The sequence below is a fragment of the Lichenibacterium ramalinae genome, from assembly GCF_004137085.1.
GTDB classification, from domain to species: Bacteria; Pseudomonadota; Alphaproteobacteria; order Rhizobiales; family Beijerinckiaceae; genus Lichenihabitans; species Lichenihabitans ramalinae.
The window spans coordinates 221,698-407,701 of record NZ_QYBC01000002.1; the positions used below are offsets into that span (position 1 = coordinate 221,698).

General features: G+C 71.4%; 181 protein-coding genes, 3 tRNA genes, 1 other RNA gene and 1 pseudogene (1 of these 186 cut by a window edge). 100 read left to right on the top strand and 86 right to left on the bottom strand.

Going from position 1 to position 186,004, the window contains the following annotated elements:
• Positions 1–663: the 3' portion of an NYN domain-containing protein gene (locus tag D3272_RS03320; RefSeq protein ID WP_129217675.1), read on the top strand. It extends 177 nt beyond the left edge of the window; 663 of the gene's 840 nt are visible here — the last part of the coding sequence; the start codon falls outside the window, past its left edge; its stop codon occupies positions 661–663.
• Between the two features lie 336 nt (positions 664–999).
• Here the strand turns inward: D3272_RS03320 and D3272_RS03325 are convergent, their stop codons facing one another.
• The 3 genes from D3272_RS03325 to D3272_RS03335 form a co-directional block, all read right to left on the bottom strand.
• Entirely contained in the window at positions 1,000–2,451 is a 1,452-nt protein-coding gene (locus D3272_RS03325; RefSeq protein WP_129217677.1) for a hypothetical protein, read from the bottom strand.
• A 215-nt stretch (positions 2,452–2,666) separates the two neighbouring features.
• Positions 2,667–4,082 carry a DUF6538 domain-containing protein gene (locus D3272_RS03330; RefSeq protein ID WP_129217679.1) on the bottom strand — a complete coding sequence of 472 codons (1,416 nt, stop codon included), beginning with the start codon at positions 4,080–4,082 and terminating at the stop codon, positions 2,667–2,669.
• A gap of 91 nt (positions 4,083–4,173) precedes the next feature.
• Positions 4,174–4,250: transfer RNA gene (locus tag D3272_RS03335), tRNA-Arg, on the bottom strand.
• A gap of 152 nt (positions 4,251–4,402) precedes the next feature.
• Here D3272_RS03335 and lepA point away from each other — a divergent pair.
• The gene (gene lepA, locus D3272_RS03340; protein ID WP_129217681.1) at positions 4,403–6,208 is read left to right on the top strand and encodes a translation elongation factor 4; all 1,806 of its coding nucleotides are present in this window, start codon (positions 4,403–4,405) and stop codon (positions 6,206–6,208) included.
• Between the two features lie 144 nt (positions 6,209–6,352).
• Complete coding sequence (locus D3272_RS03345; RefSeq protein ID WP_129217683.1) at positions 6,353–6,934, top strand: hypothetical protein; 582 nt, start codon at positions 6,353–6,355, stop codon at positions 6,932–6,934.
• Between the two features lie 18 nt (positions 6,935–6,952).
• Here D3272_RS03345 and D3272_RS03350 read toward each other — a convergent pair whose 3' ends face one another.
• On the bottom strand, positions 6,953–7,690 hold the full coding sequence (locus D3272_RS03350; protein WP_245496358.1) for a GntR family transcriptional regulator: 738 nt from the start codon (positions 7,688–7,690) through the stop codon (positions 6,953–6,955).
• 239 nt (positions 7,691–7,929) lie between these two features.
• On the opposite strand from D3272_RS03350, the gene D3272_RS03355 reads away from it, so the two are divergent.
• The 4 genes from D3272_RS03355 to D3272_RS03370 are packed head-to-tail and all read left to right on the top strand — an operon-like array spanning position 7,930 to position 12,116.
• Positions 7,930–8,931: an ABC transporter ATP-binding protein gene (locus D3272_RS03355; RefSeq protein WP_129217685.1), complete on the top strand. Its 1,002-nt coding sequence runs from the start codon at positions 7,930–7,932 to the stop codon at positions 8,929–8,931.
• Positions 8,932–8,959: 28 nt separating this feature from the next.
• Positions 8,960–10,252: an ABC transporter substrate-binding protein gene (locus D3272_RS03360; RefSeq protein ID WP_129217686.1), complete on the top strand. Its 1,293-nt coding sequence runs from the start codon at positions 8,960–8,962 to the stop codon at positions 10,250–10,252.
• Positions 10,249–11,232 carry an ABC transporter permease gene (locus tag D3272_RS03365; protein ID WP_129217688.1) on the top strand — a complete coding sequence of 328 codons (984 nt, stop codon included), beginning with the start codon at positions 10,249–10,251 and terminating at the stop codon, positions 11,230–11,232. Before D3272_RS03360 ends, D3272_RS03365 begins: the two co-directional genes overlap by 4 nt.
• A 2-nt stretch (positions 11,233–11,234) precedes the next feature.
• Complete coding sequence (locus tag D3272_RS03370; RefSeq protein ID WP_129217690.1) at positions 11,235–12,116, top strand: ABC transporter permease; 882 nt, start codon at positions 11,235–11,237, stop codon at positions 12,114–12,116.
• A gap of 13 nt (positions 12,117–12,129) precedes the next feature.
• Here the strand turns inward: D3272_RS03370 and D3272_RS03375 are convergent, their stop codons facing one another.
• The gene (locus tag D3272_RS03375) at positions 12,130–12,513 is read right to left on the bottom strand and encodes a tautomerase family protein (RefSeq protein ID WP_129217691.1); all 384 of its coding nucleotides are present in this window, start codon (positions 12,511–12,513) and stop codon (positions 12,130–12,132) included.
• 100 nt (positions 12,514–12,613) lie between these two features.
• Here D3272_RS03375 and D3272_RS03380 point away from each other — a divergent pair, with 100 nt between their 5' ends.
• Positions 12,614–13,567: a LysR substrate-binding domain-containing protein gene (locus D3272_RS03380; RefSeq protein WP_342634160.1), complete on the top strand. Its 954-nt coding sequence runs from the start codon at positions 12,614–12,616 to the stop codon at positions 13,565–13,567.
• On the opposite strand, the gene D3272_RS03385 is transcribed toward D3272_RS03380, so the two are convergent.
• From D3272_RS03385 to D3272_RS03400, 4 genes are read right to left on the bottom strand one after another with little or no spacing between them, the layout of a single operon-like run.
• Positions 13,542–14,579 (bottom strand): amino acid ABC transporter substrate-binding protein, encoded by a 1,038-nt coding sequence (locus D3272_RS03385; protein ID WP_129217693.1) that lies wholly within the window; start codon positions 14,577–14,579, stop codon positions 13,542–13,544. The two genes, D3272_RS03380 and D3272_RS03385, sit on opposite strands and share 26 nt — an antisense overlap.
• Before the next feature lie 34 nt (positions 14,580–14,613).
• Complete coding sequence (locus D3272_RS03390; RefSeq protein ID WP_129217695.1) at positions 14,614–16,236, bottom strand: alkaline phosphatase family protein; 1,623 nt, start codon at positions 16,234–16,236, stop codon at positions 14,614–14,616.
• Between the two features lie 31 nt (positions 16,237–16,267).
• Positions 16,268–17,119, bottom strand: coding sequence for a shikimate dehydrogenase (locus D3272_RS03395; RefSeq protein WP_129217697.1), 852 nt, complete (start codon positions 17,117–17,119; stop codon positions 16,268–16,270).
• Between the two features lie 3 nt (positions 17,120–17,122).
• Entirely contained in the window at positions 17,123–17,707 is a 585-nt protein-coding gene (locus tag D3272_RS03400) for a Uma2 family endonuclease (RefSeq protein WP_129217699.1), read from the bottom strand.
• Positions 17,708–17,800: 93 nt separating this feature from the next.
• On the opposite strand from D3272_RS03400, the gene ruvB reads away from it, so the two are divergent.
• The 6 genes from ruvB (at position 17,801) to tolB (ending at position 23,490) form a co-directional block, all read left to right on the top strand.
• Positions 17,801–18,865 carry a Holliday junction branch migration DNA helicase RuvB gene (gene ruvB, locus D3272_RS03405; protein WP_129217700.1) on the top strand — a complete coding sequence of 355 codons (1,065 nt, stop codon included), beginning with the start codon at positions 17,801–17,803 and terminating at the stop codon, positions 18,863–18,865.
• Positions 18,862–19,263, top strand: coding sequence for a tol-pal system-associated acyl-CoA thioesterase (ybgC, locus tag D3272_RS03410; protein WP_129217701.1), 402 nt, complete (start codon positions 18,862–18,864; stop codon positions 19,261–19,263). The genes ruvB and ybgC overlap by 4 nt, the downstream gene beginning before the upstream one ends.
• A 221-nt stretch (positions 19,264–19,484) precedes the next feature.
• The gene (gene tolQ, locus D3272_RS03415; protein WP_129217702.1) at positions 19,485–20,213 is read left to right on the top strand and encodes a protein TolQ; all 729 of its coding nucleotides are present in this window, start codon (positions 19,485–19,487) and stop codon (positions 20,211–20,213) included.
• 27 nt (positions 20,214–20,240) lie between these two features.
• A complete protein-coding gene (locus tag D3272_RS03420; protein ID WP_129217704.1) occupies positions 20,241–20,690 on the top strand; it encodes an ExbD/TolR family protein in 450 nt (149 codons plus the stop codon).
• 13 nt (positions 20,691–20,703) lie between these two features.
• On the top strand, positions 20,704–22,068 hold the full coding sequence (locus D3272_RS03425; RefSeq protein WP_129217705.1) for a cell envelope biogenesis protein TolA: 1,365 nt from the start codon (positions 20,704–20,706) through the stop codon (positions 22,066–22,068).
• A gap of 114 nt (positions 22,069–22,182) precedes the next feature.
• Positions 22,183–23,490, top strand: coding sequence for a Tol-Pal system beta propeller repeat protein TolB (gene tolB, locus D3272_RS03430; RefSeq protein WP_129217706.1), 1,308 nt, complete (start codon positions 22,183–22,185; stop codon positions 23,488–23,490).
• 54 nt (positions 23,491–23,544) lie between these two features.
• On the opposite strand, the gene D3272_RS03435 is transcribed toward tolB, so the two are convergent.
• A complete protein-coding gene (locus D3272_RS03435; protein ID WP_129217707.1) occupies positions 23,545–24,804 on the bottom strand; it encodes an SAM-dependent methyltransferase in 1,260 nt (419 codons plus the stop codon).
• 530 nt (positions 24,805–25,334) lie between these two features.
• Here D3272_RS03435 and pal point away from each other — a divergent pair.
• The 4 genes from pal to ftsH all read left to right on the top strand — a co-directional run bounded on the left by pal (position 25,335) and on the right by ftsH (position 30,555).
• Positions 25,335–25,892, top strand: coding sequence for a peptidoglycan-associated lipoprotein Pal (pal, locus tag D3272_RS03440; protein WP_129217709.1), 558 nt, complete (start codon positions 25,335–25,337; stop codon positions 25,890–25,892).
• Positions 25,893–26,131: 239 nt separating this feature from the next.
• Entirely contained in the window at positions 26,132–27,298 is a 1,167-nt protein-coding gene (ybgF, locus tag D3272_RS03445) for a tol-pal system protein YbgF (protein WP_129217710.1), read from the top strand.
• Between the two features lie 122 nt (positions 27,299–27,420).
• Entirely contained in the window at positions 27,421–28,461 is a 1,041-nt protein-coding gene (tilS, locus tag D3272_RS03450) for a tRNA lysidine(34) synthetase TilS (RefSeq protein ID WP_129217711.1), read from the top strand.
• Positions 28,462–28,626: 165 nt separating this feature from the next.
• Entirely contained in the window at positions 28,627–30,555 is a 1,929-nt protein-coding gene (ftsH, locus tag D3272_RS03455; protein ID WP_129217712.1) for an ATP-dependent zinc metalloprotease FtsH, read from the top strand.
• A gap of 108 nt (positions 30,556–30,663) precedes the next feature.
• Here ftsH and D3272_RS03460 read toward each other — a convergent pair whose 3' ends face one another.
• On the bottom strand, positions 30,664–31,371 hold the full coding sequence (locus tag D3272_RS03460; protein WP_245496359.1) for a DJ-1/PfpI family protein: 708 nt from the start codon (positions 31,369–31,371) through the stop codon (positions 30,664–30,666).
• 51 nt (positions 31,372–31,422) lie between these two features.
• On the opposite strand from D3272_RS03460, the gene D3272_RS03465 reads away from it, so the two are divergent.
• The 3 genes from D3272_RS03465 to D3272_RS03475 all read left to right on the top strand — a co-directional run bounded on the left by D3272_RS03465 (position 31,423) and on the right by D3272_RS03475 (position 34,269).
• Positions 31,423–32,436, top strand: coding sequence for a GlxA family transcriptional regulator (locus D3272_RS03465; RefSeq protein WP_245496360.1), 1,014 nt, complete (start codon positions 31,423–31,425; stop codon positions 32,434–32,436).
• Positions 32,437–32,506: 70 nt separating this feature from the next.
• Positions 32,507–33,400 carry an alpha/beta fold hydrolase gene (locus tag D3272_RS03470; RefSeq protein WP_129217899.1) on the top strand — a complete coding sequence of 298 codons (894 nt, stop codon included), beginning with the start codon at positions 32,507–32,509 and terminating at the stop codon, positions 33,398–33,400.
• Entirely contained in the window at positions 33,397–34,269 is an 873-nt protein-coding gene (locus tag D3272_RS03475; protein ID WP_129217716.1) for a patatin-like phospholipase family protein, read from the top strand. Before D3272_RS03470 ends, D3272_RS03475 begins: the two co-directional genes overlap by 4 nt.
• Here the strand turns inward: D3272_RS03475 and D3272_RS03480 are convergent.
• Together D3272_RS03480 and D3272_RS03485 are read right to left on the bottom strand one after the other, a co-directional pair.
• Positions 34,217–35,005, bottom strand: a complete 789-nt coding sequence (locus tag D3272_RS03480; RefSeq protein WP_245496361.1) for an N-acetylmuramoyl-L-alanine amidase — start codon at positions 35,003–35,005, stop codon at positions 34,217–34,219. The genes D3272_RS03475 and D3272_RS03480 overlap by 53 nt on opposite strands.
• 4 nt (positions 35,006–35,009) lie before the next feature.
• A complete protein-coding gene (locus tag D3272_RS03485) occupies positions 35,010–35,378 on the bottom strand; it encodes a YMGG-like glycine zipper-containing protein (RefSeq protein WP_129217720.1) in 369 nt (122 codons plus the stop codon).
• Between the two features lie 374 nt (positions 35,379–35,752).
• Between D3272_RS03485 and D3272_RS03490 the strand changes: the two genes are divergently transcribed.
• Both D3272_RS03490 and tam read left to right on the top strand, forming a co-directional pair.
• Positions 35,753–36,556 (top strand): lytic transglycosylase domain-containing protein, encoded by an 804-nt coding sequence (locus D3272_RS03490; protein ID WP_165361197.1) that lies wholly within the window; start codon positions 35,753–35,755, stop codon positions 36,554–36,556.
• A gap of 9 nt (positions 36,557–36,565) precedes the next feature.
• Positions 36,566–37,348 (top strand): trans-aconitate 2-methyltransferase, encoded by a 783-nt coding sequence (gene tam, locus D3272_RS03495; protein WP_129217724.1) that lies wholly within the window; start codon positions 36,566–36,568, stop codon positions 37,346–37,348.
• 26 nt (positions 37,349–37,374) lie between these two features.
• Here the strand turns inward: tam and D3272_RS03500 are convergent, their stop codons facing one another.
• Positions 37,375–37,620, bottom strand: coding sequence for a hypothetical protein (locus tag D3272_RS03500; protein ID WP_129217726.1), 246 nt, complete (start codon positions 37,618–37,620; stop codon positions 37,375–37,377).
• 351 nt (positions 37,621–37,971) lie between these two features.
• On the opposite strand from D3272_RS03500, the gene D3272_RS03505 reads away from it, so the two are divergent.
• The 3 genes from D3272_RS03505 to D3272_RS03515 all read left to right on the top strand — a co-directional run bounded on the left by D3272_RS03505 (position 37,972) and on the right by D3272_RS03515 (position 42,782).
• Positions 37,972–40,131, top strand: a complete 2,160-nt coding sequence (locus D3272_RS03505) for a type I secretion system permease/ATPase (RefSeq protein WP_245496362.1) — start codon at positions 37,972–37,974, stop codon at positions 40,129–40,131.
• Positions 40,128–42,002, top strand: coding sequence for an HlyD family type I secretion periplasmic adaptor subunit (locus D3272_RS03510; protein ID WP_129217728.1), 1,875 nt, complete (start codon positions 40,128–40,130; stop codon positions 42,000–42,002). Before D3272_RS03505 ends, D3272_RS03510 begins: the two co-directional genes overlap by 4 nt.
• A 222-nt stretch (positions 42,003–42,224) precedes the next feature.
• On the top strand, positions 42,225–42,782 hold the full coding sequence (locus D3272_RS03515) for a hypothetical protein (RefSeq protein ID WP_129217730.1): 558 nt from the start codon (positions 42,225–42,227) through the stop codon (positions 42,780–42,782).
• An 88-nt stretch (positions 42,783–42,870) separates the two neighbouring features.
• Here the strand turns inward: D3272_RS03515 and metA are convergent, their stop codons facing one another.
• Positions 42,871–43,842: a homoserine O-succinyltransferase MetA gene (metA, locus tag D3272_RS03520; protein WP_129217732.1), complete on the bottom strand. Its 972-nt coding sequence runs from the start codon at positions 43,840–43,842 to the stop codon at positions 42,871–42,873.
• A 34-nt stretch (positions 43,843–43,876) separates the two neighbouring features.
• A complete protein-coding gene (locus tag D3272_RS03525) occupies positions 43,877–45,184 on the bottom strand; it encodes an O-acetylhomoserine aminocarboxypropyltransferase/cysteine synthase family protein (protein WP_129217734.1) in 1,308 nt (435 codons plus the stop codon).
• Between the two features lie 327 nt (positions 45,185–45,511).
• Between D3272_RS03525 and D3272_RS03530 the strand changes: the two genes are divergently transcribed.
• On the top strand, positions 45,512–47,278 hold the full coding sequence (locus D3272_RS03530) for a long-chain-acyl-CoA synthetase (RefSeq protein ID WP_129217736.1): 1,767 nt from the start codon (positions 45,512–45,514) through the stop codon (positions 47,276–47,278).
• A gap of 27 nt (positions 47,279–47,305) precedes the next feature.
• On the opposite strand, the gene D3272_RS03535 is transcribed toward D3272_RS03530, so the two are convergent.
• The 4 genes from D3272_RS03535 to rpiA form a co-directional block, all read right to left on the bottom strand.
• Positions 47,306–48,253 (bottom strand): alpha/beta hydrolase, encoded by a 948-nt coding sequence (locus D3272_RS03535; protein ID WP_129217738.1) that lies wholly within the window; start codon positions 48,251–48,253, stop codon positions 47,306–47,308.
• A gap of 102 nt (positions 48,254–48,355) precedes the next feature.
• On the bottom strand, positions 48,356–49,786 hold the full coding sequence (gene gor / locus D3272_RS03540) for a glutathione-disulfide reductase (protein WP_129217740.1): 1,431 nt from the start codon (positions 49,784–49,786) through the stop codon (positions 48,356–48,358).
• 66 nt (positions 49,787–49,852) lie between these two features.
• A complete protein-coding gene (locus D3272_RS03545; RefSeq protein ID WP_129217742.1) occupies positions 49,853–50,431 on the bottom strand; it encodes a DUF2059 domain-containing protein in 579 nt (192 codons plus the stop codon).
• Between the two features lie 11 nt (positions 50,432–50,442).
• Positions 50,443–51,162, bottom strand: coding sequence for a ribose-5-phosphate isomerase RpiA (rpiA, locus tag D3272_RS03550; protein ID WP_129217744.1), 720 nt, complete (start codon positions 51,160–51,162; stop codon positions 50,443–50,445).
• Between the two features lie 245 nt (positions 51,163–51,407).
• Between rpiA and D3272_RS03555 the strand changes: the two genes are divergently transcribed.
• Positions 51,408–51,686 (top strand): hypothetical protein, encoded by a 279-nt coding sequence (locus tag D3272_RS03555; RefSeq protein WP_129217745.1) that lies wholly within the window; start codon positions 51,408–51,410, stop codon positions 51,684–51,686.
• A gap of 139 nt (positions 51,687–51,825) precedes the next feature.
• On the opposite strand, the gene D3272_RS03560 is transcribed toward D3272_RS03555, so the two are convergent.
• A complete protein-coding gene (locus D3272_RS03560) occupies positions 51,826–52,227 on the bottom strand; it encodes a hypothetical protein (protein ID WP_129217747.1) in 402 nt (133 codons plus the stop codon).
• Positions 52,228–52,419: 192 nt separating this feature from the next.
• On the opposite strand from D3272_RS03560, the gene D3272_RS03565 reads away from it, so the two are divergent.
• Positions 52,420–53,130 (top strand): HAD family hydrolase, encoded by a 711-nt coding sequence (locus tag D3272_RS03565; RefSeq protein ID WP_129217749.1) that lies wholly within the window; start codon positions 52,420–52,422, stop codon positions 53,128–53,130.
• Positions 53,131–53,150: 20 nt separating this feature from the next.
• Here the strand turns inward: D3272_RS03565 and D3272_RS03570 are convergent.
• Positions 53,151–53,225, bottom strand: a tRNA-Val gene (locus D3272_RS03570).
• A gap of 226 nt (positions 53,226–53,451) precedes the next feature.
• Here D3272_RS03570 and D3272_RS03575 point away from each other — a divergent pair.
• Positions 53,452–54,222 carry a L,D-transpeptidase gene (locus D3272_RS03575; protein WP_245496363.1) on the top strand — a complete coding sequence of 257 codons (771 nt, stop codon included), beginning with the start codon at positions 53,452–53,454 and terminating at the stop codon, positions 54,220–54,222.
• 270 nt (positions 54,223–54,492) lie between these two features.
• Positions 54,493–54,666 carry a hypothetical protein gene (locus D3272_RS27140; protein ID WP_165361198.1) on the top strand — a complete coding sequence of 58 codons (174 nt, stop codon included), beginning with the start codon at positions 54,493–54,495 and terminating at the stop codon, positions 54,664–54,666.
• Positions 54,667–54,762: 96 nt separating this feature from the next.
• Here the strand turns inward: D3272_RS27140 and D3272_RS03580 are convergent, their stop codons facing one another.
• Positions 54,763–54,966 carry a hypothetical protein gene (locus D3272_RS03580; RefSeq protein WP_129217751.1) on the bottom strand — a complete coding sequence of 68 codons (204 nt, stop codon included), beginning with the start codon at positions 54,964–54,966 and terminating at the stop codon, positions 54,763–54,765.
• Between the two features lie 431 nt (positions 54,967–55,397).
• On the opposite strand from D3272_RS03580, the gene D3272_RS03585 reads away from it, so the two are divergent.
• The 5 genes from D3272_RS03585 to D3272_RS03605 all read left to right on the top strand — a co-directional run bounded on the left by D3272_RS03585 (position 55,398) and on the right by D3272_RS03605 (position 59,010).
• Positions 55,398–56,186 carry a transporter substrate-binding domain-containing protein gene (locus D3272_RS03585; RefSeq protein WP_129217753.1) on the top strand — a complete coding sequence of 263 codons (789 nt, stop codon included), beginning with the start codon at positions 55,398–55,400 and terminating at the stop codon, positions 56,184–56,186.
• 110 nt (positions 56,187–56,296) lie between these two features.
• Entirely contained in the window at positions 56,297–56,974 is a 678-nt protein-coding gene (locus D3272_RS03590) for an ABC transporter permease (protein ID WP_129217755.1), read from the top strand.
• 10 nt (positions 56,975–56,984) lie between these two features.
• On the top strand, positions 56,985–57,683 hold the full coding sequence (locus D3272_RS03595; protein WP_129217757.1) for an ABC transporter permease: 699 nt from the start codon (positions 56,985–56,987) through the stop codon (positions 57,681–57,683).
• 212 nt (positions 57,684–57,895) lie between these two features.
• Positions 57,896–58,339: a hypothetical protein gene (locus D3272_RS03600; RefSeq protein ID WP_129217759.1), complete on the top strand. Its 444-nt coding sequence runs from the start codon at positions 57,896–57,898 to the stop codon at positions 58,337–58,339.
• Complete coding sequence (locus D3272_RS03605; protein WP_129217761.1) at positions 58,339–59,010, top strand: ribonuclease T2 family protein; 672 nt, start codon at positions 58,339–58,341, stop codon at positions 59,008–59,010. The genes D3272_RS03600 and D3272_RS03605 overlap by 1 nt, the downstream gene beginning before the upstream one ends.
• Positions 59,011–59,169: 159 nt before the next feature.
• Here the strand turns inward: D3272_RS03605 and D3272_RS03610 are convergent, their stop codons facing one another.
• From D3272_RS03610 to D3272_RS03645, 8 genes are all read right to left on the bottom strand, one after another.
• A complete protein-coding gene (locus D3272_RS03610; RefSeq protein ID WP_245496364.1) occupies positions 59,170–60,474 on the bottom strand; it encodes an MSMEG_0569 family flavin-dependent oxidoreductase in 1,305 nt (434 codons plus the stop codon).
• A gap of 4 nt (positions 60,475–60,478) precedes the next feature.
• The gene (locus D3272_RS03615) at positions 60,479–60,766 is read right to left on the bottom strand and encodes an MSMEG_0570 family nitrogen starvation response protein (RefSeq protein WP_129217762.1); all 288 of its coding nucleotides are present in this window, start codon (positions 60,764–60,766) and stop codon (positions 60,479–60,481) included.
• Positions 60,759–61,943, bottom strand: a complete 1,185-nt coding sequence (locus D3272_RS03620) for an MSMEG_0565 family glycosyltransferase (RefSeq protein WP_129217763.1) — start codon at positions 61,941–61,943, stop codon at positions 60,759–60,761. Before D3272_RS03620 ends, D3272_RS03615 begins: the two co-directional genes overlap by 8 nt.
• On the bottom strand, positions 61,940–62,923 hold the full coding sequence (locus tag D3272_RS03625; RefSeq protein WP_129217764.1) for a sll0787 family AIR synthase-like protein: 984 nt from the start codon (positions 62,921–62,923) through the stop codon (positions 61,940–61,942). The genes D3272_RS03620 and D3272_RS03625 overlap by 4 nt, the downstream gene beginning before the upstream one ends.
• Entirely contained in the window at positions 62,923–63,477 is a 555-nt protein-coding gene (locus D3272_RS03630) for an MSMEG_0567/Sll0786 family nitrogen starvation N-acetyltransferase (RefSeq protein WP_245496365.1), read from the bottom strand. Before D3272_RS03630 ends, D3272_RS03625 begins: the two co-directional genes overlap by 1 nt.
• Positions 63,474–64,613, bottom strand: coding sequence for an MSMEG_0568 family radical SAM protein (locus D3272_RS03635; RefSeq protein ID WP_207210114.1), 1,140 nt, complete (start codon positions 64,611–64,613; stop codon positions 63,474–63,476). Before D3272_RS03635 ends, D3272_RS03630 begins: the two co-directional genes overlap by 4 nt.
• On the bottom strand, positions 64,513–65,580 hold the full coding sequence (locus tag D3272_RS03640) for a Nit6803 family nitrilase (protein WP_129217766.1): 1,068 nt from the start codon (positions 65,578–65,580) through the stop codon (positions 64,513–64,515). Before D3272_RS03640 ends, D3272_RS03635 begins: the two co-directional genes overlap by 101 nt.
• 95 nt (positions 65,581–65,675) lie before the next feature.
• Entirely contained in the window at positions 65,676–66,158 is a 483-nt protein-coding gene (locus D3272_RS03645; protein ID WP_129217767.1) for an MSMEG_0572/Sll0783 family nitrogen starvation response protein, read from the bottom strand.
• Positions 66,159–66,632: 474 nt separating this feature from the next.
• On the opposite strand from D3272_RS03645, the gene D3272_RS03650 reads away from it, so the two are divergent.
• Positions 66,633–68,036 (top strand): aminotransferase-like domain-containing protein, encoded by a 1,404-nt coding sequence (locus D3272_RS03650; RefSeq protein ID WP_245496366.1) that lies wholly within the window; start codon positions 66,633–66,635, stop codon positions 68,034–68,036.
• Positions 68,037–68,046: 10 nt separating this feature from the next.
• Here D3272_RS03650 and D3272_RS27145 read toward each other — a convergent pair whose 3' ends face one another.
• Both D3272_RS27145 and D3272_RS27150 read right to left on the bottom strand, forming a co-directional pair.
• On the bottom strand, positions 68,047–69,195 hold the full coding sequence (locus D3272_RS27145; RefSeq protein WP_165361199.1) for a glycoside hydrolase family 5 protein: 1,149 nt from the start codon (positions 69,193–69,195) through the stop codon (positions 68,047–68,049).
• Entirely contained in the window at positions 69,192–70,793 is a 1,602-nt protein-coding gene (locus tag D3272_RS27150; RefSeq protein WP_165361200.1) for a hypothetical protein, read from the bottom strand. Before D3272_RS27150 ends, D3272_RS27145 begins: the two co-directional genes overlap by 4 nt.
• A gap of 151 nt (positions 70,794–70,944) precedes the next feature.
• On the opposite strand from D3272_RS27150, the gene D3272_RS03660 reads away from it, so the two are divergent.
• The 4 genes from D3272_RS03660 to uvrB all read left to right on the top strand — a co-directional run bounded on the left by D3272_RS03660 (position 70,945) and on the right by uvrB (position 78,400).
• The gene (locus D3272_RS03660) at positions 70,945–73,119 is read left to right on the top strand and encodes a GumC family protein (protein WP_165361201.1); all 2,175 of its coding nucleotides are present in this window, start codon (positions 70,945–70,947) and stop codon (positions 73,117–73,119) included.
• A gap of 145 nt (positions 73,120–73,264) precedes the next feature.
• Positions 73,265–74,602 carry a chloride channel protein gene (locus D3272_RS03665; RefSeq protein WP_165361202.1) on the top strand — a complete coding sequence of 446 codons (1,338 nt, stop codon included), beginning with the start codon at positions 73,265–73,267 and terminating at the stop codon, positions 74,600–74,602.
• Entirely contained in the window at positions 74,599–75,480 is an 882-nt protein-coding gene (locus D3272_RS27155) for a DMT family transporter (protein ID WP_165361203.1), read from the top strand. The genes D3272_RS03665 and D3272_RS27155 overlap by 4 nt, the downstream gene beginning before the upstream one ends.
• Before the next feature lie 61 nt (positions 75,481–75,541).
• Complete coding sequence (gene uvrB, locus D3272_RS03675) at positions 75,542–78,400, top strand: excinuclease ABC subunit UvrB (protein ID WP_129217772.1); 2,859 nt, start codon at positions 75,542–75,544, stop codon at positions 78,398–78,400.
• Here uvrB and D3272_RS03680 read toward each other — a convergent pair whose 3' ends face one another.
• From D3272_RS03680 to D3272_RS03695, 4 genes are all read right to left on the bottom strand, one after another.
• A complete protein-coding gene (locus D3272_RS03680) occupies positions 78,401–79,864 on the bottom strand; it encodes a P-loop ATPase, Sll1717 family (protein ID WP_129217773.1) in 1,464 nt (487 codons plus the stop codon).
• Positions 79,865–79,933: 69 nt separating this feature from the next.
• Positions 79,934–80,299, bottom strand: a complete 366-nt coding sequence (locus D3272_RS03685) for a hypothetical protein (protein ID WP_129217774.1) — start codon at positions 80,297–80,299, stop codon at positions 79,934–79,936.
• 285 nt (positions 80,300–80,584) lie between these two features.
• A complete protein-coding gene (locus D3272_RS03690; protein WP_129217775.1) occupies positions 80,585–80,953 on the bottom strand; it encodes a hypothetical protein in 369 nt (122 codons plus the stop codon).
• Positions 80,954–81,437: 484 nt separating this feature from the next.
• A complete protein-coding gene (locus D3272_RS03695) occupies positions 81,438–82,085 on the bottom strand; it encodes a LysE/ArgO family amino acid transporter (RefSeq protein WP_129217776.1) in 648 nt (215 codons plus the stop codon).
• A 291-nt stretch (positions 82,086–82,376) separates the two neighbouring features.
• Here D3272_RS03695 and D3272_RS03700 point away from each other — a divergent pair, with 291 nt between their 5' ends.
• Together D3272_RS03700 and D3272_RS03705 are read left to right on the top strand one after the other, a co-directional pair.
• Entirely contained in the window at positions 82,377–82,772 is a 396-nt protein-coding gene (locus D3272_RS03700) for a YidH family protein (RefSeq protein ID WP_129217777.1), read from the top strand.
• Between the two features lie 136 nt (positions 82,773–82,908).
• Positions 82,909–83,406, top strand: coding sequence for a YciE/YciF ferroxidase family protein (locus D3272_RS03705; protein WP_165361204.1), 498 nt, complete (start codon positions 82,909–82,911; stop codon positions 83,404–83,406).
• Between the two features lie 94 nt (positions 83,407–83,500).
• Here D3272_RS03705 and D3272_RS03710 read toward each other — a convergent pair whose 3' ends face one another.
• Positions 83,501–84,739, bottom strand: coding sequence for an oxalate decarboxylase family bicupin (locus tag D3272_RS03710; RefSeq protein ID WP_129217779.1), 1,239 nt, complete (start codon positions 84,737–84,739; stop codon positions 83,501–83,503).
• 311 nt (positions 84,740–85,050) lie between these two features.
• Between D3272_RS03710 and D3272_RS03715 the strand changes: the two genes are divergently transcribed.
• The 9 genes from D3272_RS03715 to trxA all read left to right on the top strand — a co-directional run bounded on the left by D3272_RS03715 (position 85,051) and on the right by trxA (position 91,760).
• Positions 85,051–85,260, top strand: a complete 210-nt coding sequence (locus D3272_RS03715) for a cold-shock protein (RefSeq protein WP_129217780.1) — start codon at positions 85,051–85,053, stop codon at positions 85,258–85,260.
• A gap of 410 nt (positions 85,261–85,670) precedes the next feature.
• Positions 85,671–85,901 carry a hypothetical protein gene (locus tag D3272_RS03720; protein WP_129217781.1) on the top strand — a complete coding sequence of 77 codons (231 nt, stop codon included), beginning with the start codon at positions 85,671–85,673 and terminating at the stop codon, positions 85,899–85,901.
• A 601-nt stretch (positions 85,902–86,502) separates the two neighbouring features.
• Positions 86,503–87,108, top strand: a complete 606-nt coding sequence (locus D3272_RS03725) for a helix-turn-helix domain-containing protein (RefSeq protein WP_129217782.1) — start codon at positions 86,503–86,505, stop codon at positions 87,106–87,108.
• Positions 87,109–87,300: 192 nt separating this feature from the next.
• A complete protein-coding gene (locus D3272_RS03730) occupies positions 87,301–87,513 on the top strand; it encodes a hypothetical protein (protein WP_129217783.1) in 213 nt (70 codons plus the stop codon).
• Positions 87,514–87,892: 379 nt separating this feature from the next.
• Positions 87,893–88,609, top strand: coding sequence for a helix-turn-helix transcriptional regulator (locus tag D3272_RS03735; RefSeq protein WP_165361205.1), 717 nt, complete (start codon positions 87,893–87,895; stop codon positions 88,607–88,609).
• A gap of 179 nt (positions 88,610–88,788) precedes the next feature.
• On the top strand, positions 88,789–89,781 hold the full coding sequence (locus tag D3272_RS03740; protein WP_129217785.1) for a DMT family transporter: 993 nt from the start codon (positions 88,789–88,791) through the stop codon (positions 89,779–89,781).
• Between the two features lie 152 nt (positions 89,782–89,933).
• Positions 89,934–90,671 (top strand): CoA transferase subunit A, encoded by a 738-nt coding sequence (locus D3272_RS03745; protein WP_129217786.1) that lies wholly within the window; start codon positions 89,934–89,936, stop codon positions 90,669–90,671.
• Positions 90,671–91,351, top strand: a complete 681-nt coding sequence (locus D3272_RS03750; protein WP_129217787.1) for a CoA transferase subunit B — start codon at positions 90,671–90,673, stop codon at positions 91,349–91,351. The genes D3272_RS03745 and D3272_RS03750 overlap by 1 nt, the downstream gene beginning before the upstream one ends.
• 73 nt (positions 91,352–91,424) lie before the next feature.
• Entirely contained in the window at positions 91,425–91,760 is a 336-nt protein-coding gene (trxA, locus tag D3272_RS03755; RefSeq protein ID WP_129217788.1) for a thioredoxin, read from the top strand.
• Positions 91,761–92,204: 444 nt separating this feature from the next.
• Here the strand turns inward: trxA and D3272_RS03760 are convergent, their stop codons facing one another.
• From D3272_RS03760 to D3272_RS03770, 3 genes are all read right to left on the bottom strand, one after another.
• Complete coding sequence (locus D3272_RS03760) at positions 92,205–93,389, bottom strand: HPP family protein (protein WP_129217789.1); 1,185 nt, start codon at positions 93,387–93,389, stop codon at positions 92,205–92,207.
• 76 nt (positions 93,390–93,465) lie between these two features.
• Positions 93,466–94,374, bottom strand: coding sequence for a glycerophosphodiester phosphodiesterase family protein (locus D3272_RS03765; RefSeq protein WP_129217790.1), 909 nt, complete (start codon positions 94,372–94,374; stop codon positions 93,466–93,468).
• Positions 94,375–94,382: 8 nt separating this feature from the next.
• On the bottom strand, positions 94,383–95,198 hold the full coding sequence (locus D3272_RS03770) for a metallophosphoesterase (protein ID WP_165361206.1): 816 nt from the start codon (positions 95,196–95,198) through the stop codon (positions 94,383–94,385).
• Positions 95,199–95,425: 227 nt separating this feature from the next.
• Here D3272_RS03770 and D3272_RS03775 point away from each other — a divergent pair, with 227 nt between their 5' ends.
• The 4 genes from D3272_RS03775 to D3272_RS03790 are packed head-to-tail and all read left to right on the top strand — an operon-like array spanning position 95,426 to position 99,591.
• Positions 95,426–96,520, top strand: coding sequence for an ABC transporter ATP-binding protein (locus D3272_RS03775; protein WP_129217792.1), 1,095 nt, complete (start codon positions 95,426–95,428; stop codon positions 96,518–96,520).
• A 16-nt stretch (positions 96,521–96,536) separates the two neighbouring features.
• On the top strand, positions 96,537–97,850 hold the full coding sequence (locus D3272_RS03780) for an ABC transporter substrate-binding protein (RefSeq protein ID WP_129217793.1): 1,314 nt from the start codon (positions 96,537–96,539) through the stop codon (positions 97,848–97,850).
• Positions 97,851–97,900: 50 nt separating this feature from the next.
• Positions 97,901–98,752, top strand: coding sequence for a carbohydrate ABC transporter permease (locus D3272_RS03785; protein ID WP_129217905.1), 852 nt, complete (start codon positions 97,901–97,903; stop codon positions 98,750–98,752).
• Positions 98,749–99,591 carry a carbohydrate ABC transporter permease gene (locus D3272_RS03790; protein ID WP_129217794.1) on the top strand — a complete coding sequence of 281 codons (843 nt, stop codon included), beginning with the start codon at positions 98,749–98,751 and terminating at the stop codon, positions 99,589–99,591. Before D3272_RS03785 ends, D3272_RS03790 begins: the two co-directional genes overlap by 4 nt.
• A gap of 291 nt (positions 99,592–99,882) precedes the next feature.
• Here D3272_RS03790 and D3272_RS03795 read toward each other — a convergent pair whose 3' ends face one another.
• From D3272_RS03795 to D3272_RS03830, 8 genes are all read right to left on the bottom strand, one after another.
• A complete protein-coding gene (locus D3272_RS03795) occupies positions 99,883–101,280 on the bottom strand; it encodes an NAD(P)(+) transhydrogenase (Re/Si-specific) subunit beta (protein ID WP_129217795.1) in 1,398 nt (465 codons plus the stop codon).
• 4 nt (positions 101,281–101,284) lie between these two features.
• Complete coding sequence (locus D3272_RS03800) at positions 101,285–101,734, bottom strand: proton-translocating transhydrogenase family protein (RefSeq protein ID WP_129217796.1); 450 nt, start codon at positions 101,732–101,734, stop codon at positions 101,285–101,287.
• Between the two features lie 58 nt (positions 101,735–101,792).
• Positions 101,793–102,944 (bottom strand): Re/Si-specific NAD(P)(+) transhydrogenase subunit alpha, encoded by a 1,152-nt coding sequence (locus tag D3272_RS03805; protein ID WP_129217797.1) that lies wholly within the window; start codon positions 102,942–102,944, stop codon positions 101,793–101,795.
• A 121-nt stretch (positions 102,945–103,065) separates the two neighbouring features.
• A complete protein-coding gene (locus tag D3272_RS03810; RefSeq protein ID WP_129217798.1) occupies positions 103,066–103,215 on the bottom strand; it encodes an aa3-type cytochrome c oxidase subunit IV in 150 nt (49 codons plus the stop codon).
• A 166-nt stretch (positions 103,216–103,381) separates the two neighbouring features.
• On the bottom strand, positions 103,382–106,276 hold the full coding sequence (locus tag D3272_RS03815; protein ID WP_129217799.1) for a response regulator: 2,895 nt from the start codon (positions 106,274–106,276) through the stop codon (positions 103,382–103,384).
• 81 nt (positions 106,277–106,357) lie between these two features.
• Entirely contained in the window at positions 106,358–107,596 is a 1,239-nt protein-coding gene (locus D3272_RS03820; RefSeq protein WP_129217800.1) for an efflux RND transporter periplasmic adaptor subunit, read from the bottom strand.
• 12 nt (positions 107,597–107,608) lie between these two features.
• Positions 107,609–107,827 carry a DUF1656 domain-containing protein gene (locus D3272_RS03825; protein WP_129217801.1) on the bottom strand — a complete coding sequence of 73 codons (219 nt, stop codon included), beginning with the start codon at positions 107,825–107,827 and terminating at the stop codon, positions 107,609–107,611.
• Positions 107,824–109,878 (bottom strand): FUSC family protein, encoded by a 2,055-nt coding sequence (locus D3272_RS03830; RefSeq protein WP_129217802.1) that lies wholly within the window; start codon positions 109,876–109,878, stop codon positions 107,824–107,826. The genes D3272_RS03825 and D3272_RS03830 overlap by 4 nt, the downstream gene beginning before the upstream one ends.
• A 225-nt stretch (positions 109,879–110,103) precedes the next feature.
• Between D3272_RS03830 and D3272_RS03835 the strand changes: the two genes are divergently transcribed.
• On the top strand, positions 110,104–110,625 hold the full coding sequence (locus tag D3272_RS03835; protein WP_245496367.1) for a hypothetical protein: 522 nt from the start codon (positions 110,104–110,106) through the stop codon (positions 110,623–110,625).
• A gap of 173 nt (positions 110,626–110,798) precedes the next feature.
• Here the strand turns inward: D3272_RS03835 and D3272_RS03840 are convergent, their stop codons facing one another.
• Complete coding sequence (locus D3272_RS03840) at positions 110,799–111,215, bottom strand: secondary thiamine-phosphate synthase enzyme YjbQ (protein WP_129217803.1); 417 nt, start codon at positions 111,213–111,215, stop codon at positions 110,799–110,801.
• 282 nt (positions 111,216–111,497) lie between these two features.
• On the opposite strand from D3272_RS03840, the gene D3272_RS03845 reads away from it, so the two are divergent.
• The 7 genes from D3272_RS03845 (at position 111,498) to metF (ending at position 117,864) form a co-directional block, all read left to right on the top strand.
• Positions 111,498–111,998, top strand: coding sequence for a hypothetical protein (locus tag D3272_RS03845; protein ID WP_129217804.1), 501 nt, complete (start codon positions 111,498–111,500; stop codon positions 111,996–111,998).
• A gap of 108 nt (positions 111,999–112,106) precedes the next feature.
• On the top strand, positions 112,107–113,570 hold the full coding sequence (xylB, locus tag D3272_RS03850) for a xylulokinase (protein WP_129217805.1): 1,464 nt from the start codon (positions 112,107–112,109) through the stop codon (positions 113,568–113,570).
• The gene (locus D3272_RS03855) at positions 113,570–114,226 is read left to right on the top strand and encodes a D-lyxose/D-mannose family sugar isomerase (protein ID WP_129217806.1); all 657 of its coding nucleotides are present in this window, start codon (positions 113,570–113,572) and stop codon (positions 114,224–114,226) included. Before xylB ends, D3272_RS03855 begins: the two co-directional genes overlap by 1 nt.
• Positions 114,227–114,419: 193 nt before the next feature.
• The gene (locus D3272_RS03860) at positions 114,420–114,740 is read left to right on the top strand and encodes a hypothetical protein (protein WP_129217807.1); all 321 of its coding nucleotides are present in this window, start codon (positions 114,420–114,422) and stop codon (positions 114,738–114,740) included.
• A gap of 195 nt (positions 114,741–114,935) precedes the next feature.
• The gene (locus tag D3272_RS03865; protein ID WP_129217808.1) at positions 114,936–115,724 is read left to right on the top strand and encodes an SDR family NAD(P)-dependent oxidoreductase; all 789 of its coding nucleotides are present in this window, start codon (positions 114,936–114,938) and stop codon (positions 115,722–115,724) included.
• Positions 115,725–115,910: 186 nt separating this feature from the next.
• Positions 115,911–116,918, top strand: a complete 1,008-nt coding sequence (locus D3272_RS03870) for an ArsR family transcriptional regulator (RefSeq protein WP_129217809.1) — start codon at positions 115,911–115,913, stop codon at positions 116,916–116,918.
• Between the two features lie 34 nt (positions 116,919–116,952).
• Positions 116,953–117,864, top strand: coding sequence for a methylenetetrahydrofolate reductase [NAD(P)H] (metF, locus tag D3272_RS03875; protein ID WP_129217810.1), 912 nt, complete (start codon positions 116,953–116,955; stop codon positions 117,862–117,864).
• Between the two features lie 22 nt (positions 117,865–117,886).
• Here the strand turns inward: metF and D3272_RS03880 are convergent, their stop codons facing one another.
• Positions 117,887–118,345: a nucleoside deaminase gene (locus D3272_RS03880; protein WP_129217811.1), complete on the bottom strand. Its 459-nt coding sequence runs from the start codon at positions 118,343–118,345 to the stop codon at positions 117,887–117,889.
• A gap of 76 nt (positions 118,346–118,421) precedes the next feature.
• Between D3272_RS03880 and D3272_RS27825 the strand changes: the two genes are divergently transcribed.
• From D3272_RS27825 to D3272_RS03900, 3 genes are all read left to right on the top strand, one after another.
• Positions 118,422–120,575, top strand: coding sequence for a pseudouridine synthase (locus D3272_RS27825; protein ID WP_245496368.1), 2,154 nt, complete (start codon positions 118,422–118,424; stop codon positions 120,573–120,575).
• A complete protein-coding gene (gene rsmD / locus D3272_RS03895) occupies positions 120,572–121,126 on the top strand; it encodes a 16S rRNA (guanine(966)-N(2))-methyltransferase RsmD (protein ID WP_129217812.1) in 555 nt (184 codons plus the stop codon). Before D3272_RS27825 ends, rsmD begins: the two co-directional genes overlap by 4 nt.
• An 89-nt stretch (positions 121,127–121,215) precedes the next feature.
• Positions 121,216–122,145, top strand: coding sequence for a polyprenyl synthetase family protein (locus D3272_RS03900; protein ID WP_129217813.1), 930 nt, complete (start codon positions 121,216–121,218; stop codon positions 122,143–122,145).
• Between the two features lie 73 nt (positions 122,146–122,218).
• On the opposite strand, the gene D3272_RS03905 is transcribed toward D3272_RS03900, so the two are convergent.
• The 8 genes from D3272_RS03905 to ssrA all read right to left on the bottom strand — a co-directional run bounded on the left by D3272_RS03905 (position 122,219) and on the right by ssrA (position 129,712).
• On the bottom strand, positions 122,219–123,700 hold the full coding sequence (locus D3272_RS03905; RefSeq protein WP_129217814.1) for a Do family serine endopeptidase: 1,482 nt from the start codon (positions 123,698–123,700) through the stop codon (positions 122,219–122,221).
• A gap of 148 nt (positions 123,701–123,848) precedes the next feature.
• Positions 123,849–124,871: a protease modulator HflC gene (gene hflC / locus D3272_RS03910; RefSeq protein ID WP_129217815.1), complete on the bottom strand. Its 1,023-nt coding sequence runs from the start codon at positions 124,869–124,871 to the stop codon at positions 123,849–123,851.
• Complete coding sequence (gene hflK, locus D3272_RS03915) at positions 124,868–125,989, bottom strand: FtsH protease activity modulator HflK (RefSeq protein ID WP_129217816.1); 1,122 nt, start codon at positions 125,987–125,989, stop codon at positions 124,868–124,870. The genes hflC and hflK overlap by 4 nt, the downstream gene beginning before the upstream one ends.
• 160 nt (positions 125,990–126,149) lie before the next feature.
• Entirely contained in the window at positions 126,150–126,692 is a 543-nt protein-coding gene (locus D3272_RS03920; protein ID WP_129217817.1) for a dihydrofolate reductase, read from the bottom strand.
• Complete coding sequence (locus D3272_RS03925) at positions 126,689–127,174, bottom strand: GNAT family N-acetyltransferase (protein ID WP_129217818.1); 486 nt, start codon at positions 127,172–127,174, stop codon at positions 126,689–126,691. The genes D3272_RS03920 and D3272_RS03925 overlap by 4 nt, the downstream gene beginning before the upstream one ends.
• The gene (locus tag D3272_RS03930; RefSeq protein ID WP_129217819.1) at positions 127,171–128,373 is read right to left on the bottom strand and encodes a glycosyltransferase 87 family protein; all 1,203 of its coding nucleotides are present in this window, start codon (positions 128,371–128,373) and stop codon (positions 127,171–127,173) included. Before D3272_RS03930 ends, D3272_RS03925 begins: the two co-directional genes overlap by 4 nt.
• A gap of 62 nt (positions 128,374–128,435) precedes the next feature.
• Positions 128,436–129,245 carry a thymidylate synthase gene (locus D3272_RS03935; RefSeq protein ID WP_129217820.1) on the bottom strand — a complete coding sequence of 270 codons (810 nt, stop codon included), beginning with the start codon at positions 129,243–129,245 and terminating at the stop codon, positions 128,436–128,438.
• A 113-nt stretch (positions 129,246–129,358) separates the two neighbouring features.
• Positions 129,359–129,712: a transfer-messenger RNA gene (gene ssrA, locus D3272_RS27160) on the bottom strand.
• A gap of 93 nt (positions 129,713–129,805) precedes the next feature.
• Between ssrA and D3272_RS03940 the strand changes: the two genes are divergently transcribed.
• Complete coding sequence (locus tag D3272_RS03940) at positions 129,806–131,143, top strand: leucine-rich repeat domain-containing protein (protein WP_129217821.1); 1,338 nt, start codon at positions 129,806–129,808, stop codon at positions 131,141–131,143.
• A 67-nt stretch (positions 131,144–131,210) separates the two neighbouring features.
• Here D3272_RS03940 and D3272_RS03945 read toward each other — a convergent pair whose 3' ends face one another.
• From D3272_RS03945 to D3272_RS03960, 4 genes are all read right to left on the bottom strand, one after another.
• Positions 131,211–132,095, bottom strand: a complete 885-nt coding sequence (locus D3272_RS03945) for a PhnA-like protein (protein ID WP_129217822.1) — start codon at positions 132,093–132,095, stop codon at positions 131,211–131,213.
• A gap of 3 nt (positions 132,096–132,098) precedes the next feature.
• Positions 132,099–132,464: a CsbD family protein gene (locus tag D3272_RS03950; protein ID WP_129217823.1), complete on the bottom strand. Its 366-nt coding sequence runs from the start codon at positions 132,462–132,464 to the stop codon at positions 132,099–132,101.
• A gap of 161 nt (positions 132,465–132,625) precedes the next feature.
• A complete protein-coding gene (locus tag D3272_RS03955) occupies positions 132,626–132,808 on the bottom strand; it encodes a CsbD family protein (RefSeq protein ID WP_129217824.1) in 183 nt (60 codons plus the stop codon).
• 102 nt (positions 132,809–132,910) lie between these two features.
• Complete coding sequence (locus D3272_RS03960; protein ID WP_129217825.1) at positions 132,911–134,389, bottom strand: helix-turn-helix transcriptional regulator; 1,479 nt, start codon at positions 134,387–134,389, stop codon at positions 132,911–132,913.
• A gap of 107 nt (positions 134,390–134,496) precedes the next feature.
• Here D3272_RS03960 and D3272_RS03965 point away from each other — a divergent pair, with 107 nt between their 5' ends.
• The gene (locus tag D3272_RS03965) at positions 134,497–136,116 is read left to right on the top strand and encodes a DEAD/DEAH box helicase (protein WP_129217826.1); all 1,620 of its coding nucleotides are present in this window, start codon (positions 134,497–134,499) and stop codon (positions 136,114–136,116) included.
• 12 nt (positions 136,117–136,128) lie between these two features.
• Here the strand turns inward: D3272_RS03965 and D3272_RS03970 are convergent, their stop codons facing one another.
• The gene (locus tag D3272_RS03970) at positions 136,129–136,338 is read right to left on the bottom strand and encodes a hypothetical protein (protein WP_129217827.1); all 210 of its coding nucleotides are present in this window, start codon (positions 136,336–136,338) and stop codon (positions 136,129–136,131) included.
• Positions 136,339–136,493: 155 nt separating this feature from the next.
• On the opposite strand from D3272_RS03970, the gene pucL reads away from it, so the two are divergent.
• Both pucL and D3272_RS03980 read left to right on the top strand, forming a co-directional pair.
• Positions 136,494–137,342, top strand: coding sequence for a factor-independent urate hydroxylase (gene pucL, locus D3272_RS03975; RefSeq protein WP_129217828.1), 849 nt, complete (start codon positions 136,494–136,496; stop codon positions 137,340–137,342).
• 179 nt (positions 137,343–137,521) lie between these two features.
• Entirely contained in the window at positions 137,522–138,637 is a 1,116-nt protein-coding gene (locus D3272_RS03980; RefSeq protein ID WP_129217829.1) for a patatin-like phospholipase family protein, read from the top strand.
• A gap of 22 nt (positions 138,638–138,659) precedes the next feature.
• Here D3272_RS03980 and zapE read toward each other — a convergent pair whose 3' ends face one another.
• From zapE to D3272_RS04000, 4 genes are all read right to left on the bottom strand, one after another.
• Positions 138,660–139,820 carry a cell division protein ZapE gene (gene zapE, locus D3272_RS03985; protein WP_245496369.1) on the bottom strand — a complete coding sequence of 387 codons (1,161 nt, stop codon included), beginning with the start codon at positions 139,818–139,820 and terminating at the stop codon, positions 138,660–138,662.
• A gap of 87 nt (positions 139,821–139,907) precedes the next feature.
• On the bottom strand, positions 139,908–142,334 hold the full coding sequence (locus tag D3272_RS03990) for an EAL domain-containing protein (protein ID WP_165361207.1): 2,427 nt from the start codon (positions 142,332–142,334) through the stop codon (positions 139,908–139,910).
• Between the two features lie 397 nt (positions 142,335–142,731).
• Positions 142,732–143,628 (bottom strand): bestrophin family protein, encoded by an 897-nt coding sequence (locus D3272_RS03995; protein WP_129217832.1) that lies wholly within the window; start codon positions 143,626–143,628, stop codon positions 142,732–142,734.
• Positions 143,628–144,326, bottom strand: coding sequence for a carbonic anhydrase (locus tag D3272_RS04000; RefSeq protein ID WP_129217833.1), 699 nt, complete (start codon positions 144,324–144,326; stop codon positions 143,628–143,630). The genes D3272_RS03995 and D3272_RS04000 overlap by 1 nt, the downstream gene beginning before the upstream one ends.
• A gap of 351 nt (positions 144,327–144,677) precedes the next feature.
• Here D3272_RS04000 and D3272_RS04005 point away from each other — a divergent pair, with 351 nt between their 5' ends.
• The 10 genes from D3272_RS04005 (at position 144,678) to D3272_RS04050 (ending at position 155,050) form a co-directional block, all read left to right on the top strand.
• Entirely contained in the window at positions 144,678–145,529 is an 852-nt protein-coding gene (locus tag D3272_RS04005) for a type 1 glutamine amidotransferase (protein WP_129217834.1), read from the top strand.
• Between the two features lie 107 nt (positions 145,530–145,636).
• Complete coding sequence (locus D3272_RS04010) at positions 145,637–147,931, top strand: hypothetical protein (protein ID WP_129217835.1); 2,295 nt, start codon at positions 145,637–145,639, stop codon at positions 147,929–147,931.
• 81 nt (positions 147,932–148,012) lie between these two features.
• Positions 148,013–148,669, top strand: a complete 657-nt coding sequence (locus D3272_RS04015; protein ID WP_129217836.1) for a thiamine phosphate synthase — start codon at positions 148,013–148,015, stop codon at positions 148,667–148,669.
• Entirely contained in the window at positions 148,666–149,763 is a 1,098-nt protein-coding gene (locus tag D3272_RS04020) for a tetratricopeptide repeat protein (RefSeq protein WP_129217837.1), read from the top strand. The genes D3272_RS04015 and D3272_RS04020 overlap by 4 nt, the downstream gene beginning before the upstream one ends.
• Positions 149,760–150,554: a GNAT family N-acetyltransferase gene (locus D3272_RS04025; protein ID WP_129217838.1), complete on the top strand. Its 795-nt coding sequence runs from the start codon at positions 149,760–149,762 to the stop codon at positions 150,552–150,554. Before D3272_RS04020 ends, D3272_RS04025 begins: the two co-directional genes overlap by 4 nt.
• Positions 150,555–150,662: 108 nt before the next feature.
• Complete coding sequence (locus D3272_RS04030) at positions 150,663–151,457, top strand: inositol monophosphatase family protein (RefSeq protein ID WP_129217839.1); 795 nt, start codon at positions 150,663–150,665, stop codon at positions 151,455–151,457.
• A gap of 149 nt (positions 151,458–151,606) precedes the next feature.
• On the top strand, positions 151,607–152,596 hold the full coding sequence (locus D3272_RS04035) for a flagellar motor protein MotA (protein ID WP_129217840.1): 990 nt from the start codon (positions 151,607–151,609) through the stop codon (positions 152,594–152,596).
• A gap of 1 nt (position 152,597) precedes the next feature.
• Positions 152,598–153,623 carry a peptidoglycan -binding protein gene (locus D3272_RS04040; protein ID WP_129217841.1) on the top strand — a complete coding sequence of 342 codons (1,026 nt, stop codon included), beginning with the start codon at positions 152,598–152,600 and terminating at the stop codon, positions 153,621–153,623.
• Positions 153,624–153,676: 53 nt separating this feature from the next.
• Positions 153,677–154,111, top strand: coding sequence for a GNAT family N-acetyltransferase (locus D3272_RS04045; protein ID WP_129217842.1), 435 nt, complete (start codon positions 153,677–153,679; stop codon positions 154,109–154,111).
• A gap of 177 nt (positions 154,112–154,288) precedes the next feature.
• On the top strand, positions 154,289–155,050 hold the full coding sequence (locus tag D3272_RS04050; protein ID WP_129217843.1) for a helix-hairpin-helix domain-containing protein: 762 nt from the start codon (positions 154,289–154,291) through the stop codon (positions 155,048–155,050).
• A gap of 21 nt (positions 155,051–155,071) precedes the next feature.
• On the opposite strand, the gene miaA is transcribed toward D3272_RS04050, so the two are convergent.
• Complete coding sequence (gene miaA / locus D3272_RS04055; RefSeq protein ID WP_129217844.1) at positions 155,072–155,983, bottom strand: tRNA (adenosine(37)-N6)-dimethylallyltransferase MiaA; 912 nt, start codon at positions 155,981–155,983, stop codon at positions 155,072–155,074.
• 15 nt (positions 155,984–155,998) lie between these two features.
• Between miaA and serB the strand changes: the two genes are divergently transcribed.
• Positions 155,999–156,907 (top strand): phosphoserine phosphatase SerB, encoded by a 909-nt coding sequence (gene serB / locus D3272_RS04060; RefSeq protein WP_129217845.1) that lies wholly within the window; start codon positions 155,999–156,001, stop codon positions 156,905–156,907.
• Positions 156,904–157,923 (top strand): RluA family pseudouridine synthase, encoded by a 1,020-nt coding sequence (locus tag D3272_RS04065; protein WP_129217846.1) that lies wholly within the window; start codon positions 156,904–156,906, stop codon positions 157,921–157,923. Before serB ends, D3272_RS04065 begins: the two co-directional genes overlap by 4 nt.
• Positions 157,924–158,022: 99 nt before the next feature.
• Here the strand turns inward: D3272_RS04065 and D3272_RS04070 are convergent, their stop codons facing one another.
• A complete protein-coding gene (locus D3272_RS04070) occupies positions 158,023–158,742 on the bottom strand; it encodes a DUF1013 domain-containing protein (RefSeq protein ID WP_129217847.1) in 720 nt (239 codons plus the stop codon).
• 337 nt (positions 158,743–159,079) lie between these two features.
• Between D3272_RS04070 and thrC the strand changes: the two genes are divergently transcribed.
• From thrC to D3272_RS04085, 3 genes are read left to right on the top strand one after another with little or no spacing between them, the layout of a single operon-like run.
• A complete protein-coding gene (gene thrC, locus D3272_RS04075) occupies positions 159,080–160,489 on the top strand; it encodes a threonine synthase (RefSeq protein WP_129217848.1) in 1,410 nt (469 codons plus the stop codon).
• Positions 160,486–161,811: a M16 family metallopeptidase gene (locus D3272_RS04080; protein WP_129217849.1), complete on the top strand. Its 1,326-nt coding sequence runs from the start codon at positions 160,486–160,488 to the stop codon at positions 161,809–161,811. The genes thrC and D3272_RS04080 overlap by 4 nt, the downstream gene beginning before the upstream one ends.
• Positions 161,812–161,815: 4 nt before the next feature.
• Complete coding sequence (locus D3272_RS04085; RefSeq protein WP_129217907.1) at positions 161,816–162,421, top strand: GNAT family N-acetyltransferase; 606 nt, start codon at positions 161,816–161,818, stop codon at positions 162,419–162,421.
• A 176-nt stretch (positions 162,422–162,597) separates the two neighbouring features.
• Here D3272_RS04085 and D3272_RS04090 read toward each other — a convergent pair whose 3' ends face one another.
• A complete protein-coding gene (locus D3272_RS04090; protein WP_129217850.1) occupies positions 162,598–163,653 on the bottom strand; it encodes a dipeptidase in 1,056 nt (351 codons plus the stop codon).
• Between the two features lie 108 nt (positions 163,654–163,761).
• Positions 163,762–164,313, bottom strand: a complete 552-nt coding sequence (locus D3272_RS04095) for an SH3 domain-containing protein (RefSeq protein ID WP_129217851.1) — start codon at positions 164,311–164,313, stop codon at positions 163,762–163,764.
• Between the two features lie 139 nt (positions 164,314–164,452).
• On the opposite strand from D3272_RS04095, the gene D3272_RS04100 reads away from it, so the two are divergent.
• The 4 genes from D3272_RS04100 to D3272_RS27830 all read left to right on the top strand — a co-directional run bounded on the left by D3272_RS04100 (position 164,453) and on the right by D3272_RS27830 (position 169,767).
• On the top strand, positions 164,453–165,445 hold the full coding sequence (locus D3272_RS04100; RefSeq protein WP_129217852.1) for a 2-hydroxyacid dehydrogenase: 993 nt from the start codon (positions 164,453–164,455) through the stop codon (positions 165,443–165,445).
• Between the two features lie 165 nt (positions 165,446–165,610).
• On the top strand, positions 165,611–166,057 hold the full coding sequence (locus tag D3272_RS04105) for an Hsp20 family protein (protein ID WP_129217853.1): 447 nt from the start codon (positions 165,611–165,613) through the stop codon (positions 166,055–166,057).
• An 8-nt stretch (positions 166,058–166,065) separates the two neighbouring features.
• Entirely contained in the window at positions 166,066–166,317 is a 252-nt protein-coding gene (locus tag D3272_RS04110) for a BQ00720 family protein (protein WP_129217854.1), read from the top strand.
• Positions 166,318–166,458: 141 nt separating this feature from the next.
• Positions 166,459–169,767, top strand: a complete 3,309-nt coding sequence (locus D3272_RS27830) for a TRCF domain-containing protein (protein WP_129217855.1) — start codon at positions 166,459–166,461, stop codon at positions 169,765–169,767.
• A gap of 193 nt (positions 169,768–169,960) precedes the next feature.
• Here the strand turns inward: D3272_RS27830 and D3272_RS27835 are convergent.
• Both D3272_RS27835 and shc read right to left on the bottom strand, forming a co-directional pair.
• A pseudogene (locus D3272_RS27835) lies at positions 169,961–170,821 on the bottom strand (cytochrome P450); the annotation flags it as partial.
• 424 nt (positions 170,822–171,245) lie between these two features.
• Positions 171,246–173,222 carry a squalene--hopene cyclase gene (shc, locus tag D3272_RS04125; protein ID WP_129217857.1) on the bottom strand — a complete coding sequence of 659 codons (1,977 nt, stop codon included), beginning with the start codon at positions 173,220–173,222 and terminating at the stop codon, positions 171,246–171,248.
• Between the two features lie 319 nt (positions 173,223–173,541).
• Here shc and D3272_RS04135 point away from each other — a divergent pair.
• Together D3272_RS04135 and D3272_RS28355 are read left to right on the top strand one after the other, a co-directional pair.
• Positions 173,542–173,618 (top strand) — tRNA-Arg (locus D3272_RS04135).
• Positions 173,619–174,145: 527 nt separating this feature from the next.
• Positions 174,146–174,448, top strand: coding sequence for a DUF6894 family protein (locus D3272_RS28355; protein ID WP_428977960.1), 303 nt, complete (start codon positions 174,146–174,148; stop codon positions 174,446–174,448).
• Here D3272_RS28355 and D3272_RS04140 read toward each other — a convergent pair.
• From D3272_RS04140 to D3272_RS04150, 3 genes are read right to left on the bottom strand one after another with little or no spacing between them, the layout of a single operon-like run.
• Positions 174,415–174,675: a hypothetical protein gene (locus tag D3272_RS04140; RefSeq protein ID WP_129217858.1), complete on the bottom strand. Its 261-nt coding sequence runs from the start codon at positions 174,673–174,675 to the stop codon at positions 174,415–174,417. The two genes, D3272_RS28355 and D3272_RS04140, sit on opposite strands and share 34 nt — an antisense overlap.
• The gene (locus D3272_RS04145) at positions 174,672–175,064 is read right to left on the bottom strand and encodes a hypothetical protein (protein ID WP_129217859.1); all 393 of its coding nucleotides are present in this window, start codon (positions 175,062–175,064) and stop codon (positions 174,672–174,674) included. Before D3272_RS04145 ends, D3272_RS04140 begins: the two co-directional genes overlap by 4 nt.
• Positions 175,057–175,407, bottom strand: coding sequence for a hypothetical protein (locus D3272_RS04150; RefSeq protein WP_129217860.1), 351 nt, complete (start codon positions 175,405–175,407; stop codon positions 175,057–175,059). The genes D3272_RS04145 and D3272_RS04150 overlap by 8 nt, the downstream gene beginning before the upstream one ends.
• A 487-nt stretch (positions 175,408–175,894) precedes the next feature.
• Between D3272_RS04150 and D3272_RS04155 the strand changes: the two genes are divergently transcribed.
• The 8 genes from D3272_RS04155 to D3272_RS04195 all read left to right on the top strand — a co-directional run bounded on the left by D3272_RS04155 (position 175,895) and on the right by D3272_RS04195 (position 178,551).
• Positions 175,895–176,062, top strand: coding sequence for a hypothetical protein (locus tag D3272_RS04155; protein WP_165361181.1), 168 nt, complete (start codon positions 175,895–175,897; stop codon positions 176,060–176,062).
• Entirely contained in the window at positions 176,031–176,291 is a 261-nt protein-coding gene (locus D3272_RS04160) for a helix-turn-helix domain-containing protein (protein ID WP_129217862.1), read from the top strand. Before D3272_RS04155 ends, D3272_RS04160 begins: the two co-directional genes overlap by 32 nt.
• A complete protein-coding gene (locus D3272_RS04165) occupies positions 176,288–176,497 on the top strand; it encodes a hypothetical protein (protein ID WP_129217863.1) in 210 nt (69 codons plus the stop codon). The genes D3272_RS04160 and D3272_RS04165 overlap by 4 nt, the downstream gene beginning before the upstream one ends.
• Before the next feature lie 2 nt (positions 176,498–176,499).
• Positions 176,500–176,760, top strand: coding sequence for a hypothetical protein (locus D3272_RS04170; protein ID WP_129217864.1), 261 nt, complete (start codon positions 176,500–176,502; stop codon positions 176,758–176,760).
• Between the two features lie 366 nt (positions 176,761–177,126).
• Positions 177,127–177,396, top strand: a complete 270-nt coding sequence (locus D3272_RS04180; protein WP_245496371.1) for a hypothetical protein — start codon at positions 177,127–177,129, stop codon at positions 177,394–177,396.
• 1 nt (position 177,397) lies between these two features.
• Entirely contained in the window at positions 177,398–177,625 is a 228-nt protein-coding gene (locus D3272_RS04185; RefSeq protein WP_129217866.1) for a hypothetical protein, read from the top strand.
• A 182-nt stretch (positions 177,626–177,807) separates the two neighbouring features.
• Positions 177,808–178,083 carry a hypothetical protein gene (locus tag D3272_RS04190; protein WP_129217867.1) on the top strand — a complete coding sequence of 92 codons (276 nt, stop codon included), beginning with the start codon at positions 177,808–177,810 and terminating at the stop codon, positions 178,081–178,083.
• 198 nt (positions 178,084–178,281) lie between these two features.
• Positions 178,282–178,551, top strand: a complete 270-nt coding sequence (locus D3272_RS04195) for a hypothetical protein (RefSeq protein ID WP_245496372.1) — start codon at positions 178,282–178,284, stop codon at positions 178,549–178,551.
• Positions 178,552–179,156: 605 nt separating this feature from the next.
• Here D3272_RS04195 and D3272_RS27170 read toward each other — a convergent pair.
• The 9 genes from D3272_RS27170 to D3272_RS04235 all read right to left on the bottom strand — a co-directional run bounded on the left by D3272_RS27170 (position 179,157) and on the right by D3272_RS04235 (position 185,694).
• A complete protein-coding gene (locus D3272_RS27170) occupies positions 179,157–179,327 on the bottom strand; it encodes a hypothetical protein (RefSeq protein ID WP_165361210.1) in 171 nt (56 codons plus the stop codon).
• A gap of 18 nt (positions 179,328–179,345) precedes the next feature.
• Positions 179,346–182,003 (bottom strand): M15 family metallopeptidase domain-containing protein, encoded by a 2,658-nt coding sequence (locus D3272_RS04200; RefSeq protein ID WP_129217868.1) that lies wholly within the window; start codon positions 182,001–182,003, stop codon positions 179,346–179,348.
• A 2-nt stretch (positions 182,004–182,005) separates the two neighbouring features.
• Positions 182,006–182,215, bottom strand: a complete 210-nt coding sequence (locus D3272_RS04205) for a hypothetical protein (RefSeq protein WP_129217869.1) — start codon at positions 182,213–182,215, stop codon at positions 182,006–182,008.
• Between the two features lie 5 nt (positions 182,216–182,220).
• Positions 182,221–182,406 carry a hypothetical protein gene (locus D3272_RS04210; RefSeq protein WP_129217870.1) on the bottom strand — a complete coding sequence of 62 codons (186 nt, stop codon included), beginning with the start codon at positions 182,404–182,406 and terminating at the stop codon, positions 182,221–182,223.
• Positions 182,406–182,900, bottom strand: coding sequence for a hypothetical protein (locus D3272_RS04215; RefSeq protein ID WP_129217871.1), 495 nt, complete (start codon positions 182,898–182,900; stop codon positions 182,406–182,408). Before D3272_RS04215 ends, D3272_RS04210 begins: the two co-directional genes overlap by 1 nt.
• Positions 182,897–183,694 carry a hypothetical protein gene (locus D3272_RS04220; protein WP_129217872.1) on the bottom strand — a complete coding sequence of 266 codons (798 nt, stop codon included), beginning with the start codon at positions 183,692–183,694 and terminating at the stop codon, positions 182,897–182,899. Before D3272_RS04220 ends, D3272_RS04215 begins: the two co-directional genes overlap by 4 nt.
• Before the next feature lie 217 nt (positions 183,695–183,911).
• On the bottom strand, positions 183,912–184,130 hold the full coding sequence (locus tag D3272_RS04225) for a hypothetical protein (protein WP_129217873.1): 219 nt from the start codon (positions 184,128–184,130) through the stop codon (positions 183,912–183,914).
• Positions 184,131–184,360: 230 nt separating this feature from the next.
• Positions 184,361–184,912, bottom strand: a complete 552-nt coding sequence (locus D3272_RS04230) for a hypothetical protein (protein WP_129217874.1) — start codon at positions 184,910–184,912, stop codon at positions 184,361–184,363.
• Between the two features lie 170 nt (positions 184,913–185,082).
• The gene (locus D3272_RS04235; protein ID WP_129217875.1) at positions 185,083–185,694 is read right to left on the bottom strand and encodes a DUF3102 domain-containing protein; all 612 of its coding nucleotides are present in this window, start codon (positions 185,692–185,694) and stop codon (positions 185,083–185,085) included.
• Between the last annotated feature and the right edge of the window lie 310 nt (positions 185,695–186,004).

The following is a 186,004-nucleotide window of genomic DNA, read 5'->3' on the forward strand; positions in this document are numbered from 1 at the left end:
GCTATTCCGGTCCAGCAAGCCTCCGAGGATGATAACACCCACGCAGCCCGAGTGGCCCCGAAAAGGGCAGAGTTGGCGCACATCGAACGCCAGAAGGGCTTCCATGTTCGCACTGGCGACGTTCGCCATCGAAGGAGAAGAGGCAACGAGCAAAAGATGGTCGATGTCCAACTTTCAGTAGATGCTCTGTTGACGGCGAGTAGGGGCGTGTTTTCGGAGTGCACCATCATCACGGGTGACCTCGACTTCAAACCGCTTCTAACCGCGCTAGTCGACATGGGTGTTGATGTCTCACTCGTCTACCCCTCTGGGGAAACTAATGAAGAACTTATGGCTGCAGCCGATAGTGCTGTGCCGATCGATATCCAAATGTGCCTTGGATGGGTTGAGAACTCTTACCCAGCCAAGAAACTACTCCCGTGGGGGCAATACACTTTCAGTTCTGGCGCGCTTCCTGTGCAGGGCTCTCTATTCAACTGGAACGATAGTGCTTTTGGCCAGTGCCTCGTCAGAACCCATGACGGCGTGAGTTTTGAGGTGCTGACCGAAATAGCTCCTAACATGCCGTCTCACCGCCTCGTTCTCACAGGGAAGGATAAGAAGATGCTCAGAACCTACTCCGAGGATGTCTTCCACTTGAACATCCCGGAACAGGGCTGGTGACGAGCGAAGCCTCGTACCACTGCGCGAGCCATGCGCTCGGGACCGTCTAACGCGACCGTAGACGTGTATTTCAAACACCGGGCATGAAGCCCTACCGCTCCTGCTCAAGTCGGTCCTTAGGTGTCCTAGGAGCCTGCATACCATGCTGGCGCAAGTGGTTCGTTGACCTCGGCCTCCCACGTCGCACCATCGTCTGAAAACGCTTCTATATACTCCCCCTCTCCCCTCTCCCTCTCATGGGTCCAAAGGGGTGACAGTGATGGTCACCTCCTCCTCGTCCATAGGAGGACGGAGGAGCCTTTGGGATGACCTAGGCACCCGAGGTGGTGGAGATGACTATTCCACATAGACAGGAGGGATATAGGGCAGGATGTGGCAGTGGGCGGCGTAGTGGCGCTCCAGAGCCGCCTGAGCAACTTCGAGGTCCTTCCTCCTCACGATGAGGCTATCATGCACGGTGAGGCTTGGGATGCCGTGCTGGACCATCAACTCCGTCATCGTGTCGAACATCGCAGAGGCTTCCTTCGCCATCAGGTCGGCCCAGTTCTCCTTCAAGTCACCCCAACGACCCAGGATTGGAAACTTCTCTGTCATTTTCTTCTTGACAGCGCCAATGGGATACACGGCCTGGAGCTGTCTCCCGGTCAGCTTGAGAAAATCTTCTCGCGGCCTGTCCGGCCATTTCGTGAAGTGCTGCGTATAGCCCAGGGTCGCGACGGTCCACGCCTTCACGGCCCAGCGCCTCATGTCATGCTCGCCCACCATCATGGCTGGTAGTGTGTCCAACTCGTAAGGGTCTTGCCGAGCGTCGAAAGGCAGGCCGTTGAGGCCGTGGAGCACCGAAAGAAAGCTCGCGCGAATGTCCATCTCCACGACTTCATCGCCGTTAATGAGCATCTGACGACGCTTCCCCTTGGACATCGTCTGGTAGGCGTCCTCGCCCTGGGAATACAATCGACCACCCTTGTCGAAGGCGAACCCAGAGTCATCCGCGAGATTGAAGACGCGCCGATAGCCCCTGTGGACCCCGCCCTCGAAGGTGAACCCGTCCAGGAAGGTGTTGAGGCGCCGAAGGGCGTCCTCATGGACCGCAAGGCCATCCCGGAGATGGGCCAGCCCCGGCATCTTCATGGCGTCCAGTTTGGCGCCCTTGACCTTCCGGCCGTTCGTAGATGTCGAGGCGCCCCGGAGCACTATGGGGTTCTCGGGCAACGCCTGGAGGAAGTGGACGCGAGCTTCGGAGAGGTCGAGGCCATGCGCCGCGATGAGGTCGCGCAACGTGGTCGTGGCCCTGAACTTGGTGGCGCTCCGCTCTTGCTCGGCTCCGTCATCATGTTCGTGGTCCTCGTCGGTCCCGTCCTCGCGCACGACCGGGAACCGGCTTCCACCCCAGGCCCGAGCCTTGCGGACATCAAGCAGCCCTGCGCCTTCCATGGCCTCGGTGAGGCCCGTGAACCGCCTGTGGCTGGCGTCGCCCGAGCCGGAGAACGTCGCGGTCATCATGGAGCGGAACACCCAACCATCTGCCTTGTGGGAGCCCAGGGCACGCAGGAGGTCCGACAGGAAGGCGCCCGTGAGCCTGCGGTGGGTGTCGGCGTTGGGGCCGTGGCGCTTGTGCTTCCCGCTGAGGTGTTCGTGGGCCAAGACCTGGGCGACTACGGCGTCCACGAGGGCCTGCGCCTCCTCCGTCACCGGGCGGCTGTTCAGGGCGGCGTAGATGGCGCGTGGTTTGACCACTTCGGCGAGTGAGTGGTCCGAGTCGGATTGCGGCTCGATTGTGACGGTCAAGGGGGAAACAGAGGTCGAATCAGGGCAGGAAGCCGTTTGCGCCAAGGCGAGATATTCCTATCGGTGTAGGTGGTTAGGACGGAGCCGACGCGCCCAGGGCACCTCGGACACCGAACGGGTGCATGGGGCCTCGGGGTTGTCGAGGAAGGGCAATCGGAACAGGGCCACGCAAGGCCGCTCGCGAGCGCTGCGGGCCGCCGTTGAGCCCCGGAGGGCTAGGGGGTGCCATCGGGCGAGATGACCACCTTTACCATGTGGTCCCGGAGTAGCTTCAGCGAATGGCCGGAGCCGTACCGCTCGCCAACCGACTTCGTGCCGTGGCCGTCGATGGCGTCTCGAATGTCTTCGGGGATGCCTGCCTCACGCATCCGGTCCCGCATGGCGTGCCGGAAGCTGTGGGTGGTGCCCTCGACACCGGGAAGCGTCCTCATCCATTTATTGAGGGCTCCAGAGGCGTGATTGCCCTTGACTTCTCCGTCAGAAGCATAGCGCGGAAATAACCATTCACCGTGGCCCTGCGCCTTCGCAGCCTCGGCCATGGCCCGCGTGGCGCCCCAAAGAGCCTCACCGACAAGCGGGACACGCCGATTGCTCACTGCCGTCTTCACGCGCCGCCCAAGGTCCCGATGGTCACGGATGATGATGTGAGGGACGGCATCGGAGAGGAACACGTCCTCTCGCCGTAGGCCCACGATTTCACTCAGCCGCGCCCCGGTGTCGAGTTGGATGGACAGGATGTGGCGGCGGTCGTCGTCGGCCTTCCGGCAGGCGGCCATGAGGGTCCGAAGCTCCCCCAGGGTGAAAGGAAGCCGGGGCGTAGCGTCAGCGCCGTCTCTGGCGATAATCATTCCCTCGAAAGGGTTGACCATCGTGAGGGAGTGTTCCCGCTTGGCCATGTTGAAGATGGCTGACAGGACCCGAAGGCGGCGCCGGACGGTCCCGCTCTTGTTCCCCCTGGCTGACATCTCATCCCGGTAGGCGTTCGCTTGGTCGCGCGTGTAGCTGGGCAACGGGCGGTCACCGGCCAGCGCCATGAAGGCGTCCACCGGCAGATTGGTATCCCGTTGAAACCGCCCTTCCGCGCCTTCCTTGTGAAGCCGGAAGTACGTCGCGCGGGCATCGGTGAGGGTGACTTCCTTCGGGGCCTCGCCGTCCCGGTAGAGGCGTTCCGTCTCCCGGTTGACGGGCGTGAGGAACCTGCGCTCGGCTCCATCGCCGTCATGGTGCCGGGCTTCCTGGAAGGCGTGTCCATGCTCCCGCTCAAATGAGTCGAGGACGGTCCACCATCCATCTGAGCCTTCACGCCCTCCGCCCGGCTGAAGCCCGAGGGCAATCAACTGCGCTTTTGCAGCATCCCTCACTTGCTGGGGCGTGTAGGTGCCGCTCACGACCTCGGGGGACCGCAGGGAGGCCCACAAGGCTTCATGCTCGGCCGTCAGCTTGGAGGCGCGCGGGGCGGCTTCCTGGGAGTCCTTGGTCTTCAAGCTGAAATCGAGGTGGGACTTCCCCCCGTGATTCCCTCGGAGCCCTTTCGGGACCCGCATCCGCCAGTGAAAAACCCCGCTCTTCCTGCGGACGACGTTCCGAATGGTGATGGTCATGCCGCCCGCTTTGAGCACGACAACGGACATTGTGATACCCCGCGTGATACCGCAGGGGTTTTAACCGGGTCGCCGGGGAACACTAAGGGGCTGTAAATACAGCAGAACTGCCACAAGGAAGTGGCGCACCCGTCAGGATTCGAACCTGAGACCTCTGCCTTCGGAGGGCAGCGCTCTATCCAGCTGAGCTACGGGTGCCCGATGCGCTCGACACCAGCAGCGGTAGCGCATCCCGGGGCGGACCGCAAGGCTTCGGGGTGTCGATGGATGGGTGTCCGGGCGATGCGATCGAGGCCGGCGGGACGCGCGCTCCCCTGGGCAAGACGCCCCTCCCCTGCTATGCCCCGCGCATGACCGCGCAGAAGCTCGACAACATCCGCAATTTCTCCATCGTGGCGCACATCGATCATGGCAAGTCGACTCTCGCCGACCGGCTGATCCAGCATACCGGCACGGTGGCGTTGCGCGACATGTCGGAGCAGATGCTCGACTCGATGGACATCGAGCGCGAACGCGGCATCACCATCAAGGCCCAGACGGTGCGGCTCGACTACGTGGCGGCGGACGGCAAGAGCTACGTGCTCAACCTGATGGACACGCCCGGCCACGTCGATTTCGCCTACGAGGTATCGCGGTCGCTCGCGGCCTGCGAGGGGTCGCTGCTCGTCGTCGACGCCAGCCAGGGCGTCGAGGCCCAGACCCTCGCCAACGTCTATCAGGCGCTCGATGCCGGGCACGAGATCGTGCCGGTGCTGAACAAGATCGACCTCCCGGCCGCCGAGCCCGAGCGCATCCGCCAGCAGATCGAGGACGTGATCGGCCTCGACGCCTCGGAGGCCGTCGAGATTTCGGCCAAGACCGGCCTCAACATCGAGGGCGTGCTCGAAGCCATCGTGGCGAAGCTGCCGCCGCCCAAGGGCGATGCCGAGGCGCCGCTGAAGGCGCTGCTGGTCGACAGCTGGTACGATGCCTACCTCGGCGTCGTCGTGCTGGTGCGGATCATCGACGGGTCGATGAAGAAGGGCTCGCGCATCCAGACCATGGCGACCGGCGCCCATTACGAGGTCGACCGCATCGGCGTCTTCAAGCCCAAGATGACCAACGTGGCGAGCCTCGGCCCCGGCGAGGTCGGCTTCATCACGGCGCAGATCAAGGACGTCGCCGACACCCGCGTCGGCGACACCATCACGGACGAGCGCAAGCCCACCGCCCAGGCCCTGCCGGGGTTCAAGCCCGCCCAGCCGGTGGTGTTCTGCGGCCTGTTCCCGGTCGACGCCGCCGACTTCGACGATCTGCGCGCCGCCATGGGGCGTCTCCGCCTCAACGACGCGAGCTTCTCCTTCGAGATGGAATCCTCCGCGGCGCTCGGCTTCGGCTTCCGCTGCGGCTTCCTCGGGCTTCTCCACCTCGAGATCGTTCAGGAGCGGCTGGAGCGCGAGTTCAACCTCGACCTCATCGCCACGGCGCCGTCGGTGGTCTACGAGATCGCGCTGCGCGACGGCACCGCGATCGACCTCCACAATCCGGCCGACATGCCCGACGTGATGAAGATCGAGGAGATCCGGGAGCCCTGGATCCAGGCCAAGATCCTCACCCCCGACGAATATCTCGGCGGCATCCTCAAGCTCTGCCAGGACCGGCGCGGCGTGCAGACCGACCTCAGCTACGTCGGCTCGCGCGCCATGCTGACCTACGAGCTGCCCTTGAACGAAGTGGTGTTCGACTTCTACGACCGGCTGAAGTCCATCTCGAAGGGCTATGCCTCGTTCGACTACCACATTACCGACTACAAGGCCGGCGACCTCGTGAAGATGCAGGTGCTGGTCAACGCCGAGCCGGTCGACGCGCTGTCCATGCTGGTCCACCGAGACCGGGCCGAGATGCGCGGCCGCGCCATGGTGGACAAGCTGAAGGACCTGATCCCCCAGCACATGTTCCAGATCCCCATCCAGGCCGCCATCGGCGGCAAGATCATCGCCCGCGAAACCATCCGGGCGCTGCGCAAGGACGTGACCGCCAAGTGCTACGGCGGCGACGTCTCCCGCAAGCGCAAGCTGCTGGAGAAGCAGAAGGCCGGCAAGAAGAAGATGCGGCAGTTCGGCAAGGTCGAGATCCCGCAGGCGGCCTTCATCGCCGCCCTGAAGATGGACGCCTGACGCGGCCGTCCGGGCCGCCGTCCACAGGCACGCGTTTCCGGGGCGGCCGTCAGGACAGTCCCGGGGAGAACCGGTAAGGACCGCCGGCTAGGTTCGGTCGGGAAACGCCCCGCGGCGCGCGGCATGTCGGATGGGACCCAGGCGATGAAAGCGGCGGCTGCCTCCTTTGCGATCTGCACCGGGCTGGGCCTGGCGATGGCCGCGGCGTCGCCGCCGCCCCGCCCGGCCCCGGTCGTGGCCAAGCCCGCGGCGCCCGGCTGCGAGGCCTTCATGAAGGACTTCCCGCCCGCGGCCCCAGGCTACCGCATCTCCTTCGAGCGGCCGTTGACCATCGCCCGCGGCTTCGGCGACATGATGAGCGGCATCGACGTGCGCATCCTGTCGAGCGACACCAAGGTGGACGGCACGCTGAAGTGCCGCGACGACACGTTCCTGCGCTTCGAGCTCCGGGCGACGCTGCCCGCCGACGCCAAGATCCTCGCCGACCTCGACAAGTTCGAGCGCGCCGCGCTGATGGCGGCCTTCCACTGGGATCGCCCCAAGGCCGAGACGATCGAGAAGGCCATGACGGCGGATGCCGGGGAGTACCTCCGCGCCTCGATCGAGCGCGGCGACCTGTATAATTCCGGCAAGGTCGAATACCATCAGGCCGACCAGCTCGACCTCGGCCTCATCTGGACCCAGACCGACCACACCTTCGTGATCTCGGCCCAGTCCGACGACTGAACCCGGCGCGCCGGGCGGTCACGTCCCCGGCCTTAGCATGTCGGCGAGGGGGCGGGGCACCCGCAGGGCGCGGTCGAGGTCGAGATCGGCCGCGATGTCGTCGAGGTGGGCCAGCATCAGGGCGACGGCGCCGGCCCCGTCCCGCGCCCGCAGGGCTGCCACCAGCCGCTCGTGGTCGTGGTCGCCGCAGTCCGAGCGGCCGCCGTGGCCGTAGAGGGCGATCACCAGCGACGAGCGCACGACGAGCTCGGCGAGGAACCCTTCCAGCACCGACTGCCGCGCCATGGCGGCGACGGCGACGTGGAACTGCCCCGACAGGCGGATGGCGCGGCCGCGGTCGCCCGCCGCGAGGGCGGCACGGCCTTCGGCCATCAGGGCGCCCAGGCCCCGCAGGTCGGCCTCGGTCGCGGCCTCGGCCGCCCGCGCCGTGGTGACGGCTTCGACGACACGGCGGGCCTCGAACAGGTCGCGCGCCTCCTGCGGGCCCGGGCTGGCCACGGAGGCGCCCCGGTTGCGCGCCAGGACCACCACGCCCTCCTGGGCCAGCGAGCGCAGCGCGCCGCGCACCAGCGTCCGGCTGACCGCGAAATGCGCGGCGAGCTGGTCCTCGGGCAGCTTGGTGCCGGGCGGCAGGCGCTGCTCCACCACCGCCAGCAGCACGGCCTCGTGGATGGCAGAGACGCGGTCGGCCGCGCCCCCGGCGGCTCCGGGGCCGCCCGGCCGGTACCCTGCCCCTCCCGATCGCTCCAGACTCACCCTGCCCTCCGCCGGCCCACCGTCCATCGCCAAGCAGGTTTCGAGCCGCCGGACGACCGACGCCGTGGAAGCCCGTCGATTGTGTACGATCTGCCCGCATCGCGGGCACAATCCCGCTTTCCGGGCAGGACGGCCCGTCGCTTGGGCGGCGGCTCGGCCGGGCCGCGGCAGCACAGCCTCGCGGCGCCGTGGCACGTCCGTTGCTTGCCACCACACCATCGATCGACCGGAACGGCGCCATGCGGAAACCCGACCTCGAGCTGATCCAGCTCACCAAGCGCTACGGCGACACGGTCGCGGTGGACGCCATCGACCTCAAGATCGAGGCCGGCTCCTACTGCTGCCTGCTCGGGCCGTCCGGCTGCGGCAAGACCTCGACGCTGCGCATGATCGCCGGCCACGAGACGGTCAGCGGGGGCGACGTCGTGTTCGGGCCCGCCAACATCACCGACCTGCCGCCGGCCAAGCGCGGCACCGCCATGATGTTCCAGAGCTACGCGCTGTTCCCCCACCTCAGTTGCATCGACAACGTCGCCTTCTCGCTGAAGATGAAGGGCGTCGACAGGGCCGCGCGGCGGGCCCGGGCGGCCGAGATGCTCGACCTCGTCGCCATGGCTCCCTATGGCGAACGCCTGCCCGCGCAGCTGTCGGGCGGCCAGCAGCAGCGCGTCGCCCTGGCCCGCGCCCTCATCACCGAGCCGCAGATCGTGCTGCTCGACGAGCCGCTCTCGGCGCTCGACCCCTTCCTGCGCACCAGGATGCGCGTCGAGCTGAAGGCGCTGCAGCGCCGGCTCGGCATCATCTTCGTGCATGTGACGCACAGCCAGGACGAGGCCATGGCCCTGGCCGACCTCGCCGTCATCATGAAGGACGGGCGCATCGAGCAGGCGGGCTCGCCGCGGGAACTGTTCAACGCGCCGCGCACCGCCTTCGTGGCGAAGTTCATCGGCGGCCACAACGTGCTGCAGGGTCCGGCCGGCGCCTTCGCGGTGCGGGCGGACCGGCTGCGGCTCGGCCGCGCCGCCGCGTCGCCGTCCGCCGGCCCAGGCCTCGCCGCCGTGGTGCGGAGCGTCGAATACCAGGGCACCTTCGTGCAGCTGACGCTCGACGGCGGCGCCGGGTCCGAGATCACCGCCACGCTCGACGAGCCGACCTTCGACGCGACGCCGTTCCAGCCCGGCGACCCCGTCGCGGTGTCGTGGAGCGAGGCCGACGTCCACCGGCTGGCCAGCGCGGCCTGACCCTCTCACCACCACAGGAGACACCATCGTGACACAGGATACGAGGCCGACCGTGAAGCTGTCGCGCCGCACGCTGCTCCGCGGCTCGGCCGCCGTCGCGGGCGTGGCCGCCGGTTCGGGCGCCGTCACGGGCTTCCCGGCCGTCTGGTCGGCCGAGCCCAAGGTGCTACGCTATCTCGGCACCGCCGTGAACCAGTCGGCCGACATCGCCAAGAAGGTGAAGGAGGACACCGGCATCACCATCGAATACGTCGCCGTCACCACGGACGACGTGACCAAGCGGGTCATCACCCAGCCGAACTCCTACGACATCGTCGACACCGAGTATTTCGCGCTGAAGAAGCTGGTCCCGGCCGGCAATCTCAAGGCGATGAACGGCAAGAAGATCAAGGAATACGACAATATCACGCCGGTCATCACCAAGTGCGAGCTGCCGGACGGTACCAAGATCGGCGACCAGGGCACCGCACCCAAGAAGGTGATGTTCGTCGAGGGCGAGCACTCGACGAAGTTCGCCCCCGGCATGACGGAATGGGCGACGCTGATCCCCACCACCTACAACGCCGACACGCTGGGCATCCGGCCCGACCTCATCAAGCGGCCGATCTCGAGCTGGGCCGAGCTGCTGAACCCCGAGTTCAAGGGCAAGGCCGCCCTGCTCAACATCCCCTCCATCGGCATCATGGACGCCGCCATGGTGGTGGAGGCGACGGGCCAGCATAAGTATGCCGACAAGGGCAACATGACGAAGGCCGAGATCGACCTCACCATGAAGGTCCTCACCGACGCCAAGAAGAGCGGCCAGTTCCGCGCCTTCTGGAAGGACTTCAACGAGAGCGTCAACCTCATGGCCTCGGGCGAGACCGTGATCCAGTCGATGTGGTCGCCCGCCGTCACGGCCGTGAAGTCCAAGGGCATCCCCTGCGTGTTCCAGCCGCTGAAGGAGGGCTATCGCTCCTGGGCGACGGGCTTCGCGGTGTCCAAGGCCGTCACCGGCATGAAGGAGGACGTGGCCTACGAGTTCGTGAACTGGTTCCTGTCCGGCTGGGCCGGCGCCTACCTCAACCGCCAGGGCTATTATTCGGCCGTGCTGCCGACCGCCAAGGCCGCCATGGAGCCCTACGAATGGGCCTTCTGGATGGAGGGCAAGCCCGCCGAGAAGGACATCCACGCGCCCGACGGCACGCTGCTCGAGAAGGCCGGCAACACGCGCGACGGCGGCTCCTTCGACCAGCGCATGGGCAAGGTGGCCTGCTGGAACGCCATCATGGACGAGAACGACTACATGGTCCGCAAGTGGAACGAGTTCATCGCGGCATGAGCCACACCGCCCGGCCGACCGATGCGGGAGGGGCCCCCGCCGCGGGGGCTTCACCCGCCGCGCCGCTCGCGGCCGCGGCGCCCCGTGCGGCGCGGCCGCGGGGCCGGCACGGCTGGGCACCCCCGGCATGGCTCCAGGCCATGCCGATGGGCCTCGTCTTCGCGCTGTTCTTCGTCCTGCCGCTCGCCCTCGTCGTGGTGGTGAGCTTCTGGGACTACAACGACTACGAGATCCTGCCGAGCTTCACGTTCCGCTCCTACACCGAGACGTTCGAGGGCTGCTACGACCAGCTTCCCGGACTCTGCACCATCTTCAAGACCTACGTCACCACGGCGGAACTGTGTTTCGCGGTCTGGGCCATCACGCTGGTGATCGGCTTCACCATCTCGTATTTCCTGGCCTTCCACGTCCGCTCGCTGACCATGCAGATCGTGCTGGCGCTGCTCTGCACCATCCCGTTCTGGACCTCCAACGTCATCCGCATGATCTCGTGGATCCCGCTGCTCGGCCGCAACGGGCTCGTCAACCAGGCGCTGACCCATGCCGGGGTGGTGGATGCGCCGCTCGAATGGCTGCTCTACTCGCGGTTCTCGGTCATCCTCGCCTTCGTGCACCTGTTCACCTTCTTCATGGTGATCCCGATCTTCAACTCCATGGTGAGGATCGACAGGCGGCTGATCGAGGCCGCCTACGACGCGGGCGCCAGCGGCTGGCAGACGCTGTGGAACGTCGTGGTGCCGCTGTGCAAGCCCGGCATCGTCATCGGCTCCATCTTCGTCGTCACCATCGTGATGGGCGACTTCGTCACGGTCGGCGTCATGGGCGGCCAGCAGATCGCCTCGGCCGGCAAGATCATCGAGACCCGGCTCAACGCCCTGCAGTTCCCGCCCGCCGCCGCCAATGCCGTGATCCTGCTGGCCGCCACCCTGCTCATCATCACCGCCCTGACCAAGGTGGTGGACATCCGCAAGGAGCTGTGAGGATGCGGGAGGGACGCTCGCCTGCCTTCTACCTGCTGGCCGCCTTCTTCGGCCTCTACGTGCTGTTCCTGTACGGCCCGATGATCGTCATCTTCGTGCTGTCGTTCCAGGGGCCGCAGGGCGGCATGACCTTCCCGATGAACGGCGCCTCGGTGCACTGGTTCGCCAAGCTCTGGGAAGGCGGCGGCATCGTCGACATCGGCGCCGCCTTCTGGCGCTCGCTCGAACTCGGCCTCGTCGTGACGCTGGTCACGGTGGTGTTCTCGACGCTGGCGGGCCTCGCCTACCGCCGCAAGTTCCGCGGCCAGGCCGTGCTGTTCTACGTGGCGATCGCCAGCCTCATCGTGCCGTCGATCGTCACCTCGCTCGGCATCGCGCTGCTGTTCCGGCTGATCGACGCCGCCGTCAAGGCCGGGCCGGACTGGATGAGCGGCACCTACACGACCGCGCTCGGGCTCTTCACCTCGGGCCTCGCCGCCCACCTCACCTGGACGCTGCCCTTCGGCCTGCTCATCATGTTCGCCATCTTCAACCGCTTCGACGGGCGGCTCGAGGAGGCGGCGCGGGACCTCGGCGCCACGCCCTGGCAGGGCTTCCGCCACGTGGTGCTGCCGCTGATCCTGCCCGCCCTGATCGGGGTCGCGCTCTTCGGCTTCACGCTGTCCTGGGACGAGATCGCCCGCTCGTCGCAGGCCATCGGCTCCGACAACACGCTGCCGCTGCAGCTTCAAGCCCTCACCACCACGGTGACGACCCCGATGATCTACGCGCTCGGCACCACGACGACGGGGGTGAGCTTCGTCGTCATCGCCATCGCGCTCCTCGGCATCGCCCTGCTGCGTGCCCGCCAGAAACGGCACGGGTCCGACGCCGGCAAGGCGTGACGCGGCATCGACGTCACGCCACGTACTGGGCGATCCCCTGGCCGAAGGACCAGTCTTCCCGGCCGTTCTCGGTCAGGATGATGGTGACATCCTCCGGGCGCAGGCCGGGAGCCTCGGCGAGGTTCCGCACGATGGCGGCATAGAGCGCCTTCTTCTGGGCGGTGCCGCGCGTGCGGCTGACCGTGATGGAGACGATGACGTGATCGGCGCTGCGCGACCCGCCGAGGTAGCTCGGGTCGAAGACGAAGTCCTCGGGATCGTGTTCCGTCAGGATGGCGAACCGATCGCCCTCGGGGACCTCGAAGGTGGCCACCAGGGCGCGGTGAATGCCGTCGCGGAGAGCGGCGCGATGGGCCGGCGGCTTGCCGCGGAGCAGGTCGATGCGGGCGAGGGGCATGGGTCGAAACACCTTGCGAGAGGAACGAGCCCGTCGTACCCCGACCCTATCCAGGCGTGAACGCCCTGGATCCGCCTGTCTGTGATTGCGGATCGCAATGGTGCAGAGCCTGCCCTCCCTCGACCTCGACTGCGTGGAAGCCTTCGTGCGGGTGGCGGAGCTCAGCAGCTTCACGCGCGCCGCCGAGGCGCTCGGCACGACGCAATCCGTCGTCAGCCTCAAGGTGAAGCGTCTCGAGGCCAGCGTTGGCCGACGCCTGCTGGAGCGGACGCCGCGCCTCGTCCGCGTCGCCGAGGGCTGCGGCCCCTTCCTGCAGGCGTCCCGCGACCTGCTCGGCAGCCGCGACGGCCTGCTCGCCACCCTGCGCCGGCAGGACCGCCTGCGCCTGTCGATCGGCATCAGCGACCAGGCGGCCGGGCGCGACCTGCCCGACATCCTGAAGCGGATCACGCGCCAGGACCCGGATCTCCTCCCCGACGTCCATGTCGGCGCCTCGCGCGAGCTGCTCGACCGTTTCGACCGGGGAAGCTTCGATGCCGTGGTGGTGCGCGCCGAAGACGATCGCCGTCCGGGCGAGGTGTTGATCGAGGAACCCTATGCCTGGGTGGCGGCCCCGTCCTGGCGCTGGCCGACCGGCCTGCCCCTGCCGCTCGCGACCCTCGCCGAGCCCTGCGGGGTGCGGGCCCTCGCGATCCGGTCGCTCGAGGATGCGGGCCTGGCCTGGCGCGACGCCTTCGTGGGCGGCGGCGTCGCGGCCCTCGGCGCGGCGCTGGCGGCGGGGCTCGCCGTTTCGGTGCTGGCGTTGCGCGTCGCGCCGCCCGGCCTCATCGACGTCGGGGACGCCGTGGGCCTGCCGCCCCTGCCCAGGTCCCGCGTCGTGCTGCAGTCCCGGGTCACGCAGCCCCGCCTCGCCGCGGCGCTGCGCGGCCTCGCGGCGGGATTTCGGGCCGGGGCGGCGGCCCGGGCCGCCGAGGACGCCCTGCCGCTCGCCCGCCAGCCCCGCGCCGGGCGGGGAGCCGGCCGGGCCGTCAGCGCACCGGGGGCGCGTACATGAGGCCGCCCTTCAGCCAGGACGCGTTGGGTCCGCGCGGGATCTTCAGTGCCGAGCCGGCGCCGAGGTTGCGGTCGAACACCTCGCCGTAGTTCCCCACGGCGGCGATGGCGGAGAGCGCCCAATCGTCCGCGAGGCCGAGCCCCTTGCCGAGCCCGCCCTCGGTGCCGAGGAGCCGGCGGATCTCGGGCAGCTTGCTCGCCGCCTGTCCGCGGGCGTTGGCCCGCGTCACGCCGAGGTCCTCGGCGTCGATCAGGGCGAAGAGCGTCCAGCGGACGATGTCGAACCACCCGTCGTCGCCCTTGCGCACCGCCGGGCCGATCGGCTCCTTGGAGATGATCTCCGGCAGGGTCTCGGCCTCGTCGGGCCGGGCGAGCTTCAGCCGGGTCGCGGCGAGCGCCGTGGCGTCGCTGGTCAGGGCGTCGCAGCGTCCCGATTGGAAGGCCTGGGCCGCCTGGTCGTCGTCCGCGAAGGTGACGGGCTCGAAGGCGATGCCGCGGGTGCGGAAATAGTCGGAAGCGTTCAGCTCGGCCGTCGAGCCCTGCTGCATGCAGACCGAGGCGCCGGCGAGGTCGGACAGGCTGGCGACCCTGCTGCCCCGATGCACCATGAAGGCCTGGCCGTCGTAGAAGTCGATGCCGGTCAGGCTGATGCCGAGGCCCGTATCGCGCGACAGCGTCCAGGTGCTGTTGTGCATCAGCACGTCGACGGCACCGCTCTGCAGGGCCGTGAAGCGCGTCGGCGCCGTGAGCGCCATGAACCTGACCTTGGCGGCGTCGCCGAGCACCGCCGCCGCGACGGCGCGGCACAGGTCCGCGTTCAGGCCCTTGAAGCCGCCCTGGCCGTCCGGCATGCCGAAGCCCGGCAGGTTGGGGTTGATGCCGCAGACCAGCACGCCCCTGGCCTTCACGGTGTCGAGCGTCGAGGCGGCGGCCGGCCATTCCGCGGCGCCGACCAGCGCCGAGCCCAAGGCGAAGCCGAGGAGCGCGGCGCGGCATCGTCCCGGAAATCGCATCGGATCGTCCATGGCGGGGGTGAAAGGGACAGCGTCAGTCGAGGCCGTAGTCGGCGCGAGCCTGCGCGACCTCGGCCTCGTCGGTGTAGCCGATCATGACGCCGCGCTCGAGCTGCGTCGCCGGCCCGTAGGCCAGGATGGCGTCGTCGTCCATGGTCACGCGCGCGTGGTCGCGCAGGGCCCAGTCCAGCAACAGGTCCCTCAGGCGCGCGATCTCGGGCGCATGGGTCGGATCGCCGCCGAGGTCGCGTACCTCGTCGGGGTCGTCCGCGAGGTCGAACAGCATGGGCCGGAAGCCCGGCGCATGCACCAGCTTCCAGCGACCGTCGAAGAGCATGAAGAGCCGGCTGTCGCGCGGGGCGAGGCCCAGCGCGGCACGCACCTCCAGCATCGAGAAATCATATTCCGAGACCGCGTAGCGCCGCCACGGCAGGTCCGTCCGCCCGTGCAACAGCGGCAGCAGCGAGCGCCCCTCCATCACGTTCGGTCGCGGCCGGCCGCCGAACCAGTCGACGATGGTCGGGGCGAGGTCGATGGCCTCGACGAGCCGGTCGCAGACCGTGCCCCGCGTGCCATCCGCCGCGGGCGAGGGATCGTAGACGATGAGCGGCACCTTGACCGAACAATCGTGGAACAGGTCCTTCTCGCCGAGCCAATGGTCGCCGAGGTAGTCGCCATGGTCGGAGGTGAAGGCCACGAGGGTGGTGTCGGCCAGGCCCTCGCTCTCGAGAAAGGCGAAGAGTTCGCCGAGCTGGTCGTCGATCTGCTTGATCAGGCCCATGTAGGCGGGGATCACGCGGGCGCGGACCTCGTCGCGCGCCATGTTGCGCGACACGCGCAGGTCCATGAAGGCCGCGTAGACCGGGTGAGGATCGACCCGCTCCGCCGCGTCGCGCACCGCCGGCTTCACGTCGGCGGGGCCATAGAGTGCGTGGTAGGGGGCGGGGGCGATATAGGGCCAGTGCGGCTTGATGTAGGACAGGTGGAGGCACCACGGGCGCCCGTCCCGCGCCGCATCCGCGATGAACTCCATCGCGCGCCGGGTCATGTAGGGCGTCTCGGATTCGGCCTCGTCGACCCGCGCCACCTTGTCGGCGTGGGCGAGCAGCCAGCCGCTCGCGAGCCCGCCCTCCGCGTCCCCGGCATTGGCCCAGTCTTCCCAGGGGTTGGCGCCGCCGAAGCCGCGGGCCCTCAGGTGCTCGTCGTAGCGGGTCCGCCCGCCGCCCGACGCCGTCGGATGCAGGCCGTCGTCCCGCTCGAAGGGTTCGAAGCCGCATTGAGACACGTGCACGCCGATGTCGGAGGCGCGGTCGATGCCCAGGCGGTCGAGCCCGTCGTCGTCGGCGCGCATGTGGGTCTTGCCGACGAGGACGTTGCGGACGCCGAGGGCCTTCGACGCGTCGCCGAGCGTCGGCTCGTCGACCCGCAGCGGGAACTGGTTCCAGTTGGCGCCGTGCGAGCGCATGTAGCGCCCCGTGTAGAAGCTCATGCGCGAGGGGCCGCAGACCGGCGATTGCACGTAGGCGCGCGTGAACCGGACGCCGCGCGCGGCGAGGCGGTCGATGTTGGGCGTGGCGAGGCTGCCGTGCCCAGCGCAGGACAGGTAGTCGAAGCGCAGCTGGTCGCACATGATCCAGAGCACGTTGCGCGCCGTCATCCCGGTCCCTCCCCTGCCATCGGGGCGCCCATCATCCGCGGCGCACGTCCGCCTCGATCAGCGCTCGCAGCTCCGGCGTCACCTCCGGCCGCACACCGAACCAGCGTTCGAAGCCCGGCACGGCCTGGTGCAGCAGCATGCCGAGGCCGCCCACGGCGCGGTGTCCGGCGGCGCGGGCCGCCGCCAGCAGCGGCGTTTCCAGCGGCGTGTAGACGATGTCGACGACCAGCGCGCCGCGCTTGAGGCCGGCGAGGTCGAGCGTCAGCGGCGGCTGGCCGGCCATGCCCAGCGTCGTCGTGTTGACGACGAGGTCGGCGGCGCGCAGCAGCTGGGGGATCTCCTCCCAGGCATAGGCCCAGACGCTGTCGTCCTGCCCCTCGGCGAGTTCGACGGCGCGCATCAGCGTGCGGTTGACGACCGCCACCTCGAAGCCGCGATCGAGCAGGCCGTGGATCACCGCCCGGGCGGCGCCGCCCGCGCCCAGAACCAGCGCGGCGCCCGGCGTCCCGTCCCAGCCCGGCGCCTCGTCGTCGAGGCTGGCCAGGAAGCCGAGCGCGTCGGTGTTGCCGGCCACGAGTTCGCCCTCGTCGAACCACAGCGTGTTGGCGGCGCCGATCGCGTCGGCCGCCTCGTCCACGGCCTCGGCCAGCTCCAGCACGCGGCTCTTGTGCGGCACCGTGACGTTGCCGCCGACGAAGCCGGCCGCCTTGAGGCCGGCGACGAAGCCGTCGAGGTCCTCGGGGGCGACCGGGACCCTCTCGTAGGAGCCCGCGATGCCGTGGACCTCCAGCCAATGGCCGTGGATCAACGGCGAGCGGGAATGGCCGACGGGATGGCCGATGACGAAGGCGCGGGGGCCTCGGGCGCTGGACGCATTGCTCATGCCTCAGGCGGAAAGCACGTCCCGATAGATCTCGGCAAGGGGAATGGCGACGTCGAGGGCGGAAAGTTCGAGCACGGCATCGAGTCCCTCGATCATGCGTTCCTTGAACGGGGCCTCGCCGGTCCTGTCGAAGACCTCGATGACCGGCTTGTCGCGCTCGACGAGGACGTAGTGCCGGAGCGACGCGATCTTACGGTAGACCTGCCACTTCTCTCCTCGGTCGCGCCCGATGCTGCCATCCGACATCACCTCGACGAGAACGGTCGGCGCGTCGAGCGACGACGCGCCGGGCGGGAGCGGACCGCAATGCACCATCACGTCCGGCACGACGGAGGTTTCCTGCGACCGCACCTTCAGCCGAAAGGCTTCGGTGAAGACGCGGCAGGGCGAGGCCTTCGCGCGCAAGTGGCTGCTCAGCGCGAAGTTGATGTTCTGGACGATGAAATGGTGCTCCCAGCGCGCACCCGTCATCATCCTGACGACGCGGCCGCCGATCAGCTCCCACGTCTCGTCGTGCGGTTTGTCGGCGAGGAGGTCCTCGAAGTCGTCGAGACTCATGCGGTCGGATCGGTCGTCCGGGCGGGACATCACGGTCGTCTCCGGCTTCGCGCAGGCCCTGTCGATTTCCGCGCGCGATCAGCCTATCACTGCCACCCGACGCGCGACACCCCGGACCCCGATTTGCCCCCGCCTCCCCGCCGCCTCATCACGCCCGAGAAGCGCGACGACGACACCGAAACCTCGGTGCGCCCGCTCTCGCTCGTCGACTTCACCGGCCAGGAGGCGGCGCGCAAGAACCTCGGCGTCTTCATCGAGGCGGCCCGCACCCGCGGCGAAGCCTTGGACCACGTGCTGCTGGTGGGCCCCCCCGGCCTCGGCAAGACCACGCTGGCGCAGATCGTGGCGCGCGAGCTCGGCTCGAACTTCCGCTCCACCTCGGGTCCCGTCATCGCCAAGGCCGGCGACCTCGCCGCCCAGCTGACGGGACTCGAGGAGCGCGACGTGCTGTTCATCGACGAGATCCACCGGCTGAACCCGGCCGTCGAGGAGATCCTCTATCCCGCCATGGAGGACTTCCAGCTCGATCTGATGATCGGCCAGGGCCCGGCCGCCCGGTCGGTCAAGATCGACCTGCCGAAGTTCACGCTGGTCGGCGCCACCACCCGCGCCGGCCTGCTGACGACGCCGCTGCGCGACCGGTTCGGCATCCCCATCCGGCTGCAGTTCTACACGGTGGCGGAGTTGGAGCTGATCGTGCGGCGCGGCGCCCGCGTGTTCAACATCGGCATCGCGCCCGACGGCGCCAACGAGATCGCGCGGCGCGCCCGGGGCACGCCGCGCATCGCCGGCCGGCTGCTGCGCCGGGTGCGGGACTTCGCCATCGTGGACGAGGCCGCGACCATCACCCGCACCATCGCCGACGCGGCGCTGAAGCTGCTCGACGTTGACGACATCGGGCTCGACGGGATGGACCGGCGCTACCTCGACATCATCGCGCTGTCCTTCGGCGGCGGCCCGGTCGGGGTCGAGACCATCGCGGCGGCCCTGTCCGAGCCGCGCGACGCCATCGAGGACATCATCGAGCCCTACCTCATCCAGCTCGGCTTCCTGCAGCGCACGCCGCGCGGCCGCCTGCTCACGCCCCACGCCTTCCGTCACCTCGGCATCGCCGAGCCCAAGGCCCACAGCGACCAGTACGGGCTGTTCACGGCCCTGCGCGGCACGGAGCCGGAGGCGGAAGCGTGAGCGGGCGCGTGCATCGCCTGACCGTGCGGGTCTATTACGAGGACACGGATTTCTCGGGCGTCGTCTACCACGCCAACTACCTGCGCTTCCTCGAGCGCGGCCGCACCGAAACGCTGCGCGACGCCGGCCTCGACCACGCGTCGCTCTTCGCGGCGGAGCCGCCCTTGGCGCTGGCGGTGGCCCGCATGGAGATCGACTTCCGCCGCCCCGCCCGGATGGACGACCTCGTCGAGGTCGAGACGCGCGTCGCCGCTTCGGGGGGCGCGTCCCTCGTCATGCACCAGCGGCTCCTGCGCGGGGACGACGTCCTGGTCGAGGCCACCGTCAGGGTCGCGGCCGTGTCGCGCGGCCGTGCGACGCGCCTGCCGGCCGGGCTCGCGGCGCGCCTCGCCGGTTGAACTTCCCGCCGTTACGTTAACCCTGCCTTAACCCTGTCCGGCGCTTGATCGCGTCGGGACGAATGGTCTTGGGTGTGACGGCGAAGCCGCAGAATTGACGGATTCCCACCGCAGGACGGTGGCGTGATTTCAGTGAGATGCCGCCGGTGTCCCGCGGCGCGCAGGGTCGCGCGGCGCGGAGCGCCACAGGATTGCGCCGCCGGCGCCGGGAAATGGACCGCATGAACCCTGCAGATGTCGTCGCCGCCGCACCGACCGCGGATCTCACCATCCTCGGCATGTTCATGAACGCCAGCGTGCTGGTGAAGCTCATCATGCTGGGCCTTCTCGGCTCCTCGCTGGCCTGCTGGGCCATCATCATCAACAAGTTCATCCTGTTCACCAGCACCCGCAAGGCGATGGACCGGTTCGAGCAGGTGTTCTGGTCGGGCCAGTCGCTGGAGGAACTCTACACCGACCTGTCGCAGACCGAGACGATCGGCATGGCGTCGCTCTTCGTCGGCGCCATGCGGGAATGGAAGCGGAGCTTCCAGAACGTCGGCGCCTCCTTCATGGGCCTGCATGCGCGGCTCGAGAAGGTGCTCGACGTGTCGATCGCCCGCGAGGTCGAGAAGCTCGAATCCAAGCTCATCGTGCTCGCCACCGTGGCGTCGACCGCGCCCTTCGTCGGCCTCTTCGGCACCGTCTGGGGCATCATGACGTCGTTCCGCTCCATCGCGGCCTCGAAGAACACGTCGCTCGCCGTCATCGCGCCCGGCCTCGCCGAAGCGCTGCTCGCCACCGCCATCGGCCTCTTCGCCGCCATCCCGGCGCTGATCTTCTTCAACAACCTCCAGGGCATCGTGGCGCGGTTCCAGGCCCGCATGGAATCCTTCGCCGACGAGTTCTCGTCCATCCTGTCTCGCCAGATCGACCACCACGTCGGCGGCGAGCGCGACCGCGCCGCCTGATCGCGCCCGGGCCAGGGGAGTTCCAGCATGGGCATGTCGGTCGGGGCCGCGGGCAAGAAGGGCGGCCGGCGCAAGCGCGGCGTGCCGCGCTACGGCGCCATGGCCGAAATCAACATGACGCCGTTCATCGACGTCGTGCTGGTGCTGCTCATCATCTTCATGGTGGCGGCGCCGCTGCTCGCGTCCGGCGTGCCGATCGACCTGCCCAAGACCACGGCGGGCGAGCTCAAGATCGACTCGAAACCCCTCAGCGTGGCGGTGGACGACAAGGGCGACATCTTCGTCGCCGACCAGCCCGTGGCGATGGACGGCCTGCTGGCCCGCCTGCAGGAACTCGCCAAGGACGGCTACGACGAGCGCATCTACCTGCGCGGCGCCAAGGCGGTGAACTACGGCCGCATCGCCGACGTCATGGCCCTCATCACCTCGGCCGGCTACAAGAAGGTCGCCCTGGTGACCGAGCAGTCGGACAAGTGAGGCGGGTTTCGCTTTGAAGCTCAAGCTGTCTGAGCCCGGGGTCGCGCTCTCGCTCCTGGTCCACGGGTCGCTGCTGGCCCTGCTGATCGTCAACATCCCCTGGTTGGCCGACAAGCCGATGGACGAGCAGATGCCCGAGGCGGTCCCGATCGAGACCATCTCGCAGAGCGACTTCAACCAGATCATGAAGGGTGAGAAGTCCTCGAAGGAGGTCACCAAGACGCCCGTGACCAAGGCCGACAAGGTCGCCGAGGCCGACGAGCAGCACGCCGAACCGCCGAAGCCCGACGTCCAGAAGGAGGCCCCGCCGCCGCCGCCGCCGAAGCCGGCTGCGCCGACGCCCCCGGAGCCGACCCCGCCGGTGCCGACGCCGCCGCCACCACCGCCGCCACCACCGCCCCCCCAGCGGCCCGACCCCACGCCGCCCCCGCCGCTCCCCCCGGAAGCGCCGACCCCGCCCGTGCCGACGCCGCCCGAGCCCCCGCAGAAGCCCGCGCCCGCCAAACCCGCGCCCGCCAAGGCCGCGCCCACGGCGCCGGTGCCGCCCGAGCGCGACCCCGACGCCGAGGTGATCAGGCCCGCGCCTCCGCTCCCGCCGAAGCCGGTGCCGGTCCCCGTCCCGGTGCCGACGCCGCCGGAGCCGCCCAAGCGCGCCGAGGTCAAGCCGCCCAAGCCGCCGGTGCCGACCCCGCCCAAGGTCCCCGAGGTCAAGGTCGCCGAGGTGAAGCCGCCCAAGACCCGGCCGGTCGAAAAGCCCGACCAGCTGGCGAAGCTGCTCGACCAGGCCGCCGCAGAGCCGCAGCCCGAGGCCAAGCCTGAGCCCAAATCCGAGCCCAAGCCCACGCCGAAGCCCGTCCACAAGGCGCCGGCGCACGCCAAGCCGGCGCCGAGCCAGCGCGAAGCCGCGGCCGACGGCACGGCCGAACCGACCGACCAGAAGGCCTTCGACCCGACCGACATCTCGCGCATCCTGAACTCGCAGCCGGCCGGGGCACCGCCTTCGACCGGGCGGCAGGTCAGCAAGGTCGCGTCGCGCGGCGCCACGTCGGGCACTGCGCCGAAGATGTCGCCGACCCAGTCGGACGCGCTCGACGGGCTCCTCGCCGACCAGTTCAAGCAGTGCTGGAGCTACCTCGGCCTCGACCACGGCCGGTACATCCCGGAGATCAAGGTCAGCTACGCCGAGGACGGCTCCCTCCAGAGCGAGCCGACGCTGCTCAACCGGCCCTCCGACCCGGCGGCGCGCAGCCTCGCCGAAAGCGCGCTGCGGGCCGTGCGCCAGTGCAACCCGCTGCACATTCCGGCGCAGTTCTCGCCCTTCTATGAGCAGTGGCGCAGCCGCATCCTGCGCTTCGACCCCGCCGAGATGGCCGGGTGAGGTCGGGCGATCCCGCCCGTGCGGGCGGGACGCACGGCGGCCGGGGACCGTCGCAGTAGATTTTTAACCGCGTCGCGCCATGGCTTCGCCGCGACAACCGAGGACCGTTTGACGATGATCCGTCTCAGCCGCCGCACGTTCCTGGCATCCTCCGCGCTCGCCGCGGTCGGGGGCACGCTGCCGGCCGTCCCGGTCCGCGCCGAGGACCGCTATCTCGACATCCGCCCGGGCGGCAACTTCACCCCGGTCTCGATCGCGGTGGCGCCCTTCGCCGGCGAGGGGCCGGATGCCGCCAAGGTGGCGGGCATCGTCGTCAACGACTTCAAGCGCTCGGTCTACCTGAAGCCGCTCGAGGGTCCGCAGCCCGCCGTCGACCCGGCCAACCCCGCCATGGAGGCCTATAAGGCGGCCGGCGCGCAGTTCCTCGTCACCGGGCGGGTCGACCGCTCCGGGGGCCGGTTCAACACGGATTTCCGCCTGTTCGAGACCGGTTCTGGCCAGCAGGTGGCGGGCCAGCACTATGCGACGGACCTGTCGAACGGCCGGCGCGTCGCCCATATCGTCGCCGACGCGGTCTTCACCCGCATCACGGGCGAGAAGGGGTTCTTCGACAGCCGCGTCGTCTACGTCGACGAGACCGGCTCGGCGGAGAAGCGGCGCAAGCGCCTCGCCATCGTGGACCAGGACGGCGGCAACATCCATTACCTCACGCGCGGCGACAACCTCGTCGTCACGCCGCGCTTCTCGCCCACGGCGCAGCAGGTCGCCTACATGTCGTTCGGCGACGTCGAGCCGGAGGTGATGCTGCTCGACGTCGAGACGGGCTCGAAACACAGCGTCGGCAACTTCCCCGGCATGACCTTCTCGCCGCGCTTCTCCCCGGACGGGCGCAAGATCATCATGTCGCTGTCGGAGGGGACGAGCTCCAACCTCTACACCATGCCGGTGGGCGGCAACGACCCGCACCAGCTGACCAACGACGCCTCGATCGACACGTCGCCCTGCTTCTCGCCGGACGGCAGCCAGATCGTCTTCGAGTCGGACCGCGGCGGCACCCAGCAGATCTACCTCATGGGGGCCTCGGGCGGGGGCGCCAAGCGCATCTCCTTCGGCGACGGGCGCTATTCGACGCCGGTCTGGTCCCCCAAGGGCGACTACATCGCCTTCACCAAGCAGGCCGGCGGCCAGTTCGCCATCGGCATCATGAAGCCGGACGGCTCGGGCGAGAAGATCATCACCCAGGGATTCCACAACGAGGGACCCACCTGGGCGCCCAACGGGCTCTACCTCATGTTCTTCCGCGATGCCGGCAACGGCGCCACCGCGAAGATCTTCATGACGGACCTGTTCGGCCGCGGCGAGTTCCCGGTCCCGACCCCCGGCGGCGCCTCGGACCCGGCCTGGGGCCCGCTCCTGGGCTGAGGCCCGGTCCGCCGCCCCAGACCGGGCGCGTCGCGCCCGCCGGCGCCGGCCGCGCTACTCGGCGGCGAGGGCCGTCCCCGGCGCGGCTGCGGCGCGGGCGCGCATGTCCACCTCGGCCTCGTAGAGATAGTCGCGGGTCGGGGGCGCGGCATCCACGGCCCTGGCGAGCTGCACCTGGAACACCATGAAGCCGAAGTGGCGGAACGAGATCTCGCTCCCCACGAGGTAGAACTCCCACATGCGGCGGAACCGCTCGTCGTAGACGCGGCTGAGGTCCGCCCACCGGGCCTCGAAGCGCTCGCGCCACAGCCGCAGCGTGTCGGCATAGTGCAGCCGGAGCACTTCGAGGTCGTTGAGCCACAGGCCCTGGCGCTCGACGGCGGGCAGCACCTCGGAGAGTGCCGGCACGTAGCCGCCGGGGAAGATGTATTTGAGGATCCAGGTGCTGGTGGGGGCGGGCCCGTACATCTTGCCGATGGAATGCACCATGGCGATGCCGGCGGGCGCCAGAAGGCGCTTGATGGCGCCGAAATAGGTCTCGTAGTTCGGCAGGCCGACGTGTTCGAACATGCCGATCGAGACGATGCGGTCGAACTGGCCCTGGAGCAGGCGGTAGTCGACGAGCTCGAACTTGACCCGGTGATCGAGCCCCTCCTCCTTGGCGCGGCGGCGCGCCACGGCGAGCTGCTCCTGCGACAGGGTGATGCCCGTCACCCTCACATCCGCCGTCCTGGCGATGAACAGCGCGAGCCCGCCCCAGCCGCAGCCGATGTCGAGCACGTGCTGGCCGGGCGCCAGCAGCAGCTTGGCGGCGATGTGCTGCCGCTTGGCGAGCTGGGCCGCCTCGATGTCGTCGTCCGGGTGGCGGAAATACGCGCAGGAATATTGCATGTCGCTGTCGAGGAAGCTCCGGTAGAGCTCGCCCGACAGGTCGTAGTGGTGGGCGACGTTGGCCCGGGCCTTGCGCGGATCGTTGCGGGCCGAGAGGGCGCCGACGACCTTGGAGGCCCACTGCCCGACCTTCGGGTTCGGGTCCTGGCCGAGGGCCGCGATGTTGGAGCCGAGCAGTTCCATGAGGTCGTAGAGGCTGCCCTGCTCGATCACGAGGTCGCCGTCCATGTAGGCTTCCCCGAAGTAGAGGTCCGGGTTGGTGGCGAGCTTGAGGACCGTGGCGGCCTTGCGCAGGCGCAGGCGGACGTCGAGCCGCCCGGCGGGCAGGCTCTCGTCGCGCTGGCCGGCCGCGACGGTTCCGAAAGGCGTCGTCACGGTCAGGCGGCCGTGGCGGATCAGGCGGGCGAGCAGGGTCTTGAGCATCGGCAACTCTGTGCAGCGCCCATCCCGCGCGGGACGACGAGCCGGACAAGATCAGCCGAGGACGCGCCATGCTTCGCAGGATGAGGTTCGACTCATGTGGCGTGAGTTTGGCCCCGCAGCGCCCGGCGTCAAGCGCGGTTTCTGCATGGTTGCATGATGGCCGATGCGTGTCTTCGACCCTCATCGACCCCGGGACTGCGCGGCTAACATGCGTTGTTGTCAGGGGATGGCCCGGCGAGGTCGCCCCACCGGCGGTCCCGTCGTGCTCCGGGACCGTCGTGGCCCGGCTCCGGCCCGGCTGTGCGCCCGTGGGGCTCCGGACCCTTGCTGTATCATCCGCGCAACAGCCGGTCCCGATCCGCTCCAGACGCCGCAATGGAGCCATGAACTCGCCATTAACCATGACCCCTGTTGTCGAGGGATGTACGGCATCGCCTCAACGCCTCGTCAAGGTTGACGGAACCTTCGTTTAACCATCGGGGACTATCACCGAGGGATCGCCGGCAGGCTTTTGCACGAGGATCATCGGGATGCAGCTTTTCCACTTCGGCCGTAAACTTGGGCTGGTCGCGGTCGCGATCGCGGGCCTCGCCATCGCGGGCTGCGCCAAGGACCCGGCGGATGCCGTCGGCGCCTTCGGCAGCGGCGCCGGCCGGTTCGGCAGCAACGGCTTCGGCAGCAACGGCTTGGGCGCGGGTGGCCGGGGTGGCGCGTCGACGCCGGGCAGCACGCAGGACTTCGCCCAGAACGTCGGCGACCGCGTGTTCTTCGACACCGACCAGACGGACCTGTCGGCCACCGCCCAGGCCACGCTCGACAAGCAGGCCCGCTGGCTCGCCCAGTACCCCCGCTACGCCTTCACGGTCGAGGGCAATGCCGACGAGCGCGGCACGCGCGAGTACAACTTCGCCCTGGGCGCCCAGCGCGCCGAAGCCGTGAAGCAGTACCTCGTGGCCCGCGGCGTCTCGGCGTCGCGCATCAAGACCATCTCGTACGGCAAGGAGCGGCCGGTCTCGGTGTGCAACGACATCTCCTGCTGGTCGCAGAACCGCCGGGCCGTCACGGTCCTGAAGGGCGCCGAGTCCTGACCGGCGCGCCGCGCACGGGACGAGCTTGTTTCCCGAGCGGGAACGCGCCCGCCCGGGCCCCGACATGCTCTTGGCCCCTGCCCGGCGCGGCCGGTTGAGTCTATAAGCGCCCTGGGCGGGTCGCCGTGGCCCCTTCCCTCCACCGCCGTCCCGATGGACGCCGGCGGGAGCGGCGGGGCCTCGGCGTCCCGCGTCGATCGTCCGCGGCCGGCGCCGCGGTCCGGCCGCCAGGAGACGTCATGACCCACTGCCTGCGATCCCTCTTGGCCCCCGCCGTGGGGCTCGCCTGCGCCGCCCTGCTGATCCCCGGGGGCGCGGCGCTTTCGAACCGGGCGGCCGCCGCGGGCGCAACGCCCGGACGGGCGCCGATCGTGCTGGCGCAGGACGCCCAGGACGATCCCGACAACCAGCAGGACGCGAGCAGCGCCGCCGCGCTCCTGGTCCGGGTGGACCGCCTCGAGAACAAGCTGCGCACCATGACGGGCCAGATCGAGCAGCTGCAGTTCCAGAACAAGCGCCTGGAGGACGCGCTGCGCAAGATGCAGCAGGACGTCGACTTCCGCTTCCAGGACCTCAACCGCACCCCGGCCGCGCCCGGCACCAAGCCGCCGCTGCAGCACCGCGGCGACCTCGGCGACGGCGCTCCCGACGCGCTCGCCGACGCCGCCCCGGCCGCCGCCCTGCCGCCAGCGCCCGTCGCTCCGGCCACGGCCGCCGCCGCGCCGCAGCGCCGCGGGGACGCCTTCGACCCGGCGAGCGACCCCAACGCGCCCGGGGCGCCGAAGCCCCTCGGCTCGCCCGCCTCGGCGGCACCGGCCCTGCGCCCCAGCATGCCGTCGGCGCCCGCGACGTCGCCCCGCCCCGCCCCGGGCCTCGCGGCGGCGCCCGAGCCCCATGCGCCGCTCGACCTCAGCCACGGGCTGAACCCGCCCCCGCCGGCGGCCGTGGCCTCCGCCGTCCCCGAGCCCGTCGAGGCCGCGCCCGTGCCTCCGCCGCCGGGCGGCGTGGCGAGCCTGACGCCGGGCAGCACGCGCGCCGAATACGAGGCCGATTACGCGCTCTACAAGGGCGCGCGCTACGATGCCGCCATCACGGGCTTCAACGAGTTCCTCGGCAAGTACCCGAACGACCGGCTGGTGCCGGATGCCACCTACTTCCTCGGGGAAAGCTACGCCCGGCTCGGGCGGCACCGCGAGGCCGCCGAGCAGTTCCTGAAGCTTTCGACCGACTACACGAAATCCAACAGGGCGCCCGACGCCCTGCTCCGGCTCGGCATGGCGTTGAACGCGCTGGGCGCCAATGCCCAGGCCTGCGCCACCTACCAGGAGGTGGACCGCAAATATCCCGCCGCCGGGCCCGACGTCCGCACCGGCGTGGACCGCGAACTGAAGCGCGCCCATTGCTAGACGTCGCCATCGCGAGCGGACCGACGTGACCCCGACGGCCGGCGCCCCCGGACCGTGCGGCTGGGATCGCTCCGCCCCGCTCGCCATGGCGATGCCGGTCCGGCCATGAGGCTGCGGCGGCCGTGACGGCGTCGGCGGCCGAGCGAGATGGTCCCCTGGGCCTCGATGAAGCGCGCCGCCTGCTGGCGCCGTCGGCGGCGCCATCATCGGTGCTGCTCGCGGTGTCGGGCGGGCCCGACAGCATCGCCCTGATGGGCCTGATGGCGGCGCTCGCCGCCGACGTCCCGGGGGGGCCGGCGCTCGCCGTCGCCACGGTGGACCATGGCCTGCGCCCGACGGCCCGTGCCGAGGCCGAGGCCGTGCTGGCGGCGGCGGCGAGGCTCGGCCTGCCGGGCCACCTGCTCGCCTGGGACGGACCCAAGCCCGCCACCCGCCTCCAGGAGCGCGCCCGCCACCATCGCTACGCCCTGCTCGGCGCCTGCGCCCGCGACATCGGCGCCACGCATCTCGTCACCGCCCATACCCGCGACGACCAGGCCGAGACCGTGCTGTTTCGTCTCATGCGAGGTTCCGGGCCGGCGGGCCTCGCCGGGATGGCGCCCCGCACGGTACGGGACGGCATCGTGCACCTGCGGCCCTTGCTCGACGTGCCGAAGGCCCGCCTCGTGGCGACCTGCCGCGTCCGCGGCTGGGCCTTCGTCGAGGATCCCGCCAACGCCGACCCGCGCTTCGCCCGCGCCCGCCTCCGCGCCCTGATGCCGGGCCTCGCCGCCGAGGGCCTCGACGCCGCGCGCTTCGCCGTGCTGGCGCGCCGCATGGCCGAGGCCGAGGCGGCGCTCGCCGCCCAGGCGGAGCGCAGCCTGTCGGAAGCGGCGCGGGGGCCGGGCCGCTTCGATGGCGGCCGGCTCCTCGCCGAGCCGCCCGCCGTGCGCCAGCGCGCGCTCGACCTCGTGCTGACCCGCCTCGGCGCCGCGCCGGGCCGGCCACGGCTCGAGCGGGTGGAGCGGCTGGCCGAGGCCCTGTCCTGCGCGGCCCGCGCCGGGACGCCGCTGCGCCGCACCCTGCACGGGGCCGTCGTCGCCCTCGACGGCCGGGGCCTGCTCACGCTCGCCCCGGCGCCGCCGCGCCGCCCCGGCGGCACCGCGCCGGAGCGACACCCCTGAGGCGCTGCCCCGCGTCACCGCGGCTCCCCGCCGGCGCGCCACGGTGCCCGGCCCTTCCCTTGGCAAGGCCTGAGCGACCGCCTACATTCAGGCTCGGAGCAGCGTGGCCTTCGGGCAGAGCCGCATCGTCCTGCCGCGAACGTCATCGCTTGATACGAGTGCGAAATGAACCCCAATTTCAGGAACTTCGCCCTCTGGGTGATAATCTTTCTCCTGGTCGTGGCGCTGGTCCTGCTGTTCCAGAACCCCGGCAACCGCGGCGCGCAGGCGCAGGACATCACCTTCAGCCAGCTGCTGAACGAGGTCGATGCCAACAAGGTGCACGACGTCACCATCGCGGGCAGCGAGATCACGGGTCACTACAACGACACGCGCGGCGCCTTCTCGACCTACGCGCCGAACGACCCGTCGCTGGTGTCGAACCTCTACAAGAAGAACGTCCAGATTACCGCCAAGGCGCCGTCCGACGGCAATTCCTGGCTGGTGACGCTGCTGGTCAACGGCTTGCCGCTCCTCGCCTTCATCGGCGTGTGGATCTTCATGTCGCGGCAGATGCAGGGCGCCGGCGGCAAGGCCATGGGATTCGGCAAGTCCAAGGCCAAGCTGCTGACGGAAGCGCATGGGCGCGTCACCTTCGAGGACGTGGCGGGCGTCGACGAGGCCAAGGAGGACCTGCAGGAGATCGTCGAATTCCTGCGCGACCCGCAGAAGTTCCAGCGCCTCGGCGGGCGCATCCCGCGCGGCGTGTTGCTCGTCGGCCCTCCCGGTACCGGTAAGACGCTGCTGGCGCGTGCCATCGCGGGCGAGGCCAACGTCCCCTTCTTCACGATCTCGGGATCGGACTTCGTCGAGATGTTCGTCGGCGTCGGCGCCAGCCGCGTGCGCGACATGTTCGAGCAGGCCAAGAAGAACGCCCCCTGCATCATCTTCATCGACGAGATCGACGCCGTCGGCCGGCACCGCGGCGCGGGCCTCGGCGGCGGCAACGACGAGCGCGAGCAGACGCTGAACCAGCTTCTGGTCGAGATGGACGGCTTCGAGGCGAACGAGGGCATCATCCTCATCGCCGCCACCAACCGGCCCGACGTGCTCGACCCCGCGCTGCTGCGTCCGGGCCGCTTCGACCGCCAGATCACCGTGCCCAACCCCGACGTCGTCGGCCGCGAGCGCATCCTCAAGGTGCATGTCCGCAAGGTGCCGCTGTCGCCCGACGTCGACCTCAAGACCGTGGCGCGCGGCACCCCCGGCTTCTCGGGTGCCGACCTCATGAACCTCGTCAACGAATCCGCGCTGATGGCGGCGCGCCGCGGCAAGCGCATCGTCACCATGTCGGAGTTCGAGGACGCCAAGGACAAGATCATGATGGGCGCCGAACGGCGCACCCTTGTGATGACCGAGCAGGAGAAGATGCTCACCGCCTATCACGAGGGCGGCCATGCCCTGGTGGCGTTGAACGTGCCGGCGACCGACCCGGTCCACAAGGCCACCATCATCCCGCGCGGCCGGGCCCTCGGCATGGTCATGCAGCTCCCCGAGCGCGACAAGCTCTCGATGAGCTACGAGCAGATGACGTCGCGCCTCGCCGTGCTGATGGGCGGCCGTGTCGCCGAGGAGATCATCTTCGGCAAGGAGAAGGTGACGTCGGGCGCCCAGTCGGACATCGAGCAGGCCACCAAGCTCGCCCGCGCCATGGTCACGCGCTGGGGCTTCTCGGACGAGCTCGGCACCGTCATGTACGGCGAGAACCAGGAAGAGGTTTTCCTCGGCTATTCGATGGGCAAGCAGAACAACATCTCGGAATCGACCTCGCAGAAGATCGACTCCGAAGTGCGCCGCCTCGTCGAGTCCGGCCTCGCCGACGCCACCCACATCATCACGACCAAGCGGGCCGACCTCGAAGCCCTGGCGCAGGGCCTGCTCGAATACGAGACGCTGAGCGGCGACGAGATCCGCGGCGTCATCAAGGGGATCCCGCCGGTGCGCGACACCGACGACGAGCCGGCTCCGCCCCGGGCCTCGCCGGTCCCCAACGTCGGCAAGACCCGGCCGCGCCAGGGTCCCGAGGGTGGGCTGGAGCCGCAGCCCTCGGCCTGACCGACCGCGCATCGCGACATCAAGCCCGGCCTCGTGCCGGGCTTTTTTCGTCGATGGGCACGGCGCCGGATGGGGCGCGGGCGTCAGCCGGGCGCCAGACGGCGCCCGTCAGGCGTCGGTCCAGCCCGCCACGAAGGCTTCCCGCTCGCGCCGCACCGCTTCGCCCCGCGCCCGGAGCTTGGCCACAAGGCCGGCCGGCGCGGTTTCCGGCGTGCCGGCATCGAAGGGCGGCGCCGGCGCGTATTCGAGCTGGAGCTGGCAGGCCTGGGCCGCCTCCGTGCCGCAGAGCTCGGCGATGATGGCGAGGCCGAAGTCGATCCCCGCCGTGACGCCGCCGGCGGTGACGAACCGGCCGTCCCGCACGACCCGACCCGGCATCGGGACGGCACCAAAGCCCGCCAGGAGATCGCGGGCCGACCAATGGCTCGTCGCCTTCACGCCCTTCAGCAGCCCCGCCGCTCCCAGAACCAGCGAGCCCGTGCAGACCGACGTCACGTAGCGCGCCGTCGCGGCCTGCCGACGCAGGAAGGCCAGCACGGCCGCGTCACCCAGCAGCGGGTTCACCCCGACGCCCCCCGGCACGCAGACGACATCGAGCGGCGGGCAATCGGCGAAGGTCGTCGTCGGGGTGAAGACGATGCCGGTGGTCGAGCGCACCGGGGCGAGGTCGTGCCAGACGAGGTGGACGGTCTTCGGGGCATCGAGCACCGACACGACCTCGTAGGGCCCCGTCAGGTCGAGCTGCTGGATGTCGGGAAAGACCAGGAAGCCGAAGCTGAGCGGAGCGGGCTGGTCGGTCAGGGGCTGGTCGGTCACGGGCGTGCCTTTCGGGTTGACGCATCGATGCTAGCCGTCGACGCTTTGGCCATGTCGCCATCCGCCCCACCTTTCTCGCCAAATGCGCCGCGCCAGGTCGAGATCCTCGCCTTTCCCGACGTGCAGCTCCTCGACGTCGCGGGTCCGCTGCAGGTTTTCGCCACGGCCTGCGACCTCGCGGAGCGCCGCGCGCCCGGGGCCGCGCCGCCCTATGCGGCCGTCGTGGTGGCGGCCGGCGCGGGGCCGGTGCGGTGCTCGGCCGGCCTCGGCCTCGCCGCCGTGCCCCTGCCCCCGCCGGACGCCCCGCTCGACACGCTCGTCGTGGCGGGCGGCCGCGGCGTCGGGGCGGCGTCGCACGACCCGGCGACGCTGCGATGGGTGACGGCGCGGGCCGGCCACGTCCGGCGGATCGCCTCGGTCTGCAGCGGCGCCTTCCTGCTCGCCGCGGCCGGGCTGCTGGACGGGCGCCGCGTCGCCACCCACTGGGACCATTGCGAGGACCTCCAGCGCCGCCACCCCGGCCTGCGTGTCGAGCCGGACCCGATCTACCTGCGCGACGGGCCCGTCTGGACCTCGGCGGGCGTCACGGCCGGCATCGACCTCGCGCTCGCCATGGTCGAGGACGACCTCGGGCGCGACGCGGCCCTGGCGGTGGCGCGCCAACTCGTCGTGTTCCTGAAGCGCCCGGGCGGCCAGGCACAATATTCGGCCGCCCTGGCGCTGCAGGCCGCCGACGCCCGCTTCGACCGGCTCCAGTCCTGGATGGCGGACCACCTCGCGCAGGACCTCGGCATCGCCGCCCTGGCGCGCCGCGCCGGCATGAGCGAGCGGAGCTTCGTGCGGCACTACCGCGTCGCCACCGGCCTGACGCCGGCCCGCGCCGTCGAACGGCTGCGCGTCGAGGCCGCGCGGTCGCTGCTGGCCGAGAGCGCGACGCCGGTGAAGCGCGTCGCCGAGCGCTGCGGCTTCGGGACGGACGAGACCATGCGGCGGTCCTTCCTGCGCGTGCTGGGGGCGTCCCCGCAGGATTACCGCGAGCGGTTCGGCCGGCGGGCCGCCGGTTGATCCGGGTTCGCCCTGCCACCATCCCGGTTCCGGGGCGTTGGTGGCGGACAGCGTCAAGGGACCCACCGCCATGCCCGACCTCGCCGACCTTTACCCGGGTTTCGCCTCGCATACGGCCGCGACCGAGGCGGGCCGCATCTTCGCGCGCGTCGGGGGCTCGGGGCCGCCGCTGGTGCTGCAGCACGGCTTCCCCGAGACCGGGGCCATGTGGCACCGCCTGGCGCCCGACCTCGCCCGGCGCTTCACCCTGGTGATCCCCGATCTCAGGGGCTACGGCTGGTCCTCTGCGCCGGCGAGCCGCGACGGGGCGGGCTACACGAAGCGCGTCATGGGGGCCGACATCGTGGCGCTGATGGCCGACCTCGGCCACGCGCGGTTCCGCTTCGCCGGCCACGACCGCGGCGCCCGCGTCGGCTACCGCCTGGCGCTCGACCAGCCGGGCCGCATCGAACGGCTGGCCCTCATCGATGTCGTGCCGACCGTCGCGGTCTGGAAGGCCCGCGAGGCCGATCCCGAGACGTCGCCGCATTGGCCCTGGCTGGCGCGCCCGGAGCCGGAGCCCGAACGGGCCATCGCGGCGGATCCCGACGGCTACTTCCAGGGGCTCATGGCCAAATGGGCCGGCGACGGCGACCTCGCGGCCTTCGCCCCGGAGGCCTTGGCGCATTACCGGGCCGCCTGGGGCGACCCGTCGCGCATCCATGCCATGTGCGAGGACTACCGGGCCGGCGCGACGCTCGACGTCGAGGCCGACCGCGCCGACGCGGCGGCCGGGCGCACGATCGGCTGCCCCATGCTGATGCTGGCCAGCCGCTCCTACCTGGTAAAGCCCGGCGGGCCGACGCCGGCCGAGCAGTGGAACGCCCTGGCGCCGGGCGCCGAGGTCGTCGAACTCGCGGGCGGCCACTTCCTCGCCGAGGAGAAGCCGGCGGAAACGCTCGCCGCCCTCCTGGCCTTCCTGTGAGCGACGGCGAGCCTGGGCCGGCATCGGGCGCGGGCCTCGGCGTCGCGCTCGGCGCCGGGGGTGCGCGGGGCCTCGCCCACGTGGTGCTGCTGGAAGCGCTCGACGACCTCGGGCTCCGCCCCGCCGCCATCACCGGCACGTCGATGGGCGCGGTGATCGGCGGGGCCTATGCGGCCGGCCTGTCCGGCCGCGAGTTGCGCTCCCACCTGCTGCGCGTCTTCGGCCGCCGCCACCGGGTGATGGCGCTGCTCCTCGAAGCCCGCGTCGGCCGCTTCACCGCGGTGTTGCGCGGCGGGCTCGGCAACCCCGTGATGGTGGATGCCGAGCTGGTGCTGTCGGCCTTCTGGCCCGCCGGCATGCCGGAGCGCTTCGAGGACCTCGCCATCCCCTTCGCCGCGGTGGCGACGGATTTCTACGCCCGCGACGAGATCGTGATCGGCTCGGGCGCCCTGCGCAGCGCCGTGGCGGGCTCGATGGCGATCCCGGGGCTGGTCCGGCCGGTGGTGCGCGAGGGACGGACGCTGGTCGACGGGGCCGCCACCAACCCGCTGCCCTACGACCGACTGCCGCCCTCCGCCGGCCCCATCGTGGCCTGCGACGTCGTGGCGGGGCCGGTGTCGGGGGACGGCGACGGGCCGACGGCTTTCCAGGCCATGTTCGGCTCCGCGCAGATCATGCAGGGCGCCATCACGGCCAAGATGCTGCGCGAGCGGAGCCCGGACCTCCTGGTGCGGCCGCCCGTGAGCGACTTCAAGGTGCTGGACTTCTTCGCCTTCTCCCGCATCCTCGGCGCCGCCGAGGCCGAGCGGGATGCCGTCAAGCGCGCGCTGGAGCGGCTTCTGGACCCGCCCCGAACCGCAGCGCCATGAGCCGGGCCAGCGTGTCGCGGGTGCCGGGATCCAGCGCGCCGTCGACCCGGGCGGGGCGGTGGCGGCGCTGGAAGGCCGCCACCACGTCCCGGCTCGCCGCGTCGTGGGTGCCGGTCGGGGCGATGCCGTAGCCGAAGCGGGCGAGGTCGGATTGGAGCGCCACCACAGCTTCCGCCGAAAGCGCGTCGGCCGGCGCCGCGTCCAGCGAGGGAGGCACCCACAGCCCGATGCCGGCCGCCGCCAGGCGCGCCCAGGGGAAGCGCTCCCCCGGGTCCTGCTTGCGGCTCGGCGCGATGTCGGAATGGGCCAGCACGCGTGCCGGCGCGATGCCGCACCGCTGCAGGATGTCCCGGCACAGCGCCTCGAGCGCGGCGACCTGGGCTTCCGGAAAGGGCGGCAGGCCGAAGTCGTGGCCGCCGTTGACGACTTCGATGCCGATCGACGCCGAGTTGAGGTCGTGGCGACCCGCCCAGGGCTCACGCCCGGCATGCCACGCGCGCCGCGCCTCCGGCACAAGCTGCAGGACGGCGCCGTCCTCCTCGACGAGGTAGTGGCTGGACACTTCGGCGGCGGGATCGCAGAGGCGGCGGAGGGCAGAGGGCCCGTCCGCCATGCCGGTGTAATGCAGCACCAGGGCGTCCGGCCGGGCGCCCCCCTGCCGCTCGCCGTGGTTGGGCGAGGGCCGGACCGCCGCGACGAGGCGGCTGTCCGGCGCGAAGGCGGGCGACGCCGTCACGGCGTCAGTAATTGGACGGCGGCACGGCCCGGTAGCCGGCGAGCTTGAGGCAGACGCGCTCGCCATAGGCATCGACGCCCCAGCGGGCGCAGGCGCGCGGCGGCGGCTCGCCATAGGCGTCGACCGGGGGCGGCGGGGCGTAGCGCGGCGTCGAGGCCGCGCCCAGTACGGCGCCGCTGCCGGCGCCGATGGCGGCACCCGCCAGGGCACCCATGGGGCGGCCGGTGGCGAGGCCGCCGATCAGCGCGCCCGTGGTGCCGCCGATCAGCGCGCCGCGGCCGGCGTTGTACTCCTCGGGGGTCCGCGCGGCGCAGCCCGCGAGCGCCAGCGCCGTCATCATGGCGGCACCGACCGCGCCGAATTTCCTGTTCATGTCCACTCCTCGCGGCGCGACGCCGAGCCCAACCCACTCGCCTGCACCCTGCGGGCGACAGGATGAATGCCGCCCTAACCGTCGTCGTCGCCCTCGTCCGCCGAGGTCGCGACGGCGGCTCCCTTCCGGAGAAAAGCGGGCTTTTCTTGGGACGGAGGCGCCCGCGCCCAGCGGCGACGCCGCAGAGCCCCGTTCGGCGCGCCTTTTCGTCCCCCCTGTGTCGAAAACCACACAACCGACAAAAAACGACTTGCCCGATGCGGCCTTCATCGGCCTTAAACGACTCCCCGGACGCCCCGGCCCGGATTCCGACGCATTTGGGCGACGGTTTGGGGCGACCGATGCACCTGGATGGAGGAAGCGGCTTGTCTTCAATGTCGCGTGCGATCTTCGCGGCCGGCGCTCTGCTGGCCTCTGCCTCGCTGGCCCAGGCCGGCGACCATGCGAGCTTCTCGCCCGACCTGAACGACGCGCCCGTCTCGGCTCCGGCCGCCGCCCGGGCCACGGTCGCGGCCGTTCCGGCCACGCGGGGACGGGCGCCGCGGCGCCGCACCCGCGTCGCGCGCGGCAGGGCGGCACGTGCCGCCGCCCAGGCGTCCCTGAAGCCGGGCATTGTCGACGGGCCCGCGCCGCTGACGATCGGCGCCATCCCGGCGCCGCTGCCGCCGTCCCACGGCGACGAGCAGGTGTCGCAGGCCGTGGCGACGCTGGAACCCCCGGCGCCGCACGGCGGCAACACCGAGACGGCGGCGCGCACGCCGCACGAAACGTCGCCTTCGCTGGGCGGGGGCCCGCGCGAGGCGCCCTCCGAAACCGTCGCCCAGCTGCTCGCCCGCCACGCCCAGGCCAACGGCGTGCCGATCAAGCTCGCCATGGCGGTGGTGCGGATCGAGAGCCGCGGCAACCCGCGCGCCTCCAACCACGGCGCCCTTGGCCTCATGCAGATCAAATACGGCACCGCCCGCGCGGCGGGCTTCGCCGGCCCCGCCATGGGGCTCTTCGTCGCCGAAACCAACCTGCGCTTCGGCATGAAGATCCTCGGCGACGCCTACAAGGCGGCCGGCGGCGACACCTGCGGCGCCCTCATGCGATACCAGTCGGGACACCTCGCCCGGCACATGAACGCTTCCAACCGGGCCTATTGCTCCAAGGCGCGGGCCATCATGGCGGGCGCCTGAGGCGGGGCGATGGCGGACTGGAACCCGAGCCTCTACACCCGGTTCGAGGACGAGAGGACGCGCCCCGCGGCCGAACTGCTGGCCCGCGTTCCCTTGGCGGCGCCGCGCGGCGCCGTCGACCTCGGCTGCGGCCCGGGCAACTCGACCGCGCTGATCGCGCGTCGCTACCCGGAAGCGGCGCTCCTCGGGGTGGACACGTCCGAAGCCATGCTGGCCAGCGCGCGGCTGCGCCTGCCCGGCGTCGCCTTCGCGGCGGGCGATGCCGCCGTTTGGACGCCCGAACGCGCGCCGGACCTCATCTACGCCAATGCGGCGCTGCAATGGGTGCCGGACCATGCGTCCCTGCTGCCACGCCTCTTCGGCCTGCTGGCGCCGGGCGGCGTCCTCGCCGTGCAGATGCCCGACAACCTGGACGAGCCCTCGCACCGCCTGATGCGCGAGGTCGCGGCCGACGGGCCGTGGTCGGCCCGGATCGGCGATCCCGCGGTGGCGGGGCGCGTCGGCCGCATGCTGCCGGTGGGCCGCTACTACGACCTGCTGGCGCCGGCGGCCGCCGGTCTCGACCTGTGGCACACGACCTACCAGCATCCCATGGCGGATGCCGGCGCCATCGTCGACTGGTTGAGCGCCACCGGCCTCCGGCCCTTCGTCGAGCCGCTGCCGCCCGACCTGAAGGCCGGTTTCCTCGCCGCCTACGCGCGGGCCATCGACGGCGCCTATCCGGCCCGGGCCGACGGCCGCCGCCTGTTGGCCTTCCCGCGGCTGTTCATCGTGGCCCGCAAGGCAGGGTGACGCTGGGCGCGTCGCCCCGACGGGCCTCAGCGCGGCGGCTGCATGCCCTTGCCGCCGGGCGGCTTGGGCGGCCAGGATCCCTGCGGGCGCTCGAGGCTCTGCTCGTGGCTGATGGCGCGCTCCACGACGTCGATGAACTGCTGCAGGTTCATGAAGTCACCGGCCGCCTCGCCGGCCGCATGGGGATCCGCTACGATGCTGGTGACGAGGTTGCGCCGGTCCTCCACCAGGAAGTCGCGCAGGGAACGCAGGCTGTCGATATGCTGTTTCACGGGTCCACCTTGCGGGGAGGCTGCGGCCGATATGGCCTCGATCGGCGCCCGGCATAACTCAGTCGGTGAGCGAGGGCCACTGCGCCCAGTGCAATGAGCGCCGGCTGAGAGCAGCCCGGATGGAACGCGCCATCGCGGGCCGACGTTCGGCGCACTATGATCCCGACAGAATGGCCCGGAAGCGTGCCCTTGTGCCTGGGACTGTTCCGCCGCCGACACATTCAAAGCATGTTCACCTTCTTCGTGATGAGGTGAGCCTTGCTGATTTGTAACGCCACCGCGCTTGCCCTCGCCTCGTCGCGGCGGTAGCCCAGGGGCTTCAACGATGCGGCGACGCGCAGGACCGGTGGCTTGAACGCACCTTTGACGGATCTCGAGGCCATCCCGCTGTTCAACGGCGGGTTCGTGGCGGTGGCACATCTCGCCAGCCACCACGGCGTCCTCGCGTCCGCCGCGCAGCTCAGCCACGACGCCGGCCTCGGCGACGCGCCGCCCAGCGCCGAAGACCTCGCCCGTGCCGCCATCCGGGTCGGCCTGAAGGCCCGCGTCGTCCGCGATCCCAGCGCCCAGCGGATGCGGACCATCCCGGTTCCGGCCATCATCCGCGTGAAGGACGGGACCTGGGCGGTGTTCGGCGTCGAGACCGAGCCCGGCCTGCACCGCGTCGTCGACCCGCTGACCCGCCGCCAGATCCAGATCTCGATCGAGGAGGTGTTGGAGCGGCTCGACCACGACGTGATCCTGATCGGCAAGAGCGCCGAGCTCTCGGTCGAACAGCTGAAGTTCGGCCTGTCCTGGTTCGTGCCTGCCATCAGGCGCTATCGCAAGCCGCTGGTCCACGTCCTCGTCACCTCCTTCTTCATCAACCTGCTGGCCCTGGCGACACCGCTGGTGTTCCAGCTGGTCGTCGACAAGGTGCTGGTGTCGAAGAGCTATTCGACGCTGGTCGTGGTCATCGCCGCCATGGTGCTGATTTCGGTCTTCTCGGGGATCCTAAAGTACCTGCGGGCCTATGTGCTCAACCACACGTCGAACCGGATCGACGTCGAACTCGGCGCGAAGCTCTACGCCCACCTGATCCGCCTGCCGATCTCCTATTTCGAGCGGCGGCCCGCCGGCATCATCGTGACGCGCGCCCGCGAGATCGAGACGGTGCGCCGATTCCTGACGGACCAGAGCCTGACGTCGGTCGTCGACCTGCTGTTCCTGTTCATCTACATCGGCGTGCTGATGCTCTACTCGCCGATGCTGACGCTGGTGATCCTGGTGCTGATCCCGGTGTATTTCGGCATCAGCGTCCTGGTGAAGCCGGCCTACCGCCGCCGGCTCAAGGACAAGTTCCGCCGCTGGTCGAAGGCGCAGCAGCTGCTGGTCGAGACCGTCGTGGGCATCCAGACCATCAAGGCCTCGGCGGTCGAGCCGATCTTCCAGAAGCTGTGGGAGGAGCGCCTGTCGGCCTATGTGAAGGCCGGCTTCCGATCCACCATGCTGGGCACCATCACCCAGACCAGCATCTCCTTCGTCACCAACCTGCAGACCGCGCTGATCCTGTTCTTCGGCACGCAACTCGTCATCTCGGGCTCGATGACGGTGGGCGGCCTCATCGCCTTCTCGATGATCGGCCAGCGCGTCACCCAGCCGATCCTGCGCTCCGCCCAGCTCTACCAGGGCTTCCAGGAGGTGCAGGTGTCGCTGGAGCATCTCGCCGACATCCTCGACGCTCCCGTCGAGCAGCAGCCCCAGGCGCTGCAGGCCCTGCCGTCGCCCGAGGGTGCGATCCAGCTGCGCGGCGTGTCGTTCCGCTACCGGCCGGAGCTGCCCGAGGCGCTGCGCGGCATCTCGCTCGACATCGCGCCCGGCGAGGTCATCGGCATCGTGGGCCCGTCGGGATCGGGCAAGTCGACGCTGACCAAGCTGATCCAGCGCTTCCATGTCCCGACGGCGGGCGACATCCTCGTCGACGGCATCGACATCGCCCAGGTCGACCCGACCTGGCTGCGACGGCAGCTCGGCGTGGTGCTGCAGGAGAACTTCCTGTTCAACCAGACCGTGCATGAAAACATCGCCCTCGCCAACCCGTCCCTGTCGCGCGCCGGCGTGGTCCGGGTGGCCAAGCTCGCGGGGGCGGACGAATTCGTATCCAAGCTGCCGCAGGGCTACGACACGGTGATCGAGGAGCGCGGCGCCAACCTGTCGGGCGGCCAGCGCCAGCGCATCGCCATCGCCCGCGCCCTCGCGACGGATCCCCGCATCCTCATCCTCGACGAGGCGACGTCGGCGCTCGACTACGAGAGCGAGCGCATCATCCGCCACAACATGGACCACATCGCCCGCGGCCGCACCGTGATCGTCATCGCGCACAGGCTCGCAGCCGTGCGCCACTGCGACCGCATCGTCGGCATGACCAAGGGCGAGATCGTCGAGATCGGTACCCACGACGACCTGATCCGCCGCCGCGACGGTCTCTATGCGCGGCTGTGGTCGCTCCAGACCGACCAGGTGAGCGCATGAGCACCGCCACGCCGCGCAGCGGCTTCGCCGGGACGGGCGCCGACGCGCTCGACCGCGCGCCGGGCGAAGCGCAACCCGACACCAGCGCCGTCGTGGCACCGGCGGCGGCCGAGGCCGAGCGGCCGCCGCAGGGTGCCGCGCCGCGCCGGCGCCGCAGGGTGCCGCAGGCCGCGCCGGAGCCGGCCGGGGACGTGTTGTCGCGCTCCGGTGGCGCGGAGCCGAGCCGGCGGCTGCAGGCCGCCAAGGCCGTGGCGCAGGCGGCCCCCGGCGCAGCCGGTGCGGCGGGCGGCGGCATGCAGGGTGGGCGGAGCCTCGACACGGTGCCGCAGGGCCGGCGCCTGCAGGCCGGGGCCGGACGCCGTCTCCAGGCCGGAGGCACGGCGGTCCAGCCGCGCATGAAACACGCCGGTCGCCCGGTCATCGACCTCGACGAGCTTTGGGCGCCGGTGAAGCCGGCCCGCGCGCCGACCGACCGGGAATTCCTGCCCGGAGCGCTGGAGATCCTCGAAGCGCCGGCCTCGCCGATCCGCGTCTGGCTCATCTACGCGCTCTGCGGCCTCGTCGCGACGGCACTCGCCTGGTCGTGGTTCGGACACCTCGACGTCTATGCCGACGCCACCGGCAAGGTCCAGGCCTCCGGCAGGACCAAGGTGGTCCAGCCGGTGGAGGCCGGCAAGGTCGAGAAGATCCTGGCGACCGACGGGGACCGCGTGAAGGCCGGGGCCGTGCTGGTGCAGCTCGACCAGACGTCGGCCGTCGCCGGGCGCAACATCGCCCGCGACCAGCTCGACAACGCCCGTGGCGAGGTCATCCGCCACAGGGCCGAGATCGCCGCCCTCGGCAAGGCCGGCGTCGAGGTCAGCCCCAAGGTGGACTGGCCGTCCGACCTGCCGAAGGACGTGGTGGACCGCGAAGCCCAGGCCATGGGCAGCGAACTCGCCAGCCTCGCCGCGACCCTGTCGAACCTCGAGGCCCAGAAGGCTGCGACGGTCGCCGACCGCGACAAGTACCAGGCCAACATCGATCCGCAGAAGAAGGTGATCGAACTGATCAACGAACATCTCGGCATGCGCAACGCCCTGTTCAAGGACGGCTGGAACAGCCGCGCGACCGTGCTGGAACAGGAGCAGCAGCTGCAGACGGCGCAACTCGCGCTGGTCAACCTGCAGGGCAGCCTGGCGCAGGCCAACGCCGCCATCCCGGTGATCGACAGCAAGATCGAACTCACCCGGCAGAGCTTCGTCACCACGCATACGACGGCGCTGGTGGGGGCGCAGCAGCAGGTGGAGAAGGACCGGCAGGACCTCGCCAAGGCGGTCGAGACGCTCGACCACATGACGCTCACGGCCCCCATCGCCGGCACCGTTCAGGCGACCGCCGTCACCACGGTGGGCCAAGTCGTCACCTCCGGCCAGCAGCTCATGCAGATCGTCCCGGAAGGGACGCCGCTCGAGATCGAGGCCTATATCCTCAATTCCGACGCGGGCTTCATCCACGTCGGGCAGGATGCCACCATCAAGGTCGACACCTTCCCCTACACGCGTTACGGGACGCTGTCGGGCAAGGTGACGCGCGTCGCCGCCGACGCGCTGCCGGGCAAACAGGCCCAGCAGCAGCAGGGCAACGGTTCGACGCCGCCCAGTGCGGACGGGGCCATGTCGGTCACCAGTGCCGCGCAGCAGACGACCGACCTCGTCTTCCCCGTCACGGTCATCCCCGACCAGCCGGGCCTGAAAGTCGACGGCCGCATGTTGCCGCTGTCCTCCGGCATGACCGTCACGGTCGAGATCCGGACGGAAAGCCGACGCGCCATCGACTACATCCTTTCGCCTCTCCATTCCCTTTTCGAGCAATCGGCTCAGGAACGTTGATGCAGGATATGCGTTCATCGATTGAGACATCGGGCGGCCTGTGCTGCACGCGACACATGTCCACCTTTCCGTAAGGATACGTGAACATGAGCGTGAGTGTAGTCTTGTCCGCGGGGCGGGTTTCAACGATGGTGACGCGCTGAGGACACGTTCCGATGGCAGGTCGGAATGGTGTAACGCAGATCAGCCGCGGTGTGGCTGATAGAATGACAGGAAGCTCAGATGGCTGGATATTACTCCTACGGCGGCTACGGCTATAGCAGCTATGGCTACAGCAGCTATGGTTACAGCAGCTACGGATACGGCGGCTATGGCTACAGCAGCTATGGTTACGGCAGCTACGGCTACAGCAGCTACGGTTATGGCGGCTACGGTTACAGCAGCTATGGCTACGGTTACGGCTACAGCAGCTATGGCTACGGCTACGGCTACAGCAGCTATGGCTACGGCAGCTACGGCTATGGTTACGGCTACACCGGTTATGGCTATGGCAGCTACGGCTACTACGGCGCCGGCTACGGCTACGGCTACAGCAGCTACGGTTACGGCAGCTATGGCTATTACGGCGCCGGCTACGGCTACGGCAGCTATGGCTACGGCTACGGCGGCAGCTACGGCTACAGCTACGGCGGGAGCTACGGCTACAGCTACGGCGGGAGCTACGGCTACAGCTATGGCGGGAGCTACGGCTACAGCTATGGCGGGAGCTACGGCTACAGCTACGGCGGCGGCTACAGCTATGGCGGTGGCTACGGCTACGCCTACAGCGCTGCCGCTTAATCTCGCGGCCTGAACCGACCCTGAAGGGCGCCGGCCATCGAGCCGGCGCCCTTCTTCGTTCGGGTCCAGCCCAAAGCCGCGCTCGGCGTCAGTCCGACGAGACCGCGGCGAGCCAGTTGCGGTAGAGCTGGGCGGCCGAGGCTTGCCAGAGCTGAAGCATCGCGGGACGGACCGCCCAGTCGCTCGGGAACAGGTCCCAGACGGCGGGGTCGCGATCGACCCGCGCCCGCTCCGTGAAGGCCGCGACGGCCTGCTCGGTGCGGGGCTCGAAATAATGCGCCGGCAGCGCCGGCATGGTGTCGCGCGTCCCCGTCAGGAAGCGCTGGACGTCGCGACGATATTCCCGGAACAGCGTGTCGGCATCGTATTCCGGGTGACCCTGCAGAAACACGAACAGGCTGGCCCACTGCTTGGTGAACGTGTCGATGCCGGCTTCCGGCGAGCGCGACGCGATGCGGTAGCCATGCGAGCGCAGGTCGCCCTCGGCGAGGTCGTTCCACCGCGAATGCGGCACCCTGAGCCCTGCGGGCGTGCCGCGGAGCAGGCCGCCGGCCGTGACCTCCACGCAATCGAAGAGGCCGAACCTCTTCTCCGGCAGCCGCCGGCGCGCGATCCCGTCGAGGTGAAGCACGGCGGCATGGGCGGCGAGGCAGGACCAGATCGTCGAGGCGGTGTTGTGCTCGGCCCAGTCGACCACCCGCGTCAGTTCGGCCCAGTAGGGCTCCTCCGTGAGCGTGGCGGCGAGCGGCTCCGCCCCCGTCACGATCAAACCGTCGAGGCGCGATCCTTCGAGGTCCCGCAACGTGCCGTAGCGTCCGGCGAGGTAGGAGCGGGCCGCGGCGCCGCGCGCCACCGTCCCGAGCGAGAAGAGGTGCAGCCGAACGTCGACGGCGCCGGAGGCCGAAGCCAGCAGCCGGGCGAACTGGCGTTCGGTGGCCTTGAAGGCCGCGTCCGGCATGTTGTTGACGAGCCCGATGTGGAGGGTGCCCCGGCCCGTGGCGCGGCCGGTCTTGGGCGCCTGGTCCGGCGGGCAACCCAGGGCGGCGACCATCAGGGGCATGGCTGTTCTCCCGGTCCGGAGCGCACGAGGGCGGTCATTCGGCCGCCAGGGCGCCGGCGGCACGGTGGCGGGCGGCGGCGTCGAGGGCCTGGTCGAGGTCGGCCAGAATGTCGTCGATGTGCTCGATGCCGACGCTGAGCCGGATGGTCTCGGGCCGCACGCCGGCACCGAGCTGCTGGGCCGGCGACATCTGGCGATGCGTGGTCGATGCGGGATGGCAGGCCAGCGACTTGACGTCGCCGATGTTGACGAGGCGCTTCACGAGGTTCAGCGCGTCGTAGAACGCCATGCCGCCGGCGAAGCCGCCTTCGGCCCCGAAAGTCAGAAGCGAGGGCGCGCGCCCCCCGAGGTAGCGTTCCACCATCGCGTGATAGGGCGAGGACGGGAAACCCGCGTAGTTGACCCAGGCCACGCGCGGGTCGCCGGCCAGGAACTCCGCGACGCGGCGGGCATTCTCGACGTGCCGCTCCACCCGCAGCGCCACGGTCTCGATGCCCTGCAACAGCAGGAAGGCGCTCATGGCGGGCAGCACGGCGCCGGTGGTGCGCTGGTACACGCTGCGGAGGCGGGCCGAATAGGCGGTGCGGCCGAACCGCTCAGCATAGACCATGCCGTGGTAGGAGGGGTCGGGCTGGGTGAACATGGGGAAGCGCCCGGGCTGGGCTTTCCAGTCGAAGGTGCCGCCGTCCACCACGGCTCCGCCGAGCGTGGTGCCGTGACCGCCCATGAACTTGGTCAAGGATTCGACCACGATGTCGGCGCCATGCGCGATGGGCTTCAGCAGAATCGGCGTCGCCACCGTGTTGTCGACGACCAGGGGGACCCCGTGGCGATGGGCGACCTCCGCCAGCGCGGCGAGGTCCGGGATGTTGCCGGCCGGGTTGCCGACGCTCTCGCAGAAGACCGCGCGCGTGTCGCCGTCGATCATGCGCTCGACGTCGGCGGCGGAGTCCGACGCGGCGAACCGTCCCGTGATGCCCTGGCGCGGCAGCGTGTGGGCGAGCAGCGTGTGGGTCGTGCCGTAGAGCTGCGGCACCGTGACGATGTTGCCGCCGTTGTCGGCGAGGTTGGCGAGCGCGTAATAGGTCGCGGTCTGGCCGGTCGACACCGCGACCGCCGCCGCCCCACCTTCGAGCGCGGCGACGCGCTCCTCCAGCACCGCCACCGTCGGGTTGGCGATCCGGCTGTAGCGGAAGCCCTCCTCCTCGAGGTTGAACAGTGCCGCGCCGTGGTCGGCGTTGTCGAAGGCGAAGGCGACGGACTGATAGATGGGGACCGCCACGGCGTGGGTCGCGGGGTCGTGGGAGAAACCGGCGTGAAGCGCGATGGTCTCGTTCCGCATGGATACAGCCCCTGTCCCGTTTCGACCCGGCCCCAGTCCGCCGCGGCCGCGACCCGTTCAATATCGAACAGTCTATGACGGCCAGCGGTGAAGACACCGTCACTCGGGTTGGTTTCCGCAACAATCACGCCGGAAGCCGGTCGCGATACTTTACGGACTGGAAATCGAAGCCGCCAATAACGTTAATGGGTCGAAGCACTCCTCTGGTTTAGGGAACGGCAAGGGTGGGACGGCACGGTGACGGCAGTCCGAGCCTGCGACCCGCCGGCGCCGGACCGCATCCCACCACGATCGCGGACGGCCAGCGCCGCCCATCCGGAGCGCGCCATGTCCCATGCCCCCCGCCCCTCACCCACCAAGCTTTGGCTGCGGGCCTTGGAGGCGACGGCCCGGATCGACCGCGACGGCCACACCTTCCCCGAACTCATCGACGACCTCGCGACGCGGCAGGGCGACCGGCCCGCGTTGCTGTCCGAGGGCGAGTGCCTGACGTTCCGCGAACTCGCCGAGCGCTCCAACCGCTACAGCCGCTGGGCGCTGTCGTTGGACCTGCCCGCGGGCGCGACGGTCGGGCTGCTGATGCCGAACCGTCCCGACTACCTCGCGGCCTGGATCGGCCTCACGCGGGTCGGCCTCACGGCGGCGCTGCTCAACACCAACCTGACGGGCGCATCGCTGGCCCACTGCATCGCGGTGGCCGCGCCGGCCCACGTCGTCGTGGCGGGCGCCTGCACCGACGCCTTCGCGGGTGCCGCCGCCCACCTCGCCGCCCCGCCCCGGGCATGGCTCCGGCAGGAGGGCGAGCTTGACGCGGCGCTGGACGCGCTGCCGGGCGATCCCCTCGCCCCGGACGAGCGACGCCCCGTGGCCCTGTCGGACCGCGCGCTCTGCATCTACACGTCGGGCACCACCGGCCTGCCCAAGGCCGCCAACGTCAGCCATCGCCGCATCATGACGTGGAGCCGCTGGTTCGCCGGCCTGGCCGCCCTCACCCCCGAGGACCGCATGTACGATTGCCTGCCGCTGTTCCACAGCGTCGGCGGCGTCGTGGCACCGGGCTGCGTGCTGTCGGCCGGCGGCTCCGTGGTGATCGCGGAACGCTTCTCGGCGTCGCGCTTCTGGGACGAGGTGGCGCGCTGGGACTGCACGCTGTTCCAGTATATCGGCGAGCTGTGCCGCTACCTCCTCAACGCCGCGCCGGCGGGCGGGCCGGTGCCGCCGCACCGCCTGCGGTTGTGCCTCGGCAACGGGCTGCGGCCCGACATCTGGCAGGCCTTCCAGGACCGGTTCGCCCTGCCCGAGATCCTCGAATTCTACGCCGCGACGGAGGGCAGCTTCTCGCTCGTCAACGTCGAGGGCAAGGTGGGGTCCATCGGCCGCGTCCCGCCCGTCCTGGCGCATCGCTTCCCCGCCGCCATCGTCCGCTTCGACGTCGAGGCCGGGCGGCCGGAGCGAGGCGAAGACGGCTTCTGCCGCCGGGCGGCGCCGGGCGAGGTCGGGGAAGCTATCGGGCTCATCGGCCAGGCCGAGGGGGCGGGCAGCTTCGAGGGCTACACGAGCCGGGCCGACAGCGACGCCAAGGTCCTGCGCGACGTCTTCGCCCCGGGCGATCGCTGGTTCCGCACCGGCGACCTGATGCGCCGCGACGCCGCCGGCTTCTTCTACTTCGTCGACCGGGTCGGCGACACGTTCCGCTGGAAGGGCGAGAACGTCGCCACCTCCGAGGTCGCCGAGGTGGTGATGGGCGTGCCCGGCGTGGTCGAGGCGACGGTCTACGGCGTCGCGGTCCCGGGCCATGACGGACGCGCCGGCATGGCGGCCCTGGTGGTGGAGCCCGGCTTCGCCCTCCCCGCGCTGCGGGAGCGCCTCGCCGAGCGGCTGCCCGCCTATGCGCGCCCGGTCTTCCTGCGCGTCCAATCCGCCATCGCCGCCACCGACACGTTCAAGCAGCGCAAGGCTCCGCTCGTGGCCGACGGCTTCGACCCCGGCCGCGTCGGGGACCCGCTCTTCGTCGACGACCGCGAGGCCGGCGCCTACGCGCCGCTCGACGCGGCGCTCCACGGTCGCATCGCGGCGGGTGCGGTCCGGTTGTGAGGGCGGAGCCGGGCCGCGACGCCCGGTTCAACCCACCCGCATGTCCCCGTCGAGCGCCGCGCCCAGCTCCCGGGCGATCTCCGCCACGATGGCCTTGGCGGCCGGGATGAAGCCGGTGAGCCCGTAGAAGTGGTGGATCATGCCGGGGTGGCAGCGGTGGGCGACGGGCACGCCCGCCGCCGCCAGGCGCCCGGCGAAGAGCGCGCCCTCGTCGCGCAGCGGGTCGTATTCGGCCGTGTGGATCAGCGCCGCCGGCAGGCCGGCGAGGTCGGGCATGCGGAGTGGCGACAGGCGAGGGTCCGCGACATCGGCCGTGTCCGGCGCATAGTCGGCGAAGTCGCGCGCCATCATGTCGGCGTCGAGCAGGTGGCCGCGGGCGAAGGCGCGGCGGGAGTCCGTCGCGGACGCCATGTCGAGCACCGGGCAGAGCAGAAGCTGCACCTTCGGCCCCGCCCCGCCCCGCAGGCCCGACGCCGCCAGGACGGCCAGGGTGCCGCCGGCCGAATCGCCCCCGACGCCCACCCGGGCGGGATCGAGCCCGAAGGACCCGGCGCGGTCCATGACGTCCGCCAGGGCCGCGGCGGCATCGTCGGCCGCCGCGGGATAGCGATGCTCCGGCGCCAGGCGGTAGGCGACGGAGAGCAGGCGGCAACCCGAGCCCGCGGCGAGGCCGCGGCACAGCGTCTCGTGGGTGTCGAGGTCGCCCGCGACGAGCCCGCCGCCGTGGAAATACACGAGGCCGGGCCGCGGCCCGGGGGGCTCTCCGGCCGGGCGATAGAGGCGCGCCGGGAGCGGCCCCGCCCCGCCCCGCACCGTAACGTCGTCCCGCCCGCCGATCGCCGGCGCCGTGCCGGCCATGCGCATCAGCGCCGCGAAGCCCTGCCGCCGCTCGGCCGCCGTGACCTGCCGCCAGTCGGTCGCCCGGCCGGCGCCCAGCATGGCCATCAGCCGCGCGGCCTGGGGATCGATCGGCACGGGGGTCCTAGGCCCCGGGGTCGTGTCGAAGCCGAGCCTCGACATGGGGCCGGCGGGCGCGCGATTTGGGGCTGGCCTGTGTCATCGGCGCCTTGGGCCGTGCTAGCCGGCCGGCGTGCCGGAGCGGACGCGGGCGGCGGCGTCGAGGTCGCCGCTGGCCGGGCGGACGTGGCGGGCGGAGCGGCTCCGCATCGTCACGATCTCCTCCGCCATGGTCGGGTGGACCGCCATGGTGGCGTCGAAGTCGCGCTTGGTCGCCCCCATCCGGACCGCGATGGCGCACATCTGGATCATCTCGCCGGCTTCGGGGCCGAGGATGTGGACGCCGAGCACCCGATCGGTGATGCCGTCCACCACGAGCTTGAACGTGACCTTCTCCTGGCGGCCCGACAGCGTCGCCTTGAGCGGCCGGAAGCTCGCCCGGTAGATGTCGACCACGTCGAAGCGCTCGCGCGCCTGGTGCTCGGCGAGACCCACCGAGCCGATCTCCGGCGTGGTGAACACGCCCGACGCGACATGCTCGTGGTCGACCGAGGTGGGGCGGCCGCCGAACAGCGTGTCGGCGAGGGCATGGCCTTCGCGCACCGCGACGGGCGTGAGGTTGATGCGGTCGGTGACGTCGCCGACGGCATGCACCGACGGCACGCGGCTCGCCGAGAAGGCGTCGACCTTGACGGCGCCCTTGCCGTCGAGCTCGACGCCGGCCTCGCCGAGGCCGAGGTTGCGGGTGTTCGGTGCCCGGCCGGTCGCCACCAGGACCTGGTCGACGCTCAGCACGCTCCCGTCCGGCATGGCGACCTCGACCTGGCCGTCCGACCAGCGCAGCGCCTTCGGCAGGGTGCGGGGCATGAGGGTGATGCCGGCATGGGTCAGCGCCGCGGCGAGGCCCTCGCGCATGTCGTGGTCGAAGCCGCCGAGGATCTGGTCGCCGCGGAACGCCACCGTCACCTCGGCGCCGAGCCGGGCGAAGACGGAGGCGAATTCGAGCCCGATGTAGCCGGCCCCGACGACGAGCAGGCGGCGCGGAAAGACCGGGAGGTCGAAGATCTCGTTGGACGTGATGGCATATTCCAGCCCCGGGATCTCGGGGTGGAGGGTCGGGCGGCCGCCCGTCGCCACCAGGATGTGCTCGGCCTCGAAACGCCGGCCGTCCGCCGTCACGATGCCGTGCGGCCCCTCGAGGCGCGCCCGGGTCTCGACGAAGCGGGCCCCGGCCTTTTCCAGGTTCTGGCGGTAGAGGCCCGACAGGCGGGAGATCTCGCCCTCCTTGGCGCGCACGAGGGCGGGCCAGTCGAACCGGGTGGCGCCCAGCGTCCAGCCGAAGCCCGCCGCGTCGGCGAACTCGTCGGCGAAGCGGCTGGCATAGACGTAGAGCTTCTTCGGCACGCAGCCGCGGATCACGCAGGTGCCGCCGATGCGGTGGTCCTCCGCCACCACGACCCTGGCACCGTGGGATGCGGCGATGCGGCCGGCCCGGACCCCGCCGGACCCGGCCCCGATGACGAAGAAGTCGACCTTCTCGGGCGTGCTCATCGTGTCGATCCTCGCGCGCGCGGGTCGCCCCGGACCGGCCGGGCCGGAGTCAGAGTTGGACGGGCGTCAGAACTTGTCGCCCTTCTTCTCCATCTCCTGCTGGACGCGCTTCATCATGTAAGTGGAGGTTTCCTGGGTCCAGGCCTGCATGGCCAGAACCAGTTCGTCGAGCATGAGCGGCTGGGCCGCGACGTATTTCTTGCCGGCGGGGCTGTCGAAGAAGGCGGCCGTGGCCTTGAGGTCGTCGTCGCTCATGCGCCGCGCGTAGATCCGCGCCGCGATGTCGATCATCTCGCCGGTCTTCTTCTGGAATTCGGGTTGCAGCTGGGCCAGGACGCCGGCGAGGTCCTTGGTCAGTTCGGGGCGCGTGCGGGTGACGACTGCCGGGATCTGCTCCTCCAGCTGCGGCACCATCGGCTCGAAGGACCGGCCCATGCCGGAGCCCAGCACCACCTGGCGGGCGATGGCGAGCTTCTCGGGCGGCACGTCGGGCTGGGGCAGCGACGGCACCGGGGCGGCCGGCGTCGCCGGGGCGGCGCTCGGCGCCGTCGGAGCACCCGCGGCGGGCGGCGTCTGGGCCGAGGCCGGGACGACGGCGAGGGCCAGCAACAGGGAAGCGGCGGCCAGGCGGGGGGCAAGCTTCATCGACAATGTCCTCAGGAGGTGGGGGCGGGCCGCTCGACGACCTCGATGCCCGCGGCGCCATCCGTGATGACGGCCGAGGCCAGCCCGATGAACAGTCCGTGCTCGACCACGCCCGGGATCGCCACGAGGAGCGACGCGAGCGTTTCGGGATCCGGGATGGGATCGAACCGGCAATCCAGGATGAGGTGGCCGCCGTCGGTCACGAAGGGTTCGCCGCCCGGGCCGCGGCGCAGCGCCAGCGGGCCGTGCGCCCCGGCCTCGGCGGCGGCCCGCTCCACCTTGCGGGTCGTGGACGCCAGCCCGAAGACGTTCACCTCCACGGGCAGCGGGAACCGGCCGAGTTGGGCCACGCGCTTGGAGGCATCCGCGATGACGATCATGCGGGCCGAGGCCGAAGCCACGATCTTCTCGCGCAGCAGCGCGCCGCCGCCGCCCTTGACGAGCCGCAGCGCGGGGTCGAAGGCATCGGCGCCGTCCACCGTCAGGTCGAGTTCGGGGATGTCGTCCAGCGTGGCGAGCCGGATGCCGAGGCTCTCCGCCTGGGCCCGCGTGCGCTCCGAGGTCGGCACGCCCACGACGTCGAGGCCGTCCCGGACGCGCTCGGCCAGGAGCTCGACGAAATACTTGGCGGTGGAGCCCGTCCCGAGACCGAGCGTCATGCCGTCCTCGACGAAGGCGAGCGCACGGGCTGCCACGCGGCGTTTCGAGGACTCGTCCGACTGGTCGGCCATGGTGGCTCGGCGTTGGCGATGGGGAGGCGAGGGCGCGACGAGGACCGCCGGACGGCGGGAGAACTATCGTCTCACCGGTCGAAAAGCAAATGACAGTCCCGCCGCGCCGGCGCCGCGCGCAACCTGGGCGCTTCACCTCGTGTTCAGTTAGTCGGCGCTATGAATGGCGCCATCGACGTTGCACGCCAGACGTCGCGGCCGGGCTGCCGTCCGGCCCGTAACTCCCTCAGATCAAGGAGCTTTCCATGTCCGCCGTCAAGAAGACCGTCGCGGCCGGGCTTGCGGCCCTGACCCTCGGCACCGCCACCATCGCGTCCTCGTCGCCGGCGGAAGCCTGGTGGCGCTACGGCTGGGGCGCCCCCGTGGCGGCCGGCGTGCTCGGCGGCCTCGCGGCCGGTGCCATCATCGGCGGTGCGGCGCGGCCCTACGCCTACGGCCCCGGTCCCTACCCCTGCGTCCGCCGCCGCCCGGTCTACGACGCCTATGGCAATTTCGCCGGCTACCGCCCCGTGCGGGTGTGCTGACGGCCCGGACCTGACCGTCCGACGAGCTCGGCTGGACTGACCCTCGGGTCCGGTTCGGCCAGCGAGACCCTCCGGTTCGCGCCCCACCGGAGGGTCTTCGCCTTTCGCGAGCCGCCCCGGCACCACCGGGGCGGCTCTGTCATTTGGCGGGGGCCGTGCACACGACGGTGTCGTTGAGCACGTAGCAGATCGACATGGTGCCGGTGCGCACGTCGACCCGGAACACCCCGCCCTCCTTGTTGTGGCGCGACGCCACCAGGGCATATTCGCTCTGCGCCTGCGGGCCGCCGCCCTGCCCGGGCGGGTAGCACAGGGTGACGCCCACATCGTCGTTGCGGGCCGCCGCGGCCGCGGCGCCGCCCGTGCCCTCCGCCAGGCCGTACTGGCACGCCCCCATCTCGCCCGTGGCCTTGTCGAGCCGGTAGACGCGGTTGAGGTCGATCTCGGGCGCCGCCAGGAACTCGTAGGTGGCCGCCGCCGCCGGGGCGGCCGCCAGGATGAGGCCGGCCCCGAGGGACCAGGCCAGGGCCGATCGTTCCATCTCGTCTGTCTCCGCCGCCGGAAGGGTCATCCGACCCGCGACCGGTGCCGGGGCTCGCCCCGCGCCTCCGGGCCAGCCCGACGCGCGGGGGGTCGGCAGGTCCATGCGAACCCGTCTAGGATAATCATCGAGTCGGCGCTCGGTTTCCAGCCCGGGCGAGGCCCGGCACGCGGCGCCGTGCCGGAGACCCGCATGCCCGACACCTTTCCGCTCGTCGTCTTCGACCTCGACGGCACGCTGGCCGAGACGGCCGGCGACCTCATGGGCGCCCTGAACCACGTGCTGGCGGGCGACGGCCTGCCCCCGCTGCCCGTGGACCAGGCCCGCTCCCTGCTCGGGGCCGGCGGACGGGCGCTGATCCGCCGCGGCTTCGCCTCCGCGGGCCGGCCTCTCGCGGAGGAGCGGCTCGAAGGGCTGTTCGCGGCCTTCCTGGCCTTCTACGAGGCGCATATCGCCGACCATTCGCACCTGTTCCCGGGCGTCGTCGCGTCGCTCGACCGGCTCGAAGCGCAGGGCTACGCCTTCGCGGTCTGCACCAACAAGATGGAGGGCACGGCCAAGCGCCTGCTGGAGGTGCTCGGCGTCGCGGGCCGCTTCCGGGCCATCTGCGGCCAGGACACGTTCGCGGTGTCGAAGCCGCAGCCCGGCGCCCTGCTCGACACGATCGCGCTGGCGGGCGGGACGCCCGAGCGGAGCGTGATGGTGGGCGACAGCCGGACCGACATCGACACCGCCAAGGCGGCGCGCGTACCCGTGGTGGCGGTGGACTTCGGCTATACGGACCGGCCCGTGCAGGACTTCGCCCCCGACCGCGTCATCGGCCATTTCGACGCGCTCGACGAGGCCGTCGCCGACCTGATGGCGCGACGATCCCCCGAGGGGACGATCGCCTTCAAGGCTTGAAGAGAGGTCCGGAGACGGAATGGTGGGCGCGACAGGGATTGAACCTGTGACCCTTCGCGTGTGAAGCGAATGCTCTCCCGCTGAGCTACGCGCCCGAACCGTGGCGCTGGATTACCCAGCGCCCGCCACCCTGTCAAGCGCCTGGGCGGCCGGCCCCGGGAAGCCGAGCCTCCGCCGGGAGTGTCACACGGGCGCAACGACCGGAGGCAATAGGGGCCGGTCGCCACGGCCCGCGTTGCCTGTGACGGGACGATGGCGAAATAGTAACGGGGCGATGGCACAAGGCCCTGTCATCCCAGACCATCACCGAAAGGCAAGACCATGCGGGCACGCAGCATTGCCCTGGCCGGCGCCGCAGGCATCGCGATCATCGCGGCCCAGGTTCCGGCCCGGGCCTCGAACACCGATTTCTTCGTCGAGCAGCACCAGAGCTACTTCGAGCGCGACGCCGCGCCGGCGGGCGAGCCGCAGCCGGACGTCGCCGCGCCCGTGCGGCACCGGGCCGCCGCCCGGCCCGCCGTCGCGGCCGCCGATCCCTCGGACGTCGCCCCCGCCGACGAGGCGCCCGCGGAAGCGGACCAGCAGCCGGTCTTCGGCCACGGCCATGCCGTGCCGGGGGACGAGCAGCTCGAGCACCGTCCGCTCGCCTCCGCCATCCCGCGCGAGATCGTGGCCTACGACGGCCAGCAGGCCCCCGGCACCATCGTGGTGTCGACGCAGGAGAAGCGCCTCTACTTCGTGCTGCCCGACGGGCAGGCCATCCGCTACGGCGTCGGCGTCGGCCGGCCCGGCTTTGAGTGGTCGGGCGGCCAGACCATCACGGCCAAGCGCGAATGGCCGGACTGGACGCCGCCGGCCGCCATGATCAAGCGCCGCCCCGACATCCCGCATCACATGGCGGGCGGCATCGACAACCCGCTCGGTGCCCGCGCCATGTATCTCGGCCACACCGAATATCGCATCCACGGCTCCAACGAGCCCGACACGATCGGCCAGGCGGTGTCGTCGGGCTGCATCCGCATGACCAACGAGGACGTCGCCGACCTCTACGAGCATGCCAAGGTCGGCACCCGGGTGATCGTGGAGCGTTGACGCCTCCGCCCGCGCGGCCCGAGCGGCCGCGTGGGTGAATCGGCGCGGATCGCCACCCGGCGTGGACAAGGGGTCCGGGGCCCTCGGGCGCCGCCGGCGTGCTTTGCCGGGACGTCCCGTTGCGCTACATCGGTTGGGGGGATCGGGCCGGATGCCCGGTCGCGCCGCGACCCGATGGACCGACACGCCGGGCCGGCGCACCGCCGCCGGCGGCGGCGCCAGGGGACACGGCGGCGCCAGGACACGGTGGGCCGCCGAGGGGGACCGACCATGCCGGAACAGAGTGACCAGTTCAAACGGGCGCCGAAGCGCAAGGCCTCCAAGGGCAAGCACGTCAGCCTGTCGCCCGACGCGAAGGCCGCCTATGCCAAGCTGATCGAGGAGCGCGTCGAACGCGAAAAGGCCTATGGCCGCCACCTCCCGGGCAACGACAAGGCCAGATAAGCACCACGCGGCCCCTGCCCGGCGCTTCGGGGCGGGAGCCCCGGGCCGGACATGGTGGATGCGACGGCCCCGGCGGCGTGGCCGGCGACCGTCCGGTCAGCGCCCCTGCGGGTGACGGTCGCGGCCGTAGTAGTCGAGCCCGGCGGCATAGCGGAACAGGATGCCGAGGTCCTCGGCGAAGCCCGACAGCGCCGACCGGAAGGCCGAGGTTTCGTCGGGCACCCGGATCCGCCGCGCCGAGCGGGCCTGCGACGCCGGTTCGTAGCGCTGCATGGTCTCGCAGCGAGAAAAGAACGTCATGACCAGACCTCGTCTCAACAAAGCGGTGGATCGGCCGCTTTCGCGGCGGCCACGGAGGGAGCGTTGCGGCGGACGCCAGCGGCGAGCGGCACCGCCGTCGTCCCAACGCGGTTCCAACCGGTGCGATTCTTAACGCTGCAGTCCCGCGGAAATGAGGCGGAACGGTCGTTCAGCCACGACGAACCTGCCGACCCATGTTTCCGAACCGCAACAGAAAACCGGTTTCGGACAGTGTCTCGGACTTTGGTTAACGCGGTCTTGAGCGGCGGACGGGCGGCCCGCCGCGGCTCCGGCGAGGCACGAGGCTTGCAACTTGCGGCGGCATGCCGCCGGTTGACGGTGCGCCCGAACTCGGGCGTGATCTGCGGCACAGATTCGCAACAGGGTGGATCGCCACGGGGCGGGCCCGCCGCCACGATCGAGGAAATCGCATGAAGACGCTGGCACTCGGCCTCATGGCCGTGATCGCGCTGACGGGTGTCGCCCGGGCGCAGGACAAGGTCGTGCGGATCGGCACGGAGGCGGCCTACGCGCCCTTCGAGTTCAAGGACGACAAGGGCGAGCTCAAGGGCTACGAGATCCAGCTCGGCAATGCGCTCTGCGCCGCCGCGAAGCTCAAGTGCGAGTGGGTCAACCAGGACTTCGACAGCCTGATCCCCGCGCTCAATGCCCATAAGATCGACGCCATCCTGTCGCAGATGTCGATCACCGACGACCGCAAGAAGGCGGTGGACTTCACCAACCAGGTGACGGTGGCGCCGGCGCGCTTCGTCGCCAAGCAGGGCTCCGGCATCACCGACGATCCCGGCTCGCTCAAGGGCAAGACGATCGCGGTCCAGAGCGGCACGACGCATGAGAAATACGTCACCGAGAAGCTGGCCGGCATCGCGACGGCGAAAGTCTACCAGACCCAGGACGAGGCCTTCCTCGACGTCGAGAACGGCCGGGCCGACGCCACGCTGGCCGATGCCACGATCGAATACGACTGGCTCGAGAAGACCGGCAAGGCCAAGGGCTTCGACTATGCCGGCAAGCCCCTGCTCGACCCCGCCATCTTCGGCGACGGCACCGGCATCGCGGTGCGCAAGGGCGACGCGGCCCTGGCCGAGGCCTTCAACAAGGCGCTGGTGACGGTCGGCACCGACGGCACCTTCAAGAAGATCAACGACGCCTATTTCCCCTTCAACATCGTGGGGTCGGGCGCTCACGCCGCGAAATGACCGCCGCCTCGTGACCGCCGGGCCGCGATGCCTCGCGGCCCGGCATCCCGTCGGCCGGCTCGGTCATCACCGGCCCGAACCATCCGTAGCCCGCGAGGCCCCGTCCCTCCATGCTCGACCTCTCCGGTTTCGGCGCTCAACTGCTGCAGGGCGCCGTCGTCACCCTCGAGGTCGCGGTGCTGTCGCTGCTGTTCGGCACCGTGCTGGGCATCCTGGGGGCGGCCGCCAAGCTGTCGGCCCTGCGCTGGGTCCGCGTGCCGGTGACGCTGCTGGTCAACCTCGTCCGCGGCATCCCCGAGTTCCTCATCCTGCTGATCGTGTATTTCAGCCTGCCCTCGTTCCTGTCCTCGCTCACCGGCACCGACGTCTCCATCAGCCCGCTGGTGGGCGGGGTCTTCGCCCTGTCGCTGGTCTTCGGCGCCTACGCGTCCGAAACCTTCCGGGGCGGCTTCCTGGCCGTGCCCAAGGGGCAGCTCGAGGCGGCGCGGGCCTTCGGCATGCCGCGGACCCGCATCTTCACCCGCATCCACCTGCCCCAGGCCTGGCGCTACGCCCTGCCGGGGGTCTCCAACCTGTGGCAGACGCTGCTCAAGGACACGTCGCTGGTGTCGGTGCTGGGTCTCGAGGAGATCATGCGCAAGGCCGACATCGGCGCCCAGGTCACGAAGCGCCCCTTCAACTTCTACGTCGCGGCGGCGCTCATCTACCTCGCCTTCATCCTGCTCTCGGGCCCGACCTTCGCGTGGCTGGAGCGCCGCGCCGGCCGCGGCCTCGCGAGGTCCCCATGATCGTGCCGGCATGACCGACCTCCTCGCCGGCCTGCAGGAGGCCTGGGTGCGCCAGGCCCCGCTCTTCCTGTCCGGCCTGTGGATCACGCTGCAGCTCCTCGTCGTCTCCACCGCCATCGGGCTGGTGCTGGCCGTGCCGGTCGCCCTGGCCCGCGTGTCGCCGCGCCGCGTTCTGTCCGTGCCCGCCACCGCCTATGCCTACCTGTTCCGCGGCACGCCCCTGCTGGTGCAGATCTTCATCATCTACTACGGGCTGCCGCAGTTCGACGCCGTGCGGGGTTCCGTGCTGTGGCCGCTGCTGCGCGACCCCATGCCCTGCGCGCTTCTGGCCTTCTCGCTCAACATGTCGGCCTACACCGGGGAGGTCATCCGCGGCGGCATCCTGGCGGTGCCGGCCGGCGAGCGCGAGGCCGCCATGGCGGTCGGCATGCCGCGCGGCCTCATGCTCCGCCGCATCATCCTGCCGCGGGCGCTGCGCATCGCCCTGCCGGCCCTGTCCAACGAGGTGGTGCTCCAGCTCAAGGCGACGTCGCTCGCCAGCACCGTGACGCTGATCGACCTCACCGGCGTCGGCCGCCGCCTCGCCGCCAAGACCTACACGACCGAGGGGCTCTTCGTGGCGGGCGCCATCTACATCGCGCTGACGTTCCTGGTGGCGCGGGGCTTCCGCCTGCTCGAGTCCCGCTTCGCCGCCTTCCAGCGGCCGTGACGGCCGGCCCCGATCTCGCCGGGGCCCCACCCAGCTGTCGTGCCGGGGCCAACCCCGGCTGTCGTGCCGGGGCCAACCCCGGCTGTCGTGCCGGGGCCACACTCCGGCACCGATCGACGCCGTGGCGGCGCCCCCGGCCCGGCGCGGCTTGACCCGGGCGGCGCCGGCACGCCATCGTGCCGCCAGACGGTGACGTGAGGAGCGGACGGACGATGGCACGCGCATTTCGAGCCCTGGCTCTGGCCCTCGCCCTGACCGGCCTCGCCGGGACCGCGCTCGCACGCCCGGTCGTGCCGGCGGAGAAGCGCTATTTCGACTACGACGGCGAGGTGCCGGTGTGCGGCGACGCCGGCGTGCTGTCGACCATCTCGGCGCGCTTCGCCCGCAAGGAATCCGAATACTGGAACACGTCGCTGGAGATCGTCAGCTTCGACCGCGTGAAGCTGCTGGCGGCGCGGCCCTGGGGCCTCGACCACATCCCGCGCAACTTCTGCACCGCCCGGGCGCTGCTGAACGACAATTCCTACCACGACGTGTCCTATTCGGTCGCCGAGGACCTCGGGCTGATCGGCTTCGGCCCAGGCGTGGAATGGTGCCTCCTGGGGCTCGACCGCGACCTCGCCTACGCCCCGGCCTGCCAGCTGGCCCGGCCCTGATGCGCCCGGGCGCGGTCGCGACAGCCCTCGCCATCGGCTTGGGGCTCGCCGGCAGCCTCGCCTTGCCCATCGCTCCGGCCCGCGCCGCGTCCTCCACCCCCGGCGCCTTCGACTTCTACGTCCTGTCCCTGTCCTGGTCGCCCGGCTTCTGCGCCACCGGCGGCGACGCCAAGGCGCGCGACCAATGCGCGGCCGGCAGCGGCCTCGGCTTCGTGGTGCACGGCCTGTGGCCGCAGTTCACCCACGGCTTCCCCAGCGATTGCGGGCCGGCGGGACGCTTCCCGTCGCGCCAGGCGCTCGACACGGTGGCGGGCGTCTATCCCGACGCCGGCCTGGCCCGCTACGAGTGGCGCAAGCACGGCACCTGCTCGGGGCTGAGCCCCACCGACTATTTCGCCGCCGTGAAGCAGGCCCGCGACGCCGTCGTCGTTCCCCAGCCCTTCCAGGCCCCGCGCGCCGAGCAGACCTGGGCGCCGATGGACGTGGCCCGCGCCTTCGCGGCCGCCAACCCCGGCCTGCGCACCGACGAGACGGCCGTGACCTGCCGCAGCGGCGACCTCGAAGAGGTCCGGGTCTGCCTCGCCAAGGACCTGCGCGGCTTCGTCCCCTGCCCCGAGGTGGCCCGCGCTTCCTGCCGCGCCCCGGGCATGACGGTGCCGCCGGTCCGGTGAGGCGGCGCGACACCTGGACGCCGGTCTCGCCCAGGGGCTGAACCCGGGCAGCGCGCGGGCGTGATCGGCCGCGGTTGGCGGAACGCGGACGGGCCGGTTTCGGCGGAAAGTCGAAGGGCTCCCCGTGCTTGTTCAGGATAGCTGGCCGAGGCTGCCCAGCTATGCCTGCCGCAACATCGGCCGCAGCGCGGCGACCTCCGCCGGCACCGTGCGCGCCACGATGGCGTCGACGACGTGTTCGGCGTCCTCGGCGATGCCGGAGAAGCGGCCCGAGCCCCAGGAGTTCAGCCAGGGCAGGCCGACGACCATGAGGCCCGGCACGGCCGTCACGCCCCGGTCGTGCTCGGGGTAGCCCGAGCCCGTGAAGGCCGGAACGTCGATCCAACTCCAGTCCGAGCGGAAGCCCGTCGCCCAGACCACGGCGGAGATGCCCGCCGCGGCGAGGTCGAGCGCGAGGGGCTCGCCGTCCGGCTCCCAGGCCGGAACGTAGGGGGCGGCGGCGGGCGCGGCGATGCCGGTCTCGGCGATGTGGCGGTCGATCATCGCGCGGATGCCGAGATAGACGGCGTCGGCGGCGTCGAGCTTGGCGCGCAGGTCCGGCTTGAAGCTCAGCGCCGTGCCGCGCACGTCGGCGAGCCGGCCGTAGAGCTTCATGCCCTCGGCGGCGAAGCGGCGCAGGTCGATCTCGCGGCCTCCGTCCCGCCCCGTCATGTAGTGGTTGGCCTGGCGGCGGACGGCCCGGCCCTTGGGGTGGTCCGCCACCGTCATGCGGTACTGGCCCATCTCGTCGAGCCAGCGGATCGCATCCCGGCCGCGGTAGCGCCGGGGCGAGCGCGGCGCGCTGCCGAGCGAGACATGCACCTGCCGGCCCGCGAGATGCAGGTCTTCGGCGATCTGGCAGCCGGACTGGCCGGTGCCCACCACCAGCACGCCGCCCGGCGGCAGCTGGCCGGGGTTCTTGTAGCGCGAGGAATGGAGCTGCAGCACGCCCTCGGGCAGCCGCTCCGCCTCGCGCGGGATGACGGGCAGGTGGTAGCCGCTGACCGCCACGACGACGTTGGAGGCCGTGAAGTCGCCGGCGCCGGTCGAGAGCGTGAAGGTGCCGTCGCGCCGGCGTCCCAGCGCCGTCACGGCCACGCCCTCGCGGATGGGCGGCTTCACCCGCGCGGCGAAGTCCTCGACGTAGCGGACGATGTCGTCCCGGACCATGAAGCCGTCGGGGTCGGGGCCCGGATAGGGGAAGCCGGGCAGCCGGCACTGCCAGTTGGGCGTCACGAGGCAGAAGCTGTCCCACCGCTCCGCCCGCCACGCATGGCCGATGCTGTGCTTCTCGAACACAAGGTGCTCGAGCCCGCGCCGCATGAGGAAATGGCTGACGGACAGGCCGGCCTGGCCGCCGCCGATGACGGCCACGGGCAGGTGGGGCAAGGGCTGGTGCCGGGATGGTTCAGGGGATGGGCTCACGGCGTCACTCCTCGAAGGTTTCGACCAGGACCGTGGCGTCGGGGTCCGGGGGCTGGCGGGCCGCCGCGGCCTCGATGGCGCGGAGCTGGCCCAGAGCCAGCGAACACGGCACGCCGTAGCGCGCCTTCACGCGCTCGCTGGCCACCGTCAGGGCTTCCCTCGCCCGCCCGACGAAGGCATCGACAGGGTAGCGGGCGCCGGGCACGAGGTAGTCCTTGACGACCAGCGAGGGCGAGTAGCAGCTGTCGCGCGCCCCGTCGGGCCAGCGGATGTTGAAGCGCATCTCAGGCATGGACGGACTCCTGCGGCGCGCCGGCGAGGTGGGCGGCGTAGCGATCGAGGTGGGTGCGGGCGCTGGCCGCCCAGTCGAAGCGGGCCGCGACGGCCTGGCCGCGCGCCGCCCGCGCCGCCCGGGCCCGGGGCTCCAGGCTGGCCTCCAGCGCGGCCGCGATGGAGCCCGTCTCGGTGGGCTCGGCCCAGAAGGCGTCGGCGGGGCCGAGATATTCGGTGAAGGGCGCGATACGCGACACGACGGCCGGCGTGCCGCTGGCCATGGCCTCGATGACGGCGAGGCCGAACCCTTCCTGCAGGGACGGGAAGGCCAGCGTGTCGGCGATGCGGTAGAGCGCCGGCATGTCGGCCTGGGGCACCGGCCCCGCCACCACCACGGCGCCGGGGGCGCGCCCGTCGAGGCCGAGGCGCTGCAGCGCTTCGCGGCACAGGCCCGCATAGGCGGAATGGTCGAGCACCGAGGCGCCGCCCGCCACGACGAGCTGCGCGCGCGGGTAGCGGACGCGCAGCCGGGCGAAGGCCTCGACGACCCGCAGGCTGTTCTTGCGCGGCTCCAGCCCGCCCACGGCGAGCAGCACCGGCCCGTCGCCGAGCCCGAGCCGGGTCCGCACGGCGGCGTCGCCCGGGCCCGGCACGGGCGAGAAGGCGGCGCGGTCGACGCCGTTGGACACGCGTTGCGCGGCGACGCCGTAGCGCCGGCGGAGCTCCGTCACCCAGGTGTCGCTGACGCAGAGCGCCGTCCCGGCCGCCACCACGGCCCGCTCCTGCCGGGCTTCGACGCGCGGGTCCTGGAAATGGTCGAGGTGGTGGACGGTGCGGACGAAGCGCGGCACGAGCCCGGCCGCGTGCAGCTCCGCGAGGGCGCAACCGCCGATCCCGTCATGGGCGTGGTAGAGGTCGAAGCCGCGATGGCCGGGGGCGGTGAACCAGTCCCAATAGTCGGCGACGCGCTGCTCCACCATGTCGGCGGTCGAGCGGCTCTCGATCCGGCAGGCCGGCACCGACACGGTGGCGCAGGCGGCCGCGCGGAAGAAGCCGCGGCGGGCGGGGTCGGGCGCGTGCACCACGGCCTCGTGGCCCAGCGCCGTCAGGGCCTCGGCCAGCGACAGGCAGTGGCTGACGCCGCCGCGCGGGTTGGTGGAATGCGTCAGCAGGGCGATGCGGAGCGGCCGGCTCATGGGGCGGCGGGCCCCGGCCGGGCGCCGCATCCGGTCAGCGGCGCCGCGGCGAAGTCCCACACCGTGGCGTCGTGGCGCCCGTCGGCGATGCACAGCCGCGTGCCCGGCTCGACGGTGCCGATCCGCGCCGCCGCGATGCCGCGCGCGGCGAAGCGGCCCACCACTTCGGCGGTGTCGCGCGGCGACACCGACAGGAGGTAGCCGTAGCTCGGGAAGCTGGCGAGCCACCGGGCGAGGTCCGCGCCCTCGGGGCGCGGCACGGATCCGACGTCGATGCGGCCGCCGGTGCCCGAAGATTCGAAGAGCATGCCGGCCGTGCCGACCGTGCCGGCCATGGAGATGTCCTTGGCGGCGCCGCACAGGCCGGCTTCGGCGATCTCGGCCAGCACGTCGAGGTCGCCCCGCAGACGCCCGGCAGGAGCCGCCGTGCTGGCGTCCCAGTTGGTGGACGTGTCGGAGCGGTAGGCGCCGCGCAGGTCGACCGCCATGACGAGGTCGTGGCCGGGCGCGGCGTCGAAGCTCGTCATCAGCCGCTTCGCCCGCCCCAGCACGGCGACGGCGAGGCCGCCGCGCGCCGAGCGGGTGTTGGTGTGGCCGCCCACGACCGGCACGCCGTAGCGCGCCGCGCCCTCGCGCAGCCCCGCCAGCACCGGCCCGGCAGCCTCGTCGTCGGCGGCCCAGAGCGCATCCACCACGGCGATGGCGCGTCCGCCCATCGCCGCCACGTCGCTGAGGTTGACCATCACGCCGCAATAGCCGGCGAACCAGGGCTCGGCCGCCACGAAGGCGTCGATGAAGCCCTCGATGGCGAGGAGCAGGTGGCCGTCGCCGTCCGGGATGGCGGCGCAATCGTCGCCGACCGCGATGGCGGAACCCGCGTCGAGGCCCAGCGCCGCCACGGCGCCGGCGATGTCGCGCTTGCCGAGGAGGCCGCGGCCGTCCCGCAGGCGCCCCGCGAGGTCGTCGATGAGCCGATCCATCAGGCCGCCATCCTGGCGAGGGCGGTGATGCCGGCCACGGCGTCGTACAGCGGCGGATAATGGGCGAGGTCGGCCTGCATCAGGTGGTGGGGCCGCCCGTGCAGGTCCACCTCCTCCAGGGTGCGCCAGTGGAGCGTGGCGAACATGGCGGCGTTCTGGCTCTGCACATGGGCGGTGAAGCGGCGGCAGCCCCGGGCGTGGGCCGACGACACCGCCACCTGGATCAGCGCCGCGCCGAGCGCGCCGATGCGGCGGTGGTCGGCCGCGACGGCGAGGCGCGAGCCCATCCAGTGGCCGGGTTCGGGCTCGTGGATCCGCACCGTGCCGACGACGTCGCCGGCCGCCACCGCCAGGGTCGACACCGCCACGATGGGGATGGCCTGGGCGTCGATCGCATCCCGGTCGTCGCCGGCGAAGATGCCCTGCTCGTCGCAGAACACGCGGCGGCGCAGCGCCGCGGCATCGCGGAACTCCCAGGGGCGGTCGGCGAACTTCACCGTGAACCACGGCGCCGTGAAGGGCCGCGCGGACGCGGTCTCCGGAAGGGCCGTCACGCGGGACGCTCGTAGGACGACAGGGCCGAACAGGCGCCGCATTTGGCGCATCCCGCCTTGGCGTCGCCGCTGCGCAGCCCGGCGCGCCGCAGCATGGCGGAGAGCGGGCCCAGGATGGCGTGCATGAAGGCCGGCGTCGGGGCGGGATGGCTTTCGAGCGGCGTGCCCGAGATCGGCACGAACGGCACCACGAAGGGGTAGACGCCGAGGCCCACCAGGGTCTCGCAGGTGGAGAGGATGGCCTCCGGCGTGTCGCCGAGCCCGGCCAGGATGTAGGTGGAGACCTGGCCGCGGCCGAACACCGGCACGGCGGCGGCGAAGGCCTGCATGTAGCGCTCCATCGGGACCGACGCCTTGCCGGGCATGATGCGCCCGCGCACGGCGGGCGTGACGGATTCGAGATGCATGCCGAGCGCGTCGATCCCCGCCGCCTTCATGCGGCCGAACCAGACGTCGTCGTCGGGCGGCTCGCACTGGCCCTGGATCGGCAGGTCGATGGCGGCCTTCACGGCGAAGGCGCTCTCGGCCAGGATGGCGGCTCCGCGGTCGGAGGTGGCGGGCGTGCCGGTGGTCATCACCATGTGCTTCACGCCGTCGAGCAGCACGGCGGCGCGGGCCACCTCGGCGAGCTGTTCGGGCGTCTTGCGCGCCACGGTGCGGCCCGCCGCCAGGGACTGGCCGATGGCGCAGAACTGGCAGGTCTTGGTGCGGCTCTGGTAACGGATGCAGGTCTGCAGCACGGTGGTGGCGAGCACGTCGCGGCCGTGCAGCACGGCGATCTGCGAATAGGGCACGCCGTCGAAGGTCTGCATCTTGTAGAAGCGCGGCTGCAGCGGGAAGGCGACGCGCCCGACACGCACGCCGTCGCGCTCCACCGTGCTGAGCCCGTCGGGCCCCGGCTTGCGCACCACATAGGGGCTGTCGAAGGCCGTGGCGGTGTGAACCGGCACCATCACGGTGCGGCCGTCGACCGTCAGGGCCTTGTGGTCGGAGGGGCCGGCGCCGCCGCGGCGGCTCTGCACGCCGGCCGAAGGGTCAAGCAGCCGGACTCCGAAGGACTGCAGCTCGTTGATCAGTTGCTCGGTCGGCAGGGCCGAGGGCCGAGGGTCCGGGGCGGTCGGCTGCAGGTCGCTCATCGGCGGGGGCTCCCATCGCGGGTGGTTCGATCGGCACGGCGGCATGCAGGGGCCGTGCCTCGCGGTTGTCGAGGTTGAGGCTGAGAAGCTCCGGCCGGGCGTAATGGCCGACGGAATCCATCATGCGCTTGCGCTTGGTGACGAGCGCCATGTCGAGGTCGGCGACGAGCAGGCCCTCGCCCTCGCGCAGGGGCGGGGCGAGGTGCACGCCTTCCGGCGACACGATGGCGGTGCAGCAGCCACCGCGCAGCGCCTTGCGCATGCGGTCGTCGGGCGTGATGGCGGCGACCTGCGCGTCGGTGAGCCAGCCCGTGGCGTTGACGACGAAGCAGGCCGCTTCCAGCGCGTGGTGGCGAATCGTCACCTCCATCTGGTCGGCGAAGATCTGCCCCACCATCGAGCCCGGGAACTGGGCGGCATGGATCTCCTCGCCCTGGGCCATGAGGCTGTAGCGGGCGAGCGGGTTGTAATGCTCCCAGCACGCCAGCGCGCCGACGCGGCCCACGGCCGTGTCGACCACCCTGAGGCCGGAGCCGTCGCCCTGGCCCCAGATCATCCGCTCGTGGAAGGTCGGGGTGATCTTGCGCCGGCGCAGCGCCAGGCGCCCGTCGGCGTCGAAGACGAGCTGGGCGTTGTAGAGCGTGCCGCCGTCGCGCTCGTTGACGCCCAGCACCACCACCATGCCGTGGCGGCGCGCGGCCGACGCCACGGCGTCGCAGACCGGCCCCGGGACAGCGACGGCCTCGTCGTAGAGGCGCAGGTGCTCGGCGCCCGTCGCGGCGGGCGGGTGGACGAAGGAGAAATAGGGGTACCAGGGGACCAGCGTCTCGGGGAAGACGAGCAGCGCGACGCCGTCCCGCGCCGCCGCCGCGATGGCGGCCAGCACCTTCTCGACCGTGCCGCCGGGGGCGTCGAGCACCGGCGCCATCTGCACGGCTGCGGCGCGGACGATCCTCTTCTGGCTCATGACAGGTTCCTCGGGAGGTTCCTTGGGAGTTCCCCTGGGCGCGTCCCGTCGCGCCGCGATGGTCCGCCCGGCCGCGACGGGCCGGGCGGCGGGCGTCAGAGCGTCCAGGTGTCGAGTATGAAGGCGCCGGCCTTGCGGTGCAGCAGCACGAGGTCGAGCGTGTCGAGGGGGCCGATCGGCCGGATGCCCTCGATCAGCGAAGCCTCGCCGTGGCCGTAGAGCGCCTGGAGGGCGAAGCGGCAGCAATAAACCTTGCCGCCCTCGCTCATGAACTTCGCCAGCTGGTTGTTGAAGTTCTGGTGGCCCGGGAAGGCATCGTCGCCGAGCCGCGGGAAGCCGCGCTGCACGCCGAGCGTGACGCCCGGGCCGTAGAGCAGGATGGAGGTTTCGAAGCCCTTGCGCAGCAGGCGCGTCGCCTGGAGCAGGTTGACGAGGCCGATCGAGCCCTCGAAGGCGACGGTGTGGAACGTCACCAGCGCCTTTTCGCCCGGTTCGGCTTTGACGTCCTCGAAGACCTTCTCCTCGTAGTCGACGAGGAAGTCGCCCTTCTTGTGATGCGGGATGTCGACGGCAGGCATGGAGCTTCTCCCTCGAGATGATCTTGACGGGGCCGCGCGGCAGGGTGGATCCCGGGCCGGCCGCGGCGGCGGCCCGTACGCCCGGGTTTCGCAAGCCGCATGCCAGTCATCCCGGACGGGCGAGGACCCAGGGACGGCACCGAAAATGAGGTCAATCGTGCCATCAATCCTGCCGAGATCGTGCCCTCATCTTGAGCGTCCGTGCCCAGGCGATCGCGTGGAACAGCGCTGTTTCGAGGCGTGATGAAACGACAGGCAGCGCGGTCGAACCCTCCCGGCGGCATGGCGCTCGTCGGCTCCGGCCCACGTCGCTGCTGCTCCGCCCCTGGCCTTAACCCTTGCCCTTGCCCCCGCCGGGGAATCGCGCCACTGCGGGGTGAGGCAGCGGGACCGGCGCCGCTGCCGTCCTCGCCACAAACCCGCTCAATTCGGCATTGACCGCATTCGGAGATCGGAAACCGTGAAGGCTCACCGGTGACGGGTTGGACGCCCGACCTCGCCAAGTTCGGCCGACCGCACTACCGCGCCATCGCGGATGCGATCGCGGAGGACATCGGCGCGGGCCGCCTCGCGGCCTCCGAGCGCCTGCCCCCGCAGCGACAGCTGGCGGATGCGCTGGGCCTCAATTTCTCGACCGTGGCCCGCGGCTACGTGGAGGCGCAGCGGCGCGGCCTCATCGCGTCGCGCGTCGGCCACGGCACGGTGGTGACGGGCCGCGCCGCGCCCGCCGCGCCCGCCGCGCCCGCGCTCCCGCCCGCGGTGCGGCGTCGGCCGGCCCTGGTCGACTTCTCCATGAACCTGCCGCCCGAGCCCGACGACCCCGCCCTGGTCGAGCGCATGCGCGACGGACTCGCCGCGGTCTCGGCGGACCTCGTCGGGCTGCTGCGCTACCAGGGCTTCGGCGGCGCGCCGGACGACAAGGAGGCCGCGCTGCACTGGCTGTCGCGCCGGGGCCTCGCCGTGCCGGCCAACAGGCTGCTGGTCTGCCCCGGCAGCCACAGCGCGCTGCTGGCGACGCTCTCGACCCTGTGCCGGCCCGGGGACGTCATCTGTTCCGAAGCGCTGACCTATCCGGGCGCTCGCTCGCTCGCGGCCCATCTCGGACTGACGCTCGTCGGGCTGCCGGGCGACGACGAGGGCATCGACGCGGCGGCCTTCGCCGCCACCTGCGTCAGGCACCGTCCCAAGGCGCTCTACCTCAACCCCACCCTGCTGAACCCCACCACCGTCACGGTGTCGCGGGCGCGGCGCGAGGCCATCGTCGCGGTGGCGCGGCGCTATGCCGTGGCGATCATCGAGGACGACGCCTACGGCTTCCTGCCGCCCGACGGGCCGCCGACCTTCTCGGCCCTGGCGCCGGAAACCACCTATCATGTGGCCGGGCTGGCCAAATGCCTCGGGGCGGGGCTGCGCATCGCCTATCTGGTGGCGCCGAGCGCCCGCGCCGCCCTGCCGCTCGCCGCCAGCCTCAGGGCCGCCACCGTCATGGCCTCGCCGCTCACGGCGGCGGTGGCGACGCGCTGGATCCTCGACGGCACCGCGGACGCCGTGCTGGACTTCGTCCGGCGCGAATCCACCGCCCGCCAGCGCCTGGCTTTGGCCGCCCTGCCGCCGGGCCTCGCCGAGGCGGACCCGCACGGCTTCCACATCTGGATGCGCCTGCCGGAACCGTGGAGCCGGTCCGCCTTCGCGTCGCAGTCGCGCTCGACCGGCATCGGCGTCGTGGCGAGCGACCCTTTCGTGGCGACGGGACCTGCCCCCGAAGCGGTGCGGATCTGCCTCGGCGGGCTGGCGAGCCGGGACGACGTCGCCCATGCCCTCGACGTCATCGCCCACGCCCTCGACGAAACGCCCGCCATGTCGTCGGCCTTCATCTGAAAGCCGACCGTCAGCCGCGGGGCCGCCGCCCCGGGTCGATGAGGGCGGCGACGACGCCGGGATCGGGCCGGCCGTCGACCACCAGCCCGAAGCCCTCGTCAAAATCCCAATGTGCCCAGCCGAGCCCGTTGGCCTCGGCCGCCCGGCGCACCGCGGCGAGCCAGGCGAGGCGATCCTGCCGGGGCGCCACCGCCCGCAGCACGCCGAATTCGTTCAGCACCGCGGGCACGCCGTGGGCGCGGGCCCAGGTCCCGACGGCCGCGAAGCCCGCATCCACCGCCGCGACCGTCCAGGGCCGGGCGAGCGAGGCCCGGAGCGCGTCCTCGTCGTCCCGCCGCCCGGCCCGGCGCAGCCCGGCCAGCACGCGCTGCACGGCCGGCTCGGGCAGCGCGGCGGGGAAGGGCAGACCCGCATAGGCGCCGTAGGGCCCGCCGCTGTCCCAGGTGGCGCCCTGGTGGGTGAAGGCCATCGGATCGTAGAAGTGGCAGACGTAGACGACGTTCCGGTCCGCCAGGGGCCGCCAATCCGCCAGCGCGTCGACGCGCTCGAACGGCGCGGGGCCGACGAGCAGCGTGGTGTCGGGCAGGAGGTCGCGGACGGCGGCGGCGAGGCGCACGGCCTGCGGGCGCCACACGTCGTCGCCCGTCGGCGGTTCGTTCAGCAGTTCGGCGAAGACATGCGAGGCCGGCCTCCCCGCCAGGCGCCGGGCGATGGCCGACCAGGCTCCGACGACGGCGGCGAGGGCCGCCTCGGGGTCGCGCCGGTAGAGCGGCCCCAGCCCGCCGCCCGGGTGCAGGTCGACGCTGACGGCATAGTCCTGCCCGAGCAGCAGGTCCAAGGCCGCATCGAGGTCGTCGAGCGCAGCGGACCGCGATGCCGTGCCCGAGAAGGTCGGCGACAGGCTTTCGGCCCGGACCGGCAGCCTGACGTGGCTGAAGCCGTCGCGGCGCAGCTGCGCCAGCAGCGCCGGGAGGTTCTCGCGGACGGCCGTCGCCGGCACGAGATCGGGGAGGTTGAAGCCCCGTGCCAGGGCCGCGACCCGCCCGGCCGGCACGCCCGGCGCCTCGGCGGCGGCACTGCGGCCCGCACCGAGCGGCACCGCCAGGGCGCCCGCCCCGAGCAGCGGCAGGACGGCGCGGCGGCTGAAGCGGCGCGTCACGGGCCGACCGCCGGGGCGCTGCGGCGGCGGTCGGACAAGGGTCGTGACAGGGGCGTCGACAACGGTGCCACCAGCGGCGCGATCCGGCGATCGACGGCACCGAGCGTCAGCCCGACCACCAGCATCACGAGGCCGAGCGCCAGGGGGGCGAACATCGCCTCTTCCTGGAACAGCCCGTTGAACAGCGTGACGACGATGAGCGCCGTCGCCAGGGCGAGGCTCGGCAGGCGGAAGTGCCGGAACAGGCGCCAGCACAGCGCCGAGATCCACCCGTAGACGGCGAGCAGCCCGAAGCCGCAGACCCCCATCTGGTACAGCAGCACGCCGATCGCGCTTTCCACGGCGAGGTCCGACTGGCCGGCCTTCTGGTATTTCTGGAAGTCGATCTCGGCGAAGGCGACCGACAGGTTGCCGCCCTGCCCCAGTGTGTGCCCGAGCGGATTGCCGACGAAGCCCGAGAGCCCGCCGAGCAGCCCCAGCACGTGGTAGTCGCCGGCCGCGATGCCGGACCGGAACACCAGGACGGCATAGACCGACATGATGCCGACGAAGGCCCACAGGGTCGCGGGCGACGGGCTGACCCGGGCCGCCGCGACGAAGGCGACGGAGGCCACCAGCAGCACGATGGCGCCCTTGGCCCCGACGACGATCATCAGCGGCACGGCCGCCGCGATCAGCAGCCAATAGCCCTGGACGGCCGCCAGCGCCGCCATCGTCGACAGGACGTAGCCGTAGCTGATGGGGTGGAAATTGGGTCCCTGGATCCGGGTGACGGTGCCGAGGTCGCCCAACAGGTTGGAGTTGAGGAGGTTGGTCTTCAGCAGGTCGAGCGCGGTGCCCACGACGGCACCGGTCTCCTTGGCCTCGCGCACCGTCATGGGGCTGGCGCGCCGGTCGGCGAAGCCGAGGTCGAGGTAGCTCCAGCCATGAGTCAGGTCGAGCCAGCGCTCGATGAAGAACAGCTCGAAATAGCCGCAGGCCAGCAGCGTCGTCAGGATCAGCACCACGACCGTGTCGAGGTGGAACGGGTGGCGCGACCCGACGTTCACGCAGATCTGGAACAGCATCAGCGGCAACACGATGTTGCGGAGGTAGATGGTGGCGCCGCGGGCGTCGTAGAGCAGGCCCGGCACGTAGTAGCAGACCGCGACGGCCAGCGCGACGGCGCTCCACAGGGTGAGCCGGCGGACGAAGGGCGACGTCGTCCCGAAGAGGTGGACGAAACGCACCGCCAGCACGATCCAGACGCCGACCGTGGTGACGAAGTTGTAGCTCTTCATCGGATCGAGGCTTCTGACGTCGGCGACGTAGGCCGAAGCATAGGACACGAAGGTCGTCTGGAAGATGTAGCAGACGATGAGCACCGTCGGCACGGCGCGCTCGAACCGCAACGCCACCACGATGGCCAGGGTCAGGCAGATGCCCACGGCGAGGTTCTGGCCGAGGAAGTTCAGGGCGACCGGCAGCCCCGTCATCACCAGCGCCAGAAGCACGATGAAGCCCTGGTCCTGCAGGATCCCGAGGGCCGTGGGCCCCGTGGCGGCCATCCGCCGCGGGCGCTGACCGGAATCGCGCAGGTGGGTCACGCTGTGGCTCATGCCGCCACACTACCGCTGGCGCGCCGGCGCGTCGCCACGCTCCCGGAGACAGGGTGAATCGTCCACCATATCGACGCGCCGCTCGGCACCGGGCGGCCCGCTTAACCGTCGGTGCACGAACTCGGCCTATGGCTGGGTTCGGAGGTTGTCCGTGACCCGTCTGAGCCTTTCCAAGACCAACTTCCGGGCCGCGAGTCAACCGACCGCCGCCACGGCACTCGGTGTCCCGGCGGCGCTGGACCTGTGGCAGGAGGCGACCAGCCCCCGCCTGCCGGGCGGCCTCGTCGACGTCGCCGCCATCCTGCTGTTCCTGCGACGCAACCTCGTCCGGATCCTGGTCGTCGCCCTCGCCGCCACGGCGGCGGGGGTGGGCGGGTGCATCCTCCTGATGAACAGCTATGAGGCGACAGCGCTGGTCATCATCGATCCGCGCGACGTCAAGGTGACGCAGACGCAGGACGTGCTGGCCAACATAGGCCCGGACACGATCGCCATCGAGAGCCTGGTGCAGGTGGCCAATTCCGACGGCTTCCTGGGGCGCGTCGTCGACCGCATGAACCTCATGGCCGACCCGGACTATGCCGGCCTGGGCGCCAGCGACGCGGTCCGCCGATCGGCGACGATCGACAAGCTGCGGGGCCGGCTGAAGATCGGCCGGCGCGGCACCACCTACCTGGTCGACATCACTGCCGTCACGAAAGATGCGGAGCGGAGCGCCGCCCTGGCCAACACCGTCGCCGGCATGCTGGCCGAGGACCAGGCGCGCCTGCGCTCGAGTTCCAACACCGATGCGGCCGCGTTCCTGGACGAGAAGCTCGACACCCTGCGGGAGCGGCTGCACACGGCCGAAGTGGCGTCGGCGGCCCTCAAGGCCAAGCTCAACATCACCGATGCGGGCCAGGGCGGCACGCTGCAGGAGCGCCGCATCGCCGAGCTGAACCAGCAGCTCGTGCTGGCGACGGCCCGCGCCGCCGAGACCAAGGCGAGGATCGACGAACTGGCGCGGGCCGGGACGGCGAGCCCCGACCGGCTGCCGGGCTCGCTGCAGTCCGCCGTGCTGACCGGGCTTCGCCAGGACTATGCCCGGCTGACCCGCCAGGTCGCCGAGCAGAGGTCGATCTACGGCGACCGCTATCCCGGCGTGCAGAGCCTTGCCGCCCAGGTGGACGACCTGCGCCGCCAGATCTCGGCGGAAGCCGGCCGCATCGTCGCCTCGACGCGCAGCGATGCCCAGGAGGCCGCGGGCCGCGTCGCCACCCTGACGGCCGACCTGCGCCGGGCGCAGGGCGACAGCGGACGCCAGGGCAGCGACCGCGTCCGGCTCGACGAGATCGATCGCGAAGCGCGAGCCGACCGCACCGTCTACGAACAATTGCTCGACCGCCAGAAGCAGCTGTCCGAACTGCGCGGCCTCACGCCCACCGACGTCCGCGTGGTGTCGCAGGCCCTGCCGCCGGCCCGGCCGAGCCGGCCGAAGCTCCCGGTGCTGGTCGGCATCTTCGCCATCCTGGGGCTCGGCGCCGGCTGCCTCGCCGCGCTCGCCGGCGAGGCCGGCCGGCGGACCCTGCTGACGCGGCGCGGCGCCGAGAAGGCGGTCGGCGTCGAGGTGTCGGGCCTGCTGCCGCGCGTCCCCGCCAGGGGCACGGCACAATCGGCCCCCTCGCCCTCCCTGTCCCCCGATCTCGGCCCCTGGATGGGGGATCTCAGCCGCATCGCATCGCCCGGCGGCGGCCAGGGCCGCGTCGTCCTGGTGACGTCGGCCAGGCCGCGCGAAGGCAAGACCACGGTCGCCCGGAACCTCGCCCGGAGCCTGGCCAACGTGGGCGAGACGGTCCTGCTGCTCGAGGCTTCGCTGCCTTCGCAGGTCGCCGCGACGACGCCCTTCGGCCTGCTCGACGTCGTCGCCCAGGGGTGCTCCCCCGAGCGCGGCTTCATCGACGTCCCCCACCTCGGCCTGACCCGCCTGCCCTTCGGCGGCGGCCGGGCGACGCGGCCCGAATCGTTGGACGGCACGCTCGGCGCCGGGCGGCTCGCGGCGGCGATCCGCACCTGCCGCGAGCGCTTCGACGTCGTCGTCATCGACGGGCCGGCGATCCGCGAGGCCGGTTACGCCACGACGCTGGCGGCGGCGGCCGACCTGTCGCTGGTCGTGGTCGAGTGGGACGCCACCCCCGGCGCCGACATCGTGGCGGCGCTGGACCGGCTGCGCCCCGACGACGTGACGCTGGTCTTCAACAAGGTCGACCCCACGCGCTATGCCCGCTACGAGACCGGCGCGGCGCTCACGCCGACGCGCGAGCGCGCCGCCGTGCGGCCGGCCGCCTGAGGCCGCGACGGCCCGGTCGCCGACCCGGGCCGGCCAGGGCGACGGGCCAGAGCATCGGGCCGGTTTCCCACCGGCGCGGGACGTCGCGGGGGACGGCTGCGGAAACTTCCTTTGGCGCCGGGGCGCCGCTGGGGTAATGGGCCTCATGTCCCCGCCCTCCCGCCGCCGCTCGCTCCGGCGCAGCCTCCGCCTCCGCGCGCTCCGCATCTGGCTCCCGCGCTTCAAGCGCCGGGCCATGTTCCTGTTCGGCGGCATCGCGGTCGGCGCCCTCGCCGTGCTGATGGCGAAGCTGGCGGACGAGGCGCAGGCGCTCTTCGCCGGCCTCGCGGCGCGCGCCCCCGCCGCGCCCCTGCTGGTGACGCCGCTCGGCTTCGCGCTCGCCGCCTGGCTGGCGGGCCGCTACTTCGCCAACTCGGGCGGCAGCGGCATCCCGCAGGTCATCGCCGCCCACGGCATCGACGACCCGGCGCTGCGCAACCCGCTGGTCAGCCCCAAGGTAGCGGTCGGCAAGATCGTGCTGCTGGTGCTGGGCCTCGCCTGCGGGGCCTCGTCGGGCCGCGAAGGCCCCACCGTGCAGGTGGGGGCCTCGGTCATGTACGCGCTCGGGCGCCTCGCGCCCCACCGCCAGCCCGGGCTGCTCATCGCGGGCTCGGCCGCCGGCATCGCGGCCGCCTTCAACGCCCCCCTGGCCGGCATCATCTTCGGCATCGAGGAGATGAGCCGCTCCTTCGAGGCGCGCACCAGCGGCCTCATCCTCGGCACCGTCATCGCGGCGGGCCTGACGTCGCTCGGCCTCGTGGGCGACTACACCTATTTCGGCCGCACCCCGGACGTCATGCCGTTCGGCATCGAATGGCTGGCCGTGCCGGTGGTGGGGATCGCGGGCGGGCTCGGCGGCGGGGTCTTCAGCCGCCTCCTGATCGAGGCGGGGCGCGGCTTCCCCGGGGCGGCCGGGCACTTCGTCAAGCGCCACCCCATCCTGTTCGCCGGGCTCTGCGGCCTCGGCGTGGCGCTCTGCGGCGCCGGCAGCGCCGGCACGGTGTTCGGCACCGGCTACGAACAGGCCAAGGGCATCCTGCACGGCACCACGGCTCCGCCCGACAGCTTCGGCGTGCTGAAGTTCTGCGCCACCGTGCTGTCCTCGATCAGCGGCATCCCGGGCGGCATCTTCGCGCCCTCGCTCGCCGTCGGGGCGGGCCTCGCCCAGAACCTCCACGGCCTGCTGCCGATGACGCCCATCGGGGTGCTGACCATCCTGGGCATGGCCTCCTACCTGTCGGGGGTGGTTCAGGCGCCCATCACGTCCTTCGTCATCGTCGACGAGATGACGGAGAACCATGCCCTGGTCATCCCCATCATGATCTGCGCCATCCTGGCCAATGCCGTGTCCAAGCTCGTCTACCCGCACGGCGTCTACCACACGCTGTCGCGCGGCTACATGCCGGTGCCGGTCGCGGAGGACGGCCGGGCGCCGGGGCCGTGACGGGCGCCGGCGGCGGCATCGCGCTCTATTCGCTCGGCGTCCTGCTCTTCGCCGTCAACGACGCGCTCGGCAAGTGGCTGGTGGGGACCTACGGGGTCGGCGAGATCCTGGCGCTCCGCTCGCTCGGGGCCGCGGCCGTTCTGGTGCCGCTCCTGGCGCTGCGCCGCCCGGACCTCGACATCCGCGACCAGTGGCGCCTGCACGCGCTGCGCCTCGCCTGCATGGCGGGCGACAGCTTCGGGTTCTACTACGCGACCCGCAGCCTGCCGCTCGCCGACGTGATGTGCTTCTACCTCGCGGCGCCGCTCATCATCACCACGCTGTCGGCCCTGCTGCTCGGCGAGCGCATCGGCGCCTTCCGCTGGGGCGCCGTGCTGCTGGGCTTCTGCGGCGTGGTGATCGCGCTGCGCCCCACGGGGGCCGCCGTTTCCCCCGCCGCGCTCGTGGCGCTGTTCGGCGCCACCATGTTCGCCGGCGCCATCACGACGACGCGCGGCCTGCGCCGCACCGACTGGCTGACGCTGACGGCCTGGCAATATCTCGGCACGGGCCTCTTCGGCGCCGTCCTGGCGCCCGCCGGCTGGGCGACGCCGTCGGCCTTCGACGTGCTGCTCATGGGGCTGGTCGGCGCCGTGTCGATGGGGTGTTTCGTGTGCATCACGCGAGCCCTGGCCATGGCGCCGGCGTCGCTGCTGGCGCCGTTCCAATATGCCTCCATGGTGTGGGCCGCCGTGCTGGGCCTCGTCATCTGGGGCGACGTGCCGGGTTCGAGCGTGGTGGCGGGGTCGGCCATCATCGTGGCGAGCGGGCTCGTGGTCTTCGCGCGGGAACGGATGCGGGGACGCCCGCTCGCCGATGCCGTGGCGCCCGTGCCGTGAGACCCCGTGTGAGGCGCCCCGCCGCCTTCCCACGCGCGCGCCCTGCCCCCATATTGCAAGGATGCCGAGAGCCCGCCCCACCGACGCCGACACGACCCTAGCCCCCCCGGCCCGCAAGCCGGGCCGGCCCGCCAAGGCAGCGGCGGCTGCCGACGCGCAGGCCGCGCCTGACGCCGCCAAGGCGCGCAAGCCCGGCCGCGGCGCCGCCCCCAAGGCCGGGCGGCCCGACCTCAAGCCGCTCGACGAGCATCTCGCCGCCCTGCTGAACCCGGCCCTCAACGAGAACCGCGCCCCCGCCGCCGTGCCGGACCGGGAGCCGACGCGCCCGGCCGGCTTCGCGGAAGCGCCCCAGGCGCGCTTCGAGCCCGGGCCGCCCGGCGACGGCGGCGGCACCATCCAGCTGGCGCGCGGCGTCACGGGGGCGGCCGCCACCGCCGAGGTGCTGGAACAGCTGCTCAAGGCCGGCGACCCCCGCCTCAACGCCCGGCCCTGGGTGCCGCATCGCCCGGCCCGGCCGGAGAAGTCGGAAGGCGGCATCGACTTCAAGCTGACCTCCGAATACGACCCCAAGGGCGACCAGCCCACCGCCATCGCGGAACTGGTCGACGGCGTGGCGCGCCTGGAGCGCGACCAGGTGCTGCTCGGCGTCACCGGCTCGGGCAAGACCTTCACGATGGCCCAGGTCATCGCCGCCACCAACCGCCCCGCCCTCATCCTCGCCCCCAACAAGACGCTGGCGGCGCAGCTCTACGGCGAGTTCAAGAGCTTCTTCCCCGACAACGCCGTGGAATACTTCGTCTCCTACTACGATTATTATCAGCCCGAGGCCTATGTGCCGCGGTCCGACACCTATATCGAGAAGGAGTCGACGATCAACGAGCAGATCGACCGGATGCGCCACGCCGCCACCCGGTCGCTGCTGGAGCGCGACGACGTCATCATCGTGGCCTCGGTGTCGTGCATCTACGGCATCGGCTCGGTCGAAACCTACACGGCCATGACCTTCACGGTCTCGGTCGGCGACAGGATCGACCAGCGCCAGCTCATCGCCGACCTCGTGGCACTGCAATACAAGCGCACGCCGGACTTCACCCGCGGCAACTTCCGGGTCCGCGGCGACACCGTGGAACTGTTCCCGGCGCATTACGAGGACCGGGGCTGGCGCTTCTCCTTCTTCGGCGACGAGATCGAATCGATCCAGGAGTTCGATCCCCTCACCGGCAAGAAGACCAACGACCTCAAGTTCGCCAAGGTCTACGCCAACTCGCACTATGTCACGCCGCGGCCGACCCTCATCCAGAGCATCAAGGCCATCAAGGCCGAGCTGAAGGGAAGGCTGGACCAGCTCTTCGCCCAGGGCCGCCTGCTCGAAGCCCAGCGGCTCGAGCAGCGCACGCTGTTCGACCTCGAGATGCTGGAAGCCACGGGCGTGTGCCAGGGCATCGAGAACTATTCGCGCTACCTCACCGGCCGCCAGCCGGGCGAGCCGCCGCCGACGCTGTTCGAATACCTGCCCGACAACGCCCTGGTCTTCACCGACGAGAGCCACGTCACGGTGCCGCAGATCGGTGCCATGTACAAGGGCGACTTCCGCCGCAAGGCGACGCTGGCCGAATACGGCTTCCGCCTGCCCTCCTGCCTCGACAACCGCCCGCTGCGCTTCGAGGAATGGGACGCCATGCGGCCCCAGACCGTGCATGTGTCGGCGACGCCGGGCCCGTGGGAGATCGAGCGCGCCCAGGGCGTCTTCGTCGAGCAGGTGATCCGCCCGACCGGCCTCATCGACCCGCCGGTCGAAGTGCGGCCCGCCCGCAGCCAGGTCGACGACGTGCTGGGCGAGATCCGCGACACGGCCGCCAAGGGCTTCCGCTCGCTCGTGACGGTGCTGACCAAGCGCATGGCCGAGGACCTGACGGAATACCTCCACGACAACAACGTGAAGGTCCGCTACATGCACTCGGACATCGACACGATCGAGCGCATCGAGATCATCCGCGACCTGCGCCTCGGCACCTTCGACGTGCTGGTGGGCATCAACCTGCTGCGCGAAGGGCTCGACATCCCGGAATGCGCCCTGGTGGCGATTCTGGACGCCGACAAGGAGGGCTTCCTGCGCTCCGAAACGTCGCTGATCCAGACCATCGGCCGCGCCGCCCGCAACGTCGACGGCAAGGTGGTGCTCTACGCCGACCATGTGACGGGCTCGATGGACCGCGCCATGGCGGAGACGGCGCGCCGCCGCGAGAAGCAGGAAGCCTACAACACCGCCCACGGCATCACGCCCGCTACCATCAAGCGCGGCATCTCCGACATCCTGCAGAGCGTCTACGAGGCCGACCACGTCACGGTCGACACCGGCATGGCGGCGCCCGAGGCCCTGATGGGCCACAACCTCAAGGCCGCGATCGCCGACATCGAGAAGCGTATGCGGGCGGCGGCCGCCAACCTTGAATTCGAGGAGGCCGCGCGGCTGCGCGACGAGCTGAAGCGCCTGGAAGCCACCGACCTGATGATCGGCGCCGACCCGATGGCGCGGCAGGCCGACATCGAGCGCGAGGCGGGGCGCTACGCCGGGGAGCGCAGCTACGGCGCCGCCGCCAACCTGCCGGCCGGGATGGGCCGCTCGACGGCGGGGCGGCCCGGGGCGATGGCGCCGCGGGGCGGGTCGGCGCGGCCGGCGGCGGCGGGGGGTCCGCGCAAGCCGCGCGACGCCGATATGGGGCCGCACAATTTCGGGGGCGGCGAAGCCGGTCCGGCGCGGGGCGCGGGGTCGGGCGCGGCGGGGCGGGGCCGCAAGCCGGGGCTCGACGAGATGGGCCCGGGGCGCGAGGAGGCGCCGGCGGGAGCCGAGGGCTTCGCTCGGCCGGAAAAGCCCGACCCGGGGGTGAGCAACTGGCGCAAGGGGCGGGGGCGGAAGTGATTAATAGGGCTGCCTTTCCTCCCGCAGTTTTGCATACTCCTTCAAACCAAGATGAACCTTGAACTGAGTAGCAGCATTGTCCCAGCCAGCTTCAGGATCTGTATACTGGAATGCCCAGGTCCGACCTCCATAGCCGCTCCTCTTTTCATAACCAAGGACAGAGAATCTATACAAATATGCAAGGGCCTCTCGAAAGTCTGTCTCGTTTTTTGGTGATTTTCGCCTTTTATATTCCCGCTCAAACTGCTCCACGTCGAACGTCAGCGTACTGATTGCAGAACACGCCTGCAGAGCTTCGTCCCAATAAGGCCAGTGAGGGCGTATCTCATCATCGAGCTCTGACTTCAGATAAGACGAATATTCATCACGCGACTTAACGATGTCCTTATTCGTGAATTTTTCCGCGTTTGTGTCGCGTTTTTTCGCGGTAATAAGTGCGGTATTAAGAAAGCGAATAACGTCTCTGGGACGCAAAAATGTGCGAGCTAGTATATGATTCCATTTAGACTGCGAGCCTCGCATAAGAACTTCGTCTATCAGACCATGCCAGCCAAGAGTCGATCCCGTTTTGGCGTGAATCCTCGCCTCGATTAATTGAAGAAGGCTTTCCGGATTCCATTCAAGACTCAAAGAGAGACCTTGGCTAATTTTGTTTTTATCGGAAAATTGCATATCCTCCCAAATGTCTGATCTTAGATATACAATCAAGTCAATTGGGCTACCCGATTTTTTATTTTCTATCCTTAATTCTCGAACAGCAAGAATCAAACCAACAAGCATTTTAGTACGGGACTCATCTAATCTCGACAATCCTTGATCGAGTTCATCAAAATGCAAGCTGAGAGATGAGATTTTAGCTTCCCGTATGACTTTTTGTACGCAAGCCATGATGGCGTTAGTTAGAGCGCTCAGCTCCAAACCAAGTTGATGATCCTTCCCTGTTCGGCTCAGTTCGATCCCTCCAATCTGATTACCCATAATCGCGGGTTGGAAAGAAGCTTTACTGAGCTTCAATTTTTTCGGACGTAGTATGTCTGAGAGCTGCGGCGATGTACCGCCATAATTGTCAATGAGGAACGTTCGCAATAGCGGCGCGTCAATACTGAGGCTCACACTTGGATGTGATAGAACCAATGCACTTATTTCGACTGCGACAATGTACTTCCATGAAGCGACATACGCCTCAATGTCTGAGGCACCATGATCAACAATTTGTGCATGTACATTCCAGGGATAACCCCGAAGATTCAACGCTTTTGAGAATCGACCTTGTGACCGCTCAGTGAAATGACGGACAATTGCCGTTTTTCCAGTTCCCTTACGGCCAAGAACAAGAAAAGATTTCCCCTTACTGATGCTTTCAACAGCGTTAGTAAACAGAAAGTAATCAAGAACCAGATCTTCCTCGGCAGCAACATCGCCGAATGTTTCTATTGAACTGAGCTTAAAGATGCTTCCAGACATATTCTCGTCGCTCCTGTAGTCCTCATTGTATCAGGGCCAACCCAGGTAGGCGAGAGCACAAGCAGAGACTCAAGAGAGAATTTTGGCGCTGCTCCTCACCAGCACCCGCTGGAGGAAAAGCTGCACCGGCGACCTGTTGCCCCAGAAGCACGACGAGATCGCGGCATGCTGCTCTCTGCGGGCAAGCCCGACCCGGTCAACCGACTCACACCGGAAGGGAAGGTTGACCTCGCATAAGCTGAGGCCGACGAAGTAGACTTCTCCCCGGACGAGGACGTCCGCGCCATTCTCTTCAAGCACAAGAAGTGAAGCTGAGCTACACACGCCGCGAAACCGCTTAGCTCGACGGAGTGTTAGGCGATCTGGCCTCGCGATCGCCTCGCTAACGACGCCCTCCAGCCCGTCCGCGGCGACGTGGAGGGTCAGTTCGCGCATGGGTCCTGCCTCGACAGGCGTGGCTCTATCCCGACCCCGAGCTTCACCCGTGGCTGCGTGATCTTTCAACGATTCGGTCTAAGCCACTCTGCTTTGCCGGATGGGGCCGCGGGACGGGGGCGCGCAGCCACGGCGCCCTACGCTCGATCGAAGGTATCGGCCCGTGGAATGACGCGGTGCTCGATATGATGTCTGGTGACCGCCGCTTCACCCCGAGCCATTCCAACAACACCGATCTGTTCGCCATTGCCCGCGACGCGATGTCGGCCCTGCCGCCGAGCTGCCTCACCAGCCCCAGCGCCAGAAATAGGTGTGGGCGACGTGCCGGAGCAGGACGGCACCGACGACCACGCCGGCCGTGCTCGACAGCCAACCCGCGAGCCCGCCGGACCGCCCCGTGGTCCATCCCCGGCCCGCCTCCAGCAGCAGGGCAGCGCTCGCCAGGGCCGTGATCTGCCACCGCGTCTGGTGGTCGGTGATGGTGGCGCGGGTGACGGCCGCCACGAGGAAGAACAGCGTCGCCCGCTCGACGTTGCCGCGCAGGCCGATGCCGGGCCAGGCGGCCCCGGACAGCCAGGGGAGCGCGAGGAGCAGCGTCCAGCCACCGAGGGTGGCGAGGGCCAGCGTGACGTGGATCCACCAGGCGTGCGGCACGTCAGGCCGGCGTCCCGCGGTCGAGGTCCGTGTCGTCGCCCATCAAGGCACCCTGCCCTCCGTTGCGCGTCGCGAGCCGATCCCGCGGCCGAAGCCGCACGAGCCCGAGCCGGCGCCGGCGCCGGCGCGGAGGTCTATGGCATGTCGGGAAGCCGCACAACCCAGGTCCCGGCGGCGTCCTGGTCGATGGGCGAGGGATTCATGGCCTTGCCCCGGTCGATGTTCCAGGTCTTCAAGGCCATGTGGAAGGACAAGCTGCGCCATACGCGCGGCGCAACGGAGTGTTGGGCGACCTGGCAGCGCGATCGCCCCGGGGAGCCACGGGCGTCCCGGCCCGACCGTCGAACGTCACGGTCGTGCTGGCTCCCGAATGCCGGAGAAGCCGGACTCGGGCGTGAGCCGCTGGCGCAGGGGATGGGGGCGGCGCTCGGGCGGCCCGAGGAGCCCGGCGAACGGGTCGAACCGAGAACCCCGGCGCGCCGCCTCAGACCGGCTTGAAGACCAGCGCCAGCGCCATCAGGGCGGCCATGAAGGACAGCAGGATGCCCGACGTCAGGTCGAACATGCGCAGCATGTTCTTGCGCCTGAACAGGGGTTCGCAGAGCCGCCCGCCGAAGGCGTAGCCGTAGCAGGAGGCCGTCGCCATGACGATCAGGCCGCCGATGAACAGCGCGCGGCAGATCGGCAGCAGGAAGCTGCCGCCGACCGTGGCGGGGATGAACAGCATCTCGACATAGGTGAGCGGGTTCAGCCAGAAGATGGTCAGCACGCGCCGCAGGCAGTCCGCGGTACTTTCACGCTCGACGCCGCCGATGCGGATCTGCCTGTCGGCGTTGAAATAGGCGCGCAGCGACGAGAAGGCGAACCAGCACAGGGTGACGAGGCCGAGCCAGGACAGGATGGGGCGCAGCGCGGCGCCCCGCTCGGCGATGCTTTCCGTCAGCGCGAGGGCCATGACCAGCAGGATCAGGCGGCTGGTCCAGACGGCCGTCGCCACCAGCCCGACCCGCCCGCCGGACAGGCCTTCCCGCATCAGCGTGACGTTGTTGGGCCCGACCGACAGGATCGATGCCGTGCCCATCGCCATGCCGGCGCAGAACGCACTTCCTTCGAGCAGCTGCAGCAGCGTCATCGTCGCCCCCGGACTTCGATGCAGGCCGCCATTACGGCCAAAGCCGCGCCGGAACGCAAGGGTCGCGGCGATAGTCAAGGGGCGCGGCGACAAAAAGATCTCGGCCACGAAGCGGACCGGTGCCGCGCGGGCGGGCGACGGCGCCCTGCGAACCCGGAAGCGCTCGCCGGCGATGGCCCGCCTCCTCGAGGGCCGGGCGGGCGGTTCCCCATGACTCCGAGACCGGCAAGCGCTATCCCGGCGCAGACCGGCCGCGCAGTCACGCCGCCGCCCGAAGGAACCCGGCCCGGCATGATCGAGCGATACCGCGAGCACGCCGCCAACGAGCGCACCTTCCTGGCCTGGGTGCGGACGGCGATCGCCATCATGGCCTTCGGCTTCCTCGTCGAGAAGTTCGACCTGTTCCTCGCCATCGCCGACAAGTCCCTCGCCGGGCGGGTCCCGTCGCGGGCCGGCCAGCTCGCCGCCGATGCCGCCGGCCTGCTCCTCATCGTCCTCGGCGCCGCCGTGATGGTCCTGGCGGCCGTCCGCTTCCGCAAGACCGCCCGGGCCATCGAGAGTCCCGAAACCCTGGCGGGCGGCGACGGCACGCGCCTCGACCTGGTCCTCGCCGGGCTCCTCACCCTCGTGGGGACGGCCCTGTCGCTCTACCTCGCCTATACGGTGCTGGAGCGGCTCCAGGGTTGAGCCGGGGCGGATGCGCCGGACGCGCGGCTTTGTCCTGCGTCCCGATGTTGCATCGGCGGGAAGCGGCACCGGTCGCCCACGTTGGAGTCCCGTGCCGGTACGAACGATCCCGTTCACCGGCCGAGGAGACGGCATCATGGCGAGCGAAGCTTTCAAGGCGTGGTACGTGCAGGGGCTCCAGGCGGTGAAGACGGCCGCCGACCAGGGACAGGCGGCTTCGAGCCATGCGCAGGCCCAAGGCGTGCCGCCCGAGGTCAAGACCATCATGGAGGGTGGCGCGAAGGTGTTCGGCCAGCATGCCGAGGCGCTGGGCCGGCTGCTGCAGGGCGCCGGGGCATCCCCGGGCAGCATGCCCAATGCCTTCATGGACGGGATCCAGAAGGGCAGCCAGCAGATGATCCAGGCCGCGCAGGATCCGGGCGTGCGGGAAGCCAGCGTCGTGGCGGCGGCGCAGATCGCCACCCATTACTTCATCGCCGCCTACGGCACGCTGGCGTCCAATGCCAAGCATCTCGGCCTCACCGAGGACGCCGCGACGCTGAAGGGGATGGCGGACGAGATGAAGGCGGCCGACCAGCACATGACCGGCATCGCCGAGACCATGGCCAACGCGCGGGCCAGTTCCGCGAGCTGAGCCTCGCCGGCGCGCCCCGGCCGGCCCCAGGGTCGAGGCGCCGCCGCGCGAGTGCGTCGGCGGCGGCCGGCGCGGCGTGCCGCAAGGGCCGGCCTCACCCGGCCTTGACCACGATGCCCTTGCGCTTGCGAAGCCGCGCGATGGCGGCGTCGTCGAGGTGGAGGTGCTGTTTCACCAGCGCGGGCGGGATCAGCGCCATCCATTGCTCGAGCGACACGTCGGTGTAGCGCGGGCCGACGAACATCTCGAGATAGCGGACCGGCTCGTCTCCGGTATTCTCGATGTAATGCCCCATGGTCTGCGGCACGTAGCCGACGTCCCCGGCCTGGTAGTCGAAGGTGCGGGAGTTGTCGCCGGAAGCGAAGACCGTCATGCGGGCCCGGCCGGAGATGTAATACTGCCATTCGGGCGAGCGCGGATGCCAGTGCAGCTCGCGCATGGCGCCCGGCTCGATCTCGACATAGGCGGCCGCGATATGTTCGGACGCCTTGAAGACGGTGCTGTCGACGATGCGGACGCTGCCGCCCGGGCACGGGCGCGCCGGCATGTCGGCCATGCGGAACACGAAGGGGTTCGGCACGCTGCCGGCCGGGCTGGCGACGGCCTCGGCGGCGAGCGGCGGGGGCAGCGGGGCGTCGAAGATGTAGAGCTGCTTGGCGGGGATGTCGGCGAAAGCGCTCTCGGGCTCGTCGAAGTTCTTGGCCAGCACGGATTTGGGGACGCCGGCGAACCACTGCGAGATCAGGAACGTGCTGTCCTCCGAGAAGGCGCCGTTGTCGAACACGAGCAGGAACTCGCAGCCCTGGTCGAGCGCCTGGATCGAATGGGGGAGGCCCGACGGGAAGTACCACAGGTCACCCTGCCGGACGTCGGCGATGAAGTTGCGCCCTTCCTCGTCCACGCAGGTGATGCGGGCACTGCCGTTCAGCATCAGGGACCATTCGTTCTCCTTGTGCCAGTGCAGCTCGCGGATGGCGCCGGGCAGCAGCCGCATGTCGACGCCCGCCATGGCGGTCGACACGGGCAGCTCCCGCACGGTGGTTTCCCGCGCCCAACCGCCCTCCAGCAGGCGATTGTGGCTCAGGCCGAAGGGCCATTTCAGATTGGGGACCTTGCCGGAATCCGTGACCGGGGAGGCCAGGAGGTCGGGGTTGTCGCGGTCCGCCCCGAGGTTGCGCGGCCCGAGGTCCGGCGCTCCCCGGCGGCCGTCGACGGGCTGCGGGACGTCGCCGGACGGGGCGGCACCGGTCGGGGCGGCACCGGCGCCGTTGGCCGCCAGGGCCCCGGTGAGGGCCGTCGCGGCCAGCATCGTTCGGCGTGTGATCGGGTCCATGACGGTTCCGGAGTTGGACGGCCGCGGGCGGCCGGTGAACCGATCAACGCGAGGTGCGGACGCGAGTTCGCGCGGGCTCCGCCGGCCCCCGAAGCCCGCCTTCGACCGCGGCAGTCGCAAATCGAGCTTGACGCCGGCAAACGGCTGGCCTATCAACAAGCCATCGATCTTAGGCTGTACGTTCAAGCCATGGCGCTGAGGCACTCTCAAGTCCTCGCGCAAGCTGATGACCTCTCCTATCACTGTCGATCTCACGTCGTCCCGCGCATCCGCGCGTGGCGGCCCTTTCCTCACGCAGACAGGAGTTCATCATGAGCACTGGTACAGTGAAGTGGTTCAACGCCACCAAAGGCTTCGGTTTCATTCAGCCCGACGACGGCGGCCAGGACGTGTTCGTCCACATCAGCGCCGTCGAGCGCGCCGGCATGAGCAACCTTTCGGACGGGCAGAAGCTCTCGTACGAGCTGGTTCCCGACCGTCGCTCGGGCAAGATGTCCGCCGACAAGCTGCAGGCCGAGTGATATCGCGACTCTGACGTCCACCTGGTGACCACGGATGTACTGGCACCGGTGAGGACGTTTCGGGTCTGATGGTTTGAGGGTCGAGACCTGGTCTCGGCCCTTTTTCGTGCGTGTACCCTTCCCTTCGGGTCGGCCCTCGCCCCGGCCTGTCGGCCTGCGATTCACAGGCGCCCCACCCTGATCTCCGGCTCGTCATGCCGCCCCGGTCCCGCGGCGCGGAGGCACCGGGCCGCATCTGCCGTCCAGGCGACGACGCCGGGACACGAGCCGCAGGCGCTTCGGCGTCCTCCGGGCGATTTTGACAGGCAGCATTGTCACACCCCGGTTGACCCTCGGTTAACCACGTTCCACGATGGTCATGTACGGTTCATCTTGAAGAAACCGGCGCGGTGAGTCGGAGGGAACGGGTCATGTTCAAGATCGCGACAGTCGGATCGCTCGTCCTCTGGGCCGGGATCGCCTGGTGCACGGTCGCCCTCGGCTTGGCGCTGCACCGCGGGCCGTTCGCCATCACGCCGTCGGCGCTGACCGGTTCGCTGCTCTGCATCTGCCTCGCCGGCGCCGTCGCGGGCCTGTGGATCGGTGAAGAGATGCGTTGGGCTCGCCCGTCCGAGCGTCGGCCCCGCTCCGGCCATCTTTGACACCGGCGACACACCGCCCCAAGGCGGGACCGGTTCCTGCAGGCCACGCCGGGGCCGACCCGCGGCAACCCTCGAACAGCCACCCGCATCCAAGCCTGAACGGTCGGTCCGCCTTCGCATCGGCCTGACTGGCCCCGAAGCGCCGTCGCATCCCGTCCCGACGCCATGGCGGACCGGCAACCTCGCCCTTCCGGCCCGAACGGTGTCTCCGGTCATCGCCCGCCACATCGGCCCCACCGCGTCGCCGAAGGGCGACCGCGTCCGGCCACGACGGCAAGCCCCCTCGACACCGCACGGGTCCGCGCCGAAGCGCCGTGACTTCCGTATGGGAAGGCGACAGCCGGCCTTTGCCGCCGCCGCCGATCTACCGCAGTGCAACAGCCTTGCAGACCATTCAAGTCGAGACGGGCTGAGCGCCAGGACAGACGCGTGGAGATGAGACCAGACGCCGCATATCGGTGTTCCCAGCGCCGAAAATCCATCGTTTGCTGGAAGCCGAATTGCGGATTCACGATATCTTAAGTTGGTTTGAGCCAAAAATTATCGTAAGCTAGCGAAGAGATGCAAATTACCTAAAACAGTTCCTTTAAGAGGACAGCCGATGCACGGAACGATTGGAAGGCCTCTCGACGATACCCTCGACGCCCGCACGGCCGAGCGGTTGAGCACGCGCCTGCGGCTGGCGCGCCATATGCGCGGCATGACGCTCAAGGTGCTGGCCGATGCGGCGGGCTGTTCCGAAAGTCTGCTGTCCAAGATCGAGAACGGGAAGGCCTATCCCTCGCTGCCGATGCTCAACCGGCTCGTCCAGGCGCTCGGCATCGGCATGGGCTGGATGTTCGAGGACCGGGACGGGCGCGAGCCCGTCATCGCCCGGTCGGGTCACCGTCCCGCCGCCGCGGTGGCGGTCGAGGCCGGTCACGTCATCACGGTCGAGAAGGTCATCCCGGACAGCGGCGAGCATGCCCTCCAGTGCAGCATCCTCCACGTCGATCCGGGCGCGTCCAGCCCCGGCGAGCACCGCCATGCCGGCGAGGAGGCCGGCTACCTGCTCGACGGTCAGCTGGAACTGCTCATCGACGGCCGCCCCCACCGTTTGAGCGCCGGCGACGCCTTCGCATTCCGCTCCGACCAGCCGCACAGCTTTCGCAACATCGGCCAGACACGCGCCAGCATCTTCTGGGTCAACACTCCGCCGCTGCTGTAAGGGCGCTCGCGGCGACGGCGGGATGGGCCTCGCGGTCCCGCGCCGTCGCCGATCTGCCGCGCCGGTCCTGACGCGGCGCACCGGCCGAACGCATCGTCCCCACAATCCACAGGCCGGCGGGACTGGCCGCGGGCCGGCCGGTGCCCTAGAACAAAACATGAACAAGCGGCGGTGGCGGGGGACATCATGGATATGAGGATGGGGGATTCGGTGCGGCTGAAGGCCGGTTCGGAGCTATGGGACCTGTTCGAACCCTGGGCGGACCTGACCGGGCGTGTGGCGGGCGTCTATGCCGACGGGGCTATGATCGCCGTCGACTATCCACCGCCCTTCGAGGCCTATACGTCCGCCGTTCCGGCGGCCGAGTTCCGGCACGATCCGGCACCGGACGATGCGCCCTTCTGACGTGGGACGGCACCGCCGGCCGCCGCCCACACCGCCGCCGGCAGGGGTCGGTCGGGGTCGAGGCGGTCAGCGCCCCCGCAACAACGAGAGATTGACAACCCGGTCCCGTCGCAGCACCTGATCGAACGGGTCTGTTCGAGGTATCGGCCGGATGGCACTTTCGGAGAACCATCGCGACAGTCCCGGCTCCAGGCCGACCGGCTCGTCGCGCCCGCCTGCGCCAAGGGGCGATCGGGCCGATCTGCCGCCGCCGCACCCCGGCGCGCCGGACGGGGCCACGGTCCATCTCTCCATCGGCCCCGTACCGGCCCGGCCCGGGTCGCGGCGGTGGGGATCGCGGTCCGGCACCCCCGCCCTCGTCTTCGTCGTGGACGGCCGGGTGACCGAACCGCCCGGCGGGGCCGGCCGGTTCCTGGACAGCGGCGCCGTCGCTCTGTTCGACGGCGCCGCCGGCCGGCAGTCCTGGCTGTCCGACGGGCCCGTGCTCACGGTGCCGCTGGACCGCGAGGTCCTGTCGGGGCACGCCTGGCCGGACGGCCGGCGCGACGTTCTCGTCCTGCCCCACGCCGGAAGCGAGGTGCTGCGGGACCTGCTGGAATCGATGGTGCGCCACGCCGCCGACCTCACCCGCAGACAGGCCGTGACGGCGACCACCACGGTCGGGGCCCTCGTGCGGGACGCCCTCGGGGCCGACGGCGCCGGCTCGGATCCGGCCCAGCCGGCCGACAGGGTCGGCCAGATCCTCGCCTTCATCGCCGCCAACTCCCATCGAACCGACATCACCCCGGAAACCATCTCGGCTGCCACGGGTGTGTCGCGCAGCGTGCTCTACCGCCTGCTCGAGCCGTTCGGCGGGGTGGCGGCCTGCGTCAAGCAGAGGCGCCTCGACGCCATGCGCCGCGCCCTCGCCCAGCGCAACGACTGCCGCTCCATCGCCGAGATCGCCGCCGACAGCGGGTTCCTGAACTCCAGCCACGCCCACCGCAACTTCCGCGAAGCTTTCGGGGTCACGCCGGGCGACTTCCGGCGCGACGGACTCGGCCCCCCGCCGGCCGCCGCCCCTCCGGCCGCGAAGGGCCGGCGGATCCCGCGATAGTTCGTCGGCCACCCCGGGGAAGCGTCGCGCCAGGCCCGGGCGACGCCGCCGACGGTCCGACGGCGCTGATTCATGCGCTCCCTGCACGGCAGGGATGCATGCCGGATCCCTTAAAGATTTATTGAACCGGACGGACTAGCTCTCGTCGGACAATCTCCATCCGCTTCGAGGAGCCGGCCTTGGCCACTGCCACGCGCGACCTGCAGCGCAGCCCCCGCCCCGACGCGTCCCGCGACGCCGTCGCGCGCTCCACGGCGCGCCCGCGCGGCGCCGGCGCCCGCTCGCTGCCCCTGGCGGCCCCCGCCCCGGCGCGCGCGCCCGAGCGGACGCTGGTGGGCATCCTGGCGCTGCTCGCCAGCGTGGCCCTGTTCCCGGTGTCCGACATCGCCTCCAAGATGCTGACGGCGACGCTGCCCGGCATCGAGGTCGCCTGGATGCGCTACCTCGTCTTCGTCGTCATGACGGTGCCGCTGCTGCTGCGCGACCGGTCCCTGCTGCGCACGGCGCGGCCGGGCCTGCTCGCCGGCCGCGCCGTGGCCAGCGCGGCCTCGACGGCGCTGTTCATCGTGGCCTTCGGCATGATGCCGGTCGCCAATGCCACCGCCATCGGCTTCCTCGCCCCCGTGGTGGTCACCGCCATGGCGGCCCTGTTCCTGCGCGAGAAGGTGGGCCTGCGGCGCTGGGTGGCGGCTCTCGTCGGGCTCGCCGGCGTGATGGTCATCGTGCAGCCCGGCGGCTCCTCCTTCACGCTCGCCAGCCTGGTGCCGCTGCTCGGCAGCATCGCTTCGGCCAGCGCCGTCATCGGCACGCGCCTCGCCCGCGACGAGCGGCCCGAGACCACCATGCTGTACCAGGCCGTGGTGGGATTCGCCGTGGTGACGGCGCTGGCCGCCTTCGACTTCCACATGCCGAGCTGGAACGAGGTGGCGATCGGCTGCATCAGCGGCTTCTTCGCCACGTTGGCGAGCCTCATGCAGGTCTTCGCCTATCGCCACGCCCCGGCCTCGCTGCTGTCGCCCTTCACCTACACGCAGCTGCTCTGGGCGGCGGGCCTCGGCTTCATGGCCTTCGGCACCGTGCCGGGCCCCTCCATGCTGGCGGGCGCCGCCATCATCACGGCCAGCGGCATCTACACGGCCTGGCGCGAAACGGTGCGGGCCAGGAATCCCTGAACGCCCTGATCCCTGAACGCCCTGATCCCTGAACGCCCGTATCCCTGAACGCCGGCCCGCCCAGGGCAGAAATCACGGCCCGCCACCTTTTCAAATCCGCCCCGCCTGGGGCATGGTGGCGCCTTGAACGTCGCCGGGGTTCGGGCAGCACCATGAAAAAAGTCTACGAGGACGCTCACGCGGCCCTGGCCGGCCTCGTCAAGGACGGCATGACGATCCTAGCGGGCGGCTTCGGGCTCTGCGGCATCCCGTCGAGCCTGATCCGGGCGCTGCGCGACACCGGGGCCACGGACCTCACCTGCGTGTCCAACAACGCCGGCATCGACGGCGAAGGCCTGGGCCTGCTGCTCGAGACCGGGCAGATCGCCAAGATGATCTCGTCCTACGTCGGCGAGAACAAGCTCTTCGCCCAGCAGTTCCTGGCCGGCAAGCTCGCCGTGGAGTTCACCCCCCAGGGCACGCTCGCGGAGCGCTGCCGCGCCGGCGGCGCCGGCATCCCGGCCTTCTTCACCAAGACGGGCGTCGGCACCCAGGTGGCCGAGGGCAAGGAGGAGCGCGAGTTCGACGGCGAGCGCTACATCATGGAGCGCGGCATCGTGGGCGACATCGCCCTGGTCCATGCCTGGAAGGGCGACACCGAGGGCAACCTCGTATTCCGCAAGACGGCGCGCAACTTCAACCCCATGATGGCGACGGCCGCCAGGATCACCATCGCCGAGGTCGAACACCTCGTGCAGCCGGGCGAACTCGATCCCGACATGATCGTCACGCCGGGCATCTACGTGAAGCGCATCGTCCACGTGCCGGACCCGGACAAGCGGATCGAGCAGCGCACGACACGCAAGCGCACGACGGCAGCGGCGCCGGCGGCCGCCGGGGAGGAAGTCTGATGGCCTGGGACAGGAACCAGATGGCGGAGCGCGCCGCCCGCGAGCTGCGCGACGGCTTCTACGTCAACCTCGGCATCGGCATCCCGACGCTGGTGTCCAACTACATCCCGGAGGGGATGAGCGTGCAGCTGCAGAGCGAGAACGGCATGCTGGGCATGGGTCCCTTCCCCTACGAGGGCGAGGAGGACGCCGACCTCATCAACGCCGGCAAGCAGACCGTGACGGCCCTGCCCTCCACGAGCTTCTTCTCCTCGGCCGACAGTTTCGCCATGATCCGCGGCGGCCACATCGACCTGTCGATCCTCGGCGCCATGCAGGTCGCCGAGACCGGCGACCTCGCCAACTGGATGATCCCCGGCAAGATGGTGAAGGGGATGGGCGGCGCCATGGACCTCGTGGCCGGCGTCAAGAAGGTCGTGGTGCTGATGGAGCACACCGCCAAGGCGAAGACCGGCGGCGAGGAGGCGAAGCTGCTGCGCGCCTGCACCCTGCCCCTCACGGGCTCGGGCGTCGTCGACATGGTCATCACCGACCTCGGCGTCTTCACGGTCGACCGGCACGGCGGCGGCATGGTGCTGGTGGAACTGGCGCCCGGCGTCGGGCTCGACGACATCGCCGCCAAGACCGAGGCGCATTACGCCGTGTCGCCGGCGCTGGCGGGCGAGGCCGCGACGGCTTGACGGCGGCCCCGGGCCTCACCATCTCGGCTGCAACCCCAGGGGACCAGCGGGTCCCCGCCCCCAAGGATCTCCCATGGCAGACGCCGGTTCCTCCACCGTCAAGGTCACCGACCAGAGCTTCGAGCAGGACGTTCTCAACGCGTCCGAGCCCGTCGTCGTCGACTTCTGGGCCGAATGGTGCGGCCCCTGCCGCATGATCGCTCCGGCGCTCGAGGAGATCGCCAAGGACATGCACGGCAAGGTCAAGGTCGTGAAGTTCAACATCGACGAGAATCCCGGCGTCCCCGGCAAGCTCGGCATCCAGTCGATCCCGACCTTGCTGCTGTTCAAGGACGGCCAGGTCGCCGCCAAGATGGTCGGCGCCAAGCCCAAGGGCCAGCTGCAGCAGTGGATCAACGGCGCCATCTGAGCGCCGCTCCACCTCCGACGCTTCGACCCGTGCCCGGCCTTGCGCCGGGCATTGTCGTTCGAGGGGCACACCGGACCCTCGCCATCGCGGTGATCGGCAAGGACGGCCCTTCGTCCGGAGCGGAGGCGGGCTGCATCTTGCCTGCCGCCGCGATGGGCAGACGGGGCATTCGCTGAGCACATGGATGTGAACGATTTCTCCCGTTTCCATGCACTCTACGCATGACTATGCTGCACTGCAGGAGTTTGTCGCAGTGCAGCAATTCCGGTAGTCTGAGGGCGTCAAGAACAAAGACGCTTCCCCAACTTTCGGAGACGAGCCATGTCGTCCATCCCCTCGGCCGCCCGCGAAGGCCTGACCCGCAAGATGATCCGCCTTTGGATCGAGCATTACGAGCGCGTCCTCGGCTTCCACCCCCACGCCGATTGATCCGGCGCCGGCGGCTCACGCCGCCGGACCGGCCGGGGCCTCCCCGTCCCGTCGCGCATCCGAGGCTTCGGCCAGCAGCGACACGATGAGGTCCGACTGCGCCACGATGCCGGCGAGGCGCCCGTCGGCTTCCACCACGGGCAGATGATGCAGGCCCGTGCGGGCCATCAACCGCACCAGGTCGGCGAGGCGCGTGTCCGGCCTCACGGTGACGACCGGCGCCGTCATGATGTCGGCCACGCTGCCGTGGGGGGCCGAGCCCCGGCGCAGCGTCAGCCGCACCCGCCGGCCGAACGTCAGCCGCGGGCCGCGCCGCCCCCACGCCGATTTGTCGAGCAGGTCGGTCTGGGTCACGAGGCCCAGCACCCGGGCGCCCTCGTCGGTGACGGGCAGGACCTTGATGCGGTGGGCGCGCAGCAGATCCAGGGCTTCGCGGATCGGCGCGCCCGGCGCGACCGCGACCACGTCGCGCGCCATGATGGTGGCGCAGGTAGCCTGGCCCGAGCGGCGCCGGTACGACCGGATCTCGGCATCGCGCAGGATGGCCTCGAGGTCGCCGCGGTCCACCTCCAGCAACTGGTCGTATTCTGCCAGCACCGCGTCGAGATCCTCCGGCGTGAAGCCCACCCGCGCCGCCGAGGGCGGATCGCGCGTCGCCGTGTCGGCGCGCGCCCCCAGGGGCCGGTGGGGATAGTTGCGGCCCGCCAGCCCGTTGAAGAGCAGCGCGACGGCGAGCAGCAGCAGGCTGTTGGCGCCGAGCGGCCACAGCACGAAGCCGTAGCCGAGATCCGTGACGGCGCGGCCGCCGAGGACGGCCGTCAGCGCCACGGCGCCGCTCGGCGGGTGGACGCAGCGCGCCGTCATCATCAGGCCGATGGCGAGCCCCACCGCCACGGCCGCCGCCAGGAAGGGGTCGGGGATCAGCCGGGCGGCCGTGACGCCCACCAGCGCGGCGACGAGGTTGCCGCCGATGAGCGACCAGGGCTGGGCCAGCGGGCTCGACGGCACGGCGAAGAGCAGAACGGCCGAAGCCCCCATCGGGGCGACGAGGATCGGCAGCGACGTCCCAGGGCCGACCGCCATCCGGCAGATCCAGCCCGTCGCCAGGATGCCGATCAGCGCGCCGAGGGCGGAACGGCTGCGCTCCTTCAGGCTGACCGGCGTGGTCCGGGGAACCCAGGCTTGGAGGAAAGGCGACATGCTGGCGACGGGAGCTCGATGGAGACCCCGGCACTTCTGTGGGAGACGCGCCGCCGCCGCAAGGTGCCGCGGCCCCTCACGGCCCCGCGAAGGTGCGGAACAGCGCCGGCGAATCGACCAGCACGGCATCGGCGCCGAGCGCCCTGGCCTCGTCGTAATCGGCGCGGGAATTGACGCCGATCAGCATCAGCCGGCCGATCCCGCCCGCCCGAAAGCAGGCGACGGCCTCCGCGTCCCATTCCATCACGGCCTTGGACGCCGCCTGGCCGAGCGTCACGTCTTCCGTCACCGTCACCTCGCGGCGGAGCTCGTAGCCCGCCCAGCCTTCCGGCTCCATGGCCGGGCAACGGCGGTCAAGCAGCACACGAGCCAGGTCGGCCCGGGTGGTCTCGCGCGCCTGGAACACCGCGAGGCCGGCCGCCCTGGCGGCGTCGGTGTAGCGCCGGTCGGTGGAATAGACCGTGGTGCGCGCCGTGGCCCCCGCCGCATCCAGCGCGCGCTTCACCGCGCCCGCGATGGCGGCGGGATCGGCGTCGGGCGACTTGATGTCGAGGAACAGCGGCATGGCGGGCGGCACCGGGGCCAGGGCGGCCGCCAGGGTCGGCACCGGCACGGGGGCGGCGCGGAACGGCGTGGAGCCGTCCTGCGCCTTGAAGCTGAAGCCGGCGTTCACGCCGGCGAGTTCGGCCGCCGTCAGCGACGAGACCGGGCCGGCGCGGTCGGTCAACGCCGACAGGTCCTTCGGCCGGAACAGCACCGGCACGCCGTCGCGGCTCATCTGCACGGTGAGCCAGAGCGCGCCGGCGCCGTTCTCCAGCGCGCGGCCGATGGCGAGGGCGGTGTTCTCGGGCGCGTCTCCGGTGCCGCCGCGATGCGCCACCACCAGCGGCCCGCCCGCCGCGGCGGGCGCCGCCGCCAAGAGTGTCGCGGCGAACAGTGCCGCCAGCACGATGACGATGGCGGCGGGACGGGGTCTCGGCGGCATGGCGGGCCTCACACGAAGCTGAGGACGGTGTCGCGCGACAGGCGCTCGAGTTCGGCGCGGTCCGACGGCATCTGCACGAAGGTGACGGCGAACCCCGCCGGCCCCAGGCGGCACAGGCCGAAGGAGGCACCGCGCAGCGAGCGGAGCCCGTCGCGGCAGAGCGCATCCATGGTGGCGTGCTGGCCCGACACCGTGACGACCGGGACGCCGTGCCAGATGACGACGCGGTCCTGGTGGATGTGGCCGGTGAGGATGGCGGCGACGTCGCGGCCGCGGAGCAGCGCCGCCAGCCGTGCGGTGGCGGCGGGGTCGATCGTCTTCCAGCCGAGTTCGCCGTCGAGGGCCGGCGGGTGGTGCATGATCAGGATTTTGGGCGCCGCGCGGTGATGCTCGAGCGTTTCGGCCAGCCAGTCGAACTGGTGCGGGTCGATGGCGCCGCCGATGCGACCCGGCACGCTCGTGTCCAGCACGATGACGTGGATCCCCTCCACCATCCGCTCGCCGAAGGCCGGCCCTCCGCCGGTGCCGAACCCTCCGCCGATGCCAAAGCCCTGGGCATAGCCGTTGCGGTCGTCGTGGTTGCCGAGGCCGCAGATCACCGGGCAGGGCAAGGACGACAGGGCCCGGGCGACGACGCCGTAGCTCGCCGGGTCGCCGCGATGGGTGAGATCGCCGCTCACCACGGCGAACCGCGGCGGCGGCACCATGGCCCGGATCGTCGCCACCACGGCGGCGAGCGTCTCGCCCGTGTCGGACAGCAGCGTCGGGTCGTCGCCGTCGCCGATGTGGAGGTCGGACAGGTGGACGAAGGTCGTGTCTTCCATGGGAGGCTCCACCGGGCGCGACGGCGCCGCGCCCCCCGCCGCGCGGCCCGGCGGTGGCGCCGGGTCGCGGCCCGCTCTAGAGGCGGGCCTTGAAGCTTTCGTGACGGGGATGCCCCCGGGACGGCACCGCGCGCCCCGCGCTGTCATGCGACCATCATGTCGCGTCGCTATCCCACCCTGCATCGTGCCGCCGCCCTCGGGCCGGCGGGTGTCGCGGAGGGTGTCGGGTGCCGGGCGTGAGGGTCGAGGGTCTTCGGCGGAGCTGGGGCGGCGTCGCGGTGCTGCACGGCATCGATGTCGCGGTCGCGCCGGGCACGCTCGCCGTCCTGCTCGGGCCTTCGGGCTGCGGCAAGTCCACCCTGCTGCGGCTGATCGCGGGCCTCGACGCGCCGGACGCGGGGCGCGTGCTGATCGGCGACACCGACGTGACGGCCCGCCCGCCTTCGGGCCGCGACCTCGCCATGGTGTTCCAGAACTACGCGCTCTTCCCGCATCTCGACGTGCGCGAGAACATCCTCTTCGGCCTGAAGATGCGCCGCATCCCGGCGGCGGAGCGCGCGCGCCGGCTCGCGCGGGCCGCCGAAACGCTGGGCCTGGGCCCGCTCCTCGGCCGCAAGCCCGCGCAGCTGTCGGGGGGCCAGCAGCAGCGCGTGGCGCTGGGCCGGGCCCTCGTGTCGGAAGCGCCGCTCTGCCTGATGGACGAGCCGCTGTCGAACCTCGACGCCCAGCTGCGCCAGGACATGCGCCGCGAGATCCGCGACCTGCAGCGGCGGCTCGGCCTCACCCTGCTCTACGTCACCCACGACCAGACGGAGGCCATGAGCATGGCCGACCAGGTCATCCTGATGCGGGCCGGCGCGGTCGAGCAGGCCGGCGTGCCCGAAGCCCTCTACGCCAGGCCCGAGACGGTCTTCGCGGCCCGCTTCATCGGCACCTCGCCGATGAACCTCGTCGCCCTCGAGGACTGCGACGGGGGTGGCGCCATCGCCGGCACGTCGGGCGCTCCGCCGGTGCAGGGCGGCGGCGCCGGCCGCATCCTCGGCCTGCGCCCCGAGGACGTCGCGGCGGTGCCCGAGGGGCAGGCCGGCGGCGGCCCGGGCCTCGCCGCCACGCTGGTGTCCTGCGAATACCACGGCGCCGACAGCCTGCTCACCTGCCGGGTCGGCGCCGAACGCGTCACGGCCCGCCGCCCCGGCCTCATGCGCCTGCAGCCAGGCACGCCCCTGCACCTGTCCTGGCCGGCCGAGGCCATGCACCTCTTCGAGGCCGGCACCGGCCGGCGCTGCCCCAACCCGAGCCTGCCCGACCGCCGGGCCGCCTGACCGCGAGACACCGACCATGCCCCCGATCCGCCTGCCCGCCGCCGCGCGGGTCCTGTCCGCCCTCCTGGCCGCCTCCCTGCTGGCGTCCACCGCCCTGCCGGCCCGGGCGGCCGAGAAGGTGCACCTGTCGTTCTTCTATCCCGTGGCCATTGGCGGCCCCGTCACCAGGATCGTCGACGACCTCGTGGCGGATTTCGAGACGGCCAATCCGGACGTCGACGTGAAGGCCGTCTATGCCGGCACCTACCAGGAAACGATCGGCAAGGCGCTGACGGCCCGCAAGGGCGGCCAGTCGCCGGACGTGGCGGTGCTGCTGTCGGCCGACATGTTCACCATGATCGACCAGGACGCCGTGCTGCCGGTCGACGGTTTCGCCAAGGACGAGGCCGCCAAGGCCTGGCTCGGCGGCTTCTTCCCCGCCTTCATGCGCAACAGCCGCACCGCCGACCACGTGTGGGGCATCCCGTTTCAGCGCTCCACGACGGTGCTCTACTGGAACAAGGACGCCTTCAAGGAGGCCGGCCTCGACCCCGAGAAGGCGCCGCAGAGCTGGGACGAACTCGTCGCCGACGGCAAGAAGCTCACCAAGGCGGATGCCGCCGGCCAGACCACGCAATGGGGCGTGCAGATCCCCTCGAACCTCACCGCCTATTGGCTGCTGCAGGGGCTGGCCGCCCAGGCGGGCGCCCTCCTGACCGGCGACGGCAGCGGCACCACCGTGACATTCGACGCGCCGGGCGTCGTCTCCGCCATGCAGTTCTGGGTGGACCTCGCCCAGAAGCACCACGTCATGAAGCCGGGCTCCATCGATTGGGCGACGACGCCGAAGGACTTCTTCGAGCGCAAGGCCGCCATCATGTACACCACCACCGGCAACCTCACCAACGTCCGCAAGAACGCCCCCTTCCCCTTCGGCGTCGCCATGCTGCCGGCCGACAAGCAACGCGGCACGCCGACGGGCGGCGGCAACCTCTACGTCTTCAAGACCGGCGACGCCGCCCGCGAGGCCGCGGCCTTCAAGCTCGTGCGCTTCCTGTCCTCGCCCGAGCGCGCCGCCGAATGGGGCATCAAGACCGGCTACGTGGCGACACGGCCCGACGCCTGGGAGACGCCCGCCATGAAGAGCTACGTCCAGGAGTTCCCGCCCGCCGCCGTGGCGCGCGACCAGCTGCAATATGCCGTGGCGGAACTCTCCACCTACGACAACCAGCGCGTGGCCCGCACCATGGACGACGCCATCCAGGCCGTGCTGACCGGCGCCAAGACCCCGGCAGCCGCGCTGCAGGGCGCCCAGGCCGAGGCGGACCGGCTGCTGAAGCCCTATCGGTGACGGCCGCGCTCGGAGGCGCCGGCCCGCGCGGGGCGGGCGCCCAGGCCCTCATGGCGTGGCTGCTGCTGCTGCCCGCCGCGGTGCTGCTCGCCGCCTTCACCTACGTGCCGGCGCTGGGCAGCGCCCTCGCCAGCCTGTATTCGACGCCGCACGGCGCGCGGCCGGCCCGTTTCGTCGGGCTCGACAACTACGCCGCGATGGCGGCCGACCCCGTGTTCTGGCGCGCGCTGCAGAATTCCGTCGTCTACGCGGCCGGCACGGTGCCGCTGGCCATCGGCCTCGCCCTCGCCATGGCGCTGCTGGTGAACGGTTCGGCACCCGGGCGCGGGCTGCTGCGCACGGCCTTCTTCCTGCCGACCGTGCTGCCCATGATCGCGGTGGCCAACATCTGGCTGTTCTTCTTCACCCAGGACTACGGCCTCGTCGACCAGTTGCTCGGGCTCGCCGGCGTGCCGCCGCGCAACTGGCTCGGCGGCCCCCACACGGTGCTGGGCTGCATGATGGCGGTGGCGGTGTGGAAGGAGGCGGGGTTCTTCATGATCTTCTACCTCGCGGCGCTGCAGACCATCCCGCCGAACCTGCGCGAGGCGGCCGCCATCGACGGGGACCGGCGCTTCTACGTCTTCCGCCGCGTGACCCTGCCGCTCTTGATGCCCACCACGGTCTTCGTCGCTGTCAACGCGCTGATCAACGCCTTCCGGCTCGTCGACCACGTCATCGTCATGACCAACGGCGGCCCCGACAACGCCAGCAACCTCCTGCTCTATTACGTCTACGAGGTGGCCTTCAAATTCTGGGACACGTCCTACGCGGCGGCGCTGACCCTCGTGCTGCTGGTGATCCTGGCGACACTGGCCTTCACGCAATTCGCCGTCCTCGACCGGCGGACGCATTGCCGGTGAGGGCCGCGGCGCTCCCCGCCGCCCGCCGCGCCGCGGGCCTCGTCCCCTCGCTGGAAGCGCTCGGGGCCTGGCTGCTCGGCCTCGTCTGGGCGCTGCCGCTCCTCTACAGCCTGTGGACGGCCTTCCACCCGGCCGCCTACGAGACGCATTTCACCCTCGGCGCGCCCGTGACGCTGGCGAACTTCGCCGCGGCCCGGCAGGCCGCGCCCTTCGCCCGCTACCTGTTCAACACGGCCCTGCTCATCAGCTTCATCCTGGCCGGCCAGATGGTGGTGTCGACGCTGGCGGCCTTCGCCTTCGCGCGCTTCACCTTCCGGGGGCGGACGCTCGCCTTCTATGCCGTGCTGCTGCAGCTCATGATCCTGCCCGAAGCCCTCATGGTCGAGAACTACCGGACGGTGGCGGCGCTGGGCCTCGTCGACACCATCCCGGCGATCGGCCTGCCCTACCTGGCCTCGGGCTTCGGCATCTTCCTGCTGCGGCAGGCCTTCCTGACCGTGCCGCGCGAACTCGACGACGCCGCGCGCGTGGAGGGTGCCGGCCCGCTCGGCCTGCTGTGGCGCGTCTACCTGCCGGTGTCGCGCGCGACCCTGGTCGCCTACGGGCTGGTCTCGGTCAGCTATCACTGGAACAACCTGCTCTGGCCGCTCATCGTGACGAACTCGGTCGGCACGCGGCCCATCACGGTCGGGCTGCTCATCTTCGCCTCGCCCGACCAGGGCGTGAGCTGGGCGCTGGTGGCGGCGTCGAGCCTGATGAGCGCCGCGCCGCTGCTGGTCGGCTTCCTCCTGTTCCAGCGCGCCTTCGTGCAGAGCTTCATGCGCGCCGGCATCAAGTGAGGGCGGGCGAACCGATCCGGGCCCGGCGGCGCATCACGGCAAGGCGTGACGCGCCCCGCTGTGTCGTCGACGGCGCGACGAGGCCCGCATCGACCTGCCCGGCGCCCGCGCGATCCGGCCCGAGATCGCCCGCCCCGTGCACGACGGCTGCGCCGCCGCTCCGCCGACGGCGGCGGGCCGCGTCGTCGACGCACGGTGCGGGACGAGGGCGGGGCGGGGGTGGATCGCCGCACGGCGTACCCTGCCGGGACGGTCCAGGCCGAACAGCGTGTGTCGGGCTGCCCCTCCCGCTCAGTCGAGGTTCTTGATGATGGTGTCGACCATCTTCTTCGCGTCGGCGAAGAGCATCATGGTGTTGTCGCGGAAGAACAGCTCGTTCTCGACGCCGGCATAGCCCGAGCCCATGCCGCGCTTGATGAACAGCACGGTCTTGGCCTTCTCGACGTCGAGCACCGGCATGCCGTAGATGGGGGAAGCCTTGTCGGTCTTGGCCGACGGGTTGGTGACGTCGTTGGCGCCGATGACGAAGGCCACGTCGGCCTGGGCGAATTCGGAGTTGATGTCCTCGAGTTCGAAGACCTCGTCGTAGGGCACGGAGGCTTCGGCCAGCAGCACGTTCATGTGGCCGGGCATGCGGCCCGCCACCGGATGGATGGCGTATTTGACCTCGACGCCCTCGCGCTTGAGCATGTCGGCCATCTCGCGCAGGGCATGCTGGGCCTGCGCCACCGCCATGCCGTAGCCCGGCACGATGATGACCTTGCCGGCGTTCTTCATGATGTAGGCGGCGTCCTCCGCCGAACCCTGCTTGACGGGCCGGGTCTCGACGGCACCGCCCGCCGCGGCCGTCTCGCCGCCGAAGCCGCCGAGGATCACGCTGACGAAGGAGCGGTTCATGCCCTTGCACATGATGTAGCTGAGGATGGCGCCCGAGGAACCCACGAGGGCGCCCGTGATGATGAGGGCGAGGTTGCCGAGCGTGAAGCCGATGCCGGCCGCCGCCCAGCCCGAATAGCTGTTCAGCATAGACACCACGACCGGCATGTCGGCGCCGCCGATCGGCACGATGAGCAGGACGCCCAGCGCCAGCGCCACCAGCGTGATGAGCCAGAAGGCGAGGCCCGAGGTCGCGGCGACGAAATACACGATCAGCACCAACAGCAGGACGGCGAGGCCGATGTTGATGGCGTGGCGGTTCGGCAGGATGATGGGCTTGCCCGACATGCGGCCGTCGAGCTTGGCGAAGGCGATCACCGAGCCCGTGAAGGTGAGGGCGCCGATGGCGGCGCCGATCGACATCTCGACGAGGCTCTGGCCGTGGATGGCCCCCGGCACGCCGATGCCGAAGGCCTGGGGCGCGTAGAACGCGCCCGCCGCCGCCGTCACGGCCGCGAGGCCGACCAGGGCGTGGAACAGTGCCACGAGCTGGGGCATGTCGGTCATCTTGACCGAGCGGGCCTTCCAGGCCCCGATGCCGGCGCCGGCGCCGAGGCCGACGATCACCATGAACCAGGCGAAGGCGTCGGCCGGCGGCCGGTAGAGCAGCGTCGTCAGCACGGCGATCGCCATGCCGGCAATGCCGAAGCGGTTGCCCTGGCGCGAGGAGGCCGGCGAGGACAGGCCGCGCAGCGCCAGGATGAACAGGACGCCCGAGACGAGGTAGAGCAGGGCCGCGAGATTGTCGCCCATCGGCTCAGCCCTTCTTCTTGTACATGGCGAGCATGCGTTCGGTGACCAGGAAGCCGCCGAAGATGTTCACCGAGGCCAGGACCAGCGCGACGAAGCCGAAGATGCGGGCCGCGATGGCGCCGCCGTAGTTCTCCGGCGTGACGGCCACGCCGATCGACAGCAGCGCCCCCACGACGATGACGGAGGAGATGGCGTTGGTGACGGACATCAGCGGCGTGTGCAGCGCCGGCGTCACCGCCCAGACGACGTAATAGCCCACGAAACACGCCAGGGCGAAGATGGCGAGGCGGAACACCACCGGGTCCACCACGCCGCCCGTCGCCGCATGGGCGGCGGCGGAGCCGGCCAGCGCCAGCTGGTCGGCATAGCCCTGGGCGGCCAGGGCCGCCTGGTGGGCGGCGTCGGCGGCGGCTTGCGCCTTCTCGTAGAGCATCTGCTGGCTGTCGGCCGCCATGTCGCGTCCTCGTCGGCGTTGGGAGAGTCGGGGAAGAGGTCGGGGCGGCCGGCGCCCGTCAGGCGGCGCCCAGCCCCGCGGTCCCTGGGGTGAAGGCGGGATGCACCACGGCACCGCCGCGGGTGAGGTTCGTGGCCTTGACGAGGTCGTCGGTCCAGTCGATGGCCAGGGCCTTGGTGTCCTTGGAGACGAGCGTCTCCAGGAAGGCATAAAGGTTGCGGGCGTAGAGGCTCGACGCCGTGGCGGCGAGGCGGCCCGGCACGTTGCGGTAGCCCACCACCTTGACGCCGCCCTCCTCGACGACCTCGCCGGGGCGGGACAGCTCGCAATTGCCGCCGCGCTCGACCGCCATGTCGAACACCACCGAGCCCGGCCGCATGGACCGCACCATGGCGGCGGAGACGAGCTTCGGGGCCGGCCGGCCCGGGATCAGCGCCGTCGTGATGACGATGTCCTGCTTGGCGATGTGGGCCGTCACGAGTTCGTTCTGCTGGCGCTGGTAGTCCTCCGACATGGATTTGGCGTAGCCGCCCGTCGTTTCGGCGTTCTTGAACTCCTCGTTCTCGACCGCGACGAACTTGGCGCCGAGCGATTCCACCTGTTCCTTTGTGGCGGGTCGCACGTCGGTGGCGGTGACGATGGCGCCGAGCCGACGCGCGGTCGCGATGGCCTGCAGCCCGGCGACGCCCACCCCCATGACGAAGACCTTGGCGGCCGGCACGGTGCCGGCCGCCGTCATCATCATGGGGAAGGCGCGGCCATATTGCTCGGCCGCGTCGATGACGGCGCGGTAGCCGGCGAGGTTGGCCTGGCTCGACAGCACGTCCATCACCTGGGCGCGGGTGATGCGCGGCATCAGTTCCATGGCGAAGGCGTCGAGCCCGGCGCCGGCCATCGCCTGCAGGGCTTCCTCCTGGCCGTAAGGATCCATGGTGGCGATGACGGCGGCGCCGCGCCGGTAATGGGCGAGGTCGCCGGCCTCGGGCCGGCGGACCTTCAGCACCACGTCGGCGTCGCGCAGCGTCGCCGGCAGGTCCGGCTCCACGGTGGCGCCCGCAGCCGTGAAGGCCGCGTCGGTGATGCCGGAGGACAGCCCGGCGCCGGCCTGCACCGCCACCGAGGCCCCGAGCGCGAGCAGCTTCTTCACCGTTTCCGGCGTAGCGGCGACACGCGCTTCGTCACGCGGCTCGGCAGGCACGGCGATGCGCATCGATGATCCCTCACCCGTGTTGGATTTTCTTCCGGCCCGCGCGGGGCCTCGTCCCGTCCGGCGCCCGCGGGCCCCGGTTCAATCGCGTCAAGGATCCCGGCGCGTCACGATGGCCGGCGCATCACAGGGTGACGAAGGCCAGCAGCACCACGATGCAGACGACGGCCACGACGCCCCACTTCGTGAAGAAGATGAAGCCCCCGTACGTCCGCTCGTGCTCCGCGTAATCCATGTATTCGGGATTCATCGGAACGTCGTCGTTCACCGCCATCGCGCGCCCGCTCCCCTGCTTCGATCGGGTCCGCCAGGGCTGCGGCACCACGACCCCGTCGCCACGGCGGGCGATTCCCTTGTGGTTCCCGTCTAGCGCAAAGGCGAAAGCGGGGCAAATGCCGGGCCGGGCCGGCGTTCCGGGGTGAAGCGGCGCCGAGCCTCGCTCAGGCCCCCGCCGCCGCGCCTTCGGGCGGCGCCAGGGCGCGCAGCTCGCCCGTCAGGTCCTTGAGACTCGTGGTCTTGGACATGATGCGGTCGGCCTCGCGCAGTTGTTCACGCTCGGCACTGGAGATGTCGCGCGCGCTGAAGACGATGACGGGGATGTCCTGGCAGCCGGGCCGCTCCCGCAGGGCGTGGAGGAAGGCGAAGCCGTCCATCACCGGCATGGTCAGGTCGAGCAGGATGGCGCGCGGCGGCCCGTGCATGACGCGGCGGAGCGCCTCGGCGCCGTCGCCGGCCTCGCCGACGCTGTAGCCGCTGCGCTCCAGCACGGTGCGGAGCCGCTCGCGCACGCCGGGGTCGTCGTCCACGACCAGGATCTCGCCTTCGGCCTCGCGCAGACGGTCGAGCACGCTCTTCAGCCGGTCCCAGTCGACGGGCTTGTTGACGAGGTCCACGGCGCCGAGCGTTGCGCTCAGGGTGCGTTCGTCCACGAAGGTCACCATCACGACCGGGATGGCGGCCAGCCTGGGGTCGGCCTTGAGGGCCGTCAGCACCGACCAGCCGTCCATCTTGGGCATCATGACGTCGAGCAGGATGGCGCGCGGCAGGGTTTGGCGCGCCATCTCGAGCCCGGACGCGCCGTCGGCCGCCGCGAAGGCGGTAAAGCCCTGCCGCTCGAGGAACCGCACCATGAGGTCGCGCTGGGCCGCGTCGTCGTCGATGACGAGCACGCCGGCGTGATCTCCGGACAGCGGCCCGTGGCTGGGGGCCGGGAGCTCCTCCCGGACGGTTTCCGGCATGGCGGCCGGCAGCGTGATGGTGAAGGCCGTGCCCTCGCCATGCTGGCTCTCGACCGCGATGTCGCCGCCGAGCAGCCGCGCGAAGGCGCGCGTGATGGCGAGGCCGAGGCCCGTGCCGCCGAACTTGCGCGTGGTGGTCTCGTCGGCCTGGGTGAAGCGCTGGAACAGGCGACCGAGCTGGTCCTCCGTCATGCCGATACCGGTGTCGCGCACCACGAAGACGAGGTCGCCGTCCGTCCCCGCGCCCTCGCGTCGCGCCGACAGGGTGATGCGGCCGGCTTCGGTGAACTTCGCGGCGTTGCCGAGCAGGTTGAACAGGCACTGGCGCAGCTTGACGGCGTCGGTCCGCATCGTGCCGAGGTCGTCCGGCAGGTCGACGGCGAGGGTGTTGCCCTTGCCCTTGACCAGCCCTTCCACGGTGCCGGCCACTTCCCGCATCAGCGCCGCCACCTCCACGGTCTCGGCATAGGTGTCCATGCGGTTGGCTTCGATCTTGCTGAGGTCGAGCACGTCGTTGATGAGGCTGAGCAGGTGCCGGGCGTTGGACTTGATCTTGCCGAGGTCGACCAGCAGCGCGTCCTGCCCGGCGTCCTCGAGCTCCTCCTCCATCATCTCGCTGTAGCCGATGACGGCCGACAGCGGCGTGCGCAGCTCGTGGCTCATGTTGGCCAGGAAGGCGCTCTTGGCGCGGTTGGCCGCCTCGGCCGCCTCCTTGGCGGCGGACAGCTCGATCTCGGCGAGCTTGCGCTCGGTGATGTCGGCGTGCTGGCCGACCCATTCCCGCACGTCGCCCTCCTCGTCGAGGATCGGCACGGCCGAAACGTCCATGTGGCGCCACAGGCCGTCGGCACGCCGCAGCCGATGCTCGACGGTGTAGCGCGAGCGCGCCGCGACGGCCTCGTGCCACGCCGACAGGGTCGCGTCCCGGTCCTCGGGGTGGACGGCGTCGAGCCAGCCCGCGCCCCGGTACGCTTCGGCCGGCTGGCCCGTGAAGTCCGCCCATTCGGCCTGGGGCTCGACGAAGGCGCCCTCGCTGTTGGCCGTCCAGACGATGGCGGCGCTGGCTTCCGTCAGGGTGCGGAAGCGCTCCTCGCTGTCGCGCAGCCGCGCCTCGGTGCGCTTGCGGACCGTGACGTCCGACACCACCATGCCGGCCCCCTCCAGGCGGTCGCCCTTGCCGGAGGATCGGATGGGATAGAACGTCACCTGGTAGTCGCGCGGCTTGCCGTCGCCGGCCCGCACCTCGATGTTGGGGATGGGGCGCCGTCCCTCCACCACCTGGCGCAGCCGCGCCTCCAGCGGCTCGCGCAGCTGCGGCAGCACGTCCCAGATGCTGGCCCCCACCGAGGCGCTGAGCGCGCGGTCGCTCATGGTGGAGAGCGAACGGTTCATGTGGCGGACGTGCAGGCTGGCGTCGAGGAAGCCGAGCCCCACCGGGGCATGGTCGAGCACGCCCTCGAGCAGCGCGCTGGCGGCCCGCTGCTCGGTCCGGCGCTGCACGGCGACCCAGGCGATGAGCGCGATGGCGGCCAGCGTCGCCAGCACGGTGAGGATCTCGAAGGGCAGCAGCATCATGCGGTCGTGCCGCGCCTGGGACGCAACCGTCGCCTCGGCGGCCGCCTGCGTGTCGGAGACGAAGCCGCGCAGCCGGTCCATGGCGGCCTTGCCGGCCCCGGTGCGGATGCTCGCGACGGCACTCTCGGACCCGAGCGCCCTGAACTGCGCGATGGTGCGGGCGGCGGCGTCGCTGCGCTCCGCCACCAGCGCCTTCAGGGCCGGCAGGTCGAGGTCGTGCCCCTGCAGCGCCCGGAGTTCGGGCTCGAGCCGTCCGATCGCGACGTCGTAGGGGCCGAGGTAGCTGTCGTCCCCGGTGAGGATGAAGCCGCGCTGGCTCGTCTCGAGGTCCTTGACGGAGGACAGGACGCGCTCCGTCAGCACCACGGTTTCCCGGGCGCGGTCGATCGCCGTGGTCGACCGGTGGGCCGCCGTCACCGACCACAGGCCGCTGGCGAGGGCCACGAGCAGCAGGACCGCGGCCAGGATCGCCGACCGGCTCAGCGCGTGGCGGGCCTGCTCGACGAGGGTCTCATCGTTCACTGGGCTGTGTCCTCCGCAATCCCGGGCCTCCGGGAGCTTCTAGCACAAGGCGACCGCCCGCGGGGTGCCGGCCGCGGCGGGTCAGGGTTTCGCCCGCGCCGGGGGCTGCGGGGCCTCCGCCGGGCGCGTGTCGCCCGTGGGGCCGCCGGCCGCCGCGATGGGCGCCGTGAAGGTGATGGCGCTTTGCGGAGCGGCGGACCGGGGCGCCGCCGGCTGGCCGTCCGGCCCCGTCTGCGGGGCGCCGGACCCGGGCTGGGCGCCGGTGTCGGCGACGGGGGGACGTGGCCCTGCGGGCGGGTCGACCTCGACGGTCGCCGTCATGCCGGCGACGAGGCGGACGTCCGGCGGCACGTCGTCGAGATGCACCCGCACCGGGACGCGCTGGGCGAGCCGCACCCAGGTGAAGATCGGGTTCACGGTGGCGAGGCCGCTCTGCCCCGGCTGGGCGTTGGACACCACGATGGCGCGCGCCACCGAGTCGACGTGGCCCAGCACCACCCGCCGGTAGCCCAGGAGGTAGACCTTGGCGGGGTCTCCCTCGCGGATCGGCCCGATGTTGGTTTCCTCGAAGTAGCCGTCCACCCAGTAGGAATCGGAATCGACCACCGACAGGGCCGTTTGCCCCGTGGTGGCGTAGTTGCCCTGTTGGGTCAGCAGGTTCGTCACCCAACCGTTCACGGGCGCGCGGATCTCGGTGCGCTCCATGTTGATCTTGGCGCGGTCGAGGTTGGCCTTCTGCTGCTCGACGTCGGCCTGGGCCATCTTGGCCGCCGAAACATACTGCTCCTTCTGCTCGGGCGTGGTGGCGAGGTCGGTCAGCTGCAGGCGGCGGGCCGCCTGGGACTGCTTGTTCATGTAGTCGGCCTGCGCCTGGTCGAGGGCGGCCTGGGACAGGTCGATGGCGACGCGATAGTCGCGCGGGTCGATGCGCATCAGCAGGTCGCCCTTGTGGACGAACTGGTTGTCGCGCACCGGCAGGTCGACGATCTGCCCCGACACTTCCGGCGCCACCGTCACGACATAGACCCGCACGGTGCCGTCGCGGGTCCAGGGCGACGCCATGTAGGCGTTCCACAGCAGCCAGCCGGCATAGGCCGCCACGGCCGCGATGCACAGCGTGACGAGGACGGGCAGGATGCGCCAGCCCCGGCGTGCCCGACGCCGGACGCCATCGGGCCGGGGCGCCTGCCCGGCACTCCCGTCCCGGCCGGGCGGCGGCGACCGCTCGGGCGCGGGCTGACGGCCGGTCGGCTCGCTCCGCCGCTGCGGGTCGGGACGGTCCTCCTCGCGGGACGGCGCGCGGGCGCTGGCCTCAGACATGCGGGTCTCGCTTCACAGGTTCAGCTTCAGGATCCCGACCGTGAGCACCATGGCGGCGAGGACGATGAGGAAGACGGAAAACTCGAACAGCGCCGGATGCCAGACCCAGCGGAACAGTCCCACGCTCACGGCGACCCAGCGAAACGCGAGTGTGACGAGGACGGCCGCCAACATCATGGGCACGATGGGCGCCACGTAAACCCCGAAGACGTCGATTTCGACGAAGCTCACCCGTCATCCTCCTCGAACTCGTGCCGGTGCTGCAGGACGACGTCCCGGATCACCCGGATGGCGGTCGGGATGCGGAGGTCGGGCGGCCCGTCGGTTGCCGCCAGGACACCGTGCTCGACGCCGTCGAGCCCCGCCAGCATGCCGTCGACGTCGCGGACGGCGAGCCGTGCCAGGGCGGCGCGAAGCGCGTCGCCGGAGGGGCCCGCGTCGGCGAGCCTGCGCAGCTCCAGCACCTGCAGCCCGATCGACAGCGCGGCGACGAGCCGGGAGCCGTGCACGGGATCGACGCCCGGCGGCAGGGCGATCAGCCGGGCATAGACGCGGTGCTGCCAGGCGGCCGGCGTCGGCGTCGCCCGCCCGGCCGCGATCCGGCGCATCTCGCGCAGGGTGAGGTCCACCAGCCTTTCGGCCCGGAGGCCCTGCGGCACCGGCGGGATCAGCACCAGGGCCAGGGCGCCGGCGAGGCAGCCGCCGACGATGCCGAGGGCGCTGTTGTAGAAGCTCAGCGTGTTGAAGCTGATCTCGTTGGTGGGCCCGACCAGCGGCACGAAGTTCATCGTGGCGGCGACGAGGTAGGGGGCCAGCGCCGGCACGGTCGACAGCATGGCGAGCGGGACCAGCACGGCCGACAGGATCAGGGCCAGCGCCAAGAAGCCCTCGTGGTTGGGCAGGACGGCGAAGTTCACGATGCCGGCGAGCACCGCCGTCAGCACCGTGCCGATGCCGAAGCCCAGCGCGGCCCGCGGCGCGTGCTCCTGCTGGGGCGCCAGCAACAGCACCGTCACGGCCAGGAACGTCATGGCGCCGAGGCCGCTCGGCCATTCGGTCGCGACCCAGAACAGGATGCCGGCCGATATGGCCAGGAACGTGCGGATGGCGTTGACCACCGCCGGCAGGTAGTCGGCCACGACGAAGTCGGGGGTCGCGGCGGGATCGCGGGCCACGGCAGGCTCGCGCAGGAGGGCGAGCCCGTTGGCGGCGGCGGCGAGCCCGAGCGCGAGCTTCGCGGCCGCCTCCGACAGGAGGCGCTGCGAGGTGCCGCCGTCGTCGCGCCGCTCCACGAGAGCCCGCGCGGCCGCGACATCCTCCCGCCTGTCGGCCACGAGCTCGGCGCCGCGCTCGGGATCGGGGCCGAGGCCGATGCGGGCCACCTCCGCATCGGCGGCCGGAGACGGGCTGCGCCAGGAGGCCGGCAGGCGCTCGGCGACCCGTCGCGCTTCCGCCCGCGCCGCGCCCTCGGGCAGGCCGACGAGGTGACTTTCGGCGATGCGCCAACCCGACAGGGCGGCGAAGAGGCCCGACACGGCTTCGCGCAGGATGCCGACCCGGTGGCGGAATTCCGGCTCCTCGCCGATCGCCTGGTCGACGACGGGATCGAGCGCCGCCACGCGGGCGATGAGGGCGCGCCTGACGTCCGGCCCCTCGTCGAGGTGGGCGGCCGGGTTCCCGAGCAGGTCGGCGAAGCGGTCGTGGATCTCGCGCCCGAGCGCGTCGACGGCGCCGGCCAGGGCGGCCCGCGACCGGCCGAGGTCGGACAGGCCAGTGACCGCCATGGCGCAGGCGATGCCGATGATGATCTCGGTGGCGCGGGTGATGGCGAGATGGAACACGTCCCCGGGCTGCGAGATGGAATCCCCCGCGATGATGGCCAGCGTGTAGCCGGCCAGCGCGAAGCCGTAGGCGGCGAAGTTCCGCGTGATCGTGTTGCCGAACGAGCAGGCCGCCGCCCACAGCGCCATGCCGACCAGGAAGCCGACCCGGTTCTGGGGAAAGATGCCGGTCAGCACGACGCTCATCGTGGCCCCCACCACGGTGCCGATCATGCGGAAGAAGCCCTTGCGCAAGGAGGCGCCGAGCACCGGTTGGCAGACGATGGCGGCCGAGGTGCCGGCCCAGGACGGGTTGTCGAGTTCGAGCCAGAAGGCGATGAAGAGCGCGAGCGACACGGCCCCGGCGAGCCGCAGGCCGTAGAGCAGCCTCTGCAGCGCGGGCGCCGCCCATGTCGGCCAAGCGTCGTCGGCGTCGCGGGCCGGGGCCGCGGGACTGGACATGATGCTGGACTGCCGCCGTTCAGGACCGATGCGGCTCAACGGCCGGCGCCGCGGATTGTTGCCGCCGTGCCTCGACGCCCGCCGGCTGCCGCAGCGGCAAGATGAACGATAGATGAACGGGCCGCGTCATCATGGCGTTGCTTCGTGGCCGGGGGGAACATTAAGCCGTTGTCACGAATTCTGCCAACGAGGGCGAGACGAGATCAGGTCGAGGACGGTTTTGCTATGTTGGGATCGGGCTTTTCATATGGCGCCACCCTGAAGAAGGTGGCCTTGGCGGGCATCGGTGCGTTGTCGGTCGGCGCCGTTCTGGTGGCGACGGCGGAACCCGCGCAGGCGTTCCGGGGCGGCTACGGCGGCGGCGTGTACCGCGGTGGCGGGTTCCGCGGCGGCTTCGGGGGGTTCCGGGGCGGGTACGGCGGCTTCCGCGGCGGGTATGGCCGTTTCGGCGGGTTCCGCGGTGGCTACGGCGGCTTCGGACGGGGCCGTTTCGGTTACGGCGGCATCGGTTTCCGGCGCTTCGGCTATGGCGGCTTCGGCTATCGTCGCTTCGGCTACGGCGGGTTCGGCTATCGCCGCTTCGGCTACGGGGTCGGCTTCCCCTATGCCGGCCTGGGCTACGGCTACCGCCGCGCCTTCTTCCGCCGTCCCTTCCTGGGCTACGGCTATGGCTATCGCGGGTTCGGCTACGGCTTCGGGCGCCCCTACGGCATCGGCTACGGGCGCCGGTTCGGCTATCGCTACTGAGACCGCGTCGCCGAAAGCCCTGGTCCCCGACACCGAGGAGAACGTCCTCGGTGTTTCGAGAGGGCGCTCAGGCAGGCGTCGGATAGGCCGTCGAGACGACGGACCGCAGAAGTCTACACGCCCCTGCCCGGCCTCCGCGCGGGGGCGAATTTGCATGACGGTGCCGGCCCGCCTCAGTCACCCCAGCAATGGAGCACGATCTCCCGCCGATGGGGTGCGGCACGATGCTCGAACAGGTAGATGCCCTGCCATGTTCCCAGCAGCATCCGCCCGTCTTCCACCGGCACCGACAGGCTGGTTTGGGTCAGGGCCGCGCGGAGGTGGGCCGGCATGTCGTCGGGTCCTTCGAGGTCGTGGACGTATCCGGCCCCCTCGGGCGCCAGGCGCTCGAAGAAGCGTTCCATGTCGGTCCGCACGGTCGGGTCCGCATTCTCCTGGATGAGCAGCGACGCCGACGTGTGGCGGCAGAAGACCGTGAGCAGCCCCGTCCCGATCCCCTGCCCGCCCAGCCACCGGGCGATCGGCCCCGTGACGTCGTAGAGGCCCTTGCGGGTCGTCGCCTGGGTGAAGCGGTGCAGGGCCTGGCGCATGCGATCGTCCTTCCGGGGCGGCGTGCCTCGCCAAACCCCCGTCGCCCGCCACGGTTCCGCGCGGGGCCGACGCCGGCGGACCGTGATCGCGGCGCCACAGCCGGCGGCGTCCTGGGCTGCACGGGGAGATTGTGAGTCCCCCGGCCTTGCGTCGCGCCCGGCGGGCTGCGACAGAAATCGTCAAGCTTTGCCGGACATCACAGAGGCTCGCTCCCGGGACCACGCGTCCCGGGACACGGGTGGTCGCATCCGACATCGCCGGTTCGCAGAAGGTGGGACGACATGCGGGGCCTCGTGGGACGGACCGGTTTCGGGCGATGCGGCGCCGCCCTGGTGCTGTCGCTCGCCCTGTCATCGGCGGCGCTGCCGGCGCGGGCCGAGGAGGGCGGACTGTTGGGCTTCCTGTCCGCGGCACTGGGCGGCGGCGGAGCGCCCGCTCCGGCATCGGCGCCGACATTGGCGCCGGCGCCGCGCGCCGCCGAAGGCGAGACCGCCCCTCCGCTGACGGTGCGCCGCACCCCCAGGAAGCCCGGCGGCTCCAGCCGCGCCCACATGGCCCGGGTCCCGACCAAAACCGGCCCGGTGTCGATCTTCGAGGACCCGACGCTGCGCAGCGGCGACGCCGTGATGACGAAGGACGGCATGAAGGTCTTCGCCGGCGGCCGATTCTCGCCCGAACACCCCTATGGCGACACGGATTTCGTCGCCGTCTCGGCGTCGAGGAGCGTCGCCCCCGGGATCAGGAAGACCGTGCTCGACCTCAACAAGCTCCCGCACGGCTGACACCGACCTCGGCGCCGGGGCACTCGATCACGCGACCTTTCGCGCCACCCTTCCGCCAAGCCGCCCTTTGGGGCAGATTGCCCGGGCAACAACGCCGCGGGGGGATCCATGTTCGTCGGCATCGACATCGGCACGACTTCGGTGAAATCCGTGCTCATGGCGGAGGACGGCACGCTGCGCGCCTCCGCCGCCTTCCCGGTCCCGCTGTCGCGCCCGCAGGCCGGCTGGTCCGAGCAGGACCCGGAGCACTGGTGGTCGGCGGTCTGCGACACGCTCGACGCCCTCGCGGCGGCCGAGCCGCGGCTGATGGCGGGCGTGACCGGCATCGGCCTGTCCGGGCACATGCACGGCGCCACGCTGCTGGGTGCCGACGATGTCGTGCTGCGCCCCGCCATCCTGTGGAACGACGGCCGCGCCGCGGCCGAATGCGCCGAGATCGAGGCCGCCTGCCCCGAGGCCCGCGCCATCACCGGCAACATCGTCATGCCGGGTTTCACGGCTCCCAAGGTCGCCTGGGTGCGCAAGCACGAGCCCGCGGTCTTCGAGCGCATCCGCAAGGTGCTGCTGCCCAAGGACTACGTGCGGCTGAAGCTCACCGGCGACTATGCGTCGGACATGTCGGACGCGGCCGGCACCTGCTGGCTCGACGTCGGGGCGCGGCGCTGGTCCGACCCGCTGCTCGCCGCGACGGGCCTGACGCGCGACCAGATGCCGGCCCTCTACGAGGGGACGGAGGCCACGGGCCGCCTGCGCGAAGCCCTGCGGGTGCGCTTCGGCATGGACCGGGCGCCCGTGGTGGCGGGAGGCGCGGGCGACAATGCCGCCTCGGCCTGCGGCATCGGTGCGGTCGAGCCGGGCGCGGCCTTCCTGTCGCTCGGCACGTCGGGCGTGCTCTTCGTGTCCAATGCCCGCTTCTCGCCCAACACGGCGGGCGCCGTCCACGCCTTCTGCCACGCCCTGCCCGACACCTGGCACCAGATGGGCGTGATCCTGTCGGCCACCGACAGCCTCAACTGGTTCGCGCGGCTCGTCGGGGCACCCGCGCCCGAGCTCACGGCGGCGCTGGGCGAGCGGGTGGCGAAACCCTCGCCGGCCCTGTTCATGCCCTACCTGTCGGGCGAGCGGACGCCGCACAACGACGCCGGCGCGCGGGGCGGCTTTCTCGGCCTCGACCAGACGAGCTCGCGGCAGGACCTGACCCAGGCGGTGCTGGAAGGCGTGGCCTTCGCGTTCCGGGACTGCCTGCGGGTGCTGGAGGACGCCGGCACCGCGGTCGAGCGCGCCTTCGCGGTCGGGGGCGGCGCCAATTCCCCGGTCTGGCTGTCGATCATGGCGAGCGTGCTCGACCGGCCGCTCGACGTTTCGGCCGCCGCCGATGTCGGCGCCGCCTTCGGCGCGGCGCGGCTCGGGCAGGCCGCCGCCACGGGCGCCCGGGACCCTGGCGCGCTCATGCCGCCCCCGCCGGTGCAGCATACCGTCCTGCCGGACCGCGCCCTCGCCGCCGCCTATGCCGAGCGCTACGACCGCTACCGCGCGCTCTACGCCGCCGCCGCCCATGCGGCGGACGCCTGATGCTGCGCTCCGAGATCGACGGCCTCATCGACGAGGCCCAGGCCCTCTTCGCCGCGCAGGGGCTCGCCCTGCCGCCCTGGGCGCGCTTTTCCCCGACCGACTGGGCCGCGCGGCCCGAACAGGCGCGGTTCTGCGCCGAGCGCCAGATGGGCTGGGACGTGACGGATTTCGGCAGCGGGGACTTCGCGGCGCGCGGGCTTCTGCTGCTGTGCACCCGCAACGGCATCCAGGGGCGGACGGGGGAACGCCCCTACGCCGAGAAGCTGATGGTGGTGCGCGACGGGCAGGAAACGCCGTTCCATCGCCACATCGTCAAGGCCGAAGACATCATCAACCGCGGCGGCGGCGACCTCGTCGTCGAGGTCACGCAGTTCGACGGCACCGTCGAGACCACGGTCCCCGTCTCCGTGACGGTGGACGGCGACCGGCGCCGGCTGCCCCCGCGCAGCCCGGTCGTGCTGGCGCCGGGCGAAAGCATCACGCTGGTGCCGGGGCAGATGCACCGTTTCTACGGGCGCGGCATCGTGGTGGTGGGCGAGGTGAGCCAGACCAACGACGACCACAACGACAACGTGTTCCTGGAGCCCGTCGGCCGCTTCGCCGCCATCCTGAACGATGCGCCCGCGCGGTTCCCGCTGTGGTCCGAGCTCGTTTGACGCAGCGGCGGAAAACCGGCGGGGCGTTGCAACTTCGCCGGAACGACCCTGTTGGTTGACGGCAGCCGAGGCTGCACCGTCCTTCGGGGCGTTTCCTCCCAGACTTCAGGCCGTCCTTCGGGACGGCCTTTTTCGTCGCTCCGTGCCGTGCCATGCTGACCGGCGCGACGTCCTGTCCGCTCCGGAGAATACCATGCCGCCGCTGCGCCTCATCCCGTTGGCGGCCCTGCCGCTGCGCCTCGTCCCGGCCGCCGTTTTGGCGGCGGCCCTGGTCCTGCCGGGCTATGCCGTCGCCCAGACCGCCAACGGCAGCCCGACGGCGCCCGCCTCCCCGGGCCTCGTCGGCACGCCGGCGCCGATCTCGCGGACGCCGCCCAGCGTCGGCACGCGGCGCGGCAGGTCCGACGCCAAGCTCGCGCCGAGCGGCGTGCGGCCGCTGCCGAAACCCACGGCGGCGGACCTCGCCGAGCAGAGGAAGCTGGAACACGACCTGCGGATCTGCATCGGCTGCTGACCGGCACCACTGACGCCGCGCCGGCCGGCGGCACCGATACGGCCGGAGGCGAAAGCGCTCTGGGTCACCCGCATCGCAACGCTTCGCCGCCTCCCCTCGCCGCCTCCCCTCGCCGCCTCCCCTTGCGCCGACCGAGGACGGATGGCATCTGTGCCTTAGATGACGGTCGTCATCATAAGAGCCCAGGAGACACCCATGTCGGCTTCGCGTCCCACCACCGCCCTCGTCACCGGCGCCTCGTCGGGCATCGGCGCCACCTACGCCGACCGACTGGCCCGGCGCGGCCACGGCCTCGTCCTCGTCGCCCGCAGCGGGGATCGCCTCGACGCGCTGGCGGCGCGGCTCCGCTCCGAGACGGGCGTCGCCGTCGAGACCCTGGTGGCGGACCTCGCCGATGCAGCAGCGCTCGCCCGGGTCGAGCGGCGGCTGCGCGATGATGCCGCCATCGGCCTCCTCGTCAACAACGCCGGTTCGGCGCTGCCGGGCGGCATCGCCGACCAGGGGCCGGACGCCATCGAAGGGCTGATCCGCCTCAACGTCACGGCCCCGGCCCGGCTCGCCGCCGCCGTGCTGCCCCGTCTCATCGCGGCCGGCGAGGGCGCGATCATCAACGTCGCGTCGGTGCTGGCCGTGGCGCCCGAAGCCATGCCGGGCATCTATCCCGCCACCAAGAGCTTCGTGCTGACGCTGTCGCAGTCCTTGGCGCTGGAAGCCGGGCCGCGCGGCGTCTACGTCCAAGCCGTGCTGCCCGCCGCGACCCGCACCGAGATCTGGAGCAAGACCGGGCATGCCGTCGACAGCGTCCCGGGGCTGATGGAGGTCGGCGACCTCGTCGACGCCGCGCTGGTCGGCTTCGACCGAGGCGAGGCCGTGACGGTGCCGCCCCTGCACGACGAGGCGCAGTGGAACGCCTTCTCGGCGGCCCGCCTCGCCCTGCTGCCGGGCTTCCGCCAGTCGCGGCCGGCGCCACGCTACGGGGTGTGACAGAGCGCTTGCGCCTCTGGCGCATTCGCTCCGACCCAATGCGCTTGCGCCCTCGGCGCATTCGCTCCAAGCGAAAGCGCTTGCGCCTTCGGTGCAGGCGTTCCGAGTGACAGGCGCGTCCTTTTGGCGATTGCGGAACGCCGGACAATGGCATAAACATATCTTTATATGTTTAGGCAGCCCGCGATGACCAAGGCCCTGTTTTCCTTCTCCTCGGCGCTGGCGGCGCTGGAAGCCGCCGGCGAAAGCACGCGGCTGCGGCTGCTGTCGCTCCTGTCCGAGGCGGAGCTGACGGTGAGCGAACTCGTCACCATCCTGGGCCAGTCGCAGCCGCGCGTGTCGCGCCACCTGAAGCTCCTGGTCGAGGGCGGGCTCGTCGAGCGCCACCGCGAGGGGGCCTGGGCCTTCTTCACGGCGGCGGACCGGGGCACCGGCGCTGCCCTGGTGCGCGACATCCTCGGCCGCATCGATCCCGAGGACCCCGTGCTGCGCGCCGACCACGCGCGGCTCGCCGAAGCCCGGCGGAGCCGCACGGCCGCCGCCGAGGGCTATTTCGCCGCCCAGGCCCCGCATTGGGACCGGGTGCGGGCGCTGCACGTGTCCGAGGAGCGGGTCGAGGCCGCCGTGGCCGAGGCCGTGGGTCCGGCGCGGGTGCGGGCGCTGCTCGACCTCGGCACCGGCACCGGCCGCATGCTGGAGATCCTGGCGCCGCGGGCCGACAGGGCGGTGGGGATCGACGCCAGCCACGCCATGCTGAACCTCGCCCGCCTCCGCGTCGAACAGGGTGCTTTGCGCAACGTGCAGCTCCGCCAGGGCGACATCTACGCCTTGCCGGTGGAGCGGGACGGCTACGACCTCGTGGTGGTGCACCAGGTGCTGCACTACCTCGACGAGCCCGCCCGCGCCCTGCGCGAGGCCGCGCGCGTGCTGCGCCCCGGCGGCCGGCTGCTGGTGGTCGACTTCGCCCCCCACACCGACGAAAGCCTGCGGATCGCCCATGCCCATCGCAGGCTCGGCTTCGACCGGGCCGAGGTCGACGGCTTCATGCGCGATGCGGGCCTCGACGTGCTGCCGGGCCGCGACCTCGCGCCCGCCGCCGACGAGGCCGACAAGCTCACCGTATCGCTCTGGATGGGGCGCGACCGCCGCATCCTCGGCGACGCTCCCGTCGCGCTGCACCGGGACGTGGCGTGACGTACCGGCCCTCTCCGACCGCCCAGGACCCCGCATGACCGCGCCCGACACCCTGCGTCCCAGCCGCCTGCCGGGCGCGCCCATCCGCGTCTCCTTCGAGTTCTTCCCGCCGAAGTCGGCCGAGGCCGAGGCCGCGCTGTGGCGCAGCATCGAGCGGCTGGCGCCGCTCGATCCCGACTTCGTTTCCGTGACCTACGGGGCCGGCGGCTCGACGCGCGAGCGCACCCACAACACCGTCGCCCGGCTGGTGCGCGAGACGCGGCTCAAGCCCGCCGCCCACCTCACCTGCGTGGGGGCGACGCGCCGGGAGATCGACGACGTCGTGCGGGGCTACCGCGACGCGGGCGTGCGCCACGTCGTGGCGCTGCGCGGCGACCCGGCGGGCGGGCCCGGCACGGCCTACGAGGCGCATCCGGGCGGCTACGACAGTTCCGCCGACCTCGTGCGCGGCATCAGGGCGCTCGGCGACTTCGAGGTTTCGGTCTCGGCCTATCCCGAGAAGCACCCCGAATCGTCCAGCTTCGACGCCGACATCGACGGGCTCGCCGCCAAGGTGGATGCCGGCGCGACGCGCGCCATCACCCAGTTCTTCTTCGACAACAGCCTCTATGCCCGCTACGTCGAGCGCGTGCGCGCCCGCGGCATCGACATTCCGATCATCCCGGGCATCGCCGTCATCCAGAACTTCAAGCAGACGGCCAATTTCGCCCGGAAGACCGGCGCCTCGGTGCCGGATTGGCTGGCCGACCGCTTCGCCGGGCTCGAATCCGACCCCGCCACCCACCAGCTCGTCGCGGCCGGCGTCGCCGCCGAGCAGGTGCTGGACCTCGTCGACCAGGGCGTGCGCGACTTCCACTTCTACACGATGAACCGCGCCGAACTCGTCTATGCCATCTGCCGGCTGCTGGGGCTCAAGCCCGAAGGCGAGCGCGCCGCCGCGGCGTGACGGACGGCGGGACGCCGCCGCCCTACCGCCCGCGCCGCGCCTTGAAGAAGGCCCGCAGCATGTCGGCCGCCTCGGTCTCGCGGATGCCGCCGTAGACCTCCGGAGCGTGGTGGCAGGTGGGCTGGCGGTAGAAGCGCGGACCGTTGTCGACGGCACCGCCCTTGGCGTCCTCCGCCGCATAATACAGCCGGCGCAGGCGCGCGAAGGAGACGGCGCCCGCGCACATGGCGCAGGGCTCCAGCGTGACGTAGAGGTCGCAGCCGACGAGCCGCTCCGAGCCGAGCGCCGCGCAGGCGGCCCGGATGGCGAGCATCTCGGCATGGGCGGTGGGGTCGCGGTCGGCGAGGGTGCGGTTGCCGGCCGAGGCCAGCACGGCCCCGTCCCGCACGACGGCGGCGCCGACCGGCACTTCACCGCGGTCGGCGGCGGCGCGGGCCTCGGCGAAGGCGCGGGCGAAAGGATCCTCGGGCGTCGGCGACACGCAGCACTCCCCGGGTCGTCCCGTGCACGTCCGGCGGCGGCGGTGCCGTTCCCGGGACGGACACGTGCGAGCAGGCTTGGTAAAGCTTGGCCGGCCCTGCTATCACGCCATCATGACCGACACCACCAAGCCGCCGAACCGGCCCACTTCGTCGAGGCCGCGCCCGTTCGGCCGCGACGGCAAACCCGAGCGCGGCGGCGAGGCCCCCCGCGGCCGCGCTTCCGGCGAGCGCGACGCGCCGGCTCGCCGCGATGATCATCGCCGCGACGACAATCGCCACGACGAGGGTCGCCGCGATCCGTCCGCCAAGACCCGCGGCACCGAGCCCGCCCCCCCGAAGGACGACGCCCGCATCGCCAAGGTGATGGCGCGGGCGGGCCTGTGCTCGCGCCGCGATGCCGAGGGCTGGATCGCGGCCGGCCGGGTCGCCGTCAACGGCACCGTCATCGACAGCCCGGCGCTGAACGTCAAGCCGGGAGACCGCATCACCGTCGACGACGTGCCCCTGCCCGAGCGCGAGCAGACGCGCCTGTTCATGTTCCACAAGCCGCGCGGCCTCGTCACCACGGCCCGCGACCCCGAGGGACGGCCGACGATCTTCGACAACCTGCCCGAGGGCCTCCCCCGCGTGGTCTCGGTCGGCCGGCTCGACATCAACACCGAGGGCCTGATGCTGCTCACCAACGACGGTGGGCTGGCCCGCGTTCTGGAGCTGCCGGCGACCGGCTGGATGCGCCGCTACCGGGTGCGCGCCAACGGCACGGTGGACCAGGCGCAGCTCGACGCGCTGAAGAACGGCGTGACGCTCGACGGCGTCGACTATGCCGGCATCGAGGCGACGCTCGACCGCGTGCAGGGCGCCAACGTGTGGCTCACCATGGGGCTGCGCGAGGGCAAGAACCGCGAGATCAAGCGGGTGCTGGAATCCCTCGGCCTCGCCGTGACGCGGCTGATCCGGCTGTCCTTCGGCCCGTTCCAGCTCGGCGAACTCGGTGAGGGCGCGGTCGAATCCGTGCCGGCCCGCGTGCTGCGCGAACAGCTCGGCCCGGGCCTGGCAGCCCAGGCCGGCGTCGACCTCGAGATCCGCGAGGAGCCGGCGCCGGGGCGCTCCCGCCGTCCCGAGGGCGTCGCCGGGGCGCGGCCGAGCCGGTCGGATCCCAATGCGCCGCGGCCCCACGTCGGCGCCCTGCGGGCCGCCCGCGAGGAAGAGGCGGGCGAGGGCCGCAAGCGCATCCAGCGCGGTGCCACGGCGGACCGCAAGGGCCGGTCGGTCGCGGTGGAGCGCGTCCTGCCGGTGAGGAGCGCGGAGGGCACCGGCACGAGCCGCAACGCCCGCCGCTTCGCCGCCGAGAAGCAGGACGCCCGCGTGCCCCAGAGAACCCGCGCCGACGCGGCCGGCGCCCCCAAGCGCTTCGGGGCGGCCCGGCCGGTCCGCGGCGGCGATCGCCCCGAGCGGAGCGAAGGCTTCGCCGCCAGGCCCCGCACACCTCGCACCGACCGCGAGGGCTTCGCCGCCGAGAAGCAGGATGCCCGAGCCCCCCAGAGGACCCGCACCGACGCGGCCGGCGCCCCCAAGCGTTTCGGGGCCGCCCGGCCGGTCCGCGGCGGCGATCGCCCCGAGCGGAGCGAAGGCTTCGCCGCCCGGCCCCGCACACCTCACGCCGATGGCGAAAGCTTCGCCGCCAAGCCGCGCGCGCCGCGCACCGACCGCGAAAGCTTCGCCGCCAGGCCACGGGCGCCCCGTGCCGACGGCGAAAGCTTCCCCGCCAAGCCGCGGGCGGCCCGTGCCGGGCGCGACGGGGAGGGTTTCGCGGCGAGGCCGCGGGCCGAGCGGGCGGCCCCCGCCCGCGCCGACGACACCGACCGCTCGGCCGCACCGCCGCGGCGGGACCGCCCGGAAGGCTCTGCCGGGCGGGGCCGCGACGATCGCGGCACGGATTTCGGCGCCAAGCGCAAAAGCTTCGGCGAGGCGCCTTCCAACGACAGGCCGCGCTCCGGCAAGCCGAACGGGCGGCCGGGCGGCTTCGGCTCCGAACGCCCCGCGACCGGGCGCAACAAGCCGTCCGGCGGCCGACCCGGCGCGGCGCGGCCACCGGGCGGCAAGCCCTTCGGTGCCAAGCCTTTCGACGGCAGGCCGTCCGGCGGCAGGCCTGCCGGCGGCAAGCCGTCCGGTGGAAAGCCGTCCGGAGGCCGGCCGTCCGGTGGCAAGCCCCGCGGCACCCGTCCGTGAGGATCGTGGGCGGGCGGTTCCGCGGCCGCGCGCTGCGGACGCCCGCCGACGATGCGACCCGCCCGACCTCGGACCGCCTGCGCGAAACGCTGTTCGACGTCCTGGCGCATCGCTACGACGACCCCGTCGCGGGGGGCCGGGTGATCGACCTCTTCGCCGGCACGGGCGCGCTGGGGCTGGAAGCCTTGTCGCGCGGCGCCGCCCACGCGCTCTTCGTCGAGGACGGCGCGCAGGCCCGGGCCCTGATCCGTGACAACGTCGAGGCGCTGGGCGTGGCGGGCCTGTGCCGCATCTTCCGCCGCGACGCCACGCAGCTCGGCGCCGTCCAGGCCGCGCCCTTCGACCTCGCCTTCCTGGACCCGCCCTATGGGCAGGGCCTCGGCGAGGCCGCCCTCGCCGCGCTGCGGGACGGGCGCTGGCTGGTTCCGGGGGCGCTCTGCGTGCTCGAGGAGGCGGCGAGCGCGACCGTGACGGCGCCCGACGGCTTCGCCGTCGTCGAGCGGCGGGCCGCCGGCATCGCCCAGCTCCTGTTCCTGCGCCCTCAACCCTGATCCGGCGCCGCGCTTGATTCTTCGGCACCGAGCGGCCAAAAGCCCGCTGAGCTTGACCGGCGCCTCAGCCGGCCCCGAGGAGTGACGCCATGCCGACAGAAGCGACTTCGGAGAGTTTCGACAGCCGCCTGAAGTCGGTCGCCGACGCGATCGAGACGACTCTCGAAGGGTTGCTGGCGCCCGCTGCCCTGCCCGGCGAGGTGGTGCGCCCGGCGCGGCTGCTCGACGCCATGCGCTATTCGACGCTCGGCGGCGGCAAGCGGCTGCGGCCCTTCCTGGTCGTGGAAACGGCGCGGCTGTTCGGCGTCGAGGGCGAGGGCCCGCTGCGGGCCGGCGCCGCCCTGGAGATGATCCACTGCTATTCGCTGGTCCACGACGACCTGCCCGCCATGGACGACGACGACCTGCGCCGCGGCCGCCCGACGGCCCACAAGGCCTACGACGAGGCCACCGCCATCCTGTCGGGCGACGCGCTGCTGACCTATGCTTTCGACGTGATGGCCGGGGAGGCCACCCATGCCGATGCCGGGGTGCGGGCCGCGCTGGTCCTGGGGCTCGCCCGCGCTTCGGGCCTCGGCGGCATGGTCGGGGGCCAGGCGCTCGACCTCGAAGCCGAGCGCGCCACCGCGCCGCACGAGGCCGACTTCGTGATGCGCATGCAGGCGATGAAGACGGGGGCGCTGCTGCTCTTCGGCGTCGAGGCCGGCGCCATCCTGGGGCAGGCCTCGCCCGCCGAGCGCGCGGCCCTCAAGCGCTACGGCGTCGCCCTGGGCGCGGCCTTCCAGGTTGCCGACGACATCCTCGACACGGAGTCCGACGCCGCGACGCTCGGCAAGGCCGCCGGCAAGGACGCGGACCGCAACAAGGCCACGCTGGTGGCGGCCCTCGGCCTCGACGCCGCCAAGGGCCGCCGCGACGCCCTCGCCGAGGACGCCGTGGCGGCCCTCGACGCCTTCCCCGCCGCGCGTTCCGCCCTCCTGGCGGAGGCGGCCCGCTTCACGGCGCAGCGGCGGAGCTGAAGGGGCAGCGAGGGGCTGACCGCCTCAACGGCGCAGAACGTCAACCGCGGCGCCATCGAGGCGCCGGGGCCCGTCAGTTGAGCGTCAGCGCCACGTAGCGGACGTCGCCCTGGGGGTTCGACACCAGCAGGAGCGCGGTCTTCTTGCCGCCGTCCTTGACGGCCTTCATCTTGGCGGCGACGTCGCCGGGGTCGCCCACCGCCACCTGGTTGACCTCCACCACGACATCGCCGGGCTTCAGCTTGTCGGCGCCGGCCGAGCCGGGCTCGACCGTGGCGACGGCGACGCCCTTCACGCTGTCCTTGACGCCGTAACGCTTGCGGAAGGCGTCGTCGAGCGTGCCGAGCCCGAGGCCGAAGGCCTGCTGCACGGCGGACTTGGGGGCGTCGGCCGCCCCCTGGTCGCGGTCGAGGCTGGCCTTCTCGACCGGCGCGTCGAGCCGCCCGAGCTTCACCGTCAGCTCCTGGGGCTTGCCGTCGCGCAGGATGGACACGACCACGTCCTTGCCGACCGGGGCGCCGGCGACGAACTTCGGCAGGTCGCGCGACTCGTGCACGTCGTGCCCGTCGAAGCCGACGATCACGTCGCCCTTCTTGAGGCCGGCCGGGCCCGCCGGGCCCTTGTCGTCGATGCCGGCGACGAGCGCGCCATGGGGCGTGCCGAGCCCCAGCGCTTCGGCGATGTCGTCCGTCACGGGCTGGATGCGCACGCCCAGCCAGCCGCGGCGCACCTCGTGGAACTCGCGTAGCTGGGCGATGATCGGCAGCACGGTATCGGAGGGCGTGGCGAAGCCGATGCCGATCGAGCCGCCCGACGGGGACAGGATGGCGGTGTTGATGCCGATCACCTCGCCCTTCATGTCGAAGAGCGGGCCGCCCGAATTGCCCTTGTTGATGGAGGCATCGGTCTGGATGTAGTTGTCGTAGGGGCCGGAATCGATGTTGCGGTTGCGGGCCGAGACGATGCCGGCCGTGACGGTGCCGCCGAGCCCGAAGGGGTTGCCCACCGCCATCACGGCGTCGCCGACCCGCATGGCGTCGCTGTCGCCGAAGGGCACGGACTTCAGCGGATGCGTGGGCGTGACCTTCAGCACCGCGACGTCGACCTTGCTGTCCTTGCCCACCACCTCGGCCTTGAGCTTGGTGCCGTCCGTCAGGATCACGGTGATGTCGTTGGCACCCTCGATCACGTGGTTGTTGGTGATGACGATGCCGGCGCCGTCGATGATGAAGCCCGAGCCCAGCGAGTTGGCGCGGCGCCCGCGCGGCGCGTCCTCGTCGCCCCCGCCGCTGCCGCCGTGACGACCGAGCTGACGCTTGAAAAACTGTTCGAAGAGGTCGTCGAGCGGCGTGCCGGGCGCCGGCTTCGGAGCCACGCTCGCCTGCTTCTCCTCGGTGACCTGGGCGGCGGAGATGTTGACGACCGCGTCCGTCACCGAGGCGGCGAGGTCGGCGAGGGAATCCATGTTGCCCTTGGCGGCGGCCGGCGCCGCCGCGAGGCCGCCGGCCAGGATCAGCGCGGCCGCGGCACGGGGAAGGGAGGAGACGACGGTCATGGCAGCATCCCGCGCGGTGAGAGGGGGTGCCGCGACCGACCGGCCTTCTCGTCCGACCCGCCGCGCCCCCCCTCACCATACAGGAGCCCGGCGGGCCGGCAATTCACCGCTCCCGCGGCACGGAGACCGCGGGGCCGGCGGGCGCGCCTCAGGGCGCCTGGGGCGGGGTGGCGGCAGAAGCACCCGCGGCAGGAGCACCGGCGGCAGGAGCACCGCCAGCGGGAGGCGGGGCGACCGCAGGCGCGGCGGCGGTCGGCGGAGCGGATGGGACGGCGGCCGGCGTCGATGACGCCGTCGCCGGGCCCGGCGTGCCGTTCGGGCTGTTGAAGAAGCGGAAGAAGTCCGAGTCGGGGCTCAGCACCAGCTTCGTATGGTCGGGCCGCAGGCTCGACACATAGGCCTGCATGGTGCGGTAGAACGCGAAGAACTTCGGGTCACGCCCATAGGCCTCGGCGAAGATGCGGTTCCGCTCGGCGTCGCCCATGCCGCGCATCGTGTCGGCCTTGTTCTGGGCTTCGGCGCGCAGCACCACCACCTGCCGGTCCGCGTCGGCCCGGGTGGTCTGGGCCTGTTCGGAGCCCTTGGCGCGATATTCGGCCGCCTCGCGTCCGCGCTCGCTCTTCATCCGGTCGTAGATCTTCTCCGACAGTTCCGCCGGCAGGTCGGCGCGCCGGATCCGCACGTCGTTGACGGCGACGCCGAGGCGCCCGCCTTCCGTGTTCACGAGGTCGCGGATCCTGACCATCAGCTGGGCGCGCTGCTCGCGCACGATCTGCGTCAGCGTGACTTCGCCGAGGACGCGGCGCAGCGCCGAACTCAGGATCGATCCCAGCTGGTTGTTGGCCCGGCTCACCGTGCCGACCGTCTGGTAGAACTTCAGCGGGTCGGCGATGTGGTAGCGCAGGAAGGCGTCGACCAGGATGCGCTGGTTGTCGGAGGCCAGCACCTCCTGCTTGTCCGACTCGAGGTCGATGATGCGGTTGTCGAGGTCGACCACGCTTTCGAAGAACGGGACCTTGGCGTGCAGGCCCGGGTCGGCGATGACCCGCACCGGCTGGCCGAAGTACAGCACCAGCGCCTGTTCGGTCTGGCTGACGGTGAAGAGCGCGCCGCTCGCCACCACGAGGATGAGGAGGACGAGCCCCGCCGCGATATAGCCGCCGATCCTCATGGCCTGCCTCCGAGGCCGGCGCCGGCCCTGTCGGCGCCGAGCGGCAGCACCGGCAGCACCCCCGCGCCGGTCTTGTCGATGATGGTCTTGTCGGCACCGGCCAGGACGGATTCCATGGTCTCGATGTAGATGCGCTCGCGCGTGATGTCGGGCGCGTTCTTGTATTGCGCGTAGACCTGCTCGAAGCGGGACGCCTGGCCCTGCGCCTCCTGCACGGTCTGGGTCTTGTAGCCTTCGGCCTCCTGCAGGATGGCGGCGGCGGCGCCGCGCGCCTCGGGCACGACCTTGTTGGCATAGGCCTGGGCCTCGTTGCCGAGGCGCTGCTGGTCCTGCTGGGCGGCCGTGACGTCGCGGAAGGCCGCGATCACCTGCTGGGGCGGATCGACCGACAGCAGCTGCACCTGCAGCACCAGCACGCCGGCCTTGTAGCCGTTGAGCACGCTCTGGATGAGGTTCTGCACCTCGGGCTCGATGGTCTTGCGGCCGGACGTCAGGATGTACTGGATCGGCTGGCGGCCGATGACCTCGCGCATGGCGGATTCCGACACGGCCTTCACGGTCTCGTCCGGGCGGCGCAGGTTGAAGGCGTAGTATTCCGGATGCTCGGGGTCGATCTGCCAGATGACGCGGAACTTCACGTCGGCGATGTTGTCGTCGCCGGTGAGCATCAGGCTTTCCGCCGGGACGTCGGTGCTGACCACCTGGCCGGTGCGGCGGGAATCGACGCCCGAAACCGAACCGATGTCGGTCGAGTTGCGGTCCGTGACGGCGAGCTTGACGACGTCGCCGACCGGATAAGGCAGGTTGTAGTTCAGGCCGGCAGCGGTCTTGCCCGTGTAGCGCCCGAAGACGAGGTTGATGCCGACCTCGTTGGGCGCCACCGTGTAGAACCCGCTGGCGAGCCACAGCAGCGCCACCACAAGCACGATCGCGGCGATGCCGAGGCCGCCGCCGAGCGTGCCGCCCGGCACCATGCGCTTCAGGCGCGTCTGGCTGCGGCGGATGAACTCCTCGAGGTCCGGTGGCGTCTGCCCACCGCCGCCGGAACCCGGCCCCTGCCCCCAGGGCCCGGAATTGCCGGGCTTCCACGGCCCACCGCCTTGATTGCTCCAGGACATCCCGTTCCTCGCCAGCGGCGGATCGCCGTCGACCGCATATAGGTGAGCGTAGACGCGGCAGCAATCGGCCGTGCCCACCCGCCGCGGGGTCGCCCCCTCGCGGCGCGCGAGCGATGCCGCCTCGGCCCCGGCGCGGATCCCGCGTCAGGCTGTTGCCGACTCACGCCGGATCCGAGGCGCGGGCCCGTTCAGGGGCCCTGGCATGCTCGACGAAGGTGAAGCCGGCCTCGTCCCTGGGTCCCCGGGTGCCCGGCACGCGGGACGTTTCGCGCCAGATCGCGGGGTCGATCGGGGGGAACAGGGCGTCGGCCTGCGGGGCCAAATCGACCTCCGTCAGGCGCAGGACGTCGGCCCTCGCCATGGCGGCGCGATAGATCTCGGCCCCGCCCGCCACCATCACCTCGCGGGCGCCGCTCGCCACCGCGATGGCTTCGGCGCGCTCCAGGGCCTCGTCGAGCGACGCGGCCGCGACGGTGCCGGCGGGGAGCGCCAGGGCCCGGTCCCGCGACACCACGACGAGCGACCGGCCCGGCAGGGGGCGCCCGAGCGACGCGAAGGTCCTGCGCCCCATGACGACGGGCTTGCCCATGGTCTCGGCCTTGAAATGCGCGAGGTCGCCGGGCAGGCGCCAGGGCAGGCCGTCGGCGAGGCCGATGGCACCGTTGCGGGCCACCGCCGCGATGATGACGACGGGAAGCGTCACGCAGGCTCCTCCCCCAGGCGTGCCAGCGCCGCCCCGTCGAGCCGGCAGCCCGTCCATTCGTCCTGGAGGGCGGCGCCGAGGCCGCGGTAGAAGGCGATGGCGGGCGCGTTCCAATCGAGGACGCTCCACTGCAGCCGCGTCAGCCCCTCGTCGCGGCAGCGCCGCGCCAGGCGCGCCAGCAGGGCCCGGCCGAGCCCGTGCCGCCGGTGCTCCGGCCGCACGTAGAGGTCTTCGAGGTAGAGGCCGTGCCGCCCCGTGAAGGTCGAGAAATCGTAGAACCACAGCGCCATGCCGGCCGGCCGGCCGTCGCGCTCGGCGATGTCGCAGAAGACGCGCGGTTGCCGGCAGAACAGGGCTTCGGCGAGGTCGCCGGGCGTGGAGCGCACAGCGTGGGAGAGGCGCTCGTAGGCGGCCGGCTCCGTCACGAAGCCGTGGATCGTCGCGGCATCGGCCGGGACGGCGGGGCGGATGGCGACCGTCATGGCACCGGCACGGCGGGAGACAGGGGCGGGACGGGTACGGCGCGCGCATCGCGCCGCAGTGCCGTCGCAACGAGGACGAAGCCGACGAGCAGCACGGGCCCGCCGAGCGACATGCGGGTGCCGGGCAAGACGCCCATCAGCAGCATGGCCAGCAGGCCGAGCCCCCCCGTGAACGCGCAGCCGACCAGCAGCGCGTCGAGCTTCCGCCCGGGCAGCACCCGCGCCAGGGCCGGCAGCATCAGGGCCAGGGCCACCCCGAGCAGGACGAGGTCGTAATCGTAGAGGTAGGGGCTGAGGAGCAGCGTCACGGCGAGCAGCAGGCCCGCGGCGGCGGCGGGGTCCCGCAGGCGCGCGACCGTGGCGGCGGCCAGGGCCAGCGCGCCGCAGGCCACGACGCCGTGGACCAGCAGGGCGAGCGCCGCCGAAACGCCGGCCGCCATCAGGAAGGCGTCGACCGACACCATGCGGTGCAGCGGGAACCGGCCCGCCGCCATGAAGCCGCCGCTCTGGCCCAGCCCGGCCAGGAAGGCCGGCAGCGTGCCGGGGCCGCTGGCCGTCAGCGACGCGGCGGTGAGCAGCGCCGCCGCCACGGCGGCGGCGGCGAGCGCCCGCCAGTCGCGCCGCAGCAGGAACAGCAGCGGCAGCCCGAGCGCGAGATGCGGCTTGAGGGCCAGCAGCACGCCCGCCGTGAGGCCGGCGGCGGCGCCCCGCCGCCGCAGCGCCAGCAGGGCGGAGAGGCCGGCCAGGCCCGCCGTGAGGAAGCCGTTCTGGCCGATGCGCAGGTCGATCAGCGCCGCCGGCGCGACGGCGAGCAGCGCGGTCCAAACCCAGGGGCCGGCGAGGCGCCGCAGCACCGCGACGAAGAGCGCCAGCGTCGCCCCGGCGAAGAGCGCGAAGGCCGCCCCGACCGGCAGCAGCGCCAAGGGGGCGAGGAGCAGGCCGAAGACCGGGGGATAGTTGAAGGGCAGCACGACCGCATGGTTCCCCATGGCGCGCTCGATGTCGGCGAGCCGCGTGGCGTCGTAGGCCTCCGCCAGCCGCCCCTCCAGCGCCAGCCTCCCCACCGCCACGAAGGCGTGGAAGTCGACGATCTCGGGGCGATCGGGCGCGGCGCCGACCGCCGTCACGGCGGCCAGCGTGCCGAAGGCCAGCTGCAGCGCCAGCACCCCGACGAGCACGACCCGCAGCGTGCGGCTCACCCGCGCGTCGGCGAGGCGACGGGCAGGAGCCCCGCCGCGGGCCTCCGATGCCGGGAGCGCCGTCAAACCGCCACCGGAGCCTTGATGGCCGGCCAGGGCTCGTATCCCGCGATGGCGATGTCGGCGAAGGCGACGTCGAAGAGGTCGCGGACGTCAGGGTTCACCGTCAGGCGCGGCAGGGGGCGCGGCGCGCGGCCCAGCTGCTCGCGCACCTGTTCGACATGGTTGGCGTAGATGTGGGCGTCGCCGAAGGCATGGACGAAGGTGCCGGGGACGTAGCCGCAGTGGCGCGCCACCAGGACGAGCAAGAGCGCGTAGGAGGCGATGTTGAACGGGACGCCGAGGAAGAGGTCGGCGGAGCGCTGGTAGAGCTGCAACGACAGCCGCCGTCCGCCATCGGGCAAGGGTTCGGTATAAAACTGGAACAGGCAGTGGCAGGGCGCCAGCGCCATGCGGTCGAGGTCGGCGACGTTCCAGGCGGAGACGATGAGGCGCCGGCTGTCCGGGTTGCGCACGAGTTCGGCCAGCACGGCGCGCAACTGGTCGTGGGTGCGCCCGTCGGCGCCCTCCCAGGACCGCCACTGGCGCCCGTAGACGGGGCCGAGGTCGCCGCGCTCGTCGGCCCACTCGTCCCAGATGGAGACGCCGTTCTCCTTGAGGTAGCCGATGTTGGTGTCGCCCCGGATGAACCAGAGCAACTCGTGCACGATCGACTTCAGGTGCAGTCGCTTGGTGGTGACGAGGGGGAAGCCGTCGGCCAGGTCGAACCTCAGCTGCGGACCGAAGACCGACAGCGTGCCGGTGCCGGTCCGGTCGCTCTTGGGCGTCCCGGTCTCGAGCACGTGGGCCAGGAGGTCGAGGTAGTTCCGCATCGCCGAAGGCTCCCGCCGGACCCGGATGGGCCGGGCATGCCGGCCGCACGAGCGCATAGCATAATGGCGGCTCCTTACGGATCCGTCACGATCTGGATAAACGGGATGGCAGAAGTGGAGGCTTCTGTTGCCAGGTGCCTCCGAACCCCGCCTAGAAGTGCTACCCCCTAGGGCTTGATTCCCAGTACCTTCACCGCATTACGCAGCGACGGCCACCGGAGCATAGTTGTCATTGGCAACTATAGGTTTAGCCCGATAACGGCGGTACAATGCCGAGCAAAAGAGATCCCTTTACACCCACGTCAATCCTATTTCGGGCCCACCAAAAGCCTTTCGCAAAAGGCCTTGGGTGGACCCGCCCGGTACCGCCCCGGGGTCCGTATGGTTTATTCCGAATTCCATTTATCGCCATATTGGCCGAAGCCACGACGAGGATGATAGTCTCCCCGGCCCCGCGATTCAAGGGGGGTCGTGACGGTCGCGCGACCCTCCGGGACCGTGGCGGCGTTGCGGTGGGGCGGCCCCCGTGGCAAGGGTCGGCGGCACGGAGCCCCTCGACCATGACGGCCAACGACGGCGATGCTTCGGCGACGGGCGGCGGCGACACGCTGGCGGCCCTGCGCCGCGGCGACCTCGCCGGGGCGCGGGAACTCAGGTTCGACGGCACGCTGGCGGCCGTGCCCGACGAGGTCTTGGCACTGGCCGACACGCTCGAGGTTCTGGACCTCGGCCGCGGCACCCTGACCGACCTGCCGGCCGGGATGGCGCGCCTGCACCGGCTGCGGGTCCTGTTCCTGTCCGGCCACCGCTTCGCCCGGCTGCCGCCCGTGCTCGGCGACTGCGCCGCGCTGCAACAGATCGGCTGCCGCGGCACGGGCCTGCGGGACGTGCCCGGCGAGGCCCTGCCGCCGCGGCTGCGCTGGCTCACCCTGACCGACAACGCGATCGAGACCCTGCCCGAGGCGCTCGGGGCGCGGCCGGAGCTGCAGAAGCTGATGCTGGCGGGCAACCGGCTGACGGCCCTGCCGGCGTCCCTCGCGGGCGCCGACCGGCTCGAACTCGTCCGCCTCGCCGCCAACCGCTTCGCGGCGCTGCCGCCCTGGCTCGCCGCCCTGCCCCGGCTCGCCTGGGCCGCCTGGGCCGGCAACCCGGCCGATGCCGCGGCGGAGCCGGCCGACACCGCCCTCGTGCCCTGGCGGGACCTCGCGCCCGGGCCGCTGCTCGGCGAGGGCGCGTCGGGGCGGGTGCATGCGGCGCTGTGGCACGATCCCGCCGCGGCGGCGCCCCGGCGCGTGGCGGTGAAGCTGTTCAAGGGCGCCATGACCAGCGACGGCTTGCCCGACCGCGAGATGGCGGCCGCGCTGCTGGCGGGGGACCATCCGCACCTTGCGGGCGCGCTCGGCCGCATCGCCGGGCACCCCGAGGGCGCGGCGGGGCTGGTGATGCCGCTGCTGCCGGCGGGCTGGCGCGCCCTCGCCGGGCCGCCGAGCCTCGCGAGCTGCACGCGCGACGTCTACGACCCGGCCCTGCGGCTCACGCCCGCGGTGGCGCTGCGGCTCGCGGGCGGCATCGCGGCGGCGGCGGCGCATCTCCACGCGCGCGGCCTGATGCACGGCGACCTCTATGCCCACAACATCCTGTGGGACGGCGCCACGGGGTCGGGAGCGCTGACCGATTTCGGCGCCGCCTCCGGCCTGCCGCCCGGAGCGGCGGGCGCGGCCTGGCGCCGGGTCGAGGTACGGGCCTTCGGGCTGCTGCTCGGTGAGGTGCTGGACCGGTGCGGCGCTGTCGCGCCCGCGCTGCACGGGCTGGTGCAGGCCTGCACGGGGCCGGCGCGGGAGCGGCCCGCCATGGCCGAGGTGGCGGATCGCTTGTCGGCCGACGCCGTCGCGCCCTGAAGCGGGCGCCACGGCGGGGCATCGTCTCGTGGGCGGGTCCGCTGCCGCGGGCCCGCCCGGGGCAACGTCAGGCGAGGTCGCGCATCGTGCCGGCCCGGCCGCCGAAGGCGGCCGCGATGGCGCCGAGCACGAGGGCCAGCACCATGGCGAGGGACGCCTGCGAGGTCGTCCGCGCCGTGGCATCGGCGATCTCGGTCGCCTTGGCCTTCGCCTGGGCGGCGGCCTGCTGGTACTGCTGGCGATATTGGGCGACCTGGGCCTTGGCGTCGTCGAGCGGGATGCCGCGCGCCTTGGCGAGGGCTTCGGCCGCCTTGTCGCTCGCCTGCTGCTGCTGGGCGGCATCGCCCGTCAGTGCTGCCCGCACGGCCGAGGCCGCGGTGTCACGCAGCTGCGCCGGGTCCTGCACGTCCGTGGCGCTCTTGATCTGGCCCTCGATGCCGGCCAGCGGATCCTTGATCTGCGGCAGCGCGGGGGCGACGGCCTGGGCGGCGGTCTGCACCGTACCGCCGACGAGGTGGCCGGCGCCGCCGACGATGCCCGAGACGGCGCCGAAGGCGCCCGAGAAGACCGAACCGACAGCCGACGACAGCAGGAACACCACCACCAGCGTGGTGGCGGCCCAGGCGACGAGGCCGTGGTAGCCGTTGGTCATGCGCCCGGGCTTGCCCGACAGGCGGCCGGCCAGGAAGCCGCCGGCCGCCGACGCGACGATGCCGGACACGATCCACCAGACGGCGGCACCGATCGACAGGCTGGAGGCGGACGGCGTGCCGCTCGTGGCGGGGTCCACCGTGGCGAGGCCGATGCCGAGGCCGAGGATGGACAGCAGCAGCTGGACGACGAGGCCCGCGACGACGCCGGCGAAGACGGCGCCCCAGGAGATCCGGTGACGCTCATGCGCCGGAACGGCGAGGGGGGTGGCGATGCCGGCGGACAGGGGAGAGATGGCCATGGTTCAACGACGCACGCTGTTGGAGAGGAGCCCGAGGGCGTAGCCGGCCACGCCCACGACGACGAGGGCGGCCAGGGGGGAGCGCTCGAGGCGCCGACGGAGGGGCGCGGCGCCGCGCCGGAGATCGCGACGCACGTCGTCGTAGGCGTCTGTCGTGCGGTCCGCGACCCTGCCGGCGAGGTTGCGCGCCGCGTCGGCAGCGTCCTCGATGCCGTCCTGGGCGCGGCCGTAGAGGTTCTGGCCCTTGCCGGCGACCTCGTGGGCGACGCCGGCCCCGCGCCGTCCGGCATCGCCGGTCACCATGCCGAAGGTCTGCTCGACCTGGCCGGCCGCGTCACGCAACGCGCCTTCCATTCTGTTTCGATTCATCGCTTCCTCTTGAGAGACGCGGCCGCGCACCCGTTGCGCGGCCCTGGAGCAGGTCGCGGCCGGGTCGAACACCCGGCCGTCGGGCCGTGCCCTTCAAAATATCGGTCGGGGCCGCACGAGGCGGCGGTCACTCGGGCACGGTGGTCGCCCGGTGGCGGCCGTCACTTGGTGACGGCGTCCTTCACGGCGTCCTTGGCTTCGCCGACGGCGCCCTTGGCCTTGCCCGCCACCTTGTCGGCCGTGCCCTCGGCTTCCAGCCGGTCGTTGCCCGTCACCTTGCCGATGGCCTCCTTCACGGTGCCCTTGGCCTGGTCGAGCGCGCCTTCGATGCGGTTCTTGTCCATGGTGTCGGTCTCCCAAATCGCCCGCCAGCGCGGGCTTGACTGGAAGATGGGACGGGGTACCGCGACAGCAATGGTACGGGTGCATCAATCTTCTAGTATGGATTAACCGTCTGTCGCGTCGATGCGCGAGGCTCCGGACGGGAACCCGCGCTCGCGACCCCAGATGACGACCTCGCTGCGCCGGTGCAGGTCGAGCTTGCGGTACAGGGAGGCGACGTGGTTGCGGACCGTGTTGGCCGACAGGCACAGGCGCTGCGAGATGCCGGCGTCGGTCAGGCCCTCGCACATCAGGTCGAGGATCTGGCGCTCGCGGGCCGAGAAGTTCGGGCTCCGGTCCACCGCGGTGCGCCCGGGACGCCGCAGGGCGGCCAGCCGCTCGATCACGCCGCGGCTGAACCAGGACGTGTCCGCCATCACGGCCTCGATGGCCGCCATGAGGTCGCGTTCGCCGCGCTTGCGCTCCGTGATGTCGAGCAGCACCGACAGGATGCAGGCCTCGTCGTTGATGGTGACGCGCTCGGCCGAGATCAGGCAGTCGAGCTCGCCGCGGTCCTGGCGGAACAGGCCGGCCTCGAAGTTCCGCACGTGCCCGGTCTCGGCCAGGGTGGCGAGGAAGGCCTGCTGGCGCTCGGGTTTGACCCACATGGCGAGGTCGCCGGCCGAGCGTCCCAGCGCCTCGGCCTCGGCGAAGCCGAACTCCGCCGTGAAGGCCTCGTTGATGGCCAGCATGGACAGGTCGGCGGACTTCACCAGCACGGTGGGGACGGGAGACAGGCGGAACGCCTTGGCGAAGCGTTCCTCGCTGTGCTGCAGCGCCGTCTCGGCCTTCCGGCGCAGCTCGAGGTCGGCGAAGGTGAAGAGCATGCAGGGCTCTTCGTTCATGTCGATCGGCTGGCCCGCCACGATGACGAATTTGGTGCTGCCGTCCGGCAGCGGCAGGCAGGCCTCCATCTGCGGCACGGTCCGGCCCTCGCTCAGCCGCTCGATGGCGGTCGCCCGCTTCTTGGCCTCGTGGAACAGGTCGATCTCGTAGGTGGTGCGCCCCAGCACGTCCTCGCGCGCATAGCCGGTCATGTCGACGAAGCCCTGGTTCACCTTGACGAAGCGCAGGTCCGACAGGCGGCAGATGACGGCGGGGGCCGGGTTGGCCGCGAAGGTCTTCTCGAAACGCTCCTCCGCGGCGAAGCGCTCGGTGGCGTCCGTGATGACGAGGACGAGGCAATCGGGCCGGCCCTGGCGGTCCTTCAGCACGAGGCTGCGGATGCGATGCACCCAGTGCACGTCGGGGGTCCGCGCCGGCGCCACGTCCACCACGACGTCGTCGAAGACTTCCCCGGCCATCACCCGCTCGATGGGGTAGAGCCCGTCCGCCAACGGGTGGTTGTTGCGGTAGCGCAGGGCGAAGCGCGCGCGATAGTCCGACACGTCGCCGCCGAGCCCGTCGACGGTCTCCACCCCGTGCATGGCGAGGGCCGCGTCGTTGGCCCAGGCGATGCGCTGGTCGGGCTCGATGAGGATCACGCCTTCCGTCAGCCCGGCGATGATCGTGGTCAGTTGCGAACGGTCCACGGTATCGGTCACTGGCCCCTCCATGCCCCCCCGGGACAAGTCGCGGGAGGGCGTCGGGTTCACGGCCGGGCGGCGGCGGCGCGTGGACAGGCCCGGGCTTCCCGGGCTAGACCCGCCCGATGCTGGAGCTTCGGGACTATCAGCGGCGCAGCCTCGACGCCCTGCAGGCGTCGTGGGACCGCGACGGCGGCGATGGGTTGGTGGTGCTGCCGACGGGAGCCGGCAAGGCGCTCGTCATTGCCGCGCTGGTCGCCGAAACGCTGGCGCGCCGGCCCGAAGCCCGCATCGCCGTCGTCACCCACAGCCGCGAACTCATCGCCCAGAACCACGCCGAGCTGACCCGCTTCTGGCCCGAAGCCCCGGCCGGCATCTACTCGGCCGGCCTCGCCCGGCGCGAAGCCGACGCGCAGGTGCTGGTCTGCGGCGTGCAGTCGGTGTGGAACAAGCTCGACGCCATCGGCCCGCGCGACCTCGTCGTGGTCGACGAGGCGCATCTCATCCCGCGGGCCGCCGACACGCGCTACGGCCGGCTCCTCGCGGGCCTGCGGGCGTCGCGGCCGGACATGCGCGTCGCCGGGTTCACGGCCACGCCCTACAGGCTCGACAGCGGCCGGCTCGACGAGGGGCCGGGCCGGCTGTTCTCCGGCATCGTCTACGAGGCCAATGTCGGAGACCTCATCCACCACGGCTACCTGTCGCCGCTCGTGTGCAAGGCGACCCTGACGGCGCTCGACGTGGCCGACGTGCCGCGGCGGGGCGGCGACTACGTGCCGGGCCTGCTCGAGGCCGCCGTCAACACCGCGGCCATCACCGAGGCGGCCGTCGCCGAGATGGTGGCCTACGGCGCCGAGCGGCGGGCCTGGCTCGCCTTCTGCGCCGGCGTCGCCCATGCCGCGGCGGTGCGCGACGCCGTGCGGGACCACGGCATCTCCTGCGAGACCGTGACGGGCGAGACCGACCGGCGCGAGCGCGGGCGGATCGTCGCGGCGTTCCGCGCCGGGCGGATCCGCTGCCTCACCTCGGTGGGCGTGCTGGCGACCGGCTTCAACGTGCCCGAGGTCGACCTCATCGCCCTGCTGCGCCCGACGCAGAGCACCGGCCTTTACGTGCAGCAGGTCGGCCGCGCGCTGCGCCGCGCGCCGGGCAAGCGCGACGCGCTGGTGCTCGACTATGCGGGCCTCGTGCGGATGCATGGCCCCGTCGACATCGTCACGGCCCGCACGGCGGCGGCGGTGCGGGGCCGGGAGGACGAGGTCCGGGCCAAGCCCTGCCCCGGATGCGGCGCCCTCATCGCCCTCAACGCCTCGACATGCGAAGCCTGCTGGGTCGAGCCCGAGACGGGGGACGAGCCGCCCCACGAGGCCGAGGCCGAGGACGCGCTGCCGATCCTGTCCGACCAGCTCGCCCCCGAACTGCGCCCGGTGTGGCATCCGGTGCCGGACTGGCGCTTCGAGCCCGCGCGGCCGGGCCTCGACATCGTCTTCGCCTGCCCCGACGGCGCGGTCCGCGTCCGGCTGCACCCGGAGGAGCGCGGCTACCTGCGCCAGAAGGCCGTGCAATGGTGGCGCGGGCTCGGCGGGGGCGCCGATGCCCCGATGACGGTGGCCGAGGTGCTGGAGCGCCGGGACGAGCTGACCCGGCCGAGCGCCGTGCGGGTGCAGCGCTCGCGCTCGGCCGAGCAGGTCGAGTGCCGCCTGCCGGACGGGCGCAGCTTCACGGACGTGCGGCGGGCGGGGTGAAGGCGCGGCCGGTCACGGGCGGCGCTGCGGCGCCTTCAGGCAGGTGCCGGCATAGCTGCGCTCGCCGCTCGCCACCCAGGCGCCCCCGGCGTCGTGGCAGCGGTCGACGGCGGCCTCGTGGCTGAGGCTCGCCTCGTGGAACACGTAGGCCATCGTGCCGCCGACCAGCGCCACGATGGCCGCCAGAGCCCCGAACAGGATCCCCCTCACCTCGCCCTTCACCGCCCGCTCCCCGCCTGCCCCGCCTGCCCGACCCTATACGGCCGGGGGCCGGGCGGCACGGTGGCGCGGGCGCGGCGCTTTCCCACGCCGGCCCGCTTCTTGTATCCTGGGCGGTGTCGGGCCGCGCCCGCCCACGACCCATCGGAGCACCGGGCATGACGCTTCTGAGCAGCACCTACGGCAAGGGCCGCGTCCGCGTGATGCGGGTGGCGGGCGAGGGCGAGGGCGAGGGTGCTTGGCGCGAGGTGCGCGAACTCGACGTCCGCGCCATGCTGACGGGCGACATCGACCGCGCCTTCACGCGGGCCGACAATTCCACGACGGTGTCGACCGACACGATCAAGAACGTCGTCAACGTCGTGGCGCGCGAGAACCTCGACGCCGGCGCGGAAAGGTTCTGCCGCGCCGTCGCCGAGCGCCTGCTCGCCAGCTACGCCGGCATGGCCACCGCCACGGTTTCGGCCCGCGAAACGCGCTGGAACCGCCTCGCCGTCGACGGCAAGCCCCACCCCCACGCCTTCACGCGCGACGGCAACGGCTTCGGCACCGCCGAAGTCGTGATGGACCGCTCGGGCGGCCGCGTGTCCTCGGGCGTGTCGGACTTCACCTTCCTCAAGGCGACGGAATCGGGCTGGGCCGGCTACGTCAAGGACCCCTACACCACCATCCCGGAGACCCACGACCGCATCGCCGCCACCGCCATGGAGGCCACCTGGCGCTGGGAGCGCGACCCGGCCGACTTCGCCGCCGCCAACGCCCGGGTGCTCGACACGATGCTGGCGGTCTTCGCCGAAACCTATTCCCACAGCGTGCAGGACAGCCTCTACCGCATGGCGAAGGCGGCGCTCGACGCCGTGCCCGAACTCGACACCGTCAGCCTCGCCTGCCCCAACAAGCACTACCTGCCGGTCAACCTCGCGCCTTTCGGGCTCAGCGCCGACAACCGCGTCTTCACGGCGACCGACGAGCCGCACGGGCAGATCGAATGCACGGTCGGGCGGTGACGGCGGCGCCCCGCCGACGAAGGCCCGCCGCGCACCGGCCCCGATCCGGGCGAGCCGGCACGCTCGCGGGACGGGGAGTCGGGACGCGGCACTGAACCCGAGGCCGGCGGGCGCGTTGATGCTGCGGCGCGAATGCTGCAGTGCAGCATGACCGTGGGGCCGTTCCGGCCGGAGGGACCATGGACCAGAACACCCCCCACCCCGAGGCCCACAACGTCGCGACCGCGGTCCCGTCGCGGCCCGTCGCCGACCGCTCCCGGCGCCCCTCGCCCCCTGCCCTGGCCGGGCCGCGGGCCGAGAAGACGGTGTCGCTGGCTCTGCAGGGTGGCGGCTCCCACGGCGCCTTCACCTGGGGCGTGCTCGACGCCCTCATCGCGGACGGGCGCCTCGCCTTCGAGGCCGTGACGGGGGCCAGCGCCGGGGCCATGAACGCCGTCGTGATGGTCGACGGCTGGGTGGCGGGCGGGCCGGACGGTGCCCGCGCCGCGCTCGAAGGCTTCTGGCGCCGCGCCAGCCTCGACGGCGCCTTGCGCCCCGTGCAGCGCCGCTTCGTCGACGGCTGGATCGAACTCCTGTCGCGCAACCCGGTCCTGGACTTCTGGTCCAAGGCGCTGTCGCCCAGCCCCTATGCGGTGAACCCGCTGAACGTGAACCCCCTGCGGGCGGCTTTGGCGGCATCGGTGGACTTCGAGCGCCTGCGCGCCGCCGACACGGCCGGCCTGTTCGTGTCCGCCACCAACGTGTGGACCGGCAAGCTCACGGTCTTCGAGCGCACCGACCTTTCGCTCGACCACCTCATGGCTTCGGCCTGCATCCCCACCGTGTTCAAGGCCGTCGAGATCGACGGCGTGCCCTACTGGGACGGCGGCTATCTCGGCAACCCGGCGCTCTACCCGCTGCACAAGGGCGCCCGCACGCGCGACATCCTGCTGGTGCAGATCAACCCGGTCGAGCGGCGCGAAACGCCGCGCTCCAGCGACGCCATCCACGATCGGCTGAACGAGATCAGCTTCAACGCCAACCTGATGCGGGAGCTGCGCTCGATCGACTTCGTCGACGGGCTCATCGCCGAGGGGCAGCTCAGCCGCAACACCTTCGATCCCGTGCTGGTGCACCGCATCGACGGCACCGCCGCCCTCGACGGCCATGCCGCCTCGACCCGCCTCGACGCGCGCTGGCGCGTCATGCTGGAGCTTCGGGACGAGGGCCGCCGGGCCGCCGAGGCCTGGCTCGTCGAGCATTACCCGGGCGTCGGCCAGCACGGGACGCTGGACCTCAAGGCGGCCTACCAGTGATCCGGGCCGCGCCGGCCTGGCCTCACGTCTCGGCGATGCCGCCCGTATCGGCCGACGGACGGCCGTGGCCGTGCGGCAGCGCCAGATATTGCTCCGAGCGCATCTCGACGAGGCGCGACACGGTGCGGCGGAACTCGAAGATCTCGCGGCCTTCCGGCGCCTCGTAGAGGGCGTCGGGCTCGGCTTCGGCGGAGGCGATGAGCTTCACCTGCTCGTCGTAGAGCGTGTCGACGAGGTTGATGAAGCGCTTCACGACGTTGCGTTCGTCGGCCCGCATCACCCGGATGCCGTCGACCAGCACCGTGCCGTAGTGGCGCGCCAGGGCGAGGAAGTCGACCGAGCCGAGCGGCGCCTCGCACAGGTCGGCGAAGGCAAAGCGGGCGACGTCGCCCACCGCCTCGGGCACCAGGATCTCGCGCCCGAGCAGCGGCAGCCGCTGGGGCGCCCCCCGCGGCACGCCGGTGAGGCTGAGGAAGGCGCGGTCGAGCGCCGCGCGGGCGGCCGCGTCGGCGGGGGCGAACCATGTCGCCGCCTCGGTCAGCTTGGCGTAGCGGAAATCCTGGGCGGCCTCGAGCCGCACGGTCTCCATCCGGCGCTGCAGCAGCGCGATGAAGGGCAGGAACAGCGTGCGGTTGAGGCCGTCGCGGTACAGGTTCTCGGGCTCGACGTTCGAGGTCGCCACCACGACGACGCGGTCGGCGAAGAGCGCCGTGAACAGGCGGCCGAGGATCATAGCGTCGGCGATGTCGGTCACGGCGAATTCGTCGAAGCACAGGAGCCGGGCTTCGGCGGCGATGGCCTCGGCGACGGGCGGGATCGGGTCGTCGCCCTTCACGGCGCCGCGCTTGCGGAGCTCCCGCCAGACGTGGATGCGGGCGTGGACGTCGGCCATGAAGGCGTGGAAATGCACGCGCCGCTTGGGCTCGGCGGCGGCGGCCTCGTAGAACAGGTCCATCAGCATGGTCTTGCCGCGCCCGACGTCGCCGACGACGTAGAGGCCGCGCGGCGGCTCCTCCGGCTTGGCGCCGAACAGGCGGCCGAACAGCGAGGGCCGGTCGGCGCCACCGGCCGCCAGGGACGCCGCGAGGGCATCGAGCCTGCCCGCCACCGCTTCCTGGGCGGCATCGGGCTGCAGCTCGCCCCGCGCCACGCGGGCGCGGTAGCGGTCGAGAACGCTGGTCACGCTGAACACCTCGGAGGGCGGCCCACCCGTGGCCGCGACGGGTGTCCTTGCGGGCGCCGGCCCCGTGCCGTCAAGGCGCGCCGCGCGTCACGAGCAGGCGACGTCGAGCGCCGCCGCGCCCAGCATGAGGGCCACCTCCCCGTCCGCCACGGGGCGCCCGAAGAGGAAGCCCTGCCCCACCGTGCAGCCGAACTGCCGCAACTGCAGCACCTGCAGCGGCGTCTCGACGCCCTCGGCGATCGTTTCCATGCCGAGATCGCGGGCGAGGCGCGTCGCGGCCCTGACGATGGCGAGGCAACCCTCGTCGTGGCCGAGGTCCTGCACGAAGGAGCGGTCGATCTTGATCTTGTTGAACGGGAAGGCCCGCAGGTAGCTCAGGGAGGCGAAGCCGGTGCCGAAATCGTCGAGCGCGATCTGGATGCCGGCGTCGCGGAAACGGTGCAGCACGGCGAGGTTAAGGTCGTTGTCGATCAGCCGCACCGATTCGGTGATCTCGAGTTCCAGCCGCTCCGGGGCCAGGCCCGAGCCCTCGAGCGCCGCCGCGACGGCCTCGGGGAGGCCGGGCGTGATGAACTGCACCGGGGACAGGTTGACGGCGACCCGCACCGGCACGGGCCAGCGCGCCGCGGCCGCGCAGGCCTGCTCCAACACCCAGGCGCCGAGCCGCACGATCAGCCCCGTCTCCTCGGCGACCGGGATGAAGCAGCCGGGGTCGACGAGGCCCCGGGCGGGATGGTGCCAGCGCACCAGCGCCTCGAAGCCCGCGATGGACTCGGTCGCGAGGTCGACCTGCGGCTGGTAGTGGACCTCGAACTCGCCGCGGTCGAGGGCGCCGCGCAGGTCCTGCTCCAGGGCGCGGCGGCGGCGCACATCCTCGTCCATCCGCGCTTCGAAGACCTGGAAGGTGCCGCGGTGGACGCTCTTGGCGCGCTGCAGCGCCAGTTCGGCGTGCCGCAGCAGGCGGCCGGCGTCGCGGTCCGGGCCCGACAGGGCGATGCCGATGGTGGCGCCGACCAGCAGGTCCTGCCCCGCCACCACGAAGGGGTTCCGGAAGCCGTCGAGCAGGCGCCAGGCCATGCGCTCGATCTCGGCGGGGGGGCCCGCCGCCTGCGCCACCACGACGAACTCGTCGGCGGCGAGCCGCACCACCACGTCGCGCTCGCGCATCTCGGCGGCGAGCCGCTCGCCCACCGCCTTCAGCAGGGCGTCGCCGGTGGCGTGGCCCAGGGCGTCGTTGAAGACGCGGAAGTCGTCGAGGTCGATCAGCAGGAGCGCCACGCCCGCCTCCTCGCCGCCCCTCGCGTCGAGGGCGGCGAGCAGGAGGTCGGCGAAGGCGACGCGGTTCGGCAGGCCCGTGAGGTCGTCGAACCGCGCCGCGCGGTCGAGCCGGCGCTCCATCTCGCGCCGCTCGGTGATGTCGTCGGCGATGCCGAGCACGAAGCGCGGGGGTTCGCCGGGCCGGCCCGCGATCGGCACCTTCCGGGTTCGGATCAGGCGGGTCGTCCCGTCCTCGCCGGGGGCGGCGAACTCGTAGCTGCGCGGCCGGCCGTCGCGCATCACGTCGAGGTCCCGGTCGCGCAGGAAGGCGGCGAGATCCTCCGGGAACAGGTCGAAATCCGTCCGGCCCAGCACGGGCGTGCTCAGGCTCACGGCCTGCAGCTCGGCGGCCCGGTTGAACAGGACGTAGCGCCCGTCCTCCTGCATGTCCTTGGCGAAGACGATGGACGGGATGGTCTGCACCACGCTGTCCAGGAAGGCGCGGGTCTGGTGGAGATCGTCGCGCCCCCGCTGCAGCTCGGTCATGTCGATCAGCGCCGTGACCACGGCGGGCCGGCCCTCGTGCCGGAACTCGGACGAATAGGGCAGGAGATCGAGGAAACCCCCATCGGCGCGCAGGCAGCGCCACGGCGCGGCGTCGGGCAGCGGAGCAGAACGCCCGTTGGCGCAAAGGTCGCCCACCGCCAGCGTGAGGAAGTGCGCGCGGCCGTAGCCGAAGAGGTTCAGCGCGGCATCGTTGGCGGCGACGAACCTGTGGCTGTCCCGGTCGCGCACCAGGATGGGCACGGGGTTCGACTCGAACAGCAGCCGGAACGAGGCTTCGCGCCGCTTCAGGTCCGTGATGTCGATGCGCAGGCCGAGCCTCATCCCGTGCCGGGTGCGCTTGTCCTCCACGCGGATCCAGCGCCCGTCCGCCAACCGGTGCTCGAAGGCGCAGGCCGGCAGGCTCTGCTGGCGCAGCCGCTCCGCCACCCATTCCTCCTCGCACCCGATGGCGTCCGGCACCCGGCCGCTCGCCGCGATGTGCCGGAACACGGTCTCGACCGCCAGTCCGACGCGCAGGAAGTGCGGCGGATGGGCGTAGATGTCGGCATACCGGCCGTTCCAGCACAGGAGGCGGCCGCCGGCGTCGGAGATCACGATGCCCTCCGGCAACGCCTCGAACGCTTCCCCGAGCAGGGCCTCGGCCCCGGTGCCGGCCTGGTGCCGATCGTTCACCCGATCACCCCGCGACATGGATGTCCCCATCCGCCCGCACCTCGTGCCGTCCGGTCCGCCCGGGAGCAGCATCGGCTCGGAATCGCCTCGGCGACTCCCAAGCCGATGAAACTGCTCTCGATCCGAACCCGGAGCCCAGTCGCCCAACGCGAAAGCCTTCCTGAGGTTAGGGCCTCGAGGACTTGCGGAAAGGTTGCCTGCCGCAGGGGCGGGACGGACCGCGCGGCGGCCCGACATGACGCAAAGGAAAGCATGCGCCCGAGGGCGCTCGCCGGCACGCCGGCCCTGCACCCAGGCACGCGCCACGCCGTTCAAGACGGCCCGGGCAAAAGGCCCGCCGCACCGCGGATCCTTTCGTCCGGCAGGGTGAACGAAGCCTTGCACGGGGACGGTGCCGAGCCCGTCCCCGGGCAGGTCAGCGCAGGATGCCCCGCACGGGATGGAGCGGCGGCGGCACGTCCCGGTCTCCGACCGCCTGCCGCAGGTCGATCTCGACGGTCCGGGTGATGGCGCTCATCGGCACGTCGTAGACCGAGCGCATGAACGGGTCCTCGAGGTGCCGACCGGACTCGTCCAGCGCCAGGAACACGAAGCCGATCACGGCCGAGCCCAGCGGGGTCAGCAGGTTGAGGTCCGGCACGATGCCGAAGGGCAGCATCAGGCAGTAGGCGGTGACGAAGACGCGCGAGAAGGCCGCGTATTGCTGCGGCATGGGGGTGTTGCGGATGCGTTCGAGCCCGCCCTGGGAATCGGTCAGCGCCGTCAGCGTGGTGTTGAGGGACGAGGCTTCGATGCTGTCGAGCCAGCCCTCCCGCCGCGCCGCCAGGAGCAGCTCCGCCATCTCGCGCTGGATGGCGAAGGGCGGGTTCGCCGCCTGGGTCACCCGCGCCAGGGCCTGGTGCGACAGGAAGGGCGCGATGTCGTGGGTCGGGTCCTCGCGGCGCATGAAGCAGCGCAGCGCGTGGGCCCAGGCGATCTGGTGGTGCACCAGGTGGTAGCGCGTCTTTTCGGCCTCGGGGGGCACCACCAGCAGCGTCAGGCCGCGGGCGAAGGAGCGCGAATTGTTGAGCACCGACCCCCACAGCGTGCGGGCTTCCCACCAGCGCGCATAGGCGGTGTTGTTGCGCACGCCGAGGAAGACGGCGAGGCCGGTGCCGAGCAGGGGCAGCGGCAGGCCGGCCGGGACGATCCAGGTCCAGTTCAGCCCCACATAGGCGATGGTCACCAGCGTATCGAGCAGGAACAGCCCGACGAGCGGCCGCCAGACTTCGCGGAGCGTGTCGGTGATGCGGAACCGGTCGACGACGACCATCAGGCGTTCGCCTTGCGCTTCAGGCCCTGGCTTTCCTCGAAGGGGACCATCCGGCCCTGGGCGGCGTCGTGCAGGCTGATCGAGCCCGTCTCGATGTCGTAGACCCAGCCGTGGAGTTCGACCCTGCCGCTCGCGATGCCGGCCGCGACCGCCGGATGGGTGCTGAGGTGCTGGAGCTGGGTGACGACGTTCTGCTCCACCAGCGCCTGGATCTTGTCGTCGCCCTCGAGCTCGGGATGCAGCACCTCGACGACGCTGCGCGCCGCGTGGGCGTTGCGCAGCCAGGACCGCACCGTGGGCATGTTGTCGAGCTTGGCGGGGTCGCGGATCAGGCCCGCCATGGCGCCGCAGTTGGAATGGCCGCAGACCACGATGTCGGTGACGCCGAGCGCCACCACGGCATATTCCACGACCGCCGACACGCCCCCCATCATCTCCCCGTAGGCCGGGACGATGTTGCCGATGTTGCGGCACACGAAGAGGTCGCCCGGCTCCGTCTGGGTGATCATCTCGGGCACGACGCGGCTGTCCGCGCAGGTGATGAACAGGATGCGGGGGTTCTGCCCCTTGGCGAGTTCCTCGAACCGCTCGCGGCGCTCGGGGAAGACGTTGTCGCGGAACTCGCGCACGCCGTCGAACAGACGCTCGACGGGGTCCTCGGCGACGGCCGGCGAGGGAACGGGCTGGGATTCGGACATGGAAAGCCTCCGGGACGAAACGGGCAGGACCGCTGCGGGGGTCGAGGCCAGGATCCGCGCTGCACTGCGACATGGCAATGCGGAAACGACGCGCCGGGTTCTGGCCCGGAACCGGCCGCACCGGGCCGGCACCTCCGGTCCGACCGGGATCCCGTTGACGCCGCGACGGTTTCCCGCCCGCCCGGCGGGCCCATGAAGTTTTGTCCACCTCCGGCCCGGCGGCGGCGGGCCGCCGCGATGCCGCAGCGGGGCCGCTATCGCCCAGGCGCGGGCGAACACCCATTTGAGGGGACAGAGGCCGGTGGAACGCCACCGGTCCCAGCAGGGACGGCTTCAGGTTTGACCGAGACGATGAGGCTGCTGATCGCCGAAAGCGAACCGCCGGAGGCGCGCGACGCCCGGCGGGCAGCGACGGGCAAGAGCAGCGGCGAAACCTATGTGGCGGCGCTGCGGACGCTCGTGCCCGACGCCAGCTTCGACCTGCACCAGCCGGCCGAACCGGGCGGCCTGCCGGCGGCGCTGGCCGACTACGACGGCGTGTTCCTGTCGGGCTCGCCCCTGCACGTCTACCACGACGACCACGCCGTCCGGGCCAATGTCGAGTTCATGCGGGCGGTCTTCGCCGCCGGGGTGCCGAGCTTCGGCTCCTGCGCGGGGCTGCACCTCGCCGTGGCGGCGGCAGGCGGGTCGGTGCGGCGCAACCCGGACGGCCACGAGGTGGGGTTGGCGCGCCGCATCGTGCCCACGGCCGAAGGCGCGCGCCATCCGCTGCTGGCCGGCCGACCCGCCGCCTTCGATGCCCCGGCCGTGCACGGCGACGAGGTCGAGACCCTGCCCCCCGGCGGGGCGCTGCTGCTCGCCGGCAATGCCGTCTCCCCGGTGCAGGCCGCCGAGATCCGGCACGGCGCCGGCGTCTTCTGGGGCGTGCAATACCACCCCGAACTGCCGCTCGAGGAACTCGCCCAGGCCATCCGCCGCCAGGCGGGGGAGCTCGTGGAGCGCGGCCTCGCCCGGGACGAGGGATCCGTCGAGGACCAGGCCGCGCTGTTCGAGGGCCTCGGCCGCGAGCCCGACAGGCTGGACCTCGCCTGGCGTCTCGGCGTCGACCGCGAGATCACCGAGCAGGCGCGGCGTCAGCGCGAACTCGCCAACGTGCTGGCATCGCTCGTCAGGCCCACGCAGTCGCGGCGGGGCCGGGCCTGAAAAACGTGGGATAAAGTCCCACATTCTGCGCCCCGTTCCACGTTTCGGCCGTGTTTCCCCACGACACCCGGCCGGGAACGGACGGGACGGGACCTATGGCGACGGGCATGAGGGACTTCGGAGCCGCGCTGTTGCTCGCCGCGGTGGCAACGGTCTTCGTGTTCCATGCCGGTCTGCCCGCCCTCCCCCGCGACGGCCTCGACCCGTCCTGGGTCGCCGTGATGGGCGAAGCCGCCGACCGGCCCGCGCGCTGGGGCGTCGACACCGCCTTCACCTACGGCCCGGCCTCGCCCGTCGTGTCGGGCTACGCCAACAACGCCTACCTCGGCCGGACGCTGCCCCTGCAGGTCGGCTTCGCGGCGCTGTTCGGCACCTGCGCGGCCCTGGTGCTGGCGGGAGGGTCGGGCCGCCGCGCCCTGGCCGGAACGCTCGCCTGCGGCGTCGTGCTGGCGGCGGCCCGCGGCATGCCGGACGCACTCTTCCTCGCCCTGCCGATGCCGGTGCTGCTCCTGGCGCTGCGGGACGCGCCGCGGCGCGGCACCGTCGCGGCGACGCTGGCCGGGGCCTTCGGCCTGGGGCTGTCCGGCATGGTCAAGATGAGCTTTCCGCTCGCGGCCCTGCCGCTGCTGGCGCTGGCCGACGCCGCGGTCCTGCGCCGCCGGCGGCCGCCGCTCCTGCTGGGCAGCTTCGCGCTGGGCGTCGTGGCGGGGGCGTTGCTCTACGGGCAGCGCCTGTCCGACCTGCCCGCCTACATCGCCCTGCAGGGCGAGGAGGTGGTGGGCTATGCCGCCGCCATGGCGATCGACGGGCCCGATTGGGACCTCGTTCCCTTCCTGGTCTTGGCGCCCGCCCTGGTGGTGGCCCTGGCCGTCGCCGGGCGCGGGCCGGGGCGACGCGCGGCGGCCCTCGGCCTCGCCGTCGCGCTGCTGGTGCTGTTCAAGGCCGGGTTCATCCGCCACGACCTCCATTCCGCCATCGCCTGGACGGGCTCGTGCCTGCTCGGCACGCTCGTCGCCTGGGCGCGCCTGCCCCGCCGCGGCGCGGTCGCCGTCACGGCCGCCGCCCTGGCCGTGGTGCTGGTCTACCTGCCGGTCATGACGGTGCGGCAGAGCGTGCGCCAGGGCCGCGCCGCCGCCCTGGCGAACCTCTACGGCACCTGGCTGGTGGCGGACCCGGCCCGCACGCTGGCGTCGGAGGCGGAACTGCTGCTGCGTCCCGCGGCCTTCCGGGAGCGCCTCGCCCGCGACAAGGCCGCGGCCTGGGCGGGGATCGCCGCCGCCGGGCCGCTCGACGCCCTGCCCGGCCCCGTCGACATCATCCCGTCGCTGCAGACCCGGGTGCTGGCGGCGGGGCTCGACTACCGGGGGCGGCCGAGCTTCCAGGAATACTCCACCTACACGGCGGGCCTCGCCGCCGCCAACCGGGCCTTCCTGGAGGGCGACCGCGCCCCGCGGTGGGTGCTGTTCGGGCCCGAACTGCCGCTCGGCGTCATGGCGCTCGACAACCGCTTTCCGGCCTTCGCCGAGGGCACGCTGTGGCGCGACCTGCTCGGCCGCTACCGCCCGGTCCGCCGCATCGGCGCGCTGGTGGCGCTGGAGCGCCGCGCCGTGCCGGTCCCGGTGCCGGAAGGGCCGGCACGGGACGGCGTCGCGGCTTTCGGCGCCTTCGTCCCGGTGCCGGAAGACGGGCCGCTCTGGGCGACGCTCGACGTCCGCCTCAACCTCGCCGGCCGGGTCCTGTCGGCCCTGTTCCGGCCGCCGCTGCTCACCCTGGCGGTGCGGCTCGGCGACGGCGGCGAGCGGCGTTTCCGGCTCGTGCCGGCCCTCGCCGCCGGCGGCTTCCTGCTGACGCCGCTCGTCGACAACGCTTCGGACTACGAAGCCCTGGCGGCGGGCGAGGCCGCCGGAGCGGGCCGGCGCGTCACCGCCGTGGCGGTGGAGGCGTCCAGCGCCGGGCGCTGGTTCTTCGCCGCCGACATCCGCCTGACGCTGCGCGCCCTCGACCTGTCGGGCCTCGCCGCGGCGCCATCCGGCGCGCCGGCGCCCGCCGGCACGCCCGCGTCCCTGCCGCCGGTGCTGAGCCTGCCGCTCCGGGCCTGGCCGGTCGCGGGCGGACGGCGGCACGTGGTGCTGCGCTTCGGGCTCGGCGACGCGGCGCCGGCCGGGCCGGTCTGCTTCGCCGCCATGGCGGCGGACGGCCGCCGGGAGGACCTGCTGCGGCGCTGCCTCGACGCCGCCGACGGGCGGCGCGGGCCCGAGACAGCGGCGCTCGACCTCCCCGACGCCGTCACCGAGCTCGCCCTCGAAACGCACTGCGCGGCGGGCCGGTCCTGCGGCGGCGCCTGGGGCTGGACGGCACCGGACGGGAGCGCCGCCTCCGTCCCGCCCGGAGCGCTGCCGTGATGCGGCCCCCCGGGGGAGCCGCGGTTTCGCCGGAATCGCTGCGGATAAGCGGGGAGCCCCCACCAAACCGATCGCCGCCCCATGCCCGACCCCCGCACCCGGTTGTTCCTCGTCACCGCGCCCGTCGCCTCGGCCGCCGAGGCCCGGCCGGCGATCGCGGCGGCGCTGGCCGGCGGCGACGTCGCCTGCCTGCTGCTGCGCCTCGCGCCCGCGGCCGAGCGCGACCGCAAGGACGCCGTGAAGGGCCTCGCCGCCGCCGTGCAGGACGCCGGCACGGCGCTGCTGCTCGAGGACCCGCGCCTCGTGGCCCACACGGGCGCCGACGGCGTCCACGCGGCCGGGGCCGACGAGCCTTTCGCGGCAGCGCTCGACGCCATGAAGCCCGACCGCATCGTCGGCGTCGGGACGCTCGCCTCGCGCGACGACGCCATGCGGGCCGGCGAGGCGGGGGCCGACTACCTGATGTTCGGCGACGCGGGTTTCGCCGCGGACGGACCCTCCGTCGAGGAGGTCGCCGACGCCGCCGGCTGGTGGGCGGGGATCTTCAACGTGCCCTGCGTGGCCTTCGCCCGCGCGCTCGCCGACGTCGAGATGCTGGCCCTCACCGGCGCGGAGTTCGTGGCGCTCGGCGACGCCGTCTGGGACGACCCCCGCGGGCCCGGGGCCGCCGTGGCCGAGGCCGAAGCCGCCCTCGCCCGCGCCGAAGCCCTGCTCGCCGCGGAGGAGGCCGAAGCGTGACGCGCCCGTCTCTCCTCGCCCTCGCCGTCCTCGCCGTCCCGGTGCCGCTGCTCGGGGCGTCGCTGCCCGCCGCGGCGGCCCCGGTCCCGCCGGTGGGAGGGCCGGCCTCCGCCGTCATGCCGCTCGCCTTCGGCACCCCCGGCGGCGGCGCACCCGTCGCCTTCGGCCGCACCGGCCTGCCCGCGGCCCAGCCCGGCGGCTTCCTGCCCTCGCCCACCAGCCCCGGCGCTTCCGTGGCGACGGCGCGCCCCGGCGTCGACGAGGCCGACCGGGCCTTCGGCGCCTTCCAGCGCGGCTATTTCGCCACCGCCCTCGCCGAAGCCACGGCGCGGCTCGCCAAGACCCCGCAGGACGGCGCCGCCATGACGCTGATCGGCGAAACCTACAGCCAGGGGCTGGCAGTGCGGGAAGACGACGCCGAAGCCGACCGGTGGTTCAAGCTCGCCAGCGACCACGGCAACCGCGAAGGCAGCTTCGCCTACGGCCTGGCCCTGTTGCGCGGCACCGGCGTCCCCAAGGACGTGTCGGCGGCCGTGCCCTACCTGGAGAAGGCGGCGGCCCAGGGCCACGCGGGCGCGCTCTACAACCTCGGCGTCGTGACGCTGGAGGCGGACGTCAAGACGCGCGACTACGGCAAGGCGGCGGACTATTTCCGCCGGGCCGCCGACCTCGGCGACATCGACGCCCAATACGCGCTGGGCAACCTGTACAAGGCCGGCCAGGGCGTGGCGCGCGACCTGCCCCGCGCCGCCGCCCTGTTCAAGCGGGCGGCCGACGCCCGCGACCCCGCCGCGCAACTCGACTATGCCATCATGCTGTTCAACGGCGAGGGCATCCCCAAGGACGAGACCGCCGCCGCCCATTACTTCCGCATGGCGGCCTACGAGGGCAACCCCGTCGCCGCCAACCGCCTGGCGCGGCTCTACGCGGCGGGCCGCGGCCTGCCCAAGGACGGGGTGGAGGCGGGACGCTGGCACCTGCTGGCCCGCGCCGCCGGGATCGCCGACCCGTGGCTCGACGGGGTCCTCGCCGGCCTCACCCCGGCCGACAAAGCCAAGGTGCAGGGCGCGCTGCAGAAGACGCTGTCCAATTGACGGCGCCGGCCAGCCTCGGTCCGGCGGCGACGCCGGAAGACCTCGCCCGGCGCGCCGAGGAGGCCTGCTTCGCCGCATGGCCGGCCCCGCGCGAGGTGCTCATGGACGGCTGGCTGCTGCGGTTCGCCGGCGGCCACACCAGCCGGGCGAATTCGGTCAACATCGTCGGGCCCTCGCGCGAGGGCGCGGCCGGCAAGCTCGCCGCCTGCGACGCGCTGTATCGCGCCCAGGGCCTCCGGCCCATCCTCCGCCTGTCGAGCGCGCAGCCGCAGGCCGACCTCGCGCCGGCGCTCGACGCCGCCGGCTACGGGCCGCCGCGCGACGCCTCCCTGGTGCTGCACGCCGACATCGGCCCGTCCCGGCACGACGCCGGGGGCGCCACCCTGGCCGAAGGCCGCCCGGATTTGGCATGGCGCGCCGCCTCTGACGCCGCCGCCGGCCTCGACGGCACGGGCGCGGCGTGGCGGGAACGCATCCTCGACAGCTTCGCCGTGCCGGTGGCCTTCGCCTCCGTGGCGGTCGCCGGGGAGGTCGCCGCGACGGCGCTCGGCGCCGTCCACGGCGGTCTCGTGTGCCTCAACGCCGTCGCCACCGACCCCCGCCACCGCGGGCGCGGCCTCGCGGCCCGGGCCGTCTCGGCCCTCCTGGCCTGGGCGGCGGAGCGCCAGGGCGCCACGGGCGCCTGCCTCCAGGTCGATGCCGGCAACGCGCCCGCGCTGGCGCTCTACGGGCGTCTCGGTTTCGCCGCCGAACTGTCGCGTTACCATTACCGCGACGCGCCCCGGCCCTGAGCGGCAGGGCGGCCCTGCGCCGGCGAGACTTGCCCCCCCGGCGCTTTCGGTCCACTTGCGGAGGCAAGGCGCACGACGCCATCTCCTCGTTTCCCTGTAGGCCCTTCGATGATCCGCTCCGCCCTGATGAACGTCATGACCGCCGCCGTGCTGAAGGCCGGCCGGGGGCTCAAGCGCGATCTCGGCGAGGTCGAGAATCTGCAGGTCTCGATCAAGGGGCCGGGCGACTTCGTCACCGCCGCCGACAAGCGCGCCGAGAAGACGCTGTTCGAGGAGCTGTCCAAGGCGAGGCCCGGCTACGGCTTCGTCATGGAGGAAGGCGGCACCGTCGAGGGCACCGACCGCAGCCACACCTGGCACATCGACCCGCTCGACGGCACCACCAACTTCATGCACGGCGTGCCGGTCTTCGCCATCTCGGTGGGGCTCGAGCGCGAGGGCCACCTTGTGGCGGGGGTGATCTACAACCCCGCCACCGACGACATGTATTTCGCCGAGCGGGGCCAGGGCGCCTATCTCAACAACCGGCGGCTGCGCGTGGCGGCGCGGCGCGACATCGCCGAGGCGCTGGTGAGCTGCGGCATCCCGGCGCTCGGCCGGGCCTCGCTGCACCCGCGCTTCAAGGCCGAGATGGCGGAGGTGATGGCGCGGGCCGGCGTGCTCCGCCGCTTCGGCGCCGCCGCGCTGGACCTCGCCTACGTGGCGGCCGGCGCCTGCGACGGCTATTGGGAGCGGGGCGTGAAGTCCTGGGACGTCGCGGCCGGCGCCCTGCTGGTGCGCGAGGCCGGCGGCTTCGTGTCGACGGCCGACGGCGGCGACGACCTGCTCGGGGCGGGCTCGATCCTGGCCGGCAACGAACACATGCACCGGGCCCTGCTGGACATCCTCCGCCGGGTGCGGTGACGGCGGGCCGCCCGGGGCGGCCCCGGCAGCGGGGCCGGCGTCCCGGCCGTTAGCCATGAGCGGCGTGCAACTCGCGGGGCGGCGCGAAACCTGTTAAGGCGGGACCGTCCCGTCGCGTACCGCGACACCTCTGGCCCGCGGTCCTTCCCATGGCGACCCGAACAGACCCGTTCCGCCTGTCCTCGCCCAGGATCTTCCTGGTGCGCATGGTGGTGTTCCTGATCCTGGCGGGCTTCGTCGCCCTGATCCTGAACCAGGCCATCGCCCGGGCCTTCATGGCCAACCCGCCGCTCAACGGGCTGATCCTCGGCGTGCTGCTCGTCGGGATCGTGCTGGGGCTGCGCCAGGTGTTCCGGCTGTTCCCGGAGATCCGCTGGGCCAACGGCGTCAACAATCCCGGCGCCCCGGCGGCCCGCCCCCCGGTGCTGCTGGCCCCGATGGCGGCCTTCCTGGCCGATCGCGACGGGGCGCCGACCATCTCCACCGTCACGCTGCGCGCCATCCTCGACTCGATCGGCACGCGCCTCGACGAATCGCGCGAGATCGCCCGCTACCTCACGGGCCTGCTCATCTTCCTCGGCCTGCTCGGCACCTTCTGGGGCTTGCTCGAAACCGTGGGCTCCATCGCCGGCGTCATCCGCAACATGACGACCGGGAGCGACTCCGCCGTGATGTTCGACGACCTGAAGAACGGCCTCGCCGCGCCCATCGCCGGCATGAGCGTCAGCTTCACGTCCTCGCTCTTCGGCCTCGCCGGGTCGCTGGTCCTGGGCTTCCTCGACCTCCAGGCCGGGCAGGCGCAGAACCGCTTCTACAACCAGCTCGAGGACAAGCTGTCGGCCCTGGCGGCGGACGGCCCCGGCGATGCGGCGGCGCTGCCGGTGCCGGTCGGGCCGCAGGCCGGGCTTCCCGCGGACCTGCGCGCCGCGCTCGACCGGATCGCGCTCGGCACCGACCAGTCCAGCAACCGTGCCGCCACCGCCGCCATGGCCAACCTCGCCGAAGGCATCCAGAGCCTCGTGCAGCACATGCGCGGCGAACAGCAGATGATCCGCGACTGGGTCGAGGGCCAGGCCGAACAGAACAAGGAGATGCGCCGCCTGCTCGAGCGCATCGCCCGCGAGTCGGAGGTCCGCTAGCATGGCGCTCGGCCGCACCCGGCGTCCGCAGCGGACCATCGACTACTGGCCGGGCTTCGTCGACGCGCTGTCGACCATGCTGCTGGTCATCACCTTCCTGCTGTCGGTCTTCATGCTGTCGCAGTTCTTCATGTCGCGCGACGTGTCGAGCAAGGATTCCGCCCTGTCCCGCCTCAACCGGCAGATCGAGGAGCTGACGTCGCTGCTGGCGCTGGAGCGTTCGGGCAAGTCCGACACGCAATCGAGCCTCGACGCCCTGCAGGCGACCCTCGAAGCCGCCGACAAGGAGAAGAGCGCGCTGGCGAGCCAGCTCCAGAGCGGCGCCGCGGCCGCGGCTGCGGCCGGTCCGGCGGACGACGCCGCCCGCAAGCTCGATGCCCAGGCCGACGTCGTGTCGAGCGCCATGGCGCGCGTGGACGTGCTGAACCAGCAGATCGCCGCCCTGCGCCGGCAGCTCGCCGCCATCGAGGCCGCCCTCAGCGCCTCCGAATCCCGGGACCAGGAAGCGCAGTCCAAGATCTCCGACCTCGGCGCCCGCCTCAACGTCGCCCTCGCCCAGAAGGTGCAGGAGCTGAACCGCTACCGGTCCGACTTCTTCGGCCGCCTGCGCGAGATCATCGGCAACCGCCCCGGCATCCGAGTGGTGGGCGACCGGTTCGTCTTCGAGTCCTCCGTGCTGTTCGACAGCGGCCAGGCCGTGGTCAAGCCGGCCGGCGACGCCGAACTCGACAAGCTCGCCGGCGCCGCCATCGACCTCGAGCGCGAGATCCCGCCCGGCATCCCCTGGGTGCTGCGCGTCGACGGCCACACCGACCGGCGGCCGATCGTGTCGCCGCAGTTCAAGTCGAACTGGGACCTGTCCGCCCAGCGCGCCATCGCGGTCGTGCAGTATCTCGTCGCCAAGGGCGTGGACCCGCAGCGGCTGGTGGCGGCCGGCTTCGGCGAGTTCCAGCCGATCGACCCCGGCACGAGCGAGGAGGCCATGAGCCGCAACCGCCGCATCGAGCTGAAGCTGACCGAGCGCTGACCGCCGCCCCGCCCCCGCGGCTGCGCGAGGCCGCCGACGCCGACCGACCCGCCATGCTCGACCTGTGGGTGGCGGCCTGGCGCGCCGCCATGCCCGAGATCGACTTCGACGCGCGGCGCTCGTGGTGCGCCGCCCACCTCGACGCGCTGGCCGCCGCGGGGGCGCGCGTCGTCGTGGCCGAGCTGGCCGGCACGGTGGCGGGCTTCGTCACGGTGGACACGCGGCGCGGCCATGTCGACCAGCTCGCCGTCCATCCGGAGGCGCAGGGCAGCGGCGTCGCCGACCGGCTCATCGCCCGCGCCAAAGTCCTCGCCCCCGGCGGGCTCGCGCTCGACGTCAACGCCGTCAATGGTCGAGCCCGGCGCTTCTACGCCCGCCACGGCTTCCGCACCGTCGGCGCCGGCGTCAACGCCCGCTCCGGCCTGCCCACCCTGACGCTGAACTGGCGCCCGGGGGAGGATGGCAGTACCGACCCGGATATTGACTGAGAAAAGGTGTCGGGCCGAATCCGAATCTACGTTTCGCAGTCTCGCCACACATCGCTATTATCTGCATGGATGACGTTCGAGGTCCCTTGACGGGCTGCCCGGACGACAGGCGGACGCCTCCGCGGTGTGGCGGGGTGCAGGCGGGCGTTTCGGCCGGGCGGCAGCGGGAGAATGTTCATGGTATCGAGATCGATCGTCGGTCGCTTTCTCATCCTGGCGGTGCTGCTCGTGTCCCTGGGCGTCATCGCGCAGGCGGCTCTGATCATCTCCCGCGGGCCCAAAGCCGTGGCCAAGGCGTCGACCGGGCCGGACAGGGCCATGGCGGCGGCCCAGACCGCCCCGACGAAGTCCTCGTCGGCCCAGTCTTCCGCGTCCCAGTCTTCCACATCTCAGCCTTCCCTGGCGTCGCTCGGCACCGCGGGCGCCAATGCCGCGACCCCGCCGATGCCCGTCGCCGATGCCCAGGGCGCCGATGCCGCCCCGGTCCGGGTGGTGTATCCCGGCCCGCTCGGCGCCGCGCCCGTGCAGCCGCCGCACAAGATCACCGACGCGGCACCGGCGGTCCCCGCCGCCGCCCCGATGCCCGCCGCCGCCCCGGTCCAGACCGCCGTCGTCGTGGCGCCGCCCGCCACAGCGCCCGTCGACACCGCGCCGGCACCGGTCGCGGCCCCGCCGGTCGTCACCGCCCCGGCGGCGACCCGCGCCACGCCCGCCGTCGTCGTCGCCTCGGCCGATGCCGACGCGCAGCCGGCTCCGTCCGGCCACGGCGTCAACCTCAACAGCGCCTCGATGGAGGAGCTGAACCGGCTCGGCGGCGGCCATATCGGCCATTCCATCATCCAGCACCGCCCCTATCACTCGGTCGAGGACCTCGTGAAGAAGCGGGTCGTGCGCCGCAGCGTCTTCGAGCAGATCAAGAACCAGGTCGCCGCCGACTGACGTCGCCGCCGACCGACCGCCTTAGCGCCCGGTTTCCGAGAGGGCGGCCTCGGCCGCGTCCGGTGCCGCCGCCGCGAAGCCGGCGAGCTGGTGGCGCCCGAACGTGTCCTGCCGTTTGGCATAGGCCCGCGTCTCGGCCTTGCTGCGGGCCACGGCCTCGGCAAGGGACAGCTGCCCGGCGAGATGCGCCAGGAGCGGCGGCACGCCCAGCGCCCGCATCGCCGGCAGGGCCGGATCGAGGGCGCGGTCGCGGAGGCGACGCACCTCGTCGAGCGCCCCCATGTCCATCATGCGGTCGAACCGCGCGTCGATGGAGCCGCGCAGGGCGGCACGCTCGGGCGTCAGCACGACGGCCCGGGCCCGCGACAGCGGCAACACCGGGGCCGAGCGGCTGGCCTGGAAGGCCGCCAGCGGCCGGCCGGTCGCCGCCAGCACTTCGAGCGCCCGGAGCACGCGCTGCGGGTCGGTGGGCCGGAGGCCGCGGCCCGTCAACGGGTCGAGCCGCATGAGGCGGGCGTGCAGCTCGTCGGGCGGCACGCCCTCGGCTTCCGCCCGCACCCGCGCCCGCACGGCCTCCGGCACGGCCGGGATGTCGGACAGGCCCTCCGTCAGCGCCTTGAAGAACAGGCCGGTGCCGCCCACCACCACCGGGAGCAGGCCGGCCGCCCAGGCCCGGCGCAGTTCGGCCGCGGCCTCGCCGAGCCAGAGCCCGACCGAATGGGGCTCGGCGGCGTCGCGGTGCCCGTAGAGCCGGTGCGGCACACGGGCGAGGTCGCCGGCATCGGGCCGTCCCGTGAGGATGGCGAGGTCGCGGTAGACCGCCATGGAATCGGCGTTGACGACGACGCCGCCGCGCCGCTCGGCGATCCGCATCGCCAGGGCGGACTTGCCGCTGGCCGTCGGGCCTGCGATGAGGACTGCCTCTCCCTCCACGTGATCTCCCCACCGATGCCGCAGTCCACCGAGCCTTGTGTCGCGACCGTGCTGGCCCGTAAAGGCCGGGACGAGATCGGGGCCGCGCTGGCCTCGGCCCTGGCGGGTCTCCTGCCCGGTGCCGGCACCCCGGCGTGGCTCGACCCCGGCTTCGTGCTCGACATCCCCTTCGCGGCCGCGCCCGACGACCTTCCCGGCCTCCGGGCCGCGCTCGGCGCGCGGGCCGGCGACGCCCCCCTCGACATCGTGCTGCAGCCCACCGCGGACCGGCGCAAGCGGCTGCTCCTGGCCGACATGGATTCCACCATGATCCACCAGGAATGCATCGACGAACTAGCGGATTTCGCCGGCCTCAAGGCCGAAGTCTCGGCCATCACCGATCGGGCCATGCGGGGCGATCTGCCCTTCGAGCCGGCGCTGCGGGAGCGCGTGGCGCTGCTGCGCGGCCTGCCGCTGTCCAGCGTCGACGCCGTGCTGGCGGAGCGCATCACCGAGGTGCCGGGCGGCGCCGCGCTGGTGCGCACCATGAAGGCCAACGGGGCCTATTGCGCCCTGGTGTCGGGCGGCTTCACCCTGTTCACGGCCGCGGTCGCCGCCAGGATCGGCTTCGACGAGCACCGGTCCAACACGCTGGAGGTGGCGGGCGAGGCGCTGGCCGGCACGGTGGCGGAGCCGATCCTCGGGCGCGCCGCCAAGCGCGACCGGCTCGTCGCGCTGCGGGGCGAACTCGGGCTCGGCCGCGCGGCCGTGATGGCGGTGGGCGACGGCGCCAACGACCTCGCCATGCTGGCCGAGGCGGGCCTCGGCGTCGCCTTCCACGCCATGCCGGCGGTGGCCGCCGCCGCCCATGCGCGCATCGACCACGGCGACCTCGAGGCACTCCTCTTCATCCAGGGCTATACCCGCGCGGAGTTCGTGGCATGACGGACGACACCGACGGCCCGGAGATCAGCGCCCTCTCGGTGGGGCCGGACGAGGCCGGCCAGCGGCTCGACAAGGTGCTGGCCACGCATGCGGCGCGCGAAGAGCTCGGCCTGTCGCGGACGCGGCTGCAGGACCTCATCGGCCAGGGCTTCGTGCGCATCGACGGCGCGGTCGCCACAAACGCCAATGCGAAGCTGCGCGAGGGCGCCCGCATCCTCTTCGAGGTGCCGCCCCCGGTCGATGCGACGCCGCAGCCCGAGGCCATCCCGCTCGACATCGTCTTCGAGGACGACGACCTCATCGTGATCGACAAGCCCGTCGGCCTCGTGGTGCATCCGGCCCCGGGCCACGCTACCGGCACGCTGGTCAACGCCCTGCTGCACCATTGCGGCGCGGGCCTGTCGGGCATCGGCGGCATCCGCCGGCCCGGCATCGTGCACCGCCTCGACAAGGACACGAGCGGGCTGATGGTGGCGGCCAAGACGGAGCGCGCCCACCGCGGCCTCGCCGAAACCTTCGCCGACCACGGCCGCTCGGGCTCGCTGGTGCGCGAATATCTCGCCGGGGTGTGGACGCTGCCCGACCGCAGCTTCGGCACCGTCGACGCCGCGATCGGCCGCCATCCCCACCACCGCGAGCGCATGGCGGTGGTCCCGTCCGCCAAGGGTCGCCACGCCGTGACGCACTGGGCCGTCGAGGAGAAGTTCCCGCCCGTGGCGACGCTGATGCGCTGCCGGCTCGAGACGGGGCGCACCCACCAGATCCGCGTCCACATGGCGGACATCGGCCAGCCGCTGATCGGCGACATGGTCTACGGGGCGGGCTTTAAGACCAAGGCGGCGGCGCTCGACGAGGCCTGCCGCGACGCCATCGCGGCGCTGGGCCGCCAGGCACTGCACGCCGCCGTCCTCGGCTTCGAACATCCGGTGACGGGCGAGGAGAAGCTGTTCGAGAGCCCGCTCCCGGCCGACATGCAGGCGCTGGTCGGGGCGCTGCGCGGCTACGCCGCCAAGTGACGACGGCATCGGGGGCGGCGGCACCGGGTGCCAGCGCCCGTCGCCCCGCCGGAGAGAGGGATCCGGCCGGGGTCGAAGATGCGGGGCTCCAAATCCCCCCTATTCGTCGTCGTCGTGGCGGCCGCCGCGCAGGTTGGTGAACACGGAGGTGAGGTCGACGTCCTCCTCGTCCTCGCCGCCGCGGCCGCGCGAGCTGGAGCCGAAGACCTCTTCCTCGGTGGCCGGGCGCGTCCGCGCCGTGGTGGTTTCGGCCGGCGCCAGCGTCTGCCCGCGGTCCTCGGCGACGGCCGGCCGGTCCTTGGCGGCGCGGTTCACCTCGAAGTCGAGGTCGATCTGCGAGCACAGGCCCAGCGTCACCGGGTCCATCGGCGTCAGCGTGCTGGAATTCCAGTGCGTGCGGTCGCGGATGGCCTGCAGCGTCGTCTTGGTGGTGCCGACGAGGCGCATGATCTGCGCGTCCTTCAGCTCGGGGTGGTTGCGCACCAGCCACAGGATGGCGTTGGGCCGGTCCTGGCGACGCGACAGCGGCGTGTAGCGGGCGCCGCGCGTCTTCTTGGGCGGGGGCAGCCGCACCTTCGGGGGCGCGATGCGCAGGTGGTAGTTGCCGTTCTTCTCGCCGCGCTCGATCTCCTCGCGCAGCAGCTGGCCGGAGGTGATGGGGTCGTGGCCCTTGATGCCGGCCGCCACCTCGCCGTCGGCGATCCCCTTCACCTCGAGCGGGTGCAGCTTGCAGAACTCCGCCACCTGGTCGAAGGTCAGCGACGTGTTCTCGACCAGCCACACGGCGGTGGCCTTGGGCATCAAAGGTGCTTCGCTCATGGTCGCGATCTCCTGGCGCTCTCTCGTGGAGCGCGATGACGGTCGGCGGGCGCGCGTCTGCGCTTCGCCGGGCAGTGAAGCCCGATGACGGCCGGAGCCCGGCGTGTTCCTGCAGTCATGTTGGGGATGAGCACATTATAGTCGCATGCCGGCCCTGCCGCAATGCCGCGGCCGGCCGGATCCCGCGTCTGCGGGCGGCCGCCGCGGGGCAACGAGCGGCGCGGCGCCGGCGGGCGCCCGTCGCCTGCTTGACGCCCCGCCCAAAACATGTGGTGAACTGGCCGGGCTCCGCTCCATCCCGGCCGTTTCCCGCGGGCCGCGCAAGGGACCCTCACACGTGAACTACATCTCGACGCGCGGCACGGCCCCCCGCCTCGGTTTCGACGGCGCGCTCCTGGCCGGCCTCGCGCGCGACGGCGGGCTGTACCTGCCCGAGTCCCTGCCGCGGCTCGATCCCGCCGCCATCGCGGCCCTGGCCGGCCGGCCCTACGCCGACGTCGCCGAAGCCCTCATCTCCCGCTTCACGGGCGATTGTTTCGCGCCCGGCACGCTGCGCGCCATGACGGAGGGGGCCTACGCCACCTTCCGCCACCCCGCCGTGGTGCCGCTGAGCCAGCTCGACGCCAACCTGTTCCTGCTCGAGATCTTCCACGGCCCGACCCTGGCGTTCAAGGACGTCGCCATGCAGCTCCTCGGCCGCATGATGCAGGAGGTGCTGGGGCGCAGCGGCCGGCGCACCACCATCGTGGGCGCCACCTCGGGCGACACGGGCGCGGCCGCCATCGAGGCCTTCCGCGGGCTGCCGGCCGTCGACGTGTTCATCCTCTACCCGCACGGCCGCGTGTCGGACGTGCAGCGCCGGCAGATGACGGGCGTCGACGCGCCCAACATCCACGCCATCGCGGTCGAGGGCACGTTCGACGATTGCCAGGCCATCGTGAAGGCCATGTTCAACCACCACGCCTTCCGCGACGAGATGAACCTGTCGGGCGTGAACTCCATCAACTGGGCCCGCGTGCTGGCGCAGCTCGTGTATTTCTTCACCGGCGCGGTGGCGCTCGGCAGCCCGCACCGGGCCCTGTCCTTCGCGGTGCCGACCGGCAATTTCGGCGATGTGCTGGCGGGGTGGATCGCCAAGGGCATGGGCCTGCCGATCGAGCGGCTCGTCGTCGCCACCAACGAGAACGACATCCTGGCGCGCTGCCTCGCCACCGGCACCTACGCGGTGCAGGGGGTGCGCCCCACCCAGAGCCCTTCGATGGACATCCAGGTCTCGTCCAACTTCGAGCGCCTGCTGTTCGAGGCCTACGGGCGCGACGACGCGGCGGTGCGCGGCCTCATGGCGGGGCTCGCCCAGTCGGGCAGCTTCACGGTCGCGCCCGGCCCCCTGGAGCGCATCCGCGGCGAGTTCGACGCCGTGCGGGTCGACGAGGACGAGACGCAGGCCGAGATGCGCCGCACCTTCCGCGATGCCGGCGTGGTGCTGGACCCGCATACGGCGGTGGGCGTCGTGGCGGCGCGCGACGCGTTGAAGCGCGACCCCGCCACCCCGGTCGTGGTGCTGGGCACGGCGCATCCGGCGAAGTTCCCCGATGCGGTGGAGCGCGCCACCGGCCAGCGCCCCGCCCTGCCGGCCCACCTCGCCGACCTGCTCGACAGGCCCGAGCGCTTCACCGTGCTGCCCAATGCCGTCGCGGCCGTCGAGGGCTTCATCCGCGAGCGTTCCGGCGGCGAGGCCGCCCGTTGACGGCCCGCATCACCACCCTGCCCTCGGGCCTGCGGGTCATCACCGACGCCATCCCCCACATGCACACGACCTCGCTCGGCCTGTGGGTGGGGATCGGCTCGCGGCACGAGACCGAGGCCGAGCACGGCCTGTCGCATTTCCTCGAACACATGGCGTTCAAGGGCACGCGCCGCCGCTCGGCCCGCCGCATCGCCGAGGAGATCGAGGGCGCGGGCGGCGACATCAACGCCGCCACCTCGACCGAGCAGACCGCCTATTACGCCCGCGTGCTGCCCGGCGACGCGCCGCTGGCGCTCGACATCCTGTCCGATATCCTGACCGACAGCGCCTTCGACCCCGTCGAGATCGAGCGCGAGAAGGAGGTGGTGCTCCAGGAGCTCGGCGCCGTCGAGGACGTGCCGGACGACCTCGTCTTCGAGCTCTTCACCGAACACGCCTATCCGGGCCAGCCGATCGGCCGGCCGATCCTCGGCACGCCGGCCGGCGTCAAGCGCTTCGACCGCGACGCCGTGAAGGGCTTCCTCGAGCGCCGCTACCGGGCCGACCAGACGGTGATCGCCGCCGCCGGAGCCGTCGACCACGACACGGTGGTGGCCGAGGTCGAGCGGCGCTTCGCCGCGCTGCAGAACCTGACCGGCCCCGCGACCCCGGCGGCCAGCTACCGGGGCGGCGACATCCGGCTGAAGCGCCGGCTGGAGCAGGCCCACATCGTGATCGGCTTCGAAGGCCTGTCGTTCCACGACCCGCGCCGCTATGCCGCCCACGTCTTCTCCCACGCGCTCGGGGGCGGCATGTCGTCCCGCCTGTTCCAGGAGGTGCGCGAGGAGCGCGGCCTCGCCTACACGATCAACAGCTTCGACTGGACCTACGCCGACACGGGGCTCTTCGGCTTCTACGCCGCGACCGGCGCCTCCAACGTGGCCGAACTCGTGCCCGTGGCGCTCGACTGCATGGCCGAGACCACGGCGACGCTGACCGCCGAGGAGGTCGAGCGTGCCAAGGCGCAGCTGAAGGTGTCGCTGCTGGTGGCGATGGAGTCCTCCTCGTCGCGCGCCGAACAGATCGCCCGCCAGCACATGGCCTACGGGCGCCTCATCGGCGCGGACGAGATCCTGCGCGAGGTCGACGCCGTCACGGTGGAGTCGGCGCGGGCGGCGGGCGCCGCCATGATCCGCTCGGCCCCGACCGTGTCGGCCATCGGCCCGGTCGGCAAGGTGCCGGGCCCGGACGCCGTCGCGGCCCGGCTGGGTTCCGCCGCGGGACCCGCATCGTCCCGGCTGCGGTCCGGCTCGGCGGATCCGACGGGTGGATCGAGGCACTGACGCCATGGCGCTGTTCCGGCTGGGACCGAGCTTCGACGCCGCCACGCTGGTGCGGGGCGAGGGCGTCTACCTCCGGCCGGCCGAGATGCGCGACTTCGACGCCTGGGCGTCGCTGCGCGAGCGCTCCCGGCAGTTCCTGACGCCGTGGGAGCCGATCTGGCCGACCGACGACCTGACGCGCGCCGCCTTCCGCCGCCGCATCCGCCTCCACGCCGAGGAGATGAGCCGCGACGAGGCCTTCCCGTTTCTGGTGTTCCGCGACGACGACACGCTGCTGGGCGGCCTGACGGTGGGGCAGATCCGCCGCGGCGTCGCCCAGACGGCGACGCTGGGCTATTGGATGGGCCACCCCCACGCGGGCCGGGGCTACATGAGCCGGGCCGTTCGGGCCGCCTCGGGCTTCGTCTTCGGCTCGTTGCGCCTGCACCGCCTCGAGGCCGCCTGCCTGCCCCACAACGAAGCCTCGATGCGGCTGCTGCAGAGCGTCGGCTTCCAGAAGGAGGGCTACGCCCGCGCCTACCTCCGGATCGCGGGCCGCTGGCAGGACCACGTCCTCTTCGCCCTGCTCGACTCCGACCCCGTCGCCCCGCCGCGGCGGCCGCTGGGGTGAGGGCGCGCTGCAGCGAGCGGCATGACGGCCCGGGGCCCTGACACAATGCCCTAGCGAGACCCCATGACACCGGCGGACTTCGTTCGGAAGTGGAATGACAGCACGCTCCCGCGAGCGCCAGGGCGCACGGTCCTCCACCGATCCTCTTGTCCCCCGATGGCGAGACGGGATCGCCCCTACCCCCAGGTCCGCTCCAGCACCCCCAGCCAGTTCTCAGCTCCGATCTTGCGCAGCAGCTCGTCGCCGTAGCCCGCGCCCCGCAGGTGATCGAACAGGGCGGGGAGCCCCGCCGCGCTGCCGATGGCGGCCGGCACGGCGGCACCGTCGAAGTCGGAGCCCAGCGCCACGCCGTCCTCGCCGAGGTGTTCCAGCAGGGCGTCGAGGTGGCGGCGCAGCACGTCGAGGTCGGTGTCCGACCGCATGGCGCCGTCCGGGCGCAGGAACGAGCAGGCGAAGTTGAGCCCCACGAGGCCGCGGCTGGCGCGGATGGCGTCGAGCTGCCGGGCGGTCAGGTTGCGCGACGAGGCGCAGAGCGCGTGGACGTTGGAATGGCTCGCCACCAGGGGCGCGTCGGTGAGTTCCGCCACGTCCCAGAAGCCGCGCTCGTTCAAGTGCGACAGGTCGACCATGATGCGCCGGGCGTTGCAGGCCCTGACCAGGGCGCGGCCGGCCTCCGTCAGGCCCGGCCCGATGTCGCCGTCGCTGGGAAAGCGGAACGGCACGCCGTGGGCGAAGGCGTTGGGCCGGCTCCACACGAGGCCGAGCGAGCGCAGCCCCGCGGCGTGCAGCACGTCCAGCATGGCGAGGTCGGGGTCGATGGCCTCGGCCCCCTCGACGTGCATCACGGCGGCGATGCGCCCGGACGCCATGGCGGCGCGGATCTCGCCGACGTCGCGGCAGACCGCGAGGTCGTCCGGATAGGCGCGCTCCAGCCTGAGCAGGATCGACAGCATGCCGACCGTGGAGGTGCGGGCCGGCTCCAGCGCCAGTTCGGCCGGCATCGGCCGGTCGGTGTAGGATTTCGGCGCCGGCGGGCCGTCCTCGCGCAGCGGCGGCGGGAACACGGCGAAGAGCCCACCCGCGAAGCCGCCCGCGCGGGCGCGCGGCAGGTCGATGTGGCCCTTGGGGTCGCCGGCGAAGAGCTGCTCGGGCGAGCGCTCCCGGTGCAGGGCGAAGCGCAGCAGCATGTCGTTGTGGCCGTCGAAGACCGGGATCGGGGCGGGGTCGGGCATGGGCGTCCGGCTCTGAGGCGGCGTGGCCCCCCATCATCGGGACCGGACGGGCGCCCGGCAAGGGCGCAAGCCGCGCGCTTCTGCCGCCCGCGGGAGAACGGCGTCCCGCTACTCCACCTGCTCGCCCGGGTAGACGCCCCACAGGTTGCTCTGCTGCTCGTAGCCGTCGAAGCCGTCGCCGTAGATGCGGCACCATTGGCCGTCGCACTTCTTCACGCTGCCGATGACGCCCGACTGGAGGTTGGCCACCACCTCGCCGTCGGCCCGGGGCTGGCGATAGAGCGGCATGGTCTGCTCCTTCTTCCAGGGCGCCACCAGCGCGGTGCGGCGGCCGGACAGCAGCGAATGCAGCACCCAGCCCTCGGAACCCTCGGAGTCGCGGATCTTGCGCCAGGTGTCGAACTCGGCCGTCACCTCGACGGGCAGGCCCGCGCGCTCGAAGACCCAGGAGGAGCGGTGCTCCTTCGAGGGCCCCTCGCGCAGGTTGACCCGGTCCGACTTCAGGCTGACGTAGCGCGGCACCGGCAGGCCCGTCATGGGGCCCTTCTGGTCGAGGGCGGCGGCGCCCGCCCCGCTGCCGAAGGCGGCCGCCAGCAGGGCCGCCAGCGCGGCGGCGGCCGCTCGGCAACCGGAGATGCGGGGCGGCGGGGACTGGCGCATGGGGAACGTCCTCGGGCGGGATCGGAAACCCGACCCCTCGTGTCGACACGGCGGTTATGGGCTACGATCAAAGGCCGGCAGGGTTAAGGCGGGGTGAAGCCGCCCCACCCGGAGCGGGCGGAGGAGGATCGTCGACGCCATGGCCAGGAAACCCTTCGTCGTCGTCACCCGCAAGCTGCCCGAGCGCATCGAGACGCGGATGCGGGAATTGTTCGACGCCCATCTCAACCTCGACGACGAACCCATGGCGCCCGCCAACCTCGCCGTCGCCATGGCGGAAGCCGAGATCCTGGTCCCCACGGTGACGGACCGCATCGACGCGGGCCTCATCGAGGCGGCCGGGCCGCAGCTCAAGCTCATCGCCAACTTCGGCACCGGCACCGACAACATCGACGTCGACGCCGCCCACAAGCGCGGCATCGTGGTCACCAACACGCCGGGCGTCCTCACCGAGGACACCGCCGACATGACGATGGCGCTGATCCTCGCGGTGGCGCGGCGGGTCGTGGCGGGCGCCGGCGTCATCCCGGCGGGCGAATGGAACGGCTGGTCGCCGACCTTCATGCTGGGCAGCCGCATCACCGGCAAGCGGCTCGGCATCGTCGGCATGGGCCGCATCGGCCAGGCGGTGGCGCGGCGCGCCAAGGCCTTCGGCCTGTCCATCCACTACCACAACCGCCGCCGCCTCGCCGGCGACATCGAGGAGGGCCTGGAGGCGACCTACTGGGACTCGCTCGACCAGATGCTGGCCCGCATGGACATCGTGTCGGTCAACTGCCCCCACACGCCCGCCACCTATCACCTGCTGTCCGCCCGCCGCCTGAAGCTGCTGCGGCCCCAGGCGGTGCTGGTCAACACGGCCCGCGGCGAGATCATCGACGAGGCCGTGCTGACCCGGATGCTGGAGGCCGACGAGATCGCCGGGGCGGGCCTCGACGTCTTCGAACACGAGCCGGCCGTGCCCAACAAGCTCGTCCGCCTCGCCCGCGCCGGCAAGGTGACGCTGCTGCCCCACATGGGCTCGGCCACGGCGGAGGGGCGCATCGAGATGGGCGAGAAGGTGCTGGTCAACATCCGGGCCTTCGTGGACGGCCACCGTCCGCCCGACCGCGTGCTGCCCTCGATGCTGTGAGGGGCGGAACGCCGGCGCGCCCGGCCGTGGTTTCGGCCCGGCCCCGGCCCGATTCTGGCCCGATGATTGCGTTAGGGTTTCCGCATTAGGCTCGACCGCGATGACGCTTTCGCCCGCCCGCCACGCCTCGACCGCGCTTCGCCGCGCCCCCGCCCGGGGGGCCGGATGAGCGGCGCGCCCGGCCGCGACGCGCGAGGGCCGGCGCTGCGGGCCCGCTTCGTCCTGCACATCCACGGGCTGGAGCGGGCGCCCGACGCGGGGTCCGCCGCGCCCGACAACTACCCGCCCTACGACCTCGTGCGCCTGCGGCGGCCGGACGGCGACAGGCTCCTCCTGGTGCTGGCGGTGGCGGGCTTCGCCCCGGAGCGGCTTGAAATCACCGTCGCCGGGGACCAACTTTCCATCAGCGGGGAGGGAACCGGCGACGGCGATCCGAACCGGTTCCTGTATCGCGGCATCGCGGCCCGCCGCTTCCGACGGGCGTTCCGCCTGGCGCCGGGCCTCGAAGTCCTGAGCGCCGAACTCGACCGCGGCCTCCTGTCGATCCTGCTGGCGATCCGGCCCACCGACCGCGTCGACCGCACGATCGTCATCGGGCCCGGAAGCCTATGAGGAAAACCATGTCCGAGTCAGATCTGCCCCTGTCCACCGACGAATTCGCCCATCTCGGCCAGGGCGACATCGCCTACGTCAAGGCGATCCGCTCGGACGAGGTGCCGGCCCTGTTCCCGCAGGCGCCCTCCATCCAGCCCGGCCTCGACCTCTACATGCTGCTCGGCGCCGACGGCGTCCCGATCCTGCTGACGGACAGCCGCGAGACGGCCCTCGCCAATGCTTCCGAGAACCAGCTCGAGACCGTCAGCGTCCATTGACGCGACACCCCGGCCCCGCGTGACCGTTCTGCGACACGCGGTCCGCCGGCCGGCCCCGGTCGAACCCCGGACGGGGCGGGACGTTGGGGAGTCCTCCGAGGCTTGACCTCGGCCGTCCGCGTCGTCCGAGTGTGTGCCTCCATGCCCAAACTGCCCGTCGCCCTGGCCGCCGTGCGGCTTCTGCCCTTCACGGCGCCCGGCAAAAGCCTGATCTACGTGGCGTCCGGCGACCATCGGGCCGAAGGCGTCGCCCACCTCCTCGCCGAACTCGCCCCCGACGCGACCGTGGCCTTCGTCCCGGCCTGGGATTGCCTTCCCTACGACCGGGCCTCGCCCTCCCCCGACATCCTGGGCCAGACCATGGCGGCGCTGCGCCGCATCGACGCGCAGGCCGGCTCCGCAACAGGCGGCGTCGTGCTGGTGACGACGATGGAGGCGGCCGTGCAGCGGCTGCCGCCGGTCGACGCCGCCAGCGAGGCCGTCGACCTCGCGGTGGGGGCGGCGCTCGATCCGGCGCGGCTCGGCGCCACGCTGGAGCGCTTCGGCTACCGCCATGACGACCGGGTCGACGATCACGGGGAGTTCGCGCTGAGGGGCGAGGTGGTGGACCTGTTCCCGCCCGGCCCCACCCCCTTCCGCCTGACGCTGCAGGCCAGGCGGATCGTCGCAATCCACGCCTTCGACCCCGCGAGCCAGCGCTCGGTCGAGGACGTGGCCCGCCTTTCGGTCGGCCCGGTCTCGACGGTGCTGGCGCCGGAAGGCGCCACCGCGCCGGTTCGGCGCGTGCCCGGGCTCGAGCACCGCCTGTCCGAGCACTACCCGGCGCTGCGCACCGTCTTCGACGTCCTGCCGAAGGCGGCCCTGATCCTCGAGCCGACCGCGGCGGCCCGCTGCGACGAGGTCCTGGCCCAGGCCGCCGAGCATCACGGCGACGCCGTGAAGGGGCGCGACCCGCGCCGTGCCGCGAAGGCCGACACGTCGGCGCCCCTGCCCCCGGACGCGCTCTACCTCACGCCCGCGGAATGGGCCAAGGCGGCGAAGCGGCGGCTCCGGCCGCTGCCCGGTGGCGAGCCGGCCGAAGCCGTGCCGCATTTCCATGCCCTGCGCGGCGGACGCAAGGCCCTGGCGAGCTTCGTGTCGGCCCGCATCGCTGCCGGCCACCGCATCGTGCTGGCGGGCGCGACGGCGCGGGACCGCGCGGCCCTGGCCAAGGCGGCCACGGCCGGAACCGAGGTGAAGACGGCGACGGCCGGCACCGAAGCCGTGCCGGCGACGGGTTGGGCCGACGTGACGGCGGCGGCGCCCGGCAGCCTGCTGCTGCTCCCGCTGTCGGCGGAGCACGGTTTCGTCGACGACGCCGACCGCGTCACCATGGTCTGCGCCACCGACCTGCTCGGCCACCGGGCCCACCGCGCCGACCACCACCACCACCATGCCGCGCCCGTGCCCTGGCATGCGGGGGACGGCGACTTCGCCATCGGCGACACGGTGATCCACATCGACCACGGCGTCGGCGTGCTGCGCACCATCGAGACGCTGCGGTCGGATGCGGCGGGGGCGCGCGATACGGTGCGGCTCGACTACGCCAAGGACGCCGACCTGCTGACCCCCGTCGAAGGGCTCGACCTGTTGTGGCGCTACGGCGCCGCCGGCGATGCCATCCGGCTCGACAGGCTCGACGACGACGGCTGGTCCAAGCGGCGGCAACGGATCTGGGGCGAGATCGCCATGGCGGCACGCGCCCTCGTGGAGCTCGCCCGGCGTCGGGCCGAAACCCGGGCGCCCATCCTGAAGGCCCCGGCCGAACCCTACCGCGCCTTCACGGCCCGCTTCCCCTTCGCCCCCACGCCCGACCAGGCCGACGCCATCGCGGCCGTCGTGGCGGACCTCGCGGCCGGGCGCCCGATGGACCGGCTGGTGGTGGGCGACGTCGGCTTCGGCAAGACCGAGGTGGCGTTGCGCGCCGCGGCCGTGGCCGTGCTGGCGGGCCGTCAGGTGGCGCTCGTCGCCCCCACCACCGTGCTGGTGCGCCAGCACGTCCAAACCTTCGCGCGCCGCTTCGCCGACCTCGGCGTCGGCGTCGCCCAGCTGTCCCGCCTGACGCCGCCGGCGGAGGCCAGGGCGATCCGCGCGGGGCTGGCCGACGGCTCGGTGCGGATCGTCGTCGGCACCCACGCCGTGGCGGCCGAGGGCGTGACCTTCAAGGAACTCGGCCTCCTCATGGTGGACGAGGAACAGCGGTTCGGCACCGCCGAGAAGACCCGGCTGCGCGAGCTCGGCCAGGGCGTGCACGTCCTCACCCTCACGGCGACGCCCATCCCCCGCACCCTGCAGGGCGCGCTTGTCGGTCTGCAGGACCTCAGCATCATCGCGACCCCGCCCGCCCGCCGGCGCCCGATCCGGACCCTGGTGGCGCCCTTCGACCTCGCCACGTTGCGCGGCGCGCTGCTGCGCGAGAAGGCGCGCGGCGGCCAAAGCTTCGTGGTGGTGCCGCGCATCGAGGGGCTGGAGCGGATGGCCGCGGCCCTGACCGAGGCCTGTCCGGAACTCTCGGTCCTGTCGGCCCACGGCCGCATGGCCCCCGAAGCCGTGGACGCCGCCATGGTGGATTTCGCCGAAGGGCACGGGGACGTGCTGGTGGCGACCTCCATCATCGAGAGCGGGCTCGACGTGCCGCGCGCCAACACCATGATCGTGGCGGGCGCGGACCTGTTCGGCCTGTCGCAGCTCCACCAGCTGCGCGGCCGCGTCGGCCGGAGCCGGCTCCAGGGCCTGTGCTACCTGATGACGGACGGCGACACGCCCCCCGGCGAGGCCGCGATGCGCCGGCTGCAGAGCCTCGTCACCTTCGACCGGCTCGGCAGCGGCATGGCCCTGTCGGCGCGCGACCTCGACCTGCGCGGCGCCGGCGACCTGATGGGGGAGGAGCAGGCGGGCCACCTCCGCCTCATCGGCCTCGGGCTGTACCAGCACCTGATGAGCCTCGCGATCCGCGAAGCGCGGGGCGAGGTGGTGGAGGACTGGTCGCCCGAGATCCATATCGACCGGGCCGGCTCGCTGCCCACCGACTACATCCCGGAGCCCGAGCTGCGCCTGAACCTCTACGCGCGCCTGGCGCGCGTGGTGGAGCCGCAAGAGGCCGAAGCCATCGCCGAGGAACTGGCGGACCGGTTCGGCCCGCCGCCCGAGGAAGTGCGCGACCTGCTGGAGCGCGTGCGGCTGCGGGCCCTGTGCCGGACGCTCGGCATCGCCCGCATCGACGCCGGGCCGAAAGCCATCGCGCTCGACCTCAGGCCGAGTGTCGCCGCGGCGGACCTCGTCGGCCGGGCTCCGCCACGGCTGCGGGATCGGCTGACGCTGAAAGGACGTCGGTTGATCTATGCCCAGCCATCGGGCACGTCGCACGAGCGGCTGACGCTGGCGGCGAACCTGCTGGCGGGGTTGGGCTGATGTCGCCCGGCGACGCCAGCTCCGGCGTCGCGACGTCCGGCGTGACGAGGCAGGAGCCCGTGCCGAAGCCGGCATCGGCCCCGTCCGCCCCCAGGCGCACCGGCAGCGCCAGCAGGCCGCGCAGGCCGGTCGCCTGACGCCAGCGCACCGCCCCGCGCGGCACCGCCAGCGCGAGGTCGGGAAAGCGTCGCAGCAGCGCGGCGAGGGCGATCCTCGTTTCGAGCCGCGCCAGGGATGCGCCGAGGCAGTAATGCAGGCCGAAGCCCAACGCGAGGTGGCGGTTGTTGTCGGTGCGGCGGATGTCGAACCGGTCCGGATCGGCGAAGACCGCCTCGTCGCGGTTGGCGGCGGCGAGCAGCAGGATCACCATCTCGCCCTTTCGGACGCGGGTGCCGGCGATCTCGACGTCTTCGAGCGCGAAGCGCGGCGTGCCGTGCTCGACCGGGTTGGTGTAGCGGAGGAACTCCTCGACGGCGCCGTCCATCAGCCCGGGGTCGCGGCGCAGCATGTCCATCTGGTCGGGATGGTCGATGAGCGCCATCAGGCCGTTGCCGATCAGGTTGACCGAGGTCTCGTGGCCGGCGAAGAGCAGCAGGAAGATCATGCCGATCAGCTCGTCGCGGGTGAGGTGGTCTCCCTCCTCCTCGACGGCGATCAGCTTGGTGATGATGCCGTCGTCGGGCTCGCGGCGGCGCAGCTCGATCAGGTTCTCGAAGAAGCGCAGCAGCTTCGGCATGGCGGGCAGCCACCGCACGGCGCGGCGGACCGGCTTGTCGTTCACCTCGATGAGGCGGACCACCTGGTCGTGGAACTCAAGCCGCCAGGCTTCCGGGATGCCCAGCATCTCCGAGATGACGCTGAGCGGCAGCGGCAGGGCGAAATCCGCCATGAGGTCGACCGTGCCGGTCTCGCCGGCCTTGGCGACGGCGGCGTCGAGCAGGCTGTCCACCATGGCGGAGATCCAGGGCGCCATGTCGGCGACGGCCCGCGGCGTGAAGACCTTGGAGACGAGGCGGCGCAGGCGCGCGTGGGCGGGATCGTCGACGCTGACCATGGAGGCGCCGACGAGCTTGATGAGCTTGGGCGCGTAGGGGCCGCCGAACCCGAACAGCGGCGTCCGGCGGGCGTTGCGCGGGTCGGTGGAGAAGCGCTGATCCTTGTGGACCTTCAGCACGTCCTCGTAGCGTGTCACCACCCAGCCCGTGCCGCGGGTTGGGATCTGGGCCCGGATGACCGGTGAATGGCGCCTCAGCTCGGCATAGTAAGCGAAGGCGTCATCCCGGCTCGCGGGATCCCACTGGACAGCTTTCAAGAATGATCCCTTCACGGCAGCGACCCGGCGCCGGACCGCCGGAAGCTCAGCCTCGCGCGGGCATCACCTCGGGGGTCTTTGCGGCAGGAGCAAGACGGATCCGGCATAGGGTCCGCCAAAGGCGAGGGCAACCTCGCATCGACCGGGCCCCGGGGAGCCCTCGGCGTCACATGCCGTGCAGCACCGCCGCGGTGTTGCCCTGCTTGAGGCTGCGGTAGCGCGCCAGGGCCCAGAGCGGGAAGAACTTCGCGTAGCCGAGGTAGCGCAGGTAGAACACGCGGGGGAAGCCCGTGCCGGTGTAGTGCGGCTCCTGCCAGAAGCCGTCCTCGCCCTGGTTCTGCTCGAGATAGGCGATGCCGCGCTTGACGACGGGATGGTCGACCTCCCCGGCCGCCATGAGGCCGATCACGGCCCAGGCGGTCTGCGAGGCCGTCGTCTCCGAGGGCTTGTAGGCCACGTAGTCGAGCGCGTAGCCGGCGTCGGCCTCGCCCCAGCCCCCGTCCGGGTTCTGGATGGCGATGAGCCAGTCGACGGCGCGGCGCACCGCGGGATGGCCGGCATCGATGCCGACGGCGTTGAAGGCGCAGAGCACCGACCAGGTGCCGTAGATGTAGTTGATGCCCCAGCGGCCGAACCAGCTCCCCTCGGGGTGCTGCTCCCTCAGCAGGTAGTCGACGCCGCGCCGCACCGCCTCGCTGGTCTTCGCGGTCTCGCCGAGCTGGCCCAGCATCGACAGGCAGCGTGCCGTGACGTCGGCGGTCGGCGGGTCGAGCAGCGCGCCGTGGTCGGCGAAGGGGATGTGGTTCAGGTAGTAGGAGGTGTTGTCGACGTCGAAGGCGCCCCAGCCGCCGTTCGTGCTCTGCATGCCGACGACCCACTCGACGGCGCGGTCGATCGCGTGGTCGAAGCGCCGCGTCCCGGTCTTGTTGCGGGCGCGGTCCATGGCCATCACCACGACGGCGGTGTCGTCGAGGTCGACGTAATGGTCGTTCTTGTACTGGAAGGCCCAGCCGCCGGGCCGGAGGTCCGGCCGGCGATAGGCCCAGTCGCCCTTCACGTCGAGCACCTGCAACGGCAGCAGCCAGTCGAGCGCGCGCTCGGCGCTGGCGGTGTCGTCGGGCGCGGCTTCGAGCAGGGCGTGGGCCGTCAGCACGGTGTCCCAGACCGGCGACAGGCAGGGCTGGCAGAAGGCTTCATCGCCGTTGTGCGCCACGAGCTTCTCGAGCGCCTTCTTGGCGATGATCATGTCGGGGTGGTCTTCGGGCACCCCGAGCACGTGGAACATCATCACCGTATAGGCGATCGACGGATAGATGGCGCCGACCCCGTCCTCGCCGTTCAACCGTTCGCGCAGGAACTCGACGGCCTTCTGGATGGCGGAGTCCCGGCTCTTCTTCGGGAACAGGGGTTCGGTGACGCGCAGCACCTTGTCGAGGCCGACGAAGAAGGCGCCCCAGAAGCCGACCTGGTTGACGGTCTTGGGCCAGCGCTTGACGGCGTGCGGCGGCACGATGAAGAGCTCGTCGATGCCGACGCGGCGCGGGTTCGCGGCCCTGGGCTTCTTGGCCATCAGCACCAGCAGCGGCACCACGGTGTCGCGCGCCCAGTAGCTGAAGCGCCAGATGTTGATGGGGAACCAGCCGGGCGCGTGCATCAGTTCGACCGGCATGACCGGCACGGCGCTCCACGGCACGATGCCGAAGAAGGCCAGCATCATGCGGGTGAAGATGTTCATGTTCACGGCGCCGCCATGCGCCAGGATGGCGTTGCGCGCCTTCACCATGTGGGGCGCATCGACCGGGTCCCCGGCGATCTTCAGCGCGAAATAGGCCTTGACGCTGGCCGACATGTTGAGCTGGCCCTTGGCCAGCATGGGCCAGCCGCCGTGCGACTCTTGGATGCGGCGCAGGTAGTTGGCGGTCCGGCGCTCCATCTCGGGCTCGACTTCGCCGAGGAAGTGCTTGACCATGATGTATTCCGCCGGGATGGCGGCATCGGCTTCGAGGTCGAAGGCATAATGGCCATCCGCGCGCTGCTCCTCGAGGAGGGCCGACATGGCCCGCGTGATGGCGGCATCGAGGCCGGTCACGTCGAACAGGGAGGTCCTGCCGACGGGGGCGGCGGCTTGGGCGGCGAGTGACATCAGGCGCGTGTTCTCGTTTCTGTCCGGCGACGGAATGCAGCGCCGTCGAGGGCTCGCTGCGCTGCAACACGATGCGACCTAGAATGGCCGAAACATGGCTTTGTTTCACATTCGCCGCACGGCGTCGCCCCCGGACCGCCTGTTAAGGTGAACCTGTGTCCCCCGGAGAACACCCGGAGGGGCGGGCGGCCGGTCGGCGACCGGACGGAACCACCGTCAAAAAGCTGTTGCCAAGGCCGGGGAGAGGCTTTAGGGACTGCGTCAGCGGCGCCGAACAAGCGCCGCCTTCGAAAGTCCCGCAGCGGACATCGTCGAATGCGCGGTCGTAGCTCAGCTGGATAGAGCACCAGACTACGAATCTGGGGGTCAGGGGTTCGAATCCCTTCGACCGCGCCATTAAAATCAGTCACTTAGCTCTCCTTTTCGGTGTGATCTGCTTCCGGTCAAATCTGATCTGGAAGCAGATCGGAAGCAGCGCTTCGCCGGTGACCATTGCGGCCGAAAGCGGACTCACTCTCTCATTCCAGCCACAGTCGCCGGCCGTCCGATCGGCTGCGATGCGAGGTTCTCACAGCGAAGATGCCGCGGCCGTCGTGCACCGCCCGGCTTCACCATGGCCTGGTTCTGGCATCCACCGTGTCGGGTCGGCACCGTCACCATGCTGGCTCAGGTGGCCGCGGCACGTGTTCTCCCGAGCGCTCGCCGCGGTCATTCACCCCATTTTGCTCGACCGCTGGCGAGGACCTGCCCCATCCGGCAATCTCTTTCTTAGGGCCGAGGGGGCACGGCCCGGACGGCCGTGGCACCCCGTTCTCCAGCCCGGGAGCCGCGGCCGTTTTTCGTTGGCTAATTTGGGTGCAGCTTAGAGACGACGGGGCAGCAATTACAACATAAGTCATCTTTGTCGACCTTTCCGGTTTTGTATGATTTGTAAGCGTCGAGGATGCTGTCTTGAGATATTTTGTCTCCATCGAGGTGCAAGACCGTTGGAGATCCCTTTGGACCGATACTTCTTCGACGTCCGAGATCGCGGGGTTCACATTCGTGGCACGGCCGGCATCGATTTAGACAACGACGCGCTTGCCATTCGTGAGGCTACCCTGATCGTTTGGCAGCTCCTGTCCGACGCTTCTGCCGAAGATCGCATAGGCAGCGTCACGGTCGCCATCCGGACCGGGACGGGAGCTTGCATTTACGAGGCGTCGACGTCCCCGGTCGACGAGTAGGACAAGCGAGCTTCGACCCGCCGCCGATACCGCTCCGCGTCCTCCCGCAGCCGCGCGATCAGCCGATCGGCTTGGTCGAGGTCGCCCTCCTCCATCAACCGACAGGCCCGACGGACGCGATAGGTATGACCCACCTGGAACGCCGCGGGCCGGGCGAACAGGAGGACGATGGCGGGGAGCCACCAGAGCAAGATGACGGCGTGGGTGAGGCGCTGGAGGGCGGTCATAAGCGCCGCCTGTCGCTGATCGGCACGCCGGCCGCCGACAGGATCACGGCTGCGCGGGTGGATGGGGGTGCCGAAGCCACGTGGCGCTCGACGTCGGGGACATCGGGCAGCCAGAACATGTAGTTCGCTTCGCTGGCTGCCCGGTCCGCGTAAGCCTCCGGGGATGGATCGATCGGGTAGACGCACGGTTTCCATGACGCCAGGGCATCACGGCGGGCGTGCTCCTTCATGGCCGCCCAATGCTCATGGGCAAGCCACGCAAGATAGCGCTTGTGCAGGGCGTCCGTGACCGGAACTGCCGCCGCTGTAGGCCGGCCGATGAGGGTCACGCCGCCGCCGATGAGCGGGAGGGACGCGAGACCACGGAGAAAGGCGCGGCGATCAGACATGCAGCCCTCCCATAGCCTGGAGACGGCAGAGGTCATCGGCGATGCTGAAGGCGTGCTCGTTGTCGGCACACCCCCGAGCGGTCGGCGAGAGGCACAGCCGCGCCTTCGCGATCACGCCCACGAGAGAGTCGGCCGGCGTGACGGCGCATTCCTCCTCCAACGGGCCGAAGCCCGTCGTCAGGACGTCGAACTCGTCGTCCGTCTCCGATGTGTGGTCGTAGCGGTGGGCGGCCGTGTGCTCGTTGCAGCGCCGGTCCAAGGCCTCGTAGGCGTCGGCCAGGTCGACGAGGCGGCGATCGTTAGCTGATAGTGCGGGCGTGGCGTTGGCCGGCTGGACGGCCACCGGAGCCGCCGCGAGGGCCACAGCTCCGAATATGGCCCGGCGCCGCGAGAAGGCCGAGGTCAGGGACGGGAGGGGCGCGGGTAATAAGGCGACGCAGGCCTCGGGGTTTTCCTGAGATTTCAGGAGAAGGGGGGTCGGCTCAGAACTGAGCGCACCCTCGTGGACAGGCCACGGCTGGGCGACGAGGCGGGTATCGTGCGGAGGAACGACACCCGTCGGCGCGGGGGTGTCCCCAGATTTGGGGAGAGTCAGGAAGCAGGCGAAGGCCCGTAATAAGCCCCGCTGTGGCGCGGGCACGGGTGTGCTATGGGCGTGAGTAGCCATCGTGAAACTCCGAACGTTTCGTGGTGGTCAGGGCCGATTGGAAGGGTGCAAGCTTCCGTCGGCCCGATGTTTATGATATCATCCTTGGATGACGTCAAGCCCTGATATCAAAAACCTAGGTGGCAGGCCGGCAACGGGTCAGGGCGCGCCAGTACTCGTCCGCATGCAGCCCGACCTCCTATCGGCGCTCGACGCCTTCGCCACGGACCAGGGCGACCCACAGCCTTCACGCCCCGAAGCCGTCCGTCGGGCCCTCGCCGACCACCTCCGCGCCAAGGGCTACCTGCCAGCCAGCGCCGATGCTGCAGACCACATCGACGGGACCGGCTGACGTGCTCACTGGCCGGCAGCTCCGCGAAGCGCGCGACAAGTTGGGATGGCTACCCAGCGAGTTGGCGAGGCGCGCCGGTCTCGCGCTCTCGATCGTCAGACGCGCCGAAGCGACAGACGGCGAGGCCGTCGTGACGACGGCTCAGATAGCTGCGCTGCGGCTGGCGTTCACGAAGGTCGGCGTCGACATCGCCTCCGAAGACAGGCTCATGATCGAGGATCAGGAGTGACCCATCACGACGCCCCGCTACGGGGCCCATTCCACGACTGGTACGAGACCTGGCGCGCCCAGGACGTCGAGCGCCGGGAGGCTGCGGCGGCCACACGCCGGCAGCACGAACGCGATGACAGCCGCATCGCTATGCTGCTGGGCGCCTACATGGTGCTCGGCGGCGTGGTGGGCGTCCTCGCCGTGGCTCTGGTGATGGCGAACTGACCATGTCCGATGATACGCCCTCAGACGCTCGGATCGAATATTCTCCGTTCTGCCGGATGGTGTCGCGCGATAGCCTCACGGTGTACGTGGAGATCTACCGGGTGCCCTCGATTGATAAGCGATGGTCCCTGGAGGTTGTAGACCATCTCGACGCCTCGTCGGTGTGGGATGAGATGTTCGATACCGACGACGACGCTCTATCGGCCTTTAAGGAGGCGCTGGAGGCCGAAGGCATCGCGGGCCTGACGGAGACGTTCCATTGATCCGCCTCGCCCTCCACGACTGGCCTACCGGCCTCGGCTACCTGCCGGCTTCGATTGTTACCGCCAGATGATTTCGTCTGGCGACCTCAGCATCCTTCGCTGGCTTGTTCGGCGGGAGAGCGCCTCTGCGTCGGCCATCGGCGCCGCATGCGCCATGTCACCCGGTGAGGTGCGGTCTCGTTTAGCAGCGATGGAGAATCAGCGCGCCATCGCCAGCCGGTTGGATAAATCCGTTACTCCCCCACGCCGGGTCTATCTTCTCACCGCCGAAGGCAGGCGAAGCGTCGGTTTCGACGCAGTGAGCCTACGGAATGGATAGGCGCGGCGACTTGTCCGCCCACGACGACTTTGAAGGGGCGAACTGACGTGGACCTGCCCGGCTTCGAAGATCTTCCTGCGATCGAGCACTCGCCGCTCGGCCGGCAGGTGACGCGGGCGGGCGTGACGGTCCGGGTTCTCATCTATCGCGTGCCGTCCGAAGATCTTCGCTGGACGTTGGAGATCGAGGACCGCCTCGGCGGGTCGACGTGCTGGAACAGGACGTTCGCCACGGCGCAGGAGGCCTATGACGTGTTCGAGCAGCATGTGAGGCTGGAGGGGATCCGATCCTTCACTGAGCCGGCAGCGAGGTCCTGACATGCTCACCGGTAGCCAGATCCGCGAAGCCTGCGATTTTCTCAAGTGGACTCGCTTCGACCTGCAGCGGCGGACAGCGCTCCCGCTCGTCGTGATCGACCGCGCCATGATGAGCCCGGACGGCGCCGTTGGAACGCTGGCTGACGAGATTGTTATCAAGGATGCGTTCTACCGTGCCGGCGTCGAGTGCGGGCCGGATGGGGTGAGGCTGCGGGTGGGGCTGGCATGACGTTTGAGGCGGCCCGCGACCCGCCTCACCCTCCGTGGCTGGCTCACTAGCTCGGGCTATCTGCCGGCATAACGTAGATCCCTTGGCGAAAATAATTTCCTAGACCGGGACGAAACACACATACTTTGGTGTTCTAACTTATAACGAGAGTAGGTTAGCGCCGTCCAGAACTGGAGCGGCACATGGCGGCCAACACAACCTCATCGCGGCGCCAATTCACGGACGCCGCGCGTCAAGCTGCGGTCGAGGCGCGGCGCCTGAAAAGAGATTTGAAGATAGACCCGAACCGTCCCGAGATCTTCGTGGTCAGGGGTGTTCAGGACGCCCGTCTTTTCACCTGGGAAATTCGTCGTTATGGCGGCGTCTTGCTTCAGAACAGCGACGCACGGTTTACGACCGTGTTGGCCGCCGAGTCTGCCGGTCAACGGGCTTTGAGCGTTTTCGTAGGGGAACCGTGATGCGTCTGACGAAGAAGCAATGCGCCCGCCTCGAAGCGCTGTCGCAACACGGAAAGGTGATGGCCGTTGAGTCACCGGGCTACGTCAGGCTCCACGACGTCGGGCTCGTGGCCTTCACAGCGCTGCGCCCATCGGGCGTTCTGATCGAGTTGACGCTTGCTGGAAGGTCCGCATTATAGAGGTTAAGGCGGCAAGAGGATGCTGATCATGCCCGGCGACGCCAGCCAGGAGTCCGAGGTCGACTTCTCACCGCTCTGCCAGTTCGTAAGCCGGGACGGCGTGACCGTTCGCGTCGAGATTTACCGCGTGCTCGACGTTGACGACGGATGGACTCTCGAAGTCATCGCCCAGGACGAGATCTCGGCGGTTTGGGATGGCACCTTCGATACGGATGAAGACGCTTGGGCAGCGTTCCAAGCGGTGCTGGAAGCTGAAGGCATTCATGGCCTCACGGAAACCGTCCACTGACCCGCTTCGCTTTTCGTGACTGGCTCACCGGCCTAAGCTATCTCCCTCATCGTGCCGAGAGGATTATTCGATGATTGATTACGTGATAGCCACTGTCCTGAGCGCAATAATCTCTTCTCTTGCAATCTGGTGGCAACAGCCTAGCTCGGAGGTGAGCGGCATCCTTAATATAATGGTCGTCTTCACCTTGACTTTTACGCTCTATTTTGCAGCGAATATCTCTATGTATTCTGAACGTACCAAGGAAGTTCAGGAGATTTTGAGCAGCTCTGCTCGCAGCATTGGTGGACGGGATCGAGCGTCCTGACAAGCCTCATCCCACCTGCGTCATGGCCCCACCACGCCGCTAGTGAACCGCCTCCATCATTCCGCTCGTCGACGTGCTCGTACCCTTCCCCTGCGGTAGCCCGCGGATCTCGACAACGGCGCTCCTCAACTCGCCTGCATCGTCGGCCCCGACCTGATCCCCAGCTTCGTCCCACGGCCACCCCGAGCCGACACCCTGGCGCCCCCGTTGTTGTGATGCCGGATGTCGATCTGAACGGGGTCGATCGGGCCGGCGTTAGGTGAAGCGGGTTGACTGAAAGGCAGCAGCGGCACCCGCTTCAGCCTTGAGGGCATAAATCGATGCAGCCGAAAGACGACGACCGCTTCGCCAGAATGATTTTCGGCTCCGATAGCGTGACTGGGTCCCGGCGAATGATCGCGATCATCGTCGTGATTTGCTTGGTGGCCGCCACGGCCGGTTGGTGGTTCAACCGCTGAATGGTCACCATGCGACGACGGCTGCTCCGTCAAGCGATTTGAGACATCGGCCCCCGTCGCAAATTCACCGCCTCGATCATCCCGCTGGTCGACGTCCTGGTGCCTTTCCCCTGCGGGAGGCCTCGGATCTCGATGACGGCGCCGCCCTCGTGCTTGACGGTGGTCGAGCCGAGGCCGGCCTTGTTGGCTTCGTCGAGGAGGCTCTTGCGCGGCGGCTCGGCCGGATGGCGCAGGAAGGGGTTCTGGGGCGAGCGGTAGATCTCGGCATTACCCTGCGCGACGTCGTCCTTTGTCGGGCCACCCACGCCATAGGGGTCTCGAGGATGGGCCTGGCCGTAGCCGATGCCCTGGTCGAAATGACCGATGTCGGAGCCCCAGCGGCCGGGGAGATCGCCGAGCCACCGCCCTCCACCACCGCCTGCGCGCGAATGCGCCGTGTAGGCGTCAGCGAACCGCTTGTAGGCGGCACGGTCGTTGATGTCGTGGCCCTGGCCGTCCTGGACCGCGATGTCGGCCGCGGCGCCGAAAAGGTGCTGGCTGTTGCGGACGCCGCGGCCGGTGATGGCGTTGTGCTCGGCCTCGGCCTGGGTCCGCAGGCCCTGAAGCACCCGGAAGTGCAGGCCGGTCTGCTCGGATGCGGCGAGAAGGTCGCCTGCCAGCGCCTTGTTGACGCCGGCGAGCTCACGGCGGGACTTGTCGTCCATCCAGTCAGGCGTTTTGCCCGCGACGCCCGATCCGCCACCAGAGAAGCCGACACCGGTCTTGTGGCCGGCGATCGCGCCCTGGATCGTAGCGGCATCAACGCCGCGTAGGCTGTCCCACTCGCTCCTGAACCCACCGACGCCCTGCCCCATCCGGCCAGCGATTGAACGGTCGAACAGCTTCTCCTGGACCTCGGGCGAGAACACCGTGTTGGGGTCCATCCCGCGGGTCAGACCGCGGAGCGTCGTTTCTGTCCACTGCGCTCGGCCGACCGGGAAGGCCGGGGAGCCCGCCAGGGGCTTCATCCGGCGCTGGTAGGCCAGCACCTCGGCGATGGTCATCTGCGAGATCGGCTTCGGGGGTGCGAACCGCCCGCCGCGCTCGGCGTGACCATAGACCGTGTCGTAACCGGCTGCGCCCGTGCTGCCGGTCTCATGAGCGGCGATAAGGTCCTTCAGGGCTGTGTGGGCGCCGGTCGGCACCGCACCGCCGTCGGCCGACGCGAACGCGGCGCCGTCATGCTGGCGCCCGTAGCGGAGACTCGGAGCGCGACGGCCGCCGGCGCCACTACCAAATGACCCGCCGCCAACGCCACCGCCGCCGTAGCTGGCGTTCATGAAACCGCCGCCACCCGCGCCGCCGCCGACTGGCTCGCCGGTCTGGAGTTCACGGAATGCAGCCAGGAAGCCGGCCTTGGTGCCGGACGCGATGACGTCGCGGAACTCGAGGGTGAGCGATCCGAGGCCACCGCGAGACGAGCCTTCGTCATCGCTGTCGGCGGCATTGTGGAGGAGACCGCCGCTCCCGCTGCCGCCTCCTTCGTAGGATGACGGGTGGAAGCCGCGAGGCAGGACGATGGGCGGCGGGCCTTCGCGCCGCTCCATGGCGCCCTTGAGCTTGTCGAGTGCAGACGGCAGGTCGGTCGGGGCATCGACGCCGGGTAAGCCCAAGTTGCTGTCCCACGGCTGCACGGTAGGCCGCCGGTCGCCGATGGCGTTGTGGATGACGTCCGACGCGGCGCCAGGGATATCGAGATAGATGCCCTCGGGGTGCGCCTTGTTGGCCTCAGCCTGGCGGTCGATTGCGCCCTCAGCGGCTTCCGCGACGGCTTTGACCGGGTGATCTGCGTTCTTTTGGAACCACTGGACCGTGGTTTCGATCTGCTTGAACAGCTCGGTGAAGTCCTTCGTCGCTGCAGTCAACTGCCCGAAAATGAAGGGTCCAGCCTCGGTCTCGAACTTGTCCATCGCCCCGTCGAGGTCGTTGATGCTGTTCTTCAGGATCTGCGCCTGTCGGATCTGATCCGCGGTCATGGTCGCCGTGGTTGCAACGGCATGGTCGAGCGCCTTGTTGAACCCGTTCCACCCGTCGGCCAGCATCTGGGACAGGTCGCCGGTGCCGAAAAACAGCTCCGTCCATTTACGCTGCAGCTGGGGGTCCTGGACCTTGCTCAGCCAATGGAAGATGTCCTTCACCTGATCGAGGGGCGCCTCGAAGGACAGCTTCCGCGCGAAGCCAGGATCGATCTGGTTCAGCTCTCCATAGAGGCCACCGAGGTGGCGCTTGAACTCCTCCATGCGCTCCGCCCAGCCCTTCAGGCCGGCGTTGAGCTGGTTCGGATCGACGTTGAGGTCCTTTGCAGCGCGGTCGAGCTGTTGGATCTGGACGGTCGTCAGGCCGGTCAGCCGCGCGGTCTCCTTGAGATCGACGGCCCGGTTGGCGAGATCGCGGAAGGCCGCGACGGCGGAAGCGATGCCGGCGCCCGCCGCGAGACCGCTGACGCCCAAGCCGCTCATCACGACCCCGACGCCGGCGCCCCCGCGCTGGAAGCTCTGAGCCCGGGTGGTGAATTCGTCCATCCACTTTTTCGCGCCCGCCATCCCTGGCGTTTGCCTTACCTCGCCGAGCTCACGGCCGAGGCGGCGCACGCCCGCCGAGGCGTTGTCTCGAAATTCTGCGATCAGACGAAGTTTTTCTTCGCTCACGGTCAGTGCTCCGTCGATTGGCGCACCGGGCGGCGCTTGCGGGGTGCGGGTGGGGGTTCAAGCTGGCGGAGGACAGCCCAGGCCACGCACATGCGGGTGGCCTCGACGATCGCGGCGCCGAGGCGAATGCCGGTCGGCTCGTGGCCGTCGAAGTCGAGCAGGGCCCGGGCGACGGCGTGGATGCGGTCTTGATCCGTGACGGTGGCGGTCATGCCGATCAGGTCCCCGGCAGCACGACCGTGAGCGCGTACGTCACCTGCGGCTTCGGCGTGAAGTCAGACTCATCGGCCCGGCCCATCGGGCTGGCGTCGCCCGGGTCGGTGACGCGGTGGCCGGTCTTCGGTGTGGTGACCGGCTGCGGCGCCGGGGAGACCGGGGCGGCGGGTGCGGGAGTGTCGGTCATCAACGTGTCTCCAACCTGATGCCGTGGCGCCGGGCGAGGATCTCGCCGGCCTTCCGAGCCTCGGGCGACCCCTCGGCGATGCAGGCCTCCGCCCAATCGCGAACCACAGCCTGGGTGTGGCTGGCCGAGCGCGGCGTGGTCGTGCCCCGGCGAGCGGCCGGTTCGTCGGCTTCCATACGGGCCCGGAGCGCCTCGACGTCGGACAACGTGTAGCCGCGGTCCTGACTGTCGCTGGAGAGATCGGCCGGCCCGCGACCCTGCGCCTGACGCGCGGGGGCCAAAGCGCGTGTCGCCGCCGCGGCGCCGGCATATCGGTCGAGCTGCGAAGTGATGTGGTGGTCGGCAGCGACCTCGGCAGCGGCGGCAGCCTGCCTTTCGGCACGACCCAGGGCCTTCTTGCCGAGGCCGGGGATGTCGTCGGCCACGTGGGCGAAATGGCGTGCGCCGGCCGCGATCTCGCTGCGGCTGTAGATGTTGAGCGGGTCGGTGCTCATGCGGAAACTCCATGATAGCGAAGGACGGCCGCGGCGTCGGCGGAGAGGCGCGGGCCGGCAGCGAGGCGACCGGACCAGTGGGACGATGCGTTGGGATCGACGGAAGGCAGTGCGACCCGGTCGAGCAGCGAGCGGTGGGACAGACCGGGGACGCCCGGGATGGCGGCAAAGCCCTTCATGGTGCGCAGGCGTGCGCCGGGCACGGGCGGCTGCTGGCCGGGCAGCGCGGGACCGAGATTGCCGCCCTGCGGCGTCACCCAGAAATCCCGCTCGGGATTGTGATCCCGGGTTCCGGCCGTGCCGTTGAACGCCTCCACGGCGCCGATCGGCGCGTCGTCGTCGACGCGGTCGGCGTTGGCCTGGTCGATCTCGCGCTCGATCTCCATCAGCCTACGGATCTTCCCGGCCAGGGCAATGGCGTCGCGCTCGTAGGCGTCGAGGAGCTTCACGCCTTCCGCCCGGGCCTTAACGGCCGAGGCGTGGCGAGCAGCACGCGCGGCGGCATCACGCGCGGCAGTCTCGCGCTCGTCGGCGGCGCGCCACTCGGGCTCGATCAGCGCGATGCGCGCCTCGGCCTGCTCCAGGGCGGCCCGTGCATGGGCCATCTTGGCATCGTGCGCGACGAGGGCGGCATCGGTGCCGTCGATCAGGAGGCCGGGGCGTTTGGCGCCGAGGTCGTGCAGCGTGTTCTGCGCGTCGAGCCGGACGCGATCGAGGCGGCCCAGTTCGGCCGAGAGTTCGTCGACGGTGGAGGTCGAGGCTTTGAGCCGGCGGAACGGGTTGGGGATGGCCATAGACACCTCACAGAATAGGTCGCGGTCACGACACCATTGCCCGTTTGGTCGACGCATCTCCCAAGGGAGACATTCGAGTTGAGACCCGATGATGCCTTCTGGCGCAAGGACGGACCGCGTCGCCCTCGGAGACCATCTCAACAGGAGTAAAACTACATGCAGCGCGGGCACCCGTGCACTGGACACATCCGGACAAATGACCGGACAAACCCGGACATCACGCCACGAGTGACGCCTTGGGGATGTACCAGCGCCCAAACTTCTTCACGCCAGCACCGCGTTGCGCGCGCTTGAGCGCGGCCTGATCCGTGATGTTCCAAATGTCGGCGGCGGTCTTCAGCGGCACGAGCGCGTCGGCGCCGGAAGCGACGTAATCGCGGAGGTCCGCAGTCGCGGCCTCGACGGCGGCGAATAGGCGATCGGCGATGGGGTCCATCAGCGCCTCCCCCGGAAAAGCCACTCGGTCCACGGAGATCTGCCACCGGCCGGCGGGCCGCCGAGCCGACCGGGCTCGTATGAGCCGTCGACATCGGCACCTCGGCCGCTGCCCGGCGCCCCAGTGCGGCGCCAGGCGTCGAAGGATGGGCGAGGCCGGATGGCATCGAGGTCGGGACGGTCGGGATCGGCGCTGAAGAGACGCTGGATGGGACGGGGGAAGCGCATCGGCTATTTCTCCCACCCCATGAGATCGTGCAGGTGGTCGCTCCAGGCGTCTTCGTCATGCGGCTCGCCAGTCCGCTCGGCGAGCCCCGCCCAGTCCGGGGCGTTCGTCTCCAGGTCGGAGTGGTCAAGACAGAAGCTGGACACCAGATTGGGCTCACCGAACCGCTGTAGGTGCTCCCGCGCCGCGTCGAGCAAGCCCTGGTGGATCTGGTCCGCCAAGGCGTAGGCCATGGCGACAGGCAAGCCGAGATCGACGGCCGTCGTCGCGATGTAGTGCTGGTCTCGACAGAGCATGTAGACGAGTGCGCGCTGGGCAGACTCGGAATCGCCATGCGGCTTCACTTCACGCTTCGTCGGCACCAGCACCCGGGCCCGTGCAGGGCCCTTCCTGTGGTCGGGGCCGGAGCGCAGATTTTGCGAAATCCAGTGAAGGGCGGCTTCCCGGTCTAGTTTGCCGTCGTCGCGCTCGGGCAACCCGGATTTTAGGTATTGCGAGACCCGCGCTTTAGAAACCGACAGCTCGGCAGCAAGTGCAGCCTTAGAGATGATGGTCATATCGCACCGTTAAGTTGTGAAGAGTTAAGCGGTTTTGAAACCTTGGACCTAGTGGTCGGTCGCGGTCTGGCGTTCCCCTCGGGGTGGGCAGCCGCCGGAAGGACCCTGTGATTTTCTGGGCCATTCGGCTGGCGTCCGGCGGGCGTGGGAGGGCGCTGATCGACATCGCCCTATGCTTTCCGCTTCGCGAGCTCGGCCTTCATGGCCAAGGCGATCATGCGTGGCGTGCAACCGACCTTCAGTGCCGCGTCGAAACGACGGATGCCTTCCATCCCGCACTTATCGTGGATCCAGCCGACAACCCGCTGAGCAGCGCTCTCCTCGTCGACCGCTTGGATGAGGCGCTTGTACTGGCCGAGGTCACAATCACCTCGCTCGTGGATCTCCATCGCGAACGACCGCTTAGTATCTGCTCCGGCCTCGCGCCACGCCTCGATGAGAAGGGTGGCTTGGCGCCGCTCGTCGGCGTTGAGGTGCTGCTTGGGTTTCCTGCTTTCCGCGACGGACCGAGTCGCTTCCCTCAGGCTCAAATCCGCAACGCGTTGCGCTTTTGCCGGATCGCTCTCGGCGACACGGGCCAGCTTCATGTAGAGCTGCGCCGTCCTCGGGCTGAACCTGACGTTCGCCTTGAGCCAGTCGTCCCATCCGCCATGGGCGACCGTGGCCTTGGCCTCGACCAGAAGCCGGCCGGCTTCCATGGCGTACTTGGTCCCTTCGCGCTTGGCAGTCTCGACCTTGTCGTGCGCGGCGTTGATGGCGGTGGCGATGTTGGACGTGGTCATTCGGGCTCTCCGTTCGGCAATCTGTTCGGCCCGTTCGGGGTCGGCCCTCTCCTAAGAGAGGAGAGAGGCCGAACGCCCGAACGATATGGGGCTTTTGTTCGGGGTGCGTTCGGGCCCGAACGCGTGTAATTACAATGGGTTATGGGTGTGTCGTTCGGGCCTCTGTTCGGACCCGAACGACCCGAACGTTTTGGGCTGATCGTTCGGGGTGCCCGAACGCTCATCAGGACCACTTCAGGGCCTCCTTCTCGCCCTTCGCCGTCACGGACCAATGACCCATGACGACCTCGACAAGCCTGTCGCCCTTGAG

What these genes read in the sequence shown, in the direction of transcription:
- D3272_RS03330 (WP_129217679.1), bottom strand. Translation starts at nt 4,082, where the DNA reads ATGTCCGTTGTCGTGCTCAAAGCGGGCGGCATGACCATCACCATTCGG.
- lepA (WP_129217681.1), top strand. Translation starts at nt 4,403, where the DNA reads ATGACCGCGCAGAAGCTCGACAACATCCGCAATTTCTCCATCGTGGCG.
- D3272_RS03345 (WP_129217683.1), top strand. Translation starts at nt 6,353, where the DNA reads ATGAAAGCGGCGGCTGCCTCCTTTGCGATCTGCACCGGGCTGGGCCTG.
- D3272_RS03355 (WP_129217685.1), top strand. Translation starts at nt 7,930, where the DNA reads ATGCGGAAACCCGACCTCGAGCTGATCCAGCTCACCAAGCGCTACGGC.
- D3272_RS03365 (WP_129217688.1), top strand. Translation starts at nt 10,249, where the DNA reads ATGAGCCACACCGCCCGGCCGACCGATGCGGGAGGGGCCCCCGCCGCG.
- D3272_RS03370 (WP_129217690.1), top strand. Translation starts at nt 11,235, where the DNA reads ATGCGGGAGGGACGCTCGCCTGCCTTCTACCTGCTGGCCGCCTTCTTC.
- D3272_RS03375 (WP_129217691.1), bottom strand. Translation starts at nt 12,513, where the DNA reads ATGCCCCTCGCCCGCATCGACCTGCTCCGCGGCAAGCCGCCGGCCCAT.
- D3272_RS03385 (WP_129217693.1), bottom strand. Translation starts at nt 14,579, where the DNA reads ATGCGATTTCCGGGACGATGCCGCGCCGCGCTCCTCGGCTTCGCCTTG.
- D3272_RS03390 (WP_129217695.1), bottom strand. Translation starts at nt 16,236, where the DNA reads ATGACGGCGCGCAACGTGCTCTGGATCATGTGCGACCAGCTGCGCTTC.
- D3272_RS03395 (WP_129217697.1), bottom strand. Translation starts at nt 17,119, where the DNA reads ATGAGCAATGCGTCCAGCGCCCGAGGCCCCCGCGCCTTCGTCATCGGC.
- D3272_RS03400 (WP_129217699.1), bottom strand. Translation starts at nt 17,707, where the DNA reads ATGTCCCGCCCGGACGACCGATCCGACCGCATGAGTCTCGACGACTTC.
- tolQ (WP_129217702.1), top strand. Translation starts at nt 19,485, where the DNA reads ATGAACCCTGCAGATGTCGTCGCCGCCGCACCGACCGCGGATCTCACC.
- D3272_RS03420 (WP_129217704.1), top strand. Translation starts at nt 20,241, where the DNA reads ATGGGCATGTCGGTCGGGGCCGCGGGCAAGAAGGGCGGCCGGCGCAAG.
- tolB (WP_129217706.1), top strand. Translation starts at nt 22,183, where the DNA reads ATGATCCGTCTCAGCCGCCGCACGTTCCTGGCATCCTCCGCGCTCGCC.
- D3272_RS03435 (WP_129217707.1), bottom strand. Translation starts at nt 24,804, where the DNA reads ATGCTCAAGACCCTGCTCGCCCGCCTGATCCGCCACGGCCGCCTGACC.
- pal (WP_129217709.1), top strand. Translation starts at nt 25,335, where the DNA reads ATGCAGCTTTTCCACTTCGGCCGTAAACTTGGGCTGGTCGCGGTCGCG.
- ybgF (WP_129217710.1), top strand. Translation starts at nt 26,132, where the DNA reads ATGACCCACTGCCTGCGATCCCTCTTGGCCCCCGCCGTGGGGCTCGCC.
- ftsH (WP_129217712.1), top strand. Translation starts at nt 28,627, where the DNA reads ATGAACCCCAATTTCAGGAACTTCGCCCTCTGGGTGATAATCTTTCTC.
- D3272_RS03465 (WP_245496360.1), top strand. Translation starts at nt 31,423, where the DNA reads ATGTCGCCATCCGCCCCACCTTTCTCGCCAAATGCGCCGCGCCAGGTC.
- D3272_RS03470 (WP_129217899.1), top strand. Translation starts at nt 32,507, where the DNA reads ATGCCCGACCTCGCCGACCTTTACCCGGGTTTCGCCTCGCATACGGCC.
- D3272_RS03485 (WP_129217720.1), bottom strand. Translation starts at nt 35,378, where the DNA reads ATGAACAGGAAATTCGGCGCGGTCGGTGCCGCCATGATGACGGCGCTG.
- D3272_RS03490 (WP_165361197.1), top strand. Translation starts at nt 35,753, where the DNA reads ATGTCGCGTGCGATCTTCGCGGCCGGCGCTCTGCTGGCCTCTGCCTCG.
- tam (WP_129217724.1), top strand. Translation starts at nt 36,566, where the DNA reads ATGGCGGACTGGAACCCGAGCCTCTACACCCGGTTCGAGGACGAGAGG.
- D3272_RS03510 (WP_129217728.1), top strand. Translation starts at nt 40,128, where the DNA reads ATGAGCACCGCCACGCCGCGCAGCGGCTTCGCCGGGACGGGCGCCGAC.
- D3272_RS03515 (WP_129217730.1), top strand. Translation starts at nt 42,225, where the DNA reads ATGGCTGGATATTACTCCTACGGCGGCTACGGCTATAGCAGCTATGGC.
- metA (WP_129217732.1), bottom strand. Translation starts at nt 43,842, where the DNA reads ATGCCCCTGATGGTCGCCGCCCTGGGTTGCCCGCCGGACCAGGCGCCC.
- D3272_RS03525 (WP_129217734.1), bottom strand. Translation starts at nt 45,184, where the DNA reads ATGCGGAACGAGACCATCGCGCTTCACGCCGGTTTCTCCCACGACCCC.
- D3272_RS03530 (WP_129217736.1), top strand. Translation starts at nt 45,512, where the DNA reads ATGTCCCATGCCCCCCGCCCCTCACCCACCAAGCTTTGGCTGCGGGCC.
- gor (WP_129217740.1), bottom strand. Translation starts at nt 49,786, where the DNA reads ATGAGCACGCCCGAGAAGGTCGACTTCTTCGTCATCGGGGCCGGGTCC.
- D3272_RS03545 (WP_129217742.1), bottom strand. Translation starts at nt 50,431, where the DNA reads ATGAAGCTTGCCCCCCGCCTGGCCGCCGCTTCCCTGTTGCTGGCCCTC.
- rpiA (WP_129217744.1), bottom strand. Translation starts at nt 51,162, where the DNA reads ATGGCCGACCAGTCGGACGAGTCCTCGAAACGCCGCGTGGCAGCCCGT.
- D3272_RS03555 (WP_129217745.1), top strand. Translation starts at nt 51,408, where the DNA reads ATGTCCGCCGTCAAGAAGACCGTCGCGGCCGGGCTTGCGGCCCTGACC.
- D3272_RS03560 (WP_129217747.1), bottom strand. Translation starts at nt 52,227, where the DNA reads ATGGAACGATCGGCCCTGGCCTGGTCCCTCGGGGCCGGCCTCATCCTG.
- D3272_RS03565 (WP_129217749.1), top strand. Translation starts at nt 52,420, where the DNA reads ATGCCCGACACCTTTCCGCTCGTCGTCTTCGACCTCGACGGCACGCTG.
- D3272_RS03575 (WP_245496363.1), top strand. Translation starts at nt 53,452, where the DNA reads ATGCGGGCACGCAGCATTGCCCTGGCCGGCGCCGCAGGCATCGCGATC.
- D3272_RS27140 (WP_165361198.1), top strand. Translation starts at nt 54,493, where the DNA reads ATGCCGGAACAGAGTGACCAGTTCAAACGGGCGCCGAAGCGCAAGGCC.
- D3272_RS03580 (WP_129217751.1), bottom strand. Translation starts at nt 54,966, where the DNA reads ATGACGTTCTTTTCTCGCTGCGAGACCATGCAGCGCTACGAACCGGCG.
- D3272_RS03585 (WP_129217753.1), top strand. Translation starts at nt 55,398, where the DNA reads ATGAAGACGCTGGCACTCGGCCTCATGGCCGTGATCGCGCTGACGGGT.
- D3272_RS03590 (WP_129217755.1), top strand. Translation starts at nt 56,297, where the DNA reads ATGCTCGACCTCTCCGGTTTCGGCGCTCAACTGCTGCAGGGCGCCGTC.
- D3272_RS03595 (WP_129217757.1), top strand. Translation starts at nt 56,985, where the DNA reads ATGACCGACCTCCTCGCCGGCCTGCAGGAGGCCTGGGTGCGCCAGGCC.
- D3272_RS03600 (WP_129217759.1), top strand. Translation starts at nt 57,896, where the DNA reads ATGGCACGCGCATTTCGAGCCCTGGCTCTGGCCCTCGCCCTGACCGGC.
- D3272_RS03605 (WP_129217761.1), top strand. Translation starts at nt 58,339, where the DNA reads ATGCGCCCGGGCGCGGTCGCGACAGCCCTCGCCATCGGCTTGGGGCTC.
- D3272_RS03615 (WP_129217762.1), bottom strand. Translation starts at nt 60,766, where the DNA reads ATGCCTGAGATGCGCTTCAACATCCGCTGGCCCGACGGGGCGCGCGAC.
- D3272_RS03620 (WP_129217763.1), bottom strand. Translation starts at nt 61,943, where the DNA reads ATGAGCCGGCCGCTCCGCATCGCCCTGCTGACGCATTCCACCAACCCG.
- D3272_RS03625 (WP_129217764.1), bottom strand. Translation starts at nt 62,923, where the DNA reads ATGGATCGGCTCATCGACGACCTCGCGGGGCGCCTGCGGGACGGCCGC.
- D3272_RS03635 (WP_207210114.1), bottom strand. Translation starts at nt 64,613, where the DNA reads ATGAGCGACCTGCAGCCGACCGCCCCGGACCCTCGGCCCTCGGCCCTG.
- D3272_RS03640 (WP_129217766.1), bottom strand. Translation starts at nt 65,580, where the DNA reads ATGAGCCAGAAGAGGATCGTCCGCGCCGCAGCCGTGCAGATGGCGCCG.
- D3272_RS03645 (WP_129217767.1), bottom strand. Translation starts at nt 66,158, where the DNA reads ATGCCTGCCGTCGACATCCCGCATCACAAGAAGGGCGACTTCCTCGTC.
- D3272_RS27150 (WP_165361200.1), bottom strand. Translation starts at nt 70,793, where the DNA reads ATGAGCCACAGCGTGACCCACCTGCGCGATTCCGGTCAGCGCCCGCGG.
- D3272_RS03665 (WP_165361202.1), top strand. Translation starts at nt 73,265, where the DNA reads ATGTCCCCGCCCTCCCGCCGCCGCTCGCTCCGGCGCAGCCTCCGCCTC.
- uvrB (WP_129217772.1), top strand. Translation starts at nt 75,542, where the DNA reads ATGCCGAGAGCCCGCCCCACCGACGCCGACACGACCCTAGCCCCCCCG.
- D3272_RS03680 (WP_129217773.1), bottom strand. Translation starts at nt 79,864, where the DNA reads ATGTCTGGAAGCATCTTTAAGCTCAGTTCAATAGAAACATTCGGCGAT.
- D3272_RS03685 (WP_129217774.1), bottom strand. Translation starts at nt 80,299, where the DNA reads ATGCGCGAACTGACCCTCCACGTCGCCGCGGACGGGCTGGAGGGCGTC.
- D3272_RS03695 (WP_129217776.1), bottom strand. Translation starts at nt 82,085, where the DNA reads ATGACGCTGCTGCAGCTGCTCGAAGGAAGTGCGTTCTGCGCCGGCATG.
- D3272_RS03700 (WP_129217777.1), top strand. Translation starts at nt 82,377, where the DNA reads ATGATCGAGCGATACCGCGAGCACGCCGCCAACGAGCGCACCTTCCTG.
- D3272_RS03705 (WP_165361204.1), top strand. Translation starts at nt 82,909, where the DNA reads ATGGCGAGCGAAGCTTTCAAGGCGTGGTACGTGCAGGGGCTCCAGGCG.
- D3272_RS03710 (WP_129217779.1), bottom strand. Translation starts at nt 84,739, where the DNA reads ATGGACCCGATCACACGCCGAACGATGCTGGCCGCGACGGCCCTCACC.
- D3272_RS03715 (WP_129217780.1), top strand. Translation starts at nt 85,051, where the DNA reads ATGAGCACTGGTACAGTGAAGTGGTTCAACGCCACCAAAGGCTTCGGT.
- D3272_RS03720 (WP_129217781.1), top strand. Translation starts at nt 85,671, where the DNA reads ATGTTCAAGATCGCGACAGTCGGATCGCTCGTCCTCTGGGCCGGGATC.
- D3272_RS03725 (WP_129217782.1), top strand. Translation starts at nt 86,503, where the DNA reads ATGCACGGAACGATTGGAAGGCCTCTCGACGATACCCTCGACGCCCGC.
- D3272_RS03730 (WP_129217783.1), top strand. Translation starts at nt 87,301, where the DNA reads ATGAGGATGGGGGATTCGGTGCGGCTGAAGGCCGGTTCGGAGCTATGG.
- D3272_RS03745 (WP_129217786.1), top strand. Translation starts at nt 89,934, where the DNA reads ATGAAAAAAGTCTACGAGGACGCTCACGCGGCCCTGGCCGGCCTCGTC.
- D3272_RS03750 (WP_129217787.1), top strand. Translation starts at nt 90,671, where the DNA reads ATGGCCTGGGACAGGAACCAGATGGCGGAGCGCGCCGCCCGCGAGCTG.
- trxA (WP_129217788.1), top strand. Translation starts at nt 91,425, where the DNA reads ATGGCAGACGCCGGTTCCTCCACCGTCAAGGTCACCGACCAGAGCTTC.
- D3272_RS03760 (WP_129217789.1), bottom strand. Translation starts at nt 93,389, where the DNA reads ATGTCGCCTTTCCTCCAAGCCTGGGTTCCCCGGACCACGCCGGTCAGC.
- D3272_RS03765 (WP_129217790.1), bottom strand. Translation starts at nt 94,374, where the DNA reads ATGCCGCCGAGACCCCGTCCCGCCGCCATCGTCATCGTGCTGGCGGCA.
- D3272_RS03770 (WP_165361206.1), bottom strand. Translation starts at nt 95,198, where the DNA reads ATGGAAGACACGACCTTCGTCCACCTGTCCGACCTCCACATCGGCGAC.
- D3272_RS03780 (WP_129217793.1), top strand. Translation starts at nt 96,537, where the DNA reads ATGCCCCCGATCCGCCTGCCCGCCGCCGCGCGGGTCCTGTCCGCCCTC.
- D3272_RS03785 (WP_129217905.1), top strand. Translation starts at nt 97,901, where the DNA reads ATGGCGTGGCTGCTGCTGCTGCCCGCCGCGGTGCTGCTCGCCGCCTTC.
- D3272_RS03795 (WP_129217795.1), bottom strand. Translation starts at nt 101,280, where the DNA reads ATGGGCGACAATCTCGCGGCCCTGCTCTACCTCGTCTCGGGCGTCCTG.
- D3272_RS03800 (WP_129217796.1), bottom strand. Translation starts at nt 101,734, where the DNA reads ATGGCGGCCGACAGCCAGCAGATGCTCTACGAGAAGGCGCAAGCCGCC.
- D3272_RS03805 (WP_129217797.1), bottom strand. Translation starts at nt 102,944, where the DNA reads ATGCGCATCGCCGTGCCTGCCGAGCCGCGTGACGAAGCGCGTGTCGCC.
- D3272_RS03810 (WP_129217798.1), bottom strand. Translation starts at nt 103,215, where the DNA reads ATGGCGGTGAACGACGACGTTCCGATGAATCCCGAATACATGGATTAC.
- D3272_RS03820 (WP_129217800.1), bottom strand. Translation starts at nt 107,596, where the DNA reads ATGTCTGAGGCCAGCGCCCGCGCGCCGTCCCGCGAGGAGGACCGTCCC.
- D3272_RS03830 (WP_129217802.1), bottom strand. Translation starts at nt 109,878, where the DNA reads ATGTCCAGTCCCGCGGCCCCGGCCCGCGACGCCGACGACGCTTGGCCG.
- D3272_RS03835 (WP_245496367.1), top strand. Translation starts at nt 110,104, where the DNA reads ATGTTGGGATCGGGCTTTTCATATGGCGCCACCCTGAAGAAGGTGGCC.
- D3272_RS03840 (WP_129217803.1), bottom strand. Translation starts at nt 111,215, where the DNA reads ATGCGCCAGGCCCTGCACCGCTTCACCCAGGCGACGACCCGCAAGGGC.
- D3272_RS03845 (WP_129217804.1), top strand. Translation starts at nt 111,498, where the DNA reads ATGCGGGGCCTCGTGGGACGGACCGGTTTCGGGCGATGCGGCGCCGCC.
- xylB (WP_129217805.1), top strand. Translation starts at nt 112,107, where the DNA reads ATGTTCGTCGGCATCGACATCGGCACGACTTCGGTGAAATCCGTGCTC.
- D3272_RS03855 (WP_129217806.1), top strand. Translation starts at nt 113,570, where the DNA reads ATGCTGCGCTCCGAGATCGACGGCCTCATCGACGAGGCCCAGGCCCTC.
- D3272_RS03860 (WP_129217807.1), top strand. Translation starts at nt 114,420, where the DNA reads ATGCCGCCGCTGCGCCTCATCCCGTTGGCGGCCCTGCCGCTGCGCCTC.
- D3272_RS03865 (WP_129217808.1), top strand. Translation starts at nt 114,936, where the DNA reads ATGTCGGCTTCGCGTCCCACCACCGCCCTCGTCACCGGCGCCTCGTCG.
- D3272_RS03870 (WP_129217809.1), top strand. Translation starts at nt 115,911, where the DNA reads ATGACCAAGGCCCTGTTTTCCTTCTCCTCGGCGCTGGCGGCGCTGGAA.
- metF (WP_129217810.1), top strand. Translation starts at nt 116,953, where the DNA reads ATGACCGCGCCCGACACCCTGCGTCCCAGCCGCCTGCCGGGCGCGCCC.
- D3272_RS03900 (WP_129217813.1), top strand. Translation starts at nt 121,216, where the DNA reads ATGCCGACAGAAGCGACTTCGGAGAGTTTCGACAGCCGCCTGAAGTCG.
- D3272_RS03905 (WP_129217814.1), bottom strand. Translation starts at nt 123,700, where the DNA reads ATGACCGTCGTCTCCTCCCTTCCCCGTGCCGCGGCCGCGCTGATCCTG.
- hflC (WP_129217815.1), bottom strand. Translation starts at nt 124,871, where the DNA reads ATGAGGATCGGCGGCTATATCGCGGCGGGGCTCGTCCTCCTCATCCTC.
- hflK (WP_129217816.1), bottom strand. Translation starts at nt 125,989, where the DNA reads ATGTCCTGGAGCAATCAAGGCGGTGGGCCGTGGAAGCCCGGCAATTCC.
- D3272_RS03925 (WP_129217818.1), bottom strand. Translation starts at nt 127,174, where the DNA reads ATGACGGTCGCCATCCGCCCCGCCGTCCCGGCCGATGCCGCGACGATC.
- D3272_RS03935 (WP_129217820.1), bottom strand. Translation starts at nt 129,245, where the DNA reads ATGCGGAACTACCTCGACCTCCTGGCCCACGTGCTCGAGACCGGGACG.
- D3272_RS03940 (WP_129217821.1), top strand. Translation starts at nt 129,806, where the DNA reads ATGACGGCCAACGACGGCGATGCTTCGGCGACGGGCGGCGGCGACACG.
- D3272_RS03945 (WP_129217822.1), bottom strand. Translation starts at nt 132,095, where the DNA reads ATGGCCATCTCTCCCCTGTCCGCCGGCATCGCCACCCCCCTCGCCGTT.
- D3272_RS03950 (WP_129217823.1), bottom strand. Translation starts at nt 132,464, where the DNA reads ATGAATCGAAACAGAATGGAAGGCGCGTTGCGTGACGCGGCCGGCCAG.
- D3272_RS03955 (WP_129217824.1), bottom strand. Translation starts at nt 132,808, where the DNA reads ATGGACAAGAACCGCATCGAAGGCGCGCTCGACCAGGCCAAGGGCACC.
- D3272_RS03965 (WP_129217826.1), top strand. Translation starts at nt 134,497, where the DNA reads ATGCTGGAGCTTCGGGACTATCAGCGGCGCAGCCTCGACGCCCTGCAG.
- pucL (WP_129217828.1), top strand. Translation starts at nt 136,494, where the DNA reads ATGACGCTTCTGAGCAGCACCTACGGCAAGGGCCGCGTCCGCGTGATG.
- D3272_RS03980 (WP_129217829.1), top strand. Translation starts at nt 137,522, where the DNA reads ATGGACCAGAACACCCCCCACCCCGAGGCCCACAACGTCGCGACCGCG.
- D3272_RS03990 (WP_165361207.1), bottom strand. Translation starts at nt 142,334, where the DNA reads ATGTCGCGGGGTGATCGGGTGAACGATCGGCACCAGGCCGGCACCGGG.
- D3272_RS03995 (WP_129217832.1), bottom strand. Translation starts at nt 143,628, where the DNA reads ATGGTCGTCGTCGACCGGTTCCGCATCACCGACACGCTCCGCGAAGTC.
- D3272_RS04000 (WP_129217833.1), bottom strand. Translation starts at nt 144,326, where the DNA reads ATGTCCGAATCCCAGCCCGTTCCCTCGCCGGCCGTCGCCGAGGACCCC.
- D3272_RS04005 (WP_129217834.1), top strand. Translation starts at nt 144,678, where the DNA reads ATGAGGCTGCTGATCGCCGAAAGCGAACCGCCGGAGGCGCGCGACGCC.
- D3272_RS04010 (WP_129217835.1), top strand. Translation starts at nt 145,637, where the DNA reads ATGAGGGACTTCGGAGCCGCGCTGTTGCTCGCCGCGGTGGCAACGGTC.
- D3272_RS04015 (WP_129217836.1), top strand. Translation starts at nt 148,013, where the DNA reads ATGCCCGACCCCCGCACCCGGTTGTTCCTCGTCACCGCGCCCGTCGCC.
- D3272_RS04030 (WP_129217839.1), top strand. Translation starts at nt 150,663, where the DNA reads ATGATCCGCTCCGCCCTGATGAACGTCATGACCGCCGCCGTGCTGAAG.
- D3272_RS04035 (WP_129217840.1), top strand. Translation starts at nt 151,607, where the DNA reads ATGGCGACCCGAACAGACCCGTTCCGCCTGTCCTCGCCCAGGATCTTC.
- D3272_RS04040 (WP_129217841.1), top strand. Translation starts at nt 152,598, where the DNA reads ATGGCGCTCGGCCGCACCCGGCGTCCGCAGCGGACCATCGACTACTGG.
- D3272_RS04045 (WP_129217842.1), top strand. Translation starts at nt 153,677, where the DNA reads ATGCTCGACCTGTGGGTGGCGGCCTGGCGCGCCGCCATGCCCGAGATC.
- D3272_RS04050 (WP_129217843.1), top strand. Translation starts at nt 154,289, where the DNA reads ATGGTATCGAGATCGATCGTCGGTCGCTTTCTCATCCTGGCGGTGCTG.
- serB (WP_129217845.1), top strand. Translation starts at nt 155,999, where the DNA reads ATGCCGCAGTCCACCGAGCCTTGTGTCGCGACCGTGCTGGCCCGTAAA.
- D3272_RS04065 (WP_129217846.1), top strand. Translation starts at nt 156,904, where the DNA reads ATGACGGACGACACCGACGGCCCGGAGATCAGCGCCCTCTCGGTGGGG.
- D3272_RS04070 (WP_129217847.1), bottom strand. Translation starts at nt 158,742, where the DNA reads ATGAGCGAAGCACCTTTGATGCCCAAGGCCACCGCCGTGTGGCTGGTC.
- D3272_RS04085 (WP_129217907.1), top strand. Translation starts at nt 161,816, where the DNA reads ATGGCGCTGTTCCGGCTGGGACCGAGCTTCGACGCCGCCACGCTGGTG.
- D3272_RS04090 (WP_129217850.1), bottom strand. Translation starts at nt 163,653, where the DNA reads ATGCCCGACCCCGCCCCGATCCCGGTCTTCGACGGCCACAACGACATG.
- D3272_RS04095 (WP_129217851.1), bottom strand. Translation starts at nt 164,313, where the DNA reads ATGCGCCAGTCCCCGCCGCCCCGCATCTCCGGTTGCCGAGCGGCCGCC.
- D3272_RS04100 (WP_129217852.1), top strand. Translation starts at nt 164,453, where the DNA reads ATGGCCAGGAAACCCTTCGTCGTCGTCACCCGCAAGCTGCCCGAGCGC.
- D3272_RS04105 (WP_129217853.1), top strand. Translation starts at nt 165,611, where the DNA reads ATGAGCGGCGCGCCCGGCCGCGACGCGCGAGGGCCGGCGCTGCGGGCC.
- D3272_RS04110 (WP_129217854.1), top strand. Translation starts at nt 166,066, where the DNA reads ATGTCCGAGTCAGATCTGCCCCTGTCCACCGACGAATTCGCCCATCTC.
- D3272_RS27830 (WP_129217855.1), top strand. Translation starts at nt 166,459, where the DNA reads ATGCCCAAACTGCCCGTCGCCCTGGCCGCCGTGCGGCTTCTGCCCTTC.
- shc (WP_129217857.1), bottom strand. Translation starts at nt 173,222, where the DNA reads ATGTCACTCGCCGCCCAAGCCGCCGCCCCCGTCGGCAGGACCTCCCTG.
- D3272_RS28355 (WP_428977960.1), top strand. Translation starts at nt 174,146, where the DNA reads ATGATTTGTAAGCGTCGAGGATGCTGTCTTGAGATATTTTGTCTCCAT.
- D3272_RS04140 (WP_129217858.1), bottom strand. Translation starts at nt 174,675, where the DNA reads ATGACCGCCCTCCAGCGCCTCACCCACGCCGTCATCTTGCTCTGGTGG.
- D3272_RS04145 (WP_129217859.1), bottom strand. Translation starts at nt 175,064, where the DNA reads ATGTCTGATCGCCGCGCCTTTCTCCGTGGTCTCGCGTCCCTCCCGCTC.
- D3272_RS04155 (WP_165361181.1), top strand. Translation starts at nt 175,895, where the DNA reads ATGCAGCCCGACCTCCTATCGGCGCTCGACGCCTTCGCCACGGACCAG.
- D3272_RS04160 (WP_129217862.1), top strand. Translation starts at nt 176,031, where the DNA reads ATGCTGCAGACCACATCGACGGGACCGGCTGACGTGCTCACTGGCCGG.
- D3272_RS04170 (WP_129217864.1), top strand. Translation starts at nt 176,500, where the DNA reads ATGTCCGATGATACGCCCTCAGACGCTCGGATCGAATATTCTCCGTTC.
- D3272_RS04185 (WP_129217866.1), top strand. Translation starts at nt 177,398, where the DNA reads ATGCTCACCGGTAGCCAGATCCGCGAAGCCTGCGATTTTCTCAAGTGG.
- D3272_RS04190 (WP_129217867.1), top strand. Translation starts at nt 177,808, where the DNA reads ATGGCGGCCAACACAACCTCATCGCGGCGCCAATTCACGGACGCCGCG.
- D3272_RS04195 (WP_245496372.1), top strand. Translation starts at nt 178,282, where the DNA reads ATGCTGATCATGCCCGGCGACGCCAGCCAGGAGTCCGAGGTCGACTTC.
- D3272_RS27170 (WP_165361210.1), bottom strand. Translation starts at nt 179,327, where the DNA reads ATGGTGACCATTCAGCGGTTGAACCACCAACCGGCCGTGGCGGCCACC.
- D3272_RS04205 (WP_129217869.1), bottom strand. Translation starts at nt 182,215, where the DNA reads ATGACCGCCACCGTCACGGATCAAGACCGCATCCACGCCGTCGCCCGG.
- D3272_RS04210 (WP_129217870.1), bottom strand. Translation starts at nt 182,406, where the DNA reads ATGACCGACACTCCCGCACCCGCCGCCCCGGTCTCCCCGGCGCCGCAG.
- D3272_RS04215 (WP_129217871.1), bottom strand. Translation starts at nt 182,900, where the DNA reads ATGAGCACCGACCCGCTCAACATCTACAGCCGCAGCGAGATCGCGGCC.
- D3272_RS04220 (WP_129217872.1), bottom strand. Translation starts at nt 183,694, where the DNA reads ATGGCCATCCCCAACCCGTTCCGCCGGCTCAAAGCCTCGACCTCCACC.
- D3272_RS04225 (WP_129217873.1), bottom strand. Translation starts at nt 184,130, where the DNA reads ATGGACCCCATCGCCGATCGCCTATTCGCCGCCGTCGAGGCCGCGACT.
- D3272_RS04230 (WP_129217874.1), bottom strand. Translation starts at nt 184,912, where the DNA reads ATGACCATCATCTCTAAGGCTGCACTTGCTGCCGAGCTGTCGGTTTCT.
- D3272_RS04235 (WP_129217875.1), bottom strand. Translation starts at nt 185,694, where the DNA reads ATGACCACGTCCAACATCGCCACCGCCATCAACGCCGCGCACGACAAG.